Origin of the sequence: Actinomadura monticuli (assembly GCF_041463655.1) — a bacterium.
In the GTDB taxonomy this organism is placed as follows: Bacteria; Actinomycetota; Actinomycetes; order Streptosporangiales; family Streptosporangiaceae; genus Spirillospora; species Spirillospora monticuli.
Window position 1 is genome coordinate 113,506 of sequence record NZ_JAXCEI010000009.1, and the last position, 228,723, is coordinate 342,228.

General features: G+C 70.7%; 207 protein-coding genes, 1 tRNA gene and 1 pseudogene (1 of these 209 only partly in view). 91 read left to right on the plus strand and 118 right to left on the minus strand.

Annotated features, from left to right (window positions below; genetic code table 11):
- From abc-f to SM611_RS21335, 3 genes are all read left to right on the plus strand, one after another.
- Positions 1-1,085, plus strand: the 3' portion of a protein-coding gene (gene abc-f, locus SM611_RS21325; RefSeq protein WP_371951625.1) for a ribosomal protection-like ABC-F family protein. The gene continues 532 nt to the left of window position 1, outside the view; 1,085 of the gene's 1,617 nt are visible here — the last part of the coding sequence; the start codon falls outside the window, past its left edge; it ends in the stop codon at positions 1,083-1,085.
- Between the two features lie 150 nt (positions 1,086-1,235).
- A complete protein-coding gene (locus SM611_RS21330; RefSeq protein WP_371951626.1) occupies positions 1,236-1,700 on the plus strand; it encodes a DoxX family protein in 465 nt (154 codons plus the stop codon).
- Between the two features lie 173 nt (positions 1,701-1,873).
- Positions 1,874-2,542: a GNAT family N-acetyltransferase gene (locus tag SM611_RS21335; RefSeq protein WP_371951627.1), complete on the plus strand. Its 669-nt coding sequence runs from the start codon at positions 1,874-1,876 to the stop codon at positions 2,540-2,542.
- Positions 2,543-2,554: 12 nt separating this feature from the next.
- Here SM611_RS21335 and SM611_RS21340 read toward each other — a convergent pair whose 3' ends face one another.
- Both SM611_RS21340 and SM611_RS21345 read right to left on the minus strand, forming a co-directional pair.
- Positions 2,555-3,352, minus strand: a complete 798-nt coding sequence (locus tag SM611_RS21340) for a class I SAM-dependent methyltransferase (RefSeq protein WP_371951628.1) — start codon at positions 3,350-3,352, stop codon at positions 2,555-2,557.
- Positions 3,353-3,372: 20 nt separating this feature from the next.
- Entirely contained in the window at positions 3,373-4,494 is a 1,122-nt protein-coding gene (locus SM611_RS21345) for a phospholipase D-like domain-containing protein (RefSeq protein WP_371951629.1), read from the minus strand.
- Positions 4,495-4,536: 42 nt separating this feature from the next.
- Here SM611_RS21345 and SM611_RS21350 point away from each other — a divergent pair, with 42 nt between their 5' ends.
- The 4 genes from SM611_RS21350 to SM611_RS21365 all read left to right on the plus strand — a co-directional run bounded on the left by SM611_RS21350 (position 4,537) and on the right by SM611_RS21365 (position 9,242).
- Entirely contained in the window at positions 4,537-4,947 is a 411-nt protein-coding gene (locus SM611_RS21350; protein WP_371951630.1) for a hypothetical protein, read from the plus strand.
- A 96-nt stretch (positions 4,948-5,043) separates the two neighbouring features.
- A complete protein-coding gene (locus SM611_RS21355; protein WP_371951631.1) occupies positions 5,044-6,726 on the plus strand; it encodes an AMP-binding protein in 1,683 nt (560 codons plus the stop codon).
- Positions 6,723-8,366 carry an AMP-binding protein gene (locus tag SM611_RS21360; RefSeq protein WP_371951632.1) on the plus strand — a complete coding sequence of 548 codons (1,644 nt, stop codon included), beginning with the start codon at positions 6,723-6,725 and terminating at the stop codon, positions 8,364-8,366. Before SM611_RS21355 ends, SM611_RS21360 begins: the two co-directional genes overlap by 4 nt.
- 54 nt (positions 8,367-8,420) lie before the next feature.
- The gene (locus tag SM611_RS21365; protein WP_371951633.1) at positions 8,421-9,242 is read left to right on the plus strand and encodes a helix-turn-helix transcriptional regulator; all 822 of its coding nucleotides are present in this window, start codon (positions 8,421-8,423) and stop codon (positions 9,240-9,242) included.
- Positions 9,243-9,585: 343 nt separating this feature from the next.
- Here the strand turns inward: SM611_RS21365 and SM611_RS21370 are convergent, their stop codons facing one another.
- Positions 9,586-10,350, minus strand: a complete 765-nt coding sequence (locus tag SM611_RS21370; RefSeq protein ID WP_371951634.1) for an ABC transporter permease — start codon at positions 10,348-10,350, stop codon at positions 9,586-9,588.
- A gap of 74 nt (positions 10,351-10,424) precedes the next feature.
- On the opposite strand from SM611_RS21370, the gene SM611_RS21375 reads away from it, so the two are divergent.
- Positions 10,425-11,267 carry a polysaccharide deacetylase family protein gene (locus SM611_RS21375; RefSeq protein ID WP_371951635.1) on the plus strand — a complete coding sequence of 281 codons (843 nt, stop codon included), beginning with the start codon at positions 10,425-10,427 and terminating at the stop codon, positions 11,265-11,267.
- On the opposite strand, the gene SM611_RS21380 is transcribed toward SM611_RS21375, so the two are convergent.
- Positions 11,203-11,472 (minus strand): MMPL family transporter, encoded by a 270-nt coding sequence (locus tag SM611_RS21380; protein WP_371951636.1) that lies wholly within the window; start codon positions 11,470-11,472, stop codon positions 11,203-11,205. The two genes, SM611_RS21375 and SM611_RS21380, sit on opposite strands and share 65 nt — an antisense overlap.
- A 161-nt stretch (positions 11,473-11,633) precedes the next feature.
- Here SM611_RS21380 and SM611_RS21385 point away from each other — a divergent pair, with 161 nt between their 5' ends.
- From SM611_RS21385 to SM611_RS21395, 3 genes are all read left to right on the plus strand, one after another.
- Positions 11,634-12,950 (plus strand): sensor histidine kinase, encoded by a 1,317-nt coding sequence (locus SM611_RS21385; RefSeq protein ID WP_371951637.1) that lies wholly within the window; start codon positions 11,634-11,636, stop codon positions 12,948-12,950.
- The gene (locus SM611_RS21390) at positions 12,914-13,558 is read left to right on the plus strand and encodes a LuxR C-terminal-related transcriptional regulator (protein WP_371951638.1); all 645 of its coding nucleotides are present in this window, start codon (positions 12,914-12,916) and stop codon (positions 13,556-13,558) included. The genes SM611_RS21385 and SM611_RS21390 overlap by 37 nt, the downstream gene beginning before the upstream one ends.
- Positions 13,559-13,664: 106 nt before the next feature.
- Positions 13,665-14,570, plus strand: coding sequence for a hypothetical protein (locus SM611_RS21395; protein ID WP_371951639.1), 906 nt, complete (start codon positions 13,665-13,667; stop codon positions 14,568-14,570).
- Here SM611_RS21395 and SM611_RS21400 read toward each other — a convergent pair.
- Positions 14,545-15,324, minus strand: coding sequence for an enoyl-CoA hydratase/isomerase family protein (locus SM611_RS21400; protein WP_371951640.1), 780 nt, complete (start codon positions 15,322-15,324; stop codon positions 14,545-14,547). The genes SM611_RS21395 and SM611_RS21400 overlap by 26 nt on opposite strands.
- Before the next feature lie 561 nt (positions 15,325-15,885).
- Between SM611_RS21400 and rho the strand changes: the two are divergent.
- A pseudogene (gene rho, locus SM611_RS21405) lies at positions 15,886-17,031 on the plus strand (transcription termination factor Rho); the annotation flags it as partial.
- A gap of 27 nt (positions 17,032-17,058) precedes the next feature.
- Here rho and SM611_RS21410 read toward each other — a convergent pair.
- Both SM611_RS21410 and SM611_RS21415 read right to left on the minus strand, forming a co-directional pair.
- Positions 17,059-18,765, minus strand: coding sequence for a serine/threonine-protein kinase (locus SM611_RS21410; RefSeq protein WP_371951641.1), 1,707 nt, complete (start codon positions 18,763-18,765; stop codon positions 17,059-17,061).
- 135 nt (positions 18,766-18,900) lie between these two features.
- Positions 18,901-20,520: an acyl-CoA synthetase gene (locus SM611_RS21415; protein WP_371951642.1), complete on the minus strand. Its 1,620-nt coding sequence runs from the start codon at positions 20,518-20,520 to the stop codon at positions 18,901-18,903.
- Between the two features lie 257 nt (positions 20,521-20,777).
- On the opposite strand from SM611_RS21415, the gene sigE reads away from it, so the two are divergent.
- From sigE to SM611_RS21435, 4 genes are all read left to right on the plus strand, one after another.
- A complete protein-coding gene (gene sigE, locus SM611_RS21420; RefSeq protein WP_371951839.1) occupies positions 20,778-21,305 on the plus strand; it encodes an RNA polymerase sigma factor SigE in 528 nt (175 codons plus the stop codon).
- A 79-nt stretch (positions 21,306-21,384) separates the two neighbouring features.
- On the plus strand, positions 21,385-22,188 hold the full coding sequence (locus tag SM611_RS21425; protein ID WP_371951643.1) for an alpha/beta fold hydrolase: 804 nt from the start codon (positions 21,385-21,387) through the stop codon (positions 22,186-22,188).
- An 89-nt stretch (positions 22,189-22,277) separates the two neighbouring features.
- Positions 22,278-22,907 (plus strand): PadR family transcriptional regulator, encoded by a 630-nt coding sequence (locus SM611_RS21430; RefSeq protein ID WP_371951644.1) that lies wholly within the window; start codon positions 22,278-22,280, stop codon positions 22,905-22,907.
- A complete protein-coding gene (locus SM611_RS21435; protein ID WP_371951645.1) occupies positions 22,894-23,514 on the plus strand; it encodes a GyrI-like domain-containing protein in 621 nt (206 codons plus the stop codon). Before SM611_RS21430 ends, SM611_RS21435 begins: the two co-directional genes overlap by 14 nt.
- Before the next feature lie 55 nt (positions 23,515-23,569).
- Here SM611_RS21435 and SM611_RS21440 read toward each other — a convergent pair whose 3' ends face one another.
- Both SM611_RS21440 and SM611_RS21445 read right to left on the minus strand, forming a co-directional pair.
- On the minus strand, positions 23,570-24,040 hold the full coding sequence (locus SM611_RS21440) for a hypothetical protein (RefSeq protein WP_371951646.1): 471 nt from the start codon (positions 24,038-24,040) through the stop codon (positions 23,570-23,572).
- Positions 24,041-24,191: 151 nt separating this feature from the next.
- Positions 24,192-25,016 carry an SAM-dependent methyltransferase gene (locus SM611_RS21445; protein WP_371951647.1) on the minus strand — a complete coding sequence of 275 codons (825 nt, stop codon included), beginning with the start codon at positions 25,014-25,016 and terminating at the stop codon, positions 24,192-24,194.
- Positions 25,017-25,171: 155 nt separating this feature from the next.
- Between SM611_RS21445 and SM611_RS21450 the strand changes: the two genes are divergently transcribed.
- Positions 25,172-25,720, plus strand: coding sequence for a YceI family protein (locus tag SM611_RS21450; protein WP_371951648.1), 549 nt, complete (start codon positions 25,172-25,174; stop codon positions 25,718-25,720).
- Positions 25,721-25,755: 35 nt separating this feature from the next.
- On the opposite strand, the gene SM611_RS21455 is transcribed toward SM611_RS21450, so the two are convergent.
- Positions 25,756-27,147, minus strand: a complete 1,392-nt coding sequence (locus tag SM611_RS21455; RefSeq protein ID WP_443112138.1) for a sensor histidine kinase — start codon at positions 27,145-27,147, stop codon at positions 25,756-25,758.
- A gap of 129 nt (positions 27,148-27,276) precedes the next feature.
- Between SM611_RS21455 and SM611_RS21460 the strand changes: the two genes are divergently transcribed.
- From SM611_RS21460 to SM611_RS21475, 4 genes are all read left to right on the plus strand, one after another.
- On the plus strand, positions 27,277-28,752 hold the full coding sequence (locus tag SM611_RS21460) for a glutamate-cysteine ligase family protein (RefSeq protein WP_371951650.1): 1,476 nt from the start codon (positions 27,277-27,279) through the stop codon (positions 28,750-28,752).
- Between the two features lie 114 nt (positions 28,753-28,866).
- Entirely contained in the window at positions 28,867-29,550 is a 684-nt protein-coding gene (locus tag SM611_RS21465; RefSeq protein WP_371951651.1) for a response regulator transcription factor, read from the plus strand.
- The gene (locus SM611_RS21470; protein ID WP_371951652.1) at positions 29,547-30,596 is read left to right on the plus strand and encodes a HAMP domain-containing sensor histidine kinase; all 1,050 of its coding nucleotides are present in this window, start codon (positions 29,547-29,549) and stop codon (positions 30,594-30,596) included. The genes SM611_RS21465 and SM611_RS21470 overlap by 4 nt, the downstream gene beginning before the upstream one ends.
- Positions 30,593-32,305, plus strand: coding sequence for a DUF4153 domain-containing protein (locus SM611_RS21475; protein WP_371951653.1), 1,713 nt, complete (start codon positions 30,593-30,595; stop codon positions 32,303-32,305). Before SM611_RS21470 ends, SM611_RS21475 begins: the two co-directional genes overlap by 4 nt.
- Here SM611_RS21475 and SM611_RS21480 read toward each other — a convergent pair.
- Entirely contained in the window at positions 32,286-32,834 is a 549-nt protein-coding gene (locus SM611_RS21480; protein WP_371951654.1) for an NUDIX domain-containing protein, read from the minus strand. The genes SM611_RS21475 and SM611_RS21480 overlap by 20 nt on opposite strands.
- A 1-nt stretch (position 32,835) precedes the next feature.
- Entirely contained in the window at positions 32,836-33,585 is a 750-nt protein-coding gene (locus tag SM611_RS21485) for a GntR family transcriptional regulator (protein ID WP_371951655.1), read from the minus strand.
- Between the two features lie 153 nt (positions 33,586-33,738).
- On the opposite strand from SM611_RS21485, the gene SM611_RS21490 reads away from it, so the two are divergent.
- On the plus strand, positions 33,739-33,993 hold the full coding sequence (locus SM611_RS21490; RefSeq protein WP_371951656.1) for a hypothetical protein: 255 nt from the start codon (positions 33,739-33,741) through the stop codon (positions 33,991-33,993).
- Here the strand turns inward: SM611_RS21490 and SM611_RS21495 are convergent.
- Positions 33,974-35,248 carry a PucR family transcriptional regulator gene (locus tag SM611_RS21495; RefSeq protein WP_504230282.1) on the minus strand — a complete coding sequence of 425 codons (1,275 nt, stop codon included), beginning with the start codon at positions 35,246-35,248 and terminating at the stop codon, positions 33,974-33,976. The two genes, SM611_RS21490 and SM611_RS21495, sit on opposite strands and share 20 nt — an antisense overlap.
- Positions 35,249-35,569: 321 nt before the next feature.
- Here SM611_RS21495 and SM611_RS21500 point away from each other — a divergent pair, with 321 nt between their 5' ends.
- Positions 35,570-36,139: a SigE family RNA polymerase sigma factor gene (locus SM611_RS21500; RefSeq protein WP_371951658.1), complete on the plus strand. Its 570-nt coding sequence runs from the start codon at positions 35,570-35,572 to the stop codon at positions 36,137-36,139.
- A 105-nt stretch (positions 36,140-36,244) separates the two neighbouring features.
- On the plus strand, positions 36,245-36,697 hold the full coding sequence (locus tag SM611_RS21505; RefSeq protein ID WP_371951659.1) for a hypothetical protein: 453 nt from the start codon (positions 36,245-36,247) through the stop codon (positions 36,695-36,697).
- Between the two features lie 26 nt (positions 36,698-36,723).
- Here SM611_RS21505 and SM611_RS21510 read toward each other — a convergent pair whose 3' ends face one another.
- The gene (locus SM611_RS21510) at positions 36,724-37,314 is read right to left on the minus strand and encodes a LysE family translocator (protein ID WP_371951660.1); all 591 of its coding nucleotides are present in this window, start codon (positions 37,312-37,314) and stop codon (positions 36,724-36,726) included.
- 123 nt (positions 37,315-37,437) lie between these two features.
- Here SM611_RS21510 and SM611_RS21515 point away from each other — a divergent pair, with 123 nt between their 5' ends.
- From SM611_RS21515 to SM611_RS21530, 4 genes are all read left to right on the plus strand, one after another.
- Positions 37,438-37,911 (plus strand): Lrp/AsnC family transcriptional regulator, encoded by a 474-nt coding sequence (locus SM611_RS21515; protein ID WP_371951661.1) that lies wholly within the window; start codon positions 37,438-37,440, stop codon positions 37,909-37,911.
- A 469-nt stretch (positions 37,912-38,380) separates the two neighbouring features.
- Positions 38,381-39,079, plus strand: coding sequence for a hypothetical protein (locus SM611_RS21520; protein ID WP_371951662.1), 699 nt, complete (start codon positions 38,381-38,383; stop codon positions 39,077-39,079).
- Between the two features lie 2 nt (positions 39,080-39,081).
- Positions 39,082-39,732 carry a class F sortase gene (locus SM611_RS21525; RefSeq protein WP_371951663.1) on the plus strand — a complete coding sequence of 217 codons (651 nt, stop codon included), beginning with the start codon at positions 39,082-39,084 and terminating at the stop codon, positions 39,730-39,732.
- A gap of 644 nt (positions 39,733-40,376) precedes the next feature.
- Entirely contained in the window at positions 40,377-41,303 is a 927-nt protein-coding gene (locus SM611_RS21530) for a hypothetical protein (RefSeq protein WP_371951664.1), read from the plus strand.
- A 246-nt stretch (positions 41,304-41,549) separates the two neighbouring features.
- Here the strand turns inward: SM611_RS21530 and SM611_RS21535 are convergent, their stop codons facing one another.
- Positions 41,550-41,762, minus strand: coding sequence for a DUF397 domain-containing protein (locus SM611_RS21535; protein ID WP_371951665.1), 213 nt, complete (start codon positions 41,760-41,762; stop codon positions 41,550-41,552).
- A complete protein-coding gene (locus SM611_RS21540) occupies positions 41,759-42,583 on the minus strand; it encodes a helix-turn-helix domain-containing protein (protein ID WP_371951666.1) in 825 nt (274 codons plus the stop codon). The genes SM611_RS21535 and SM611_RS21540 overlap by 4 nt, the downstream gene beginning before the upstream one ends.
- A 147-nt stretch (positions 42,584-42,730) precedes the next feature.
- Between SM611_RS21540 and SM611_RS21545 the strand changes: the two genes are divergently transcribed.
- Positions 42,731-42,958: a hypothetical protein gene (locus tag SM611_RS21545; RefSeq protein ID WP_371951667.1), complete on the plus strand. Its 228-nt coding sequence runs from the start codon at positions 42,731-42,733 to the stop codon at positions 42,956-42,958.
- Entirely contained in the window at positions 42,955-43,356 is a 402-nt protein-coding gene (locus SM611_RS21550) for a hypothetical protein (protein WP_371951668.1), read from the plus strand. Before SM611_RS21545 ends, SM611_RS21550 begins: the two co-directional genes overlap by 4 nt.
- 74 nt (positions 43,357-43,430) lie before the next feature.
- Here the strand turns inward: SM611_RS21550 and SM611_RS21555 are convergent, their stop codons facing one another.
- Both SM611_RS21555 and SM611_RS21560 read right to left on the minus strand, forming a co-directional pair.
- Entirely contained in the window at positions 43,431-44,636 is a 1,206-nt protein-coding gene (locus SM611_RS21555) for an MFS transporter (RefSeq protein ID WP_371951669.1), read from the minus strand.
- Positions 44,633-45,022 (minus strand): VOC family protein, encoded by a 390-nt coding sequence (locus SM611_RS21560; protein WP_371951670.1) that lies wholly within the window; start codon positions 45,020-45,022, stop codon positions 44,633-44,635. Before SM611_RS21560 ends, SM611_RS21555 begins: the two co-directional genes overlap by 4 nt.
- Before the next feature lie 91 nt (positions 45,023-45,113).
- Between SM611_RS21560 and SM611_RS21565 the strand changes: the two genes are divergently transcribed.
- On the plus strand, positions 45,114-45,638 hold the full coding sequence (locus SM611_RS21565) for a MarR family winged helix-turn-helix transcriptional regulator (RefSeq protein ID WP_371951671.1): 525 nt from the start codon (positions 45,114-45,116) through the stop codon (positions 45,636-45,638).
- Positions 45,639-45,684: 46 nt separating this feature from the next.
- Here the strand turns inward: SM611_RS21565 and ccrA are convergent, their stop codons facing one another.
- A complete protein-coding gene (gene ccrA / locus SM611_RS21570) occupies positions 45,685-47,019 on the minus strand; it encodes a crotonyl-CoA carboxylase/reductase (RefSeq protein WP_371951672.1) in 1,335 nt (444 codons plus the stop codon).
- A 41-nt stretch (positions 47,020-47,060) separates the two neighbouring features.
- Positions 47,061-53,606, minus strand: a complete 6,546-nt coding sequence (locus SM611_RS21575; protein ID WP_371951673.1) for an SDR family NAD(P)-dependent oxidoreductase — start codon at positions 53,604-53,606, stop codon at positions 47,061-47,063.
- A gap of 274 nt (positions 53,607-53,880) precedes the next feature.
- On the opposite strand from SM611_RS21575, the gene SM611_RS21580 reads away from it, so the two are divergent.
- Complete coding sequence (locus SM611_RS21580) at positions 53,881-56,214, plus strand: MFS transporter (protein WP_371951674.1); 2,334 nt, start codon at positions 53,881-53,883, stop codon at positions 56,212-56,214.
- 9 nt (positions 56,215-56,223) lie between these two features.
- Positions 56,224-57,459, plus strand: coding sequence for a glycosyltransferase (locus tag SM611_RS21585; protein ID WP_371951675.1), 1,236 nt, complete (start codon positions 56,224-56,226; stop codon positions 57,457-57,459).
- A 49-nt stretch (positions 57,460-57,508) separates the two neighbouring features.
- Here SM611_RS21585 and SM611_RS21590 read toward each other — a convergent pair whose 3' ends face one another.
- The 5 genes from SM611_RS21590 to SM611_RS21610 all read right to left on the minus strand — a co-directional run bounded on the left by SM611_RS21590 (position 57,509) and on the right by SM611_RS21610 (position 63,932).
- On the minus strand, positions 57,509-60,301 hold the full coding sequence (locus SM611_RS21590) for an MMPL family transporter (protein WP_371951676.1): 2,793 nt from the start codon (positions 60,299-60,301) through the stop codon (positions 57,509-57,511).
- A gap of 124 nt (positions 60,302-60,425) precedes the next feature.
- The gene (locus SM611_RS21595) at positions 60,426-62,210 is read right to left on the minus strand and encodes a fatty acyl-AMP ligase (protein WP_371951677.1); all 1,785 of its coding nucleotides are present in this window, start codon (positions 62,208-62,210) and stop codon (positions 60,426-60,428) included.
- A 253-nt stretch (positions 62,211-62,463) separates the two neighbouring features.
- Positions 62,464-62,709, minus strand: a complete 246-nt coding sequence (locus tag SM611_RS21600; protein ID WP_371951678.1) for a TFIIB-type zinc ribbon-containing protein — start codon at positions 62,707-62,709, stop codon at positions 62,464-62,466.
- A 121-nt stretch (positions 62,710-62,830) separates the two neighbouring features.
- Positions 62,831-63,115, minus strand: a complete 285-nt coding sequence (locus tag SM611_RS21605) for a hypothetical protein (RefSeq protein WP_371951679.1) — start codon at positions 63,113-63,115, stop codon at positions 62,831-62,833.
- Positions 63,116-63,626: 511 nt separating this feature from the next.
- Positions 63,627-63,932 carry a hypothetical protein gene (locus SM611_RS21610; RefSeq protein ID WP_371951680.1) on the minus strand — a complete coding sequence of 102 codons (306 nt, stop codon included), beginning with the start codon at positions 63,930-63,932 and terminating at the stop codon, positions 63,627-63,629.
- A gap of 791 nt (positions 63,933-64,723) precedes the next feature.
- Between SM611_RS21610 and SM611_RS21615 the strand changes: the two genes are divergently transcribed.
- Entirely contained in the window at positions 64,724-65,473 is a 750-nt protein-coding gene (locus tag SM611_RS21615) for an IclR family transcriptional regulator (RefSeq protein WP_371951681.1), read from the plus strand.
- 33 nt (positions 65,474-65,506) lie between these two features.
- Here the strand turns inward: SM611_RS21615 and SM611_RS21620 are convergent, their stop codons facing one another.
- Positions 65,507-65,869 (minus strand): YkvA family protein, encoded by a 363-nt coding sequence (locus tag SM611_RS21620; protein ID WP_371951682.1) that lies wholly within the window; start codon positions 65,867-65,869, stop codon positions 65,507-65,509.
- Positions 65,870-66,207: 338 nt separating this feature from the next.
- Between SM611_RS21620 and SM611_RS21625 the strand changes: the two genes are divergently transcribed.
- On the plus strand, positions 66,208-67,188 hold the full coding sequence (locus tag SM611_RS21625; protein ID WP_371951683.1) for a hypothetical protein: 981 nt from the start codon (positions 66,208-66,210) through the stop codon (positions 67,186-67,188).
- Positions 67,189-67,343: 155 nt separating this feature from the next.
- On the opposite strand, the gene SM611_RS21630 is transcribed toward SM611_RS21625, so the two are convergent.
- From SM611_RS21630 to SM611_RS21650, 5 genes are all read right to left on the minus strand, one after another.
- On the minus strand, positions 67,344-67,970 hold the full coding sequence (locus tag SM611_RS21630; RefSeq protein ID WP_371951684.1) for a septal ring lytic transglycosylase RlpA family protein: 627 nt from the start codon (positions 67,968-67,970) through the stop codon (positions 67,344-67,346).
- A gap of 471 nt (positions 67,971-68,441) precedes the next feature.
- The gene (locus SM611_RS21635) at positions 68,442-69,239 is read right to left on the minus strand and encodes a hypothetical protein (protein WP_371951685.1); all 798 of its coding nucleotides are present in this window, start codon (positions 69,237-69,239) and stop codon (positions 68,442-68,444) included.
- Positions 69,240-69,530: 291 nt separating this feature from the next.
- Entirely contained in the window at positions 69,531-70,637 is a 1,107-nt protein-coding gene (locus SM611_RS21640; protein WP_371951686.1) for a ferritin-like domain-containing protein, read from the minus strand.
- A gap of 188 nt (positions 70,638-70,825) precedes the next feature.
- Entirely contained in the window at positions 70,826-71,434 is a 609-nt protein-coding gene (locus SM611_RS21645; protein ID WP_371951687.1) for an LURP-one-related family protein, read from the minus strand.
- Between the two features lie 172 nt (positions 71,435-71,606).
- The gene (locus SM611_RS21650; protein WP_371951688.1) at positions 71,607-72,230 is read right to left on the minus strand and encodes a TetR/AcrR family transcriptional regulator; all 624 of its coding nucleotides are present in this window, start codon (positions 72,228-72,230) and stop codon (positions 71,607-71,609) included.
- 152 nt (positions 72,231-72,382) lie between these two features.
- Between SM611_RS21650 and SM611_RS21655 the strand changes: the two genes are divergently transcribed.
- The 5 genes from SM611_RS21655 to SM611_RS21675 all read left to right on the plus strand — a co-directional run bounded on the left by SM611_RS21655 (position 72,383) and on the right by SM611_RS21675 (position 78,020).
- Positions 72,383-73,678: a GH1 family beta-glucosidase gene (locus tag SM611_RS21655; protein ID WP_371951689.1), complete on the plus strand. Its 1,296-nt coding sequence runs from the start codon at positions 72,383-72,385 to the stop codon at positions 73,676-73,678.
- A 20-nt stretch (positions 73,679-73,698) separates the two neighbouring features.
- Positions 73,699-74,112: a MarR family winged helix-turn-helix transcriptional regulator gene (locus SM611_RS21660; RefSeq protein ID WP_371951690.1), complete on the plus strand. Its 414-nt coding sequence runs from the start codon at positions 73,699-73,701 to the stop codon at positions 74,110-74,112.
- Between the two features lie 89 nt (positions 74,113-74,201).
- The gene (locus SM611_RS21665; protein WP_371951691.1) at positions 74,202-76,022 is read left to right on the plus strand and encodes a protein kinase domain-containing protein; all 1,821 of its coding nucleotides are present in this window, start codon (positions 74,202-74,204) and stop codon (positions 76,020-76,022) included.
- 24 nt (positions 76,023-76,046) lie between these two features.
- Complete coding sequence (locus SM611_RS21670) at positions 76,047-76,370, plus strand: chorismate mutase (protein ID WP_371951692.1); 324 nt, start codon at positions 76,047-76,049, stop codon at positions 76,368-76,370.
- A 90-nt stretch (positions 76,371-76,460) separates the two neighbouring features.
- A complete protein-coding gene (locus SM611_RS21675) occupies positions 76,461-78,020 on the plus strand; it encodes a serine/threonine-protein kinase (protein ID WP_371951693.1) in 1,560 nt (519 codons plus the stop codon).
- 30 nt (positions 78,021-78,050) lie between these two features.
- Here the strand turns inward: SM611_RS21675 and SM611_RS21680 are convergent, their stop codons facing one another.
- Positions 78,051-79,295 (minus strand): ROK family transcriptional regulator, encoded by a 1,245-nt coding sequence (locus SM611_RS21680; protein ID WP_371951694.1) that lies wholly within the window; start codon positions 79,293-79,295, stop codon positions 78,051-78,053.
- Positions 79,296-79,433: 138 nt separating this feature from the next.
- On the opposite strand from SM611_RS21680, the gene SM611_RS21685 reads away from it, so the two are divergent.
- Positions 79,434-79,631: a hypothetical protein gene (locus tag SM611_RS21685; RefSeq protein ID WP_371951695.1), complete on the plus strand. Its 198-nt coding sequence runs from the start codon at positions 79,434-79,436 to the stop codon at positions 79,629-79,631.
- Here SM611_RS21685 and SM611_RS21690 read toward each other — a convergent pair.
- Positions 79,615-80,460, minus strand: coding sequence for an alpha/beta fold hydrolase (locus tag SM611_RS21690; protein WP_371951696.1), 846 nt, complete (start codon positions 80,458-80,460; stop codon positions 79,615-79,617). The two genes, SM611_RS21685 and SM611_RS21690, sit on opposite strands and share 17 nt — an antisense overlap.
- Before the next feature lie 85 nt (positions 80,461-80,545).
- On the opposite strand from SM611_RS21690, the gene SM611_RS21695 reads away from it, so the two are divergent.
- Together SM611_RS21695 and SM611_RS21700 are read left to right on the plus strand one after the other, a co-directional pair.
- A complete protein-coding gene (locus tag SM611_RS21695) occupies positions 80,546-81,193 on the plus strand; it encodes a GNAT family N-acetyltransferase (protein WP_371951697.1) in 648 nt (215 codons plus the stop codon).
- 79 nt (positions 81,194-81,272) lie between these two features.
- Positions 81,273-81,815 (plus strand): YdeI/OmpD-associated family protein, encoded by a 543-nt coding sequence (locus tag SM611_RS21700; protein ID WP_371951698.1) that lies wholly within the window; start codon positions 81,273-81,275, stop codon positions 81,813-81,815.
- A gap of 30 nt (positions 81,816-81,845) precedes the next feature.
- Here SM611_RS21700 and SM611_RS21705 read toward each other — a convergent pair whose 3' ends face one another.
- Positions 81,846-82,100, minus strand: a complete 255-nt coding sequence (locus SM611_RS21705; RefSeq protein WP_371951699.1) for a GntR family transcriptional regulator — start codon at positions 82,098-82,100, stop codon at positions 81,846-81,848.
- Between the two features lie 219 nt (positions 82,101-82,319).
- Here SM611_RS21705 and SM611_RS21710 point away from each other — a divergent pair, with 219 nt between their 5' ends.
- Positions 82,320-82,547, plus strand: coding sequence for a hypothetical protein (locus SM611_RS21710; RefSeq protein WP_371951700.1), 228 nt, complete (start codon positions 82,320-82,322; stop codon positions 82,545-82,547).
- A 316-nt stretch (positions 82,548-82,863) separates the two neighbouring features.
- Here the strand turns inward: SM611_RS21710 and SM611_RS21715 are convergent, their stop codons facing one another.
- Positions 82,864-84,291, minus strand: a complete 1,428-nt coding sequence (locus SM611_RS21715) for a DHA2 family efflux MFS transporter permease subunit (protein WP_371951701.1) — start codon at positions 84,289-84,291, stop codon at positions 82,864-82,866.
- Positions 84,292-84,383: 92 nt separating this feature from the next.
- On the opposite strand from SM611_RS21715, the gene SM611_RS21720 reads away from it, so the two are divergent.
- Positions 84,384-84,983 (plus strand): TetR/AcrR family transcriptional regulator, encoded by a 600-nt coding sequence (locus tag SM611_RS21720; RefSeq protein WP_371951702.1) that lies wholly within the window; start codon positions 84,384-84,386, stop codon positions 84,981-84,983.
- A 4-nt stretch (positions 84,984-84,987) separates the two neighbouring features.
- Here the strand turns inward: SM611_RS21720 and SM611_RS21725 are convergent, their stop codons facing one another.
- Complete coding sequence (locus SM611_RS21725) at positions 84,988-86,040, minus strand: MBL fold metallo-hydrolase (RefSeq protein WP_371951703.1); 1,053 nt, start codon at positions 86,038-86,040, stop codon at positions 84,988-84,990.
- A 35-nt stretch (positions 86,041-86,075) separates the two neighbouring features.
- Positions 86,076-86,663, minus strand: a complete 588-nt coding sequence (locus tag SM611_RS21730) for a TetR/AcrR family transcriptional regulator (protein ID WP_371951704.1) — start codon at positions 86,661-86,663, stop codon at positions 86,076-86,078.
- 238 nt (positions 86,664-86,901) lie between these two features.
- Between SM611_RS21730 and SM611_RS21735 the strand changes: the two genes are divergently transcribed.
- The gene (locus SM611_RS21735; protein WP_371951705.1) at positions 86,902-87,957 is read left to right on the plus strand and encodes an aldo/keto reductase; all 1,056 of its coding nucleotides are present in this window, start codon (positions 86,902-86,904) and stop codon (positions 87,955-87,957) included.
- Positions 87,958-87,961: 4 nt separating this feature from the next.
- Positions 87,962-88,495: an LLM class flavin-dependent oxidoreductase gene (locus tag SM611_RS21740; protein ID WP_371951706.1), complete on the plus strand. Its 534-nt coding sequence runs from the start codon at positions 87,962-87,964 to the stop codon at positions 88,493-88,495.
- A 21-nt stretch (positions 88,496-88,516) separates the two neighbouring features.
- Here SM611_RS21740 and SM611_RS21745 read toward each other — a convergent pair whose 3' ends face one another.
- Positions 88,517-89,269, minus strand: coding sequence for an endonuclease/exonuclease/phosphatase family protein (locus SM611_RS21745; protein ID WP_371951707.1), 753 nt, complete (start codon positions 89,267-89,269; stop codon positions 88,517-88,519).
- Between the two features lie 175 nt (positions 89,270-89,444).
- On the opposite strand from SM611_RS21745, the gene SM611_RS21750 reads away from it, so the two are divergent.
- The gene (locus SM611_RS21750; protein ID WP_371951708.1) at positions 89,445-89,846 is read left to right on the plus strand and encodes a hypothetical protein; all 402 of its coding nucleotides are present in this window, start codon (positions 89,445-89,447) and stop codon (positions 89,844-89,846) included.
- 64 nt (positions 89,847-89,910) lie between these two features.
- Here the strand turns inward: SM611_RS21750 and SM611_RS21755 are convergent, their stop codons facing one another.
- Complete coding sequence (locus SM611_RS21755) at positions 89,911-91,689, minus strand: SDR family oxidoreductase (RefSeq protein WP_371951709.1); 1,779 nt, start codon at positions 91,687-91,689, stop codon at positions 89,911-89,913.
- A 73-nt stretch (positions 91,690-91,762) separates the two neighbouring features.
- Positions 91,763-92,863: a CapA family protein gene (locus SM611_RS21760; RefSeq protein ID WP_371951710.1), complete on the minus strand. Its 1,101-nt coding sequence runs from the start codon at positions 92,861-92,863 to the stop codon at positions 91,763-91,765.
- A gap of 123 nt (positions 92,864-92,986) precedes the next feature.
- Between SM611_RS21760 and SM611_RS21765 the strand changes: the two genes are divergently transcribed.
- Positions 92,987-93,562 carry a Uma2 family endonuclease gene (locus SM611_RS21765; RefSeq protein WP_371951840.1) on the plus strand — a complete coding sequence of 192 codons (576 nt, stop codon included), beginning with the start codon at positions 92,987-92,989 and terminating at the stop codon, positions 93,560-93,562.
- Positions 93,563-93,564: 2 nt separating this feature from the next.
- Here the strand turns inward: SM611_RS21765 and SM611_RS21770 are convergent, their stop codons facing one another.
- Positions 93,565-94,587, minus strand: a complete 1,023-nt coding sequence (locus tag SM611_RS21770) for an SPFH domain-containing protein (protein ID WP_371951711.1) — start codon at positions 94,585-94,587, stop codon at positions 93,565-93,567.
- Positions 94,584-95,030, minus strand: a complete 447-nt coding sequence (locus tag SM611_RS21775) for an NfeD family protein (RefSeq protein ID WP_371951712.1) — start codon at positions 95,028-95,030, stop codon at positions 94,584-94,586. Before SM611_RS21775 ends, SM611_RS21770 begins: the two co-directional genes overlap by 4 nt.
- Positions 95,031-95,176: 146 nt before the next feature.
- Here SM611_RS21775 and SM611_RS21780 point away from each other — a divergent pair, with 146 nt between their 5' ends.
- Positions 95,177-97,390, plus strand: a complete 2,214-nt coding sequence (locus SM611_RS21780) for a molybdopterin dinucleotide binding domain-containing protein (RefSeq protein WP_371951713.1) — start codon at positions 95,177-95,179, stop codon at positions 97,388-97,390.
- Between the two features lie 105 nt (positions 97,391-97,495).
- Positions 97,496-98,413: a Rieske (2Fe-2S) protein gene (locus tag SM611_RS21785; protein WP_371951714.1), complete on the plus strand. Its 918-nt coding sequence runs from the start codon at positions 97,496-97,498 to the stop codon at positions 98,411-98,413.
- A 46-nt stretch (positions 98,414-98,459) separates the two neighbouring features.
- Here SM611_RS21785 and SM611_RS21790 read toward each other — a convergent pair whose 3' ends face one another.
- Together SM611_RS21790 and SM611_RS21795 are read right to left on the minus strand one after the other, a co-directional pair.
- Complete coding sequence (locus SM611_RS21790) at positions 98,460-98,669, minus strand: DUF397 domain-containing protein (protein WP_371951715.1); 210 nt, start codon at positions 98,667-98,669, stop codon at positions 98,460-98,462.
- Between the two features lie 13 nt (positions 98,670-98,682).
- The gene (locus tag SM611_RS21795; RefSeq protein WP_371951716.1) at positions 98,683-99,528 is read right to left on the minus strand and encodes a helix-turn-helix domain-containing protein; all 846 of its coding nucleotides are present in this window, start codon (positions 99,526-99,528) and stop codon (positions 98,683-98,685) included.
- A gap of 364 nt (positions 99,529-99,892) precedes the next feature.
- Between SM611_RS21795 and SM611_RS21800 the strand changes: the two genes are divergently transcribed.
- Together SM611_RS21800 and SM611_RS21805 are read left to right on the plus strand one after the other, a co-directional pair.
- Positions 99,893-100,228, plus strand: a complete 336-nt coding sequence (locus SM611_RS21800) for an ATP-binding protein (RefSeq protein WP_371951717.1) — start codon at positions 99,893-99,895, stop codon at positions 100,226-100,228.
- A gap of 258 nt (positions 100,229-100,486) precedes the next feature.
- Positions 100,487-101,014: a DUF6939 family protein gene (locus SM611_RS21805; RefSeq protein WP_371951718.1), complete on the plus strand. Its 528-nt coding sequence runs from the start codon at positions 100,487-100,489 to the stop codon at positions 101,012-101,014.
- 74 nt (positions 101,015-101,088) lie between these two features.
- Here the strand turns inward: SM611_RS21805 and SM611_RS21810 are convergent, their stop codons facing one another.
- Positions 101,089-101,655 carry a hypothetical protein gene (locus tag SM611_RS21810; RefSeq protein WP_371951719.1) on the minus strand — a complete coding sequence of 189 codons (567 nt, stop codon included), beginning with the start codon at positions 101,653-101,655 and terminating at the stop codon, positions 101,089-101,091.
- A 125-nt stretch (positions 101,656-101,780) separates the two neighbouring features.
- The gene (locus tag SM611_RS21815) at positions 101,781-103,364 is read right to left on the minus strand and encodes a protein kinase domain-containing protein (RefSeq protein WP_371951720.1); all 1,584 of its coding nucleotides are present in this window, start codon (positions 103,362-103,364) and stop codon (positions 101,781-101,783) included.
- A gap of 259 nt (positions 103,365-103,623) precedes the next feature.
- Here SM611_RS21815 and SM611_RS21820 point away from each other — a divergent pair, with 259 nt between their 5' ends.
- A complete protein-coding gene (locus SM611_RS21820) occupies positions 103,624-103,791 on the plus strand; it encodes a hypothetical protein (protein WP_371951721.1) in 168 nt (55 codons plus the stop codon).
- 82 nt (positions 103,792-103,873) lie between these two features.
- Positions 103,874-104,944, plus strand: a complete 1,071-nt coding sequence (locus SM611_RS21825; RefSeq protein ID WP_371951722.1) for a TauD/TfdA family dioxygenase — start codon at positions 103,874-103,876, stop codon at positions 104,942-104,944.
- 60 nt (positions 104,945-105,004) lie between these two features.
- On the opposite strand, the gene SM611_RS21830 is transcribed toward SM611_RS21825, so the two are convergent.
- Genes SM611_RS21830 through SM611_RS21850 form a run of 5 tightly spaced genes read right to left on the minus strand, consistent with a single transcriptional unit; the run spans position 105,005 to position 109,974 of the window.
- Positions 105,005-105,634, minus strand: a complete 630-nt coding sequence (locus SM611_RS21830) for a ComEA family DNA-binding protein (RefSeq protein WP_371951723.1) — start codon at positions 105,632-105,634, stop codon at positions 105,005-105,007.
- Between the two features lie 51 nt (positions 105,635-105,685).
- Complete coding sequence (locus tag SM611_RS21835; protein ID WP_371951724.1) at positions 105,686-106,933, minus strand: M20/M25/M40 family metallo-hydrolase; 1,248 nt, start codon at positions 106,931-106,933, stop codon at positions 105,686-105,688.
- On the minus strand, positions 106,897-108,075 hold the full coding sequence (locus tag SM611_RS21840) for a Dabb family protein (protein ID WP_371951725.1): 1,179 nt from the start codon (positions 108,073-108,075) through the stop codon (positions 106,897-106,899). Before SM611_RS21840 ends, SM611_RS21835 begins: the two co-directional genes overlap by 37 nt.
- 10 nt (positions 108,076-108,085) lie before the next feature.
- Positions 108,086-108,619, minus strand: a complete 534-nt coding sequence (locus SM611_RS21845) for an aromatic-ring-hydroxylating dioxygenase subunit beta (RefSeq protein WP_371951726.1) — start codon at positions 108,617-108,619, stop codon at positions 108,086-108,088.
- Positions 108,616-109,974 (minus strand): aromatic ring-hydroxylating oxygenase subunit alpha, encoded by a 1,359-nt coding sequence (locus tag SM611_RS21850; protein ID WP_371951727.1) that lies wholly within the window; start codon positions 109,972-109,974, stop codon positions 108,616-108,618. Before SM611_RS21850 ends, SM611_RS21845 begins: the two co-directional genes overlap by 4 nt.
- 366 nt (positions 109,975-110,340) lie before the next feature.
- On the opposite strand from SM611_RS21850, the gene SM611_RS21855 reads away from it, so the two are divergent.
- Positions 110,341-111,120, plus strand: a complete 780-nt coding sequence (locus tag SM611_RS21855; RefSeq protein WP_371951728.1) for an IclR family transcriptional regulator — start codon at positions 110,341-110,343, stop codon at positions 111,118-111,120.
- 38 nt (positions 111,121-111,158) lie between these two features.
- On the opposite strand, the gene SM611_RS21860 is transcribed toward SM611_RS21855, so the two are convergent.
- The 13 genes from SM611_RS21860 to SM611_RS21920 form a co-directional block, all read right to left on the minus strand.
- Positions 111,159-111,548 (minus strand): cupin domain-containing protein, encoded by a 390-nt coding sequence (locus SM611_RS21860; protein ID WP_371951729.1) that lies wholly within the window; start codon positions 111,546-111,548, stop codon positions 111,159-111,161.
- Positions 111,548-112,330: an HpcH/HpaI aldolase family protein gene (locus tag SM611_RS21865; RefSeq protein WP_371951730.1), complete on the minus strand. Its 783-nt coding sequence runs from the start codon at positions 112,328-112,330 to the stop codon at positions 111,548-111,550. Before SM611_RS21865 ends, SM611_RS21860 begins: the two co-directional genes overlap by 1 nt.
- Positions 112,327-113,481, minus strand: coding sequence for an amidohydrolase family protein (locus SM611_RS21870; RefSeq protein WP_371951731.1), 1,155 nt, complete (start codon positions 113,479-113,481; stop codon positions 112,327-112,329). Before SM611_RS21870 ends, SM611_RS21865 begins: the two co-directional genes overlap by 4 nt.
- Before the next feature lie 58 nt (positions 113,482-113,539).
- Complete coding sequence (locus SM611_RS21875; protein ID WP_371951732.1) at positions 113,540-114,361, minus strand: fumarylacetoacetate hydrolase family protein; 822 nt, start codon at positions 114,359-114,361, stop codon at positions 113,540-113,542.
- Positions 114,362-114,495: 134 nt separating this feature from the next.
- Positions 114,496-114,966 (minus strand): nuclear transport factor 2 family protein, encoded by a 471-nt coding sequence (locus tag SM611_RS21880; protein WP_371951733.1) that lies wholly within the window; start codon positions 114,964-114,966, stop codon positions 114,496-114,498.
- Positions 114,948-115,400 (minus strand): VOC family protein, encoded by a 453-nt coding sequence (locus SM611_RS21885; RefSeq protein WP_371951734.1) that lies wholly within the window; start codon positions 115,398-115,400, stop codon positions 114,948-114,950. Before SM611_RS21885 ends, SM611_RS21880 begins: the two co-directional genes overlap by 19 nt.
- A 58-nt stretch (positions 115,401-115,458) precedes the next feature.
- Positions 115,459-116,373 (minus strand): ABC transporter permease, encoded by a 915-nt coding sequence (locus SM611_RS21890; protein ID WP_371951735.1) that lies wholly within the window; start codon positions 116,371-116,373, stop codon positions 115,459-115,461.
- On the minus strand, positions 116,370-117,533 hold the full coding sequence (locus SM611_RS21895) for an ABC transporter permease (RefSeq protein ID WP_371951736.1): 1,164 nt from the start codon (positions 117,531-117,533) through the stop codon (positions 116,370-116,372). Before SM611_RS21895 ends, SM611_RS21890 begins: the two co-directional genes overlap by 4 nt.
- 177 nt (positions 117,534-117,710) lie before the next feature.
- Entirely contained in the window at positions 117,711-119,285 is a 1,575-nt protein-coding gene (locus tag SM611_RS21900; protein ID WP_371951737.1) for an ABC transporter ATP-binding protein, read from the minus strand.
- Positions 119,282-120,364, minus strand: coding sequence for a BMP family ABC transporter substrate-binding protein (locus SM611_RS21905; protein WP_371951738.1), 1,083 nt, complete (start codon positions 120,362-120,364; stop codon positions 119,282-119,284). The genes SM611_RS21900 and SM611_RS21905 overlap by 4 nt, the downstream gene beginning before the upstream one ends.
- Complete coding sequence (locus SM611_RS21910) at positions 120,351-121,823, minus strand: amidohydrolase family protein (protein WP_371951739.1); 1,473 nt, start codon at positions 121,821-121,823, stop codon at positions 120,351-120,353. The genes SM611_RS21905 and SM611_RS21910 overlap by 14 nt, the downstream gene beginning before the upstream one ends.
- Positions 121,820-122,848 carry a zinc-binding dehydrogenase gene (locus SM611_RS21915; RefSeq protein WP_371951740.1) on the minus strand — a complete coding sequence of 343 codons (1,029 nt, stop codon included), beginning with the start codon at positions 122,846-122,848 and terminating at the stop codon, positions 121,820-121,822. Before SM611_RS21915 ends, SM611_RS21910 begins: the two co-directional genes overlap by 4 nt.
- A gap of 153 nt (positions 122,849-123,001) precedes the next feature.
- Positions 123,002-124,459, minus strand: a complete 1,458-nt coding sequence (locus SM611_RS21920; RefSeq protein ID WP_371951741.1) for an aldehyde dehydrogenase family protein — start codon at positions 124,457-124,459, stop codon at positions 123,002-123,004.
- Between the two features lie 76 nt (positions 124,460-124,535).
- Here SM611_RS21920 and SM611_RS21925 point away from each other — a divergent pair, with 76 nt between their 5' ends.
- The 3 genes from SM611_RS21925 (at position 124,536) to SM611_RS21935 (ending at position 129,077) form a co-directional block, all read left to right on the plus strand.
- Complete coding sequence (locus tag SM611_RS21925) at positions 124,536-125,615, plus strand: NAD(P)-dependent alcohol dehydrogenase (RefSeq protein ID WP_371951742.1); 1,080 nt, start codon at positions 124,536-124,538, stop codon at positions 125,613-125,615.
- Between the two features lie 67 nt (positions 125,616-125,682).
- Entirely contained in the window at positions 125,683-127,878 is a 2,196-nt protein-coding gene (locus tag SM611_RS21930) for a cytochrome P450/oxidoreductase (RefSeq protein ID WP_371951743.1), read from the plus strand.
- A 95-nt stretch (positions 127,879-127,973) separates the two neighbouring features.
- Positions 127,974-129,077, plus strand: coding sequence for an acetamidase/formamidase family protein (locus SM611_RS21935; protein ID WP_371951744.1), 1,104 nt, complete (start codon positions 127,974-127,976; stop codon positions 129,075-129,077).
- Here the strand turns inward: SM611_RS21935 and SM611_RS21940 are convergent.
- From SM611_RS21940 to SM611_RS21950, 3 genes are all read right to left on the minus strand, one after another.
- Positions 129,074-129,325 carry a DUF8836 family protein gene (locus tag SM611_RS21940; RefSeq protein WP_371951745.1) on the minus strand — a complete coding sequence of 84 codons (252 nt, stop codon included), beginning with the start codon at positions 129,323-129,325 and terminating at the stop codon, positions 129,074-129,076. The two genes, SM611_RS21935 and SM611_RS21940, sit on opposite strands and share 4 nt — an antisense overlap.
- Positions 129,326-129,414: 89 nt before the next feature.
- A complete protein-coding gene (locus SM611_RS21945) occupies positions 129,415-130,194 on the minus strand; it encodes a sulfite exporter TauE/SafE family protein (protein ID WP_371951746.1) in 780 nt (259 codons plus the stop codon).
- A 105-nt stretch (positions 130,195-130,299) separates the two neighbouring features.
- On the minus strand, positions 130,300-131,088 hold the full coding sequence (locus tag SM611_RS21950; protein WP_371951747.1) for an ABC transporter ATP-binding protein: 789 nt from the start codon (positions 131,086-131,088) through the stop codon (positions 130,300-130,302).
- Positions 131,089-131,310: 222 nt separating this feature from the next.
- Here SM611_RS21950 and SM611_RS21955 point away from each other — a divergent pair, with 222 nt between their 5' ends.
- The gene (locus SM611_RS21955) at positions 131,311-132,078 is read left to right on the plus strand and encodes an Rv1486c family protein (RefSeq protein ID WP_371951748.1); all 768 of its coding nucleotides are present in this window, start codon (positions 131,311-131,313) and stop codon (positions 132,076-132,078) included.
- Between the two features lie 88 nt (positions 132,079-132,166).
- Here SM611_RS21955 and SM611_RS21960 read toward each other — a convergent pair whose 3' ends face one another.
- The 5 genes from SM611_RS21960 to SM611_RS21980 form a co-directional block, all read right to left on the minus strand.
- Positions 132,167-132,862 (minus strand): RDD family protein, encoded by a 696-nt coding sequence (locus SM611_RS21960; protein WP_371951749.1) that lies wholly within the window; start codon positions 132,860-132,862, stop codon positions 132,167-132,169.
- A gap of 88 nt (positions 132,863-132,950) precedes the next feature.
- Complete coding sequence (locus SM611_RS21965) at positions 132,951-133,421, minus strand: DUF2752 domain-containing protein (RefSeq protein ID WP_371951750.1); 471 nt, start codon at positions 133,419-133,421, stop codon at positions 132,951-132,953.
- A 209-nt stretch (positions 133,422-133,630) separates the two neighbouring features.
- Positions 133,631-134,416, minus strand: coding sequence for a PP2C family protein-serine/threonine phosphatase (locus tag SM611_RS21970; protein ID WP_371951751.1), 786 nt, complete (start codon positions 134,414-134,416; stop codon positions 133,631-133,633).
- A 36-nt stretch (positions 134,417-134,452) separates the two neighbouring features.
- Positions 134,453-135,148 (minus strand): response regulator, encoded by a 696-nt coding sequence (locus SM611_RS21975; RefSeq protein WP_371951752.1) that lies wholly within the window; start codon positions 135,146-135,148, stop codon positions 134,453-134,455.
- A complete protein-coding gene (locus SM611_RS21980) occupies positions 135,145-136,284 on the minus strand; it encodes a GAF domain-containing sensor histidine kinase (RefSeq protein ID WP_371951753.1) in 1,140 nt (379 codons plus the stop codon). Before SM611_RS21980 ends, SM611_RS21975 begins: the two co-directional genes overlap by 4 nt.
- 200 nt (positions 136,285-136,484) lie before the next feature.
- On the opposite strand from SM611_RS21980, the gene SM611_RS21985 reads away from it, so the two are divergent.
- The 5 genes from SM611_RS21985 to SM611_RS22005 all read left to right on the plus strand — a co-directional run bounded on the left by SM611_RS21985 (position 136,485) and on the right by SM611_RS22005 (position 143,598).
- Positions 136,485-137,189 carry an SDR family NAD(P)-dependent oxidoreductase gene (locus SM611_RS21985; protein ID WP_371951754.1) on the plus strand — a complete coding sequence of 235 codons (705 nt, stop codon included), beginning with the start codon at positions 136,485-136,487 and terminating at the stop codon, positions 137,187-137,189.
- Positions 137,186-138,547 (plus strand): MFS transporter, encoded by a 1,362-nt coding sequence (locus SM611_RS21990; protein WP_371951755.1) that lies wholly within the window; start codon positions 137,186-137,188, stop codon positions 138,545-138,547. Before SM611_RS21985 ends, SM611_RS21990 begins: the two co-directional genes overlap by 4 nt.
- Positions 138,544-139,620: an S-adenosylmethionine:tRNA ribosyltransferase-isomerase gene (locus tag SM611_RS21995; protein WP_371951756.1), complete on the plus strand. Its 1,077-nt coding sequence runs from the start codon at positions 138,544-138,546 to the stop codon at positions 139,618-139,620. The genes SM611_RS21990 and SM611_RS21995 overlap by 4 nt, the downstream gene beginning before the upstream one ends.
- Positions 139,621-139,685: 65 nt before the next feature.
- Positions 139,686-140,942, plus strand: coding sequence for a phosphoserine phosphatase SerB (serB, locus tag SM611_RS22000; RefSeq protein ID WP_371951757.1), 1,257 nt, complete (start codon positions 139,686-139,688; stop codon positions 140,940-140,942).
- A 382-nt stretch (positions 140,943-141,324) separates the two neighbouring features.
- Positions 141,325-143,598, plus strand: coding sequence for an FUSC family protein (locus SM611_RS22005; RefSeq protein WP_371951758.1), 2,274 nt, complete (start codon positions 141,325-141,327; stop codon positions 143,596-143,598).
- Between the two features lie 9 nt (positions 143,599-143,607).
- Here the strand turns inward: SM611_RS22005 and SM611_RS22010 are convergent, their stop codons facing one another.
- The 5 genes from SM611_RS22010 to SM611_RS22030 all read right to left on the minus strand — a co-directional run bounded on the left by SM611_RS22010 (position 143,608) and on the right by SM611_RS22030 (position 148,438).
- The gene (locus tag SM611_RS22010) at positions 143,608-144,075 is read right to left on the minus strand and encodes a SixA phosphatase family protein (protein WP_371951759.1); all 468 of its coding nucleotides are present in this window, start codon (positions 144,073-144,075) and stop codon (positions 143,608-143,610) included.
- A 44-nt stretch (positions 144,076-144,119) separates the two neighbouring features.
- On the minus strand, positions 144,120-144,242 hold the full coding sequence (locus SM611_RS22015; RefSeq protein WP_371951760.1) for a hypothetical protein: 123 nt from the start codon (positions 144,240-144,242) through the stop codon (positions 144,120-144,122).
- Between the two features lie 144 nt (positions 144,243-144,386).
- The gene (locus SM611_RS22020; protein WP_371951761.1) at positions 144,387-146,834 is read right to left on the minus strand and encodes a sodium-translocating pyrophosphatase; all 2,448 of its coding nucleotides are present in this window, start codon (positions 146,832-146,834) and stop codon (positions 144,387-144,389) included.
- A gap of 793 nt (positions 146,835-147,627) precedes the next feature.
- Positions 147,628-148,068, minus strand: coding sequence for an ATP-binding protein (locus tag SM611_RS22025; RefSeq protein ID WP_371951762.1), 441 nt, complete (start codon positions 148,066-148,068; stop codon positions 147,628-147,630).
- Positions 148,069-148,084: 16 nt separating this feature from the next.
- Positions 148,085-148,438 carry an STAS domain-containing protein gene (locus tag SM611_RS22030; RefSeq protein WP_021597910.1) on the minus strand — a complete coding sequence of 118 codons (354 nt, stop codon included), beginning with the start codon at positions 148,436-148,438 and terminating at the stop codon, positions 148,085-148,087.
- A 247-nt stretch (positions 148,439-148,685) separates the two neighbouring features.
- Between SM611_RS22030 and sftH the strand changes: the two genes are divergently transcribed.
- Positions 148,686-150,995 carry a DEAD/DEAH box helicase gene (gene sftH / locus SM611_RS22035; RefSeq protein ID WP_371951763.1) on the plus strand — a complete coding sequence of 770 codons (2,310 nt, stop codon included), beginning with the start codon at positions 148,686-148,688 and terminating at the stop codon, positions 150,993-150,995.
- Positions 150,996-151,175: 180 nt separating this feature from the next.
- Here the strand turns inward: sftH and SM611_RS22040 are convergent, their stop codons facing one another.
- The 12 genes from SM611_RS22040 to SM611_RS22095 form a co-directional block, all read right to left on the minus strand.
- Positions 151,176-151,547 (minus strand): hypothetical protein, encoded by a 372-nt coding sequence (locus SM611_RS22040; RefSeq protein WP_371951764.1) that lies wholly within the window; start codon positions 151,545-151,547, stop codon positions 151,176-151,178.
- Between the two features lie 157 nt (positions 151,548-151,704).
- Entirely contained in the window at positions 151,705-152,142 is a 438-nt protein-coding gene (locus tag SM611_RS22045) for a hypothetical protein (RefSeq protein WP_371951765.1), read from the minus strand.
- Positions 152,143-152,279: 137 nt separating this feature from the next.
- Complete coding sequence (locus SM611_RS22050; RefSeq protein ID WP_371951766.1) at positions 152,280-153,509, minus strand: hypothetical protein; 1,230 nt, start codon at positions 153,507-153,509, stop codon at positions 152,280-152,282.
- A 174-nt stretch (positions 153,510-153,683) separates the two neighbouring features.
- On the minus strand, positions 153,684-154,121 hold the full coding sequence (locus SM611_RS22055; protein ID WP_371951767.1) for an Rv3654c family TadE-like protein: 438 nt from the start codon (positions 154,119-154,121) through the stop codon (positions 153,684-153,686).
- A 173-nt stretch (positions 154,122-154,294) separates the two neighbouring features.
- Positions 154,295-154,675 (minus strand): TadE family type IV pilus minor pilin, encoded by a 381-nt coding sequence (locus SM611_RS22060; RefSeq protein ID WP_371951768.1) that lies wholly within the window; start codon positions 154,673-154,675, stop codon positions 154,295-154,297.
- An 11-nt stretch (positions 154,676-154,686) separates the two neighbouring features.
- Entirely contained in the window at positions 154,687-154,881 is a 195-nt protein-coding gene (locus SM611_RS22065) for a DUF4244 domain-containing protein (RefSeq protein ID WP_371951769.1), read from the minus strand.
- 87 nt (positions 154,882-154,968) lie between these two features.
- Positions 154,969-155,520, minus strand: coding sequence for a type II secretion system F family protein (locus SM611_RS22070; protein ID WP_371951770.1), 552 nt, complete (start codon positions 155,518-155,520; stop codon positions 154,969-154,971).
- A 560-nt stretch (positions 155,521-156,080) separates the two neighbouring features.
- Positions 156,081-156,776, minus strand: a complete 696-nt coding sequence (locus SM611_RS22075) for a type II secretion system F family protein (RefSeq protein WP_371951771.1) — start codon at positions 156,774-156,776, stop codon at positions 156,081-156,083.
- Complete coding sequence (locus SM611_RS22080; protein ID WP_371951772.1) at positions 156,773-157,924, minus strand: TadA family conjugal transfer-associated ATPase; 1,152 nt, start codon at positions 157,922-157,924, stop codon at positions 156,773-156,775. Before SM611_RS22080 ends, SM611_RS22075 begins: the two co-directional genes overlap by 4 nt.
- Positions 157,925-158,309: 385 nt before the next feature.
- The gene (gene ssd, locus SM611_RS22085; RefSeq protein ID WP_371951773.1) at positions 158,310-159,386 is read right to left on the minus strand and encodes a septum site-determining protein Ssd; all 1,077 of its coding nucleotides are present in this window, start codon (positions 159,384-159,386) and stop codon (positions 158,310-158,312) included.
- Positions 159,387-160,303: 917 nt separating this feature from the next.
- Entirely contained in the window at positions 160,304-160,462 is a 159-nt protein-coding gene (locus tag SM611_RS22090) for a hypothetical protein (protein ID WP_371951774.1), read from the minus strand.
- Positions 160,463-160,489: 27 nt separating this feature from the next.
- A complete protein-coding gene (locus tag SM611_RS22095) occupies positions 160,490-161,281 on the minus strand; it encodes a Fic family protein (protein WP_371951775.1) in 792 nt (263 codons plus the stop codon).
- 295 nt (positions 161,282-161,576) lie between these two features.
- On the opposite strand from SM611_RS22095, the gene acs reads away from it, so the two are divergent.
- The 5 genes from acs to SM611_RS22120 all read left to right on the plus strand — a co-directional run bounded on the left by acs (position 161,577) and on the right by SM611_RS22120 (position 167,016).
- Complete coding sequence (gene acs, locus SM611_RS22100) at positions 161,577-163,544, plus strand: acetate--CoA ligase (RefSeq protein WP_371951841.1); 1,968 nt, start codon at positions 161,577-161,579, stop codon at positions 163,542-163,544.
- A gap of 343 nt (positions 163,545-163,887) precedes the next feature.
- The gene (gene nhaA / locus SM611_RS22105) at positions 163,888-165,126 is read left to right on the plus strand and encodes a Na+/H+ antiporter NhaA (RefSeq protein WP_371951776.1); all 1,239 of its coding nucleotides are present in this window, start codon (positions 163,888-163,890) and stop codon (positions 165,124-165,126) included.
- A 12-nt stretch (positions 165,127-165,138) separates the two neighbouring features.
- Positions 165,139-165,600, plus strand: a complete 462-nt coding sequence (locus tag SM611_RS22110) for a phage holin family protein (RefSeq protein ID WP_371951777.1) — start codon at positions 165,139-165,141, stop codon at positions 165,598-165,600.
- Positions 165,601-165,608: 8 nt separating this feature from the next.
- Entirely contained in the window at positions 165,609-166,544 is a 936-nt protein-coding gene (locus SM611_RS22115) for an alpha/beta fold hydrolase (RefSeq protein ID WP_371951778.1), read from the plus strand.
- A gap of 22 nt (positions 166,545-166,566) precedes the next feature.
- The gene (locus SM611_RS22120) at positions 166,567-167,016 is read left to right on the plus strand and encodes a DUF309 domain-containing protein (RefSeq protein WP_371951779.1); all 450 of its coding nucleotides are present in this window, start codon (positions 166,567-166,569) and stop codon (positions 167,014-167,016) included.
- On the opposite strand, the gene SM611_RS22125 is transcribed toward SM611_RS22120, so the two are convergent.
- The 3 genes from SM611_RS22125 to nth all read right to left on the minus strand — a co-directional run bounded on the left by SM611_RS22125 (position 167,013) and on the right by nth (position 169,850).
- A complete protein-coding gene (locus SM611_RS22125; protein ID WP_371951780.1) occupies positions 167,013-168,209 on the minus strand; it encodes a MarP family serine protease in 1,197 nt (398 codons plus the stop codon). The two genes, SM611_RS22120 and SM611_RS22125, sit on opposite strands and share 4 nt — an antisense overlap.
- Positions 168,210-168,396: 187 nt before the next feature.
- Positions 168,397-169,056 carry an NUDIX hydrolase gene (locus tag SM611_RS22130; RefSeq protein WP_371951781.1) on the minus strand — a complete coding sequence of 220 codons (660 nt, stop codon included), beginning with the start codon at positions 169,054-169,056 and terminating at the stop codon, positions 168,397-168,399.
- Between the two features lie 53 nt (positions 169,057-169,109).
- On the minus strand, positions 169,110-169,850 hold the full coding sequence (nth, locus tag SM611_RS22135) for an endonuclease III (RefSeq protein WP_371951782.1): 741 nt from the start codon (positions 169,848-169,850) through the stop codon (positions 169,110-169,112).
- Between the two features lie 135 nt (positions 169,851-169,985).
- Between nth and SM611_RS22140 the strand changes: the two genes are divergently transcribed.
- The 3 genes from SM611_RS22140 to SM611_RS22150 all read left to right on the plus strand — a co-directional run bounded on the left by SM611_RS22140 (position 169,986) and on the right by SM611_RS22150 (position 172,944).
- Positions 169,986-170,867 (plus strand): SDR family NAD(P)-dependent oxidoreductase, encoded by an 882-nt coding sequence (locus tag SM611_RS22140; protein WP_371951783.1) that lies wholly within the window; start codon positions 169,986-169,988, stop codon positions 170,865-170,867.
- Positions 170,864-171,442 carry a carboxymuconolactone decarboxylase family protein gene (locus SM611_RS22145; protein ID WP_371951784.1) on the plus strand — a complete coding sequence of 193 codons (579 nt, stop codon included), beginning with the start codon at positions 170,864-170,866 and terminating at the stop codon, positions 171,440-171,442. The genes SM611_RS22140 and SM611_RS22145 overlap by 4 nt, the downstream gene beginning before the upstream one ends.
- A gap of 140 nt (positions 171,443-171,582) precedes the next feature.
- Positions 171,583-172,944 carry an alpha/beta hydrolase gene (locus SM611_RS22150; protein ID WP_371951785.1) on the plus strand — a complete coding sequence of 454 codons (1,362 nt, stop codon included), beginning with the start codon at positions 171,583-171,585 and terminating at the stop codon, positions 172,942-172,944.
- On the opposite strand, the gene SM611_RS22155 is transcribed toward SM611_RS22150, so the two are convergent.
- Entirely contained in the window at positions 172,941-173,663 is a 723-nt protein-coding gene (locus tag SM611_RS22155; protein ID WP_371951786.1) for a TetR/AcrR family transcriptional regulator, read from the minus strand. The genes SM611_RS22150 and SM611_RS22155 overlap by 4 nt on opposite strands.
- Before the next feature lie 230 nt (positions 173,664-173,893).
- On the opposite strand from SM611_RS22155, the gene SM611_RS22160 reads away from it, so the two are divergent.
- Positions 173,894-174,580, plus strand: a complete 687-nt coding sequence (locus SM611_RS22160) for a Crp/Fnr family transcriptional regulator (RefSeq protein ID WP_371951787.1) — start codon at positions 173,894-173,896, stop codon at positions 174,578-174,580.
- On the opposite strand, the gene SM611_RS22165 is transcribed toward SM611_RS22160, so the two are convergent.
- From SM611_RS22165 to SM611_RS22185, 5 genes are all read right to left on the minus strand, one after another.
- Positions 174,581-175,363 carry an MBL fold metallo-hydrolase gene (locus SM611_RS22165; RefSeq protein ID WP_371951788.1) on the minus strand — a complete coding sequence of 261 codons (783 nt, stop codon included), beginning with the start codon at positions 175,361-175,363 and terminating at the stop codon, positions 174,581-174,583. It abuts the gene before it with no gap.
- A 125-nt stretch (positions 175,364-175,488) separates the two neighbouring features.
- Positions 175,489-176,343 carry an NUDIX hydrolase gene (locus SM611_RS22170; protein WP_371951789.1) on the minus strand — a complete coding sequence of 285 codons (855 nt, stop codon included), beginning with the start codon at positions 176,341-176,343 and terminating at the stop codon, positions 175,489-175,491.
- A 44-nt stretch (positions 176,344-176,387) separates the two neighbouring features.
- Positions 176,388-176,849: a RidA family protein gene (locus tag SM611_RS22175; RefSeq protein ID WP_371951790.1), complete on the minus strand. Its 462-nt coding sequence runs from the start codon at positions 176,847-176,849 to the stop codon at positions 176,388-176,390.
- 28 nt (positions 176,850-176,877) lie between these two features.
- On the minus strand, positions 176,878-177,036 hold the full coding sequence (gene sp36 / locus SM611_RS22180; protein ID WP_021591512.1) for a Sp36 family protein: 159 nt from the start codon (positions 177,034-177,036) through the stop codon (positions 176,878-176,880).
- Positions 177,037-177,275: 239 nt separating this feature from the next.
- Positions 177,276-178,292: a slipin family protein gene (locus SM611_RS22185; protein ID WP_371951791.1), complete on the minus strand. Its 1,017-nt coding sequence runs from the start codon at positions 178,290-178,292 to the stop codon at positions 177,276-177,278.
- A 243-nt stretch (positions 178,293-178,535) separates the two neighbouring features.
- On the opposite strand from SM611_RS22185, the gene bagA reads away from it, so the two are divergent.
- Together bagA and bagB are read left to right on the plus strand one after the other, a co-directional pair.
- Positions 178,536-179,531 carry an ATPase BagA gene (gene bagA, locus SM611_RS22190; protein ID WP_371951792.1) on the plus strand — a complete coding sequence of 332 codons (996 nt, stop codon included), beginning with the start codon at positions 178,536-178,538 and terminating at the stop codon, positions 179,529-179,531.
- Between the two features lie 415 nt (positions 179,532-179,946).
- On the plus strand, positions 179,947-181,104 hold the full coding sequence (gene bagB / locus SM611_RS22195; RefSeq protein ID WP_371951793.1) for an ATPase BagB: 1,158 nt from the start codon (positions 179,947-179,949) through the stop codon (positions 181,102-181,104).
- Between the two features lie 22 nt (positions 181,105-181,126).
- Here bagB and SM611_RS22200 read toward each other — a convergent pair whose 3' ends face one another.
- Complete coding sequence (locus tag SM611_RS22200) at positions 181,127-182,509, minus strand: hypothetical protein (protein ID WP_371951794.1); 1,383 nt, start codon at positions 182,507-182,509, stop codon at positions 181,127-181,129.
- 371 nt (positions 182,510-182,880) lie between these two features.
- A complete protein-coding gene (locus SM611_RS22205) occupies positions 182,881-183,198 on the minus strand; it encodes a WhiB family transcriptional regulator (protein ID WP_371951795.1) in 318 nt (105 codons plus the stop codon).
- A gap of 326 nt (positions 183,199-183,524) precedes the next feature.
- Here SM611_RS22205 and SM611_RS22210 point away from each other — a divergent pair, with 326 nt between their 5' ends.
- Positions 183,525-185,852: a penicillin-binding protein gene (locus SM611_RS22210; RefSeq protein WP_371951796.1), complete on the plus strand. Its 2,328-nt coding sequence runs from the start codon at positions 183,525-183,527 to the stop codon at positions 185,850-185,852.
- A 72-nt stretch (positions 185,853-185,924) separates the two neighbouring features.
- Here SM611_RS22210 and SM611_RS22215 read toward each other — a convergent pair whose 3' ends face one another.
- Complete coding sequence (locus tag SM611_RS22215) at positions 185,925-186,377, minus strand: GatB/YqeY domain-containing protein (protein ID WP_371951797.1); 453 nt, start codon at positions 186,375-186,377, stop codon at positions 185,925-185,927.
- Between the two features lie 94 nt (positions 186,378-186,471).
- Between SM611_RS22215 and SM611_RS22220 the strand changes: the two genes are divergently transcribed.
- From SM611_RS22220 to SM611_RS22235, 4 genes are all read left to right on the plus strand, one after another.
- Positions 186,472-187,368: a metallophosphoesterase gene (locus SM611_RS22220; protein WP_371951798.1), complete on the plus strand. Its 897-nt coding sequence runs from the start codon at positions 186,472-186,474 to the stop codon at positions 187,366-187,368.
- A complete protein-coding gene (locus tag SM611_RS22225) occupies positions 187,365-187,952 on the plus strand; it encodes a class I SAM-dependent methyltransferase (RefSeq protein ID WP_371951799.1) in 588 nt (195 codons plus the stop codon). Before SM611_RS22220 ends, SM611_RS22225 begins: the two co-directional genes overlap by 4 nt.
- Positions 187,953-188,028: 76 nt before the next feature.
- A tRNA-Pro gene (locus tag SM611_RS22230) sits at positions 188,029-188,102 on the plus strand.
- A 334-nt stretch (positions 188,103-188,436) separates the two neighbouring features.
- Positions 188,437-189,699, plus strand: coding sequence for a helix-turn-helix transcriptional regulator (locus SM611_RS22235; protein ID WP_371951800.1), 1,263 nt, complete (start codon positions 188,437-188,439; stop codon positions 189,697-189,699).
- A gap of 432 nt (positions 189,700-190,131) precedes the next feature.
- Here SM611_RS22235 and SM611_RS22240 read toward each other — a convergent pair whose 3' ends face one another.
- The 3 genes from SM611_RS22240 to SM611_RS22250 all read right to left on the minus strand — a co-directional run bounded on the left by SM611_RS22240 (position 190,132) and on the right by SM611_RS22250 (position 194,789).
- Positions 190,132-192,375, minus strand: a complete 2,244-nt coding sequence (locus SM611_RS22240; RefSeq protein ID WP_371951801.1) for an ATP-binding protein — start codon at positions 192,373-192,375, stop codon at positions 190,132-190,134.
- A 44-nt stretch (positions 192,376-192,419) separates the two neighbouring features.
- Positions 192,420-193,544 (minus strand): hypothetical protein, encoded by a 1,125-nt coding sequence (locus tag SM611_RS22245; RefSeq protein WP_371951802.1) that lies wholly within the window; start codon positions 193,542-193,544, stop codon positions 192,420-192,422.
- A 114-nt stretch (positions 193,545-193,658) separates the two neighbouring features.
- Entirely contained in the window at positions 193,659-194,789 is a 1,131-nt protein-coding gene (locus SM611_RS22250) for a hypothetical protein (RefSeq protein ID WP_371951803.1), read from the minus strand.
- A gap of 28 nt (positions 194,790-194,817) precedes the next feature.
- Here SM611_RS22250 and SM611_RS22255 point away from each other — a divergent pair, with 28 nt between their 5' ends.
- The 3 genes from SM611_RS22255 (at position 194,818) to SM611_RS22265 (ending at position 198,469) form a co-directional block, all read left to right on the plus strand.
- Positions 194,818-195,126 (plus strand): helix-turn-helix domain-containing protein, encoded by a 309-nt coding sequence (locus SM611_RS22255; RefSeq protein ID WP_371951842.1) that lies wholly within the window; start codon positions 194,818-194,820, stop codon positions 195,124-195,126.
- Between the two features lie 967 nt (positions 195,127-196,093).
- Positions 196,094-197,401, plus strand: coding sequence for a DUF262 domain-containing protein (locus SM611_RS22260; protein WP_371951804.1), 1,308 nt, complete (start codon positions 196,094-196,096; stop codon positions 197,399-197,401).
- Between the two features lie 18 nt (positions 197,402-197,419).
- On the plus strand, positions 197,420-198,469 hold the full coding sequence (locus tag SM611_RS22265; protein WP_371951843.1) for a HEPN domain-containing protein: 1,050 nt from the start codon (positions 197,420-197,422) through the stop codon (positions 198,467-198,469).
- A 382-nt stretch (positions 198,470-198,851) separates the two neighbouring features.
- Here SM611_RS22265 and SM611_RS22270 read toward each other — a convergent pair whose 3' ends face one another.
- From SM611_RS22270 to SM611_RS22285, 4 genes are all read right to left on the minus strand, one after another.
- Positions 198,852-199,403 carry a relaxase/mobilization nuclease domain-containing protein gene (locus SM611_RS22270; RefSeq protein ID WP_371951805.1) on the minus strand — a complete coding sequence of 184 codons (552 nt, stop codon included), beginning with the start codon at positions 199,401-199,403 and terminating at the stop codon, positions 198,852-198,854.
- Positions 199,404-199,515: 112 nt separating this feature from the next.
- The gene (locus SM611_RS22275) at positions 199,516-199,947 is read right to left on the minus strand and encodes a plasmid mobilization protein (protein ID WP_371951806.1); all 432 of its coding nucleotides are present in this window, start codon (positions 199,945-199,947) and stop codon (positions 199,516-199,518) included.
- 1,339 nt (positions 199,948-201,286) lie between these two features.
- The gene (locus SM611_RS22280) at positions 201,287-202,927 is read right to left on the minus strand and encodes an endonuclease NucS domain-containing protein (protein WP_371951807.1); all 1,641 of its coding nucleotides are present in this window, start codon (positions 202,925-202,927) and stop codon (positions 201,287-201,289) included.
- Between the two features lie 231 nt (positions 202,928-203,158).
- Positions 203,159-205,288, minus strand: a complete 2,130-nt coding sequence (locus tag SM611_RS22285) for a UvrD-helicase domain-containing protein (protein ID WP_371951808.1) — start codon at positions 205,286-205,288, stop codon at positions 203,159-203,161.
- Positions 205,289-205,527: 239 nt separating this feature from the next.
- Here SM611_RS22285 and SM611_RS22290 point away from each other — a divergent pair, with 239 nt between their 5' ends.
- Entirely contained in the window at positions 205,528-206,058 is a 531-nt protein-coding gene (locus SM611_RS22290) for a DUF4365 domain-containing protein (protein WP_371951809.1), read from the plus strand.
- A complete protein-coding gene (locus tag SM611_RS22295) occupies positions 206,055-207,167 on the plus strand; it encodes a hypothetical protein (RefSeq protein WP_371951810.1) in 1,113 nt (370 codons plus the stop codon). Before SM611_RS22290 ends, SM611_RS22295 begins: the two co-directional genes overlap by 4 nt.
- Positions 207,168-207,262: 95 nt before the next feature.
- On the opposite strand, the gene SM611_RS22300 is transcribed toward SM611_RS22295, so the two are convergent.
- The 3 genes from SM611_RS22300 to SM611_RS22310 form a co-directional block, all read right to left on the minus strand.
- On the minus strand, positions 207,263-207,643 hold the full coding sequence (locus SM611_RS22300; protein ID WP_371951811.1) for a hypothetical protein: 381 nt from the start codon (positions 207,641-207,643) through the stop codon (positions 207,263-207,265).
- A gap of 250 nt (positions 207,644-207,893) precedes the next feature.
- The gene (locus SM611_RS22305) at positions 207,894-208,715 is read right to left on the minus strand and encodes an ATP phosphoribosyltransferase regulatory subunit (protein WP_371951812.1); all 822 of its coding nucleotides are present in this window, start codon (positions 208,713-208,715) and stop codon (positions 207,894-207,896) included.
- Positions 208,712-209,215 carry an ATP phosphoribosyltransferase regulatory subunit gene (locus SM611_RS22310; protein WP_371951813.1) on the minus strand — a complete coding sequence of 168 codons (504 nt, stop codon included), beginning with the start codon at positions 209,213-209,215 and terminating at the stop codon, positions 208,712-208,714. Before SM611_RS22310 ends, SM611_RS22305 begins: the two co-directional genes overlap by 4 nt.
- Positions 209,216-209,590: 375 nt before the next feature.
- On the opposite strand from SM611_RS22310, the gene SM611_RS22315 reads away from it, so the two are divergent.
- Entirely contained in the window at positions 209,591-210,040 is a 450-nt protein-coding gene (locus tag SM611_RS22315) for a hypothetical protein (RefSeq protein WP_371951814.1), read from the plus strand.
- 712 nt (positions 210,041-210,752) lie between these two features.
- Here SM611_RS22315 and SM611_RS22320 read toward each other — a convergent pair.
- A complete protein-coding gene (locus tag SM611_RS22320) occupies positions 210,753-211,175 on the minus strand; it encodes an ATP-binding protein (protein ID WP_371951815.1) in 423 nt (140 codons plus the stop codon).
- Between the two features lie 328 nt (positions 211,176-211,503).
- Here SM611_RS22320 and SM611_RS22325 point away from each other — a divergent pair, with 328 nt between their 5' ends.
- Positions 211,504-212,385 carry a helix-turn-helix domain-containing protein gene (locus tag SM611_RS22325; RefSeq protein ID WP_371951816.1) on the plus strand — a complete coding sequence of 294 codons (882 nt, stop codon included), beginning with the start codon at positions 211,504-211,506 and terminating at the stop codon, positions 212,383-212,385.
- Positions 212,382-212,576, plus strand: a complete 195-nt coding sequence (locus SM611_RS22330; protein WP_371951817.1) for a DUF397 domain-containing protein — start codon at positions 212,382-212,384, stop codon at positions 212,574-212,576. Before SM611_RS22325 ends, SM611_RS22330 begins: the two co-directional genes overlap by 4 nt.
- A 246-nt stretch (positions 212,577-212,822) precedes the next feature.
- Here the strand turns inward: SM611_RS22330 and SM611_RS22335 are convergent, their stop codons facing one another.
- Genes SM611_RS22335 through SM611_RS22345 form a run of 3 tightly spaced genes read right to left on the minus strand, consistent with a single transcriptional unit; the run spans position 212,823 to position 224,993 of the window.
- Positions 212,823-216,893 carry an Eco57I restriction-modification methylase domain-containing protein gene (locus tag SM611_RS22335; RefSeq protein WP_371951818.1) on the minus strand — a complete coding sequence of 1,357 codons (4,071 nt, stop codon included), beginning with the start codon at positions 216,891-216,893 and terminating at the stop codon, positions 212,823-212,825.
- Complete coding sequence (locus SM611_RS22340; protein ID WP_371951819.1) at positions 216,890-219,814, minus strand: DUF8741 domain-containing protein; 2,925 nt, start codon at positions 219,812-219,814, stop codon at positions 216,890-216,892. The genes SM611_RS22335 and SM611_RS22340 overlap by 4 nt, the downstream gene beginning before the upstream one ends.
- Before the next feature lie 34 nt (positions 219,815-219,848).
- Positions 219,849-224,993: a DEAD/DEAH box helicase family protein gene (locus SM611_RS22345; protein ID WP_371951820.1), complete on the minus strand. Its 5,145-nt coding sequence runs from the start codon at positions 224,991-224,993 to the stop codon at positions 219,849-219,851.
- Positions 224,994-226,010: 1,017 nt separating this feature from the next.
- Between SM611_RS22345 and SM611_RS22350 the strand changes: the two genes are divergently transcribed.
- Positions 226,011-227,183 carry a phosphorothioated DNA-binding restriction endonuclease family protein gene (locus SM611_RS22350; RefSeq protein ID WP_371951821.1) on the plus strand — a complete coding sequence of 391 codons (1,173 nt, stop codon included), beginning with the start codon at positions 226,011-226,013 and terminating at the stop codon, positions 227,181-227,183.
- A 56-nt stretch (positions 227,184-227,239) separates the two neighbouring features.
- Here SM611_RS22350 and SM611_RS22355 read toward each other — a convergent pair whose 3' ends face one another.
- From SM611_RS22355 to SM611_RS22365, 3 genes are read right to left on the minus strand one after another with little or no spacing between them, the layout of a single operon-like run.
- Positions 227,240-227,836, minus strand: a complete 597-nt coding sequence (locus SM611_RS22355; protein ID WP_371951822.1) for a DUF6082 family protein — start codon at positions 227,834-227,836, stop codon at positions 227,240-227,242.
- A 42-nt stretch (positions 227,837-227,878) separates the two neighbouring features.
- Positions 227,879-228,475 carry a DUF6879 family protein gene (locus tag SM611_RS22360; protein ID WP_371951823.1) on the minus strand — a complete coding sequence of 199 codons (597 nt, stop codon included), beginning with the start codon at positions 228,473-228,475 and terminating at the stop codon, positions 227,879-227,881.
- A complete protein-coding gene (locus SM611_RS22365; RefSeq protein WP_371951824.1) occupies positions 228,472-228,711 on the minus strand; it encodes a hypothetical protein in 240 nt (79 codons plus the stop codon). Before SM611_RS22365 ends, SM611_RS22360 begins: the two co-directional genes overlap by 4 nt.
- Positions 228,712-228,723 lie beyond the last annotated feature (12 nt).

Genomic DNA, 228,723 nt, shown 5'->3' on the forward strand with positions numbered 1-228,723 from the left:
AACTGCTGCTGCTCGACGAGCCGACCAACGATCTGGACGACCAGGCCGTGGAGTGGCTCGAACGGCGGCTGCGGGCGCACCGGGGCACGGTCGTCGCGATCACGCACGACCGGACGTTCCTGGAGCGCGTGACCACCGCCGTCCTGGAGGTCGGCGACGGGCAGGTGCGCCGCTACGGCGACGGATACGGCGGATACCTCGCGGCCAAGGCCGCCGAGCGTGCCGCGCAGGCGCGGGCCCACGAGGAGTGGACGGCCGAGCGGAACCGGCATGCCGCGCTGGTGACCGCCAACGCCGGACGGCTCGCGGGCATCCCGCGCAAGATGGCCAAGGCGGGCATGGGCACCGGGGCGTGGCGGGCACGCTCGCGGACGCACGGCGCGGCCGGACGCATCCGGCAGTCGCGGCAGCGGCTGCGGTGGCTCGCCGACCATCCGGCACCGCCGCCGCCCGAGCCGCTGCGCTTCACGCCCGCCCTCACCACCGCGGAACCCGCCGGGGTCGAGATCGACGGCCTCGTGGTCACGGGACGGCTCCGCCTGGACTCCCTGACCGTCCACGCCGGTGAGCGGCTGCTGGTCACCGGCCCCAACGGAGCGGGCAAGACGACGCTGATGCGGGTGCTCGCCGGTGAACTGCGGCCGGACGCGGGCGAGGTGCGCCGCACGGGCCGCGTCGGCTTCTTCCGCCAGGACGAACCGGACGTGCGGCCGACGGACCACACCGTCCTGAGCGCCTACGCGCACAACCGCCCCGGAACCCTGGACGAGCACGCCGACGCGCTGCTCGCCCTCGGCCTGTTCCGGCCGTCCGATCTGATGCTGCGCGTGGACGACCTCTCCTACGGGCAGCGGCGCCGGATCGAGCTGGCCCGGCTGGTCGGCGAACCGGTCGACCTGCTCCTGCTGGACGAGCCGACCAACCACCTGTCGCCGATGCTCGTGGAGCAACTGGAGGAGGCACTGACCGCGTACGAGGGCGCCCTGGTGGTCGTGACGCACGACCGGCGCCTGCGGGCCGCGTTCACCGGAACCCGCTTGGAGCTGGGACGTCACGGGTCGCGTCCGGCCTTGGAGAACGCCTGACAGGCCACCGGTCGGCAGGCGCCACCGGCGTCCACGAGGCCCCGAGAAAAAATCTTGAAAGAAAATCAGATGGGATGTCGATCCGGCGGTGGGTCGTGCGACGCGTCAGTGAAAGGCCGATGAGACGCACCGCACGGAAGGGCCACCGCCATGACCGCTCACACGATCCAGACCTCCGACTCCGCTCCCGCCCCGGCCGCCCAGGCCGCCCCGACCGCCCCGGCCGCCGGGAAGCGCCGTGGTACGCGGCGCAAGGTGCTGTGGGGCGTGCAGATCCTGCTGGCCGCGTTCCTGCTGATCGCCTCGGGCCTGCCCAAGCTGGCCGGGGAGGCCAACGCCGTGGAGACCTTCGCCCGGATCGGCTGGGGCCAGTGGTTCCGGTACCTCACCGGCGTCGTCGAGGTCGCCGGGGCGATCGGCCTGGTCCTCCCGCGGCTGGCCGGGATCGCCGCCACCGGGCTGATCGGCCTCATGGCCGGCGCCGTCGTGACCCAGGTGCTGGTGCTGGAGCCCGCGTGGAGCGCGATGCCCGCCGCGTTCGCCGCCGTGTTCGCCGCCATCGCCTGGGACCGCCGCCCCGAAACCCGCGAACTGCTGCACTCCCTGAAGCGCTGACCCACCAGAGAGCCCCCGACCACAGGATGGTCGGGGGCTCTGGTCATCGCCGGCGAGAGGACGCAGGGACGTGAGGACGTGGGGACGTGGGGACGTGGGGAAAGGCCACGCGACTCCGGGCAGTAGCATCCAGTTCGCCCGATTTCTACGCACGGCCCGAGAGGTGCGGCACGATGGCGGACGGCGACGGCGTCGCACTGGACGATCCCGTGGGCGAGTCGCTCCGCGGGCACCACGCGCACCTGGCCCGCCGGCTCGGACGGGCCGCCACCTACCTGCCGGGGGTGTCGACGTTCTCCACCGTGCCCGCCGAGCCGGACGCGGCGGAGTGGGACGACCTCGCCAGGCTGCTCGGACGCGGCGAACTCGCCGACATGTTCAGCAGCCCCGCGACCCCGCCGCCGGACTGGGAGCCGGTCTTCGTCCTCGGCGGGCTCCAGATGGTCTGGTCCGGCAGCGCCGAGACCGACGACGGCGTGGTCGAACTGGGTGCGGACGATGTGCCCGAGATGCTCGATCTTGTCGCGTGCGCCCGGCCGGGACCGTTCTGGCCGCGCACCCGCGAACTCGGCGCCTACGTCGGCATCCGCGAGAACGGCGCCCTCGAGCGGCTCCGGCCCCCGGGCTGGACGGAGATCAGCACCGTCTGCACCGCCCCCGAAGCGCGGGGACGCGGGCACGCCGCCCGGCTGATACGCGCGCTCGCGGCTCGCGTCATGTCCCGGGGCGAGCGTCCCTTCCTGCATGTGATCGAGGCGAACACCGGCGCGATCGCGCTGTACGAGCGGCTCGGCTTCGAGACCCGGAGGCACGTGACCTTCCGCGGCTTCCGGATCCCCTGACGCGGACGGGGCTCAGGCGACCGTGCCCCGGACGGCCCATGCCCTGGCGGTCAACGGGACGGAGGCGTCCGGGTTCGCGGGCAGCCGCTCGCGCAGCAGATCGCGCAGGTCGCGTCGCTGCTCGCGGGTCAGCGTGGCGACGTATCCGGGGGCCGGGCCCTGGCCGCCCAGGAACGGCGACCAGTAGTCGTCGAAGTCGGCGAAGAGCGTGGGCACGTCGATCGCGTGGACCCTCACCTCGCCCAGCCCCGCGTCGGTCCAGAGGCGCGAGAGGGGTTCCGGCCCGCACATCGGGAAGCGGCGGCCCTCGTCCAGCGCGGCGGCGGCAGGGTCGAGCTCGGTGGCGGCGTCCCAGAAGTGGCGCAGCATCGCCATGCCGCCGGCGTAGTCCCAGACGTAGGCGGCGACCGCGCCGCCCGGTTCGGTGACCCGGACGAACTCGGCCAGCGCGCGGCGCGGCTCGGGCACGAAGTTGAGCGCCAGCCCGCTGACGACGGCGTCGAAGCGCCGGCCGGCCACCGGCAGGACCCGCGCGTCGCCGCGCAGGAACGCGGCGCGCGCGTCGCCGGTCCGCTCCCGCGCGCGGGCGAGGAATCCCGCGGACGTGTCCACGCCGACGATCCGGCCCGGGGCCGCCATCGCCAGCACCGCGGCGGTCAGCGCTCCCGTGCCGCAGCCGACGTCCAGCCACCGCCGCCCCGCCGGGACGTCCAGCCAGGGCAGGAACGCCTCCGCAACAGGACGGCTCCACCGGCCCACGTACGCCTCGTACGCGTGGCCGACCGCCCAGACGTCGCCGCCCCGCTCCACACCGCGACAGTAGACCGGGTTCAGGCGGGGCGGGAGAGTTCGGCGATGATCCGCGAGATCTCCTGGAGGGCGAACGACGCGATCCGGCGCTGGGCGGCCTCCGCGTCCTCGCGCGTCTCCTCCAGGTCGCCGATGACGATGATGTTCTCGTCGTTCAGCGTCGTGGCCGGGGCCGTGTAGTTGAAGCTGCCGGCGATCACCATCCGCTCGTCGATGACCATCAGCTTGTGGTGCACCTTCCGGACGCCGGTGCCGGGCCTGTTCGCGAACAGCTCCACTCCGGCGGCCTTGAGCGGCTCGGTGGCGGCCCACGCCTGGGCGCCCTGGCCGTGGTCCAGGACGCCGCGGATGCGGGTCAGCGACGGCGCGAGCCGGATCATCGTGTCGTCGATGCCGGACGACCGGGCGAAGGTGAACATCGCGAAGTCGACGCTCGCGGCGGCCTTGAGCATCTGCTTCATGATCTCCATCTCGGGGCCGTGCCGGGGCGCGAACAGCGGCTTCACCCTGACCTGCCCGAGCCGGAACTCCGCGGGCCGCGGCTCGACGCGCTCGTGCATGGCGCCGAACGTCCCCGAGCGCATCCGGAGGAACTCCTCCAGGTACAGGGCCGCGGCGCGCCGGCTCCGCAGGATCAGGACGTGGTTGAGGTTGTTGCCCGCCTTCCCGCCCGCGCCGCCCGCGCCGCCCGCGCCGTCCGCCGGGTTGGTCCCGGTGTCGGTGAGGGTGAAGTTCGCCGACCCGGTCAGCACCGCGGCCGTCGGCTCGCCGGCGTCCCGGACGAGGAACTTCTGGTGGAAGATCGCGGGGTTCAGGTCCGTGACGAGGTCGACGCCCGCCCGCAGCAGCGCGGCGTGGATGAGCCGGTTCTCCTCGTTGGCCCCGGCCGCCGCCCACGGATCGGCGGCGGGCGGGTCCTCACGCAGGTAGTCGCCCTCCAGGATGACCTGCACCCGCACGCCGCGCGCCCGCGCGGCGAGGATCGCCCGCGCGATCGACCGGGAGTCCAGTTCCTGCACCGCGACCCGCAGGGTGTGCCGCGCGTCCGCGACGAACGCGCGGATCGCCGCGTCCAGGTCGTCGGGCCCGCCCAGCGCCGTGGGCCCCGCGTGCAGTTCGATCCCGCCGACGCGCACTGCCATGACGCCCCCGATCACTCACCACAATCACCTACATACCCGCATATGTCAGGGCGATCCGCCAGAGCGCGGCAGATACCTGCCGCGCAGCGTCAGGACGGTCGTCAGGGCGACGCCCTGGAGGTGTTCGCGCGCCGGCACGCCGCGTTCATGGCGCGCGTCCTCGCGGTGTCGCGGGCGGTGGAACGGGAGGCGGGCAGCGACCCCGACCCCGCGCGGCACTGGGCGGAGGCGCTCCATTGGCGGCAGGAGACGAACCGGGCGCTGATCCGCCGCCTGGACGAGGAGGGCGTCCTCGCGCCGGGCTGGACGGTCGACACCGCCGCCGACATGCTGCTCGCGCTCATCTCCAACGGGGTGAACGAGACCCTGCTCGACGAGCGCGGCTGGACCCCGGAGCAGGCCGGCGAGCACATGGCGCTGCTGCTGCGGTCGACGTTCGTGGCGGGCGGGTAGGACGGTCGTTACTACCCCCGTTCGGGGGTGGCGCGGGTCACGCGGATGGCGAACGATCCCTGTGACCGGGTGTCCGTGCGGCTTCGAGGAGAGACCATGCCCGCAGTCGAGTTCCGCGCGGCGCGCGACTTCCTGCTCGCGCATCGCGACGACTACGCGACCGCGTACGAGAAGTTCCGGTGGCCGGTGCTGACCGGTTTCAACTGGGCGCTGGACTGGTTCGACAAGATCGCCGAGGGCAACGACGCGCCCGCGCTGTGGATCGTCGAGGAGGACGGCTCCGAGGCGAAGCACTCGTTCGCGCAGCTGGCGCGGCGGTCGAACCAGGTCGCGAACCTGCTGCGCCGGACGGGCGTGCGGCGCGGCGACCGGATCATCCTGATGCTCGGCAACCAGGTGGAGCTGTGGGAGACCGTCCTCGCGACGATGAAGATCGGCGCGATCATGATCCCGTGCACGCCGCTGCTGGGCACGGCCGATCTCCAGGACCGGCTGACGCGCGGCAAGGCCCGGCACGTCGTGGTCTCCTCGGCCGACACGGGCAAGTTCGACGGGGTCGAGGGCGAGTACTCGAAGATCGCCGTGGGCGCGCCCGTCGACGGGTGGGTGACCTACTCCGACGCGTACGAGGAGGCGGAGGCGTTCACCCCGTACGGGCTGACCATGTCGCGGGACACGCTGCTGCTCTACTTCACGTCCGGGACGACGGCGCAGCCGAAGCTCGTCCAGCACACGCACGCGTCCTACCCGGCGGGGCACCTGTCGACGATGTACTGGATCGGGCTGCGGCCGGGGGACGTCCACCTGAACATCTCGTCGCCGGGCTGGGCGAAGCACGCGTGGAGCAACATCTTCGCGCCGTGGGACGCCGAGGCGTGCGTGTTCATCTTCAACTACACGCGCTTCGACGCCGACCGGCTCCTCGACACCCTCCAACGGTGCGGCGTGACGAGCTTCTGCGCGCCGCCGACCGTGTGGCGCATGCTGATCCAGGCCGACCTCGGCCGGCTCGCGACGCCGCCGCGCGAGGTCGTCGCGGCCGGCGAGCCGCTGAACCCCGAGGTGATCCAGCGGGTGCGGGACGCCTGGGGCCGGACGATCCGGGACGGCTTCGGGCAGACCGAGACGACCGTCCAGATCGCCAACACGCCCGGCCAGCCGGTCAAGCCCGGATCGATGGGACGTCCGGTGCCCGGCTACCAGGTGGCGCTGATCGACCCGCTGACCGGCGAGCCGGCGGACGAGGGCGAGATCTGCCTCGACCTGGAGGACCGCCCGCTCGGGCTGATGACCGGCTACCACGGCGACGAGGAGCGCACGGACGAGGCGATGGCCGGCGGCTACTACCACACCGGCGACATCGGCTCCCGCGACGAGGACGGATACATCACCTATGTCGGGCGCGCCGACGACGTGTTCAAGGCGTCCGACTACAAGATCTCCCCGTTCGAGCTGGAGAGCGTGCTGATCGAGCACGAGGCGGTCGCGGAGGCGGCGGTCGTGCCGTCGCCCGACCCGGTCCGGGCGGCCGTCCCGAAGGCGTACGTGACACTCGCCGCCGGCTGGGAGCCGACCGCCGAGACCGCGAAGGCGATCTTCGCGCACAGCCGGGCGCAGCTGTCGCCGTACAAGCGGGTCCGGCTGCTGGAGTTCGCCGAGCTGCCGAAGACGATCTCCGGCAAGATCCGCCGGGTCGAGCTCCGCACGAGCGAGATCGAGAAGCATCCGGGCGGGGACGACCGGCCGCCGGGCGAGTTCCGCGAGGAGGACCTGCGATGACCCTCTCCTACGCGTCCGGCATCTCGGGAACGCCGCTGCTCGGCGACACCATCGGCGCGAACCTCGACAGGACGGTCGCCGCCTTCTCCGAACGCGACGCGCTCGTCGACCGGACGTCCGGCAGGCGCTGGACGTACGAGCGGTTCTCCGACGACGTGGAAGCCGTCGCGCTCGGCCTGCGCGACCTCGGCGTCGTCAAGGGCGACCGGGTGGGGATCTGGGCGCCGAACTGCGCCGAGTGGATGCTGGTCCAGTACGCGACCGCGAAACTGGGCGCGATCCTCGTCAACATCAATCCCGCGTACCGGGTGCACGAGCTGGAGTTCGTCCTCAACCAGGCGGGCATCCGGACACTGGTGTCGGCGTCGGTGTTCAAGACGTCCGACTATGCGGCGATGGTGGAGGAGGTCCGCCCGAAGTGCGCCGCCCTGCGCGACGTCATCCTCATCGGCACGCCCGCCTGGGACGCGCTCATGGAGTCGGGCCGGACGGGTGATCCGGCCGTCCTCAACGACATCGCCCGGACGCTCACTGCCGACGACCCCATCAACATCCAGTACACGTCCGGGACGACGGGCTTCCCCAAGGGCGCGACCCTGTCGCACCACAACATCCTGAACAACGGGTACTTCGTCGGCGAGCTGTGCGGCTACGACGAGGAGGACCGGGTGTGCGTCCCGGTGCCCTTCTACCACTGCTTCGGCATGGTGATGGGCAACCTCGCGGCCACCAGCCACGGCGCGTGCGTCGTGATCCCGGCCCCGGCGTTCGACCCGAAGGCGACCCTCGAAGCGGTCGCGGCCGAGCGCTGCACGTCGCTGTACGGGGTGCCGACGATGTTCATCGCCGTCCTGAACGAGCCGTCGCTGGACGCCCTCGACCTCGCCACCCTCCGCACCGGGATCATGGCCGGGTCGCCGTGCCCGGTCGAGGTGATGAAGCAGGTCATCGAGCGGCTCGGGATGGGCGAGGTCGCGATCTGCTACGGCATGACGGAGACCTCGCCGGTGTCGACGCAGACCCGGGCGGGCGACTCGCTGGACCGGCGGGTGTCCACGGTCGGGACCGTCCTGCCGCATCTGGAGATCAAGATCATCGACCCGGAGACGGGCGTCACCGTCCCGCGCGGCGTGCCCGGCGAGTTCTGCACCCGGGGCTACTCGGTGATGCTCGGCTACTGGGAGGAACCCGACAAGACGGCCGAGGCGATCGACGCCGCCCGCTGGATGCACACCGGCGACCTCGCCGTCATGGACGACGACGGCTACGTCAACATCACCGGCCGCATCAAGGACATGGTGATCCGCGGCGGCGAGAACATCTACCCGCGCGAGATCGAGGAGTTCCTCTACACCCATCCCGACATCGTGGACGCGCAGGTCATCGGCGTCCCGGACGCGAAGTACGGCGAGGAGCTGATGGCGTGGGTGCGCCTCCGCGAGGGCGTGCCGGGCCTGACCGCCGGGGAACTGCGCGCGTTCTGCGAGGGGAAGCTCGCCCACTACAAGATCCCCCGCTACCTGCACGTCGTGGACGAGTTCCCGATGACGGTCACCGGCAAGGTCCGCAAGGTGCAGATGCGCGCTGAGGCCGTGGACATCCTGGGCCTGGAGGAGGCCGCCACCACCAGGCACGCGTGAGTTTCTGTGCGCGCGGCCTTCCGGCGCGCGCCCCCGCAGGGCATGCTCGGTGGCATGGCCGATGATGTGGGGGCCGTCCGGACGGCGGTGCTTGCGCTGCAACGCACGACCGGCCTGCCCATGGTGTTCGGCGGCGCGCTGAGCGGCCAGGACCGGCTCCGCATCACCGAACTCGTCGGCAACAGGACCGACTCGCTGAACGGCCTGATCGTGCGCCAGGGCAACGGCCTCGGCGGCAAGGCGATGGCCATGGGCCGCCCCGCCTGGGTCAGCAACTACCCGTGCTCCGCGGCGATCAGCCACGACTACGACAAGCCGGTCGGGCGCGAGGGGCTGCTGTCGATCGTCGCCGTCCCGATCGTCGTCCGGCGGCGGTGCCGCGGCGTGATCTACGGCGCGCTGCGCGAGCCGCTGTCGCTCGCCGACCGGGTCGTCGGCGCGGCCGTCCAGGCGGCGCGCGACCTCGAACAGGACCTCGCCGTCCAGGACCGCGCGGACGAGGCGCTGGCCCGCGCGGAGCCGGGCACGTCGGCGGCGCGGTGGGAGGAGGTGCGGGCCGTCCACGCCGAGCTGCGGGCGCTGGCCGAGAAGGTCGACGACGTGCCGACGCGCGACCGGCTCCGCCGGGCGTCGCTGCGGCTCGCCGCCGCCGGGCTGGAGGAGTCGGGCGCGGCGCCGGGCCCGGTCCTGTCCCCGCGCGAGCTGGACGTCCTGTCCTACGTGGCGATCGGCTGCACGAACGCGGAGGCCGCCGAGCGTCTCGGCCTGCTGCCCGAGACGGTGAAGAGCTACCTGCGCTCGGCGATGCGCAAGCTGGACAGCCACACCCGCCTGGAGGCGGTGACCGCCGCCCGCCGCGCCGGGCTGCTGCCCTGACCGGTGGAATCCGCGGGGCCGCGCGGTTCCTTCGATCGGGGTTCTTCGACCGGTCCCGGCGACGGGGTCAGCGCCGTGTCGTGGACGTCGTCCAGTACAGATCGGCCCCCGTGGCGCACTGCCTGGACGAAACGCTCACCACACGCCGGCTGCGCCGGGCCGTGATCGCACGGCCGTCCCGCCCTTTTCCGGCGGGGACGTCCGGCCCCCGATATGCACAGAGCACCGTAACACCTCGAAGGGGATTGTCCGGAGTAAACGGCTTTCCTTCGCGCAGCCGAACTCGTTAGTAGCTTTTCTGGGGCACCTCGGCGCCGAGCGCGTCCACGGCCTCGGCGTCCACTCACGACCTCCGATACGACGCGGCGCGGTCGACGCGCCCCCTGGCCACCAGCTCCAGCGTGATGAGGACCGCGATCGACTCGATGGCGAGCAGCCCGATGAGGACGAGCAGCTGGACGGCGCCCGCCTCGACCGGGTCCGCGCCGCCGAGCAGCACGCCGACGAACGCGCCCGGCAGCGTGACCAGCCCGACCGTGCGCGTCTGGTCGAGGACGGGGAACAGCGCGAGCGCCGCCGACGACCGGCACACCTCGAGCGCGGCGTCCCTGGGCGGCAGGCCGAGGGCGAGGCCGCCCTCGTACTCGCCGCGCCGGGTGGTCAGCTCGTCCAGCGCGCGGCGGCCGGTGAGCCCGGTCGCCGACATCGCGCCGCCGATGAAGATCCCGGCGATCGGCAGCACCGACACGGTGCGGGCCGGGACCAGCGTCGTCGCCAGCAGCAGCCCCAGCACGGGGGCGACGCCGGCGACGATCGGCAGCGCCGCCCACCACCCGGACCCGCGCGCCGACCCGGTGATGCGGCGGCCCGCCGTCACGACCGCGATCACGACCATCCCCGCGATGAACGCGGCCGTCAGGCCCGCGCTCCGCAGCACCGCCGCGATCAGCAGCGACACGGCGGTGAGCTGCGCCGCCGCCCGCACCGACACGACCAGCATGTCCCGGCCGAGACCGAGCCCGCCGAGGCGCGCCAGCAGCGCCGCCACCGCCGCGAGCGAGGCCAGCACGAAGGCCAGCAGCGGGCCGACCTCGGGCGCCGCGCTCACCCGCCGCCCACGAGCCCCGATTGTGATCCCATAGCGCTCTCCTACCCCCTTAAAACCTCGATAGCGTGGGACTTGTGGAGGTTGAGGAGCCAGGTGGGACATCCCGCCGCAAAGCACTCTGGCTGCTGGGTGCGGCCGCCGGGGTCACCGCGCTCGGCGCGGACGCCGCACGCCCTCCGGGAGGCTCCGCGGCGGCGACGCCGCCCGCGGCGACGCCCCGCGCGAGAACGGTGATCCATCCGTCGCCCTCTCCGACGCCCACGCCGGCTCCGACCCCGCGGGCCGCGTCCTGGACGCCCGGCAAGCTCACCGCGCTCGACAAGCCCGTCCGGGAGCTGTCCGATCTGGCCCCGCCCGCGCCGCCGAAGTCGATCGCCCTGACCATCGACGACGGCCCGAGCCCGGCCTGGACGCCGAAGATGCTCGACCTGCTGGCCGAACACGGGATCCACGCGACGTTCTTCATCATCGGCGCGCAGGTGAAGGAGTACCCGAAGCTCACCCGCCGCATCGCCGACGCCGGCCACCAGATCTGCAACCACACCGAGACGCATCCGATCACCATCGCCGGGCTGCCGAAGAAGCGGGTCCGCAAGGAGATCGTCGAGGCGCACGACCGGATCGCGGACGTCACCGGCGTCGTCCCGCAGTTCTTCCGCTCCCCCGGCGGCAACTGGTCGAAGACCGTCCTGGAGATGGTCGCCGAGCACGACATGCTCCCGGTCGACTGGGCCGTGGACCCGCGCGACTGGGCCCGTCCGGGAGTCGGCCGCATCCGCCGCGCGATGCTCAAGGGCAAGGAGAACAACATCATCCTGTGCCACGACGGCGGCGGCGACCGCTCCCAGACCCTCAAGGCCCTCGACAGCGTGATCCCCAAGCTGAAGAAGCGCGGCCTGAACTTCGTAGCCCTCTGACGGGAGGGGCCGGCGCGGGTCCGGCCGCGAGGCCGGGGGCCTCGCCGTGGGAGATGCCGGGCAGCCGGTCCAGCCAGCGCGGCAGGTACCAGTTCGCGCGGCCCAGCAGGATCATCACGGCCGGGAGCAGGACGACCCGGACGATCGTCGCGTCGATCAGGACCGCGACCGACAGGCCGACGCCGAGCCGCTTGAAGTCCTGCACGCATCGACGCTAGGAAGCGCGCACCCGCGCCGACATGGCTCTAGACGGCGTCCGGGGGTGGAGGTAAGTACACTCCCGTCCCGGGTCGCGGGCACACTGTGCTGCGGGGCGCGCGCCAGAAGACTGGGCTCCAGACGGCAAGCGACCCTGCGGAGGACCCGGTGAGCGGTGGATTGGTGAAAGAGAAGACGAGGGTGCGGCGGCACGCGATCGCCGCGTGGCGCGGGCTCGCGTTCATGGTCCTGGGCATCCCCGCGACGCTCGTCGGCCTGTGGTTCCTCACGGTCATCTCGATGATCACCAGCTTCGTCGGGGTGCTGCTGTTCCCGTCCGCGACGATGCTGCTGCGGTCCCAGCTCGACGGGTACCGCGACCGGATCAACCGGTGGACGGACGTGCGGATCGAGCGCCCGTACCTGCCCGAGCCGGAGGCGGAGCCGGGCATCCACGGCTACTTCAAGCGGTTCATCGCGCTGATCTCCGACCCGGCCACCTGGCGCGACTACCTGTGGGTGCTGGTCGACCCGTTCGTCGCGCTCTTCACCGCGGCGCTGCCCGGCCTGCTCGTCCTGTACGGGATCTGGGGGTACGTCCTCGCCGCGTTCGCCGGCGACCTGATCGGCCGGTACGGCGGCAACGACTGGTACGCCTTCGTCCACGTCACCGAGGGGTACGGCAGCGACACGGGACGGGTCGTGTCCACCCTGGTCGTCGCGACGGCCTGCGTGGTGATCGGGTACGCGATCGCGCCGCGGATGCTGAACGTGTACGGGCGCTGGGGCCGGTCGATCCTCGGCCCGACGCAGAAGTCGCGGCTCGCGCTGCGCGTCCAGCACCTGACCGAGACGCGGTCGGAGGCCGTGGACGCGTCCGCGGCCGAGCTGCGCCGCATCGAGCGCGACCTGCACGACGGCGCGCAGGCCCGGCTCGTCGCGATGGGCATGACGCTCGGCGCGATCGAGCACCTGCTCGACAAGGACCCGGAGAAGGCCCGGCTGCTGCTCAGCGAGACCCGCGCGTCGTCGGCGAAGGCGCTGCACGAACTGCGCGACCTCGTCCGCGGCATCCACCCGCCGGTGCTCGCCGACCGCGGCATCGGGGACGCCGTCAAGGCCCTCGCGCTCGACCATCCGCTGTCCGTCGAGGTGCGCGCCGACCTGCCGGAACGTCCGGAGGCGCCGGTCGAGTCCGCCGCCTACTTCGCGGTGTCGGAGATCCTCACCAACGCCGCCAAGCACTCCGGCGCGTCCCGCGTGTGGGTCGACATGGGGTACGAGAACGGCATGCTCCGCATCACGGTCACCGACGACGGCCGCGGCGGCGCCGCCCTCGACGGCGGGACGGGGCTGCGCGGCATCGAGCGCAGGATCGGTACATTCGACGGCGTCCTCGCCCTCAGCTCGCCCGTGGGCGGCCCGACGATGGTGACCCTGGAGCTGCCGTGCGCGTTGTCCTCGCCGAAGACCTCGCCCTCCTGAGGGAGGGCCTGGTCAGCCTCCTGGAGTCGCACGACTTCGAGATCGCGGCGGCCGTCGACAACGGCCCCTCGCTCCTGAAGGCACTGCTCGACCACCGCCCGGACGTGGCGGTGGTCGACGTGCGCCTGCCGCCGTCCTTCACCGACGAGGGCCTCCAGGCCGCGCTGGAGGCGCGCCGCCAGGTGCCGGGCCTGCCCGTCCTCGTGCTGTCGCAGTACGTCGAGCAGCTCTACGCCCGCGAGCTGCTCGCGGACGGCACCGGCGCCATCGGCTACCTGCTGAAGGACCGGGTGTTCGACGCGGCCCAGTTCGTCGACGCGGTCCGCCGCGTCGCGGCCGGCGGCACCGCGATGGACCCCGAGGTCATCTCCCGGCTCGTCGCCAGCAACATTCGCGACACCCCGCTGAGCCGGCTCACCCCGCGCGAGACCGAGGTGCTGGAGCTGATGGCGCAGGGCCGCTCCAACGCGGCGATCGCCGAGCGGCTCGTCGTCACCGAGCGGGCCGTCACCAAGCACACCGCCAACATCTTCACCAAGCTCGACCTGCCGGTGACCGGCGACGACAACCGCCGCGTGCGCGCCGTCCTCGCCTACCTGAACAAGTGAGCGGCCGGCCCCGGTGACCGCCGGGTTCGCGAGCGCGGGCGCCTCCGGGCCGTACCGGGTGGCATTGGCATAGTCTGCTCCCGCGAGACGGCCCGGGGAGGGCACGATGACGGTGGTTCTGGTCCTGCTGTGCCTGGCGATCGCCGGCCGGGAGCTGTACCTGGCGTTCGAGCGCCGGCATTCCCCGGGCGCGCCCGAGATCGCGGACATCCGCACCCAGCTCCGCGCGCTGAAGGGCACCCGGGACGAGCTGGAGGGCTTCCGCGCGTCCCAGCGCGAGATCCTCGACCGGCTCGCCGCCGACCAGGAGCGCGACCGGGAGGCGCTCGGCGCGGCCGACGCCCGGATCCGGTCCCTGATCACGCAGATCAACGACCGGCTGCTGCCGGACGTCGGCTCCCGGCTGCGGCAGCAGCGGCAGGCGTCCGGCGAGCAGCGCGAGGTCCTCGACCGGCTGGCCGCCGAGGTCGCGGTGCTCCGCGCGCACCTCGTCGGGCGGCTCGACCAGGCCGTCGCCGCGTCCCTCGGCGCCGAGCCCGCCGAGCTCGTCGCCGGGATGCTCAGCGCCGCCCCGGACGGCGCGCGGGCCCCGCTGACCGGCCCGTACGAGCGGTTCGCCGAAGATCACGGGCTGCGGGTCGAGCTGACCGACCGGGACCGCTACTACCTGTCCGGACGCAGCCCGCGCGCCCTGGAGCGCGACTTCGTCGACCTTGTCGCCGCGCTGCGCGGCGGCTGCCGGGAGACGGCCGGGAAGGCGTGGGGCCTGCTGGGCGCGCTGCGCGAGGTGGAGCGGGGCGGCGCGCAGATCGGGCCGCTGCTCATCGCCAGGACGCCGGAGTCGCTCGTGTGCGGGGTGCTGCCGCTCGCCGAGCTGCGCCGGCCCGCCGGGATCCCGCTGGACGACCCGGACGAGGCGGCCCGCCGCCTGCGCCGCCTCCCGGAGGGCCGGTTCTGCGACCTGTCGGAGGTCGGCGCGGACGGTCTCAGCGAGCCGGAGACGTCCAGGTGAAGGCGGGGGCGCGGCGCTCCAGGAACGCGGCGATGCCCTCCTCGGCCTCGCCGCTCGCCGCGACCTCCGCCGCCCAGCGGGCGGTGCTCTCCCCGACCGGCTCGCCGGCGGCGACGGCGTCCACGATCTCCTTGGTCGCGCGCTGGGTGAGCAGCGAGCGGGACGCGAGGGTCCCGGTGAACGCGGCGACCCGGTCGCGGACGCCGCCGGGCGGGACGACCTCGTCCAGCAGCCCGATCCGCAGCGCGTGCTCGGCGCCGACCAGGTCCGCCGAGAACAGCAGGTACTTCGCGGCCGAGGGGCCCACGAGCCGGACGAGCCGGGCCGTCGCGGCGGCCGGGTAGACGATGCCGAGCTTCGCCGGGGTGATCCCGAAGCGGGCGTCCGCGGCGGCGAAGCGCAGGTCGCAGGCCGCCGCGAGCTGGCAGCCGCCGCCCACGCAGTAGCCCTCGATCGCGGCGATCGACGGCTTCGGGAACGCGGCGAGCGCCCGCTCGGCGACCGTCGACAGGTGCGAGTCGTCGTCGCGGTGGATGTCGTTCAGCTCGCCGATGTCGGCGCCCGCGCAGAAGTCGCCGCCCGCGCCGGTCAGCACCGCGACCCGGACGGCCGGGTCCTTCGCCAGGGCGTCCAGGATGCCGGGAAGGGCCCGCCACATGTCCGCCGACATGGCGTTCCGCTTGGCCGGCCGGTCGATGGTGATCGTCCCCACGCCGTCGGCGACCTCGACGTCAAGCCCGGCGGCGCTGTTCATCCTCGGTCCTCCCCTGTCGGTTGCGACGCCATCGTACGGAGGGCGTTTGCGGCCGGCGTCCCGGGGGATGTGGATAAATCGGAACCCGGGCGCCGCTCGCGGAGTCATAACCCGCGACGCGTGCCGTCGGCACAGGGGGATCGACCTGCATGAAAGCAATCCGCGGCGATCGGGGAATGCCAAACCCGCGCCGAGTGCTGTACTGTCGAGGCAACGTCTTCGGAGTTCCGCGATTCGCATCGAGGGCGTTTCTTCCCCGCCCGGGCCATCTGAGCGCCCGGTGATCTTTCCGGTTCGGTACGCGCAGACCGGCGTCCCGGACCGCCGCACAAGGGAGCCGACTTCAGCCCGGTGAACCGAGCTGTACTTCTCGTATTCCTCTCGCGTACGCGCCGCGGGTTCCGCCGCCGTACCCGGGAATCGACTCCAGGCGGCGCGGACCGTTCCGCGCGTACCTGAGAAGGGGCCCACATGTCCACTTCCACCCTCACCACCGAACCCCCCGCCACCGCCCGCAGGCAGCAGGCGCACGGCTCGCACGCCGTGCCCGCGCAGAGCGCCCGGAAGGGCGGCCAGCAGGGGCGGCGCCCCGCCGACGAGGCGCCGGCCGTCCCGTTCCACGGCATCCTCGCCGTCCAGGACAAGCACGCCTTCGTCCGCACGTCCGGCTACCTCGCCGGCCCGGAGGACGTGCACGTCTCCCTCGCCCAGGTCAAGGCGCACCACCTGCGTCCCGGCGACGTCGTCGCGGGCACCGCGAAGTCGCCGAAGTCGAACCGGGAGAAGTTCTCCTCGCTCGCCCACGTCGAGTCCGTGAACGGGCTCGCGGTGGCGGACGCGGCGAACCGCCCCGAGTTCGCCAAGCTGACCCCGCTGTTCCCGGACGAGCGGCTGCGCCTCGACACCGGTCCCCTCGCCACCCGCGTGATCGACCTGGTCGCGCCGATCGGCAAGGGCCAGCGCGGGCTCATCGTGTCGCCGCCCAAGGTCGGCAAGACGATGGTCCTGCAGGCGGTCGCGAACGCGATCGCGGAGAACAACCCCGAAGTGCACCTCATGGTCGTGCTCATCGACGAGCGGCCGGAGGAGGTCACCGACCTGCAGCGCACCGTGCGCGGCGAGGTGATCCACTCGACGTTCGACCGTCCCGCGCAGGACCACACCGCGCTCGCCGAGCTCGCCGTCGAGCGGGCGAAGCGGCTCGTCGAGCAGGGCCATGACGTGGTCATGCTGCTCGACTCGATCACCCGGCTCGGGCGCGCCTACAACCTGGCCGCGCCGTCCAGCAGCCGCATTCTCGCCGGCGGCGTCGCGACGACCGCGATCTACCCGCCGAAGAAGTTCTTCGGCGCCGCCCGCAACATCGAGGACGGCGGCTCCCTGACGATCCTCGCCACCGCCCTCGTGGAGACCGGGTCCCGCATGGACGACGTCTTCTTCGAGGAGTACAAGGGCACCGGCAACATGGAGCTGAAGCTCGACCGGGGCCTCGCCGACCGGCGCGTCTTCCCCGCCGTCGACATCGAGGCGTCCGGCACCCGCCGCGACGAGCTGCTGATGTCCCCCGAGGAGCTCGCCCTCTCCTGGCGCCTGCGCCGCGCCCTGCAGGGGCTGGAGAAGCAGCAGGCCGTCGAGCAGCTCCTGGAGAAGATGAAGGGCACCTCCTCCAACGCCGAGTTCCTCCTGCGCCTCCAGCAGACGACCTAGCCTCCGCTCCGGCCGATCCCGCTCCGGCTAGCCCTTCTCCGGCCTGAAGGACCTCAGCACCTTGTCGTAGAGCCGCTGGCCAGGCGTCCAGTCGGGATCGGGCGCGTAGAAGCAGAACTGGTACCCGGCCGCCCGGCTGCACAGCACGTGCCGGACGCCGTCGTCCCGCCAGGTGAACTCCCATTCGGCGGCGCCCGCGATGACCTCGGGGACGGGCTCCAGCCGCAGCCGGTGGTAACCCGGATAGCGGTGCTCCGCGACCGCCCGGTGCTCCTCGGCGCGCAGCCCGGACAGCGGGTCGCCCCGTGCCGGGGAGATGCGCAGCCCCCGTCCGGACACCGCGTCCTTCCAGGTCATGACGTCGCCGCGCCGCTCGGCCTGCCACCCCGCCGGCACGCGCACCGAGTAGGCGCCCGCCTCGCGGTACTTCGCCGTCTTCGCCGTCACGCCCGCCGCGGGGCGCAGCGCGACCGCCTCGCTCTTGCCGATCGACGTCCAGCGGGCCGCCCACGTGCCCGTGCCCGCCGCGAGCGCGGCCAGCACGGTGACGCTGATGACCGCGCCCGGCCGCATGTGCCTCCCCTGGAACGGCCGCCGCAGCCGCCCGGACGCCGTCCGGGCCCGGGGCGTCCAGGCGTCGCGATGCCGCCACCGGCCGCGGGCGCGCGGCGAACCGCACGGCGGCGTTCCGCCGTTCCCGTGCCGCAGCGTCCACGGGACGCGCGGACCCCGGGCGGCCCGCCGCCGCGACGCGTCCCGCGGCATCCGCGCGCCGCGCAGCGCCCACGGCGCCCGGCGGCGCACGGCCGTCCGGTTCCTGGACAGGACGGGCTTGGAGAGCAGGGGCATCGCCAGGACGCGGGACCCCCTCGGGAGGGCCGCCCGCGTGATGCCCGGTTCGGGGAGGGAGCCGATGATGTCCCGCAGCAGGTCGGCCGTGGCCTCCGCCGTCAGCCGGTCCTCCGGGCGCTGCCGCAGCAGGCCCTCGATGACGGGCGTGAGCGGCCCCGCCCGCACCGGCCGCGCGAAGTCGCCGAGCAGCACGGCCATCATGGACGCGAGCGCGTGCGAACGCAGGAACGGCGAGAAACCCTCGACCGCCGTGTAAAGCGTCGCGCCGAGCGACCAGAGGTCGGACGCCTCGACGCTGGGCTGCCCGTCGATTCGCTCCGGCGGAAGGTAGGCGGGCGATCCCTCAATACCGGCGGGCATTGTGTCGACCAGTTCCCGGCCATTGTCCGCATGGACGGCGAGGCCGAAGTCGGTGAGGAGAACGCGCCCGTCCTCGCAGACGAGGACATTGCTGGGTTTGACGTCCCGGTGCAGGATGCCCGTCGCGTGCGAGGCGCGCAGCACCGACAGGACGGCCGCGCCGATCTCCGCCGTCCGCCGCACGCCGAGCGGCCCGTCCTCGGTGACGAGCCTGTTCAGCGAGCAGGACTCCAGGAACTCCATGACGATCCACGGCCGGCCGTGCTCGATGATCAGGTCGTGCACGGCGACCACGCCGGGATGCCGCAGCGCGGCGGTGGCCCGCGCCTCGGAGAGCAGCCGCCGGCACATGACCCGGCGCTCGCTCTGGGTGATGCGCGGCGGGAGGTGGACCTCCTTGACCGCGACGTCCCGGTCGAGCATCTCGTCGTAAGCCCGCCAGACGGTGCCCATGCCGCCCCTGCCGACCACAGAGAGCAGGCGATACCGTCGCGCGAGCGGTATCAGCCGATCCCCATTCATGCAGCGGATAATCGCCGGAACGCGCCCAAGACACGCCCCTTCGGCATCAATTGATTTTTGACCGCCGCCCGGCGGGAAATGCGCGCGCAGCCGTGGTATAACCGCGCGCGCCGCATTTACCGGAGCACGCCGCCGCTATCCGAGGACGCCGCGCGCCCACTTGTAGTCGGACTTCCCGACGGCCGTGCGCTGCACCTCGTCCACCACCGTGAGCTGCCGCGGGAGCTTGTATCCGGCGAGCCGGCCGCGGCAGTGCTCGGTGAGCTGCTCCAGCGTGACGGACGCGCCGGGGCGGGGCGCGACGACGGCGGCGACGCGCTGCCCGAACCGCTCGTCCGGCAGGCCGACCACGACCGCGTCGTAGACGTCGGGGTGGTCCTTCAGCGCGACCTCGACCTCCTCCGGGTAGACCTTCTCGCCACCCGTATTGATCATGAGGGAGCCGCGGCCGAGGAGGGTGATCGTCCCGTCCTCCTCCAGGGCGGCGAAGTCGCCGGGGATCGACCAGCGGGTCCCGTCGGCGTCGGTGAAGAACGTCGACGCGGTCTTCTCCGGGTCGTTGTAGTAGCCGAGCGGGATGTGGCCGCTGCGGGCGAGCTTGCCGATCTCGCCCGGCCCGACCGTCTTCAGGTCGTCGTCCAGGACGGTGATGCCCGGCTTCATCATGAACCGGGCGGTGCCCTCCTTGGCCCCGACGGACGGGCCGCACGCGCCGGTCTCCGAGGCGCCGTAGTTGTCGAGGAACATGATGTTCGGGAGGTGCTCCTGGAGCGCCTGCTTGGCGCCCTCGGTGAGCGGCGCGCCGCCCGACGCGATCGCGATCAGCGACGACGTGTCGTGCCCGCCGGCCCCGAGGGCCTTGGCGACCGGCCGCGCCATGACGTCCCCGACCAGCATCAGGACGTTCGCCTTCTCCTCGGCGAGCAGCCGCAGCGCCTTGTCCGCGTCGAACGCGTGGTCGGTGTAGAGGACGACCTTCGCGCCGCTGAACAGGCCCATGAACGCGACCCACTGGCCGGCGCCGTGCATGACGGGCGCGCAGTCGAGGACGGCCATCCCGGGCTGGTCGGCGTTGGCGGCCAGCTCCTCGGGGCTGCCGATCGGGTCGCCGAGGACGTTCCCGCCGCCGAGCGCGCCGAAGAAGATGTCCTCGCAGCGCCACTCGACGCCCTTGGGGTAGCCGGTCGTGCCGCCGGTGTACATGATGTAGCGGTCGTCGCTGGACCGCGCCGGGAAGTCGTCGCTCGGGTCGGCCTCCGCGAGGGCCTTCTCGTACTCGACCGCGCCCGGGATCTCCTCCACCGAGTCATTCCGAGGGGCGTGGGGGGTCGTCCCCCCACCGGAAGACGAGCCGTCCTCCAGGACGACGACGTGTCGCAGCGCGGGCAGGTCGGCGCGGATCTCCGCCACCTTCGCCAAGAGCGAACGCTCCCCGATCAGCGCGACCGAGTCCGAGTCGGCGAGCACGTGCCGCAGCTCGGCGGCGACATAGCGGAAGTTCACCGGGATCGGCACGGCGCTGATCTTGAAAGCGCCGAGCATCGCCTCGATCCACTCGGCCCGGTTGTAGGCGAGGATCGCGACGTGCTCGCCAGGCCGCACCCCGGCCGCCGCCAGATGATGGCCGACCCGGCTCGCGCGCTCGCTGAGCTGCCGGTACGTCCGCCGCTCCTCCCCGGCCACCAGGGCGGGACGGTCCGGACCGGCGGCGGCCAGGATCTCGATCAGGTCGGCCAGGTTGTAGCTTCGGGGCATGCCACGTCCTCGCAGGCGTTGGGATGGGAGGGGATGGGAGGGATGAAACGGATGGGGGATGGGAATCGATCCCGATCCTCCTCGTGAACCGGCGGCGAACTCAATCCTTGTCGACACCCGGTCCAATGAGATCAGTCACACCCCGCATCGCCTGATGTGGCCACGCGCGAGGTCCTTACACGGCTCTTATCTGGGTACCGGCATGCTTGGCCGTAACGATTCAGTATCAGACGGGGGTAGTGGTGAGCGCAGGCGCGATGGCGTGGACCCCGCCGACGTGGGAGGAGATCGTCAGCGAGCACTCGACCAGGGTGTTCCGGCTGGCGTACCGGCTGACCGGCAACCGGCACGACGCCGAGGACCTGACCCAGGACGTCTTCGTCCGGGTCTTCCGCTCGCTGTCGTCCTACAGCCCCGGCACGTTCGAGGGCTGGCTGCACCGGATCACGACGAACCTGTTCCTCGACCGCGCCCGCCGCAAGCAGCGCATCCGGTTCGACTCCCTCGGCGACGACGCCGCCGAGCGCCTGCAGGGCCGCGAGCCGACGCCGGCGCAGGCCTACGACGACCGCCACCTCGACTTCGACATCCAGAAGGCGCTGGACGCCCTCGCCCCCGAGTACCGCGCCGCCGTCGTCCTGTGCGACATCGAGGGCCTGTCGTACGAGGAGATCGCCGCGTCCCTCGGCGTCAAGCTCGGCACCGTCCGCTCCCGCATCCACCGGGGCCGCGCCCAGCTCCGCAGCGCCCTGGAGCACCGCCGTCCGGCCGAATGCGCCCAGTGACCGCCGGATCCGGGCGGGCCGGCCACAGTGACGAGCGTCACTAGTGACCGCTGAGTAACTTCCGGCCTACCCTTCGGCCGTGGACATCGTCTTCGAACGCCGCGGCGACGGCCCGCCGCTCGTCCTCCTGCACGGCATCGGGCACCGCCGGCAGGGCTGGACCCCCGTCATGGACCGGCTCGCCGCGGAACGCGACGTCATCGCGGTCGACCTGCCCGGCTTCGGCGACTCCCCGCCGCTCGCACCCGGCACCCCCTACACGCTGGACACCGTCATCTCCGTCCTCGCCGAGTCCTTCGCCGAGCTCGGCCTGGACCGGCCGCACATGGCGGGCAACTCACTGGGCGGCCTGTTCGCCCTCGAAGCGGCCGAGCGGGGCCTCGCCAGCTCCGCGACCGGGCTGTCCCCGGCGGGCTTCTTCAACGCGGCCGAACTGCGCTACGCGGCGTCCGTGCTGCGGGCGTCCCGGCTCGGCGCCCGGGTGCCCGGGAGCGTCCTGACCCGGCTGGCCGGCTCCCCGCGCCGCCGCATGGCGATGTTCGGGATGATCTACGGACGCCCGGACCTGATGGACCTGGAGGCCCTCACCGGCGACGCGCTGGCCATGCGGAACGCCCCGGGGTTCGAGCCCACGCTCCGCGCCGGCCGCGGCGCCCGGTTCCTCGGCTCGTGCGCGGACGTCCCCGTCACGATCGCCTGGGGCACCAAGGACCGCCTGCTGCTGCGCAGCCAGGCGATCCGCGCCCAGCGGCGGCTCCCGCACGCCCGCTTCGTCTGGCTGGAGGGCTGCGGCCACGTCCCCATGGCGGACGACCCGGACCAAGTCGCCCAGGTCCTCCTGGAGGGCAGCGCCCACCCGCTGAAGGGCCGGACCGCCGCCTGACGGTCACCGGCCGGGGCCGCTCCCGGCCTTCCCCGCCACATGCCGCGCGGACGCCGTGCGCAGCTTTATTCTAGTACTAGGATAAGGCCATGGCCGCCGAGTTGACGCCCGCCGAACTGACCCTGCTCGGCCTGCTCGTGGAGAAGCCGAGGCACGGCTACGAGCTGGACGAGGTCATCGACGCCCGCGGCATGCGCGAGTGGACCGAGATCGGCTTCAGCTCGATCTACTACCTGCTGGCCCGGCTGCGCGACCGCGGCCTGATCGCCGAGATCACCGAGGGCAGCGGGATCGCCGACACCGGCGCGGCCGGCGCGCCGCGGCCGGCGCGGGGCAGGGCCCGCCGGGTCTACGGGCCCACCGCCGAGGGGCGCCGGGCGTGCGCGCAGTCGGCCGAGGCGGCGGTGGCCGAGCTCCGGCCGGTGTTCCCGCCCGTCCTGGTCGGCCTGGCCAACCAGCCGGTCATCGCGCCCGAGCGGCTCCGGGACGCGCTCGACCGCCGGGCCGCGGCCCTCGCCGACAAGATCGCCGAGATCGGCGCGGCCCGTGACGCCCAGGCCACGGCGCCGCGGTTCGCCCGCGCCGTCTTCGACTACTCGCTCGGCCAGCTGGCCGCCGAGCAGGAGTGGCTGGCCGCCTACCGGGCGGAGCTGGCCGAGCCCGGCGGCCCCTCTCCCCGCGACCACCACGAGGAAGGCGACGGCCGTGACCCCCTATGACGTCAAGCGGGACCTGAAGCAGTGCTACGCGCCGAAGAACAGGGACTGGGCACTGGTCGACGTCCCGCCGCAGCGGTTCATCGCCGTGGACGGCCGCGGCGACCCCAACACCAGCGCCGACTACGCCCGCGCCGTCGAGGCGCTCTACGCCGTCGCCTACACGCTCAAGTTCACCAGCGGGCGCGCCCTCGACCGGCACTTCGTCGTCGGACCGCTCGAAGGGCTGTGGTGGTCCGACCGGCCCGAGGTGTTCACCGCGCGCGCCAAGGACGCCTGGCACTGGCGCATGCTCATCAGCCGGCCCGACTGGATCACCGAGGACCACGTCGAGGAGGCCAAGCGGGCCGCGCTGGCGAAGAAGGGCCTCCCCGCGATCGCCGACGTCCGTCCCGCCGCCCTGCACGAGGGCACCAGCGCCCAGCTCCTGCACATCGGGCCCTATGACGACGAAGGCCCGGTGCTCGCCGAACTCCACGACGAGTACCTCGCCGCCAACGGGCTGCGGATGACGGGCCACCACCACGAGGTCTACCTCGGCGACCCCCGCCGGGCCGCACCCGCCAAGCTGAGGACCGTCCTGCGCCAACCCGTCCGGACGGCGGGCTGACCCGGCGGCGGGCTGACCCGGCGGCGGGCTGACCCGGCGGCGCCCGGCCCGGCGGTCAGGCGGCCAGGATCGTCCCGAGGACGACGAGCGCGAGGCTGAGGACGCCGATCGAGGCGCGCAGCGCGCCCGCCCCGCGCGCTCCGCGGCGCACGCGGGCCGCCAGCGGCGCGTCGTCGGGACGGGCGAGGGCGTCACGGCGGAGCCGGGTCATCCGGCGCGCCTGGACGACGCCGAAGGCCAGCGCGGCGACCAGGGCGGCGGCCAGCACGGCGGTCGCGGTGAGCGTGCCGTCCCAGGGGCGGCCGGCGACCAGGGCCGCGCCGGTGCCGAGGGCCAGCACGAGCGCGGCGGTCCCGACGATCAGGTACAGCCGGCCGAGGGCGCGGAAGAACGCGACCCGGTCGGCGGGGCCGAGGGTCCGGACGGTGACCCGGGCGACCACGCCGATCGCCACGTATCCGCCGACCCACACGGCCGCGGACAGGACGAGGACGCAGGCGAGGGCGACTTCGATTCCATGAGGCATGTGCACCCGCTCGGCTCCGGCGGCGGGGCGGACGGGGCCGTGCCGGGGTCCGCCATCCGCCGATCCATTTCCTCTCTTTTTTACAAGAGGCTTTGTGTAAATTCAAGGCGCGGTCGGTGTGACGTGCGCCGAGGATGCGGAGCAGAGCCGTCTAGGGCTTGCGGCCGACGCCGCAGAAGGCGTCCACCTCGGGTTCCCCGACCTCGGGGACCGGACGCCAGCGGGAGCACGAGACCACACCCGGCTCCTCGATGTCGAGGCCGTCGAAGTACGCGGCGATATCGGCGGGTGTGCGGAGCGTCACGGTCGGCCGGCCGCCGGACTCGTTCCACATCCGCGCGCTGTTCTCCGACCGCTCGCCGTGCACGACACTGGTCGGATGGTTGATCACGAGCCGGCTTCCGGACGGGACGGCCTCCATCAGGCGCCGGACGATCGCGTGCGACTCCCCCGCGCCTTCGATGTGGTGCAGGATGCCGACCAGCATGACGGCGACCGGCCGGGTGAAGTCGAGCAGCGCCCCCGCCTCGGCGAGGATCTTCTCCGGTTCGCGCAGGTCGGCGTCGATGTAGTGGCACTCCCCTTCGGGGCCGCCGGCCAGCAGGGCGCGGGCGTGCGCCAGCACCAGCGGGTCGTGGTCGACGTAGACGATCCTGCACTCGGGCGCGACGCGCTGCGCGACCTGGTGGGTGTTGTCCGCCGTGGGGAGCCCGGTGCCGATGTCGAGGAACTGGCGGATCCCCTCGCCGCCCGCCAGGTACCGGACGGCGCGTCCGAGGAACGCCCGGTCGGCGCGGGCCTGCTCCCGCATGTCGGGCTTCAGGCTGATGGAGTGCTCGGCGGCCCGCCGGTCGGCCTCGAAGTTGTCCTTGCCGCCGAGGAGGTAGTTCCAGACCCGGGCGGAGTGGGGGATGTGCGCCTGAAGCGCGTCCTCGTCCGGCGGGACGGTGCCGGAGCCCTCTCGCCACTCGCCCATCGGACGGCCCCTCTCGCTCGCCGGCAGTGAACGAGATTCTAGGACGGCGGGGCGGCCGGGCCCGGGAACATCGCGGGATTGACAGGTGTTTGAGCCCTCAACTAACCTTCGACATGTCGTTGAAGTTTCAAGCATCTACCCCAGTGGGAGTCACTATGAGCATCGCCGCCGTCGCCCCCGAGCTGACCGCCGGGACCTGGAACATCGACCCCGCCCACTCCGAGGTCACCTTCGTGATCCGGCACCTGATGACCAAGGTGCGCGGCACGTTCACCGACTTCACCGGGTCCGTGCGGATCGCCGAGGAGCTGGCGGAGTCGACCGCGACCGCCGAGATCAAGGTCGCCTCGATCGACACCCGCAACCCCGACCGGGACGCGCACGTGCGCACCTCCGACGTCCTGGACGTCGAGAAGTTCCCGACCATGACCTTCACGACCACGGGCGTCCGCGCCGAGGGCGGCGAGTACTTCCTGGACGGCGAGCTGACGATCAAGGACGTCACCCGTCCCGTCAGCCTCTCGGTCGAGTTCAACGGCATCGCCGAGGACCCGTGGGGCGGCACGCGCGCCGGCTTCTCCGCCGAGGTCTCGATCAACCGCAAGGACTGGGGCATCGAGTTCAACATCCCGCTGAAGGGCGAGAAGGCCCTGCTCAGCGACAAGGTCGACATCCAGCTGGAGGTCCAGGCCGTCCGCGCCTGAGCGCCTTCGCCGCAGCACCTCAGAACCGCAGCACGTCAGGAAGGGCCGTCCGGTCTCGGGCGGCCCTTCTCGCGCGCGGGCGGCGGGACGAGCGGCAGCCGGAGCGCGAACCGGGCCCCGGGGGCGTGGTCCTCGACCCGGAGCGTCCCGCCGTGCGCCCGCGCGATCTCGCGGGCGATCGCAAGGCCGAGGCCGGTGCCGCCGGCGCCGCGGCTGCGCGCGGTGTCGAGGCGGGTGAAGCGCTCGAAGACCCGCTCCCGGTCGGCGGGCGCGATGCCCGCGCCGTCGTCGGTGACGGCGAGCAGCGCGTGGCCGTCCTCCCTGGCCACCTGAACGGTGACCGCCGAGCCGGCGTAGCGCTCGGCGTTGTCCAGCAGGTTGCCGAGCAGCCGGACGAGCTGCATCCGCACCCCGCGGACCGTCACGCCCGCGGGCAGCTCCGTCACGACCCGCAGCGTGGACACGCGGCGGCGGACCTCGGCGGCGGCCAGCGCGGACAGGTCGATCGGCTCCTGCATCGCCGTCCCGCCGGTGCCGATGCGGGCGAGCAGCAGCAGGTCGGTGACGATCGACTCCAGCCGGTCGGTGTCGCGCAGCGCCGACCGCACCACCTCCCGCAGGTCGCTGTCCTCGGGGTGCATCGCGGCGTCCTCGAGGTTCGCGCGCAGCCCCGTGATCGGCGTGCGCAGCTCGTGCGAGGCGTCCGAGGCGAACTGCCGCTGCCGCCCCACCGCCTGCTCCAGCCGGTCGAGCGTCGCGTTCGCGGTGCGGGCGAGCTGCGCGATCTCGTCCTCGCCGGGCGGCTGCGGGACGCGCCGGCTCAGATCCGTCGCGCTGATCTCGGCGAGCTGCGCGCGGATCGCCTCCACCGGGCCGAGGGTGCGGCCGACGATCCGCCAGGTGATCCGCGCGACGCCCCCGGCGAGCAGCAGGACGCAGGCCGCGAGCGCCGCCTCCAGCAGCCCGTTCACCAGATAGGACGGCAGCCGCTCCGAGGCGTACACGACGACGGAGTCGCGGGACGTGCTGACCCTGACCGCCTCGATCACGTAGCACTCGCGGCCGGGCCACGCCCCATGGCACTCGGTGTAGTCGCGGACGCGCAGGTTGCTCGACGGCCAGAGTCTGCTCACCGGCGGCCTGCCCGCCGCGCCGGGCGTCGCGTTCGTCACACGCCCGCCGGGCTCGACGACCTGGAGGAGGATGCGGCCCCGGCTGTCGTCCGGGATCGCGCCCTCCAGCGACCCGTCCCGGACGCCGCCGCTCACCCGGCGGGCGTCCACCTGGGTCTGCCGGAGGAGATCGGCCTTGACCTCGCCGCGCACGGCGAAGTCGACGCCGGCCGCGGTGATCGCGAAGACGAACGCGGCGATCACGGCGGCGACGAGCGTGTCCCTGGCCCGGATGGACCGGGGGCGCATACGCATGCTCCCTCCCGGGCACACGTTATCGGTCGATTACCGACCGGGAGCCCGAAAAGCGATGCCGGGTTTTCACCTTCGCTTACCGGGACATCCCGTTTTATGACGGTTCCTCCGAAGCACAGGGACGGACACATGGGCAGGGACGTGGCTTCGGTCACCATCAGCGGCGAGGACCGGCGGCGGTATCGCGACAAGGTGCGCAGATGCCTCGACGTGCTGGCCCGCATGCTGGGCGAATCCCAGTTCGACTTCGAACGCCCGCACATCGGGCTGGAGATCGAACTCAACCTGATCGACGCGATCGGCGATCCGCTAATGCGCAATGCGGACGTCCTCAAAGCGATCGCCGACCCGGCCTGGGCGACCGAGCTCGGCCAGTTCAACCTGGAGATCAACATCCCGCCCCGCGAACTCGGCGGCGAGGGCACCGGCGAACTGGAGGCGGAGGTCCGCGAACACCTGCAGCACGCCGACGGACGCGCCCACGAGGTCGGCGGCGGCCTCGTCATGATCGGCATCCTGCCGACCCTGCGGCGCACCGACATCGGCGAGGAGACCATCTCGTCCAACGCCCGCTACAAGATGCTGAACGACCAGATCTTCGCCGCTCGCGGCGAGGAGATGCGCATCGACATCGACGGACGCGAACCGCTGCGCATGCACGCCGACACGATCATCCCCGAGGCCGCCTGCACGAGCGTCCAGTTCCACCTCCAGGTCAGCCCCGACCAGTTCGGCGCCTACTGGAACGCCGCCCAGGCCATCGCCGGCGCCCAGGTCGCGATGGGCGCCAACTCGCCCTTCCTGTTCGGGCACCGGCTCTGGCAGGAAACCCGGATCACCCTGTTCGAGCAGGCCACCGACACCCGCCCCGACGAACTGAAGACCCAGGGCGTCCGGCCGCGCGTCTGGTTCGGCGAACGCTGGATCACGTCCGTCTTCGACCTCTTCGAGGAGAACACCCGCTACTTCCCGTCCCTGCTGCCGCTCTGCGACGACGAGGAACCCCGCGAGGTCCTGGACGAGGGCGGCATCCCCGAACTCGGCGAACTCACCCTCCACAACGGGACCATCTACCGCTGGAACCGCCCCATCTACGCCGTCGTCAAAGGCCGCCCCCACCTCCGCATCGAGAACCGCGTCCTGCCCGCCGGGCCGACCGTCGCCGACGTCGTCGCCAACGGCGCCTTCTACTACGGCGTCGTCCGCATGCTCGCCGAGGCCGACCGCCCCATCTGGACCCGCATGTCCTTCGCCACCGCGGAGGAGAACCTCCACCGCGCCGCCCGCGACGGCCTCGACGCCACCCTCTACTGGCCCGGCATGGGCGAAGTCCCCGCCGCCGAACTCATCCTCCGCAAACTCCTCCCCCTCGCCCACGAGGGCCTCGACCGCTGGGGCGTCGACCCCGCCCGCCGCGACCGCCTCCTCGGCATCATCGAACGCCGCTGCGTCACCGGCCAGACCGGCGCCGCCTGGCAGATCGCCGCCGTCGACGCCATCGAACAGTCCTACGGCACGTCCCGCCACGACGCCCTCCGCATGATGACCCGCACCTACGCCGAGAACACCCGCGAGAACATTCCCGTCCACCTATGGCCCCTTTAACCCCGGGGGGGCGACCCCCTGGAACCGCCGTCGCGACGCAGGCGATCCTCATCTTCACGAGTCCTGCACATTTCGTGCTCGGGGTGTGCATACCGGGCTCTTAGAGTCTGGGGCGTGACTGAGACTCGGGTTCTGGTCGTCGAGGACGAGCCGACGATCGCGCGGGCCGTGGCGGATCGGCTGGCGGCCGAAGGGTTCGGGGTCGAGATGGCCGGGGACGGGCCCTCGGCCGTCGAGCGGGCGCGTGCCTACGAGCCGCACCTCATCGTGCTGGACGTCATGCTGCCCGGGTTCGACGGGCTGGAGGTGTGCCGGCGCGTCCAGGCGGAGCGTCCCGTGCCGGTGCTGATGCTGACCGCGCGGGACGACGAGACCGATCTGCTCGTGGGCCTCGGCGTCGGCGCCGACGACTACGTGACCAAGCCGTTCAGCATGCGGGAGCTGGTCGCCCGCATCAGGGCCGTGCTGCGAAGGGTCGAGCGACCCGCCATGGACGGCGGAGCGGCCGGGGCCGTGCGGGTCGGGGAGCTGGAGGTCGACCAGCGGGCCCGGCGGGTCCGCCGGGACGGCCGCGAGGTGCACCTCACGCCGACCGAGTTCGACCTCCTCGCCTGCCTGCTGCGCAACCGGGGGACGGTGCTGACCCGCGCCGTCCTGCTGGAGCAGGTGTGGGACTGGGCCGACGCGTCCGGGACCCGGGTCGTGGACAGCCACGTGAAGGCGCTGCGCCGGAAACTCGGGCAGGGCCTGATCCGGACGGTGCACGGCGTCGGCTACAGCCTGGAGGTCGCGTCATGACCGCCCTGGTCCACAGGCTGTGGGCGCGGCTGCCCCGGCCGCTCGACCCGCTCCGGTCGATCAAGGTGAAGTTCGGCGTGGTGGTCGTCGTGACCGCGTGCGTCGCCGTCCTGATCGTCCTGTGGGGGTACCCGATGGGGTTCCGGGCGCGGCAGACGATGCCGGTCGGCGTGCTCATCTCGCTGGTCGTCATCCAGCTCCTCGCGCACGGGATGACCGCGCCGCTGCGGGAGATGACGGCGGCGGCGCGGGCCATGGCGCGCGGCGACTACAGCCGCCGGGTGCGGGCCACGTCGCGCGACGAGGTCGGCGAGCTGGCGCAGGCGTTCAACCGGATGGCCGCCGACCTCGCCGAGGTGGAGCGGCAGCGCCGCGAGTTCGTCGCCAACGTGTCGCACGAGCTGCGCACGCCGATCAGCGCGCTGCGGGCCGTCCTGGAGAACGTCGCGGACGGGGTGACGCCCGCGACGCCGGACGTCCTCGAATCGGCCCTCGACCAGACCGAGCGGCTCGGGCGGCTCGTCACCCAGCTCCTCGACCTGTCCCGGGTGGAGGCCGGCGCGGCGGTCCTCGACCTGGCCGACATCGACGTCGCGGAGTTCGTCGACCACGTCACGGCCGAGGCGCGCGCCGGGCACCCGGGAGCACTGTTCAAGACCGACGTCGCGGCCGGGCTGCACGCCGTCGCCGACCGCGACCGGCTCCACCAGATCGTCGCGAACCTGCTCGACAACGCCGCCCGGCACAGCCCGGACGGACGTCCCGTCACCGTCACCGCGCGTCCCGCGAACCCGCCCGGCGGACTGGTCATCGAAGTAGCCGATGAGGGACCGGGCATCCCGCCCGAAGAGCGCGCCCGCGTCTTCGAGCGCTTCTCCCGCGGTTCCGTGTCCGGGTCCGGGACGCCCGGCGGCGGAACCGGGCTCGGCCTCGCCATCGCGAGCTGGGCCACCGACCTGCACGGCGGCGACATCACCGTCCTGGACACCCCGAGCGGCTGCCGCATCCGCGTCATGATCCCCCCGAACATCGGAGAAACGGCATGACCACCACCCCACCTGAGCCCCCGCCGTCCACCCCCGCCCCGTCCACGCCGGCCCCCGCGGCCGCGGGTGGGTTCGCGGCGCCCGGGGGTGCGCCGCCGGTGCCGAGCGGGACGGGATGGCCGCCGCCGCATCCGGGGGCCTACGGGACGCGGCCGGGGTATCCGGCGCCGCAGTTCGCCTATCAGCCGACCAAGTTGGAGAAGGCGCTGAAGGCGTGGCGGCGGCCCGCGCGGCCGATGGCGCCCTCGCTCGTGGCGGGGACGGTGATCGCCGGGGTGATCGGCGCGGTCACGCTCGGGCCCCAGCTCAGGGAGGGGCTGCTCGGAGTCGGCGTCGTCATCGCCGCCGCGGCCGTCGCCTACGTGGCGGCGGCGTCGGCCTGGTCGGCGGGACGGGTCGTGCGGCCCGCCACCGCGAAGCGGAAGGCGCGGCTCAACCGGACCGGGCTGCTGTTCGGGCTGCTCGCCCTGGGGCTGAGCGCGACCGCGGCCGTGCTGGAGGCGCCGTGGGTCGTCGTGCCCGCGCTGCTGCTCGCCGTGGCCATCGGCTCGTACACGGCGTCCGGCGGGCGGTCGTGGCCGGAGGTCCTGTTCGGCGGGGTCGCGGTGCTGCCCGCGGCCGGCGCCATGCTGCCGTGGGCGGGACGAGGCGTGTACGGGACGGTCAGGTCCGAGAAGGGCAACGCGTGGCCCGTCATCCGGACGGCCCTCATCGCGGGCGGGCTGCTCGCCGTGTTCGGGGCGCTGTTCGTCGGGGCGGACGCGGCGTTCGGCAGCCTCGCCTCCGGGCTCGTCCCCGAGGTCTCGGCGGTCTCGGTCTTCCTGTACGCGTTCACGGGGGGCGCGACGCTGGTGCTGGCGTGCGCCGGCGCGTACCTCGGGCAGGCGCCACCGCCCCTGCACATGCTGAGCCCGGAGCGCGCCAAGCCCGCCGGGCGCTGGTCATGGGCGGTGCCGATCGCGGCGCTCGACCTGCTCTTCCTGGTCTTCTGCGCGATCCAGGCGGGCGTGTTCCTGGCCGACGACAAGGACGAGCTGCTGCGCTCCACCGGCCTCACCTACGCCGAGTACGCGCGGCAGGGGTTCTTCCAGCTCGTCGTCGTGACCGTGCTGGTGCTGGTGGTCGTCGCCGTCGCCAAGCGGTACGCGCCGTCCGCGGGCAAGGGGGACAGGCTCACCGTCCGCGCCCTGCTGGGGCTGCTGTGCGCGCTGACGCTCGTCGTCGTCGCCGTCGCGCTGCGGCGCCTCTACCTGTACGAGGAGACCTTCGGCTGGACGAGGCTCCGCCTGTGGGTGCACGCGTTCGAGCTGTGGCTCGGCTTCGTGGTGGTGCTGGTCGCCGTCGCCGGCGTCGCGAAGGGGCGCGTCCCGTGGCTGCCGCGCGCGGTCGCCGCGAGCGGCGCCGTCGCGATGATCCTCCTCGCGGTGCTCAACCCGGACCGGTTCATCGCCGAGCACAACGTCGCCCGCTTCGCCGACACCGGAAAGATCGACGTCCCGTACCTGCGGGGGCTGTCCGCCGACGCCGTGCCCGCCCTGGACGAGCTGCCCGAGCCGAGGCGGTCCTGCGCGCTGCAGCGGATCGCCTCCGAGCTCGAGGAGAACGAGCCGGCGATGAGCGCCAACCTGGCGCGGGCGAAGGCCCGGGAGATCCTGGAGCGGCGGCCCGCCGACCGGTCGATCGAGTGCTTCAGCCTGCCTCGTCCATGAGGAGCAGGGCGTAGGCGGCGAGGGTCGAGTCGTCGGTGATGCGGCCCTCCCGGATGAGCGCCTTGAACTCGTCGCGGGAGAACCACTCCTGCCGCATGTCCTGCTCCTCGGGCTCCCGGTCGGTCTCCCCGGCCACCAGGTCGGACGCGGCGAAGACGTTGAAGCCCTGCCCGCTCGTCCCGTGCGAGCAGTTCAGGCGGCCGAGGTGCCGCAGCGTCCCGGCGCGCAGGCCCGTCTCCTGGGCGAGTTCGAGGCGGGCGAGCTCCTCCGGGTCGGCGTCCTGCCGGCCCGGAAGGGAGCCCTGCGGGAAGCTCCAGGTGCGCTTGCGGATCGGGTAGCGGTACTCCTCGACGAGGTGGAAACCGCCGTCCTCAAGCGGGATGACCAGCACGAAGTCGGGCTTCTCGACGACGCCGTAGATGCCGCGCGAACCGTCCAGCCGCTCGACCTCGTCCTCCCGGACGACCATCCAGGGGTTCTCGTAGACGATCCGCGTGCCGACCTGGCGGACGGCCGGTTCCTCGGTCATGTCACGCTCCCGACCCGTAGCGGTAGACGAGTTCGTGCCGGTCGCCGACCACCACCCGGTTGGTGACCTCGACGACGCGGCCATCCTGGTCGTAGGCGCGGCGCCACAGCGTGAGGACGGGCTGCTCCGGCCCGATCCGCAGCGTCTCCTGCTCGTCCGCGCGCGGGAGCCGGCAGGTCACCGACTCCTCGAACATGATCCGGTGGCCGGCCTCCTCCAGCCGCGAGTAGATGCCCCCCGGACCGGTGTCGACCTCCCGCAGGACCGGGATCTCCGCGACGATCTCCGGGATCACCCAGGTCGTCGCCGTCTGGACGGGCGGCTCCCCCTCCACGCCCTGGACGCGCGCACGCTCCAGCACCCGCGTCCCGGCGGGGACGTCCAGGCGGGGCGCGAGCCGCTCGCCGGCCTCGACCTCGGTCACGGTCGTCCGCGTGAACGGGCGGCGGCCGTCCTCGCGCGCCGACACGTGGAAGCCGCGCCAGCCGCCGACCTGCCGGGTGATGTCGGCCGCCGCGCGCCGCACCATCGGCGCCGTCCGGACCTGCGCGCCCGCGCCGTGCCGCAGGTCGACGAGGCCGGCCTCGGCCAGCATCCGCAGCGCCCGCCGGACGGTCGAGCGGTCGGCGCCGTACTCGCTCGCGAGCCGCCGCTCGGACGGCAGCCAGGCGCCCGGGTCCAGCTCACCCTCGACGATGCGGGCGGCCAGCGCGTTGGTGATCGCCTGTGCCTTCGTGGGGGGTCGCGGCATACCAGATCCTGCTCCGGGTCAGTTCATTTGACCTCACACGGTACAGATCCCACCCGGCCCGGCGTCCTTTCGGGTTCCGCCGAACGCGTTGTGGGCGATGCTCGGCAGTCCTACGGTAGACCTACCATAGGCCGACCGAGGGAGCCCCGCACGATGTCGGTGATCATGTGCATGCCCGGGTGGCACAGCGAGCGCTCGGACAAGGGCCTGCGGGCCACCCGGATCACCCAGCTCTCGGACTACCAGCTCCTCAACGGCTGCCTCGGGGAGATCGTCGCGGCGGACGAGGGCGAGCTGTGGCTGCTCTGCGACGCGCAGACCAGGCTCGCCGAACGCGTCGCCACCGCCGAACGGCTCCGCTCGTCCCGCCGCGACCAGGCCCGCCGGGTCAGCCGCGGCGGAAGCTGACGACCTCGCCTGAGTCGCCGACCGCCTCCCGGGACGGCGGGATGATCCGCTCGCCCGCGTTGTCGGCCAGCAGCGCGCGGGCGCGCAGCACGATCTCCAGGTCGAAGCGCAGGTCCGGGTCGAGCAGCTGGTCGCCGAACAGCTCCTCCAGCTGGCGCAGCCGGTACCGGACGGTCTGCGGGTGGACGTGCAGCCGCATCGCGACCTCGTTGGCGTTGCGGCCCGACTGGAGCCACGCGAGCAGCGTCTCGGCGAGCCGGTCCTGCTGGCTCGGCCGCAGGTGCGCGAGTGGGGCGAGGCGCAGGTCCGCGAGCGAGGTGATGAGCCCCTCGTCCTGGAACAGGATCAGCGTGGACATGTGCTCCACGCTCCGGATCACGCCGCTCTCGGCCTCGATCACGCCGCGCTGGACGAGCGACAGCGTCTTGCGCGCCCACTGGATGGAGCGCGCCGCCTCCATCAGCGGCACCGTCGGGCCGACGACGGCGAGCGTGCCGGCCAGGGCGCGGTCGACGAGCTTCGCGCGGCCGGGGCCGTCCGGGTCGGGGATGATCAGGCTGGGGGTGCGCCGGGTCAGGTCGGCGAGGACGTCCGGGGGGAACGCGGGCTGCCGGCTGTCCTGGTGGCGGCCGAGCGCGACGGCGGCGACGGTCCGGGGGACGGGCCAATGCGCGGCGGCGGCGAGGTCGGCGATGGCCTCCTGCGCGGCGGGCGGGTCGGCGAACAGCAGGTCCAGCAGGCGCTTGCGGCGGCGCTGCATCTCGCCCGCGACGGCCGCCTTGGCCTGGGAGAACCCTTCGGCGGCGGCGTGCGCGAGCTCGTCCTGGAACTGCATCAGGACCTCGCCGACGGCGCCGAGCGTGCGCGGCGACACCTGGAGCGCCTCGGCGCCCTCGGTCATCCGGCGCCACGCGACCATGCCGCCGACCCGCATCGCGGTCTGCATGGCGTCGAGGCTGCGGCCCTCGCCGGCCTCGCCGCGGCCGATGGCGCGGAAGAAGTCGGTGACGGGGGCGGGGTCGTGCGCGGGGTCGGCCACCCGGTCCACGAAGTAGTGGAGCACGCGCTCGACGGCGAGCCGCAGGGTCCCCGAATAGGAGCCGTCCCCGGGCCGGTCGTACTCCCTGACGCGCGTCTGGATCTCCTGGATCATGTCGTCCGCCACCTCGTCGAGGTGGGGTCGCATGTGATCTGCCAGTTCCCTGGGCAGATCAGCCCATGGGCGCCCGTTGGTGGTCGAACCGTCGTTCGCCACGGAACCTCCCCTGCTCGTCCCCCAGCGTTGCGCGCCGTACACAGGGGGTAATTACTTACTTATGGGACCAGTGTGGGGCAAATCATGACCCGTCGCGTGCCCGGGCGCAAAGTCTAGGTCGACTTTCGACCAGCTTCGGCCGACCGAATGTCAAAGAATCGGCACAACCGGGAACTCCGAAACCCCACCGGGGTGTCAGGAGCCTCACGGAGCGTCCGGAATTGCTCACCGGGCGCGCCCGTGCCGGGAAAGCCGGTCCGCGCAGGCATAGCCGGGACGGGCCGGAAGCGTCTGAAGGGGGACAGCAATTCGGAGGTGACGATGGATGCCGCGGAAGAGCGACATTTCCGGGAGTTCGTGGAGACGAGATCGGTCGCGCTGATGCGCCTCGCGTACCTGCTCGCGGGAGGCGACCAGCATGCGGCCGAGGACCTCCTGCAGGCCGCGCTCACCAAGACGGCCGCTCGCTGGAAGAGCGTCGACAACCCCGAGCCGTACGTGCGGCGCACGATGTACCGCCAGCAGATCAGCACCTCGCGGGTGACGCGGCGGCGGCGCGAGACGCAGGCCGCCGTCCTGCCCGACGGGGCCGGCCCCGACGCCACGTCCGCGGTCGACCTGAAGCTGACCGTCCGGAACGCCCTGGCGCGCCGGAGCCGGCCGAGCGAGCATGGCGAGAAGGTCACGGTCCTGCCGATCCAGCAGGCCCTGGCGTGGGCCGACGACGGCCGGCTGTTCGCCCTCGGCTGCAACGTCGCGAAGTGCAGGGGCAAGGGCGAGTTCCGCAACCGGCTCCTGCTGGTCACGCTGACGGGCAAGATCACCCCGCTCACGGGGTACCAGCGCTCCGACAAGGCCGGCGCCTGGACCCCGGTCTTCACCCACCGCTGACCCCGCGCATCGGGCCGCCACCCCGACCTCGGGGTGGCGGCCCTGACGTTGCCTGGACGCGGGCGGCCGGATGCCGCCCAACGCTCGCTACCTCTGGGGGCCGCGGTGCTGGCCGAGGTGCCCGAGGTGACCGTGGTGCTGGCCGTGGTGACCGTGATGCCCGTGGTGACCGTGATGGCCGTGATGACCGTGATGGCCGTGATGGCCGTGATGGCCGTGATGGCCGTGATGGCCGTGATGGCCGTGGTGGTGGTGGATGCGAACGCACTTGCGGAGGTGGTGGTTCCAGTACCAGCCCCTCCAGCAGCGGTGACCCGCCGCCGTCTGCTCCGCCGTCTGGACCGCGGCCGTCCGAACCGCGGTCGTTTCCGCCGCGCTCGCGGACGTCGCGGGAGCGAACGCGGCCAGCCCGGCGGCCATGACCAGGCTCGCGGCGGTCACCGCCGCCGAACGCAGCGGATTCGAGATCTTCATTGTCTCCTCCATGAGGCAGGGGACCCGACGAGGTCCGTGTTCCTCCGACCACCTACCCCCTGCGTGTTCAAGCGCTTACCGTGAGTGAGTAGATCAATCCGCCCCGTGGATCAGAGGCGGTCCAGGACCAGGTACGCGCCCAGGGCGATCATGGCGACGCCCGCCAGGCGGCCGACCAGCCTCGTCGTGCCGGGAGCACCGTCCAGGACGGTCCGGGCGAGGATGCCCAGGCCGAGGTACCAGACCGCGCAGGTGCCCATGAAGGTAAGGCCGAGAACGCCGATCTGACCGGCGATGGGCCAACTGCCGCCGGGATCGGTGAATTGGGGCAGGAGCGCCAGGAAGATGAGCAGGCCCTTGGGATTGAAGCCGCTCACGCCTATTCCGCGCAGAAAGGTCGCCCAGTCGGTGCGGGTCTCGGGTTCGGCGGCGGGCGGGGCGGGATGCGCGAAAGTCGACGCACCTTGCCAGATCAGATAAGCGCCGCCGACCAGGGACAGGACGGTGAGAGCCGACGGAGAGCCGGCGACCATGGCACCGACGCCCGCCGCGACGACGACGGTGATCGCGCCATAACCGACGACCAGGCCGCTCACGGCTGACACGACGGAGCGTCCGCGAAGGCCGGCGCCGATGGTGAACACCCAGTCCGGGCCCGGAATGACGATGAGCAGGAGCGCGACCGTCCAGAAGGCGAGCACGGAGCCTGCCGGCATGGTTTCCCCTTCCAGTGGCGACCACCCGCAGAAAGGGTATTCTCAAACAAAGGGAATGTGTTCCCAAGTTTGTCGCCCAATGCGGGGCCTATTGGAAGGATCTTCTTCGTGGACGCCGTCGACCGGAAGATCCTTGCCGAGCTCCAGGTGGACGGGCGCCTGACGATCACCGATCTGGCGGCGCGCGTGGGGTTGAGCGTCTCGCCCTGCCACCGGCGGCTGCGGGAGCTGGAGAGGAGCGGCGCCATCCGGGGCTACCGCGCGGTGGTGGACGCCGGCGCGCTCGGCCTGACGTTCCAGGCGCTCGTGTTCGTCACCATGCGGCAGGAGGACCGGGACACGCTGCTCGGCTTCGAGGACGCGGTCGCGCGGGTGCCCGAGGTCGTGCAGGCGCAGCGGCTGTTCGGCGACCCCGATTACCTGCTGCGCGTCGTCACCGCCGACCTGACCGCCTACCAGGAGCTGGAGGACGCCGTCCTGTCGGCCCTGCCCGGCGTGCAGCGCCTGAACTCCACGCTCGTGATGAAGCACGTCGTGGACGAACGGCCACTGCCCACCCGGGCCGCCCCGCGAGCACGCTGAACCTGGCACGAATTCACGGGGCACATCTCACCCTCGCAAAAAATTCGCGCCCGGACGACCGGCTCTTCAACGATCTTCAAATGCGGCCGGGAACGCAATTCAGACGCACTCGCCGTTTCACCCTGCGTCATCCTCGCTGATCAGCGGACATGGGCGGATAGCGCGGTCGCATATTGGCGGGACGAGGTTTACGCGGACTCCGCATATGACCATCTCCGGTCATCGAGCCATTGAGCGCGCCCGATTGACTCGCACCCCGATAGAACCCGGCTAAGCTGCGTGCTCATCATTCTCGTCCGTTCCCGGCGCTCGTCATACAGGTGCCCTGCATGCCAGCCGCCGGCCCGCGGCACATCCCCCGCCATCGCACGGCACGTCGCGCCCACCGGGACACGGAGAGCCCGAACAGAGGAGAAGGGTCATGCGTACAAGTCGGCTGGCTGCGGTGGGAATCGCTGCGGGATCACTGATGCTCGGAATGGCGGCGCCCGCCCTCGCGGACACGCCTCCGGTGGGTGGTCAGTTCTGCGCGAAGGACGACATCGGCAAGACCGCGAAGGACGCGGACGGCAAGCTGCTGAAGTGCGTTCTGAAGGACGGAGACGAGCAGCCCAGGTGGGTCCCGGTCGACCCCGGCGGCGACCCCGGGGGCGAGGACCCCGGCGGGGAGGACCCGGGCAACGAGAACCCGCCGCCGACGTTCACGTTCGGCTACGACAAGGTGAAGCTGTCCAGCCTGCGTGTCGCGCCCGGCTACAAGACGACGTTCACGGTGACGTGCCCGGCGTCGGTGACGATCACCGGCAACGGCTACACGCGGAACCCGCTGCCGGTGACGAAGGCCGGGGAGAACACCTGGACCGCCACCGGGACGTTCCGCGGCAAGCTGCCGAACCCGACGACCGCCACGGTCGTCTGCGAGGGCTACGGGTCGGTCAAGTACAGCACCCAGCCCGAGAAGCCCGGCACCAAGCCCGGCACGCCGGGCCAGATGACGCCGAAGCCGCCGAAGATCCCGAACGGTCGCATCGACACCGGTGACGGCAGCACCTACATGCGGAACGAGGGGTCGAACGCCGGGCTGCTGGCCGCCGGCTGGGGCGCGCTGACGGCCGCCGGCCTCGGGGCCATCGCGCTGCGTCGCCGGACGGTTCGGGAGCGGTCGTAACGTTGCCGGAACTTCCTGCGTCGGCCGCCGGTCGCCGCGTCGCAGGCGCGGCGACCGGTGCGCTGCTCATCGGACTGCTGTTCACCGGCTGCGGCGGTGACGACGGCGGGGACACCGCGTCCAGCGGCACTCCCACGCCGTCGACGACGGAGATGACGGGCGCGACCGCGACCGCGTCGAGCGTCCACCCGCTGTCCCAGTCGCCGCCGACGAAGATCGCCATCCCGAAGATCGGCGTGTCGGCCCCGGTGGGCTCGATCGGGCTGCTGCCCGACGGGCGCGTCGAGGAGCCGCCGCTGAGCAACCCGAACCTGGCCGGCTGGTACGACGAGGGCGTCACACCGGGCGAGGTCGGCCCGGCGGTCATCCTCGGCCACGTCGACGCCAACGGCAAGCCGGCGGTGTTCTACCGGCTGAAGGACCTGAAGCCCGGCGACAAGATCGCAGTGGCCCGCAAGGACGGCACCACCGCGACCTTCGCCGTGCAGACGGCGCAGCACGTCGACAAGGACGCCTTCCCGCACAAGAAGGTGTTCGGCGAGGCTCTGGACCACGCGTCCCTGCGCCTGGTGACCTGCGGCGGCGCCTTCGACACGAAGATCGGCCACTACAAGGACAACCTGATCGTCTACGCCAAGCTGATCAGCTCCTGACCCCGCACCAGGGAAACGCCCGCCGGTGGACGCACCGCCGGGCGTTCCTCACGTCCACCCGACCTCCCACTGCCGGTGTGACAACCGCCCGCTGCCCCGCGCCCGGGCCGACGCAGACGCGACTCGCCGAACGCACAGCCCGCTAGATGATCACCAGTTGGGCGCGGCCACGGGCGCCGCCGCGCAACAGGCGTCGACCACCTCGATGTTCACCTGGCATGCCGGGACCTCCGCCATGGCCCGGCAGCAGGTGGGGGCGGCTCGCAGACGCTTCGGCGGAGGAGGTCAGCGACGGCAGGCGTTCGGTGACCGAACACCTAACACCCAGGGACGAGTGCGTGGGTGAGCCCACCACTCGGTTCGGGCAGGGGCTCGTCGGCGGTCGGGGCAGTCGGCTGCAACGGGGTGCGGCCGTCCAGCCTGCGCCCAGCTCGGGTAAAGGTCTTTCATTGGCAGGGCCTTGTCCCCGCCAGTGCACTTGACAGGGTGATCTGCACTTCTCATTCTTAGCTTCGGCTGACGATTTTCCATGGCGATCATCGGGGCGGGGTATGTCTTTCTGGAATCGGCAGATAGTCACGCGGAGTGCGACCGGGCTTCTGTTGCTCGCGGGATTGCCGGTCGCATTCGGCGCGGAACCCGCCATGGGCGCCGCCGACTCGAGTGTCACGGTCTGCGCGGTGCCGAAGAGCGCGCCGCATAACGAGAAGACCGTGCAGGTGCCGAAGCGGGCTGTCGGCGAGTTGCTCGCCCGTTCCCTCTCCTATCCCGGGCCGTGTGCCCAGTACGGGCAGAGCGCGCCCCTCGGGAACGGGAAGCTCACCGCGTTCTCGCAGACGAAGGGGAAGACCCCGCTGGTCATCGGGCTCCTCGCCAAGGACAGCACCTACGACGGTCTTCCGTACGAGCCGCCCACCAGCGGGATCTGGTGCTACGACAAGAACGGCGACGGTACCGTCGACCAGCACCGTGAATGCACGGGCGGGCATGAGAGATCCCTCCAGTTGAGCCCGAAGTTCAAGAAGAGGGTCGACTCGCCGTTCACCTACATCCTGGCCAACTGGAACCCGATGGGGCACATGCCTGCCCACGTATGGGACACACCGCATTTCGACGTCCATTTCTACGTGAATCCCAACGCGGAGCGCCTGGCGATCCGCCCCGGACCGTGCCCGCAGCTCACCAACTGCGATGACTACCGCAAGGGCAAGATTCTCCCGGCCGCGAAGTACCTGCACCCCGACTACAAGGACACCGACGCCGTCGAGCCCGGAATGGGCAACCACCTCGTCGACACAACCGCTCCCGAATTTCATGGGGGAAGATTCACGTCCTCGTTCATCTACGGCGTCTGGAACGGCAAGGTCACCTTCTACGAGCCGATGGTGAACCTCACGCAGTACAACGGACTGCGCAACGGCACCATCGATGACCGCTGCGTTCCGATCAAGCTGCCGCAGGCGTATGAGCGCTCGGGCTGGTACCCCACGCGGTACTGCATGCGGCACCGCTACAACCGCGCCGAGACAGTGACCTCGATCGAGGGCTTCATTTACCGGACGGCGACCTGACCGCTCAGGCCGGCCACCTCCAAGACGCTCTTGAGCAGCCGGACGAGCCCCCGCCCGGGCCCTCGAACCACCTCCGCTGGAGCCCACTACGTTGACCTGCGGCGAGTTGTTGTTATGAGCCTTCGCATAACAACAACTCGCCGCAGGTCAACGGGGTTGCAAGGTCGACTACGGCTTGTGACTCCGTGATGGACAGGCGTGAGCGAGCCCCCACCCCGAAACAGGTAGGGGCTCGTCGGGCGGTGGTCAGGGCAGGTCGTGGGCGCCGGCCGTGATGCGGCGGGCGAACGTGCGCCATTCGCTGGACGTGAACGCGAGCTTCGGCCCGTCCGGGTCCTTGGAGTCGCGGACCGCGACCACCTGCGAGACGCCTGCGACCTCGACGCAGTTGCCGCCCTCGTGACCACTACGGCTCGCCTTGCGCCACTTCGCGGCGGACAGATCTGGTGCAGGAATCATCCGTACTCCTCCATGATCCTATTGATCAGGGTCCGCGATTCTTCGACGCGCAATGCGTCACCTCGCAGCTTGTTGTACCTTACCGCGAAGCTTGCGACGGTTCTCGGTTCGGTGATGAGCATCCCCTGGCCCGCGATCTCCCCGTAGACGACGTCAGGGGCGTCCAGAATGCTCAGGAGGTTGAAGCTGCCCGTGAGGCCCGGGTAGTACTTCGCGCTCAGCGGGACGATGTCGATCGAGATGTTCGGGCGTTCGCCCAAGGTCAGAAGGTGCGCGAGTTGTTCGCACATGATCTCGGGGTCGGCGATTTCGCGACGGAGTGCCGCTTCGTCGAGCGTGAACCACGCGTCCAGGGCGCCCTTCCGGGTCAGGACCTCCTGCCGCTTGAGGCGTTCGGCGACGAGTTGCTCGGCGGTGTCCGGGTCTTGGCCGTGGCCGACGACCGTGCGGATGTAGTTCTCGCTCTGGAGCAGGCCGTGGATCAGCGTCAGCTCGAAAGCCCGCAGCTGGTCGGCCTCGGCCTCGCGCTCCTGGTAGGCCGTGAAGCCGGGCGGGAGGATGGCCTGGTGGCGGGTGTCGATGATGCGCTTCCACAGCCGCTTGAACAGGCCGTTCGTCGTGAAGTACGTGTCGAGGTTCTCGGCGAACTCCTTGGACGGGATGCTCTTCGCGGATTCGATCTGACTGATCCACTGCGGCGTGTAGCCGAGGGTCTCGGCGAGGGCGGTCTGGGTGAGGCCCGCTTGCAGTCGCCATTCTGTCAATTCTGTGGCGAATGTCTGAATTGCAGGGGCTTCGTATGGTTCGCTTCGCGTTCCCATGGGGGGCTCCTTGTGAAACCCGGCTCCGGGTTTTGTTGATCTTCCGGGGGGTTGCGCGTTCTTCTTGACACTTGCTGGTCAGGAGTCATGCGCGCTGTGATTCTTATAACACATTCACGGGCGGCGAATACGACTACGGGACCTTCCATGGAAGACATAATTGCGTTCGATAACCCCGCACTCGATCGGCTGCGAAAGGACTTCCCCGGCCACCACATCTGGCGGTCGCGGAGATGGGACGGACGGCTCGGCGAATACGTCGCCACGCTCATCGACCCCAAGGCCGGAGTGGACGCGACCGTCATGCGTCCCAACCCGGTCGAACTGCGGGCCGAACTGCTGCGGGAGGCCGTTCGCGCCCGGAACCTCCGGTGAGCTCGGCACCGGAGCGGGCCGTCCACCCCCGGACGGCCCCTGGGAGGGAGGCGGCGCGGCTGGCAGGGCTTCTCCCCGGCCCGCCGGTCGCGCCGTCGCCGCTGGACGTCTGGCGGGCGCGCCGTCAGCTATACCGGCTCGCTCGGCGCTTGCGGCGGCGCGGGTGGACGGCGCAGATCCGATATGACAACTCGCCAATACTGCTGCGGGTGTTCGACCCGCGCGTCCCCTGTATCGGAGACAGCATCACCGCCGTCGGGGACGAGGCGGGCTGGTGGTTCACTTCGAGTACGGGTGACCGGTTGGCCGCGTGCTCCGATCTGGACGGGGCGTGTGCCGGGATCGCCGCGTCGCTCGTCCCGTGGGTCGTCCGGGCGCTCGGCGGACGGATGCCCTGACCGCCGTGATCAGGGGCGTTGACCTGCGGCGTGTTGTTGTTATGAGCGCACGGAAAGCAACAACACGCCGCAGGTCAACGGGCGGGCGCGGGGTGGGTGTTCGTTGGGGACGTGGGGGTGTTTCCGGCAGTGGCCATGAGGAGCAGGGCGGCGCCGGTCAGGACTACGCCGAACCAGGCGATGTTCTCGACGCCCACGTGGTCGGCGAAGAGGCCGCCGAAGAGGGCGCCCAGGGCGATGGACGTGTTGTACGCCATCGTGTTGAGCGACATCGCGGCCTCGAAGGTCTCCGGCGCCGCGTCCAGGGTCATGTTGACCTGGGAAAGCTGCACGGCGCCGAAGGCGACGCCCCAGAGGATCAGTGCGATGACCGCGCCGGTCTTGCCTCCGCCGAGCGCGAGGAGCAGGAGGAGGGACGCCACCAGGCCCACGGAGCCGACGATGAAGGTGCCCCGGAGGCTCCTGTTCACCGTGTAGCCGGCGATGAAGTTGCCGACCGCGCCGCCGGCGCCGAAGAGCATCAGTGCGACGGTGATGAAGACGGCCGAGGCGGACGCGGTGTCCTCCAGGAACGGGCGCACGAACGTGTAGGCGCCGAAGTGGCCGAGGACGAACAGCACGACGGCGATGAGGACGAGCCGCAGCCGCGCGTTGCGGCGGGGCAGCCCGAAGACCTCCCGCACCGACACGGCGTTCGCGGACGGCAGCGACGGCAGGACGGCGGCCACGGCCACCAGCACGACCAGGCTGAGGCCCGACCAGATGAGGAACGTCGTCCGCCACGAGGTGAGGTCTTCCAGGATCGTCCCGAGCGGGACGCCGACGACCGTGGCGATCGAGATGCCGGACATCACGGTGGCCGCCGCCCGGCTCGCGTGGCGTTCCGGGACGAGGCGCATCGCCATGCTCACGCCGATCGCCCAGAACACGCCGCTCGCGAAGCCCATGACGAGCCGCGTCGCCAGCACCGCCGGGTAGTTGGGCGCGATGGCCGTGATCAGGTTGCCCAGGGCGAGCACCACCAGCAGGGCGGACAGCAGCACGCGCCGGTTGACGCGCCGTGTCCACGCCACGATGAACGTGACGGCGAGGCCGGCGGAGACGCCGTAGAGGGTCACCATCAGGCCGGCGACGCCGACGGAGATGTCCAGGCTGTCGCTCAGCGGGGTGAGCAGGCCGACGGGCATCAGTTCCGTGGTGAGGAAGACGAAGAGGCTCGCCGTGATGGCGGCGACGCCCAGCCAGGCCCGCGCCGGGCTCTGCCCGGTGACGGCGCTCATCGCTCCGCGTCCTCGGGGTACCAGCGCAGCTCGATGACGTTGCCGTCCGGGTCCTCGACGTAGACCGACCGGGCCATGCCGCGGGCGCCGAAGCGGTCGACCGGGCCCTTCTGGACGGTGAACTCGCCGGAGTCGATCACCTGCCGCCAGTCCAGGGGTTCGACGGCGAGGCAGAAGTGGTGGACGTTGTTCCCGTCGCGGGGCGCCTCCAGCAGGTCGATGATCGTCGACTCGTTGATCCGGACGGACGGGAAGCCCACCCGGCCCGCCCGCCATTCCTCGACGCGCTCCGGCCGGAGCCCGAGCGGTCCCGTGTAGAAGTCCAGTGCCCGCTCGACGTCCCGCACGTTGAGCACCAGGTGGTCGATGGCCGTGACGCGCATCATGCCCTAACCTTTCAACATTGAAATCTTCAACGCTGAAGACACTAGGCGAGTGATAGCTTGACGTCAAATACTTCAACGTTGAGGAGTTCAGGTGACGCGTGACGCCGTCGACCTCGTCCTGGAGCAGTGGGCCCGCGCCCGCCCGGACCTGGACGCGTCCCCGATGGGCGTGCTCGGCCGCCTGTCCCGGGTGACGCGGCTCGCCGAACGCGAGCTCAAGGCGCTGTTCGCCGAGTTCGGGCTGGAGCGCGGCGAGTTCGACGTCCTCGCCACGCTGCGACGCGCGGGGGCGCCCGGCGGCATGACCGCGGGCGCGCTGGCGCGCTCGTCGATGGTGACCTCGGGAGCCGTCACCAACCGGCTCGACCGGCTCGTCGCCAAGGGCCTGGTCACCCGCGACGTCGACCCCGCGAACCGGCGCACGGTCGTCGTCGCGCTCACCCCCGAGGGCCGCGAGCTGATCGACCGGGCCGTCGCCGCCCACCTGGAGAACGAGCGGCGCATCCTCGCCTCGCTCGCCCCCCGCGAGCAGGAGGCCCTCGCCGGGCTCCTGCGCACCCTGCTGCTCGGCCTCGGCGACGGAGCGGACGCCGCCGCGATGGCGAACGAAGAATGAGAGAAGGACGGACCCGGCGAACCGGGCCCGTCCTTCGGGGGGTGCGTCAGCGGCGGTAGAGGTTCAGCTTCTCCTCGCCGATCTTCTCGCGCAGGGCCGGGTCGTCCACGCCCAGGCCCTCCTTCTCGGCGCCGCACAGGACGGCCACCTTGCCGATGTGCTGGTTCGTCTGGACGGCGCGGGTCGCCTCCCCGGCCTCGTCCAGCGAGAACGACCTCGACAGCGTCGGGTGGATCATGCCGAGGCTGAACAGCCGGTTCACCTCGACGGCCTCGTGGTAGTTGAAGCCGTGCGAGCCGATAATGCTCTTCAGCCGCATCCACAGGAAGCGGTTGTCGTACTCGTGCTTGAAGCCGGTCGACGAGCCGCAGGTGACGATCTTGCCGCCGCGCTTGGCGACGTAGACGGACGCGCCGAACGTCTCGCGGCCGAGGTACTCGAACACGATGCCCGGGTCCTCGCCGGTGAGGCCGCGGATCGCCTCGCCCAGGACCCGGCCGGCCTTCGGGTGCCGCAGTCCCTGCTCGCCGAGGTTCAGCTCGTTGCGGTTGATGACGTGATCGCAGCCCTGCGACCGGACGATGTCGGCCTTCTCGTCCGACGACACGACGCCGACGGGGATGCCGCCGCCGTTCTTGACGAGCTGCGTCGCGAACGAGCCGAGCCCGCCCGTCGCGCCCCAGATCAGGACGACGTCGCCCTGCTTCATGCGGGCGCCGTGCGTGCCGACGAGCATCCGGTAGGCGGTGGCGGCGCACAGGGTGTTGGAGCCCGCCTCCTCCCAGGTGAGGTGCGCGGGCTTGCGGATCAGCTGGTTCGCCTTGACGATGCAGTACTCGCCGAGCGACCCGAAGTTCGTCTCGAAGCCCCAGGCGAGCTGCGTCTCCGACATCATGCCGTCGTCATAGGAGCCGTGGTCCTCCTCGTCCACGTAGGACGGGGAGAGGACGACCTTGTCGCCGACCTTCCAGTGCTTGACGCCGGCGCCGGTGCGGACGATGACGCCCGAGCCGTCCGAGCCGAGGATGTGGTACGGCAGGTCGTGCCGGGCGCCGTACCACCCCTGCCGGCCGAACTTCTCCAGGAACGCGAACGTCGGGACGGGCTCGAAGATCGCCGACCAGACGGTGTTGAAGTTGATCGCCGCGGACATGACCGCGACCACGCACTCGTCGGGGGCCAGCTCGGGCATCTCGACCTCGCCGACGTGCATGGAGCGGCGCACGTCCTTGTCGGTCTGGCCCTCGAAGATGCCGACCTCGTCCTTGCGCGTGAACGCGGCGCGGAAACGAGTCGGCAGGTCGATCTCCTGCAGCTCGGGACCGCTCGCGCCGGAGCGCACGGCGTCGAGCAGGGCGTGGGACGAGCCAGGGTGGGCCATGGGTGTCCTCCGTGGAACGACGGGGTTCAGGGGGTAGGCCCTCAGCGGGCCGTTGTTGACGTGAGGACGGCGTCGCTCTGCTGCCGTCCGGCCAGCCGGCCCTCCAGGTGCGCCGCGAGAACGTTCACACCGGGCGGGTCGAGCAGGTTGAGGTGGTGCACCCCGGGGATCGTGACGATCTCCAGGTCGGAGCAGAGCCCGCCGAAACCGTTGGTTCCGTCGAGCACGTAGCGGGCATCCCGGACGGCCCAGGGGGTCTCCTCGGGCGCGTAGTAGAGGATGACGCGTCCGTCGTACGGCTCTGGCTGGTACGCCTCCAGGGAACGGGTGTCCTGGTGCGACGTGAGCTGGTGGGTGAGGGCCGCCGGGGGGATGTAGTCCACGAGCGGGGCCGCGCGCTCCATGACGAGGGCGAACTGCGCCTCCTCGTCCAGGCCGGACAGCTCCTCGTAGGTGAGCGTGACGTCCAGGCCGTACGTCTCGTTGATGTAGTCGGCGAACGCGGAGAAGCGCCGCGCGAGGGTGTCGGACTCGTCGTCTACGGCGAGCGGGAGGCCCGCGTCGAACAGCGCGACGAACTCGACCTCGCGTCCGGCCGCCGTGAGCTGCCGGGCCGTCTCGTAGGCGAGGACGCCGCCGAACGACCAGCCGCCGAGCCGGAACGCGCCCTCCGGCTGCGCTTCGAGGAGGTGCTGGACGTAGCGGGCGGCGCGCTCCTCGACGGACGGCGCGTCCTCGAACCGCTCCAGCCCGAACACCGGCTGGTCGTCGCCGAGCAGGTCGACGAGCTGGCGGTAGCAGGCGGTGGTGCCGCCGGCCGGGTGCGCGATGAAGATCGGCCGCCGGGTGCCGGAGTCATGGTGGGGGGACGACCCCCCACGCCCCCCGGAAGGGCCTGTTTTCAACGGCCTGACGGTCTGCCGCGCCGCCTCCGCGTCCGCGGCCCGGATGAACTCGGCGACGTTCTCCGCCGTCGGGACCTCGAACAGCTCGCCGCGGGTGACGTCGCCGCCGAGCTCGGTGGCGACGAGGGCGACGACCTGGTCGGCCTGGTGCTCCTGGCCGCCGAGCTCGGCGAAGAAGTCGGCGGTGACGCCGACGCGGTCGAGTCCGAGGACGTCCTCGAAGATGCGGACGGCGAGCCGCTCGGCGGCGTCGCGCGGCATGACGTACCCGGACTCGGCGTTCGAGACGGCCGTGGGGGCCGGGGCGTCGGCGAGACCGAGCTCGCCCGCCGCCCACTCCTCGAACACGTTCACGCTGGCGCCCTGGAGCAGCACGGACGCGGGGACGGTCAGCCCGAGGTCGTGCTCGACGCCGCTCTTGATCCGGACCGCGACGAGGGAGTCGAGGCCGAGGTCGGTGAGCGGGACCGACGGGTCGAGGCGCTGCGGGTCGAACCCGAGGACGGCCGCGATCCGGTGCCTGACCTGCGCGGCGATCATCGTGCGGGCGGCGGCGGGGTCGAGGTCCTTGAGCGCGTCCACGCCGGGCCAGTCGCCGGCGTCGTCGGCGCCCGCTTCGTCCGCCGCCTCGGTGAGCGCGGCGAAGTACGGCATGTCGCGGATCTCGGGAAACAGGCTCACGGCCGTGGCCGGGTCGAAGCGCAGCACGCCCGTCGCCGGCAGGCCGTGGACGAGCAGCGCTTCGAGCGCCTCCGCGCCCTCCGCCGGGCTGATCGGGTCGATGACGGTGACCGACGTCTCGGCGGCACCGCCGACCTGCGACCAGGTGCCCCAGTTGACGGTGGTCCCGGGGCGGCCGTTCGCGCGCCGGGCGGCCATGAGCGCGTCGATGGCGGCGTTCGCGGCGGCGTAGGCGCCCTGGCCGGGCGAGCCGAGCAGCGCGGCGGCCGACGAGTGCATGACCAGCCAGTCGAGGTCGATGTCCCAGGCGGCCTCGCTGAGCCGCCGCGCGCCCTCGACCTTCGCCGTCCACACCCTGTGGAGATCGTCCGGCCCGAGGTCGGCGATCAGGCGGTCGTCGATGGCGCCGGCGCCGTGCATGATGCCGCGCAGCTTCCGGCCGCCCTCCTCGGCGACCCGGACGAGGCGTTCGGCGGTGCCGGGCTCCGCGATGTCGCCGAGCACGACACCGATGTCCACGCCGCTCTCGCGGAGGCGGGCGATCACCTTCTCGCCGTCGGCGCCGGGGCCGCTCCGCCCGGACAGGACGATGCGCCCCGCCCCGCGCTCGGCCAGCAGCTGCGCGGTGACCAGGCCGATCCCGCCGTAGCCGCCGGTGATGATGTACGCGCCGCCGCGCCGCACGACGCGCTTGCGCTTCGGCGCCGCCTCCGGGAGGACGGCCTGCGCGAGCCGCGCGACGTACCGCGTCCCGCCCCGCCAGGCGACTTCGCGGGCCTCGCCGCCGGCGAGGAGCTCGGCGACCAGGTCGGCCGGGCCGTCGACGTCCACATGGGTGGCCCGCTGGACGGTCCGCTCGAACGCCAGCACGCGCGTGAGCGCGCTGACGAAGCCGTGCGCGGGCAGCCCCTCCTCGCCGTTCAGCGGCAGGGCGTCGCGGGTCGCGACGTAGAGGCGCGGCCCGTCCGGCAGCGAACGGCTCACGCCGACGACGGCGAGGACGAGTTCCTCGTCGACCAGATCGGCCGACGGGACGAGCACGACGCCGTCGACCGGCTCGTCCGTGACCGGGTGGCCGTCCGGGGGCCGGTTCGCCAGGCGGTGCCGGACGACCCGCTTCCCGCGCTCCTCCAGGCCCGCGACGGTCGCGGCGGCGAGCGCGTCGTCCTCGTCGGACAGCACCAGCCAGGTACCGCCGTCCGGCACGTCCGTGCCGGGGAGCGGGGTCTCGTCCCAGACGAGTTCGACGAGCTTGTCGGTGAGCGGCACGGGGATGTCGGCGCGGCCGACCTTGCGCAGGACGATGCCGGTCGCCTCGGCGAGGACGCCGCCGTCGGCCGACAGGAGGGTGACCGCGCCGGTCACGGCCTCGTCGTCGCGGACGACCGTCGCCTGGACGTGGCCGCCGCGGTGGGTCGGGCCGTACACGCGGAGGCTGCCGATGGTGTCGGCGAGCCACACGCCGCCCTCGCCGCCCTCCGCCGAGCCGGCCGCCTCGGCCGACAGCACGGACAGGCAGCGGTCGAAGACCTCCGGGTGCAGCCGGTAGTGGCGGCTGCCGCGCTCGGCGGCGGCGACCTCGGTGGCCCCGCCGGGCCCGGCCGTCGCGGGGGCGCGGCCGTCCTCGCCGACGTCCGCGCTGGCCAGCCGCGCCCACGTGCCGGCGGGCGTCAGCGCGTGGATCTCCACCCGCTGGTCCGCCTCGCTGAACGTCGTGGTGACGGTCGTGTGGTCGGCGAGGGCGAGCGGCCGCTCCATCCACAGGCTGTTGACGCGGACGTCGTCGGTGCCGAGCGCGGACGCGCCGGCGGCGAGCGCCATCTCCGCGAACGCGGCGACCGGCAGCGCGTGCAGGCCGTGCACGGTCAGGCCGGCGAGCCACGGCTGCGCGGCGAGGCCGACGTCGGCGCGCCAGGCGTGGCGGTCCTCGCCGGGCATCTCCACGTGCGCGCCGAGCAGCGGGTGCTCGTCGCTCTTGCCGGACGCGCGGGCCGACAGGTCGACCCAGTGCCGCTCGTGCCGCCACGGCGACTGCGGGACGTCGACGACGCGCCCGTCCGACGGGGTGGCGGCCTTGTGACCGTGCGCGACGAGGGTCGCGAGCTGCGCGTGGAACGTGAGCGTGTCGTCGGTCTCTTCGCCCTTGCGCGCCCGCTTGAGCGTGTGGGTGACGAGCGCGCCCGTCCCCTCAAGGGTCTCGCCGACCGCGTGGGCGAGGATGGGGTGCGCGTTGACCTCGACGAACGTCCGGAACCCGTCCTCGGCGGCGGCGGAGACGGCGTCGGTGAGCCGCACCGCGTTGCGCAGGTTCGCGGCCCAGTGCTCGACACCGAGCGCCTCGTCGGAGCCGAGGTAGGCGCGGGGGTCGTCCAGCGCGGTCGTGTAGAGCTTGATGCCGTCGTCGGCGAGCGGCGTGCCGCGTTCGGCGCCGACGTCGGCGAGCTGCTCGCGCAGCTCGGGGAGCAGCGGGTCGACCTGCGGGGAGTGCCCGGCGCCCTCGGCCTGCACCATCCGCGCGAGCCGTCCCTCGGCCTCGGCGCGCTTCACGACCTCGGCGATCTGGTCGGCGTCGCCGGTGACGACCGTCTGCTTCGGGGAGGAGTGCACGGCCGCGTACACCTCGGGCAGCCCGTCCGCGAGGCGCGCGACCTCGCCGGCGGACGCGCCGAGGACCGCCATCGCGCCGCCCCCGACGAGCCGCGTCAGCAGCCGCGACCGGCGGCAGATGACGCGGACGCCGTCCTCGACCGTGAGCGCGCCGGCGACGACGGCCGCCGCGACCTCTCCCATCGAGTGGCCGACCACCGCGCCCGGCGTGACGCCGTACGACTTCCACGTGCGGGCCAGGGCGATCTGGATGGCGAACAGCACCGGCATGGTGTCGGCCGGCCCGTCGGGCTTGCGGCCCTCTTCGAGCATCGCCCACAGGTCGGGGCCGCCCTCTTCGGCGAACATGCCGTCCAGGTCGTCGATGGCCTCGGCGAAGGCGGGCTCCTCCTCCAGGAGGCGCTGCGCCATGCCCGCGCGCTGCGCGCCGTACCCGGAGAAGACCCACACGGGACGGCCCGGAGCGCCGAGCGCGGAGCCCGTCACCACACCGGGGTGGGGGCGTCCTTCGGCGAGGGCGGTGAGCCCTTCGACGAACCCGGCGCGGTCCCTGGCGGAGACGGCGGCGCGGGCCCGTCCGCGCCCGGCGCGCCGGTGCAGGGTGCGGGCGATGTCGGCGAGCTTCGCGTCCTGGTTCGGGAGCCACTCGGCGAGGAGGGCCGCGTGGTCGCGGATGCGGTCGTCGCTGGTGTCGGACAGCGGGAACGTCCGGACGACGGCCGGCTGCGCGGTCGTCTCCTGCGCGGGCGCCTCTTCCAGGACGACGTGCGCGTTGGTCCCGCCGAAACCGAACCCGGACACGCCCGCGCGCGCCGGGTGGCCCCGGTCGGGCCACGGCGTCTCCTCCGCGACGACCGCGAGGTGCAGGTCGTCGAACGGGATGTGCGGGTTGGGCTCCTTGTAGTGCGCGCTGGGCGGGATCACCCGGTGATGCAGCGCGAGGACGGTCTTGATGAGCCCGGCTATGCCCGCCGCCGACTCCATGTGGCCGAGGTTCGACTTCGCGGAGCCCAGCAGCAGCGGCGCGTCGTCCTCGCGTCCCGCGCCGAGGACGTCGCCGACCGCCTTGGCCTCGATCGGGTCGCCCAGGAACGTCCCCGTCCCGTGGGCCTCGACGTAGTCGACCTCGCGCGTGTCGATGCCCGCGGTCGCGTAGACGTCGCGGAGCAGCGCGCGCTGGGCGTCGGAGTTCGGGGCGACGAGGCCGTTGGAGCGTCCGTCGGAGTTGACGCCGGAGCCCTTCACGACGGCGAGGACGCGGTCGCCGTCCCGCTGCGCGTCCGACAGGCGTTTCAGGACGACGGCGCCGCAGCCCTCCGCGCGGACCATGCCGTCGGCGGACGCGTCGAACGCCTTGCAGTGCCCGTCCGCGGCCGTCGCGTCCGCGAGGTCGAACGTCATCGTGACGGTCGGGGACAGCAGCAGGTTCACGCCGCCCGCGAGCGCCACGTCGGCCTCGCCTCTGCGCAGCGCCTGGACGGCGAGGTGCGTGGACACCAGCGACGACGAGCACGCGGTGTCGACGATCATGCTGGGGCCGCGCAGGTCGAGCAGGTACGACAGCCGGTTCGCGATGATGCTGAGCGCGGCGCCGGTCGCCGTGAACGGCTCCAGCGACGCCGGGTCGGACGCGGTGAACGCCGCGTACTCCGGCGCGGACACGCCGACGAACACGCCGGTGCGGCTGCCGCGCAGCGACGCCGGGCCGATGCCCGCGTGCTCGAACGCCTCCCACGCCACTTCGAGGACGAGCCGCTGCTGCGGGTCCATGACGGCGGCCTCGCGCGGCGTGATGCCGAAGAACTGCGCGTCGAACTCGGCGACGTCGTCCAGGAAGCCGCCGAGCCTGGTCGTCTTCTCCAGCAGGTCGCCGACCTCGGGGGAGCCGTCGTCGAACGGGTCCCAGCGGCCCTCCGGCACCTCGCGGATCGCGTCGCCGCGCCCGGTCAGGAAGCGCCAGTAGTCGGCGGGGCCGGTCAGGTCGCGGTCGCCGCCGGGGAAGCGGCAGCCGATGCCGACGACGGCGATCGGCTCGTCGTCGGACGCCGCCGCCCGGACGGGCTCCGGCTCCGGCGCCTCCCGGACGGCGTCGGCGCCGCCGGCCAGCGCGACGGAGAGCTTGTTGATCGTGGGGTGCTCCCAGACGAGGGTGGCCGGCAGCGAGCGGCCGAGCATCTGCTCCAGCTCGCCCGCGATCGCGACCGCGTCACGCGACGCGAGCCCGAACTCCTCCAGCGGACGGTCGGGGTCGACCTCGGCTGCGGCGGTCCTGGAGCGGCGTGCGATCTGCTCGATCAGGTGCCGGCGGATCGCGTCCTCACCGATCCCGTCCTGCGGGGTCTCCCGCGCGGCTCCCGAACGATCATTGCTCTGCATGCGCTGGGTTCCCCCCATGAAACCGGGATCGTTCATCGAAGCGGAGGGACCACTTTGTCCTACGCTGACCGGCTCACGATGCGCATCCAGACCACTTTTCTCACCGAGGTCTTGTCACGGTGATGACAAGACTCGGCAGTAACCATTGTGGCCTGATGGGATAGTTGGGGCAGCCCGGCACAGAGTCAGGGCTGAGTAACGAGACGCCAACCAATAGTAACAATAGCGACTACTGCTTTTAGGGGGAAGCGGCGGATTTCCCGGCGGTGCGGGACCCTCGCCGTACGGACTCTTGACCCGGGGCCGATACCGATGGGCGCTGGCGGTGGTGGCCGTCAGCGCGTTCATGACCACCATGGACAACACGGTGGTCTTCACGGCGCTGCCCACGATCATGGCCGACCTCGACATGTCCTCCTCGGCCAAGGACTGGGTCGCCACCGGGTACATCCTGATGTTCTCCTGCCTGATGATCACGGGCGGCCGGCTCACCGACGTCTTCGGCTGCCGGCTCACCTTCACGTCCGGCATGGTCGTCTTCACCGCGGCGTCCGCCGTCTGCGGGCTCGCGCAGAGTTCCGACGTGCTCATCCTCGCCCGCATCGTGCAGGGCGCCGGGGCCGCGCTCGCACTGCCCGCCACGCAGGTCATGGTCACCGTCGGGCGCACCGACAAGCAGCGCTCCATCGGCAACATCATCTTCATCGGCGCCGCGTCCGGCGCGACCGCGCTCGGCCCCACCATCGGCGGCATCATCGTCCAGCACTGGCACTGGGGCTGGATCTTCCTGATCAACATCGTGCCCGGCATCCTGGTGATCCTGCTCGGCCTGTTCACCCTCACCGGGCACGGCGAGAACAAGCACTCCCGCATCGACCTGCCCGGCGTGCTGATCTCCGCGACGATGCTGTTCGCGTTCATCTACGCGCTGGAGGTCGGCAACAAGCACGGCTGGACCGACCCGTCGGTGCTCAGCGTCTTCGCCCTCGGCCTCATCGCGCTCGTCTGCTTCATCGTGGTCGAGAGCTGGGCCCCCGACCCGATGATCGACCTGCGGTTCTTCCGCAACCGGGTGTTCACCGGCGGGCTCATGTCGCAGATGCTGTACGGCATCGGCTTCAACGGCATGATGTTCTACTCGCAGCCCTTCCTGCAGCGCTTCCTCGGCTTCTCGCCGCCCGAGGCGGGCCTGGTCATGCTGCCCCCGGCCATCGCGATCATCGTGCTGACCCCGCTCGCGTTCCTGATGGCCACCAAGGTGGGCCCGCGCCCGGCGATCGGGTTCGGGATGGCGCTGATGGGCCTCGGCATGGTGCTGTTCTCCAGGCTGAAGGTCGGCGACGGGTACGCCGACCTGATGCCCGGCGTCATGCTCGTCGGCGTCGGCGCCGCCCTCGGCATGCCGCTGGTCATGTACGTGCTCAAGGCCGTCCCGGAGAAGCGGGCCGGGGTCGCGAGCGGCGTCATCAACGTGATCCGCGAGGCGTCCGGCGCGTTCGGCATCGCCATCGTCGGGCTGCTCGTCCACCACGTCCCGGACCCGGCCGCGAGCGCCGCCGACCTGGAGACCTTCCGCGCCGGCACCTCGTCCGGCCTCATCCTGGGCGCCATCCTCGTCCTCATCGGCGGCCTGATCAGCGGCATCACCCTGCCCAGCCGGCGGGGCTGGCTCGGCCCGAAGCACGGCAAGACGTCCCCGATCGTCCCCGACACCCCGAAGTTCGACCCGACCGCGACACCGCGCGACCCGATCCCCGCCCTGGTCGCACCCCTCGCGACCCCCGTCACGGTGGCGAGCGGCGCCCCGCCCGACGCTCCCCTCCCGATTCCCCTCACCTGGGAGGACGACCCCATGCCGGACGACGCCGTCCCCACCCCCGCCCCGGGCCCGCACTGGTGGACCGACAACGCCCTCCCGGCCCCGGACGCCTCGCAGGACGACGACCGCCCCGTCCCCTCGACCCCGTGGCCGGCACCGCCCACCGCCCCTCCGGCGACCACCGCCCCTCCACCGGCCGCCGCGCCTCCACCGGTGGCCGGTCCTCCGCCGTTGACCGATCCACCGCCGGTCGGCGGGCCCGCGCCGGCCCAGCCGCCTCCGGTCCCCGCACCGGCCACTCCCTGGGACGACTGGCCGGCCCCCGAGACTCCGGCCCGCCCGACGACCCCGATCCCGGCGCTCCCGCCGGAGCCCCCGTCCGGCCAGACCACGCCTCACCTCCCACCGCCCACCGGCACGCCGCCTCCGCCGGTCACCGACCCGCCGGCCGCACCGGCCGCACCGTGGGAGCCCGACGACAAGGCAGACAAGGCAGACCTGAAACCGGACGACGCGGACGAGAGGCTCGTGCTCGACGAGCTGGCGGGCACGACCACCTCATGGGCGAGCGACGACGCCAAGGACTTCGAGGGGCCGAGCGTCAGGGCGTCGTGGAACCCCGCCGACGCGGAGCAGGACGTCCTGGGCGAGAACGCGGCGGAATCCGGTGCTCAGGACGGCATCGAGGGCGCCGACGACGAGGACGGGGATCGGCCGGCACCGCCCCAGGGGTGGTACGAGCCGTACGTGCCCGAGGAGGAGCCGGCCGAGGATCCGCAGGTCACCCCGCGCAACGATGCCTGGTAGGAGGCACCCGTGAGCAGAATCGTCATCTTCGCGGCCGGGTCGCGGGGGGACATCCAGCCCTGCGTCGCGCTCGGGCGGGCGCTGCGGGCGCGCGGGGACGAGGTCCGGCTCGTGGCGAGCGCCCGGTACGCGCCGATGGCCGTCGCGGCGGGGCTGGAGCTCGCGCCGCTGACGGCCGACCCGACGGAGATCCTCGAATCGGACGCCGGGCAGGAGTTGCTCGCCGGCGGGCGCAATCCGGTGAAGTTCCTCGGCGGGTTCCGGCGCATCCTGGGGCCGATGGCCGAACGGTTGCTGGCCGAGTGTTTGGACGCCTGTAAGGGCGCGGACCTCATCTTGGGGCCCACTCTCGGTTTCCTTCCGTGTCATATTGGTGAGCATCTCGGAGTTCCGTGGGCGCTGATTCATTTTCAGCCGAGCGAGCCGACGGGCGCGTTCCCGCATCCGTTCGTCCCGCAGGCGCGCGCTTTCGGGCCGTGGGCCAGGCGGGCCAGCTTCCGGGCCGTCGACCAGATCGCGTGGCAGTTGTCGCGCCCCTTCCTCAACCCGTGGCGGGACGAGACGCTCGGGCTGCCACGCCTGCCGCTGCGGGGGCGCAGGCCGGACGGTGAGGTGCTGGCGTGCTTCAGCCCGGTGGTCGTCCCCAGGCCGGACGACTGGGGCCCCAACGTGCACCTCACCGGGTACTGGTTCCTCGACGAGCCCGAGTGGGAGCCCCCGGAGGACCTCGCCGAGTTCCTGGCGGCCGGCCCCGCACCGGTTTACGTGGGATTCGGGAGCATGGTCCCGAAGGACGTCGAGATGACCGACCTGGCGGTGCGGGCGGCGCTGAAACTCGCCGGGGTGCGCGGCATCGTGCAGGGCGACCCGGCCGGCTCGGACGGGGACGTGCTCGCGGTCCGGGACGTCCCGCACTCGTGGCTGTTCCCGCGCATGGCGGCGGTCGTCCACCACGGCGGCGCCGGGACGACGGCCGCGGGCCTGCGGGCGGGCGTGCCGACCGTGGTGTGCCCGTTCTTCGGCGACCAGCCCTACTGGGGCGAGCGCGTCGCGGCGCTGGGCGCGGGCCCGACGCCGCTGCCGTTCCGCGCGATGACCGTGCCGCGGCTCGCGTCGAAGATCCGGCAGGCCGTCCAGGACCAGGAGACGGCGGACCGCGCGGACGACCTCGGGCGGCGGATCCGGGCCGAGGACGGCATCGGACGCGCCCAGGAGATCATCGACTCGCTGCTGCGCGTCCGCTGACCCCGCACGGCGGCCCGGCCAGGGCACCGCGCGTGGACGGACGGGCCGGTCAGGGCGCGCCGTCGTCCGGCACCTCGCCCCAGGACCAGCCCGAGCTGTCCGGGTTCGGGACGATCTCCCGCCTGGTGCGCGGACGGTGCGGGGGCCGCGGCTGCGGCGGGCCGTCCGCCCAGGGCCGCCACGGCTCGCCGTCGGCGGGGGCGCGCCCGCCGTTCGCCTCGGCGCCGTCGGGCGTCCGGAAGACCAGCCGCGGCGGCTCCGCCGTGCCCGGCGGAGGCGCGGTGGGCCGGAACCCCTCCCGCGCGGCCTGCGGGACGGGCGGGTGGGACCTCTCGTGCTGGAGCGGCGTCTCCGCCGGCCTGAACCTCTCCCGCGCGGGCGGCGGCGGTGCGGGGACGGACGGCGGCGTGGGCATGGGCGGCGGCGCGGCACGGCGCGGTGGAGCCGGTGGGGCCGCGCGCGGCGGGGCCGGTGGGGCGGCGCGGACGGGCTCGTCCGCGTCCGCGCGCGGCGGGGCGGCCGGCGTCGGGCCCGCCTCCTCCCAGTGCAGCGCGTACGGGAACGGCTGCTCGTCCGGGAGGCGCGGCGGCGCGGCGGTCGCGCCCGCCGGGGCGAAGGCGGTGTGCTCGCGCAGGTCCATGCGGGCGTGCAGGCCGGCGAGGACGGGCGGCAGCCACCAGTTCGCCGAGCCCATGAACCGCATCGTGGCCGGGACGAGCAGCGACCGGACGAGCGCCGCGTCCACCACGACCGCGACGAACATGCCGACGCCGATCAGCTTGACGACGGTGATGCCCGCCATGCTGAACGCGGCGATGACGACGAGGAACAGCAGCGCGGCGCTGGTGATGATGCCGCCGGTGTGCTGCATGCCGGACGCGACCGCCGCCCGGTTGTCGTGCGTGAGGTCCCATTCCTCCCGGATCCGGCTGAGCAGGAAGACCTCGTAGTCCATCGACAGGCCGAACACGACCGCGAGGATGAGGATCATGCTGGTCGCCTCGACGCCGCCCGTCGGGGTGAAGTCCAGGACGCCGGCGAGATGCCCGTACTGGAAGCCCCACACGATCGCGCCGAACGACGCCCCGATCGACAGGACGTTCATCACGATCGCCTTCAGCGGCAGCGCGATCGACCCGAAGAACATGAAGAGCAGGATGAACGTGGCGACGCCGACGAACACCGCCATCTTCGGCAGGGTGCGCATCAGGCTGGACATCAGGTCCATCTGCGCGGCCGTGCTGCCGCCGACGTCGACGTGCATCGGGTAGCCGTCCTTGGACAGGCTCATCCCGCGGATCTTGGTGACGAGGTCCTGGGCGTGCTCGTCCATCGGCTCGTACTTGTGCGTGACGGAGATGCGCACGCCCCCGTACGAGCCCGAGTAGCCGGTGAACTGGGCCTCCGTGACGCCGGGGAGCTTGCCGAGGTTCTGCCGGAACTCCTCCAGGTAGGGCGGGATGGGGTCGTCCTTCTTGGCGGGCGTCCAGTCGCGCGGGATCAGGTCGCCGGAGACGACCACGTCGATGGGTTCGGCGGACCCGTTGGGGAAGTCCTTCTTGATGGTCTCGACCACGGCGCGGGTGGGGCTGTCCTTGGGCAGGACGCGGGCGTCCACACTGCCGAACTGGACGTTCAGGAACGGCACGAACATCACGCCCAGGATGACGAGCACGACCCCGAAGTACGGCACGGGATGCTTCATCACGCTGTGGCCGAGGCGGTACCAGAAGCCGCTTTCGGGGTCGCGCTGCGCACGCTTGGACGAAGGCCGCCGCCACGGCATCCGCCCGATCTCGACGCGCGGCCCCAGGATCGCCAAGAGCGTCGGGAGGAGGACCGTCGCGCCGAAGACCGCGACCATGACGGTGGCTATGCCGGCGAGCCCGATCGTCCGGAGGAACATCTGCGGGAACAGCAGCAGGCCCGCGAGGGCCGCCGACACGGTGATGCCGCTGACCATGATGGTGCGGCCCGCGGTCGCCATGGTGGCGGCCAGGGCCGACTCCCGGATCGGTTTCAGGGCCGCCCTGTACTCCTTCTTGGCGGCCTTGCGCGCTGCCTTGTCCCGCTCCCGTTTCCAGGGTTTCCCAGGTGGCAGCCCCTGCGCGGACATGCCCCGCTCCAGTTCCTCACGGAACCGGCTGATGATGAACAGCGAGTAGTCGATCGACAGGCCGACGCCCATCATCGTGACGACTTCCAGGGCGAACGACGTCACGTCCGCCGCGTACGTCACCACATGGAGGACGGCCAGCCCGCCGATGGTCGAGAAGATCCCCACGACGAACGGCAGCGAGGCCGCCACGAACGCGCCGAACAGGATCACCAGCAGGATGAGCAGCGGCAGGATCGTGATCGTCTCGGCGTGCACGATGTCGGCGACGACCTGCTTGCCGAACTCCTCGCCCAGCGGGATCGCGCCGCCGTACTGGACGCGGAGCCCCGGCGCCGCCAGCCGGTCCTTGATGACGTGGTAGTTCTCGGTCTTCGTCGCGCCGGTCTCGCCGCGCATCTTCACCGCGACGAACGTCGAGTGCCGGTCGTGCGACGCGAACGTCTCCGCCGCCTTACCGTCGAACGACCAGTAGGAGATGATCTCCTCGACCTGCGCCTTCGGCAGCCGCGCCACGGTGCTGACGACGCTCGCCTCGTAGCGCGGGTCGTCCACCGTCAGCGTGTCGCTCGTGTAGAGGACGAGGACGTCGGGGTTGGTGCTGCCGAAGTAGGTCGCGCCCAGCTTCGCGACGAGCGTCGAGGACGCGTCCGGGTCCTCGAAGCCGCCCTCCTTGAACTTGGCGAGCACGCCGAGACCCCAGGCGCCCGCGACCACGGTCGTCACCAGGATCAGCGCAAGGCTGGTCCAGCGTCGCCGGTGAATGAGACGCCCCAGCCCCGAAAGCATGGTCCTCCTGTTTCACCGCGGCCCGCGGGCCGCGCCGGATGCGAGCCGTCCGCGGAACGCCCTACTTGCGCGCGGCGAGACGCGCCGCCGTCGTCGACAGCTCGCCGTCAAGGTAACGCTGCCGCGTCGCCGCCCGTGCGATTTTCCCGCTGGACGTCCGCGACACGCCACCCGGTTCGATCAACACGAAGTCGTGGACGCTCATCTCGTGCTCGATGTTGACGGCGCCGCGCACGGCCGTCTCGACCTCGTCGACGTCCAGCCGTCCGAGAGGGACGCGGCGGTTCCGCTCGGCGACGATCACCAGCCGCTCCGTCTCCTCCCCGGTGAGCGCGAACGCCGCGACGTAGTCGGGACGGATGGCGGGGTGCGCCTCCTGCGTCGTGACCTCGATGTCCTGCGGGTAGTGGTTGCGGCCGTCCACGATGATGAGGTCCTTGATGCGGCCGGTGACGTACAGCTCGCCCTCGTGGACGACGCCGTAGTCGCCGGTCTTCATCCAGGGGCCGGCCGGCAGCTCGCCGGGCTCGCTCAGCTCGCCGCCGAACGTGTCCTGGCTCCGCTCGGAGTTGCGCCAGTAGCCGGGCGCCGTGTTGGGCCCGTGCACCCAGATCTCGCCGACCCGGCCGTCCGGCTGCTCCAGCCGCGTCTCCGGGTCGACGATCGCGACGATCTGCCCGCACGGGCCGCCGCACGACACGAGCTCGGAGCCGCCCTCAAGGAGCCGCAGGTCACCCTGGGTGAGCGCCTCCCGGTCCACGGAAATGATCTTCGGCGGGGTGTCCTCGGCCGCCGCGGTGACGAACACCGTCGCCTCCGCCAGCCCGTAGCCCGGCGCCTGCGCGCCGGGCCGCAGCCCCGCCGGCGCCAGCGCCTCCGCGAACGTCGACAGCGTCGACGTGCGGATCGGCTCCGCGCCGTTCAGGCAGGTCGTCAGCCCCGACAGGTCCAGGCCGGCGAGCTTCTCCGGCGACGCCATCGACGCGACGTACTCGTAGGCGAAGTTCGGCCCCGCCGTGTAGACGTTCTTGCCCGGACGGTCCGCGATCAGCTGCAGCCAGCGCATCGGGTTCATGATGAACGACACCGGGTCGGTGTAGATCGCGTGGTCGCCGTTCACCAGCGGCAGCGCCATCGTCGCGATCAGGCCCATGTCGTGGAACAGTGGCAGCCAGCTGACCAGCTCGGGGTTCGGCCTGTCGGGCGCCCACCCGGCCCACAGCTGCGCCGCGTTCGCCGTCACGTTCCCGTGCGTGATCTCCACGCCCGCGGGACGGCGCGTCGACCCCGACGTGTACTGCAGGTACGCGAGGTCGTCGAACGCGATGGGCTCGTCCTCCCAGCGGTCCGCCAGCGCCAGGTCGATCTCCTCGGCGAAGAGGATCTCCTTCGGCTGCGGGACGTCGTGGTCGGCGAGGAACTTCTCCACATGCGGCAGCGCGTTCCGCGTCGTGACGATCACCGCGGGCTCGGAGTCGCCGTAGGCGCCGATCAGCCGGTCGGCGTGCCCCGGCAGGTCGGGCGAGAACAGCGGCACCGCGATGATGTGCGCGTACATGGCGCCGAGCATCGTCATCATGTACTCGAGCGTCTGCGGCAGCAGCAGCGCGGCCCGCTCTCCCGGCCCGCTGACCTGGCGCAGCGCCACCGCGACCGCACGCGCGCGCCGGTCCGTCTCCGCCCAGCTCACCGTGATGTGCGCGCCCGCCGGGTCGGCGGAGTAGTCGACGAAGGTGTAGGCCGGCGCGTCCGGCTTCTCCCTCGCCCACCTGGCGACCCGTTCGATCAGCGGGGTGCGGCCGGAGCCGCCGGGCAGCAGATCGGGAAGCAGCGAGCCCAATGCCATGGATCATTCTCCCGGGGGGACGGGCCGGACGGGCCCGGTGCGGTACGGGTGGGCCGTCGGCGGGTGTGGCCGCGTCGGCCGGACGGCTGTGTCTCGACGCCCTCGGCGACCGGCGATGATCGTCAAGCTACCCGATGGTAGTCAGTGCGCGATATTAGCTCGCGGTCACATTCGCCGAACCCCGGTTTGTCACCGCCGTGACAAGAGGATTCGCCTGGGCGTCCGCCTGGTCACCTACCGTGCGGAAACCTGCTCACCCACCGGAGAAGATCGTCTCCATGATGCCCCGGCGGTGCCGTCCCTGGTAGCTCGTCTGCGGGTTCACCTCGTCCGGAAGCTCCGCGAGATAGCGGCTCTCGGCGTCGATCAACTGCTCCAGCTCGCCCCGGTCGAGGAACACGCCCTTGCATCCGGGGCATTCCTCGATCACGACCCCGTGGCGCTCGTGCGTGCCGAGCTTCGACTCGCACTTAGGACATTGCATCGTCGCGTCTGACATAGCGGATCACCCGTCCGTCACGACAGCATTTACTATCAGGCGGTCAGCCTACTGTCACCGGACCCGATTTGGGATGGCCTGTCCTTCAATACGGCTGTCTCCGGCCGTTCCCGTCGCCGAATCACCCGCGGGAAACCGCCCGGTGCAAGGCCAGCCGCCGCCGCAGCAGCCCGACGCAGGCGACGCCCCACAGCAGGCCGATCTCGGCCACGAGCGCTATTCCGATCACGACCGCCCAGTCCGTCTCGTCCGCCTCCTCCATCCCGGCGGGCGCCATCAGCGTCATCCGGGTCTCGCCGGGCGCGACCCGCGGCCCCGGCGGCGCGTTCACCGGCGGCAGCACGACCGCCCCTGGCGGCGACACGGCGGGCAGACTCGGCACCGCGAACGCATCCGGCGCGCTCACGCCCGGCTCGCCACCGGACGGCTCCGCCGAAACACACGACCCACCCCCGCAGGGCCCTCCCGCGGCCCCGAAATCATCCGCTTCCGGACTGGACGAGTGCGGCCAAGAACTCCCCTCACCATCGGGCGAATGACCACTCGAACAGCCAGCACCCGTATTGCCGCCATTACACGCAGCCTTAGGCGAATGACCATCACCTGCCGTCGGCTTCGCGCCGGAAGGCCGCACAGGCGCACCCCCCGCCGACACTGGCCCAGAATGACCATCTGTTCCCGGCCCGGCACCAGACGAACCCGTCGCAGGACAGGATCCGGCGGCACTGCCCTTATGGTCGCCACACGACGCCTTAGGCGAATGCCCATTCCCCGGCGTCAGCTTCGGCTTAGGCTTCGGCCCAGAAGGCAGCACGGACGGACCGCCCGGCGGAACAGGCCCAGGATGACCACTCGGGCTCGACCCGGCACCAGACGAACCCGTCGCGGAGCAGGGTCTGGCGGCACTGCTCGCCTTGCTACCGCACGACGCCCTGGGCGAATGCCCATCGGCGGTCGTCGGCGTCCGACTCGAAGGCTGCGCAGACGGACCACCCGACGACGAACCCGTCACCGGGCAGGGCGTGGCGGCGCTGCCCGCCTGGCTGCCGCACGACGCCCTGGGCGAATGCCCATCGGCGGTCGTCGGCGTCCCACTCGAAGGCTGCGCGGTCGGACCGGTCGGTGACGCGGGTCCGGCGTGACCGCTCGGGCTCGGCTTGGTGCCGGACGAGCTCGTCGCGGGGCAGGGCTTGGCGCCTGTGCTCGCCATGCCGGTCGCGCAATGGCCGCCCGTTGGTGTCGGGGCCGTCGTGGCTTCGGGGTCATCGCCAGCGGTCGGCTTCGGGCCGGAAGGTTGCGCGGACGGGCATGGCTCACCGCCGGTATCCGCGGAACCGGGCGCGCAGGGTTCGGCCGGCGGGGCGGTGACGGCGAAGACTGCGCGGATCGTGCGGCGTGGGGCGTTGGCGGCTCTGGCCACCGCGAGGACGGTCATCGGCTTCCCGGACGGGGCCGACGTCGCCGAGGCCGGGATTCGGACGGTGGCCGTTCGTTCGGTCGGTGCCTCGCCCAGGTCGCCCAGTGCGCAGCGGAGTTCGCCGCGACCGCTGGGGACGCAGTCGGGAGAGTGCCGCGTCCACGACAGGGGAGGGCCCGCGGTCAGCAGGAGCGTGGCGTCATGGGCGACACCGCCTTCCGCGTGGAGGCGGGCCGTGTACGTCAGTGCGCGACCGGATCCGGTGGTGGTGGGGCCGGAGGCCGTGATGTCCATGAGCAAGCGGACCGCCGGCTGGCGTGCGTCCGGTACGGCCCCGGCGGACGGGCTCGTCGTCATCGGGGCCGCCAGCGTGGCGCCGGCCGCGATCGCGGCCCAGCGTGTCCCTCGGCGCACCGTTCCCCCCAGCGGTCTACTCTCGTGGCTGCCAGGGGGGCGGCGCCGCGGCGCCGGGCACAGACAGTTATTGCCACATCGCCGCGACGAGTAACGTGCATCACTCTGGCAACCCCCCCTCTTTCGCACAGCGAAATCGGTTCTCCGTAGAATCGGGTGGATTGCGAGGGAGAGGAGACCGGCGTGGCGGAGGCCGTTCGGTCGCTGGAGCGCGCGTTCGACCTGCTGGAGCATCTGGCGGACGCGGGGGGCGAGATGGCGCTGTCCGAGCTGACGGAGGTCTCCGGGCTGCCGATGCCGACCATCTACCGGCTGATGCGGACGCTGGTGAACCAGGGCTACGTGCGGCAGGAGCCGTCCAAGCGCTACGCCCTGGGACCGCGGCTCGTGCGGCTGGGCGAGGGCGCGAGCCGCCTGCTGGGCACGTGGGCGCGGCCGGTGCTGGCCCGCCTCGTGGACGAGGTCGGCGAGACGGCCAACATGGCGGTGCTCGAAGGCGACCAGGCCGTCTACGTCGCGCAGGTGCCGTCCAAGCACTCGATGCGCATGTTCACCGAGGTGGGACGGCGCGTCCAGCCGCACTGCACGGGCGTGGGGAAGGCGCTGCTGTCGCAGCTGCCGGATCAGCGCGTGCGGGAGATCCTGGCCCGGACGGGCATGGACGCGCACACGCCCAACACCTTCACCGACCCGGACGCCCTGCTGGCCGAGCTGGAGCGCATTCGCGAGCAGGGGTACGCGCTGGACGATGAGGAGCAGGAGATCGGCGTCCGCTGCGTCGCGGTCGCGCTGCGTGGGGCCCCGGCGCTGACGGCGATCTCGGTGTCGGGTCCGTCCGGGCGCATGACCCGCGAGGCCGTCCCCGCCGTCATCCCGGTCATGCGGGACGCGGCGGAGCGGTTCGCCAAGGAGTTGAGCGCACCGGCCTCCTGACGCTCACGTCCGCCGCGCGGCGGAGCGCCGAGGTCAGTCGACGGGTTCGCCGACGATGACGGTGGGGCGTCCGCCGCGCTCCCAGGTGACGAAGTCGCCCGCGGACTTGACGAGGACGGCGGCCAGCCACAGCGCCAGGCCGGTGTCGTCGACGATGCCCGCGATGGGGATCACGTCGGGGACGGCGTCGATCGGGGAGATGATGTAGACGAGGCCCAGGGCGAGCAGGCCGAGCGTCCCGAAGGACATGCCCTTGTACTGGCCGCGGAGGACGGCCTTGAGCATCCGGGGGACGGCGCGGACCCGCGTCCAGAGCCCCGGCGCGTCGGGCTGAAGGGTCTCGCTGTAGATCTGCCAGGCCTGCCCTGCGGCGGCCGCACTGCGCTTCCTGTCCACGAGCACTCCTCGTCAGGTTGATGAGGGCGCGCCCCCGCGGCGCCCACGCTCATCTAGGACGCGACGAGTGCCGGAAATGTTCCCCTGCTCCGATCATGAGGCGCGAGTCACAGGCGCCCCTCCGCCGCCGGTGCCGGAATGATCGCGGGACCCCAGGGGCAAACGTCACGCCGCGGCCCCATTCGCCTTACCGCCAGCAAGTTCTTCATCACTCTCCCGGCGACCCGCGGCGATTCGCGGCGTGTCGGCTGGTGCGCGCTGCGAGCATGTCCGCACGGGCGCCTCCCCCAGCACGACCGGCCTGGCCCGTCGAGCATCGCAGGAGCTGACGAACGGATATGAGCGGCGACCATTCGAACCGTCCCGTCCATGGCACCGCGGCAGGCGACCCCTACGTCGCGCTGCCCCCGACCGCGGTCGACGCGACCGCATCGGGCCCCGTCCGGCTGATCGTGGCGTGGCCCGGGTTCGACCCGCCCCGCACGGCGGCCGCGCTCGCGGCGGCGATCCCGATGACCGGCGTGCCGGTGTGGCGGGTCTTCCTCGACCTGCCGGGCCGCTCGCCGGGCGGGCTCGGCTCGGGCGCGATCCTGGAGAGCGAGGCCGTCGAGGCGTACTGCGCGGCGGTCGAGGGCGCCGTGGAGCGGCTGCCCGGCGCCCTCGCCGACATCCGCCGCGACCTCGCGCTCCCGGACGGCCCCGTGGCGCTGGCCGGCTTCAGCGCGGGCGCCGCCGCCGCGCTGCTGGCCGTCCTGCGCGGCGAGGTGCCGGTGGCCGCCGCCGCGCTCGTGACGCCCGTCGTCGCCCCGGGACGGGCCGCGCGGGCGGTGGAGAAGCGCTCGGGCCGCGACCGGGACTGGTCGCCGCACGCCGTCGCCCTCGCCGACCGCCTCGACCTCGGCTCCCTCGCGCCCGGCATGGCCGGACGGGACGTCCCCACGCTCCTCATCGGCGGCGCCCGGGACCGGGTCGTCCCCGCCCGGGAGATCAGCGGCCTGCGCGACGTGCTGCGCCTGCACGGCGCCGGGCCGGTGGAGTCCACCACGTTCCGCATGGGGCACGCGCTGGCCGCCGAACCGGGCACCGAGCCCCGCCCGCCGATCACCGAGGCCGTCCAGGTCGACACGGCCCTCACCGACTGGTTCCGCGACCGGCTGGCCCGTCCCCTGGACGCCGAGGCGCCCGATCAAGCCGATCAAGCCGATCAGGCCGATCGGGCCGGTGCGCGGTCGGCGGACGAGCGGCACGGGGCCTGGGCGGCGGGCGAGCAGGACGCTCCGCAGGCCCGTCCCGGCGCCGTCGCCGGGCACCACCTGTGAGGCACGGCCTGTGAGGCACGGCCTGTGAGGTACGGCCTGTGAGGTACGGCCTGTGAGGTACGGCCTGTGAGGTACGGCCTGTGAGACACGGCCGCCGCCCGGCGGGGCGCGGTGGAGCGCCCGCCGGGCGGCGGGTCGGACGATGATGCCGCGGATCAGCCGCGGGAGAGGACCTCGTAGCGGACCGGGATCACGCCCGACCCGGTGCCGCCGACCTTCTTCATCGCGGCCCTGGACAGGTCCAGACAGCGACCGCCCGCGTACGGGCCGCGGTCGTTGATGCGGACGGTGACCGAGCGGTCGTTGTTCTTGTTCGTCACGCGGACCTTGGAGCCCATCGGCAGCGTCTTGTGCGCGGCCGTCAGCTTGCTCGGGTCGAAGCGCTCGCCGCTGGCGGTCATCTGACCCTCCCAGTAGTAGGAGGCTTCGCAGGAGCCGGAGTCGAGGACCTTCCGCTTCTTCTTGCCGGTCTTCTTCTCCGGCCTCGCCAGGTGCGCGGCCGTGGTGTCGGACTTGGTACGGGACTTCGCCGGCTTCTGCTTCGGTGCCGGCTCCGGTGCGCGCGGCTTACCGCGGTCGGCCCGCGGGGCGCCGGTCCCCGGCCGGCCCGCGAGCGGGTCGCCGGGCGGCGGCGCGGTCTGCGCGGCCTGCGCCGATTCGGCGGATCCGTTGTCGTTGACCAGGGCGAACGCGCCCGCTGCCAGAACGGCGACGGCGGCTCCGGAGACGATCAGGACGGTGCGTAGGCGCGCTCGAAGAAGACGCCTGACAGGGCTACCCACAGAGGAGTCCTTTGTTAGGGGACAGGACCCCGGACGCCCGGCTCTCTCACGGCGCGCTCAGGCGACCTCGTTCGTCCCCCGAGTCCTCCGCCGCCCGCGGGCTCGCTTGCCCGTCTCTCCGCGCCGCTCTCAGGCGCGTCCGCGTCATCGCGGTCCGGCGTCCGGCAGGTGCGGCTGGAAAGGCATCTTCACTTTTGATCTCGAAAACGCCGCACAAGTCCTTGACCGTACGTTGCGTCTCGTGTGAATCAAGCCGCAGGGCCCTGGTTTGTGGGGTTTGTCACCCTAGTCTTTGCGCTGAGGAGTTGCCCGACTCCGCGCGGTAACTCGGTTTGTAGATCGTCTTTACTTCCCATAGAGGTGTGATTTCGGGCATATAACAATCGCTTGCTCGGCAACGGAACGGGGCGTTCCGCACGATGCGACGGCATCCGCGGAACGCCTCGTGAGCGTTGGACAGGAAGCGATATATCACCCGATGGCGGGCAGGCCGGGGAGGCCCAGCGCGGCCGCGTCGGGCATCGACAGCGGGCCGGGCGCCGGCGGGCCGCCCGCCGACCGCGCGGAACGGTCCGTGGCCGTCAGCACGTCCACGACATGGCCGACGTCCCCCTCGGCCTGGTCGAGGCCCGCGCCGACCTTGTTCACGGTGCCGTTCGCGCGGCCGAGGACGTCGTCGGACGGCGCCGGCACGGCCTGCCGCCGGCGGGACGGGAAGAGCACGGCGCCCAACGCCGGCGTCGCGCCGGGCCGGGCCGGAGCGAGCGCGGACGGGACGCTCGGCAGGTCGGCGGGCGCCGCCGGCAGCGCCATGCTCACCGGCGCCCCGGCACGGCGACCGGCCGGGAGGGCGGGCCGCCCGCCCGCGAGCTGGCCGAGCCCGGCGCCCCCGATCGTGTCGCCGAGTTTCTTGACCGCCCCGTTCGCGGCAGCGGCCGGTACGGGCAGCCCGCCCGTACCGGAGGCGCGCCGCGCGCGGAGGCATTCGCCCGTGCACCGGGCCTCTCCGGAGCGGAGGCGGGACGTGCCCGGCGCGGCGCGGAGCGCGCCGTCGGCGGTGCCGGTCGCCGCCTCGGCGGTGCGGCCGCCGCTCTGGACGACCGTGCGCGGGAGCGTCCGGGTGACCGGGTGGGCCGCGGCGGCGGTGTCGTAGAGGAGCGCGGTGGACGGGCCGGGCGCGGCGCTCGCGGGCACGACGGCGACGGCCAGCGCCGCCGCGAACGGGGCGACGACGGCGGCGCCCACCAGGCTCCTGGCTGAGAACTTCATTTTTCCCCCGGGGTTTTTTCGGCTTTGACCCTGCACGTGCATAGCACCCACAGGTGCGTAGACCCTGCACTGCGATGTGCGCCCCGCGCGGCTGGCGTAACGGCGCACCGTCGAGCGGGGACGCTAGTACAACCCGGGGTCGCGCATGGCCGATTCGAGAATCAATTGACGAACAGCAGAAAGATCTCCAGAATTGATCAGCGGCATTATCTCCCCACCAAAGGACGACAATTTCCAATAAAAGCCGAAGCGGGGGCGCCCCGAAGGACGCCCCCGCCTGACGGGTGCCGGCTACTCGGCCGAGCCGAGCGAGATGGCCTCGTCGACCTCGTCCTTGCGCGCGGCCAGCTCGGCCGCGTACTTCTCCTCGTCGACCTTCTCGGCGATCTCCTCGTCCTGCTTCATCAGCGCCTCCAGGTCGGCCTTGGCGTTGTCGAGGACGCCCATGTCCTGGTAGGCGGCCTGCACCTTGTCGCCCCAGAGGCCCACGTCACGGACACAGGGGACGATCCGGCTGAACAGCAGCGACTGATAGAGGGTGTACATGTCGGAGTTGTCGACGTACTCCATGCACTTGTCCACGGGCATGTCGAGGGTCTCGAAGATCTCGCGGCCCTTGAACCGGTCGCGCATGAGGTAGCAGCCCTCGACGACGAACTCCTCGCGCTCGGCCCGCTCTTTGTCGGTGAGCTCGGCGTAGTAGTCCTTGAGCGCGAGCCGCCCGAACGCGACGTGCCGCGCCTCGTCCTGCATGACGTACGCGAGGAGCTGCTTGACCAGGGGGTTCGTCGACATGTCGCGGTACAGCCCGAACGCGGCGAGCGCGAGGCCCTCGATGAGGACCTGCATGCCGAGGTAGGGCAGGTCCCAGCGGCTGTCCTCCAGCGACTCGGCGAGCAGCTTCGCCAGGTCCTGGTTGATCGGGTAGTACATCCCGATCTTCTCGTGCACGAACTTCGTGTACAGCTCGACGTGCCGCGCCTCGTCCATGGTCTGGGTGGCGGCGTAGAACTTCGAGTCCAGGTCGGGGACGGACTGGACGATGCGCGCCGACACGTTCAGCGCGCCCTGCTCTCCGTGCAGGAACTGGCTGAACAGCCAGGAGCCCTGGTGGCGGCCGAACTCGTCCCGCTCCTTCTGCGACATCTTCTCCCAGATGTCGGACCCGAAGAGGGGGTTGAAGTTCTCCGGCAGCCCGGCGACGTTGAGCGGGTCGACCTCGAGGCTCCAGTCGATGCGCTTCTGCGCGTCCCACTGCTTGTCCTTGCCCTTCTGGTACAGGCTCAGCAGCCGGTCGCGCCCTTCGTCGTACTCCCAGGTGAAGCGGGTGTCGCCCGCCATGGGGACGTTCCACGTCTCAGTGGGGACAGGGGTGGAGTAGAAGTCGAACGAACTCACGGGGGGATCCTCCTCAGGCGTTGCGCCGCGCCGTCGCGACGCCGGTGTTCAACCGCCCACGGCTTTACATACCTTCGTAACATGTAAAGCGCGAGGAAACCAGCGTCCTGCAAGAACCCACTGACAAAAGCCGCCGCCCGCACCCCGGACGGGGGATGCGGGCGGCGGCCTGCGGCGGAGCGCCGCCGTCAGCGCGACTGGAGGGCGTCCAGGCCCACGGCCTGGGCGATGACCAGGCGGCGGTCGAGGCGCGGGTCCTTGATCTCGACGACGTAGCGGTCGCGGAAGCCGAACTTCTTCTCCACGGAGAAGACGACCTGGTCGCCGGCGTAGAAGTCGAAGTGGTACGGCCAGGCGAACGGCAGGCTGTCCACGTACGGGATGACCTGCCAGACGCGCCGCAGCACGGCCACGAACTTGTTGCGCTCGGTGCCCGTCGTCACGCCGAGGCCCGGCTGCTCCAAGTGCCAGGTCGACGCCAGCAGCGACTTCTTGAAGTCCTTGCGGAAGACGCCGATCGGCTGGCCGTGCGCGTCCGTGATGTCGTAGGCGGAGGCCAGGTCGATGCGCTTGCGCGCCTTGAAGCCGAGGATCGGACGCGTCTTGGAGTCGTCCGAGTACAGGGTGACCTGCTCCTTGAACGCGAGCCGCTTCTGCTGCGCGAAGGCGAGCAGCTCGCCCTCCCCGCCGTCCGGCGTCTCCGCGTGCACCTCGTACTGGTTCACCATCAGGCGCACCCGCTGCCGGATCAGCAGCTTGTTCTGCGCCTGCAGTCTCTCTTCGTCCAGCGAACTCACCCGTTCGGTCGCGTTGTGCGGTGGGAGTCTGCCACAGCGCGTCTCCCGCATCCCACCTTTTCCGGGAGTGGGCCCCCTGACCACCGCGACTTGGACGAAAAGCACAAGCAGCACGGTTCCGCCCAGACCACCCGCCCAAGCGAGCCGCGCCATGGAGCGGCCGGGCCTCCGGTCAGGTCTCCTGGATGTGGGCGGCCAGGTAGCCGCGGATCAGGCGCTCGGCCTCGGCGACGATCTCGGGGTCGCCGGACGGGTCGCGCCGGAACGCCATCTTGAGCACCGCGTCGCCGGCCTCGACCGAGATGGCGAGGGCGGTGGCGAGGCCGGGGGAGTCCTGGACGCCGAACGTCTCGACGATCATCGTGCGCAGCCGGTCGGCGACGACGGCGTTGTTGTCGGCGTCGGAGTCGAGCAGGTTGACGTCGGCGACGTCGCCGAACCGCAGCACCCGGAAGCCGGGCAGGGTCCGGTGCATCTCCACGAAGATGTCGATGATCGCGCCGACCGTGTCGGACCAGTCGCCGAACCCGCCCTCCGCCAGCCGGGCCGAGATCCGGTCGCCGAACTCCTCCAGGTTGCGCAGCGCGAGCGCCTGCGCGACCGCGCGCTTGTCGGGGAAGAACTGGTAGACCGAGCCGATCGCGACCTCGGCGCGCTGCGCGATGCGCGTGGTGGTGAGACCGTCGTAGCCGTCCTCGTCGAGGATCTCCGCGCAGGCGTCGAGCATCCGCTGGACGCGTTCGGCGCTGCGGCGCTGGGCGGGACGGCGGCGGAGCGGGGTCCGGATCTCGGTCACCCCGCCATTGTCCCCCGAAGACGGGGGTGCCCGGCCGCGTGGCCTGCCGTTCGGCACCCCGGGGCCACCGGAGTCTTCCGCCCGCACCACCCCGGGACTAACATCCGAAGGCTATTCGCATTTCGGTTCGGCATGCCGGGGAGGGGAACGCGTTGGGGCTTCCGGAGGGCTTCCGGTGGGGCGTCGCCACCGCCGCCTACCAGATCGAGGGCGCGGTCGACGAGGACGGGCGGGGACCGTCCACCTGGGACACCTTCTCCCACACGCCGGGACGCGTCCGGGACGGGCACACCGGCGACGTCGCCTGCGACCACTACCACCGGTGGCCGGAGGACGTCGCGCTGATGTCGGGCCTCGGCGTCGACGCCTACCGGTTCTCGATCGCGTGGCCGCGCGTACAGCCGTCCGGGAGCGGTCCGGTCAACGGCAAGGGCCTCGACTTCTACGACCGGCTCGTCGACGGGCTGCTCGCCGCGGGCATCTCCCCCGCCGCCACCCTCTACCACTGGGACCTCCCGCAACCGCTGGAAGACGCGGGCGGCTGGATGGAACGTGACACCGCCTACCGGTTCGCCGAATTCTCCTACCTGGCCGCCGAGCGGCTCGCGGACCGCGTCGACATGTGGATAACCCTGAACGAGCCCGTGGTCGTCACGGCCTACGGCTACGCGTTCGGCGTCTACGCGCCCGGCCGGGCCCTCATGCTGGACGCGCTGCCCACCGCGCACCACCAGCTCCTCGCCCACGGCCTCGCCGTCAACGCCCTGCGCAGCCGCGGCGCCCGCTCGATCGGGCTGACGAACCACTACTCGCCCGCGTGGGCCGCGTCCCCCGCCGACCAGCCGGCCGCCGACGCCTTCGACGCGTTCATGAACCGGTTGTTCACCGACCCCGTGCTGCTCGGCCGCTACCCCGGCCTGATGGGGGACGCGCCGTTCGTCCGCACCGCGGACATGTCCGTCATCGCCTCGCCCATCGACTTCCTGGGCGTGAACTACTACCACCCGACGCGGCTGGCCACGCCGTCCGAGGGGCCGCTGCCCTTCGACATCGTGGACATCACCGAGTACCCGACCACCGGGATGGGCTGGCCGATCGTCCCCGACGCCTTCCTGGCACTGCTCCAGACGCTCGACACCCGGTACGACCTGCCGCCGCTCTACATCACCGAGAACGGGTGCTCGTTCCCCGACGAGATCGGCCCCGACGGCGTCGTGGACGACTCGTCCCGCATCGAGTTCCTGAACGCCCACATCAAGGTCGTGCGCCAGGCCGTCGACGCGGGCATCGACATCCGCGGCTACTTCACGTGGTCGCTGCTGGACAACTTCGAATGGGCGGAGGGCTACCACCCCCGGTTCGGGCTCGTCCACGTCGACTACGAGACGCAGAAGCGCACGCCCAAGAAGTCCTATGCCTGGTACCGGGATCTCATAGCGTCCTCGTAGGACGGTTCTAGGCTGGTGGTATGCCCGTCGAAGGACAAGTCCTCGCAAGAGCCGTGAAGCAGGCCCAGTACCGGCAGCACCGGTCGCTGGACGGCGGGCTCGCGCGCGTCGGGACCACGCCGGCGCAGTGGGACGCGCTGCGGGCGATCGCCCGTTCCCCGGGGGCGTCCGCCCGCGCCCTGGCCGCGCAGACGTACCAGAGCGAGCAGGCGTTCGGGACGCTCGCCGCGCGGCTGGTCGCGCAGAACCTCGTCGAACGGCGCCCCGGACGCGGCCGGAGCTTCGAGCACCACCTCACGCCCGCCGGGGAGAAGGTGCTCGCGGCCGGGCACGCGGTCGCCGACGACGTCCTCGCCGAGTTCTTCGCCCCGCTGTCCGACGCCGAGCGGGCCACCCTCCTCGACCTGCTGCTGCGCATCGGCCGGACGGAGTGACCCCGGCCCGCGCCGGTGGATAGTCTTCGCGAATGCCAGAAACTCGTCCACTGCGTGCCAATGATCCCCGCGAGGTGGGCGGATTCCGGTTGACGGCGCGGATCGGCGAAGGCTCCCAGGGCACCGTCTTCCTGGGTGAGTCCGGTAGCGGGCAGCGCGTCGCCGTGAAGCTCCTGCACGCCGACTTCGGACGGGACGCGCGGGCCCGCACCGCCTTCGACCGGGAACTGGCCGCGGTCAGGCGCGTCGCGCCGTTCTGCACCGCCCGCGTCCTCGCGGCCACGGCCGACGACGAGATCCCGCACATCGTCACCGAGTACGTCGACGGGCCGTCGCTGAAGGACCTGATCGCCGAGAAGGGCGTCGCGTCGCCGGACGAGCAGGTCAGGCTGGCCATCGGCACCGCCACCGCGCTCGCCGCGATCCACGAGGCGGGCGTCGTCCACCGCGACTTCAAGCCGGCCAACGTGCTGCTCGGCCCGGACGGCCCGAAGGTCATCGACTTCGGCATCGCCCGCCCGCTCGACGCCACGTCCGCCACCATGACCGGCGCCGTCGGGACGCCCGCCTACATGGCGCCCGAGCAGGTCGCGGGGTCGTCCGGCGGCGCGCCGGTGGACATGTTCGCCTGGGCCTGCACGATGGCGTACACCGCCAACGGCGTGCCGCCGTTCGGGGCCGACTCCGTCCCGGCGATCATGCAGCGGATCCTGTACGGGGAGCCGGAGCTGGGCGCGCTGACCGAGCGGCTGCACGATCTGGTCGCGTCCTGCCTGGCCAAGGACCCGGCGGCGCGCCTCACCGCCACCCAGGTGCTGCAGCGCCTCCTGAACATCGGCCCGGACGCGAACCTCCTCGCCGAGGGCACCTCGGCCGCCGCCGCGCACCCCGCCGCCGCGCACCCCGCCGCCGCGCACCCCTCGTCCGCCCCCTGGACGCCCCCCAGCGAGAACGGTGTCCCGGCCCCCGCCGGGCCGGCGTTCGAGGAGATGTCGCCAGGGTGGCTCCCCGACGCGGGAACGGCGCCCGGCACGGGACCGGGTTCGGCCCCGCCGGCGGGCGCCGGGACGCTGCCGGGACGGGGCGCGCCGCCCGGAGCGGGAGTACCGCCGGGCGGGCCGCCGCCGCTGCCGGCGGGGTTTCCCCGTGCGGAGAGCCCGCCGCCGGGCGGCGGGAACCGGCGCTGGCTCCCGGTCATCGGCGCGGCGGCCGTCATGCTGCTGGTCGCGGGCGGGCTCTCCGCCGCGGTCCTGCTGAACCGCGGCGACCGCGCGAAGAAGGCGGACGAGCCGGCCGCGCAGGCGACGGCCGGGGGGACGGCGGCCGCGCGGACGACCGCTGCCGGCGGGCACACCTGCAGCTATCCGCCGTCGGCGAACTCCGACGCCAGGTCCGTCGGGACGCCGCCGGTCCGCGTCCCGGACGGCCAGCCGACCGAGGCGACCATCACGACCAGCGCGGGCGCGCTGAAGCTGCGGCTGGACCCGGCGGCGGCGCCCTGCACGGTGAACTCGCTGGCCTTCCTCGCCGGGAAGGGCTTCTACGACGGAACGTCCTGCCACCGCCTGACGACGAGCCCGAGCCTGAGGGTGCTCCAGTGCGGCGACCCGACCGGCACCGGGACGGGCGGCCCGTCCTACCAGTTCGCGGACGAGAACACCGCCGGCGCGACCTACTCCCGGGGCACCGTGGCCATGGCCAACGCGGGGCCGAACACCAACGGCAGCCAGTTCTTCATCGTGTACGGGGACGCGCCGGACCTCCCGCCCAGCTACTCCGTCTTCGGGCGGATCACGGCCGGGATGGACGTCATCGACAAGATCGCCCAGAAGGGCGCCGAGGGCGGCGTCGACGACGGGCAGCCCAAGGAGAAGGTCACGATCACCCGGTTCACCACCTCCCGGGCCTAGCCCCCGGGATGGGATGATCAACGCATGGACTCTCTGGCCGAGGTGCGCGCCCGGATCGACGGCATCGACGGCGAGCTGGTCCGGCTGCTGGCCGAGCGGCAGGGCCTCGTGCGCTCCGCCGCCGCCTTCAAGGCCGACGAGCGGGCCGTCCGCGCGCCGGACCGGGTGGAGCGGGTCGTCGCGCTGGCGCGGCGGCGCGCCGCGGACGCGGGCCTCGCGCCCGAGGTCGCGGAGGCGGTGTGGCGCGCGATGATCGGCGCGTTCATCGACCTGGAACTGGCCGAGCACGCGGGCCGGCAGGCGGGCGGGGACACCGAGAACGGCCGCCCGGCGGAATGCGTCCCATGACCTACCGCCGACCGCGACGGTCCGATTTAATCTGAAAGATCATCCGCGTCGGGGCGTGCCGGCCCGGGACGACCGAACAGCGAGGCTGCGGTGGAGGAACTGCGACCCGAGGATCCGCGGGCGGTCGGCCGGTACGCGCTGTCGAGCCGTCTCGGCGCCGGCGGAATGGGGCAGGTGTTCCTCGGCTCGTCGCCCGGCGGCCGGCCGGTGGCCGTGAAAGTCGTCCATCCGGGATTGGCCGCCGACGCCGAGTTCCGGCGGCGTTTCAAACGCGAAGTGGAGGCGGCGCGCCAGGTCGGCGGCTTCCATACCGCTCCCGTCGTGGACGCCGACCCGGACGCGGAGATCCCGTGGCTCGTCACGGCGTACGTCCCCGGTCCGTCGCTCGCGTCCGCCGTCGCCGAGCACGGGCCTTTCCCGCAGGAATCGGCCCTCGTGCTCGGCGCGGGACTGGCGGAGGCGCTTGAGGCCATTCACCGCGTCGGCGTGGTGCACCGCGACCTCAAGCCGTCCAACGTGCTGCTCGCCGCCGACGGCCCGCGCGTCATCGACTTCGGGATCGCCCGCGCCGTCGACGCCTCCGGCGTCACCGGGCACGTCGGAACGCCCGGTTTCATGGCGCCCGAACTGCTGGCCGAAGGCTCCGTCACGCCGGCCTGCGACGTGTTCGCGCTCGGCGCCGTCCTCGCGCACGTCATGGGGGTCCGGCCGTTCGGCGAAGGGCCGTCGGAAGCGCTGACCTACCGGGTGGTCCACAAGGAACCCGTGCTGGACGGCCTGCCCGAACCGCTGCACGGAATCGTCGCCTCCTGCCTCGCGAAGGACCCGGCGGCCCGGCCCGACCCGGCGCAATTACTGGAGGCGCTGACGACCGCCGGGCGGAGCGGCCCCTGGCTTCCGCAGCCCGTCCAGGAAATGCTGACCCGTTTCCCCTCCACCCTGCCCTTCACCGCGAAAGCCGCGACCGACCAGGGCGGCCGATTCAGCCCCGGGCCGAATCAGAGCTCCGGGCAGAACGAAATGCGGGGCGGGATTCCGGTCGGAGTTCAGGGCGGGGTTCAGGGCGGGGGGCAGCCCCGTCCCGGAATCGGCCAGGGCCATATCGTGCGGTTCACTGCCGCCCTCACACCCGTCGTCCTCGCGCTCGTCGGGCACACCCTCCGCCTTCTCCTCGGACTCTGCCTCTGCCTCTTCGCGTTGCTGGCCGCGATCGGCAACCCGGAAGCGCTCGACGAAGGCGGGCCGATGATCGTCCTCGGGCTCATCGCCGTCCTCGGGGTATGGCTCGTCCGCGTCCCGGCGGTCTGGATCATCCCGCTCGTCAGCGGGCTGACGAGACCGGTCGAACTCCAGGTGGGCCCGCACGGCCTCGAACTGAGCCACAGCGGCCGCCGCGTCCGCTACGGGTGGAACGAGATCGCCCGGGTCGCCGTCCAGCGGGTGGAGAACGCCGGATGGTCGGTCTGCGTGTACCCCCTGGTCGGCCTCCCGCTGCCGCCGGCCCGCGGGCCGCGCACGCCGCTCTGCTACCTGGACCGGAAGACCGGCTGGATCGTGGTCGTGCCCGTGCACCGCGTCAAGGGCTCCCGCAAGGAGGTCGAGATGACCCTCGCCCGGTACGCCGGCCCCCGCTGGGGCGGGAACGCCTGATCCCGATCCGGCAGGCGCGCTCCGCGAGCGCTACGGGCGGTCCAGGCTCCCGGCGCCGAGGACGCCCAGCGGGTCGGCCAGCAGCGCGGCGAACCCCAGTTCGGCGGCGCCCGCCAGCGTCGCGTCATAGCCGAGCGCGGCGGTGCGGAGCGCGACGCGCTCCCGCGACACCGGCAGGCCGCCGGTCGTCACGCGCGCACGGACCCGGGACGCCGAGCCCCGGTAGATCTCGCTCAGCATGCCGCCGAACACGACGACGCCCGGATTGAACAGGTTGATCAGGTTGACGACGCCGATGCCGAGCCAGCCGCCGACCGCGTCCAGGGCCGCACGGGCGGCCGCGTCGCCCTCCTCCGCCGCCCGCACGACCGCCCGCACGCCGTCCCGGCCGAGCGGACCGCCGGCGCGTCCGGCCGCCTCCAGCAGGGCCGGTTCGCCGACCTCCGCCTCCAGGCAGCCGCGCGATCCGCAGTTGCAGGGACGCCCGTCGTACGGGTTGACGATCATGTGGCCGAGTTCGGCGGCGTAGCCCTCGTCGCCGTCCAGCAGCCGGCCGCCGACGATGATGCCGCCGCCCACCCCGACGTCCCCGTGCAGGTAGACGAGGTTGCGGCTGCCCACGCCCGCGCCGCGCGCGTGCTCGGCCAGCGCGCCGAGATGAGCCTCGTTGCCGACGGCCACGGGCAGCCCGAGGCCCAGCCGGCGGCCGAGTTCCGGACCGACGTCGAGGTCCGTCCAGCCCATGGTCGGCGCCAGGCGCACCTTCCCGTCGACGGCCCTGATCATGCCGCAGTAGGACAGGCCGACGCCCGTGCACTCCGCCTCCGGGGGCGCGGCGGCCAGGAGTGCGCGGCCGAACCCGGCGAGGACGCCGACGACCTCCTCCAGGTCGTCATGGCCCCGCCGCCGCGGCGCCTCCCCGCGCTCCAGCACCGCGCCGCCGAGCCCGACCCTGGCGGCGACGATCCGGTCGACCGCGACGTCGAAGGCCAGCACGTACGCGCGGCCGCTCTCGGCGCGGACGACCAGCGAGGGCCGTCCCGCCCGTCCCGTCGCCGCCGACGGCTCCTCCCGCACCAGGCCCGCGGCGGCGAGCTTCGCGATCAGCGTGAGGATCGTGCTCCGGTTGACGCCCATCCGCTCGGCCAGCTCGGTGCGCGACACCGCCCCGTCCCGGTGCACCTCCCGCAGGACGGCCCCGAGGTTGCGGCGCCGCGTCGACTGCGAGACCTGCCGCGCGGGCCCGGTGGCACGCGGCAGGAGAGAGGACGACATGCCCCAAAGCTACCTAAGGACCCCACGGACCGGGCCTGAGTCCGGTCACCGCCGAAGGCTCCGGACGGAAGAGAACCGCGCTCCCACGGCGTTGCAGGAACCGACACCCCTCACCGCGACCAGGAAGGACACCGATCCATGGCCCCGAGGCGACCGTCCTTCCTCCCGTCGCTCGACGACCTCGAACGGCAGGCCGAGGCGCGCTCGGCGCAGCGCGGGCGCCCCGGCTCCCACTTCGATCATCCGACGGCGAAGAACCTCTTCATCGGGGTGCTGGTCATCACCGTCCTCGCCCACGTCATCGGCGGGATCATCTTCTTTATGCTCGGTTTCTGAGGAACCCCGTCACCGTCCCGGCGAACCGGCCGGGGCCGTCGAGCCACGGGTAGTGCCCGGCCCTCGGCTGCACGACCAGTTCGGCCTTCGCGAACAGCCCGGCGATGTCCGCGGCCACGCGGGGAAGCGGGCCGCCGTCCAGCTCGCCCGCGAGAATCAGGACGGGCGTATCGGCAACGGCAGCGCGCACGGCCGCCGGCTCCGCGAAGGCACCGCTGGACGTGTACAGCTCGGCGGCCTCCTCATTCGTCTGCTCCACCTCGGAGGCCGCATGTTTCCGGGCGGCGTCGTCCCACCGTCCGTAGAAGAACGGCGCGGCGGCCTCCCAGTCCGCGTCGCTCGCCGTGCCCGCCAAAAGGGCTTCGAAGGCGTCGAGCCCTGCTCTGAACCACGGCTCACCCTGCCTGAGCAGAGCGGCCTCCAAGCGTTGCTCCCCGGTGAAATCGATCCCCAGCGCGCGAGCACGCGCCGTAATGAGAACAAGACTCCGCACCCGCTGGGGAAACCTGGCCGCATAAAGAAGGGCGAGGTCCCCGCCCGCCGAATGGGCGAGGACGTCGACGCGCTCCGCCCCAAGGTGCTCCCGCAGCGCCTCAATGTCGGCTACCTGCCGGTCACAGCGGTAGGTAGCCGGGTCGTCCGGCACGGCGGAGCGGCCCGTCCCCCGCAGGTCCGGCAGGACGAGCCGGCGCGTCTCCAGCAGCCCGCCGAGGTCACCGAGGTAGGACGAGGCGCGCATCGGCCCGCCCGGAATGCAGATCAGCGGCTCCCCCTCGCCAACGATGCGGTAGGCGAGTTGGGTCCCGTCCATGGCGGCGAAGGAAGGCATGAAGGGAATCCTCGTGGCGGCGGCACGCTCCCGGCAACGGAAAAACGGGATGCCCAGGCAACGCCGGGCAAGGCAGTCTGAGGGAATGCCGACCGAACATTTCCCCCTGCTCGGGCTGCGGCTGCGGACCCCGCGCCTCGAACTGCGGTTGCCGTCCCCCGAAGAGCTCGGCGCGCTGGCGAACACTGCGGCGCAGGGCGTCCACGCTCCCGGCACGATACCGTTCACGGTTCCGTGGACGGACCGCCCGCCCGCCGACGTCGCCCGGGGAGTCGTCCAGCACCACTGGCACACCCTCGGCCAGTGGACGCCGGACGACTGGCAGCTGCACCTCACCGTGTTCCACGCCGGTGACGTGGTCGGCCAGCAGGACGTCCGCGCCCGCGACTTCGCCGTCCTCCGCCAGGTGAACACGGGTTCATGGCTCGGAATGCGGCACCACGGGAAGGGCATCGGCACCGAGATGAGAGCCGCCGTCCTGCACCTGGCCTTCACCGGCCTCGGCGCCGACGAGGCCCTGTCCAGCGCGTTCGCGGACAGCCACGCGTCCCGCGCGGTGTCGCGCAAGCTCGGCTACCAGGACAACGGCACCGAGCGCGCGGTCGTCCAAGGCGCCATGACCATAGAACAGCGGCTGCGACTCACCCGCGCCGACTGGGAAAAGCGCGCCACCATCCCCGTCACCATCGAAGGTCTCGCCCCGTGCCTCCCCATGTTCGGGCTCCCGGGCTGACGTGCACACACGCCCGTCGACCAGGATGGGAAGCGGCTCACCCGAGCCCCGGGCGAACCGCCGGACATGAGGATCATCGATGATGCACTTCGAGGACGCCGCCGCATGGGACGCCTGGCTGGCCGAGCACCACGACACCGACGACGGCGCCTGGCTGAAGATCGCCAAGAAGGACGCGCCCGTCGCGTCGCTCACCATCGGGGAGGCGGGCGAGGTCGCGCTGTGCCACGGGTGGATCGACAGCCAGCGCAAGGCGCTTGACGAGCACTTCTATCTGCAGCGCTACTCGCGGCGGCGGAAGGGCAGCCCGTGGTCGCGGGTCAACGTCGAGCGGGCGGAGGCCCTGATCGCCGCCGGCCGGATGCGTCCGGCCGGCATGGCGGAGATCGAGGCGGCCCGAGCGGACGGCCGCTGGGAAGCCGCCTACGAACGGCAGCGCGACGCAGCCGTCCCACCCGACCTGGCCGCCGCACTCGCCGCCGACCCGCAGGCCGCCGCCCGCTTCGAGGAACTCGGGAAAACCGACCGCTACCTGCTCATCCTCCCGCTCCTCAAGGCCCGCACCCCCGCCACCCGCGCGTCCCGCCTAGAAAAAGCGATCGCCACCCTCTTAACCCTCTGACCCACCCGCCCCCTGCGCACCCACAAACGCCTACACGTCGTCTACAGGCGGGACCGCGATAACGAAGGTGCCCCGTCCACGGGTCGCGCGCGTAAGCCCCTCGCGCCGCAGGACGCGAACGGCCGCCTCCGCCGTCGTCTGCGACACCCGGAACTCATCTGCGATGTCCCGGACGCTTGGAATGCGGCGCCCGACCGGGTAAGTCCCTGCCGCGATGCGTTCACGCAGAACGCCTGCTACCTGCTCAAAGAGCGGTTCCGGCCCGTCGAGGTCGATCTCTCCCACCCAAGACACGCTATGACGGCCCAGAACATGGCAGGACAGAGGATTGTTGGGGACAGCTAAAGACACTAAGGGACACTTAGGGTTACAGTTAGTAGCCCAGAGAGCACAGCGGCCCGCCCGGCGTTCGCAGCGCCGGACGGGCCTACGGAGACCGACTTCGAGGAGTCGATGCCCGATGGACAACGAGACTACGGCGCACGCGTCGCGACGGTGGAAGCGTTGGAATTCGACGCGGACGGGAAGCACTGGACCGCCCGCTTGGCCCTGCGCCTGTCCGCCCGAGAGGCGGCGGCGGGGCTGGAGCCGGCCGTGTACGGACCGGACGCGGACGCATGCGTTAGGGAGACCGTCCGGCAGGACCGGCTCTGGGCCGAGTTCCCGCTACGGACGCACGACCGCGACGCAGCGCGCAGGCGGCTGCATTACCTCGCGGGCGGCGCGCTATGACGCTGGTCGCCGCCCTGCTGGGCATGCCAGGCGCGGCCCTGCTGACCTGGATCGCCACCACATACGTCACGTCCCGCCGGTACGGGTATGCCGGCAAGCACCGCGCCACCTGGTGACACCGCTGCTAGTGCGGTGTCCACCAAGGTTCACCGGGTGCGTTGATCTGCGGCGTGTTGTTGGTATGAGCGCGTCGAAAGCAACAACACGCCGCAAGTCAACGACGTGGTGACCCGGTCGACGTTCGTGGACACCGCACTGGCGCGGGCTGTTATGGCTATCCGTGGGCGACCTCGATGACACCGTGGATTCTCCGTGGTCATGGCCGGGGGCGGGCGGTTTCCGGCGCGGGGGCTGGGGTTGGGGCGGGGTGGTCGGTGGTGGTTCTGCCGGGGAGGGTTAGGGAGAGCAGGGCGGCGAGGCCCGCGAAGCCGGTGGCCCACCAGAAGGACTGGTGGAAGGCGTCGGCGGGGTGGCCGGTGCTCATGACGTGCGCCAGGATCACCGCCAGCACCGCCGTTCCGAAGGAGCCGCCGATCTGCTGGGCCACGCGGATCAGGACGCTCGCGTGGGCTATCTGCTCGCCGTCCAGGCCGAGGTAGGCGACGGCCATGACGGGGACGGTGACGGCGCCGAGGCCGATGCCGCGCAGGAGCAGCCATACCGCGAGCGTCCAGGTGTTCGTGTGGGTGTCGGCGAAGGCGAAGGGGACGGTGGCGGCGCCGACGACCAGGAAGCCGATGACCGTGATGAGGCGGGCGCCCAGACGGTCGGTGAGGCTGCCCGCCAGGGAGCGGCTGAGCAGGGCCCCGATGCCCTGCGGGACGAGCGCGAGACCGGCGTCGAGGGCCGTGGTGCCGCGGATCTGCTGGTAGAACAGCGGCAGCAGCAGGACGGCGCCGTAGAGGGTGAAGCCGGAGAAGAACAGGACGGTCGAGGCCGACGCGGTGGGGCGGTGGGCGAACAGGCGGACGTCGACGAGGGGGCCCGGACGGCGTAGCGCGTAGGCGGCGAAGCCCGCGACGAGGGCGATGCCGATCAGCAGCGTGGCCAGGGCGCCGGGTTCGGTGAAGCCCTTGGTGGCCGCTTCGGAGAGCCCGAAGATGGTCGCGGCCATGCCGGGAGCCAGCAGTGCGAGCCCGGGGACGTCCAGGCGTGGGCGGGCCTCGGGGTCGTCGCGGTCGAGGAACCGCGCGGCCAGCCACAGGCCCACGACGCAGAACGGGACGTTCACCCAGAACATCCACCGCCAGCTGAAGTGCGTGAGGATCAGGCCGCCCAGCAGCGGGCCGAGGATCGGGCCGAGCAGGGCGGGCAGGGCGATCACGGCGGTGGTGCGTCCGAGCAGCCGGCCCCCGGCGGCGCGGACGACCAAAGTGGTCATGACCGGCAGCATCAGCCCGCCGCCGACGCCCTGGACGACGCGTCCGGCGATCAGCGCGGGGGCGTTCCAGGCGACGCTGGACGCCAGTGACCCGGCGAGGAACACGGCGAGCGAGAACATCCAGACGCGCTTGCCACCGAAGCGCGCCATGGCCCAGGTGCTCAGTGGGACGGTGATGCCGAGCGCGAGCAGGTAGGCGGTCGTGACCCACTGGATGGTGGCGACCGTGGTGTGCAGGTCGGCGGCCAGCGAGTGCAGCGCGACGCCGACGATCGTGGTGTCGAAGACGACCGCGAGGATCCCGGCGATCAGCACGCCGGCGGTCCTGAGCACCTTCGGGTCGAGACGGGTCTCGGTGGTCATGCCGCGTCCTTCGATAAGAGTCATGAGTGTCTCTTAACGCTACGATAGGCTTCGGAGCTAAGAAACACAAGTGACTCTTAGCGGAGGGCGTCGTGAGCGAGCAGCCGGGCCGTCGCCGGCGCGGCAAGACGCTGGAGGACGCGCTGCTCCGCGCCGCCTGGGACGAACTAGTCGAAACCGGTTATGCCGCGCTGACGATGGAGGGCGTGGCCGTCCGCGCGGGCACCAGCAGGGCCGTCCTCTACCGCCGCTGGCCGGGAAAGTCGGAACTGGTCGTCGCGGCCATCCGGCACCGGCGGGAGACCGCCCCGGTCATCGCCCCGGACACCGGAAGCCTGCGCGGCGACCTCATCGCGCTGCTGCGCTCATCGACCCGGCTGCGGATCGACCTCGCCGCCATGATCGGCGCCCAGCTCGGCGGCCTGTTCGCCGAGACCGGGACGACCCCCGCCGAGCTGCGCGACAGCCTCCTCGGCGAGCGCGGCTCGCTCTGGTCGGCGGAGGTCTACCGGCGCGCGGCCGACCGCGGTGAACTCGTCCCCGGGAGCATCCCAGAGTCCGTGCTGGCGATGCCGTTCGACCTGCTGCGACACGACATGATCATGACGTTCGAGTCCGTCCCTGACGAGCGCGTCATCGGCATCGTGGACGAGTTGTTCCTCCCGCTGCTGGCCCGCTACCAGGACGGCTGAGCGGTTAGGCGGTGAGGCGGTACGAGGTGCCGCTGCTGGACTGCACCCACGCGTCCGGCAGCGCCGCGGCCAGCGCGTGCTGGGCGCGCCACCCCGTGCAGTGCCCAGGGACGACGAGGTCCGGCGCGAGCTCGGTCAGCGCGGCCACGGTGGGCGGGATGACCGGCTCGAAGGCCGGGCCGCCCAGGTGCAGCCCGCCGACGAGCGCGTGCAGCCGGTCGACGCCGGTGAGCCGCCGCGCGTGCCGGACGATGTTGACCGCGCCCGCGTGCCCGCACCCCGTCAGCACGACCAGCCCCCGGCCGCGGACGTGCACGACGAGCGCCTGGTCGTCGGCCACCAGCGGGTCGTGTTCCCAGCCCGAGCCCGTCCAGGCCTGATGCGGCGGCGGCATGCCGTGCTCGAACTCGGTGGTCCGGTCGACCTCGCCCGTGATCAGCACGCTACCGTCCAGCAGCAGCGACGGCTCGCGGCGCTCGACGACCTCGAAGCCCTCGCCTTCCAGCGCCCGCCTGCTCAGCGTCGGCAACTCGTACGGCTCCTTGCCGGGGACCGCGAGCCGGCGGCGCGTCCACACCAGCGGGTGCAGCACCATCGGCAGCGACCGGACGCCGCGCTTGCCCGCCAGCCCGGCCAGCCCGCCCACGTGGTCGAAATGGCCGTGGCTGAGGACGACGGCCTGGACGTCCCCGAGGCCGAGCCCGAGCCGGCCGGCGTTGGTGACCATCGCGTCCGGGGACAGGCCGGTGTCGAACAGCAGCGTGGTGGAGCGGCCGTCCCGGCGCACCGTGACCAGTGCGGAGAAGCCGTGTTCGGCGACCATCCCGGCGAAGGTCCGGCCCTCCTCGAACTGCGGCGCCGTCACCGCGCCCGTGCCCGATCCGGCCCGGCGGGTGCGGGCGTCGCCGGTCAGCAGCGCGTCGTAGACGTTGTCGACGAGGGTGACGATCTCGACCTCGTCCACCGGCTCCAGCGCGATCGGATCGACCGCCGCACCCGGCGCCGGACGCGGCAGGGACGCCCGCGCCTCCTCCGGCGCACTCCCCGTCTCGCACATACCGGCACCCTAACCCGGCCCGCGCCGGCCGCGGATCACGGCCGGCGCAGCCCCGCGATGAGGATCTCGACCAGCCTGCGCGCGTCGTAGCGGGGATCGCTGTCGGCGCCGATGCAGAGGTTTCCGACGCCGCGCATGAGCTGGATGGCCTCCAGGTCGGACCTGATCTCGCCGGCGGCGGCCGCGGCGTCGAGCAACTGGGTGCACACCGGTACCAGGCGGTCGAGGAAGTAGGCGTGCAGCGCCTCGAAGCCGGCGTTGTCGGACCGGAGGACGGCGGCGAGCCCGTGCTTGGTGACCAGGAAGTCCACGAAGCGGTCGATCCACTGCCCGAGCGCGGCGTACGGGGTGGCGCTGCTCGCCAGCAGGGCCGGACCGGCCTCGGCGCAGGCTTCGACCTGGTGCCGGTAGACGGCGATGATCAGGTCCGCGCGGGTCGGGAAGTGGCGGTAGATCGTGGCCGTCCCGACGCCGGCCTCGGCCGCGATGTCGCGCACCGGCGCGTCCACGCCCGACGCGACGAAGACGGCGGCGGCGGCGTCGAGCAGGGTCTTCTCGTTGCGCCGGGCGTCCGCCCGCTTGGGCCGGGCCGGACCCCCCTCGCCAGGGTCGCCGTCCTTCACCGCACCATCCCCTCTCACCGCGGCGGTTGCTAAACGGGACAACGTTCCGTATCGTCGAAACGGGACGCGGTTCCGTTTGCTCATGATGCCAGAGCGGGGGCCGGCGACCAAGTCACGCGTCCCATCGCCGCGCTCGGACGCTCGGACGCGCATGCCCGCTTGAACACGCAGTACCCGCTCGAACGCACTGCCCGCTCGAACGCACCGCCCGCTTGAACGCAAATGGAGGTACACGGCCATGCAGTACCGCACCTTGGGCCGCACCGGTGTGCAGGTCAGCTCGCTCGCGCTCGGCGCGATGAACTTCGGCGCGATCGGGCGCACCACCCAGGACGAGGCCACCGCCGTCGTCGACGCCGCCCTGGAAGGCGGGATCAACGTCATCGACACCGCCGACATGTACGGCACCGGCGAGTCGGAGGAGATGGTCGGCAAGGCCATCGCCGGCCGCCGCGACGACATCGTCCTCGCCACGAAGGCGAACATGCCGATGAGCGACGAGCGCAACCACCGGGGCAGCTCGCGCCGCTGGCTGGTCACCGCGCTGGACGGCAGCCTGCGGCGGCTCGGTGTCGACCACGTCGACCTCTACCAGATCCACCGGTGGGACCCGAGCACCGCCGACGAGGAGACCCTCTCGGCGCTGACCGACCTGCAGCGGGCCGGGAAGATCCGCTACTTCGGCTCCTCGACCTTCCCCGCCTACCGCATCGTCCAGGCCCAGTGTGCCGCCCGTGAGCACCACCTGAGCCGATACGTGACCGAGCAGCCCAGCTACTCGATCCTGCAGCGCGGCATCGAGACCCACGTGCTGCCCGTGACCGAGCAGTACGGCATGGGGGTGCTGGCGTGGAGCCCGCTGGCCTCGGGCTGGCTGTCCGGCGCGGTCCGCGAGGGCCGGGAGATCACCACCCACCGGTCGACGTTCGCGCCGGAACGCTTCGACACCGCCATCCCGGCCAACCGGGCCCGGCTCGACGCCGTCGAGCGGCTGGCCGGGGTCGCCGACGAGGCCGGCCTGACGATGATCCAGCTCGCGCTCGGGTTCGTGACCGCGCATCCCGCCGTGACCAGCGCGCTCATCGGCCCCCGCACCCTGGACCACTGCACTCCCAGCTCGCCGCCGCGGACACCGTGCTCACCGCCGACACGCTCGACGCGGTCGACGCGATCGTTCCGCCCGGCACCGACCTCGCCGCGCACGAGAAGTACGACACCCCGCCCGCCCTGCTCGACCCGGCGCTGCGGCGCCGCCGCTGACCGTCCGCCGGACGGCCGCAGAAAGGAGCGATGACCCCATGACCCGTACACCCGGGCCCAGTTTCGGCATCATGACCGCCCCCATGCAGGTCGGCTACCACGACATCCTGCGGGTCTGGCGCGAGGCGGACGCCATCCCGGAGATCGGGCACGCGTGGCTGTTCGATCACCTCATGCCCATCGCCGGGGACCCGGACGGCCCCGTCCACGAGGGCTGGACGCTGCTCTCGGCCCTCGCCGCGCAGACCCGGCGGCTCCGGCTCGGCCTGCTCGTCACCAGCAACCGCTTCCGGCCGCCCGCCCTGCTGGCCAAGATCGCCGCGACCGCCGACATCGTCTCCGGCGGACGCCTGGACTTCGGCATCGGCGCGGGCTCGCGCCCCGGCCATCCGCTGGCCCGGCGCGAGTACGAGGCTCTGCCGGTCGACTACGACCAGCCCGGCCTCACCCGGGACTCGATCGGCGCGGCGCTCGACGCCGGCTTCCGCCACATCATCCTCAGCCTGGGGTCGCCCTACCCGGCAGGCGCCGCCCAGTGGGTCGCGGACGAGCTCGTCGCGAAGGCGTCCTGACCCCGCCTGGCCCGGTGGGGGTCAGACGGTGAGGGTGGCCGCTATCGCGTAGTGGTCGGAGAGGGGCGCGAGGTCGCCGCCGGGAAGGCGGACCTCGTCCTTGAAGACCACGCGGGTCTCCGCCTTCAGGCCCGGTCTGTGGAGGAACTGGTCTATCGCCCCGATGTCGGCGTAGTCGGGGCGGTAGGTCGGTTCCGTGTTGCCGGCCATGGCGTCCTGGAGGCCGGCGGCGGACGCGAACGCCTTGAAGTAGGACGAGTCGCGGGGGACGTTGAAGTCGCCCATGGCCACCAGGGGCTCGGCCGGATCGATCCTGGTGACGGCGTCCGCGAGCCGGTCAAGCTCGGCCCGCTCCACCTTCGTGTAGGCGTTGGACGGGGACCAGTCCATGTCCATGTTCGCGGAGAGATGGGTGTTGACCAGCGTCAGATATCCGCCGGGCAGTTTCACGCGGGTGAACAGGGCGCCCTTGTTCAGCAGCCATTCGGGCCGAGCCGGCCGGGCGGGCCTGAATGGCTCGTAGTGGGTGCGCGTAATGGGCAGGCGGGAAAGGGTGACCAGGCCGCCGCGGACGAGCGGAAACGTCCACGCCCGCGCCACATGGGGATAGGAGGTCGTTACTCGGCGGAGGCGCGCCAGGATGAAAGGTGAAATCACCTCCTGCAGGCAGACCACGTCGTAGTCCGATTCCTCCAGGAGCCGCGCCAGCACGTCGATGCGGGCCCGGGTGCGGCCGCGGAACAGCGCGTTGAAGGTGAGGACGCGGATCCTCATGAGTCGAGGTCCTCGGTGGACGGGCGCCTCGTGGCGCGGTCTCCCCGGCGCTCCCCTTCGGTCGTCCCCGGCTCGATGCTCCGCGTGTCGTCCCATGTGACCATGCCCGCCACTGTACGTCGCCCGGCCCCAGTCGCACGGCATTCTATTCGGATAAATGCACATCTTGTGTTATTTGGGCGCCAACTCGGAGGCGCGATGGACCATCTCGCACGCGTTGAACCGCAGTGCGGCGTGGGCCATGATGGATACGGCCGACCGTTTTCCGCCTGAACCAGCGACCCCGGAAGCGCCGTTGATGCACAACTCTCCCCACCCAGGCGAACAATGCTGCTCGATGCCCCACTGCGGTCGCCTGTCGTGTTTCCATGTACGGCTGGAGGCGGCCGCCCTCGTGGAGCGCGCGCGGCATTCCTGCGGTGCGCATCTCGCCGAAATCGTCCAGCAATTGGCGTTACGGGCCCGCGAGCAGCGAAAGCGCCCGGCGCGCGTCATCGTTTACGCGACCCCGGACGGGCGGCCCGCGCATGGGGAGGGGCCTTTCGACCGGCTCGCCCTCGGCGTCTTCCCGGTGTGATCCCGCACGGCGGCCACCGGCCGCCCGCTGTTCTCCCGGTGTCCGGCCATTGCCCGACAGGCGGCTAGACCAGCCGTTCGACATCGGCCCTGATGCGGTCGCCCGCACGGCGTCCGAGACGGGCGAGCGCCCTGTTGGCGGTGGGCGACACACGGGACAGCGCGCGGCCGAAGCGTGCTTCGGCGGCGACGAGCGCCACCGGAGTGTCCTGCCGGACGGCGCGCAGGATCGTCCGCGCCACCTTCTCCGGCGGGAACCCGCGGCGCTCGACCGCGCGGCCCATCCGGTCGCGCAGTTCGGCGTCCACGCTGGGCGGCAGGCCCACGAAGCGGGTGTTCCCCGTGATGGGGGTGTCGATCGCGCCGGGACAGACGGCGGTGACACCGATGCCGTAGCGGTCCAGGTCGAGGCGGAGGCACTCCGACATCTGCAGGACGGCGGCCTTGGTCGCGCTGTAGGCGGGCAGCTCCGGGCTGGGCAGGAACGCCGCCATCGACGCGATGTTGACGATGTGGCCCCATTCGCCGCGGTCCACCATCTGGCGTCCGAACAGGCGCGAGCCCCGGTACATGCCGTCCAGGTTGATCGAGCGGATGCGCGCCCATTCCTCCTCGGACGTGTCGAGCAGGGAGCCCGCGATGGCGACACCGGCGTTGTTCACCACGATGTCGGGGACGCCGAAGGTGTCGCGGACGTACTGGGCGAACGTCTCCATCGCCTCGGCGTCGGCGACATCGACCCCATAGATGTGGGCTTCCCCTCCGGCCGCGTCTATCTCGTCCATGGTCCGCTTGGCGGCGCCCTCGTCGATATCGGCGACGACCACTCGCGCCCCAGCGGCGGCGAACGCGTGAGCGGTCGCGCGTCCTATGCCGCTGCCCGCACCAGTGATGACGACGAGATCGCCGCCGAAGTCCTTGCCGGGCTCTCCCGCCGCGCGCGCGTGGGCGATGCCCGGTGTCTCTGGGCCGCCCTCAATGTGGTCGACGAATTCGGTGACCCAGCGGGCCACGAGGTCGGGATGGCTACGTGCCACCCAATGCCCCGCTGGGGCACGGCGCACATACAGGCGTGGCACCGGCCCACGCGCGGACAGCAGGAGCGACTGCGAGCCGTACCGGTCCTTGACCGGGATGATGAGCTGGACGGGAACGTCCGTCCGCCCGTCGCCGGACGTGCCCGCGCCGCGTCCCATGTTGGCGCGGTACAGGCCGAGCCCGTTACGGGCGTCCACAGCCAGCGTGTCCGCCGGGTGGCCGGGCCTGGGCTCGGCGCCCTCGCGCAGCCGCATGACCCGTCCGAACCCGGCGGCGAGCACGCGCGCCGCGGCCTCGCCGACCCGGGGCGCCATGAAGACCGGCATGTAGACGCTGCGCCGCGCCTGGCCGACGACCGCCGCGACGCCCCGCGGCCCGGACCGGACCGCCGTCCGCACCCACCGCGCCAGGTGCCGCCGGTCCGGCCCCGAGATCGAGGTGAACGACGCGATGCGGCCGCGCAGCCGGTCGCCGATGACCGCCTCCCAGCCCTGGACCGACCCCCAGTCGTGCCCCACCAGGTGGACGGGCTCGTCGGCGCCCACCCCGTCCAGGACGGCCTCCAGGTCGCCCACCAGCGCGTCCAGCCGGTAGTCGAGCGGGTCGGACGGGCCGCTGGACGCACCGGCGCCGCGCACGTCGTAGACGACGACGCGGAACCGCCCGGCGAGGCGCTCGGCCACGTCGTCCCACATCGCGCCCGTGTCGGGGTAGCCGTGCACGAGGACGACCGTCGGCCGTCCGTCCTCGCCGCGCACCCGCACGGCCAGCTCGATCTCGCCCGACCTCACCCGCTGGTCCCGCATAAGCCCGCCCCGTCCGGTAGATAGGAGCCCGTTTCCCGTGAAACTACGCTCCTGCGCCGGACTGTCCAGGGGCCTACCGGACGGGGCTCGCCGAAAGCCCCGTGCAGCCGCGCAGACCGTTCCAGCGCTTCAGCTCCGCCTTCGCGGCGGCGCCCTTCATCGGGACGGGGAGGCCGCCGGTGATGAGCGCCGGGTTCCACTTGTCCTTGACGACCTTGCCGTTCTGCACCTTCAGGAACAGCACACCGGACTTCGCCGTCTGCCCGTTCGCGGAGTAGAACACGAAGTTGCCCATGCCGTAGTGGACGTACGCGTCGTTCATGTAGCCGCCGCCCAGCGGGATGTGCGCGTGCCCGCCCACGATGATGTCCGCGCCCGCCTCGACGAGCTGCTGGGCGAGCTCCTTCTGCCGCGGCAGCGGGCAAGGCTGAAGCTCAGCGCCCCAATGCAGGTGGACGATGACCACGTCCGACCCCTTGCGGGCCTCCTTCACGGCCTGGACCATCCTCGGGACGTCCTTGGCCGAAGCGAGCCCGCCCTTGGCGTCGGTGGCCGTCCACGCCTGGATCAGGTTGTCGTCCAGCACCTGCGTGGCGCCCACGATCGCGAGCTTGTTGCCCTTCACCGTGACCCGGTACGGCTTGAAGGCGGCGTCGGCGTTCTTGCCGATGCCGACGACCGGGAACCCCGTCTTCCTTGCCGCGGCCAGGGAATCGCGCAGGCCGCCCTCCATGTAGTCCATGCCGTGGTTGTTCGCCATGGACGCGACGTCCACCCCGGCCGCCTTCAACGCCTTCAACGCGGTCGCCGGCGCACGGAAGGTGAACTGCTTGCCCGGGGCCGGCGTGCCCCCGGTCGTGACGGCCGTCTCCAGGTTGACCATGGCGAGATCCGCGGCGCGCAACTGCTTCGCGACCGGGCCGAGCGCCGTCGACGGATTGCCGAGCCGCGCCCGCAACTGCCCCTCGAAGTGCGTGTCCCCGCCGAACGCCAGGACGATCGGCTCCTTGACCGGCGGTGCCGGCTTCGTCCCGCCCGTTCCCCCCGCACCCGCGGTGGCGGACGGCGACGACGCCCCCCTCGCCTCGGAGCCCCCGGAACCGCCGCACGCCGCCGCGGTCAGCGCGACCCCCACCAGCGCCGCGACCGCGGCCGCCGTCCCCCGCCTGCTCATAGCCCGCCTCCGTCCGGCCCCGATGGACCCCCTCGGACGGCCAAGCATGCCACGTCCCCCCAACACCACCACCCCCTGGACGTCCCCGACGGGCCGGACGCCCCACCCGCCCGGCCGCTCCTGATCACCGAGGAGGATTACGAGGCCCTTCCGGAAGACGTGTCCAAGGCCATTGAAGTCGTGGACGGCAGCGTCGTCGTCGGCGAATCGCCGAGCCCCGAACACCAGCGCATAATGATGAACCTCTGCCACGCGTTGAAGGCGGCCCGGCCGACCAACGGTCCCTGCATCGACGTACTACCGGACACCGACATGCACTACGTCGAGCCGAACACCCACACCAGGGGTAAGACGCGATGGTTCACGATGCGCCGCCCCGACATCAGCGTCCTGCACTGCATCGAGCGCGGTTCGAAGCTGACCAGCGCGGACGTTCTCACTGCCGTGGAGATCGCAGGCTCGGACGGCAAACAGCGTGACTTCCAGGACAAAAAGGCAGAGTACGCAGGCCAGCGCATCCCGGTATATCTCATCGTCGTTCTCGACGCCAACGACACCATTCATTCCGTAGAGGAGTACCGCCTCGACTGGTCGGGCCTCAGCTACCAACTCGCCACCGTTCACCGCGATGTGCTGGCCACCGAGCTCCCTGAAGGCATGAAGGTGAACGTGGCGTTCTCAGAGTTGGAGTCTGTCTGAGGTCAGGGACGGCCGGCGGAGTCTTCTCGGCCATTGGGCTCGCTCGAGGAGAGTTCGATGGGAACGTCCGGTCGGGCGCCTACCCCCGGCTCGGAAGGATCAACGAAGCGAGTGACGTTGTCTGGGGCGGACTTGGGGGCGTCCTTGGCGCCGCTGAAGGCTTGGGTCACGGCTTGGAGGGCGTTCGTCACTTCGCTCGGAATGACGAAGAAGGTGTTGCCCTGGCCCTCGGCCAGTTTCGGGAGGGTCTGGAGGTACTGGTAGGCGAGGAGCTTCGGGTCCGGGTCGGCCTCGTGGATGGTGGTGAAGACCTGCTCGATCGCGGCGGCCTGGCCCTCGGCCTCCAGGATGGCGGCCTGGCGGGCGCCCTCGGCCTTCAGGATCGTCGACTGGCGCTCGCCCTCGGCGGTGAGGATGGCGGAGGCGCGGGCGCCCTCGGCGGTCAGGATCGCGGCGCGCTTCTCCCGCTCGGCGCGCATCTGCTTCTCCATCGCGTCCTTGATGGACGGCGGCGGCTCGATCGCCTTGATCTCCACCCGGGTCACGCGGATGCCCCATTTGCCGGACGCGTCGTCCAGGACGCCGCGCAGCGCCGTGTTGATCCGGTCGCGGGACGTCAGGGTGGCCTCGAGGTCGAGGGTGCCGATGACGTTGCGAAGCGTCGTCGCGGTGAGCTGCTCGATCGCCTTGATGTAGTCGACGATCTCGTAGTCGGCGGCGCGCGGGTCGGTGACCTGGAAGAACAGCACGGTGTCGATGTGGACGACGACGTTGTCCTCGGTGATGACGGGCTGCGCCTTGAACGAGACCACCTGCTCGCGCAGGTCGAGGAGGGGCTTCACCCGGTCGACGAACGGGACGATGAAGCTGATGCCGGGTTCGAGGGTGCGGTGGTAGCGGCCGAGGCGCTCGACGTTGCGGGCGCGGGCCTGCGGGATGATCCAGACGGCCCGCATCACTGCGGTGGCCAGGAGGAACACTCCCGCGATCACGACGATGAGAACGGCGATGGCGATGTCGGTCATGGTGGCTCCTCGGCCGAGACCGGATAGAGCAGGGCCGTGGCCCCTTCGATGGCGAGGACGTCGGCGACGGCGCCGGCCGGGATGACGAGGTCGGGGTCGTAGGGACGGGCCGTCCACTCCTCGCCGCCGATGCGGGCGCGACCGCCGCGCCGGGTGACCTCGGTGAGCGTGTACGCCTCGCGTCCGACCAGGGCGGCGGTGCCGGAGCGCAGCGACGGCGGCTGCCTGATGTGGCGGGTAGCGAGCGGGCGGACGAACGCGATGCCGGCGATCGCCCCGACGGCGAAGACGGCGCCCTGGGCGGCGAGCGGCAGGCCGACGGCGCCGGTCAGCCCGGCGGCGAGTGCCGCGACGGCGAGGATGCCGAGAGCCAGCGTGAGCGTGAACAGCTCGGCGATTCCGAGCAGCGCGGCGACCAGCAACCAGGCGACCCACGGCTCCATTGCAGCTCCCTAGCGCTGCCGAAAGTCCTCCCATTCAAAGTAGCTCTCAAAATGGCGTTACGGCCATGCCCAGGGGGGCGGCCATGGTGCGGGCGGGGCCGACCGGTCATCATGGGGAGACGGTCCCGTTCACAAGGAGTGTCTCGATGGGCGACCGCACGGCGTTCCGCACCTGTCCCCTCTGCGAAGCCCTATGCGGGCTGGAACTGACCCTCGACGACGCGGGAACGGTCACCCGCGTGCGGGGCGACGAGAAGGACCCGTTCAGCAAAGGCTTCATCTGCCCCAAAGGCGCGACGCTGGGGAGCCTCGACGGCGACCCGGACCGGCTGGCCGAGCCCCTCGTCAAAGGTGCCGTGAGCGGCTGGGACGAGGCTTTCGAGGCCGTTCTCCAGGGCATTTCCGGTGTCATCGAGCGGCACGGGCGCGACGCCGTCGCCGTCTACATCGGGAACCCGACCGCGCACTCCATCGCCGGGCCGCTGTACGGGGGCGCCATCGCGAAGGCGCTCGGCACCCGCAACCTCTACACGGCCAGCACCGCCGACCAGATGCCGAAGCACGTCGCGTGCGGGCACATGTTCGGCGATCCGCTGGCGATCCCCGTGCCGGACCTCGACCGGACGGGCCACCTCCTCATGCTGGGCGCGAACCCCCTGGAGTCGAACGGGAGCCTGGCGTCGGCGCCGGACTTCCCCGGGCGGCTCAAGGCCATCCAGAAGCGCGGCGGCAAGGTCACGGTCGTCGACCCGCGCCGCACGCGGACGGCCGCCCTCGCCGACGAGCACCTGTTCATCCGTCCCGGGACGGACGCGTTCTTCCTCATGGCGCTCGTCCACACCCTGTTCGCCGAGGACCTCGTCACCGACCGCCTGCCGGGGCGCGTCAACGGCCTGGACGACCTGCGCGCCCTCGCCGTCGACTTCGCCCCCGAGCGCGTCGCGTCCGTGACGGGCATCCCGGCGGACGCCGTCCGGCGGACGGCCCGCGAGCTGGCCGCCGCCGACCGCGCCGCCGTCTACGGCCGCATCGGGACGTGCACGCAGGCGTACGGGACGCTGAACAGCTGGCTCGTGGACGCCCTGAACGTCCTCACCGGGAACCTCGACCGGGAGGGCGGCGCGATGTTCCCGCGTCCCGCGCACGCGCCCGTGTACCGGCGCAGGAAGCCGTTCACCACCGGGCGGTGGCGCAGCCGCGTCCGCGACCTGCCCGAGGTCAACGGCGAGCTTCCGGTCGCGACGCTCGCGGACGAGATCGAGACCGAGGGCGAGGGCCGGATCAGGGCGCTGATCACGATCGGCGGGAACCCGGCGCTGTCGGCGCCGAACGCCGCCCGGCTCGACCGCGCGCTCGCCGGCCTGGAGTTCATGGTGAGCGTCGACCCGTATCTGAACGAGACGACCCGGCACGCGCACGTGATCCTGCCGCCGCCGCGCCCCGTGCAGACGCCGCACTACGACATCGCGCTGACGGGCCTCGCCGTCCGCGACTACGCGCGCTACTCGCCGCCGATCGTCCCGCTGCCGGAGGGCCGCCCGAGCGAGGCCGTCATCCTGGGCCGGCTCGCCATGATCGCCTCCGGGACGGACGGCGACCCGGCCGTCCTCGACGAGATGATCATCAATTCGACGCTGGCGAAGGCGACCACGCTCGCCGGCTCCCCCGTGCACGGCCGCGAACCGGACGAGCTGCGCAAGATGCTCGACAGCGGCACGCTCACCGAGCAGCGGCTCGACATGATGCTGCGCCTCGGTCCCTACGGCGACGGCTTCGGCGCCGACCCGTCCGGCCTCACCCTCACCCGGCTGCGCACCGAGCACCCGCACGGGCTCGACCTGGGCGCCCTCAAACCCCGCCTGGACGAGGTCCTGTGCACGACCTCGGGACGCGTGGAGCTGTGCCCGTCCACGTTCGCCGCCGACGTCGACCGCCTGCACGCCGCCCTGCGCGACGCCCCGGCCGGCGGGATGGTCCTGATCGGACGCCGCCACCTGCGCTCCAACAACAGCTGGCTGCACAACGTCCCCGAACTGGTGCGCGGCTCCAACACGTGCACGCTCCAGCTCAACCCGGCGGACGCCGAACGCCTCGGCGTCACCGCCGGCGACACGATCCGCGTCACGTCCCGCGCCGGGACCCTCGACGCCGTCACCGACCCCACCGACACCGTCATGCCCGGCGTCGTCAGCCTGCCGCACGGTTGGGGCCACGACCGTCCGGGCACCCGCACGGCCGTCGCGCACGAGCATGCGGGCGTCAACGTCAACGCCGTCACCGACGAACAGGAGATCGACCCCCTGTCCGGCAACGCGGTCTTCAACGGCGTCCCCGTCACCCTGGCCGTCCCACCGCGCTGACCCTGTGGTTTAGCCCCTCCGGCCGCAGGTAGGGGTATGACTGGCCGCAGGAGAACGCGGACGACTATCGTCGCAACAGGCGTCTCACTAGCGCGGAGGAGGGACATGCCCCGACGGGTGAACATATTCCGGCGCGGGACCCGGCCCCAGACGTCCGCACGGTTCGCGGACGCCACCGAGGCCCTGGAGCAGGCGAGCGGCCTGGACCGCACGATCCGGGTGCTGTCCACGGCCGTGCGGCGGACGCTGCGCCCCGGCCCGGTCAAGGACGCACTCCACGGCGTCCCGGTCGGCCACCCCGCCCATCCGCCGCTCACCGACGTGCCCGTCGGCATGTGGTTGTCCGCCGCCGTCCTGGACCTCGTGCCCGGGACGCGCCGCGCCTCGCAGACGCTGGTCGCCGCCGGGCTCGCGGGCGCCGTCCCGGCCGTCCTCACCGGCATCGCCGACTGGGGGTCGCTGCACCGCGAGCAGCAGCGCGTCGGCCTCGTCCACGCCGCCGGGATGGCCACGAGCAGCATGCTGTACTCGGCGTCCCTCGTGGCCCGCTACCAGGGACGGGACGGCGCCGGGCGCGCGTTCGGGTTCGCCGGCCTGTCCGTCCTGTTCGCGGGCACCTACCTGGGCGGGCACCTCGCCTTCCGGCAGGCCGCGGGCGCCAGCCACGCCGAGAAGGTCGGCCACCTCGTCCCCCTCGGCTGGCACGACCTGTGCAGCGCCGCCGACCTCCCCGACGGCTGGCCGGTCACCCGCCGCCTCGGCTACATCAACCTGTTCGTCCTGCGCACCGGCGACGACGTCCACGTCCTCACCGACCGCTGCAGCCACCTGGCCGGCCCCCTCCACCAGGGCCGCATCATCACCGACGACGACGCGGACGTATGCGTCGTCTGCCCCTGGCACGGCAGCACGTTCCGGGTAGCGGACGGCGCGGTCGTCCACGGCCCCGCCACCGCCCGCCAACCGGCCTTCGAAACCCGGGTGACCGAAGAAGGCACCCTCCAAGTCCGCCCCCTAGGCTGACCGGCCCCGAGGTCGCAGGCTGATCATCAGAGAGTCTGATGCGTCCTCAGTGGGCGAGTTCGCCGTTCTTGATGCGAGTGGTGAGCATCCGCCAGGCGGACGGCGCGATTTCCAGCCTGGGTCCGTCCGGGTCAACGGAGTCGCGGACGGCGATGAGCCCGGCCGTGGCGGTGAGTTCGACGCACTCGTTGCCTGTCGCAGTGCTCCTGGAACTCTTGCGCCAGACCGCTGCGGGGGAGTCTGGGGAGGGGCGCATGTGGCCAGGGTATCTACAGGTCTGCGGCTATTGCGGCGATAAGAGCCGCGCTCTGCTCCTCGTCGAGGGCGGCGTCCCAGATGGCGTCGAACGCGGCGTTGCAGCGGGCGACGTGGTCGGCGCCTTCGATGTAGACGTTGCCGTAGACGCCTTCGGAGTAGCCGATGTCGGGATCCAGGGGATCGGCGTAGCCGAGGATGACGAACGAACCTTCGACTCCGGCGTGGGCGCCGACCGTGTAAGGAAGGGCGCGGACGTCGACGTTGGGACGCTGGGCGGCACGGTTGAGTTCGGTGAGCTGGTCACGCATCACGTGTGGGCCGCCGATGAGTTGCCGGAGCGCTGATTCGGCTAGGACGGCCCTGAGCGTGGGTGCGTCCGGGCGGCTGAGCAGTGTCTTGCGCGCCATGCGGGCGTGGAGCCGCTTGTTGACCTCGTCCGGGTCATCGGGGACGCCGGCGGAGATGATGGCCCGCGCGTAGTCCTCGGTCTGGAGGAGCCCGGGGACGAGTTGTACGTGGTAGGTGCGGATCTCTGACGCTTCGTCTTCAAGGCTGACGTATCCGCCGGTGAACACTCCGGAGTAGGCGGTCCACCAACCGCGTCGGCCCGCGTCGCGTGCCAGTTGGATGAGCGCGGCGTGCACGGAGTCTTCGGTGCCGTAGAGGCCGAGGATGCGTTCCACGTCCACCGCCGTGGCCTTGGTCTTGCCGGCTTCGATCCGGCCGAGCTTGAACCGGTTCCAGCCCAGGGCTGCCGCCGCTTGGTCGAGTGTCATCCCGGCGCGCTCGCGGTGGGCTCTGAGTTCGCGGGCCAGCCTGCGGCCGCGCGCGGTCAGGCTGTGGGGTACCGGTGCCATGGCCCCAGTGTGCCGGAAATGAATAGCTCTGTGTACACATTACGCTACGTCTAGTCAAAAAGATCATGCACAGTGCATTGACGCCCAGCTCGGAGCGTGGTCAGATGCTGGCTGGCGAGCAGAGACTACGAAGTCCTGCGGACCGGCAGGACGCGCAAGACAGCCGCGCGGCCGGGCTACGGATTGGAGCCCTTGGCCCAGCCGCGCGACCTCCATCCCCGTGAAGGGAGACCAGATGAGAGTAGCCCCAAGTGGGCTCGCACCCCATGCACACAGCGACGCCGATGTTCCCGTCGGACGAAGGCATGCGCCGAACGGGACCGATCGATACTGGCGTGTTGACGTCCCAGGTGTGCCTGATGCAGTGTCCCTGCTGCGTCGCTGGGTTCGTCTGCTCCTGACCGACGACGCGGAACTAACCGAGGCGATGGAGCTAATCGTCAGCGAGTACGGCACCAACGCGCTGCGGCACTCGGCCAGCGGGGCGCCCGGCGGCCGGGTGAGGGTCGAACTCAGCATCAACCGTCGGCAGACACGCCTTACGGTCTTAGGCGACGGCCCCATCGCCGCTCAGGCTGACGCGGAAACGGATCCCACCGAGCACGGACGCGGACTGATTCTGGCGGATGCCTACGCCGACCGCACCGGCCATTACGACTGCGCGGACGGCCACGCCGCCTGGGCCCTGATCGACCGCTGAAACCAGGACGCGCACCGCACCCCCAGAGCTGCGCGTCCTTCACCGGCCGTTCCCGGCCGGCCCGTCGTGCGGCCGGTGGCTGATTCCCCCCGGAATTCACCGGCCGCACGACGCCCATGCGCCCTCTACTGGCTGACAGCCCGCTCGCCGCTTACTCCCTGGGGTGATGCTGTGAACAACAGGTCCGCCTCGGCTGACCGGCGACGGGTCGGTCTCACTTTGAGATGGACTGTCGGACGTGTGTGGCAGGTTCGCGGCATGCCACTCCTTGTCGCGAGCCGTCGCCGCACCACGTTGCACCGGGAGTTTCCCGACGCCCTGATCCTCGATGTGACGTCACGGGGCCCGGAGCCCTGGGTGCGGCTCAGCCCGTTCTACCCGCACGGCGGCATTCCGGTGCCCGGCCATCCGGGCCGTACGTCGCAGTCGGTCGAGGGCGTCTGGCAGGCGCTGAAGGTCTTCGCCTCGGAAGGGGAGGACTTCTCCAAGCTTGAGGTGACGACCATGAAGGGGATCAAGCGGACGGTCCGCCGTCTCGGCCCGCCGCTCGGGCACCGGTTCAAGGGCCGTCTGCTCGGTTACGAGGAGGCCCGGCGGTCGATCTACCTGCCGACCTACCGCTGGATGCTCGACCACCGGGCCGCCGCGCTCGTCGCCGAACTCCGCGAACTCAGCACGAAGCAGACGGTCGTGCTGCTCGACTACACCGTCAATGGAGACGTGGCGGACCTGTCGAAGCCGCTGTCGCACGCCGCACTCGTCGCCCGACACGTCCAAGATCCCTGAGGCCGGACGCGCGCCAAGCGTTGGGGCGGCCATGTGGACCGCCGGGGTCTGGTCGGCGGTCCACACGGTCTCGGCTAGATGGACGACCTTGTCGGCCGCTTGCGGGAGCTGCCGCTTTCCAAGATCTCCTCACGGGCGTCGACGTCATCGCTGAACTGCGCGGACGGGAGGTAGGGCGCGGTGCCGCGGTCGGCGATCCGCGCCGAGGTGATGGTCAGGTCGTAGTGGGCCCACACCATGGCGGCGTCGACCAGCCGGCGAGCCGTGGCGCGGATGAGATGGACGTCCGGCGAACCGGTGACGATCAGCAGGACGGGCTCCCCGCGTTCCAGGTCGAGCGCGGTGGGGCTGTCCGGCCATACCGCCACGCGCAGGCAGCGATCCTCGATCACGCGCAGCTCCCCCGTCTCCGGAACGCAGGCCGAGGGCGGGCCGTCCGCAGCACACGTGATCATGACGACGGGACGCTCCCGCGCCTGGGAGCTCCTGATCGCCTCGAAGGAGGCCGACAGGACGTCGGGCGAGGCGGTCGGCGGCACGTCCGCCTGGCGCCGGGGGTTCGGTCGGCCCGGATCGCCCTCCAAGCCGATCAGTGAATAGATCCGTTCGGGTGAGAACCAGTCGAGAACCCACGTGAACATATGTTCGATTCTACTGCCCGCAGGCGACATTGCCCCCCTTGCTCGCCCGTCAACATCTCGACCGGATGGCGGTTCCCGACACACGCGTCCACCGCCGTGAAGCGGTGCGGTGTCCGGCGGCGGAGTCAGCCCAGCACGAAGATCAGCATGAAGAACAGGAGCCCGGCCACCGCCGACGCCGCCGCCCGGCGGGATCGGAACGACACGGCGAGCAGCAGCACCGCAACGGCCAGGACGCAGACGGCGGTGACTATCACGGCGAAACGGGCGGGCGGCATGCCGAAGGCGATGAAGGGCATGCTGACGATGGCCAGGGGAGCCACCAGGCCCAGGGTGAACCGGACGGGGCTCATGGTCAGGCCACCGCCGACCGCGATCACGCCTCCGGTCACGCTCACGGCCAGGCCGCACAGGAATGACAGGCCCAGCCGTACCCCGATGCCGTCGTCGAGCGCCTCCTCCAGCAGCATGTACACCCATCCGGGTGTCGTTCCGAAGACGGCCGCCGCCGCGGGCAGGCGGGTCCGCTGGTTGAGGGTGGCGGCGGCGCATCCGACCATCGCCAGGTAGAAGAGGTTGAACGCTACTACGAACCTTGGACCGAGCTGCCAGGAGCTGAGGTACAGCCCGTAGCCGATGACCGCACAGTCGATCGTGGCTATGGAGAGCAATCTCGACCGGCGAGCCAAGGCCGCGGGAAGGCCCATCGACACCGTCCCCGCCGAGGACGGGACGGTGCGGGGCGGCCCATCGTCCGCCGGGACTCGCTGCGCGGGGATCATGGCCCGCTGGGGAATCCCGCCCCAGGCGGCGGCCGCCGGTGCCGCCTGCCCCAGTGCGTTCAGCAGGGCGGCGCGCATGTCACCCGCGCTGGCGTAGCGCTCCTTCGGGTCTTTGGCCAACGCCTTCAGGACCACCTGGTCCCATGAGACCGGCAGGCCGGGACGTAGCGCGGACGGCGCCTCGGGTGTCCGCAGGAGATGTCCCATGAGGACCCCCGAAGGGGTTCCGCCGGTGAACGGCGGCCGTCCGGTCAGCAGCTCGAACAGGACGCAGCCGAGCGAGTACAGGTCCGACGCCGGCCCGACGGGCTTGCCGTCGGCCTGTTCGGGCGACAGGTAGGCGGGGGTGCCGATCAGCATGCCCGTGGCGGTCAGCCGGGTGGCCTCTTCGGACATCAGCCGGGCGATCCCGAAGTCCATCACCTTCACCACGGGACGCGAGCCGGACTCGTCCAGCATGATGTTGGCGGGCTTGATGTCGCGGTGCACGACGCCCTTGGCATGGCAGTGTTCCAGGGCGTCCAGCACGTCCAGCACCACTGACGCCGCCCGTTCCGGCGCGAGCGGGCCGCCTTGCAGGACCTCGGCCAGGGTCGGCCCTTGCACGAGCTCCATCACCAGGTAGGGCACCGCATGCTCGGCACCCTTCTCCTGCCCGACGTCGTGCACCACCACCAGGTGCGGATGAGACAGACCGGCCGCCACCCGCGCCTCGCGCTGGAAGCGGGCCAGGAACCCGGGCTGGCGCGCCAGTTGCTCCGGCAGCACCTTGACGGCCACCGGACGGTCCAGCTCGCGGTCCACCGACCGGTAGACCGCGCCCATGCCGCCCGATCCGAGTTCCCGCCCCAGCTCGTACCGACCGGCCAGAACCCGCACCCACGCCTCCACGCACCAGGACGCCGCGACCGGACGGGCAGCACTCACCCCCGGAACCTGCGCCACGCCGCCGAACAGACAGACAATCTCGTACCTTAGAGACCCGAGGCCCCGCACACCACCGCCCCCTCGCCCCCCATACGTTGACCTGCGGCGTGTTGTTGTTTTGGAGGGCCGGATAACAACAACTCGCCGCAGGTCGACGATCCGCGTTGCTGTTCGTTAATGCGAGATGGTGTCTCGGTTGACGAGATCAGGTGGGGTGGCCTACGGTGTGCGGACGATCCCTCACCGCCGGGAGCACGCCATGATCCGAGTCGCCTCACCAGGGCTTGGACCGGTGCTGCGCACCGAGCGGCTGCGGGCGAAGCGGCTGGTCTCGCCGCCGCCGTACTCGGAGACCTCGCGGGTCCGCCCGCCGCGTGAGGGGATGCGCCCCGGCACCGCCGCGGGCATCCCGCAGACGCCCTTCTAGGACCTGACGACCGCAGCCCTTTCCCTGGCCGCGGCCCGTCCGCGTCCGCGGCCGTCTTCTCCTCCCGAAGTTGCGAGGCACCATGAGCACCACCGTCGACCTGTCCCCGATCTCCGGCCCGTCCGCCTGGCGCGGTGACGAGCTGGCCGGTTCCACCGAGTGGATCTACCGCCTGTCCGACGCCGAGCGGGACGAGCTGGAGGCCGCCGGTCGCCGGTTCGTCGCCGAGGACCCCGACCTGCGCACCGTCACCGCCGCCGACTACCCCCTCGACGCCTGTACCGGGCTCATCGAGGAGTGCGCTCAGCAGATGGACGCCGGGCGGGGGTTCATCCTGATCCGCGGGCTCCGCACCGAGGAGTACGGCGACGCCGTCGCGGGCGCGATCTTCTATCTGATGGGCCTGCACCTCGGCGCGCCGATGCCGCAGAACCAGTACGGCGACGTCCTCGACCACGTCATCGCCACGTCCAACAAGACCATGGACGACCCGACGGCGCTGCCGTCGCGCGTCCGGGACCGGCTGCCGTTCCACTCCGACAGCTCCGACGTCGTCGCGCTGATGTGCCTGCGCGGCGCCCGCGCGGGCGGCGCGTCCAGCCTGGTCAGCGGCACCACGATCTACAACGAGATCCTGCGCCGCCGGCCCGACCTCGCCCCGCTGCTGTTCGAGGAGTGGCACTGGGACTGGCGCCGGCAGGACCCCGACGCGCCCGCGAACACCTACCGATCGCCGATCTGCAGCTACGTCGACGGCGTCTTCAGCACCTACGCCGGCGCCCAGATGATCTTCACGGCGCAGGAGTACCCGGAGGTGCCGCAGCTGACCGAGGCGCGGATCGAGCTGCTGCACCTGTTCGACGAGATCGCGCAGGAGCCCGGCCTCCCCCTGGACATGGACTTCCAGCCGGGCGACGTCCAGTGGCTGCTGAACTACGCCGCGCTGCACTCGCGCACGTCGTACGACGACTACCCCGAGCCGGAGCGCCGCCGCCACCTGCTGCGGCTGTGGCTGCGCCGGGAGGTCGGGCGCCCGATGGTGCCGGGCTTCGGCAAGAACGTCATCAACGGCGCCGACGCCAAGGAGCCGCTGCCCGGCGGGCGCTTCCGCATCGCCGACGCCGTCGTCCCCAACGAGGACTGGGGGCTCTGACCCCTCCTGTGCCCGGCCGTCCGCGTCCTCACCGGGGAAGGCGCGGACGGCCGTTTCCCTCTACCGGAGGAAGATGCCGTACTCGGCGAGCCGCGGTGTGAGCGCCGGCGGGAGGCCGGTCATCGCCGCGACCTCCTCGGCCGAGACGAAGCCGCCCGTCTCCGCCCGCACCTGGACGATGCCGGCGGCCAGTTCCGGCGTGATGCCCGGTATCTGGGTCAGCACCGACGCGGGGGCGTGGTTGACGTCGACGAGGCCGCCGTCGTCGTAGGGGCGCGGGAGGTCGGGACGGCCGATGCGCATCTCCAGGGCCATCTCCGGGGAGCGCCGCACGATCTCCGCCGCCTGGTCGCGCAGGTCCCGGCGCCGGCGCGCCTCCGCCTCGGCGTTCTCCAGGGAGTCCGGCGGGTCGAAGACCCTTCTGCGGATCACCAGCGCGTGGCCCGTGCCGAGGACGATCGAGAGCATGAACGCCGCGGTGGCCACGTTCGCCATGGCGGACTCGTCATCGGGATCCGTGCCGACCCAGAGGACGGTGAGGGCGATGTAGAGCGGCCATACCAGCCACATCCGCAGCGAGCGGAGCCGCGCCGCCGCGATGAGCATCGTGACGGGTGTGGCGAGGCCGAGGGTGTAGAGGGGGCTCAGCGCCCACAGGTAGCTGCCGATGGTGCGCGCCGGTTTCTGCACGACTGCCCCCTTTGTCGCCCAGATTCTGGACGCATGGAGGCTCCATCCGGTTCACCGGCGGGTGAGCAGCCGGGTGTAGAGGCGTGTGCAGGCTTCCAGGGCCCCTCTGTCCAGGACGTCGCGGCGGGGGTCGTCCGGGGACGGGGCGGACGTCGGCCCAAGGCGGACGGTGTCGATTCCGTGGGCGCGTAGCACGACGCCGTCCGTCGAGCCCGTCCAGCCGGTGATGGGCGGCGGGTCGGCGCCGAACTCGTCCCGCCATGCTGCACGCGCGGCTCGGACGATCGGCGCGTCGGGCGGGGTCACGGCGGCCGGGTGGACCTCGTCCAGTTCGACCTCGACCGTGCAGGCGGAGAGGGGTCCGTCCGCGCACGCCTGTGCGACCTCCTGCCGCAGCGCGGCGGCGATGGCGTGCGGGGCCGCTCCCGGGACGGTCACCACGTAGACGCCGGCCTCCAGGAGGGCGGGGAGAAGGTCGGGTTTGTCGGGACGGCCGGCGGTGAGCGAGCCGATGCCGGCGGCGGGGCCGACCTGGGTTCCGGGTGCCGCGGCGGAAGCCAGGTAGGCCGTCCGCCAGCGTTCGATGGCCTCGATGACCGGCCCCGCATGCGCGATGACGCCGCCGTGCGGCGTGGCCGACTCGCGGGCCAGGACGGCGCCGTGCCTGCCCTGGACGCGTACACGCAGGTAGAGGGCGCCGGGTTCTTCCCAGAGGAGGGTTGGCGGGCCGCACTTGGCGACGATGGCGGCGGGCGGCCGGGGCTCCTCGGCCAGGTAGGCGTCCAGGCCGGTGGCGCGGGCCGTCCCGCCGGAGCCGTGCAGGGTGCTGCGGTGCGTTCCCGAACCGGCCAGCAGGAGGCGCGCGGACGCTCCGCGCGACGCGGCGGACACGAAGGCCACCAGGGCCGCGGCGGCGGGGGCCCGCGCCACGCCGAGCCCGAAGCCCTCGACCTGGGACGGCGTGACCTTCAGCACGGCGGGGGCGCCCGAGCGGCCGGTGATGGCGCGGTCCTCGGCCGGGTCGCCGCTGAGGGAGGTGTCGAGGTGCGAGTACAGCAGCACGCCCGAGGGGTCGCCCGCGAACAGGTTGGCGCCGTTCGCGCCGTACCGCTCGACGGTCCACTCGATCCACGGCCAGCGCGCCGTGCACCAGGAGGCGAGGTACACGGCGGCGGCTGACTCGTGCCCGTACGGCGCGGGGATGCCGTCCAGGAACTGGAGGACGCGGACGATCTCCTCGCCCGCGTCCGTGAACGGCGCGCTCAGAAGCGCCCCCAGTCGTCGGCCGCGGGACGCCACACGTCGATGTTGCGGGGGTCCGGCGGCATCCGGCGCGGACGGTGCGTCTCGTGCTCCTCCGGCGTGAAGACGCGGTGCCGGTCGCACAGCTCGAACCGGGGCCCGTAGGCGGGGTCGTGCATGTAGAACGCGATGGACGTCGACGCCGAGTGGTTGACGAGGTCGGACGCGATCGGCTCGCCCTTGTAGAGGGCGCGTGCGCGGGCCCGCATGACGTGGTCGAAGCTCTTCATCGCGAAGCACAGGTGCGCGACGTAGTGCTCCTTGTTGTTCTGCAGGGCGAGGCTGTGGTGGTAGCGGTCCTCGCAGCGCAGGAACGTGGTGGAGCCGATGATCTCGTCCGACGACAGGAAGCCCAGCACGTTGGTGTAGAAGTCGAGGGACTCCTCGTACTTGGGCGTCGCGATGAACGGGTGGACGAGGTCGACGGGGCGCAGCTCGGCGAGCGGCGGCTCCGCGTACTCCAGGAACCCGGTGAACAGCTCCACGATGAGGCCGTTGGGGTCGCGGACGCCGAAGCCGTCCGAGCAGAAGCCCCGCTGCCTGTCCTGGAGCTCCAGGATCTCGTGCCCGGCGTCGGCGACGCGCTTGCGCAGGTCGGCGAGGACCTCGTCGCTCTCCACGCTGTAGCCGACGGCGGAGGTGTGGCCGGCGGTGCGCTCCGGCGCGCTGATCAGCTCGATCGAGTGGTGCTCGATGTCGGCGCGCAGGTAGGCGTACTCGTCGGTGCGCTGTTCGAGCTGGAGGCCCACGTGGTACTGGAGGAACTCGATGGTGCGCGCCATGTCGGGCACCTCGATGCGGGCGTACTCCATGCCGTACGGGCCGCGCGGACGGCCCGCCCTGCCGCCGGTCTCGTAGCTGACGATGTGGTGCTGCTCGACGATCGGCCGCCAGCGCTCGCGGACGAACCGCTCGTGCGAGTCGCTCCGCAGGTAGGCGTGCAGGTCGGCGGCGGTGTCGAAGCGCACCGAGAAGGCGTGCGTGAACGTCGAGTCGCGGGTGCTGACGTTGGGGCCGAGCGAGAAGTCCCGCATCTGCGGGTAGCGGCCCGGGAAGGCGCGCAGCTCCGCCAGCAGGGCCTCGGCCGCGTCGGCCGGCGCGTCCGGGCGGAACCGGAACACCACGGTGTGAATGATCATCGGTATTCCCTCAGAGGATGAAGCTCAGCCGGCTGCCCGCGGGCAGGTGCTCGTGGCCCAGGACGGCGCGGCGCCGCCGGAAGCGCAGGGCGTCGCCGCCGGTCACCAGCAGGTGGTCGTAGCGCCCGACGTAGGCGTCGAACTCGCCGTCGCGGGCCCGGTGGACGATGAACGCGGCCGTCACGCGGAGCAGGCCGGGCTCGCCCCCGTCCTCCGGCGCGGGCTCGTGCAGCCGGACGTTTGAGATCATCCGGTGGGTGCGGGACGGCGGGTTCTCCGCGTGCGCCTTGCGCGACTTGAGCCGCTTGACGCGCGCGCGCAGCAGGTCGTAGTCGTCGGTGACGAACGACCCGGACGCGAGCATCGACGTGCCCGTCCAGTCGGTCGCCGGGACTTCGAACCGGGCGCCGGGCTCGAACAGGGCGAGCCAGTCGTCGTACTTCCAGGCGTCCAGGATGTCCGCCTCGGCGTAGAGGAAGTCCTCCACGTCGGCGCGGGTGATCTCGCGTCCGCCGATGAGGCCCGTGGTGGCCGGTGCGGTCATCGGACGTTCCTCCCCTCAAGGAAGCGCTCGGGGCGCGGCCCCGCGACGGAGAGGCCGTCCTCGACGCCGAGCGCGTCCACCCAGTGCCGCCAGAAGCCGCGCATCGCGCCCTCGTCGATGGACCGGCCCTGCACGCCCTTGACCTCGTCGACCATGCCGCGGGACATGTCGCTGAAGTCGAACTCGGGACGCGCCTCGGCCGCCGTCGCCTCGATGCCGCGCTGCACCGCCTCGTACGCCTCGATGTCGTCGGGGGTGGCGAGGCCGCCCGGCCCGACGAAGCTGACCATCGTCTTCATGCGCAGCGCGCGGGTCTCGGCGTCCTCGCCGCGCGGCGCGAGCTGCCAGGCGCGCACGTCGGTCTGGTCGGCGGCGACCGGTTCGAGCTGCCGGATCGACAGCCCCTCCAGGTCGAACAGCAGGAGGTTCGGCCAGACGAACAGGATGTGGCTCTCGTCGGCGACGTAGCGGGCCCGCTCGGGGCCGAGGCGGCGGTCCATCTCGGCGCGGTGCTCGGCGGTGCGGACCTTCTCGTCCTCGCCGAATCGCGGCTCCCACAGCATGCTGATCCGGCCGCCGTGCCCGGTGAGGACGAGCAGGCCGTGCCCGTTGCCGAGGTTGTAGGCGTACTGGTCGTCGTCGGTGACGGCGAAGCCGGTCTCCCGCAGGTAGCCGACGAACGTGTTGTGCGTGGGCGAGAAGTGGTAGCCGTCCATGGCGTTCTCGACGCCGAGCTTCCAGTTGCCGCGCACGCCGTAGAGCTGCGTGCCGGGCAGTACCTCCATGCCATCGGCGTGCTGCTCGGAGATCATCGTCATGTAGTCGGCGGCGTCGCCGAGGTACTCCAGGAGCGGCGGGACGTCCGGGTCGAACGCGACGAACACGAAGCCCTCGTGGATCTCCAGCCGGGGGACGGCGCGCAGCCGCATCGAGTCGAGGAAGCCCTCGCCCGCGGCCTCGTACGCCTCCTTGCCCGGGATGGCCGCGACGTCGCCGTTATTGCGGAACGTCCAGGCGTGGTAGAAGCACTGGAAGAGCTTGCTGGAGCCCTCCCGCTCCCGGCACAGGATCGTGCCCCGGTGCGGGCAGGCGTTGAGGAACGCGCGCACCGTGCCGCCGGAGTCGCGGCAGAAGATGAGCGGCCGGCCGCCGAGCGTCCGGGTCTTGAAGTCGTTCGGCCCCGCGACCTCGGTCTCGTGCCCGAGGTACAGCCAGCTCCGCGCCCAGATCCGGTCGCGTTCCGCCCGGAAGATCTCGGGTGAGCGGTAGGCGATCCGGTTGACGCGGAAAGTCAGCGCCTCCCAGTCCTCGACGACCAGCCGCCCCGGAAGCCCCCCGCCGTTCGGCTCTGGCATCGGGCGCCACCCCCTCCACGCAGGTTCATTCGAACATACGAGATACTGTCTCGCATGGTGCGTACAGCGTCGCCCAGTCCGGATCGCCGTGTCAAGGGTCGCGAGACGGAATCCGCACCGATATTGACGACCGCCATCCCAGTTGCCATGATTGCGTCTCGCAATAAGAGATGGCGCGGAGTACAGTCGGCGACACGGCAGAGCCCGCGCACGCCCCGCGCGGCAAGGGATCGCCGGGTCTCCCGGATGGCCTGCCGACGCCGCCGGACTCATGATGAGATGGCGTGTCATTCCGCCCCGGCCCGCCGCCCCGAACGGCAGGCGACCGACGGCCGAGGCAGAAGCGAGAGACGGATGGCAACGACGATGAGGACCGCACGAGAAACGGCCGCCGAGAGTTCCCCGTCCATCCAGACGGTGCAGCGAGCCGCCCTGATCCTGGACTCGTTCACGGTGAGCCGGCCGCATCTCAGCCTGAACGAGATCACCGCCCGGCTCGGCGCCAGCAAGGCGACCGCGCACCGCTACACGAAGGCGCTGCGAGCCGCCAACCTGCTGCGCTACGACGACCGCACCGCGCTGTACTCGCTCGGCCCGCAGGTGCTCACGCTCGCCGCCGCCGCCCGCGCGGCGCTGCCGATCGTGACCGCCGCCGAACCGTACATGGACCGGCTCGTCCAGACCGCCGGGCAGACCGTCGTGCTGAGCATCTGGGACGGCGAGTCCCCGACCGTCGTGCGGTCGGCCGACAACACCGACCACCTGATCCGGATCAGCGTCCGGGTCGGCTCGCGGCTGGACCTCGCCACCTCCGCGCAGGGCCGGGTGTTCTGCGCCTACCTCCCGCCCGAGCAGGTGCCGGCGCTGGCCAAGCTGCTGCGCCGCTCCCCGGGGCTGCGCGAGGACGTCGACTGGATCCGCGCGCACGGGCTGTCGGTGAACTCCCCGTCCGAGAACGGCCTGCACACCATCGCCGCGCCCGTCTTCGAGGGGGACGCCATCATCGCCACCATGGCGATCGTCGGCACCTCCGTCGACGTCCCGCGCAAGGCCGACTCCCCGATGGCCGAGGCGCTGCTGCAGATCACCCAGGAGCTGTCGCAGCGGCTCGGCAACAACGGCGTCCCGCCGGCCGAGGCCGGCTGACGCGGTGAGCCCGGCCGGGCGGGGCCCGGCCGGGACGCTCACGGCAGCTCGTCCAGGTACGCCAGGGACGCGGCGAAGTCGGCGCGCGGCGGGACGAAGATGTCGATGTTGACGCACGGCTCTTCCAGCGGCTCGATGTAGTGCTCGGCGCCCCTCGGAACCAGCAGGAACGTCCCGGCCGTCATCTCGTGCGGGACGCCCTCCACGTAGTAGTTGCAGCGCCCCGAGGCGATGTAGACGAGCTGGTCGAAGTCGTCGTGCTTGTGCGGGTTCAGGTCCATGCCCACGTCGAGGGTGTGGTGGGCCAGCATCACCTCGTCGGTCGAGTAGACGCGGCGCCGCACCCCCTTGCGCATCTCCGTCTCCGGCATGTCGGCCCAGCCGATCACCCGGTTGTAGAGCTTGGCGTTGCGCCCGTTCTCGGTCATCAATTGCCTCCCTCGCCGGCCGCCGCGTCCAGTCCGGCGGCCAGTATCTGCAGGTCAGAGCCAGTCACCAGGTAGCGCGCCGAGCCCAGCCCGGCCGCCTGCGCGGCGGCCTCGGACGGCGCCCAGCCGCCGAACGCGATCCCGTGCCGCCGGGCGGCGTCCTCGATCTCGGCGACGGCCGCGCGCAGCGCCTCGCCGCCGGGCTCCGCGCCCAGGCTCACCGCCAGGTCGGTGCCGCCGACGAAGACCACGTCGAGGTCGGCGATCACCTCGTCCCAGGACGTGCCGCCGTCCCGCCACCAGGGCGTCTCGATCTGCCCGACGAGCAGCGGCGGATCGGCCCGCTCGGCGGCCAGGAACGCCGTCAGCCCGCCGGACCCGGGCAGCCCGAACCCGGCGGCCCGGTTCGCCAGGCTGACCGACCGGTCGCCGTCCGGCGCGAACCGGGTGGCCTGGACGAGCGCCCACGCCTGCGCGGGGCCGCTCAGCATCGACAGCTGGAACCCGGCCGCGCCGTTCTCCAGCAGCCGGCAGACCAGCGGCCCGTCCACGACGGGGAGCCGCACGAGCGCCGGCAGCCCGCAGCGCTCCGCGTGCCGGACGAGCCCGATCGCGTCGGCCTCCGTCAGCACGGAATGCTCCAGGTCGACGACCACGAAGTCGAATCCGGCGAGCCCGCACAGCTCCACGACGTCCGGCGCGGGCAGCTTGACGAACGTCCCGTGCACCCGGTTCCCGGCCGCGAGCGCCGCCCGCAGCCGGGCCCTCAAGGCAGTGGTCACAGGCCGCGCCACGGGACGGTCTCCACGGGCTCGCCGCCGTGCAGGACGAGGACGGGCTCCAGGCGGGGCGCGGTCATCGTGTTGCCGGCCGCGTCCGGGAGGACGACCTCGGCGGTCTCCTCGACCACCGTGACGTGCGCCGGGCCGCCCGCCTCCAGGCGGCCGTAGCCCTCGGCGGCCAGGCCGAGCAGCTCGGCGGGACGCACGGTGGCGCGGGCGACGGCCTCGGTCACCGGGACGCCCAGCGCGATCAGCTTCGACATGCTGGTCAGCAGGTCGAACACCGGCCCCCGCCAGTTGCGGGCGCTGGTGTCGGAGCTGAGGACGTCCGGGTAGAAGCCCTTGGCGATCGCGCGGCGCGCCACCTCGAAGCTGAGGTTGCTCTTGCCGTGCGCCGAGTCGAACAGCACGCCGCGCTCCCGGGCCGCCGCCACCGCGGGCAGCACCTCGTCGCCGTCCAGGATGCCGTGCGGCTTGCCCGTGTAGCAGTGCGCGACGAGGTCGCCGGGGCGCAGGTGCTCCAGCACGATGGGCAGCGGCTCGGACGTCTCGCCGATGTGCACCATGAGCGGCAGACCGGCCTGCTCGGCGACGTCGAGCGACTTCTTCAGCAGCATCTGCCAGTTCTCGCCGACGACGTCCTCCGACAGCCGGATCTTGAAGCCGCGCACGACATCGGGGTTCTCGGCGGCGGTGGCGAGGGCGTCGTCCGGGACGAGCGTGTCCGGGTTCATCAGCTCGCCGAACCGGAAGTCGATGAGGCCGAGCACCGACACGTTCAGGAAGTTCACGACGCGCATCGGCGTCGCGTCGACGACGAGCTTGCGGAACGCGGCGAACGTGGACGCCCCGGCGGTGCCGGCGTCGGCGGCGGCGACGACGCCGCGGCGCAGGTGCGCCTCCTCCGCGGGCGCGCCGACCATGGAGACGTGCTGGAAGATGTGGGTGTGGCCCTCGACCAGGCCGGGCAGCACCCAGCGGCCGGTGCAGTCGGTGACCTCGGCCGCGTCGGCGGCCAGCCCGTCGCCGACGGCGGCGATGGCGCCGCCGTTGATCGCGACGTCGGTCCGCGCGTTCAGCCCGGAGGCGGGGTCGATGACCGTCCCGCCCGTGAGCACGCGTTCGTAGACGGGCTTGTTCTGTTCGGTCATCGAGGTACTCCCGATCGTGTGAGGTAGCGGGTGGAGGGGGTCACGGGGATCACCGGGATCACGCCTGGACCTGGACGGTCAGCGGCAGGACGCCGTCGACCTCGACCCGGACGTCGTCGCCGGGCCGCAGGAAGTCGCCGCGGTCCTGGCCCGTCCCGGCCGGGGTGCCGGTCAGCACGACGTCGCCGGGGCGCAGCACGGCGTACCGGGAGATCCGGGCCAGCAGCTCGGGGATAGCGAAGATCATGTCGGCGCTGGAGGAGTCCTGGCGCAGCTCGCCGCCGACCCGGCAGCGGACGCCGATCGCGCCCGGGTCGGCGATCGCGTCGCGGCCGAGCAGCGAGGCGCCGAGCGGGGTGAAGCCGGGGAAGCTCTTGGCCAGGACGGGCGCGCCGGTGCGCTTCATGACGTCGCGGGCGGTCATGTCGTTGGCCGCGGTGATGGCGGCGACCGCGGGCCACGCCTCGCGTTCGGCGGCCCGGTCGAGCGTCCGGCCGATGACGACGGCGATCTCGGCCTCGTAGTCCATCTGGGCGGTCTCCGCGGCCGGCAGCCGGACCGCCGAGCCGGGCGCGCACGCCGACGTCGACGCGGCGAGGTAGAGCACCGGTTCGTCCGGGACCGGGCGTCCGGTCAGCTCGGCCTTGGAGCGGTAGTTCAGGCCGACGCCCCACAGGGCGCGCGGGCGGGCCAGGGGCGCGAGGAGGCCGGGTCCGGCGTCGTCCAGCGGGACGCGCCGGACGACCTTCGCCCCGGCCAGCGCGTCCAGCGAGCCGGTCGCCTCGATCACGGCGGTCGGGTCGGGATACGGCGCGTCGAGGACGGCCACGCCGCCGTCCTCGATCCGGCCGATGCCCGCCGACGTCATCACAACATGCACGACGTCATCTTTCGATGTGAGATGGACTCCTGTCAAGCAATGAGAGATGGCATCTCACAATGCAACATGGTGGGATGCCGGGCAGGCTGGCCGGCCGCCCGTCCGATGGACGAGCGGCCCGGCGAAATCGCAGGTCAGACCTGTGAGGAAGCGGCGGCGGCCAGCTGGCGGGTCACCTCGGTGCCGTCCCAGTAGTCGATCCGGCGCGCCAGCAGGCCGTCCGCGTTCACCCACAGCCGGAACACGCCGCGCACCTTGACCGGCGCGTTCCCGGCCGAGACGAGCCGGAACGACATCTTGTAGGCCAGCACGGCCCGCACGTCCCGGACGACCAGGTCCTCCAGCTCGTACCGCAGCTCGGCGAAGTCGGCCAGGAAGCCGTCCAGCCGCGCCCGGTACGCGGCCCGCCCGGTCACGCCCCGCCCCAGCGCGGACGTGTGCTCGTTGACGAAGTCCTCGGCCACGCACCCGGCGACGGCGTCGGCGTCGTGCCGGTTGAGCGCGCCGAGGTAGCGCAGCGCCGCCGCGCGGGTCCGCTCCTCGACCCGCGCGACGGCCCCCGGCTCGGCCGGGTGTGGTGCGGTGGTCAGGACCCGCCTCCCCACTTCTCCCGGACCGTGTCGAACACCCGCTGGTCGTGCGAGATCTCGATCACGTTGCCGTCCGGGTCCTTCAACGCGCAGATGTAGCCGACCGGGTCCGGCATCTGACGCGGCTCCCAGTGCAGGCACCCCAGCTCGCGGGCACGGTCGGCGAGGGCGTCCACGTCGGAGCGCCGGGGCACCTCGATGCCGATGTGCGCGAACGGGTGCAGCAGCCCCAACTGCCCTCCCCTGTCCTTGTTGAAGGACACCAGCACGAGCACGAACGGCGTCTCCACCTGGCCGTCGTTGGACAGCCAGGCGCTCTCCCCGTCGGCGTCCTTGAACCGCTCCAGCACCACCAGCGGGGTGAGCGAGGTGTAGAAGTCGATCGCCTTGTCCAGGTCTCCGGTCGGCAGCGCCACATGCGTCCAGCGCGCCGCGGTCAGTCCGGTCACGTGCTCCTCCTCGAGTTCGTCCGGGTCCGGATCGCCCGTCCCCGGTTCCGGTCACAGGTCATGCGATGCCGCGCTGGAACGGCTTGCCCAGGGCCCGCGGCTCGCGGTCCTTGGCGGCGAACAGCAGCATCGCCACCAGCGCCAGCAGGTACGGCGCGACGATCAGCAGCTGCGAGTTCAGCGAGAAGCCCAGCGCGGGCAGCGCCAGCCGCATCGCGTCGGCGAGCCCGAACAGCGCGCAGCCGAGCAGCGTGCGGCCCAGCCGCCACGCCCCGAAGATCACCGCCGCGATCACGATGAACCCGCGGCCCGCGGTCATGTTCTGGCTGAACGAGCCCACCTCGCCCACCGCCAGGTAGGCGCCGCCGAGCCCGGCCAGCAGCCCGCACCACAGCAGCGCCTGCCGGCGCCGCGCGTTCACGTGGATGCCGGTCACGTCCGCGGCCTGCGGGTCCTCGCCGACCGCGCGGAGCTCCAGGCCCCACCGGCTGCGCTCGACCAGCCACCACGTCAGCGGGACCACCCCGATCAGCAGGTAGACCGGCCACCGCTCGACGAACAGCACCTGCCCGACGATCGGGATGTCGCGCAGCACCGGCACGCTCACCTGCCCCACCTGGTGCCCGGTGAACGTCCCGGTGACGATCAGGTAGCTGGTCAGCCCCAGCACCAGCGTGTTCAGGACGAGCCCGACCACGAACGTGTTGACCGCCGCCCGGTGCGACAGGTTGCCGTGCACGAACCCGACGAGCAGGCCGACCAGCATCCCGGCCACGAGCCCCGTCGTGGCGCTGCCGGTGACGGACGCTCCCGCGACCGCCCCGAACGCCCCGCCCAGCATCATCGCCTCGACCGAGATGTTCACCGTCCCGGCCCGTTCCGCGAGGTACTCCCCGCAGGCCGCGAACGCGAGCGGCACGGTCAGCCGGGCGCCGCTGGCGAGGATCGTGGAGATGTTGTCCGCGACGCTCATGATGCGACCGCCTCCTTCGCCTTGGGCGCCGCGACCTCGCCGGCGCCGCTCCCGCGGCCCTCGCGCCGGCGGCGCAGCGCCTCGGTCACGACCGGCGGGACGACGAACGCGAGCACGAGCAGCGACTTGACCACGTCCACCAGGAAGCTCGGTACCCCGGTCGACGCCAGGAACCCGCCCCCGGACCGCAGCACGCCGAACAGCAGCGCCACCGGGATCGCCACGAGCGGGCGGTTGCGGGCGACCAGCGCCACGAGCAGCCCGTCCCAGCCGATGTTGTTGGAGATGCCGCCCTGCAGCCGGTTGGTGCCGACCGGGCTGGCGAGCAGCACCGCCCCGGCGACGCCCGCGAACGCGCCGGACACCGCCAGCGCCGCCCCGCTCAGCGCCGCGACCCGCACCCCGGCGTGCCGGGCGGCCCGCGGGTTCAGGCCGAGCATCGTCAGCCGGAAGCCCCACCGGCTGCGCGCGATCAGCAGCGCGATCACCGCGGCCGCGACCAGCGCGATCAGCAGCCCGCCGTTGACCTGCAGCCCCGGGTACTCGCCGAACGAGCCGAGCAGCCCGTCCTCCGGCAGCCGGTTGGACTGCGGCGAGACCATCGCGTTCCCGCGACGCGTCTCCTGCAGCAGCCACGACGTGGTGACGGCGAACGACACGAGCTGCTGCGCCAGAAAGGTCATCAGCAGCGTGCTCACCACGATGTTGACGCCGCGGAACCGGTGCATCAGCGAGCTGATCCCGGCCCACGCCCCGCCCGCCAGCGCCGCCGCGACCAGCGCGACCGTCAGCAGCACCGGGCCCGGCAGGGCCAGCCGCAGCCCGACCCCGGCGCCGGCCAGCGCGCCGATGAGCACCTGTCCCTCCTGGCCGAGGTTGAACACCCCGGCCCGGACGCACACGCACGTCCCGACGGCCACCAGCAGCAGCGGCGCCGCGTACAGCAGCGTCGAGCTGATCGCCGCCGGGTTCGCCAGGCTCCCGTCGTACAGCGCCGTCACGGCCCCGGACGGGGACCCGCCGGTCGCCGCGACCAGCGCCGACGACACCGCCAGCGCCAGCACGACCGCGACCGCCGTCGTCACCGCCACCTGCGCCCCGCCGGGACCCGCGTTGAGCGCCGCCGCGAGCCGCCGCCCGGACCTGTCCGCCTCCGTCACGCTCCACCTCCCGGTCGCCCGCGGAACGCCGTCGGGCACCCCTCCGGCTCCCTCATGCGGTACCTCCCGGTCGCCTACAGGGCGCTTCTAGGCGGCGCCTTCCCTCGGCACTCCGGACGCTCGTGCCTCGCTCCCTGCGTGCCTCAGTCCAAGCACCGCCGCGCCCCTCCGGCTCCCTCATGCGGCCACACCTCCGAGGAGCATGCCGAGGCGCTCGGAACTGGCCTCGGACGTGGGCAGCACGCCGGCGACGCGGCCGCGGGAGATGACCGCGATCCGCGACGACAGCGCCATGACCTCCTCCAGCTCGGTGCTGATCAGCAGCACCGCCACCCCGCCGGACGCGGCCTTGCGCAGCCGCAGGTACATGTCCTCGATGGCGCCGACGTCCAGCCCGTGGGTGGGCTGCGCCGCGACCAGCACCGACGGGTCCGCCGACATCTCCCGGGCGAGCACCACCCGCTGCTGGTTGCCGCCCGACAGGCTGCGGACGGGCGCGTCCAGCGACGAGGTGATGATGTTGAACTCGGCCGCCAGCCGGCGCGCCAGCTCGTGCGTCCTGCGCCGGTCGATGAGGAACCGGCCGCTGACGCCGCCCAGCGACTTCATCACCAGGTTGTCGGCGACGCTCATGTCGAGGACGACGCCGGACGCGTGCCGGTCCTCCGGGACGATGCCGAGGCCCGCCGCGTGCAGCGCGCCCGGCTTGGCCGGGTCGACCCGCGCGCCGCCGATCTCGACCGTCCCGGCGGACGGCTCGACCAGCCCGGACAGCACGTCGCCCAGCGTCGCCTGCCCGTTGCCCTCCACCCCGTACAGGCCGAGGATCTCGCCCGGCGCGACCTCCAGGCCGAAGTCGTCGAGCAGCGCGACGCCCTCGGACCGGACGGTGACGCCCGACAGCCGCAGCGCGGGCTCGGCGTCCGGCTCCGGCCGCGTCTCCTCCGGCTTGTTGCGGCGCTCGACCGGGAGCATGCCGAGCGCGGCGGCCTCGGCGCGCAGCGACACGTCCCGGCCGACCATTTGCCGGGCCAGCTCCTGCGCGCTCGTGTCCGCGGTCGCGCTGTGGAACGCGACCCGGCCCCTGCGCAGCACGGTCACCCGGTCGGTGGCCGTGGTGATCTCCGCCAGCTTGTGGCTGATCAGGACCACCGCGCGGTCCTCCCCGGCGACGACCTCGCGCAGCACGCCGAACAGCTCCGCCGACTCGGCCTGGGTGAGCACCGAGGTGGGCTCGTCCAGGACGAGGACGGACGGGTCGCGCCGCAGGCATTTGATCAGCTCGACCCGCTGCCGCTCGCCGGCCGACAGCCGCGACACCGGGGCGAGCGGGTCGATCGGCAGCCCGTACCGGGCGCCGACCTCCTCGACCTGCGCGCACGCCCGCGCGCGGTCGACCCTGCCGGTGTCGCCGAGGGTGATGTTCTCCCACACGGTCAGCGGCTCGACCAGGCTGAAGTGCTGGTGCACCATGCCGACGCCGAGCCCGATCGCCTCCTGCGGCCCGGCGACGTCCACCGGGCGGCCGTCGTGGTGGATCGTCCCCGCGTCCCGCCGGACGAGCCCGAGCAGGATCTTCATCAGGGTCGACTTGCCCGCGCCGTTCTCCCCGAGCAGGCCGTGGATCTCGCCGCGGTGGACGGTCAGGTCCACCGCGTCACAGGCCACGACCCGCCCGTAGGCCTTCCCGATCCCGCGCAGCTCCAGCGCGGGCGCCCTGGCCCCGCCGGGGCCGTCGTGATCGTTCGTCATTTACCGAGCCTCTCCACTTCCGCGGCGGCGTCGATCTTTCCGCTCGCGACGTCCTTCATGAACGTCTCGATCTTCTGCTTGGCCTCGGCGTTGTCGCCGCACAGCTTCACGGTGGGGTACGGGTCCTTGCCGATCGTCCACACCTTCTGGACGCCCATCTCCAGCTTCCCGTCGGCGAACAGCTTGAGCGCCTCGGTGAAGTAGTCGCCGGGGCTGAACAGCACCGACAGGTCGAACTTCGGGTCGGTGGAGGCGCACCGGTCGGTGCCCGGGGTCAGCGTGATGAGCTTCTTGGTGTTGGCGAGCCGCGTGGCGGCGTCGGTGGAGCCGCCGAGGTAGGGGTAGACGGCCCCGACGCCCTGGTCGATCTGGGCCTGCACGGCCTCCTTGGCCTTGGCGGCGTCGTCCTGGTCCCCGGCGTAGGTCGTGGTGACGTTCGCGTCCGGGATGACCGAGCGGATGCCCGCCTTGAACGCCTTGGAGGCGTTGATGTTGAAGTCGAGCTCCATGCCGGCGACGAACGCCGCCTTCTTGGTGCCGCGCTGCTGCATCAGGACGCCGGTCGCGTACCCGGCCGACAGGATGCTCTGCGCCGGGTCGTCGGTCGACAGCATGATCTTGGGGGTCTGCTCGACGTTGCCGGAGCTCGGCACGTACCAGGCGGTCTTCTGGCAGACGGCCTCCTCCGAGGCCGGGATCGCGTCCTTGAGCTCGGACGCGGCGAGCGCCACCATGTCGACCTTCTGCTGGCACAGCGCGCGCGCCGCGCTCAGGGCCTCGGTCTCGGGGACGCTGCCGCGCTTGATGACCGTCCAGCCCTTGGCCTTGGCGAACGCGTCGGCGCTGGTCACGAAGCTCTCGTAGTAGCCGTTGTCGTTGATGTCGCCGGGGCTGAGCACGCCGATGACGACCTTGCCGTCGCCGTTGACGTCGGGCTCGCCGGGCAGCACGCCGCCCGTCCCGCCCCCGCCGGTGCTCTTGTTAGCGGTGGCGTCGGAATCGGCGCAGCCGGCCAGCGCGAACAGGGTGGCGCACGCGAATGCGGCGCCCGCGATCCGTACCGATTTACGGTTCTTCACCACAGGGTCCTTTCGATCGGACGGTCGAACGTGCGAGTGGGCGGGAGCCGTGGTCGCCAGTGGCCCGCGGAGCGTCCGCGGGGAGCACCGGCCAGCGGCGGGGCACGTCCAGGCCGGCCGCGCGCAGCAGCGCGGCCGAACGGGCCTCCGCCTCCCGGCGCAGGGCGCCGGCGTCGAGGGTGGTGAGGCGGCGGTCCCGGACCACGACCCGCCCGGCGACGACCACGTCGCGGACGGTGTGGCTCGGGGCGCCCCACACCAGGTGGGTCGCGAGGTCGCCGGGCGGCGCCCAGGCGAGGTCGCGGGCGTCCAGGACGACCAGGTCGGCGGCCTTGCCGGCCTCGATCGACCCGGTCAGGGCACCGAGGCCGGCGGCCTCGGCGCCCGCGGACGTGGCCAGCGCGAACGCCTCGTCGGCGCGCAGCGGCCAGTCGCCGCGGTCGTTCTCCAGGCCGGCCAGCAGCCCGGCGGCGCGCAGGACGTCGGGCGCGTCGCCGGCGTTGTGGGCGTCGCAGCCGAGCGCGACGCGGCCGCCGCGCGCGACCAGTTCGCCGTGCCGTCCGGCCTTCGTGTAGCCCTGGCCGAGCCGCAGGTAGGCGCCGGGGCAGGACGCCACCGCCGTGCCCGTCTCCAGGACGGCGCCGACCTCGTCGTCGTCGAGCCAGACGGCGTGGCCGAGCAGCAGCCGCGGCCCGAGCACGCCGAGGCGGCGCAGGTGGACGAGCGGGCGGGCGCCGGTGCGGCGCAGGTAGGACTCGGCGTCGCCGGGGCCGGGCGACATGTGCCAGGTCATCGTCGCGTCGAGGCGTTCGGCGAGTTCCGCGGCGCCGGTGAACAGCTCGTCGCTGACCAGGTCGTGGCCGACCAGGGTGATCCAGCCGGTGACGAGGCCGGCGGCGGGCAGGCTCCGGACGATCTCCTCCTGCCGGGCCACGGCCTCGGCGGCGGGCAGGGAGTGGGGGACGTCCGGGGCGTCCCAGCCCCAGCCGCCGACGCGTCCGCGGATCCCGGCGGCGGCGAGCCCGGCGGCGACCCGTCCCGGGTGGGCGACGGTGCCCGGCTCCAGGACGGTCGTGACCCCGCGCAGCAGCGACTCGGCGGCGGTGAGGGACGCCGACAGCTCGTCGTCGTCGCCGGTCACGAGGCCGTGCAGCGGCACCGCCCAGCCGAAGATCGCCTCCTGGGCGTCGATGTCGTCGGGGATGACGCTGCGGATCAGCGGGTCGACGGTGCAGTGCTGGTGCGCGTTGACCATGCCGGGGACGACCACGCAGCCGGACGCGTCCAGCTCGTCGGCTTCGGGGTGGTCCGCGCGGACGGTCGCGTACGGGCCGATCGCAGTGATCCGGCCGCCTTCGACCGCGATGGTGGCGTCGGTGACGACCGCGCGATCGGGGGCCATCGTGACGACCGTGCCGCCGGTGACCAGCAGAGGGGCCGGCAGAGGGGATGGGGTCATGGGCGGACCAGGACCTTGCCGATGGCCGCGCGCGACTCGGCGGCGGCGAACGCGGCGGGCAGCTCGTCCAGCCCGTACTCGGCCATCCGGACGACCCGCAGGCCGCCGCCGTAGTAGGCGGCGAGCATGTCGGCGAACTCGGCCGCGGTGTAGGCGCCGGATCCGAGCAGGCGGAGCCCGCGGTGGTAGACGCCGGCGAGGGAGATCGTGACCTCGTCCCCCGTGGTGTTGCCGAACGTCACCAGCCGGCCGCCGGCGCGCAGGGCGTCCATGGACGCCTTCCAGGTCGCGGCGCCAACGTGGTCGAGTGCGACGTCGGCGCCTTCGCCGCCGGTGAAGCGGCGGACGGCCGTCGGGACGTCGGCCTCGTTGCGCAGCAGGAGGTCGGCGCCGAGGTCCCCGGCGAGCGCGAGCTTGGCGTCGCTGCCCGCGACGGCGACCACCCGGGCCCCGGCGCGCTTGGCGAGCTGGACGGCGGCGATGCTGACCGCGCTCGCGGCGGCCTGCACCAGCACGGTCTCCCCGGCGGCCACCTCGCCGACGGTCAGCGCGGCGTGCCAGGCGGTGCTCCAGGCGGACGGCAGCGCGGCGGCCTCGGCCAGCCCGACGTGCTCGGGGACGCGGTGCGCGAGCCGCGCCGGGACGGCGACGTACTCGGCGAACCCGCCGGGGACGTTGCCGCCGACGACGCGGACCGAGGCGCAGTGGCCGGGCTCCCCGGCGCCGCACCGCGGGCACGTCCCGCAGCCGAGCGTCGGGTCGATGACCACCCGGTCGCCGGCGGCCAGGCCGCGCACCTCGTCGCCCGCCGCCTCGACGTGCCCGGCGACGTCCATCCCGGCGATGTGCGGGAGGCGGAAGCCGGGCAGCACGGCGGGGCCGCGCCGCTGCAGGACGTCGAGCCGGTTGAGCGCGCAGGCGCGCACCCGGACGAGCACGTCCGAAGGCCCGGGGACCGGGTCGGGGACGCTTCGCAGCGACACCACCTCCGGGCCACCGAACGCAGTCTGGACCAGTGCTCTCACCAGGACCTCCGGCCGATCATGCCGTCGAACTCATCTCGCATTGCGAACCAGCGCCTCACAATGTGAGGCAACTCTGAACCTCGCCCACTGGGCGTGTCAACACTTCTGTGCAAACTCCCGGTTACGTCGCCCGCACCTCGGGCGCCGTCCCGCTCACCGGTCCAGCAGCCGGACCGCCACCGCCTTCTCCTGCGTGTACTCGCGCAGCGCCGCGTAGCCGCCGCCCGCGCTGAACCCGCTGTCCTTCTGCATGTTGAACGGGAACCCGATCACGCCCGCGTCGTGGAACTGGTTCACCGCGACCTGCCCGGACCGCACGTCCTTGGCCACGCGCAGCGCCCGCGACACGTCGTCGGTCCACACGCACGCCAGCAGGCCGAAGTCGGTGCCGTTCATCAGCTCGACCGCCTGGTCCGTGCCCGTGAAGCCCTGGATCGTCAGGACGGGACCGAAGACCTCTTCCCGGACGACGCGCATACCGGGCTCCACGCCGTCCAGGACGGTCGGCGCGACGAACCACCCGCCGTCCGGGACCTCGCCCTTCACGCCGCCGGTCAGCACGCGCGCACCGTCGCGGGGCGCCTCCTCCAGGAAGCCGCGCACCCGCTCGTACTGGATCTGGCTGACCAGCGGGCCCATGTCGAGGTCCTGCTCCCAGGTGCCGGGCCGCACGGAGCGCATGCCCGCCACCACCCGCTCGGTCACCTCGGCGCGGACCGACTCCTCGACCAGCAGCCGCGAGCCCGCGTAGCAGTTCTGCCCGGCGTTCTCGGTGATGGAGCCGACGATCGCCGGGATCGCCACGTCGAGGTCGGCGTCCGCGAACACCACGTTCGGCGACTTGCCGCCCAATTCCAGCTTGACCGGCACCAGGTTGGCCGCCGCCGCGCGCATCACGGCGCGGCCGGTGGCGGTGGAGCCGACGAAGCTGATGTGGTCGACGCCCGGATGCGCGGTGAGCGCGACGCCCGCCTCCGTGCCGAGGCCCGTGACCACGTTGAGGACGCCCGGCGGGAACCCGGCCTCGCGCGCCAGCTCGGCCAGCGCCATCGGCCCGAGCGGGGCGATCTCGGACGGCTTGAGCACGACGGTGTTGCCGGCCGCGAGGGCGGGCGCGACGTTCGCGGCGGTCAGCACCATCGGCACGTTCCACGGGATCGCGACGGCGCACACCCCGTACGGCTCGGGGATCGTGAAGCCCAGGTAGTCCGGGCCGCGGGTGGGCAGCGTGACGCCGGTGAGCTTGTCGGCGGCGCCGGCGAAGTACGCGACGATGCCGTGCGCGATGAACGTGTTCAGCCGGCCGCCGGACAGCGGCTTGCCCACGTCCCGCGCCTCGATCGCGGCCAGCTCCTCGACCCGTTCCATGATCAGCGCCGCCCAGCGGCCCAGCAGCGCGCCGCGCTCGGACGCCGAGGTCGCGGCCCAGGCCGGGAACGCGCGGCGGGCCGCCGCGACCGCCGCGTCGACGTCCGCCTCGCCCCCGCGCGCGATCTCCTGGAGGGGACGACCGTTCGCGGGATCGAGGACGGGGAGGCTCTCGCCGCTGCCCGCGGGGATCCACGCACCGTCGATGAGCTGCCGGGAAGCCGGTGTTTCAAGTGGGGACATGCCGGAATCCTTGACCGCACTCATCCCGCATGTCAAGATGCCATATCTTTCTGTGAAATGTGGTGGGGGATTTCTCATGCGCGTCACCGCAGCCGTCCTGGACCGTCCCGGAGAGCCCTTCGTCCTGCGGGACGTCGAGCTCGGCCCGCCCCGCCCGGACGAGGTCCTCGTCCGGCCGACCGCGGTCGGCATCTGCGCCACCGATCTGGAGTTCGCGACGTTCTTCGAGGCCCCGGCCGTGTTCGGGCACGAGGGCGCCGGGATCGTCGAGCGGGTCGGCGACCAGGTCACCGGGATCGCGCCCGGCGACCACGTGGCGCTCTCGTTCACCTCGTGCGGGCACTGCCGGCCGTGCCTGACCGGCTCCCCCGGCTACTGCACGCGGTTCGACGCGCTCAACTTCAGCGGACGGAGACCTGACGGTACCTCGGCCGTCTCGATGGCCGGTACGGAGATCAACGCCCACTTCCTCGGCCAGTCGTCGTTCGCCGACCACGTGATCGCCCCCGCGCGGGCCGTCGTGCCGATCCCCAAGGACGCCGACCTCACGCTGGCCGGCCCGTTCGGCTGCGGCTTCCAGACCGGGGCGGGCGGCGTGCTGAACGTGCTGCGCCCCTCACCCGGCTCGTCCATCGCCGTCTTCGGCGCCGGCGCCGTCGGCGTCGCCGCGACCCTCGGCGCCGTCCTCAGCGGCTGCACGACCATCGCGGTCGTCGACCTGAACGCCGAGCGGCTCGCCACCGCGCGGTCCCTCGGCGCCACCCACGGCGTGCCCGGCGGCGACGGCGCGGCCGGGGACCTGCGCTCCATCGCGCCGGACGGCTTCGACTTCGCCGTCGACACCACCGGCCACGCCGCCGTCCTGCGCACCGCCGTCGAGGTGCTCGGCCCGCTCGGCACCTGCGGCGTCATCGGCGTCGGCCCCAGCGAGGAGATGACCTTCGACTGGCGCAGCGTGCTGAACGGCCGCACGATCACCGGCATCATCGGCGGCGGCGCCGTCCCGCAGGTGTTCGTGCCCGAGCTGCTGGCGCTGCACGCGGCGGGCCGGTTCCCTGTGCAGGAGATCGTCACGCACTTCCCGTTCGAGCGGATCGGCGAGGCCGTCGACGCCGCCCGGAACGGCACCGCGGGCAAGGCCGTCCTGACCTTCTGACCCCGGATCACCCAGTGGCGCGGCTGGGCAACACCGCGCGAAACCCCGCGCCTCAGGAGTCGCGCACATGACACCCTTCGACCACCACTCGGCCGAATGCACCGCCGACCCGGTCGGCTACTACGCCGCGTACCGGGAGCACTGTCCGGTGGGCCGCACCGACGCGCACGGCGGGTTCGTCTACACGACGCGGTACGCCGACGTGTCGCGGATCGCCCGCGACGACGACACGTTCTCCTCCTCGCGCGAGGCGACCGGCGTGGACGGGGTCGCCATCGTCATCCCGAGCGGGCCGGGCCTGGAGCAGTACCCGATCGAGCTGGACCCGCCCCGCGCCACCGGCTACCGCGACCTGATCAACCCGCTGCTCACCCCGGCGGCGGTCGACCGGCTGCGGCCGATGATCGCCCGGCACGCCGCCCGCGCCGTGGACGCGTTCATCGAGCACGGCTCCGCCGACTTCGTCCGCGACCTGACCAACCCGGTGCCCGCCGCCGTCACCCTCGACTGGCTCGGCTTCCCCGAGGAGGACTGGGCGAAGCTCGCCGGGCCGATCCACGACATCTTCGCCGCCCCGGCGGGCAGCGAGCGCGCCATGCGCGGCGCCCAGGGCCTCGCCTACATGGAGCGGCGCATCCGCGAGCTGATCCGCGACCGCCGCGCCGAGCCCGCGCAGGACGCGGTGAGCGCGCTCGCCACCGCGCGCGACGCCGGCGGCGAGCCGTTCGCCGAGGACGGCCTCGTCTCCGTCATCGGGCTGCTCATCGCGGGCGGGGTCGACACCACGACCTCGCTGACCGGGTCGGTGCTGGTCCACCTGAGCCGCAACCCCGAGCAGCGGCGGCGGCTCATCGAGTCGCCCGACCTGCTGGAGCGCGCCACCGAGGAGTTCCTGCGCGCGTTCGCGCCGTCCCAGTCGATGGCCCGGACGGCGGTCGCCGACACCGAGGTCGGCGGCTGCCCCGTCGCGGCGGGTGAGCGCGTCCTCATCCCCTGGGTCGCGGCCAACCACGACCCGGCCGTGTTCCCCGAGCCCGGGGAGGTGCGGCTGGACCGCGACGCGTCCCGGCACCTCAGCTTCGGCATCGGCTCGCACCGCTGCGCGGGCGCGCACCTCGCCCGCGCCATGTTCCGCGAGATGATCACGCAGGTGCTGACCCGGCTGCCGGACTTCCAGGTGCTGGAGGACGGCCTCGTCGGCTACCCGACCAGCGGCAACCAGAAGGGCTGGGACGCGATCCCGGCCGTCTTCACCCCCGGCCCGCGCGGGGCCGGCGCCCCGGTCACGGCCGTCGCGCCCGGCGCCCCGTACGAGCTGACCGTGACCCGCGCGGAGGCCGTCACCGAGGACGTGCTCGCCCTCACGCTGGCGCCCGCCGGCGGCGGCGAGACGCCCGCGTGGGAGCCCGGAGCGCACCTTGAGCTGCGGCTTCCGTCCGGGCGCGTCCGCCAGTACTCGCTGTGCGGCGACCCCGCGGACGCGTCGCGCCTCCGGGTGGCCGTCCTGCGCGAACGGGAGGGCCGGGGCGGATCGGCGGAGGTCCACGCGCTCGCCCGGGAGGGCGTCACGTTCGGCGTCCGCGGCCCGCGCAACCACTTCCCGCTGGTGGACGCCGACTCCTACCTGTTCCTGGCGGGCGGGATCGGCGTCACCCCCATCCTCGCCATGGTGCGCGAGGTCGCCCGGCGGGGCGCCGACTTCCAGGTCGTCTACGGCGGCCGGACCCGCGCCTCGATGGCCTTCCGGGACGAGCTGGCCGAACTGGCCGGCGACCGGCTGCGGCTGCTGCCCCAGGACGAGACCGGCGTCCCGGACCTGAAAGCCGTCCTCGCGGCGCAGGCCGATCCGGACGCCGCGGTCTACTGCTGCGGGCCCACCGCGATGATCGCCGCCGCCGAGGCCGCCTGCGACGAGCTGGGCATCCGGTCCCGGCTGCACGTCGAGCGGTTCACCGGCGACGACTCGCTGGAGGTGGCGTTCGACCCGGCGGGCAACACCGAGTTCGACGTCCACCTCGCCCGGACGGGCCGGACGCTGCGGGTCCCCGCCGACCGCCGGCTCATCGAGGTGGTCCAGGAGGCGGTGCCGGGGCTGGCCTACGACTGCGAGAAGGGCTACTGCGGGGCGTGCGAGACCCGCGTGCTCGGCGGCGAGCCCGAGCACCGCGACTCGGTGCTCACCGACGAGGAGCGGGCCGCCGGCCGCACCATGATGATCTGCGTCGGGCGCTGCTCCTCGTCCCGCCTGGCGCTCGATCTGTAACGCCTATACGAGACGCCATCTCGGATGGTGCATCTGTTACGTGGGCTTAACGGTCCCGGAACGGCGGCGCACCACCGGGTGGCGAGCATGCGGTCATGCTTCAGCCGAAGGAAGGCCGCATCGACGGCGCGCACTACCTCCCGACCACTCCCGACACGTGCCTGTGGGGCCGGCTCCCCAACCGGGACCGGCCCCCCGTGCTGCGGATCGCCTCCGGCGACACCGTCACCATCGACACGCTCAGCCACGAGGGCATCCTGGAGGACCAGGGCCGCGACCCGGACGCCTACCTGGCGCGGTTCGGGGTGCCCGGCGAGCGGATCCTCTCCGACGCCCGCGCCCTCGCCGCGTCCGGCGTCCCGCACGACTACGACGAGGACGGGCCGCACGTGGTCACCGGCCCGATCGAGGTGACCGGCGCGGAGCCCGGCGACGTGCTGCGCGTCGAGACGCTGAGCCTGCTCCCGCGCGCCCCGTACGGCTTCATCAGCAGCCGGCACGGGTACGGCGCGCTGCCCGGCGAGTTCCCCGAGACCGTGCCCGACAGCGGCCCCGCCCGCGACGGCGGCGTACGCGCCTACAACAGCGTCTGCACGTTCACCGAGGTGGTCGAGAGGGACGGGCGCCCGCACGGCGTCCTCCCGTACGGGGACGGACGCGCCGCCCACTTCCCCCTCGCGCCGTTCCTCGGGCTGATGGGCGTGGCGACCGACACCGCCGACCCCGTCCACTCGGTGCCGCCCGGCGACTTCGGCGGCAACCTCGACGTCAACGAACTCCAGGCCGGCTCGTCGCTCTACCTGCCCGTCCAGGTCCCCGGCGCGTCCTTCTACACCGGCGACCCGCACTACGCCCAAGGGGACGGGGAGGTCGCGCTCACCGCCCTGGAGGCGCCGCTGCGCGCCACGCTGCGGCTCACCGTCATCCCGCGCACGGAGGCGGCCGCGCTCCTCGGCGCGCTCGGCGAGCCGTTCGCCGAGACGCGCACGCACTGGCTGCCGCTCGGCCTGCACGAGGACCTCGACGAGGCCATGCGCCGGGCCGTCCGGGCCGCCGTCGGGTTCCTGGCGGCCACCCAGGGCATGCCCCGGCACACCGCCCTCGCCTACCTCAGCGCCGCCGCCGACTTCGAGATCAGCCAGGTGGTCGACGGGGTCAAGGGCGTCCACTGCCTGATCCGCAAGGCCGACTTCCGCTAGTCCCGGCCGTCGCCGGAGTGCCCGCCCCGCTCGTCGGACACCGGATGCTCGACCAGGGCCAGCACCCGGTTGGACATGAAGCGGGCGGTCCGCACCGCCGTGCCGGTGCGGGTCACCTCGCTCACCTCGATCACACCGCGCCGGTTGCCGATCTCCACGCGGCGGCCGGCGCGGGTCGCGGCCACCTCGTAGGTCCTGGTGGCCGTGCCGCCGACGTCGACCACGATCTCGACCCAGTCGCCCTTCATCCGCGCCGCCTCCCAGCGTTCGAACCTATGTTCGAGTTATACCCCGAACGCGCGTCCCGCAATCGCCGGACATGAGGGGAAAGCGCAGGTCAGTTGGTGAGCAGCTGGACGATCGCCGCCACCCCGACCGCCACGATCACGCCGCGCAGCACCAGCGGCGGGATGCGCCGGCCGAGCCGCGCGCCGAGCAGCCCGCCGATCGTCGAGCCGACCGCGATCAGCAGCACCGCGAGCCAGTTGATCTCCGTCCGGCCGAGCAGCCACATCACCGTGAACAGGAGCGCGGCCGTGCCGTTGACGATCGCCGCCATCGCGTTCTTGACGCCGTTCAGCACCTGGAGGTCGTCGTCCAGCGCGATCCCGAGCAGCGCGATGAGCACGATGCCCTGCGCCGCCCCGAAGTAGCCGCCGTACACGCCGGTGGCCAGCACGCCCACCCACAGCATCAGGCCGCCGTCCGGGCGGTGGGCGGAGTCCTCCGCGCGGCGCGCCTTGAGCCACGCCTGCATCCGGGGCTGGACGACCACCAGCACCAGCGCGATGAGGATGAGGCCCGGCACGATGATGTCGAACGCCTCCGGCGGCAGCGTCAGCAGCAGCAGGCCGCCGATGATCGAGCCGAGCAGCGAGGCGCTGCCGAGCCGCAGCAGCCGTTGGCGCTGGCCGCCGAGTTCCCGGCGGTACCCGTACGCGCCGCTGATGTTGCCCGACACCAGGCCCACGTTGTTGGAGACGTTCGACAGGACCGGCGGGTACCCGAGCGCGACCAGGGTCGGGAAGGTGATCAGGGAGCCGGAGCCCACGATGGCGTTGATCCCGCCGGCGGCGACCCCGGCGGCGAGCACCGCGGTCGCGTCAAGGACGTCCAAGCTCCACCCACTCCGGTCGCATTAGTTCGCATTCGCCCCACGATGGTAGATAAAGCCATCATTTGCCCTGCACGCGGGGTCATGGACCGGTCCCACGGCGGAAGGTCAGCGCAGCGAACGGGCGTACCAGCGGCCGTTCTGGCGGTCGATGGTCAGCGGGAGCCCGAACGTCCGCGAGAGGTGCTCCGGGGTGAAGACCTCGTCCACCTTGCCCTGCGCGACGACCTCCCCGGCGCGCAGCAGCAGCGCGTGCGTGAAGCCCTCGGGGACCTCCTCCACATGGTGCGTGACCATCGCCATCGTGGGCGCGGCGGGATCGTCGGCGAGTGCGGCGAGACGCATGACGAGGTCCTCCCGGCCGCCGAGGTCGAGGCCGGCGGCGGGCTCGTCCAGCAGCAGGAGCTCCGGGTCGGGCATGAGGGCGCGGGCGATCTGGACGCGCTTGCGCTCACCCTCCGACAGCGTGTCGAACGTCCGCCGGATCAGGTCGGCGCAGCCGAGCGCCTCCAGCAGCGCGACGGCGCGGTCCACGTCGGTCGAGTCGTACGCCTCACGCCACCGGCCGATGATCGCGTACGAGGCGGTGAGCACCAGGTCGATGACCGTCTCCCCGGCCGGGACCTTCTCCGCCACCGACGAGCTGGCGATGCCGATCCGCGGACGCAGCTCGAACACGTCGGTGCGGCCGATCTCCTCCTCCAGGATCTCGACCTTGCCCACGGTCGGATGCAGCATCGCGGCGGCGATCTGGAGCAGCGTCGTCTTCCCGGCCCCGTTCGGGCCGACGATGACCCACCGGTCGCCCTCGTCTACCGTCCATGTCACATCGCGCAGCAGGGTCGACCCGCCGCGCCTGACCCCGACTCCGCGGAGCTGAAGTACCTCGCCGGCCATCGCGTGCCTTCGTCCCCAATCCGGGTGGGTGCGTGATCTCTCTCTCAGGAAAGAACCTATGCGATCCGGGGTGGGCGCGGCCCCCGGATGCCCGGCCGAAACGGCGGTCCCGCGGTGCTCCTCCGCCGCGATAGGTCCCTTACGTCCGGTGGAACAGGGGATCCGAGCGCTTATCGTGGTTCGCATGCCCATTGCTGAGCGTCAGGGAATGAGCCCGGAAGAATGAGCAGGGCCGTAGCGACCGCGCTGGTCGCCTGGGGCAATGCCTGGCTGACGGGGCACGTCGGCCTGGACGAGGCGGTCGACGCGGTCGAGAAGGCCGGCGGGCCGCAGATCCTCGGCGGCGAGCCCGCCGAGGTGACGCTGCGCCGCGGCCTCGGCGACCTGCGCGTCGGTGGGCTGTCGGCGCTGCGGCTGGCGCTGCCCGAGCCCGGCGACCCGCTCGGGCTGACCGGCCCGCCCGCGTTCAACGCCGCGGCCGTCGAGGCGGGCGCGGCGGTCGTCGCCGTCCTGGACGGCCGGGCGATGGGCCTCGTCCCTGCCGAGGACCGGCGCGGCTCGTCGTACGTCGGCGTCCGCTGGACGCCGCACGAGGCGTCGGCGGGGCTGCCCGACGTCCCGTCCCTCGCCGAGGCCGACCGGCGGCTCACTCTCGCCATGCGGGACGCCACCGAGGCCCTGCTGACCGTGGACGACTTCGCCGGCGTCCCGCCCGAGATCGCCGACGCGCTCGTCGACCTGCGCGACCCGGACCGCGGCGATCACCCGCTCGCCCCCGGCTACCCCCAGCGCGCCCACCGCGTCGCCGCGCTCGCGGGCCGGCTGTCCCTCGTCGTCGACCTGGCCCGGCAGATGGACGACCGCGGCCTCAGCTCCGACCAGATGACCCGCCGCGGCGAGGCCCTGCGCCTCCTGGACGCCGCCGTCCGCCGCGCCCTGGTCGCGGCCTGCAACAGCGCGTTCGATCCCGTTCCAGGAACGGAGCGCTAGCGGAGTTCCAGAAACGGGATCGATCCGGCCCCATGACGAAACGGGGCGCCCCCCGGGTGGGGGCGCCCCGTTCTCGTGGGTCGTCGGATCAGGCGCGCACGACGATGGTGTTGCAGATCTTGTCGGCGAAGGTCTGCTTGCGCTCGTCCCACAGCGGCCAGAGGAAGCCGATGTAGCACAGGAAGCTGTCGGCGATGTGGGCGAGCTTGCGCACGAACGCCATGCCGAAGCCGATGGGCTGGCCGGTCTGCGCGCTCACGAGGCGGATGCCCATCTGGCGCTTGCCGATGGACTGGCCGGTGGTCCCCTCCTGGTAGCAGATCCACAGGCCGCCCGCCACGGAGAGGGCGAGGCCGACCAGCATGAACAGCAGGCCGAGCACTGCCGCGCCGCCGCTGCCCGAGCTCGTCAGCATGATGCTGAGCAGGTAGAGGACGAAGACCGGACCCGCGAAGATCAGGTAGTCGATGATGTAGCCACCGGCACGCGAGCCCCACTCGGCCAGCTGGCCGGTCGAGCCGTAGTGGTGGTGGTGGACCTCCTGGCCGTAGCCTTGCTGCGCCGGAGGCTGCTGACCGTAGCCGGGCTGCGCCGGAGGCTGCTGGCCGTACCCGGGCTGCGCCGGGGGCTGGCCGTAGCCGGGCTGGGCCGGGGGCTGGCCGTACCCGGGCTGGGCCGGGGGCTGCTGACCGTAGCCCGGCTGGGCCGGGGGCTGCTGGCCGTACCCGGGCTGCTGCTGCCCGTAGCCCGGCTGCTGACCGTACGGGTCGTAGGGGTTACCCACACTTGCTCCTTATTGATTGACCCTGTGGTTATGTGACGCCCGCCGGACCCGGTGGGCTCCGCAAGTCTGACCGAGGATTGCCCTCGGCTCAAACCCGGAGAATGCCCAACCGGACGAGCTGCCACAGCTCCGACCCCACGAGGGCGGTGCCGAGCATCCAGGCACGGGTCTTCGGCTGGAGTGCCCACCACCGTCGTCCCAGGCCCAGTGGTGCGGCGGCGACGGCGACGGCGCCGACCAGGGCGACCGGGTTCGCGAGGACGGCCTGGGCCGGACGGCCCGAGCCGAGCTCGATGAACACGGTCGTGCCCCCGCACATGGGACACGGGATTCCGGTGAGCGCCCGTAGGGGACAGAGCACGCCGGGGTCGTTGGCACGGTGGATCCATGACGCGCCGATGGCCGCGACGGCCATCGCCGCAACGCGCAGCACCGTACCCAGGGGGCCGTGCCGCGCTGCGGTGAGGGTCCGGCTGACGATCCCGCCGAGCACACCTTCCGGTGCACCGGTGACCGCCGCCCCGGGCGCTCCCCCCAACGAATCCTCCGCCTCGATCACGAACAGATGAGTGACCCGTATACCGGGTGCACCCGGAGCAGGGTCAAGTGCGGGCGACGTTCCGCTGCGGGACCGTTACCTTGCGCACGATGACATCACTCTAGGGGCAAGAGTAAGACAAATCGCCAGGTACGTGGGCACTCTTTCTCGCTAAGAGTTTCATGAATCGCCGGGCCGCCGCCCGCGCGGAAGCCGATCACCCGGGCGGCTCAGCTCTGCGCGGCGGCGCCGACGACCACGGGCCCCTCGGCGCCGTGGAAGTGCTCGGCCTCCACGACGTCCGCGATGACCGCGGTGATGTTGTCGGGCCCGCCGTTGTCGCGGGCCATCTCGATCAGCCGGTCGACGGCGCGCTGCGGGTCGGCCTCCGCGGACACCACCTCGTAGATGGCCTGCGCGTCGACCGGGCCGCTCAGGCCGTCCGAGCACAGCAGGTACCGGTCACCGAGCCGGGCCTCGCGCAGGCGCAGGTCGGGCTCGCGGTCCTCGCGGCCGTCCAGCACCCGGTAGAGGACGTGCGAGAGCCGCGACGTCTCGGCGGGATCGGCGGTCTGGCCCGCCTGCTCCGCCTCCGCCTTCAGCAACTCGTCCATGGTGTGGTCCTGCGTCATCTGGAACAGCTCGCCGTCGCGCAGCAGATAGCCGCGCGAGTCGCCGACGTGCGCCAGTGCGACGGAGTCGCCGGACCAGAGCATCGCGGTGAGCGTGGTGCCCATCCGGCTGAGGTCGGGACGTTCCTCGCGGACGATGCGGAGCTTCTCGTTGGCCTCGGCCACGGCGCGGCCCAGCATGTCAACAAGATCGTCCTTGGGGGCAGCGGTGTCCAGCGAGCGCAGGGAGCCGATGACGGTCGAGCTGGCGACCTCGCCGCCCGCGTAGCCGCCCATGCCGTCCGCGACCGCGATCAACCGCGCACCGGCGTAACCCGAGTCCTCGTTGTTCTCGCGGTTGCACCCGATGTCGCTGCCTGCTGCGTACCTGATTGCTACGTTCATACCAATTTCGATGACGATCCTGTCAGAGGAGTTTTATCAGTAGCGGACGGTGGATTCCCCGGTTTCCCCGGCCGCGCCGGACGTTCCGACTCCATGCCGGACAGCGTAGAGCGCCGCCTGCGTCCGATCCTGGACTCCCAGTTTCATGAGCAGATTACTGACGTGCGTCTTGACCGTCTTCTCGGACACCACGAGTGCACGCGCGATCTCTCGGTTGGACCTGCCCCGCGCGATGTGCACGAGCACCTCCCGTTCCCGTTCGGTCAGCGCGGCCAGGCCGCGGTCGTCGTTCCCGTCCGCCGGGCCGCCCGCCAGCACCGCCTCGGCCGCGTCCGGCGCGAACAGGACGTGCCCGTCGTTGACCGCCCTGATCGCCTGGACGAGCGCCTGCGGGTCGACGTCCTTGTACAGGTACCCGGCCGCACCCGCCTGCACGGCCGGCAGCACGTGCCCACGTTCCGTGACGCTGGTGAGGACCAGGACCCGTGCCTTCACCCCACGAGCCCGCAGCTCCGTCAGCGCGGCCAGACCGTCGGCGCCCGGCATCTTGAGGTCCATGAGCACGATATCGGGCTCCAGGGATTCGGCCAGTGTCACGGCCGACACGCCGTCCTCGGCCTCGCCGACGACCTCGATGTCGTCCTGGATGCCGAGGAAGGTGCGCAGCCCCTGCCGGACGACGGGATGGTCGTCGGCGATGAGCACCTTGATGGCGCCCGGCCTCGAGGTCACAGCGCCACCTCCAGCCGGACGGTCGTGCCCTTCCCAGGTGCGGCGTCGATGGTGAGCTCGCCGCCGATGGAGTCGGCCCGGTCGCGCATGGAGGCGAGCCCAAGGCCGCCCTGGGGCTCGGTGTCGGACGCGTCGAAACCGGTGCCGTCGTCGGCGACCTCTAGCACGGCCCGCCCGTCTTCTGTGCCGAGACGTACCTCCACGTTGCCGGCACGGGCGTGTCGCAGCGCGTTGTAGAGCGCCTCCTGGGTGATGCGGAACGCGACGGCCTCGTGCTCCTCCGGCAGGACGACGGCCTCGTCCGCGGCGATGCGCACGGTCGCCTCGTGCGCCCGGTCGAGCACGTCGACGTGCTTGCGCAGCGACGCGACCAGGCCGTCCGCGAGGTCGGTGGGCCGCAGCTCGAAGATGACGGCGCGCAGCTCGGCGAGCGCCTCGGCGGCGAGCCGCTCGACCTGCTCCAGCTCCCTGACGGTCCGCGCCGGGTCGCGCTCGGCCAGCGCGGACGCGGTGCGCGCCGTCAGCCGCAGCGAGAACAGCTTCTGCGCGACGGCGTCGTGCAGCTCACGGGCCAGCCGGTTGCGCTCCGCGACGACCGTCAGCTCGCGGTTGTGCTCGTAGAGGCGGGCGTTCGTCATCGCGATCGCGGCGTGCGCGGCGAACAGGGTGAGCAGGTCCTCGTCGTCCTGGGTGAAGCCGCCCGGGGTCTGCTTGTTGGCCAGGAAGACGATGCCCAGCACGTCCTCGCCGTCGCGTATCGGGACGCCGAGGAAGTCCTTCAGGACGGGGTGCGCGACCGGCCAGCCCTCGAACTCCGGCTCCCTGCGGATGTCGCCGAGCCGCTTCGGCGTGTCGCTCTTCAGCATCGCGGCGAGCATGCCGTGCTGGCGGGGCAGCGGGCCGATCCGCTCCCACTCCTCGTCCGAGACGCCGGCGACGACGAACTCGGCGAACGAGCCCTCGTCGTCGGGGACGCCGAGCGCGGCGTACCGGGCGTCCAGCAGCTGCGCCGCCGCCCGCACGATCACCTGCAGCACCTCGTGCACGGACAGGTGCCGGGTCACCGCGAGCACGGCGGAGCTGACGGCGTGCAGGGTCGCGCCCTGGACGCCGCGGCACCCGTCGTCGGTCTCCATCGCGGCCTCTCGTCCTCCCCTGTGCGCCCCCGCGGGGCCCACATGTGAAGACCGTACTCTCTGGGCGGGTCTTCCCGAATCAGCCTGGACGACTATCCGCATCCATCTCCGCGGGACCGGGGTCCTAGGACCATCTGACCACCGGCCCGGGAACGGGCGGCCGATGCCGCGCAACCGCTCCGGTTCCTAGCGTCGAAGCCATGAAGACGGCACTGATCACAGGCGGTTCCCGGGGGCTCGGACGGGCGCTCGCCCGGGAACTGGCGCAGGACGGCTGGACCCTCGTCATCGACGCCCGCGACCCGGCCGCGCTGGCGGCGGCGGCGGCCGAGACCGGCGCGACCGGGATCGCCGGGGACGTCACCGATCCCGCACACCGCGACGATCTCGTCCGGGCCGTGTCGGGCGGGCTCGACCTGCTCGTCAACAACGCGAGCACGCTCGGGCCGACGCCGATGCCCCGGCTCGCCTCGCTGCCCGCCGCCGACCTCGCCGCCGTGTTCGCGTCGAACGTGCTGGCGCCGCTCACGCTGATCCAGGGCGTCCTGCCGGGCCTGCGGGAGCGGCGCGGCGCGATCCTCAACATCACCTCGGACGCGGCCGTGGAGAACTACGAGACGTGGGGCGGCTACGGGACGTCCAAGGCGGCGCTGGAGCAGCTGTCGAACGTCCTCGCGGCGGAGGAGCCCGACGTGGCCGTGTGGTGGGCGGATCCCGGCGAGATGAACACCGACATGCTGCGCGCCGCCGGGGAGGACGCCGACGCCGCGCCGCCGCCGTCCGAGGCCGCCGCCGCCCTGCATCGCCTGATCACCGAGCGGCGGCCGAGCGGCCGGTACCGGGCCGCCGAGCTCGTGCCGGAAGGCGCGGGCCCGCACGGGGACGGCCTGGCGGGCGCGCGATGACCGCCGTCCTCGATCACGAGCAGGTGCCCGTTCCGGGGCGCGGTGTCCTCACCGGCGGGTTCCGGAGCGCGACGTTCGGGATCGTGCTCGTCGTGACGCTGCTGGCGTTCGAGAGCGTCGCCGTCAGCACCGTCATGCCGGTCGTCGCGGGCGACCTGGACGGGCTGTCGCTGTACGCGTGGGGCTTCAGCGCCACCCTGATCACGAGCCTGCTGTCGACGGTGCTGGCGGGCGGCTGGGTCGACCGGTCCGGCCCGGTGCGCCCGATCATGACCGGGCTCGGCACGTTCCTCGCCGGGCTCGTCGTCGCGGGCGCCGCGCCGTCCATGTGGATCTTCGTGGCCGGACGCGCCGTGCAGGGCCTCGGCACCGGCGTCTCGCTCGTCGCCCTGTACGTCGTGATCGCCCGCGTGTACCCGGAGGAGCTGCGGTCGCGGGTGTTCGCGGCGCTGTCGGCGGCGTGGGTGCTGCCGTCGCTGATCGGCCCGGCGGTCGGCGGGCTCGTCGCCGAGCACGCCGGCTGGCGGTGGGTGTTCCTCGGGCTGATCCCGCTGGTCGTCCCGCCCACGCTGCTGCTCGCGCCGGCGCTGCGCGGCATCCGGCCGGTGGACGCCGCCCCCGGCCGCGGCACGTCGCGGTACGTCGCCGCGGTCGCCGTGGCGGCCGGCGCCGGAGTGCTCCTCTACGGCCTCGGCGGGACGGGCTGGGCGATGCTGCCCGCCGCGCTCGCGGGCCTCGCCGGGCTGGCCTTCGGGCTCCCGCGCCTCCTCCCCGCCGGGACGCTCCGGATGCGCCGCGGGCTGCCGAGCATCGTCCTCGTCCGCGGCCTCCTCTCCGGGGCGTTCTTCGGCGCCGACGTGTTCATCCCGCTCGCGCTGACGAAACTGCACCACTTCAGCGCGACGCAGGCCGGCATCGTCCTCACCGTCGGCGGGCTGGGCTGGTCGGCGGCGTCCCAGATCCAGGGCCGGTCCAAGCGCCCGCGCGAGTTCTACGCCCTGCTCGGCGCCGTACTCGTCACCGCCGGGATCGTCCTCGCCACGATCGCCCTCCAGCTGTCCGGCTGGCTCGCCGCGCCCGCCTGGATCATCGGCGGCGCCGGGATGGGCTTCTCGATCGGCAGCCTCTCCGTCCTGCTCCTCGACCTCTCGCCGGAGGACGAGCAGGGCGTCAACTCGTCCGCGCTCCAGATCAGCGACACCCTCGGCTCGTCCCTCGTGATCGGCGTCGCGGGCGCGCTCGTCACCGGCTTCGGCGCCGGCCGGCTCGGCACCGGCCTCGCCGTCGCCGGAACGCTGTCCGCCGCGATCGCCCTCCTCGGAGCGATCGCCGCTCTCCGGTTGGAGGCCCCGAAATGACCGTCGACTTCATCCTTCCCGCCTCGCTGGAGGCCCACGAGCCGCCCGAGGCGCGCGGCCGCGCCCGCGACGGCGTCCGCCTCCTGGTCTCCCGGCGCGCGACCGGCGCCTCCCCCCGCCCCGAGGTCTCCCACCACGCGTTCTCCGACCTGCCGTCCCTGCTCGCCGCCGGGGACCTGCTGGTCGTGAACACGTCGGCCACGCTGCCCGCCGCCGTCCGGCTCGACCGGATCAGCGTGCACTTCTCCACCCCGGTGCCCGGCGCCGACGACCGGCTGTGGCTCGTCGAACTGCGCCGCCGCGCCGGCAAGGCCAGCCGCCCCTACTCGGGCGGCTGCCCCGGCGAGTGGATCCCGCTGCCCGGCGACGCGACCCTGACCCTCGTCGAACGGCACAAGGGCCGTTCCGGGGCGCGTGGGGCGTCGTCCCCCAGCAGGGAGTCCGACCGCCTGTGGCGGGCCCGGCTCAGCACCGATGTCGTCCCCTACCTGCGGCGGTACGGGACGCCGATCAGGTACGGGTACGTCCACCGCGACTGGCCCGCCGCCGCCTACCAGACCGCCTTCGCCCACGACCGCTCCGCCGGCGGCGCCGAGATGCCGAGCGCCGCCCGCCCCTTCACCCCCGAACTCGTGACCCGGCTCGTCTCGCGCGGCGTCCTGATCGCGCCGATCACGCTGCACACCGGCGTCGCGTCCCCCGAAGCCCACGAACCGCCCTACGCCGAGCGCTACACCGTGCCCGCGCCCACGGCGGCGCTGGTCGAACACGTCCGATCCGAAGGCCACCGAGTGATCGCCGTGGGGACGACCGCCGTCCGGGCCCTGGAAACGGCCGTGGACGCCTCCGGACGCGTCACCCCGTCCTCCGGGTGGACCGAACACGTCGTGACGCCGGACAACGGCGTCCGGGCCGTGGACGGCCTCCTCACCGGCCTGCACGAGCCCAGGTCGTCCCACCTGATGATGCTCACGGCCATCGCCGGCCACGACCTGCTCGCCGCCACCTACGAGGCCGCCCTGGCCGAGCGCTACCTCTGGCACGAGTTCGGCGACCTCAACCTGATCATGTGACCCGTCTCGCATGCCGGACCTGGCGCACGGCGCCCACGTCACGGCCGGTAACGTGGGAAGCAGCTATGGACGGGTCAGCACAGCGCACGCTCCTCATCACACTCACCGGACGCGACCGCCCCGGCGTGACCTCGCGTCTCTTCCGCACACTCGCGGAGTTCCCGCTCACGGTCGCCGACGTCGAGCAGGTCGTGATCCGCGGCCGGCTCGTGCTCGGCGTCCTGCTCGCCTACACCGAGGGCGCCGACATCGGACGCGTCTGGAACGCCGCCGAACACGTCGCCAACGACCTCGACATGGAGATCGAACTCTCCACGAGCCGCAACCGGCGGATGCCGAAGCGCACCGGACGCCTCCACGTCACCGTCCTCGGCGCCCCGCTGAAGCCCGCCGCCATGGCCGGGATCGCCGGCCGCATCTCCGCGCACGGCGCCAACATCGACCGCATCGAACGGCTCGCCCAGAACCCCGTCACCTGCATCGAGATGGACGTCTCCGGCGCCGACCCCGACGCCCTCCGCGCCGCCCTCACCGCCGAGGCCGCCGAGCAGCAGGTCGACGTCGCCGTCCAGCAGAGCGGCCTCAGCCGCCGCGCCAAGCGCCTCATCGTCATGGACGTCGACTCCACCCTCATCCAGGGCGAGGTCATCGAACTGCTCGCCGAGCACGCCGGCTGCCTCGACGAGGTCGCCAAGGTCACCGAGGCCGCCATGCGCGGCGAACTCGACTTCGAAGGCTCCCTCCGCGAACGCGTCGCCCTCCTCGCCGGGCTGGACGCCTCCGCCATCAACGACGTCCGCGACAGGCTCCGCCTCGCCGCCGGCGCGCGCACCATGGTCCGCACCCTCAAGCGCCTCGACTACAAGTTCGCCATCGTCTCCGGCGGCTTCACCCAGGTCACCGACGCCCTCGTCGACGACCTCGGCATCGACTACTCCGCCGCCAACACCCTGGAGATCGTCGACGGCAAGCTCACCGGCCGCGTCACCGGCCGCGTCATCGACCGCGCAGGCAAGGCCACCGCCCTCGAACGCTTCGCCCGCGAGGCCGGCATCCCCATCAGCCAGACCGTCGCCATCGGCGACGGCGCCAACGACCTCGACATGCTCCAGGCCGCCGGCCTCGGCATCGCCTACAACGCCAAACCGGTCGTCCGCCAGGCCGCCGACACCGCCGTGAACGTCCCCTACCTGGACACCATCCTCTTCCTCCTGGGCATCTCCAGAGAAGAAGTAGAAGCCGCCGACGCTGCCGATCTTCGTGGGGACGACCCCCCGAGCCCCCCGGCCGCGCCGCACGGGTCTCCTCCCTCCGGTCGCTAGCTGTGTCAGTCCAGGGGGGCGGCCCCCTGGAATCCCCGTCGCGACGCGCATGCCCGCTCCGCGCTCGGCGACGCGCTCGAACCGCTGGTCCCGACCCTGCGCCGGCAGGTCGCCGCGGACCGGACCATCGTCCCGTTCGCCCCGTCCAGCTCGCTGATCTCCGCGGACCGCGAGCAGCGCGCCGCCATCGCCGCGGTCCTGGACGCCTGGGACCACCGCGAACCCGCGAAGCCGTCGGCCTGATCCCCCTGTGCCGGCCAGACCGCGCACGCACCTCGGCTTCGCGTGACGCCGGGTCGCGGGGTTCGGGCCGGTGGGGCTGAGACCGTGATCGGCTGGGTACGGGTGGGAAGCGGGGGAACGATCTTCGTGGGCGGGCGAGGTGACGGCGGAGGAACGGCGGGACGTGCTGCGGCGGGTGCGGGACGCGTTTGCCCAGGCGCAGGGGCCGTCGACGCCCATGTACGGAGTGGCCGCGGCCATCGCGGTGGCCGTGCCGCTGCTCGCGGGGGCGCTGACCGGGCACCCGGGGCAGGGGTCCGTGATCGCGCTCGGCGCGTACCTGGTGGCGCTGCGGGCGCCCGAGGGGCCCTACGGGGCGCAGGCCCGGAGCCTCACCGTCGGGGTCCTGGTGGTCGCGGTCGGCGCGGGCGTCGGCGGGCTGCTCAGCGGCCACCTGTGGCCGACCGTGATCGTCGTGCCGCCGCTGATCGCGCTCGGCGTCGCCGTGCCGCGGATCGGCGCCACGGCCGGGCTCGCGGTGCTGCTGAGCGCCGTCCGGCCGCCGTCCGCCGACGTGCTGGACATCGGGCTCCTGGAACTGTTCGGCGGGCTGTTCACCGCCGGGCTGCTGCTCGCGCCGTGGCCCGCGCGGCGGCTGCGTCCGCTGCGGGCCTCGCTCAGCGAGTGCGCCGACGCGGTCGCCGAGGCGCTCGACGCCGTCGCCGAGGACGTCGGCGCCCACGACCCGGAACCGCTCGACGCCGTCGAACTCACCGACCCCGACCTGCTCGCCGTCACCCGCGTCCCCGACTGGGAGGCCAAGCGGCGGGCCGCGTCCGAGTCGCTGACGGCGGCGCGCGCCGTCTACCGGCTGTACCGGACGGGCCGCGGGCGCAGCGACCCCACACGTCCCGAGCGGCTCATCGACGCGCTGGGCCGCGTCCTGCACGAGACGGTGACGCTGCAGGCCGTCCTGGAGGCGGCGAAGAACTATCCGCCGGACCGGGAGTGGCGGCTGGAGACGCAGACCGCGATCTCGGCGCTCGCCGCGCGGCTGCGGCTGCTGTCCGGGGCGGTCGCGACGGCGGGCGAGGCGCCGCTCGGACGCGAGGAGTCCGCCGCCGTCCGCCGGATGGGACGCGCCGCCGAGCACATCCGGCGCGCCGGGCTCGCCGGGGACGAGGACCTCATCGCCGTCGCGCTCATCGGGCAGGTGCGCCGCTCCATCGACCGCATCGCCGGCGAGGTCGCCTCGGCCCGGCGGATCGTCGCGGGCGGCCTGCGGATCGGGCTCGGCCCGCCCCGGATGCCCGGCACCCTCGACCCGATGCCGGTGTGGGACCGGGTCCGGCGCGCCGTCGGCACCCGGTCGCCGGCGTTCCGGCAGGTGTCGCGGGTGTACGTGACGGCCGTCGTGTCGATGGCGATGACCGCCGCGCTCGGCCTCTCGCACGGGCACTGGCTGACGATCACCGCGATGCTCAGCCTGCGCGCCACCTACGGCGAGACCGTCGACCGGCTCCTCCAGCGCGTCGGCGGCACCGCCGCCGGAGGCGCCATCGCCGCCGTCATCCTCACGCTCGCGCCCGGGCAGATCACCGTCGGCGTGATCGGCTTCGTGTTCGCGCTGGCCGGGTTCGCCATGCGCTCCGTCAACTACGTCTACTGGGCGCTGTTCGGAACGCCGCTCGCGATGATGCTGCTCGACTTCTCCACCCCCGCCGACTGGCGCACCGCCGGGGAGCGGATCGGGCTGACGATCGCGGGGACGCTCCTGTCGTACCTCGCCGTCCGGCTCCTGTGGCCCGCCGGTCATGTGGAGCGGCTGCCGGTGCAGCTCGGGCGGCTGCTCGGGACGCACGCCGACCTCGTCCGGGCGACGGCGGACGTCCTCGCGGGCGAGAAGGCCCGGCTCCCGCACGACACGATCGTCACGGCCGAGCGGGCGGCGGAGGCCGTCGCCGAGACCCGGATCCGGCTCGGCCACGAACGGCTGCCCGACACCGGCCTGATCGCCGAGCTCGGAACCGCCGTGGACGCCGCGCACCGCACCCGCGACCACCTCATCGCCGTCGCGCGGCTGTCGCGCGCGGAGGCCGTCGACACCGGCCCCATCCCCGAGATCCTCGACCGGCTCGCCGACCAGTTCGAGGAGGCCGCCGGGCGGACGGAGGAGCCCGCCGACATCGACCCGAAGCGGATCACGCCCGTCGAGGAGCTGGACGAGCAACTCGCCGACCTCGACTCCCACCTGTCCACGCTCACCCGCCGGCGCCGCGCCGAGATCAAGGCGGGCGTCGGCCGCGACGAGGTCACGCCGCTGCGCCAGGCGCTGCTGCAGGTCTCCGGCACCCGCTACACGATCAGATCCCTGCGCCGCGACGCCGGAACGGCCGTCGAATCGTCCCTGACCGCCGCGGCGCCGCGCGGGTGACGGCCGAGGTCAGCCCTTCGGGGTGCGGACGGTGCGGAGCGTCCCCAGGCCGCGGCGGACGTCCGGCCACGTGCCGGGCAGGTCGATCACGGCGAGCGCGCAGGTGGGGAAGGTCTCCGGGGCCTGCCCGGTCAGGTCGTGGACGAGCTGGTGCACGGACGGGTTGTGCCCGACCAGCAGCAGCGTCCCGGCATCGTCCGGCGCCTCCGTGACGAGGGCGAGCAGCCCGTCGGGATCGTTGTCGTAGATCCCCGGCTCGTAGCTCACCCCGGTGTCGAGCGCCAGCAGGGCGAGCGTCTCCCGCGTCCGCGCGGCCGGGGAGCACAGCGTGTGCGCGGGGACGAGGTCGTTCGCGCGCAGCCACTCCCCGGCCGCCGCGGCGTCGCGGCGCCCGCGGTCGTTGAGGACGCGGTCGATGTCGGCCGTCCCGAACCCGGCGACGGCCTTGGCGTGACGGAGCACGATGAGCGTGGGCATGACCGCCACATTAGGCCGCGCCGCGCCGCGCCGCGATGCGGGCGCTAGGGCGCGAGGAGGGCCGCCAGCACCCAGAGCACCAGGAGGACGCCGAGCATCCCGCCGATCATGACGGCGAAGCCCTTGGCCCCCGACATCGCCGGCCTGCCGCCGTCGCCGCTCGCCACAGCGCCTCCCGATTTCCGTCCGGGGCCTGGAACGTCCGGCCCTCGTCCCCCAGCGTACGGCCGGCGCCCGGTGCTCGGGACACGACCCCGGACATGCGGAAGGGCCGGCGGCACCGATGCCGCCGGCCCTTCCCGGTCGAACCGTCAGCCCTTCTTGGCGGACTCCTCGGTGCCCGTCTCAGCCGCGGCACCGTTGGCGTCGGCGCCGACGGCCGCCTCCTCGACGGCCTTGACCTCGCCGCCGTCCACGGCCGCCTTCTCCGGCTCGCCGTCCTTGACCGCCGGGTCGGCGGCCGGCTCGGCGATCGGGTCGGCGCGCCGCTTGGAGATCACGATCGCCGCGACGATGACCCCGACCGACAGGACGGTCACGACGACGCGCAGCACCGTGTTGCCCGCGTACGTCACCACGGCGTCCGCGATCAGCAGCGCGACCAGGTTCATCACCTTGATCAGCGGGTTGATCGAGGGGCCCGCGGTGTCCTTGAACGGGTCGCCGACCGTGTCGCCGATGATCGTCGCCTCGTGCGCGTCGCTGCCCTTGCCGCCGAGGTGGCCCTCCTCGACGAGCTTCTTGGCGTTGTCCCAGGCGCCGCCGGAGTTGGCGAGGAACACCGCCATCAGCACGCCCGCGGCGATCGCGCCGCCCAGGTAGGCGCCGAGCGGCGCGTACCCGAGGGCGAAGCCGACCGCGATCGGCGACATGATCGCCAGCAGTCCGGGGGTGGCGAGCTCGCGCTGCGCGTCCCGGGTGCAGATGTCCACGACGCGGTCGTAGTCGGGCTTCTCGGTGTAGTCCATGATCCCGGGCTTGGTGCGGAACTGCTCGCGCACCTCCACCACGACCCGTCCGGCCGCCCGGCCCACCGCCATGATCGCCAGGCCGGAGAACAGGAACACGACGGACGCGCCGATGATCAGCCCGATCAGGACGTTCGGGCTCGCGATCGACAGGTTGAAGTCGAGGAAGTCGGCGCCGATCGCGTCCTTGGCGCTCTGCGACGCGTCGCCGAGCGCCGCGATCACCGTCGTCCGGAACGAACCGAACAGCGCGGTCGCCGCGAGCACCGCCGTCGCGATCGCGATGCCCTTGGTGATCGCCTTGGTGGTGTTGCCGACCGCGTCCAGCCGCTCCAGGACGGCCGCGGACTCGCCCTGCACGTCCCCGGACATCTCGGCGATGCCCTGGGCGTTGTCGGAGACGGGCCCGAAGGTGTCCATCGAGACGATGACGCCGACCGTGGTCAGCAGCCCGGTCCCGGCCATCGCCACCGCGAACAGCGCGACGGTGGTGTTGCCGAAGCCGAGCAGGAACGCCCCGTACACGGCGCCGGCGATGACGAGCGCGGTGTAGACGGCCGACTCCAGGCCGAGCGAGATGCCGGACAGGATGACGGTCGCCGGGCCCGTCCGGGCGCTGTCGGTGACCTCCTTCACCGGCTTGCGGTTGGTCTCGGTGAAGTAGCCGGTGAGCAGCTGGATGACGCTCGCCAGCACGATGCCGATGATCACCGAGCCGAGCGCGACCCAGCGCGGGTCGGCGTCCAGGCCGCGGATGGCGCCGTCGGTGACGCCGTTCAGCTCGGCGAACGACGACGGCAGGTACACGAACGCGGCGATCGCGACGAGGATCGCCGAGATGCCCGCCGAGATGAAGAACCCGCGGTTGATCGCCGTCATGCCGGAGCGGTCTCCGGCGCGGGGCGCCACCGCGAAGATGCCGATCACCGCGGTGATCACACCGATCATCGGGACGATCAGCGGGAACACCAGGCCCTCGGTGCCGAACGCCGCCGTCCCCAGGATGAGCGCCGCGACCAGCGTGACCGCGTACGACTCGAACAGGTCGGCGGCCATCCCGGCGCAGTCGCCGACGTTGTCGCCCACGTTGTCGGCGATCGTCGCGGCGTTGCGCGGGTCGTCCTCCGGGATGCCCTGCTCGACCTTGCCGACGAGGTCGGCGCCGACGTCCGCGGCCTTGGTGAAGATGCCGCCGCCGACACGCATGAACATGGCGAGCAGCGCGGCGCCGAAGCCGAAGCCCTCCAGCACCTTCGGCGCGTCGCCCTGGTAGGCGAGGACGACGATCGCCGCGCCGAACAGGCCGAGGCCCACCGTGAACATGCCGGCGACGCCGCCGGTGCGGAACGCGATCCGCATCGCCGTCCGCTCGCCGCCCTCCTCGCGGGCGGCCGCGGCGACCCGTACGTTGCCGCGCACCGCGAGCCACATGCCGGTGAACCCGGTGACGGCGGAGAACAGCGCGCCGATGACGAAGAAGACCGAGCGTCCGATCCGCTCGCTCGTCGAGTCGGCGGGTAGCAGTAGCAGAACGAGCGGTATCAGTACGACGAAGACCGCGACCGTTCGGAACTGGCGTTTCAGGTAGGCACTCGCGCCTACCTGAACGGCGCGCGCGATCTCCTGCATCTTGGCGGTGCCCTGGCCCGCGGCCAGGACATCGCGGACGAGACCCGCGGCGACGGCCAGTGCCAACAGTGCGACCACAGCGACGACGACGACCAGGGAGAGGTCGCCGCCGCCGAGATCCACTTCTGCGCTGGCCGGGCTTGACAGGGAAAACCCGGACATCCGTCCTCCTCGACAGGGGCATTGCGACTCGATCGTCACAAAGAAGACGATCTTTACCGCGTACCCCGCGAGTCATGTTTTCGAACGCCTCGCACGGCAACGCGGGTGCCGGGAGTCTACGCACGCGCAAGTCGAATGTTAAGGCCGCACGGCCCTTGAAGAGGATGTCGCCAAAAATGCAACGAGCGATACGCCAGAATTTGACCCATACGCCAGGTCACGCGTCATCGCCGCAGGTCAGTCGGGGTTACACGTCCCTTACCCCACCGCCACCTTGACAGGCGCAGCAGACATTGGGCGCATCGGCCCGACAACCGGCGTCCGAGTTAAAGCTAGGCATTAACACGAAATATGTCTAGGCCCAAATCGACCCGAACCGAGATCAACCCGAAGAGAATCTCACAACCCTGCTCCCACCGACCCCACCAACCCCACCAACCCCAAGGTCCCCGACGACCGGACCCGGACGCACACCTTCGAACGCACAACACGAGCCCCGCGCATCACGCGCTCCCCGAACACACACAGCGCGCGGAGGCGCAGGGACGGGAGAGGGGGACGGCGGCACGCGAACTCGGAGCGCAGGCGGCCCGCACGGGTGCAGTACGCACTACAAGGGTTCTACGCTCTGCCGGCCCCTGGAGACGTCCCAGCGACGCGTCACAGGCCCGACGCGCCCCTCGGCACGACGGCGCGGGCTCGACAGGTGCGTGGCGGTGATGGCCGCGGTGGGGACGACTAAGGCCCCGCCGGGGGCGGCGGGGCCTTTGGTCTTGGTGGGGCGGGCGCGCGTCTAGATGGTCGCCTCAGCCTCGGCCGGCCAGCTCATGCGTATCTGGACCCCCTTGGGCGTGGCGGCGATCTCCACGTCGTCTGCGAGCCCGGCGATGACCGCCAGCCCCAGCTCCGCGGTGCCCTCGCCCAGGCCGTAGTCGAACTCGTCCGCGTCCACGGCCGTCGGAAGGTCGCCCGGCGTGTCGTCGCCGGGGACGGTGTCGCTGACGGTCACCTCGAAGCGGCGGTCGGCGCCGCTGAGCTCGAGGCGGACGGGCTCGTCCGGGCAGTGCCGGCGATGGGCCTCCACGGCACGCGAGCACGCCTCGCCGACCGCGAGCCTGACCTCGTCCAGCAGCGGCTCGGCGACGCCACTTCGGCGGGCCACGGCGGTCACGATCAGGCGGGCGGTCCGTACGTGGACGGGCAGCGCGCTGAAGGACAGTTCAACGGTCGACATCTCAGCTACAGGCCGCCTACTTGGCGCCCTTGCGCTTCTCCTCGGCCTCGGCGATCGAGTCGTGGATGCCGAAGACCTTGGTCAACCCCGTGATCCGGAAGATCTTGAGGATGCGCTCCTGGGTGCACACCAGCTCCAGCGAGCCGTCGTGGGCGCGCACCCGCTTCAACCCGCCGACGAGGACGCCGAGGCCGGTGGAGTCGAGGAACTCCACCTTCTCCATGTCCACGAGCAGGTGGAACTTGCCCTTGTTGACCAGGTCGATGAGCTTCTCGCGAAGCTTCGGCGCCGTGTAGACGTCGATCTCGCCCTCCACGTTGATGACGGTGAGGCCATCGTCGGTGGTGTAGTCGTTCACCTTCAGGTCCACAGATCCTCCACGCGCCGTGCAGCACTATCCGATCTCGATGCCCGCGCCACCGGTGGTGACCGGCCATCGAGACTTCGCCGTGATTCAACCACGCTCCGGCGTCGTGTACGCACGTAATCGCCCACACGGGCGAAAGTTCGCGCCATCCCGTCTGACCTGCTGATCTACTCGCCAGGGCAGGGGGGACGGGCCCACTGGCGCCGGGGCGTTCCCGTAGTTTTGCCCAGGCTGGCAAACTGAAAACCTGATGGGCGCCCAAAGATCTTCCCCCCTCGACCGGCTCCTCGCCGACCCTTCGCGACGCGAGCGCATCACCCATGTGGAGAGCGTTCCCGCACGTCAGGGCCGCCGGACCGGGTGGCCGGCATGGGCGCCCCCGCTGCTCGTCGAGCGGCTCGCGGCGGCGGGCATCGAGGCCCCGTGGGAGCACCAGGCCGCCGCCGCCGAACACGCGCACGCCGGCCGCTCTGTGATCATTGCCACTGGGACCGCGTCCGGTAAGTCCCTCGCCTACCTGCTGCCCTGCGTCGAGGCGATCTATGCGGGGGAGGAGAATCCCCGCCACGAGGGGACGGTCCTCTACCTGTCGCCGACGAAGGCGCTGGCCGCCGACCAGCTCCGGGCGCTCCGCTCGCTGCACCTCACGCGCGTCCGGGCGGCGACCTACGACGGCGACACGCCGCAGGACGAGCGGACGTGGGTCCGGCAGCACGCGAACTATGTGCTGACGAATCCGGACATGCTGCACCGGTCGATCCTGCCCGCGCATGCCCGCTGGTCCTCCTTCCTGCGCCGCCTCCGGTACGTGATCATCGACGAGGCGCATGGATACCGAGGGGTGTTCGGGTCGCACGTCGCGCAGGTCCTGCGCCGCCTGCGCCGGCTGTGCAAGCGGTACCACGCCTCCCCGACGTTCGTCCTCGCGTCGGCGACGACGTCCTCACCCGCGTCCGCCGCGTCCCGCCTCACCGGGCTGGACGTGGTCGCGGTCGACGACGACGCGTCGCCGCGCGGGCCCGCGACGTTCGCGCTGTGGGAACCGCCACTGACGGAGCTGCGCGGCGAGCGCGGCGCCCCCGTTCGCCGTACCGCGACGGCCGAGGCAGGCGACCTTCTGGCCGACCTCGTTGTCGAAGGCGTTCAGACGCTCGCGTTCGTCCGTTCTAGGCGCGGGGCAGAGTCGGTGGCACTCAGCGCCAAGCGCGCGCTGCACGAGGTCGCCCCGGCCTTGGCCGAACAGGTCGCCGCCTACCGAGCGGGCTATCTGCCCGAGGAACGGCGCGCGCTGGAGGCCGCTCTGCGTTCCCGTTCCATCGTCGGCTTGGCGAGCACCAACGCCCTCGAACTCGGGGTGGACGTCTCCGGGCTCGACGCCGTCCTCGTCTGCGGCTGGCCCGGCACCCGTGCGTCCCTCTGGCAACAGGCCGGACGTGCCGGACGCTCCGGACAGGCGGCCCTCGCGGTCCTCGTCGCCCGGGACGACCCGCTCGACACGTTCCTCGTCCACCACCCCGAGGCGATCTTCGGCACACCGGTCGAGGCGACCGTCCTCGACCCCGACAACCCGTACGTCCTGGAACCGCACCTGTGCGCCGCCGCGTCCGAGATGCCGCTCACCGAGGACGACCTCCCGCTGTTCGGCCCGGCGACCGCCGACCTGCTGCCCGACCTCGTCCGCCGGGGCCTCCTCCGCCGCCGCCCCGCCGGCTGGTACTGGACGCGCCGCGACAGGGCCGCCGATCTGGCCGACATCCGGGGAGCGGGCGGCGCACCCATCCAGGTCGTGGAGCTGTCGACAGGGCGCCTTCTCGGCACCGTCGATGAAGCCTCCGCGCACACGACCGTCCACGAAGGCGCGGTCTACATCCATCAGGGCGAGTCCTACATCGTCCACACCCTCGATCTGGACGATTCTGTCGCGCTCGTAGAGTCGGCCGACCCCGACTACTCGACGACCGCCCGCGACGTGACCGACATCAGGATCGTCGAACGGCTCCGCTCCATCGCCTGGGGCGACGCCACGCTCTGCTTCGGAACCGTCGACGTCACCCGCCAGGTGGTCGCCTACCAGATGCGCCGCCTGCAAACAGGTGAGATGCTCGGCGAAAAGCCCCTGGACCTACCGCCCCGCACCCTCCGAACCCGCGCCGTGTGGTGGACGCTGTCAGAGTCGCAGATCTCCACCTTGGACGACGACCTCGACCTGGCGGGCGCCGCCCACGCCGCCGAACACGCCTCGATCGGTCTGCTTCCACTGTTCGCCACATGCGACCGTTGGGACATCGGTGGTGTGTCCACGGCCGTCCACCCCGACACGGGTCTCCTCACCGTGTTCGTGTACGACGGGCATGAGGGCGGCGCGGGATTCGCCGAACGCGGCTACGCGGACGCCTCCGCCTGGCTGCACGCTACGCGCGACGCCATCGCATCCTGTGAATGCGAGTCGGGCTGCCCGTCCTGCATCCAGTCGCCCAAGTGCGGCAACGGCAACGACCCCCTGGACAAGCGCGGCGCCCTCTCCCTGCTAGCCGTCCTTCTTGCCGAAGCCCCCAAGTGACCTCCTGGGAGCCCAAGCGCCTCCGGGACGTCGCCAGTCCAGCCGAGCCTCGTCCTACCAGGCGGGTCGCTAGCGGGCGCTACGCCCGCTGATGGCCCGGGGAGCACGTCGGCGCATCCATGGCCTTGCATGTCCGAGACCGTCCGACCGGGCCGACGTCGGTAAGAACAGGCGCCGCAGTCAGTTCGGCGCGACGCGTTGGGCGGGCACCGATGGCTTGTCGTCCATCCCGCGTCGCGCCTGGGCGAGCGCCTGCTGCAACTTCCGCCGCTCCATCTCAAGCGTGTGCAGGGACTCCTCGTGCTCGTCCCGCAGGTCCCGCAGCTCACGGCGCAGGTTCATCGCCCGCCTGAACCCCAGAGCCGCGACCATCATCCCCGCCATGAACACGATCGCGACCACGGCACCGGCCATGAACACGTGCCACTGCTGCGTGATCCCTGGAATCTCGTCGCCGAACATGGACATCTGACCGTCGCCCGTGTTGTCCAGCACCACGGCGACGCCGACCACGGCGGCGGCAAGCGCGACGATCAGCCCCAGGAAGATCATGCGGAGGTCTCCTCTCCATCAGGCCCTCACGGACAGGGCCGAGGTCTCGGACGACAGGACGCATTGCCGGACGATCCAGGCGCAAGCAGCCTAGACCCTGCTCAACGACCCCGCCAGCCTCCCTGAGTCGTCGCGGCGACTTCTGTGGCGAGTCCCTCTAGACCATGGTCAGCAGGTGATCTGCGGGTCCGTAGTCGATCTTCCAGTCGGCATAGACGCCCGAGAAGCCGTCCTTGACGCACCGCAGGCCAACGGTCACCCAGCGGACGGAACCGTCTTCGGAGAGCGTGAACGCGACCGCGGCCTCGAACTCCTCGCCGCCGCACGGGCAGCCGGCGGCGCCGGGCTCGTCGTCCTCCCATGCGTCCTCGTTCCAGTACTCCTCGCTGTCCGCGATGAACGCACGGCATTCGCAAGCACAGCACTGACGTTCCGCTCCGGACGCGTTGACCAGGACGAAGAAGACCCGGCCGCCGCATCCCCCGCAGACAGAAGGAGCGATCTTCACGGGGCGGCCGTCGACCGCCCCGCGCAGGAAATTCGCAAGCTCCGCGGAGACACCCTCGCCAACCTGATCACCCGCATGCATGGACACAGCGTTCCAGGCACCTCGGACAACTACCGATCCTTTGACGGACGACTTAGCCGCACCCTCATGCCCGGTTCGCCGACCCACCGGCGTTTCGCCAGGCGCTGTCACCGCCCGGCGCGAACCGGGGCGAAGGGGCGGCGCTACTTACGGCGATGGCCGCGTGCGGGCTTCTTGCCGGTGGCGGGCTTGGCGGTGGCGGGCTTGGCGATGCTGACGTTCACGCCACTTGATCGCTGACCGAGAGTCGCCGGACGGCGAGCGGGCTTGCTCTTCGCCCCGGAGCGGGTCGCGGCGGAAAGGACCGGGGCCGTCTTGGCGAGGGCCTCGGCGCGCGCGATCTGGTCCCGAGACTTGCTGACACGCTTGCGGCCGGTGCCGCTGCGCGCCAGCCGGGCCGCCATGCCGTTGCTGCTCGTGCCCGCCTGAGCCACGCGCAGCCGGCGCGTCCAGGTTCCGAGGTGCGCGGCGACGATCAGCAGGACCATCGCGATGCCGACGCTCTTGCCCCACTGGAGCCGGTCGGTCGCGGCGACGTTCTGCGCCTTCGGCGCGTCGGTGGCGATCTGCGGGGCGGGGTAGGTGAAGCCCGGCGTCGCGCCGTCCGGCTGGACGGACGGGAGCGTGACCGGCGACTCGTTGTTGAACGGCGTCAGCGGCGTGCTGGCGCTGGGCACGCTGGAGTTCGACGGGAGGGACGGCGCGTTGCCGGGAAGCGACCCGGTTCCGCCGACCGCGGTGGTGGCCGACGAGGTGCTCGAGTACAGCGAACCGCCCGTCCCGGTGGCGCGCCTGGCCCGGACGCCCACGGAGACCACGCCGCTCGATCGGGTCAGCGACAGGGTGGTGGAGCAGCTCGTCCCCTGGCAGAGGGTGCCGAGCGAGCCCGACTTGGACTTCACCCCGGCCCCGGAGAGCGCGTAGCCGTTGAGGTCGTCCTCAAGCCCGCGGTTCCACTTCACGACGAGCTTGCCGCCGGACACGTTCGCGGACACGCCGGTGGGGGCGGCCGGAGCGATCCGCACGGTGAAGGTGTTGGAGTCGTAGATGTACCCGGTCTGCTTGCCCTTCAGGGCGACCGTGTAGCGGCCGTTCCTGGTGATCGGGAAGGTTCCGGAGATGTCCCCGGACAGCCCCTTCTCAGCGAGGAACGTGTCACCGATTCCGGGGCCGCTCACCCGCAGCTGCATGGTGATCGCGAAGTCGAAGTGGGCCTTGGCCGTGAGCTGGGACCCGCTCGTGATGACCGCGCCGTCCGCCGGGGTGATGACACTCGTCGTGGCGGCCTGCGCGGGCAGGGCGGCGAGCACCGGGAAGCTCATCGCAAGGGGCGCCGCGAGCGAGACCGCACCGATCCTGCGAATGATGGTCACGCCTCAATCCCTTCGACAGCGTTCTGCTCGTCTCATCCCGCCGAGGTTTCGCGGGGGGCACACGCGTCCGGTGATAACTATGCGCTTACAGCAGCGTAACGTACCACTGGGTAGCAGAAGTCACAGGACGATGACGAAGAGGAACCTGTTCGCATCCTCCGCGACTCCCCCACTCTATTGACAATCAGTGCAACGAGTCGTGTCGCGCCAGAGTACGCCGTCTCGTCCCACGGGGCCAGCCCTGGCCCGAGAAACGACTCGCAGGCGTCCGACTCCCATCGGCACCTTCAGCTGAACGGACACCGCGACCTCGACGATCTCTCCGCTCACCCGGCACCGCGCCAACCGGGCACCGGACCGGGCCGCGATGTCCCCGGCCCGCGCACACGCCGACGGACCGCCCTCCGTGACGCGGGCGGCTCCCGCCAGAGCCGCCATGTCAGCCGCCGCGTCCCCCCGGTGCCGTGCTCCCCGCACCCCGCCCACCGCGACCGCCGCCACGCCCGCCACCCACACGATGGCAGCGAACGCGACGACCCAGACCGTCCCCGACCCCCGGTCCGACCCGCACAACCGCGACCACGCCACACGCCTCCGCCGCTTCAGCACCACACCATCCCTTCACTCCCCGCCCCGCTCGGACGGCCCGCACCTCGGACGAGTTGTGGACCGTCGGGGCTGTCTCTGGTCTCTCCGGCGGCTTGTCGTGCCGGGACGATCCACCGCAACCCCGCAGCACGTGAGAAGCGGGCTCACGGCGCCGCGGGCGTCGCGGTGTCGGGACGCTACGGCGCCCTGGCGGATTGCGAGTTGGTGGGGCCGTTCGCGGTGCCGGGGTGGACGCCGGGCTCTGTCGCGGCGGCGACGTGGGCGTGGACCGTCAAAGGCGGCAGGCCGACCGCCGCAGGCGGTGCGACAGGTGCCGAGACATCCACCTGGACGGTGGCGTCGTCGCGGCGGACCTGGACCGTCGCGCCCTTCGGGACGGCCCTCACCACGAGCTCGCGGACCGCGGTGAGGGATTCGCCGCGGGCCGCCGCGCGGGCACCGGTCCGGGCGGCGTCCGTACAGGTGAGCTGCACGGAAACGGCTGTCAGCCCCCAGAGCGCCACCGCCGAGATGAGCACCAGGGTGGGGAGTGCCACGGCGATCTCCGCCGTGGCCATCCCGCGATCCCTCAGCCCGCGATCTTGAGGGCCTTCTCGATGATCTGTAAGAGCAGGGACTTCACCTGCGAACTCGTCACGATCTTGAACAGAAGGCCGGCGAAGGCCGCCGCGGCGATGGTGCCGACCGCGTACTCCGCGGTGGACATCCCTCGGTCTCCGCACATCCTCGCCCATCGCCGCACCACCATCTTCGTCGCCCGCATGGGGCTCCCTTCGCTCGTAGTTCCGTCCAGGTTGCGGTGTCCGCGCTCCGGACGGTGACCGAACACACTTCTGTGGAAAACCCCGGGTCACCAGGGCAGGAGGATGGTCTCGGCGATGCCTGCAATGGCCGGGACGACGCCAAGGAGGACGAACGCGGGCAGGAAGCAGAGACCGAGGGGGGCCAGTGCCCGGATCCCCGCCGCGCGCGCCCTGGCCGCGGCCTCCGTCCGGGCCACCCGGCGCTGGTCACGCGCCAGCCGGCCGAGGGACGGCGCCAGCGCCGCACCCGTGGACGCTGCCCGGACGGCCGTCCGGGCGAGCGGCGCAAGCATCGGCTCTTCCGTGAGCGCGAGCCATGCCTCTGCGGGGTCGGCGCCAAGCCGGATCTGACTGGAAACGGCGTGCAGCTCGTCCCCGAGCGGCCCTCCCACCGCGTCCGCGACCGCGGTCACCGCGTCGTGCCAGGGAGCACCGCCGCGCAGGCAGGCGGCGAGGAGGTCCACTGCGACAGGGAGATCGGCGACGAGGCGCGCCCGCCTGCGCCGACGCTCCGCGCTCCCGACGCGGCCGAACGAGAACCATACGGCCGCCGCGGCGAGCACGCCGACCACAGCACCGGTCAGGCCGCCCAACGTCACCAGGCACAACGCTCCCGCAGCACCCGCGGCAGCGCGCCGAAGGAGGGCGTCGCGCCGCCGGTCCGCCTGTGCGGAGCCGCCCTCCTCGCCGCCCGCTCGCGTTTTGAGCGTCGCTTCACCCTCACCGCGGCCCCGCACTCGGTGCCACAGTGCCCGGCTGCTCGGGGGTGCGCGTCTCGGCGAAGGGGCCTGAAACTGCCCCGCCAGCCTCTTCCCAGCGGCGTTCGTCCCTCTAGGTAGAAGGAACCCCGACGCCGCCGCGCAAAGCACGACCACCAATGCCGTCATCACACTTCACCTACTTCTTTTCTCGCCGCACGCTGCGTCCCACACCGGTGACCAGCCACCCACAAGCGCCCGGAGCCCGCTTCGAGAGGGCTTGAACCCCTCGTACGGCACCCGGAACCGCTGAAAACGGTGGCGCAACGAGCGGGTGGTTAAGAGCGGGGTTGCGAGACACGCAAGCGTCTGGCCTCCCCACCGCAAGCGAGGCAGCGCAGCAAAGCGCCGGACGCGGGTCGTCAGCCAAGTCCCGTATGTCTCTGGCTTGGTGGGGACGGTCAGTGAGGGGATTCTGCGGACTTGGCCAAGGTGCGGGTCCAGTGGAGGCCGAGCAGGTTGAGGGCGATGCCTGTGATCAAGCACGCCAGGCCGGGGAGGGTGCCGCAGAGGAACGGGATCGGATGGGCGCCCAGGGCCGCGGCCATGGCCAGGCCGAGGAGCGGGAGGGCGGCGAGCAGGCGGGCTGTGGCGCGGGGGCCGGCGAGTTGGACGGAGACGTCCTGGCGCTGGGCTTCTTCGTCGCGGAGGGCGCCGGCCAGGCCGTCCAGGACGGTGGCGAGCGTGCCGCCGCGTTCCGCGCCGATGCGCCAGCAGGCCGCCAGGAGGCGCAGCCCTCCGGCTCCCGGACGGGCCGCCAGTTCGTCCAGGTGGTCGGGCGGCGGACGGGGGATGTGGAGGAGTTCCCGGGACACATGCGGGTCCAGGACGGCGGCGGCCGCTGTGAACGCCTCGTCCGGAGTCCGGCCAGCGGACAGTTCGGCGGCCATGGCGTCGCAGAGTTCGATGATGGACATACGCCAGCGATGCGGCCGGGTTCTGCGTTCCCGCATGGCCTCCAAACCGCGGCGGATGGCGTGCAGGGGGTCGCTCTGAGGGCGGGTGACGAGGCGGTCCAGGCGCCGGAGGGCCGGGGCGGGGGCCAGGAGCGTCCAGACGGCGGCGGCCGAGCAGAGGATCGCCAGTGTGGTGATCAACGGCTGCCTCGCAGCCGCGCGTGCAGGGCGTCGGCCCCGTGAGCTGCGACGACCTCGCCTGAGGCGGTGAACGAGACGGCGGGCACGACGCCCACCAGCCCGCCGGGGCCGCGATGCAGGAGGCAGATCTCGGCTACGCGACGCCGCCCGCCGCCTGGTTCACGGACCAGGTGGACGACGATGTCGAGTGCCGCGGCGAGCTGGCTGTGGACGGCCTCCCGGCTCAGGCCCGCCGCACAGGCCAGCGCTTCGAGCCGCGCCGGTACGTCCGCGGCGGTGTTGGCGTGGAGGGTGCCGCACCCGCCTTCGTGGCCCGTGTTCAAAGCCTGCAGCAAGACGACGACCTCGGGGCCTCTGACCTCACCGACCACTAAGCGGTCGGGGCGCATGCGGAGGGCCTGGCGGACGAGGTCGTTCAACGTCACGCCTCCCGCGCCCTCCATGTTGGGTGGACGCGCCTCCAGCCGCACCACGTGTTGGTGGGACGGTTTCAGTTCGGCGGAGTCCTCGACGAGGAGCAGCCGCTCGGCCGGGTTCGCCAGCGAGAGCAGGCTGCTCAGGAGCGTCGTCTTCCCCGTTCCGGTGCCACCGGTGATCAGGAAGGCGGCGCGTGACTCGATCAGCGCGGCGAGGAGGGCCGCGCCCTCGGGCGGGACGGTCCGCGCCGCGACCAGTTCGTCCAGCGTGAAGGCGCGGCGCCGCGGGAGGCGCAGCGACAGACAGGTGCCGCCCGCGGACACCGGTGGCAGGACGGCGTGCAGCCGGACTCCGCCCGGCAGCCGGGCATCGGCGTACGGCGCCGCGTCGTCGAGGCGGCGCCCGGCCGCGGCGGTGAGGCGCTGGGCCAGGCGGCGCAGGGACGCCTCGTCGGGGAAGCGCACCGGTGTGCGGACGAGGCCCGCGCCCGTGTCCGCCCAGACCTCGTCCGGGCCGTTCACCAGGACGTCCGTGACATCCGGAGAACGCAGCAACGGCTCCAGCGACCCCGCCCCGACGAACTCGGCGCATAACTCGTCCGCGAGCGTCAGGACCTCACGGTCGCCGAGCAGCCGTTCCTCGGCGCGCAGTGCCGCCGCGACCCGCCCGGTCGTCGCCTCCCCGCCGCTCCCGGCGAGCCGATCCCGCACCGCATCAGACAACCTCGTCATATCGTCCCCTTGAATGGCATTCCGTCCCGCAGACCGACGTGAGCGCGCTGGTCGGCTCCATCGACTCGGCTCGGGGTTCGTTTCCTCCAGCGCAACGAGCCCGCCGCCGTCCCTCGGCAGCGGCGGCCACCGGTACACGTGGCCGAGCGCTGCGCTCGACTGCGTTTCCGTGGACCGCGTGCCCGCCTGTCTCAGCTGGTCGTGCTGGCTGCGACACCCCCTCTTTGAGCCAGGCCGGCTCTGAGGCGGCTCCTGCCGGTCCGCCTGCGGACGCGTCTTGCGGACCCCTGCGTCCGCGCCGGGCCGATGGTCGCCGCGCTTCCTCGGTTGGTGGCCCGGAGGGCCACGCTGCTGGGTGACAGCGCTGGGCACCGCTGCGCGGGGGTCATGCTGCTTCTCGGTAGGCGTAGGGCTGGAGGGCCAGGTCGGCCAGGATCTTGGCGCAGAAGTCCGTCAGGGGGCCCCGGCGGCAGGCCCGTTCGAGGGCGCCCTCGTCCATCGCGGCGGGGAGGCGGCGGTCGCGGTCGAAGGTGCCGGCGGACGGGAGCTCCAGGGCGTGGGCGACGGCGTCCGGGGTCAGGCCGCCGGGGGCCGGGCCCTGGACGATCAGGCGCAGGTCGGCGGTGTCGCGGCGGAGGGCGGCGGCCAGGCCGTCGGCGGCGACCGTGGCGCGGACCTCGGCGGGGACGAGCAGGAAGGTGACGTCGGCGGAGCGCAGCGCGGCGCGGCCGACGTCGCCCGGGTAGCGGGGGACGTCCGCGATGACCAGGTCGAAACCGCGGGCGGCGGCGTCGAGGAGGGTGCGGACGCCCTCGTCGGGGACGGGGGCGGGTTCGCCTCGCCGCCAGGACAGGACGGACAGGTCGCCCGTGCGGGGCAGGGTGTCGCGGAGCGCGGCGGTGTTCAGGCGGCCGCGGCGTTCGGCGAGGTCGTGCCAGCGGACGCCCTCGTGTTCCTCCAGGCCCAGCATGAGGTCGATGCCGCCGCCGAAGGGGTCGGCGTCGAGGAGGAGGGTGCGCAGGCCCTGCCCCGCGGCGGCGAGGCCGAGGGCGGTGGCGAGGACGCTGGCGCCGGCACCGCCGCGGGAGCCGACGACGCAGAGCGTGGTGGCCCAGCCGCCTTCCGGCTCGCAGGCGGCGGCGAACGCGTTGACGAGCCAGTCCTCGTGGTCGGGGAGTGCGGCGACGTCCTGCGCGCCGGCCTCGACCGCGAGGCGGTAGGCCTCGGCAGTGGCGCCGTCGCCGGTGACGAGGACGACGCCCGGGCGGCGCTGGAGGCCGGCGGCGGCCACGTCCGCGGCCATGTCGGCGCCCACGAGGATCAGGGCGGGCCACGTCCAGGCGGGTCTGGCCTCGTCGGCCCCGTGGGCGACCTCCGCGTGGGCGTCGGCGGCGGCCGCGAGGCGGAGCAGGCCGTCGGCGAGGGCGGGGTCGCCGGTGACGATCAGTGCCGCGAGGTTCATCGGATGCTCCTTCGATGTTCGGAGACATCCACCTTGCGGGGCGGTGCGGCGGCGCCGAAGCGGTTCCGCCAACTGTGGATAACTTCGCCGGAGGGCCTGGTGAGCGGGCGGGCGGTGGCGTCCGCGGACACCGCCGCCCGCCGCTCTACGGCTGGGCGACCCCCGCCGGGGGGGAGAGCGGGGGTCGCCGTGCGGTCCGGCTCCGGGGGGGTAGAGCCGGACCGCTTTCCCAGGAAAGTCTCATAAGCCGTGCGTAAGTCCGCCCTATGGGAGAGGCAAACTCGCAGACTCCAGTCTAGGCAGTTACAACATATGCTGCCCGATCGTCGAGAGTTCCGTCGAGGCGCAAACTCACCCGGCCGATGACGATTTTTCTCATCTGGCCGGAAGGACGCGCCCGACGCGGCGCCGCGAGCCGCCATGCCCTCCACGGCAGGGCGTCCCGCTCCCGCGCGCCGCTCCGCGCATCGGGACGGAAGTGGGAGCGTACAGCAGAACTGAAGGCCCTTCCGACCGCACCCGTGATCGAGCGCCAAAAGGGAAACGATCACTGTGAGTGATCAATTTTGTGACCCTGACCGGGATTGCGGATAGCCCGGAATACGCCCCGCCGGCCTCATCCGGCACCGGCGTCCCGTTGGACGCCGGACGCGACAACGCGCCGCGCTTTCCGAGAAGGGGCTTGTCAACTGCGGAGATGAGGCGTAGACAGGTTCTACGGACCATGTGTCCGAGCACGGCAGCCGGGCACCCACGCGCGACCAGCCGCGGGAGGCGCGTCGAGACGGGCTTGACCCGATCCGACGGATTTGAGGTGCACGCTTGGTAACCCGGTGTGACGTGACTGGCGACGGCGTCCCCGAGCGGGGCGCCGTTCGCTTCGCCGGCGTCCGAAGGCACCATCCCTCCCGAAGGCGCTATTCGCGGACGTCGAGCCCCAGAGCCGTCGCCAGGACGACCGCCTGATACGGATCGATCACCGCGCGCCTCAGCGTGGCGGCGGACGGGTCCAGCGCCGAGAGGTCGCTCGCCGACGAGATCGTGGTCTCGGTGGGCGGTGCGGGTCGTCCGTGCATGCGTTCGGCCCTACCAGCAGGGCAGGGTCAGCCCCGCATGAACGCCTCGCAGATGGCCTGCGAGTCGCGTGCGGCGGCGGCCACCGCGGACGAGCAGTGGGCGATCCACCGCGCGACCCCCTCGGACGAGCCGGACGCGTAGTCCCGCAGGGCGGGCCCGTACTCGTCCTCCAGTTCCAGGTGCCCGACCTCTGGCGCGACCAGCGACTTGGGGTCGAGCCCACGCGATACGAGCGTGAGGCGCTGGGCGGCACGGGCGACGAGCCCGTCCCCCCACCCGAACGGGCGCAGGGTCAGCAACTCGCCGTGCACGATGGCCGCGACCACCAGCGCCGGCGCTTTCGTCGGGGAGGTCAGCAGCCCGCTGAGCGCGTCCAGGCGCGCCGCCACCTCGGACGGCGAAGGCGGGTCACCGAGGCCCAGAACGTCCTGCGCGGCGCCGTCGGCTGAGCGGGGACGTCCCAGGTCGGCGCTGTCCACCGCGTCGGCCGCGGCGAGGACGTGGAGCCGGGCCAGCGCCTGCCGCGGCGCGTTCCGCCAGGTCTCCGTCAAGGTCCCCAGCTCCGCCGAGACACGCAGCGAGCCCTGCACGACGGGGTCGGACGGGCTGTCGCTGGTGCGCAGTTCGTCCAGCGTGACCGCCGCACCGTCCAGGACGGCCGAGGCGCGCGCGCCGCGCAGCGCGGACTCCGTGGACACCTCGGCACTGCGCCGCCGCAGGATGCGATGGCCGAGCAGCCGGTCGACGGCCTTACGCGCGTCGTCGACGGCGCCCGCCGCACCGGGGAGTTTCGCAACATCAGCAAGGGCATCGGTCACGGCCCGACCCTATGCGGTCCCCTGAGGCACTGGCGAAACACCCCATGCGGTCTGCCCCCGCACCCACTCGCGGAACGTCCCGTAGAGGCGTAGAACGGAGACGGTTCCCGGATAGCGGACCTGGATAGGCCGGCTGTGCCGGGGATCACGACAACATCCGGATTCGTGGAGCCGGTCGCGTTCGTCTTCCACTCCGGGGGGCCCGGCCTTGTGAAGACCGGACCTACCTGGTGAAGTGGGGAGACCGGGCGACCCCGCATCACCTAGCAAGGAGTTCGCGTTGAGCAACAGCCAGTTGAGCAACAGCCAAAAGACACTGTCGAACCTTCTGCAGGAGACGCGCCGCTTCGCCCCGCCCGCCGATCTCGCCTCCGACGCCAACGTCAAGGCCGACGCCTACGAGCAGGCGTCCGCGGACCGTCTCGGGTTCTGGGCGGAGCAGGCCGACCGGCTCACCTGGAGCAAGCGGTGGGACGAGGTCCTCGACTGGAGCAACCCGCCGTTCGCCAAGTGGTACGTGGGCGGCGAGCTCAACGTCGCCTACAACTGCGTGGACCGGCACGTCGAGGCGGGACGCGGAGCCAAGGTCGCTTATCACTGGGAGGGCGAGCCGGGCGACACCCGCACGCTCACCTACGCCGACCTCCAGCGCGAGGTGAACAAGGCCGCCAACGCCCTGCTCGAACTCGGCGTCCGCAAGGGCGACCGGGTCGCGATCTACCTGCCGATGATTCCGGAGCTGCCGATCTCGATGCTCGCGTGCGCGCGCATCGGCGCGACCCATTCGGTCGTGTTCGGCGGCTTCTCGTCCGAGGCCCTCCGGACCCGCATCGACGACGCGCAGGCCAAGCTCGTCATCACCGCGGACGGCGGGTTCCGGCGCGGCAAGCCGTCCGACCTCAAGGGCATCGTGGACGAGGCCGTCGCGCAGACGCCGACGATCGAGCACGTGCTCGTGGTGCGCCGCACCGGCGAGGAGGTCACCGAACACGACCGCGACCTCTGGTGGCACGACGTCGTCGACCGGCAGGGCGAGGAGCACAAGCCCGAGCCCATGGATTCGGAGCACCCGCTCTACATCCTGTACACGTCCGGGACGACGGGTAAGCCGAAGGGGATCCTCCACACGACCGGTGGATACCTGACCCAGTGCGCCTACACCCACTGGTCCGTGTTCGACCTCAAGCCCGAAACGGACGTCTACTGGTGCTCGGCCGACATCGGCTGGGTGACCGGGCACTCCTACATCGTGTACGGGCCGCTCGCCAACGGCTCGACCAGCGTCATCTACGAGGGCACCCCTGACACGCCCAACAGGGGACGCTGGTGGGACATCATCCAGAAGTACAAGGTGACCATCTTCTACACGGCGCCCACCGCGATCCGCACGTTCATGAAGTGGGGCGACGACATCCCGGCGCAGTACGACCTGTCGTCCCTGCGCGTCCTCGGGTCGGTCGGCGAGCCGATCAACCCCGAGGCCTACATCTGGTACCGCACGCACATCGGCGGCGACCGGACGCCGGTGGTCGACACCTGGTGGCAGACGGAGACCGGCGCCATCATGATCAGCCCGCTGCCGGGCGTCACGTCCGCGAAGCCGGGTGCGGCGATGCGGTCGCTGCCGGGCGTCGTCGCGGACGTCGTGGACGACCAGGGCCGGTCGGTGCCGGACGGCGGCGGCGGGTTCATGGTGGTCCGGGAGCCGTGGCCGAGCATGCTCCGCACGATCTGGGGCGACGACGAGCGGTACGTCAAGACGTACTGGTCGCGTTTCGAGGGTCTGTACTTCGCGGGCGACGGCGCCAAGAAGGACGAGGACGGCGACATCTGGCTGCTCGGCCGCGTGGACGACGTCATGCTCGTGTCCGGCCACAACATCTCCACGACGGAGGTGGAGTCGGCGCTGGTCTCGCACCCGAAGGTCGCGGAGTCGGCGGTCGTCGGCGCGACGGACCCGGTGACCGGGCAGGCGATCGTCGCGTTCGTCATCCCGCGCGGCAGCGCCGGCGAGGAGGTGGAGGGCCCGGACTTCGCCAAGGAGCTGCGCGACCACGTCTCCAAGGCGCTCGGCCCGATCGCCAAGCCGCGGCAGATCATGATGGTGCCGGAGCTGCCGAAGACCCGCTCCGGCAAGATCATGCGGCGGCTGCTGCGGGACGTCGCCGAGAACCGCAGCATCGGTGACGTCACGACGCTGGCCGACAGCACGGTCATGGACCTGATCTCGGAGAAGCTCCCCTCCGCCAAGTCCGACGACTGACCCGACGACGCACCTCGGAAGCGGCCCGCGCCCACCTGGACGCGGGCCGTTCCCGTGCCCCGGCCGCCAGTCCACGGGGAGGCGCGCGGAGCGAGCGCAGCGGGCACGCCCGGCGACGCGGGCGACCGCGGCGACACCGCGCACGCAGGCCAGGCATGGCAGACGGAAACGGCGGCGCGGGGATCGCCCGCGTCGCTGACCGGGGGTCCAGGAGGTCGGCTCCCTGGGCGAGCACAGTAAAATGGGCATCGGTGTGCCGGGAAGTCTGGTCGGCAGGAACGTCCCGTAGTGGTGTGCGGGACGGGCCTCACATTCGTCCGCCGCCTTCCCCGGGGGTTCATGCATGGCGCGCCCACCTTTCAAGCGCCGCGTCGCCGCGACGTGGCCGGTCCGTCCGACCGTCCGTTACAGCACTCAGGTCGCCAGCGCGCTGCGGATGGAGACGCTCGGCGGCGTCGTGATGCTGCTGGCCGCGATCGGCGCGCTGGTGTGGGCGAACACGCCGTGGGCGAGCACCTACGAGAGCCTGCGGACGTTCGAGATCAGCCCGCACTGGCTGCATCTCGGCCACATGGACGTGCAGCACTGGGCGTCGAGCGGGCTGCTGGCGGTGTTCTTCTTCATCGCCGGGCTGGAGCTGCGCGAGGAGCTGGCGCACGGCGAGCTGCGCAATCCGCGGGACGCGGCGCTGCCCGTGATCGCGGCGGCGGCCGGCGTGCTGCTGCCGGCGCTCATCTTCCTCGCGGTGACCGCCGGGGAGCCGGAAGCGATGCGCGGCTGGGCGGTGCCCACGGCGACGGACATCGCGTTCGCGCTCGCCGTGCTCGCCGTGACGTTCACCTCATGCCCGGCGCCGCTGCGGGCGTTCCTGCTGACGCTCGCCGTGGTGGACGACCTCATCGCCATCACCATCATCGCGCTCTTCTACACCGACACCCTGGACTGGACGTCGCTGGGGCTCGCCGTGGTGCTCGTCGTCGCGTACGGGGTGCTCCAGCACAAGAACGTCCGGTCGCCGTGGGTGTACGTACCCATCGCCGTCCTCGCCTGGTACTTCCTCCAGCGCAGTGGGATCCACGCAACGGTCGCGGCCGTGGCGCTGGGAATGCTCACCAGCCCTAAGGAGACCCCCGACGGACGGCCGACGAACGCCGAACGCGCCGACCATGTGCTGCGGCCGTTCTCGGCGGGCCTGTGCGTGCCCGTGTTCGCGTTCCTGTCGGCGGGTGTCGGGCTCGGCGCGTCCCAGCTTGGCGCGGTGTTCACCGATCGGGCGGCCCTCGGAGTGATCGCCGGACTGGTGGTCGGTAAGTTCTTGGGGGTCTTCGGCGGCGCCTGGGCGGCGGTACGGCTCGGCCTGGCGACGCTCGGGGAGGACCTGCACTGGCATGAGATCGCGGGGGTCGCGCTCCTCGCCGGGGTGGGTTTCACCGTTTCGCTGCTGATCGGCGGTTTGGCCTATACCGACCCGTCACAATTCGAGAGAGTGACGACTGCGGTCCTGATCGCGAGCGTTCTCGCCTCGGCGGCCGCGGCCGTCGTCTTCCGGAGAAGGGTGCGTGTGCGAGCGCGCCCGGACTAAGGAGTGAACCGTATGTCCGAGGCACTACCGGGCGAGCGTGTGGAGGACAAGTCCGTCGGCGAGTTGGTCGCGGCGGCGTCCGGCAGCATCTCCGACCTGATCAGGGCCGAGATGGCCCTCGCCAAGATGGAGTTGAAGTCCGACGCCAGGAAGGCCGCGGCCGGCAGCGTGATGATCACCATCGCCACGGTGATGGTGAGTCTCATCGTCATCATGTTGGCGTTCGCCCTCGCGGAGTGGTTCATCGCGCTGGGTGTTCCGCGCGCGCTCGCGTTCGCGGCGGTCGCCGGCGTGTGCTTGGTGCTCGCCATCGCCATGGTTGTGGTCGCCTTGCTGGTCCTCAAGCGGATCGAGGGCGGGAAGCGGACCCGGAAGACGTTGAAGGACGATTTCGCGGCGCTGCGCCGCCGCGGCGACTCCGGTGAGCTGAAGTCCGGCAAGGACGGCTCCGGCAAGCCCGAGTTGAAGGTCTGAACGGCGCCGTGTCCGGGCACGACGCGTCGCTCATCGAGGTCGACGGGCCGTGGACCCACCGGCAGATCAGCGCGGGCGGGACGCGGTTCCATGTCGCCGAGGCCGGCGCGGAGGCGGGCGAGGGCCCACTCGTCCTGCTGCTGCACGGTTTTCCCGAGTTCTGGTGGTCCTGGCACAACCAGCTGGTCTCGCTGCCCGCGGCCGGGTACCGGGCGGCGGCCGTCGACCTGCGCGGGTACGGCGGCAGCGACAAGCCGCCGCGCGGCTACGACCTGGTCACGCTGGCCGGGGACGCCGCCGGGCTGGTCCGCGCGCTGGGCGAGGCGAACGCGATCGTCGTGGGGCACGACTGGGGCGGGCTGCTCGCCTGGACGATGGCCGTCTACCACCCGAAGATCGTCCAGCGGCTGGCGGTGGTGAGCGCCCCGCACCCGCTGCGGCTGCGGCAGGCCGTCGGCGGCGATCCGCGCGGCCAGGGATGGGCGACGCGGCACACGTTCGGCTACCAGGTGCCGCTCTGGCCGGAGCGGCGGCTCGTCCGGGACGACGCCGCGCTCGTGGGGAAGCTCCTGCGCGACTGGTCCGGGCCGGGCTGGCCGGACGAGCGCACGGAGCAGCTCGTGCGCAGGGCGGTGCAGATCCCCGGGGTGGCCCACAGCGCGTTGGAGTACCACCGCTGGTTGTTCCGGTCCCAGGCCCGACCGGACGGCATCCGCTACGCGCACCGTATGCGCGCCCCCATCCAGGTGCCCACGCTCCAGCTTCACGGTGCGCTCGACACGTGCATGCTCCCGGCGAGTGCCCAGGGTTCCGGACGCTACGTGTCGGCCCCCTACCGCTGGAAGCTCATCGACGGCGCGGGCCATTTCCCCCATCAGGAACGTCCCCGCGCGTTCGACGCGCAGCTCCTGGGCTGGCTGGGCGACCCGGAACCGGAGCGGTGAACGCCGGGCGTACGGTGGAGCCATGCGCGATCGGGACGAGTCTGGACGCCCACGCAACGCACGCCCGCGCGACGCCTACGGGCGTCCGCTTCCCCATGGCGCCACCGGCATCCCCACCATGCCGGACGACCTCGACATGCCGCCGCCGGAAGCTCTGACCGAGGCGCAGAATCTCCTGGACGCCGACCGCCCGTTCCATGCGCACGAGGTCCTGGAGGCGGTCTGGAAGGCCGCGCCGGAACCGGAACGGGAGCTGTGGCGGGGCCTGGCCCAGATCGCCGTAGGGATAACGCACTTGCGCCGAGGGAACGCCCATGGCGCCGAAGCGCTCCTCAGCCGGGCCGCCGACCGTCTCGTCCCATACGAGACCGACGCTCCGCACGGCATCGACGTACGCGGAATCGTGCGGCGGGCACGGGATCTCGCCGCGAGCCCCGAAAACGGGCCCGTGTCCCTCCGGCTCACGCTCTAGTCAGAGCAGTTCTGTGTGGACACCGGGTTGGTGGCCTTCCCGCCCGCACGCGCGTCAGGCGCGACCTCCGTCGCGGTGAGCGCGTAGCCCGTGGACGGCGTGTCGAGAGCCGCCGCGAAGATGACGCCGTAGACGCGTCCGTCCGTGGACAGCAGCGGCCCGCCGGAGTTGCCCGGCTCGACCTTGCCGCGGATGGCGTAGATCTCGCGGCTGACCTGCCCGGAGTGGTAGATGTCCGGGCCGCGCGCCGTCTGCCGGGCGCGGATCCGGGCGGCGCCCGCCGTGAACGGCTGGTTCTTGGGGAATCCGGCGATGATCGCGTCGTCGCGGACGCGGGCCTCCTGGGCGAACTCCAGCGCCGGCGCCCGCAGCCCCGGCACGTACAGGACGGCGATGTCCCGCTTGGGGTCGTACAGGACGACCCGTCCCCGGTTGCTGTCGCCGTTCATCGTCGACACCTTCGACGCTCCGCGCGCGCCGGCGACGACGTGCGCGTTGGTCATGATGTGCTGCGGCGCGAACACGAACCCGGTGCCCTCTATGCGGCGCTGGCACTGCGGCGCCAGGCTGACCACCTTCACGATGCTGTTCTTGGCGGCCTTCAGGCCCCGCGTGTTCAGCACGGACTCGTCCGGCGGCGGCACCTGGACCACCGACTCGCCGCCGAGGCCGTTGAAGACCTGCGGGAACTCGCTGCTCTTCACAAAGCCCTGGAACGAGGTGAACCAGGTCTGCGCCTGCTGCGGCATCACGTCGTTGATGCCGCTGATGATCGAGGAGCCCTTGACCTGCGTCCGGACGGGCTTGAACTCGGAGTTGGCGACCAGGCTGCCGAAGAACCAGGCGACGATCAGCAGCGACAGCGCGCTGACGAACGTGCCGCCGACCGCGTCCGCGGTGCGCGCGTTCATGCCGGTCACGCGGTTGCGCAGCACGGCGCCGAGGGACGAGGCGATCAGCTGCCCGAGGGTGGCGGCGAGGAACGCGATCACGATGGCGAGCAGCGCCTGCTGCGCGGCCCCGTCCACCGCCGCCTCGGCGATCGGCGGCGCGATCAGCACCCCGATGACGCCACCGCCGACGAAGCCGGCGAAGCTCAGCAGGCTGACGATGAACCCCTGCCGATAGCCCGAGACTCCGAACAGCACGACGAGCACGAGCAGGATGACGTCGAGAACGTGGTCGTGCAGCACCGCTTCACCGTATAGGGCCGGGCCGCCGGTGCACGTCCCCTCGATGTACCAGATTAGGTGCGGCGGGTAGCCGTCAGGAGTGACACACCGTCGTGACCATGGTCTTACCCGTGGTGAACCGGACACTGACCTGCGGATCATTCCGGCGCCACCAGAAATACCGATGTGATCGCAGTATTCGAGATTCTCAGCCGCGGGAGGCGAGGTCCAGGACCTCCGGCGGCAGGTCCTCCACCTGAGACATGTCCCACGGCCGGTCCCAGCCCCCCGCGTCGAGGACCTGGGTGAGCAGCAGCGCCGTGAACCCCCACACCAGCATGTCGCGGACGCGGAAGGCCGGCCCGAGCTTGATCCCGGACGGATGCCGGACCATCAGCCGGTTCGCCGGGTCCACCAGTTCGCCGAGCGGGACGCGGGCGACCATCGCGACCTCCCCGGGATGGCCGGGCGCGATCTCCGACGGCTCCCGCCACCAGCCGGCGACGGGCGTGACCCGGTGCTCGCTGCGCGACAGGTACAGCTCGGGGAGCGTGCAGAGGACGTCCACGCCGGCCGGTTCGACGCCGGCCTCCTCCCACGCCTCGCGCAGCGCCGCGGCGACCGGGCCGTCGTCCTCGGGGTCGATGCGGCCGCCGGGGAACGCGGGCTGCCCGGCGTGCTTGTTCAGCGTGGCGGCGCGCTCGGTGAGCAGGACGTCCGGCCCCTCCGGCCCCTCGCCGAACAGGATCAGGACGGCGGCGGCGCGGGCGCCCTGCGCGGGCAGGAACATCGGCGGAACCGCCATCTGGGGGGCTTCCGTGCGAAAGCGTTCGAGCCAGGCGGGGGTGCTGGAGACGGTCTCGGTCACGTCCCTCCCAACCGCGGAACGTCCGCGTTCCTTCCCCGCCGGCGGGGTTCCGGTCACGAGAACGGCCCCGGCTTCACGAGCTTGCGCGCGGTCTCCTCGTCCGTCGGGCCCTCGCCGAAGGACGGGCACAGCCGCGCGAGCGGGCACACCCCGCAGGCCGGACGACGCGCATGGCACATCCGGCGGCCGTGCCAGATGAGCCTGTGCGACAGCATCGTCCAGTCCTTGCGCGGGATCAGTTCGCCGACCTCCTGCTCGACCTTCACGGGGTCGTCCTCGGTCGTCCAGGCGAACCGCCGCGCGAGACGGCCGAAGTGGGTGTCGACGGTGATTCCGGGGACGTCGAACGCGTTCCCCAGCACCACGTTGGCCGTTTTGCGCCCGACCCCGGGCAGCTTGACGAGATCCTCCAGCCGCCCCGGGACCTCGCCGCCGAACTGGTCGCGCAGGGCCGCCGACAGCCCCATCACCGACTTGGTCTTGGCGCGGAAGAACCCGGTGGGCTTCAGGATCGCCTCGACGTCCTCGGGGTCGGCGGCGGCCAGGTCCTCCGGGGTGGGGTACTTGGCGAACAGTCCCGGCGTGGTCAGGTTCACCCGCACGTCCGTGGTCTGCGCCGACAGGACGGTCGCGACGAGGAGCTGGAACGGGGTCCCGAAGTCCAGCTCGCAGTGCGCGTCCGGGTAGGTCTCGGCCAGGATCCGGTTCATGCGGCGCGCCCGCCGCACCAGCCCCAGCCGTGTCTCGTCCTTCCACTTCCGAGCCCGCGCCTTGGGGGACGCCTCCGTCGCCATACCGGCAAGCCTAGAGCCTCACCGGCCGGATCCGGCCGAAGGGGAGAGCCGGGCCGAGCCCCGCTCCGGCATGACGGGGATCTCGCGGGCAAACTTCAAAAAGACAAGCATGTTCTTTAATGGTAGGGTCGGGGCATGATCCTTGACTCCCGGTGGACGGCGACCCTCGCCGGACGGCGTGTGCTGATCACGGGCGCGGCGCGGGGCATCGGCGCGGCCCTCGCCGCCAGGCTGCACGAGCGCGGCGCCCGCGTCGCGCTCGCCGGCCTCGAACCCGACCTGCTCGCCGCCGTCGCGGCCGACTGCGGCTCCGCTCCCTGGTGGACGTGCGACGTCACCGACCGCGCCAAGGTCGAGGAGGTCGTGAACAACGCCGTCCAGGAACTGGGCGGCCTGGACGTGGTCGTGGCCAATGCCGGTGTGGCAGCGCAGATGCCCGTCATCGGGGGCGACCCGTCCGTCATGGAGCAAAGCATCCGCGTTAACGTGCTCGGCGTCTACAACACGCTTCGAGCGGCCGGACCCCACATCAGCCATGAGCGCGGATACGCGCTGGCCGTGGCGTCCCTCGCGGCGGCCGTCCACGCACCTCTGCTGGGCGCGTACAGCGCGTCCAAGGCCGCGGTGGAGGCGCTGGGCAACACGTTGAGGGCCGAACTGCGGCCATGGGGCGCGAAGGCCGGTGTCGCCTACTTCGCCGAACTCGACACCGACATGACGCGGCGGGGGTTCAGCACCGAGGCCGCCTCCGCCATGACCAACTCGGGACGTGCGAGCAGCCTCATCTCATCGGTCACGCCACTGGAAGTGGGGATCAACGCACTGGAACGCGGGATCGCCCGCCGTTCCAAGCGCGTCGTCGCCCCCTGGTGGGTCGGCGGCGTCCTGCCGGTGCGGATGCTCGCGCAACCCCTCACCGACCTCGCCGTCCAGCGCGGACTGCGCCACATCCTCGAAGTCGCGCGGAAAGAGAAGGTCGAGCTGACCACGCCGCAGCCGCCGGACTCCCGCCGGTGACGGCACCCCGCGCCACGCCGGGCGGCCTCCGCGACGTCGGGGTGGTCAACTGGCTGGCCTGCCGGGTCGCGGGACGGGTCGCCGGAACCGGCCCGCCGAACCTCTTCCGCACCCTCGCGCGCCGGCGCGGGCTCTTCCGCGGCTGGCTGTGGTTCGCGGGCCGCCTCATGCCCGCCGGCACGCTGCCGCGCCGCGAGACCGAACTGGTGATCCTCCGCGTCGCCCACCTGCGCGACTGCCGCTACGAGTTCGACCACCACGTGCGCATCGCCGGCCGCTCGGGCGTCCGGCCGCCGGACGTGGCGCGCGTGGAGGCCGGCCCGTCCGCCGGCGGCTGGACGCCGCGCGAGCAGGCGATCCTCGCCGCGACCGACCAGCTCCACCACGAGCAGGACCTGGACGACGCCACCTGGACGCGGCTCCGCACCCACCTCACCGAGGGCGAGTGCGTCGAGCTGACCGTGCTGGTCGGGCACTACGAGATGCTCGCCACCGTGATCACTGCCCTTCGCGTCCAACCCGACCGTCCCCGCCGCCCCACGGGTTCGACGCGCCGCCGTCCCGGAGGCCGCTGACAATCCGGACCGTTCCAGGAGGTCCCCCCATGCCCCCGACCCGCGAACCAACGACCGGCCATCAGCCCGCCCCCGGGGACCCCCGCGAGACCACCGCTCTGCGGCATGCCGCTGGAGCACACGCGGCGACGCGGTTGCGCGTGCCTCGGCTCGCCGTGTTCGCGTTGGCGCTCGCGACGGCGTCCGCGGGGCTCGTCGCCCCGGCCAGGGCCGCCGCGGGCGGCATGCGGTTCGGTGACGCGGGCGGGATCCACGTCGTGAACGTGCGGCGCATCGATGACCGGCAGTACGCGATCCGCGTGAGCACGGCCGCACTGGGGCGGGCCGTGGACGTGCGGGTCCTGCTGCCGACCGGGTACGGGCGGCGGGCCGGCGCGCGCTATCCCGTCCTCTACCTGTTCCACGGGACGTCGGGACGGGCGTCCGACTGGGCGGAGAAGGGCGACGTCGCGAAGACCACCGCGGGACGGCCGCTGATCACCGTCATGCCGGACGCGGGCTTCGACGGCGACGGCGGCGGCTGGTTCACCGACTGGGCCGACCCGACCACCAAGAAGGGGCCGTCGAAGTGGGAGACGTTCCACGTCGGCCAGCTGATCCCCTGGATCGACCGGAACCTGCGCACCGTCCCGCGCCGCGAGGGCAGGGCCATCGCGGGGCTGTCGCAGGGCGGATTCGGCGCGATGAGCTACGCCTCCCGGCATCCCTCGCTGTTCGTGTCGGCCGCGTCGTTCTCCGGTGCGCCCGACACCGCGTCCAACCCGCTCGTCCTGGCGGGCGCGACTGGCGTCGTCTCCTACATCGCGCTCGCCCTCAACGGGGTGCGCCCGGAGGCGATCTTCGGCTCGCCGCTCACCGACGCGGTCAACTGGCACGGCCACAACCCCGCCGACCTCGCGTCCAACCTGCGCGGCATGCGGCTCGCGCTCTGGACCGCCACCGGCCTCCCCGGAGAGCTCGACCCGCCGGAACTCGACCCCGCCGCGATCGGCATCGAGGCCCTGACGCACGTCTCGACGATCAGCTTCCACCGGCGGCTGGACGAGCTGGACATCCCAAGCCGGTACACCGACTACGTGTTCGGCACCCACATCTACCCGTACTGGGCCCGTGACCTGCGGGAGCACATCGGCCCGCTGATGCGGACGTTCGCCGCCCCGCCGCGTCCGCCGGCGAAGATCTCCTACCGGTCGATCGACCGGACCTGGTCGCAGTGGGGCTGGACGGTGTCGCTCAAGCGTCCCGCGGCGCGCGAGTTCAGCGCGCTGTCCAAGGCGTCCGGGACGGGCTTCACGCTGCGCGCCGCCGGAACCGCCACGGTCACGACGCCCGCGTCCTACCGTCCCGGCACACGTGTCGTCGTCCGCGTAACGCGGGGGAGGACGCACCGGGTACTGAAGGCGACCGTTGACGGGCACGGACGGCTCACCGTCACGCTCCCGCGCGCACAGGGCGTCGCCACCACACGGGTCACCATCAGCGCACCCCGGACTTCCCGTTAGGCGTCCAGGGCCCCCGATCGGAGCAGGAGCCGCACATGCTCGACGATAGGGGGCCCGATCGCCCGCAACGCGTCCATGTCGCCCGCCGCGACGGCCGGCGTCACCATCGAACTCATCGCCGACACGATGACCTGGCACGTGAACTCGCCCGCCCGGCCGGTCACGCCCATGAGGCCCGCCAGGGCGCGGGCCAGATCGCGCTGTATCTCGCTCCGCCGCTGGATGGCCTCGGGACCGGCGGCGTAGACCTCGACCAGGAAGAGCCGTGCGTACCCCGGTTCGGACGCCAGCGCCTCCAGGTAGGCGGTGACGACCCTCTCGAACCTGTCCGCCGCATCGCCTCCGCCCTCCGCGGCCCCCTCCGCGACGCCCTCCGTGAAGCCCTCCGTGAAGCCCTCCGCGACGCCCTCCGCGACGCCCTCCGCGACGCCCTCCATGGAGCCCGCCAGCCGCAGCATGAGCAGTTCGCTCGCTTTGTCGAACGCGGCCATGAAACAGTCGAGCTTGGACGAGAACAGCACATAGAAGCTCTGCCTGGAGACCCTGGCCCGCTTGAGGACGTCCTCGACCGATGTACCGACGTACCCCTTCTCCGCCATCGACGCCGCCATCGCCCCGCAGAGGCGGTCGCGGTGCACCCGCTCGACCTCCGAGCGGGACAGCGCGTGGCGGCCCCGCGGAAGGCGGCGCGGCGTGGGGCGCGACCCCGAGGTCTGCATCCGCTCAGGTTAAGGCACGGCCTGCTCAACGCCCGGGTAGTCCGGTTACAGGTGATGAGACCGGTGTGATGGCATTCACCCGATGGTCCGTACACTGGGCGAACGGGACCGTGACCCGCCGCGGGATGCAAAACCCCCGGTCCCGCGTTTCGGCGCGCCGTGACCCTGCCTTCACGCACGCGGTGGGACGTACGTCACACTAGGCATGTAGGTGTTCGAGGAGGAGTAGCGTGACCGATCGCGACGTGGACGTTCTGAGCAGAGCCCCGCTCTTCGAGGCCCTCGACGAGCAGGGCGCCAAGGCGCTGCGCGCCAACGTGACCGAGGCGCGCCTCGCGCGCGGTCAGACACTGTTCAACGAGGGCGAGACCGGGGACACGCTGTACGTGGTCCTGGAGGGCAAGATCAAACTGACCCGGACGGCGCCGGACGGCCGGGAGAACCTGCTGAGCGTGCTCGGCCCGAGCGAGATGTTCGGCGAGCTGTCGCTGTTCGACCCGCGTCCGCGCACCGCCAGCGCCATCGCCGTCACCGAGTGCCGCCTCGCCGGGCTCGGCCACGACGACCTGCGGCCCTGGCTCACCGGGCACCCGGAGGTCGCCGTCCAGCTGCTCCGCGCGCTGGCTCAGCGGCTCCGCAAGACCAACGACGTGATGGCCGACCTCGTCTTCACCGACGTGCCCGGACGCGTCGCCAAAGCGCTGCTCGACCTCGCCGAGCGGTTCGGCCAGCCGTCCGAGGCGGGCCTGCACGTCCACCACGACCTCACCCAGGAGGAGCTGGCGCAGCTCGTCGGCGCCTCCCGCGAGACCGTCAACAAGGCCCTCGCCGACTTCGCGCAGCGCAACTGGCTGCGGATCGAGGCGCGCGCCGTCGTCATCCTCGACATCGAACGCCTCCGCAAGCGCTCCAAGTAGTCAGCGTTCGTCGAGGTAGTCGAGCTGCGACTGGACCGACCACTCGGCGGCGGGCCACAGGGCCCTGTCGACGTCGGCGTAGACGCGCTCGACGACCTCGCGCGCGGTGCGCGCGCCCGCCGCCACGGCCGCCTCGACCTGCGCGAGGCGCTCCCGCCGGTGGTCGATGTAGTGGTCGAGGACGGCGATCGGGTCGTCCAGCTTGGGGCCGTGACCGGGGAGGATGGTGGCGGCCTCGACGTCGGTGGAGAACGCGCGCAGCCGGTCCAGCGAGCTGAGGTAGTCGCCGAGGGCGCCCTCCAGCACGGTCGTCCCGTACCCGAGCACGGTGTCGCCGGTGAGGACGGCGCCGTCCGCCGGCAGCCAGAACGTCAGCGAGTCGTGGCTGTGGCCCGGCGTCTCCATGATCCGCAACTCCAGGCCGCCCGTCGTGACGACGTCCCCTTCGGCGAGGCCCTCGTCGCCGAGACGGTGCTGGGGGTCGAGCGCCCGCACCTTGACGGGGCCGCCCGCCAGCTTCGCGAGCTTCCCCGCGCCGGCGGAGTGGTCGGGATGGCCGTGCGTGAGCAGGACGAGCCCCACCCGGCGGCCCTGTTCCCGCACGACGTCCAGGACGCGCTTGAGGTGCTTACCGTCCTTGGGCCCGGGATCGACGACGACCGCCTCCTCGGACCCCGGCTCGGCGATGATCCAGGTGTTGGTGCCGTCCAGGGTCATGGCGGACGGGTTCGGGGCGAGCACGCACGTCGCCCGTTCGGTACCCATCCCGTCGATCTCCGTCATGTCTCCCATCCTGCCCGAGGCCCGATCCGGGTGACGGACCGGGTTCAAGCCGAGACGGTCGAGGTGGCGCAGCGCGGACGTGCCGGCCAGCCGCCACATGACGGCCTGCGCCCGAGGCACCCGGCTCACGGCTGCGGGTAGTGCCGCTCGGCGCCGTCCGGCAGGACGAGATACGCCTCACCGTCGATGATCTCCGCGATGGGCTCGTGCACGACGATCTCGCGCGGCGCGGCCAGCACGTCCGCGACCGTGTCGAACTCGGCCAGTTCCGCCAGCGTCGCGATGGTCGGCGGCAGCATCATCCACTCGCCCTTCTCCGCGCGCTCGGCCGCCTCCGCCGGGCGCACCCAGGCGACCTGGTCGGCCTCTGTGCTGACGTCTCGCGCGCGCTGCCCCGCCGGCATCGCGGCGACGAAGAACCGCGTGTCGTACCGCTTCGGCTCGATCACCGGGGTGATCCAGTGCGCCCACGGGCGCAGCAGGTCGGCGCGCAGCACGAGGCCGCGCCGGTCGAGGAACCCGCCGAACGACTGGGAACGATCCAGCAGCGCCTGCCGGTCGGCCTCCCACTCGTCGCCGCGGGTGTCGTCCACGACCGTCTCGCCGGTCGGCCCGGCGAGCAGCACCAGCGTCTCCTCGAACGTCTCCCGCACCGCCGCGCACACCAGCTCGCGGGCCAGCGTCTCGTCCGCCTTGAACGCCGCGCCCCACTCGGCGGGCGGCGGGCCGGACCAGGCCAGCGCCGCCTCCCCGTCGCGCGGGTCGACCGACCCGCCGGGGAACACGTAGGCGCCCGGCGCGAACGCCATCGACCGGACGCGGCGCAGCATGAACGCCTGCAGCCCGTGCCTCTCGTGGTCACGGAGCACGACGACGGTCGCCGCGTGCCGGGCGGGGGCGGGCTCGGCCCGGCCCGCCCGGAGGTCCTCGATCCGGTCGCGGAAACTCGCCGGCAGCTTCAGCCCGTGCACGATGCTCATGGCGGCCCATTCGGACATACCGAATGGCATTCCGTCAAGCGGTCCTACTGGACCTCGGCGATCAGCTCGACCTCGACCGGCACGTCGTGCGGCAGGACGGCGACGCCCACCGCGCTGCGCGCGTGCTTGCCCGCGTCCCCGAACACCTCGGCCAGCAGGTCGCTCGCCCCGTTGACCACCTGCGGCTGGCCGTAGAAGTCCGGCGCGCTGGCGACGAACCCGACGACCTTCACGATCCGGACGACCCGCGACAGCTCGCCGACCTCGGCCTTCAGCGCCGCGATCGCGTTCAGCGCGCAGATCCGCGCCTGCTTGGCGGCCTCCTCGGGGCTGACCTCGGCGCCCACCTTCCCGGTGACGCCCAGCTCGCCCTTCACCATCGGCACCTGGCCCGCCGTGTAGACGAGCGAACCCGTCCGCGCCGTCGGGACGTACGACGCGACCGGCGGGACCACGTCCGGCAGGTCGATCCCCATCTCGCGCATGCGCTCTTCAGGCGTGCTCATGCCCGCTCCTCCTCGTTGAGGCGTCTCGCTACGACTGGACTTCGCGCTTGAAGTAGGCCACCAGGTTCTCCGGGTTCGGCCCCGGCAGAACGGTGACGAGCTCCCACCCGTCCTGGCCCCAGTTATCGAGGATCTGCTTGGTGGCGTGCACCAGCAGCGGAACAGTCGCGTACTCCCACTTCTTCATGCCGCTCACCTTAGCGGGGCCCACCCCGCCCCCCTCGGCGACCGGACTCCCATCGCGACGCGTGCGCGCTCGCGGGATGGTCCAGCCGACTCAGCACTGATCGCAAGGCTGACTCGACACTGATCGCGGGGCCGGGTCAGCGCTGATCAGGCAGCCGGCACAGCGCTGGGCACGCCGGGCTGCCCGGCCGAACCCAACCGTGGCCACCCGGCCGGGTCAGCGCTGATCGGGGAGCCAGGTCAGCGCTGGTCGCGGGGCCGGCCGCTGGAGGACGGGTCACCGCTCGTGATGCCGCGGTGCTCGTCAGAGGAGTCGCGCTTCGGCTCGTCCAGACCGAGGACCGGCGGGACGTCCTCGGCGGACTCCAGGGTCGAGGGCTGCTCCGCCGCCTTGGCGAGTTCCTGTTCGGCCTTGGCGAGGCGCTCGCCGAGGTCGAGCCTGTCGCCGTCACCTCCGTCCGACCGCTCGCGTCCGCCCGCCATCTTGTCGAAGAACCGCAGGATCTCGACCGGAAGCGGCATGACCAGCGTGCTGTTCTTCTCCGCGGAGACCTCCACGACCGTCTGCAGCAGGCGCAACTGGAGGGCTGCCGGGTCCTGCGACATGATCTCGGCGGCGGCGGCGAGGCGCTTGGACGCCTGGAACTCACCGTCCGCCGTGATGATGCGGGCGCGGCGCTCCCGCTCCGCCTCGGCCTGCCGGGCCATCGACCGCTTCATGCCCTCGGGCAGCGAGACGTCCTTGATCTCGACCCGCTCGATCAGGACCCCCCACGGCCCCTCGGTGATCTCGTCGATGATCACTCGCAACCGGGCGTTGATCTTCTCCCGCTCGCCGAGCAGCTCCTGCATGTCGGCCTGGCCGATGACCGACCGCAGCGACGTCTGCGCCACCTGCGAGACCGCGTATCCGTAGTTGTGGACGTTCACGATCGCCTTCACCGGGTCGATCACCCGGAAGTAGACGACCGCGTCGACGCGGACGCTCACGTTGTCCTGGGTGATGCCGTCCTGGCCGGGCACCCCCATGGTGATCGTCTGCTGGCTGACCTTCTGCATGCGTTCCATGATCGGCACGATCGCGGTCAGGCCCGGCTTGCGCACCGCGCCGGGGCGCAACTGGCCGCCCCGCTGGACCTGGCCGAACCGGAACACGATCCCCTGCTCGTACTGCTGCACCACCCGGATCGACGACGCAAGCGTGATCAGTCCGATAACGACGACGACGAGCAGTACGACGAGTGCCACTGCTTCCATCACGGGCACCTTTCTCGCGTGGACGGCCGGACCGGGAACCCCCCGGACACCGGCAGAACTCTGAACCCGTGAAGATTCAGACGGAACCGCCCGCGAGCGGTCCACGTTTCCCAGCTAACCCCGCGGGCAGGCCCGTGTACAACGTCCGCACTGATGATCTTGTCCGGAACCGTGTCAGGGATCACTTGCATACGGGCGGACGCCCTCTGAAGTGTTTGCCGAGTGAACGATATGGTCGATCGGGTGAGCGCGAGAGACACCGACTGGGACGGCGTACGCCTCCATGTGGTCACAGGGAAGGGCGGCACGGGGAAGACGACCGTCGCCGCCGCACTCGCCCTTGCCCTGGCCGCCGGAGGCCGCAAGGTCCTGCTCGTCGAGGTCGAGGGACGCCAGGGCATCGCCCAGCTCTTCGACTGCCCGCCCCTCCCGTACGAGGAGCGCCGCGTCGCCGTCGCCCCGGACGGCGGGGACGTGTACGCGCTCGCCATCGACACCGAAGAGGCGCTCATCGAGTACCTCGAGATGTTCTACAACCTCAAGCGCGCCGGGAAGGCGATGACCAAGCTCGGCATCGTCGACTTCGTCACCACCATCGCCCCAGGGCTGCGCGACGTCATCCTGACCGGAAAGACCTCCGAGTCGGTGCGCCGCAAGAAGAAGGACGGCTCCTTCATCTACGACGCCGTCGTCATGGACGCCCCGCCCACCGGCCGCATCACGAAGTTCCTCAACGTCAACGAGGAAGTCTCCGGCCTCGCCAAGGTCGGCCCCGTGCGGAACCACGCCGACACGGTGATGAAGGTCGTGCGCAGCCCCGAAACCGCCGTCCATTTCGTCACGCTCCTCGAAGAGATGCCCGTCCAGGAGACGATGGACGGCATCCACGACCTCACCGAGGCCGGCCTCCCGATCGGCGGCATCATCGTCAACATGGAGCACGAGCCGGTCCTCAGCGAGGACGACCTCGCCGCGGCCGCCGCCGGCACCCTCGACACCGACGAGATCATCCGCGGCGTGAAGGCCGCCGGACTGGAGCACGACGCCGAGCAGATCGCCGCCGTCCTCGCCGCCGAGGCCACCGACCACGCGCGCCGCACCGCCCTCCAGCGCCGCGAGAAGGAACGCCTCGACTCGATCGACCGCCCCCGCTACGCCCTCCCGATGCTCTCGGACGGCATGGACCTGGCCGGCCTCTACGACCTGGCCGCCGCCCTCCGCACCCAGGGCGCCGCATGATCACCCCCCACCCGGCCTCGCACACGCAGCAGGCGGTGCCGCTCCACGAGCGCAACGCGCGCTCGCCGCTCCATGAGCGCAACGCGCGCTCGCCGCGCCGAGATCACCAGACGCGGCCTCACAAGCGGCACATGTCCACCCGGCCCTTGCCGCTTGCGTTGACGCCCTTTCAGGACAACGGGTCCCCCTCCCGCCGGTGCCATGAGGCATCGTCTCGCGAGTGGCGCGGGTCGTCGGCGCAAGGTGTGAGCAGTTCTCCGCGAGGCCGCGCCGCGTTGCAGCACGGGGTGTCTTGGGTCGCCTTGGCGGAGGCGCGCGCGATCGAGCCCGCCTCGCGCGGGGTGGCGCCTGTCGGTGGACCCGGGGTGCGAGCCCGGCGGATCGTCGGGGGCCGAACGACGGCAGAGGTGAATCGATGAGCCCGACCAGCAAGACTCCTCCCGTCCTGGACGTCGACGCCCTGCTCGACGACCCCCGCACGAAGATCATCGTGTGCTGCGGGTCCGGTGGCGTCGGCAAGACGACCACCGCCGCCGCGCTGGGGGTTCGTGCCGCCGAGCGGGGACGGGACGTCGTCGTCCTCACCGTTGACCCGGCCCGCCGGCTCGCCCAGTCCATGGGCCTGTCGGAACTCGACAACAGCCCGCGCAAGATCGAGATCGACGGCGACGGCGAGCTGCACGCCATGATGCTCGACATGAAGCGCACCTTCGACGAGATCGTCGAGGCGCACGCCGACCCGGACCGGGCGAAGCAGATCCTCGCCAACCCCTTCTACCAGTCGCTCTCCTCGTCGCTGTCGGGCACGCAGGAGTACATGGCGATGGAGAAGCTCGGGCAACTGCACCGCTCCGGCGCCTGGGACCTGATCATCGTGGACACTCCTCCGTCCCGGAACGCCCTGGACTTCCTGGACGCCCCCGAGCGCATGGGCCGCTTCCTCGACGGCCGCTTCATGAAGATCCTCGCCGCGCCGGCCAAGACCGGCGGACGCTTCGGCGTCAAGGTGATCAGCGCCGGGTTCGGCATGTTCACCGGCGCCATCAACAAGGTCCTCGGCGTCCAGCTGCTCCGGGACGTGCAGACGTTCGTCGCCGCGTTCGACACGATGTTCGGCGGGTTCCGGGAGCGGGCCGAGAAGACGTTCAAGCTCCTGCAGACCCCCGGGACCGCGTTCCTCGTCGTCGCCGCCCCCGAGCCCGACGCGCTGCGCGAGGCGTCCTACTTCGTCGAGCGCCTCGCCGAAGAGCGCATGCCGCTCGCCGGACTCGTGGTCAACCGCGTCCACGAGTCCGCCGCCGACGGGCTGTCCGCGGCTCGCAGCCAGGCCGCCGCCGAAACGCTGGAGGAGCGCGGCGAGCACACGCTGACCGCGGCCCTCCTCCGCCTGCACACCGGCCGCATGCAGCTCGCCGCCCGCGAGGAGCGCCTCCGCGACCACTTCGCGTCCGCGCACCCGACCGTCCCCGCTACGGCGGTCCCCGCCCAGGCGGAGGACGTCCACGACCTCGACGGCCTGCGCCAGGTCGGCGAAGACCTCGCCGCCCCCACCTCGGCCCCGACCGCCGCCTGACCACCCGGCCCAGGGGACGTTCTCACCTCGCGTTCCCGGGGACGTACAGGCGGATGTCGTCGACGTCGGCTGAGCCCTCGTAGTAGTTCAGGTGCGGGTCGCCGATGATGAAGGAGTCGGGGTAGGCCGAGCCCTCCGGCCAGGTGTGCTCGGTCGTGTACGTGCCGGCGGGGCCCTTGTGGAGGAGGCGGCGGTCGAAGCGGCCGTCGTACTCGGCCGGCGTCTGGTTGTAGTGCCAGATCGGACGGCCGTCCTCGACGAAGTCGTGGTGGACGCGCAGCGTGGCCTGCCCGATGTGGAGGAACGGGCCGCTCATCTCGAGCGTGTAGCCGGTGGCGTCGCGCTCCACGGCGAACCGGTAGGCGGCCTTCGGCATCAGCTCCGGCCGGATCTCGGCGCTGGCGAGGTGCTCCTTGAACCGGCCGCCCGGCCCGTAGGGTCTGTCCATGGACACGTTCCCGCAGGCCGTCTTGATGTAGTACTCGTTGCTGATGTTGTTGTTGGCGGCCTCGCGGAACTTGTCGCCGCGCACGAACAGCGCGTTGATGCCGTTGAAGGTGCCGTCGAACGTCCGGTAGATCTTGCGCGTCTTCGGGTCGCAGGTCCCGGCGTTCTTCCAGCGGTCGTCGTCGCTGTAGTAGCCGTCCATGATGACCTTGCGCCGGTAGTGGATGCCCGGGTTGCCGTGCGGTGCGGGGTTCGCGTAGTCGAGGATCGTCAGGTAGTAGAACCCGTTCTCCCGCGTCACGTCCGGGTACTCGCAGCGCTTCTTGCCGGGCAGCGCGCCCTGGAACGTCCACGGGTAGCGGGTCTTGCACGGCTCCCGCGTGTAGCCGTTGTGCCTGCCGTTGTAGTCCCACGTGCCGTGCCGTTTGCCGCCGAAGTCGATCCCGCGCAGCGTCATCTCCACGCGGTAGCGCGGCGGCAGTGGACGGGTGGGCCGGATCAGCACCCCGGCGTCCCAGCTCGGCTCGGAGATCCGGGCGACCTTCTGGCCGCCCGGCAGGGACGCGCTGGACAGGCCGGGCCGCGAGTCGGGACGTCCGTCACGGTCCTTGTCGACGGCCGCGACCTCGGCGGTCAGCCATCCGTCGCTGCCGAACGCGACGCGCTTGCGGAACACGTTGAGGGTGTCGAGCTGCTTCTTGAACAACGGCCCGCTGATCTTCGTCCAGGCCTCGCCGTCGTCGTCGAACGCGTCGACGTTCCATGGGCTGCGGCGTCCCTGCGGGTCGAGACGCCAGGGCGCGCCGTCCACCCGGAGGGGCTGGTCGAAGTCCTCGTGGGCCAACAAGACCCATGGCCCGCCGTGGTCGGACGTGCTTCCGGCGGCCGCCGGCCATCCCGCGCCCGCCACGGCGGTCGCCCCGGCGGCGGCCACGATGATCCTCCAGCGTCCCCTCACGACGTGCCCCTTCGGTCCGGTGAACGAAGGCGCGCGGCGTCCCCCGGCCCGCGCGCTCGCACGGACCATACGATGATCAAGGTCACGACCAGCGGCGATGCGCTACCCGACACCGTTTGTTGACCGCCCGTTGGCGGACTCCGTACAGGCACGCCCCGCGGCCCAAGCACGTCACCGGCGCACTGCTGCGAGGCCCGAGCGTGCCGGGTGGACAACCCAGTAGGGCGGGCAACCGACCCGACAGCGGCATGAGAACGTGGCCGCGGGCCCGCCGCCGTCGCGAGACGGTGCGGGCCCGCGGCCACGCATTTCAGTGGACCCTGAAGGTCCTCGAACCTCTGCCGGACGGGCCGCAGCCGGCCCACCCGAGGTCAGCTGGCGACGAGCTCCTGCTCGTCCACCTCGTCCTCGACCGACCGCTCGTACTCTTCCTTCGCGGTCTCCAGCAGTTCGCGCCACGACCGCACATCCGGCCGCCTCCGCAGCAAGGCCCGGCGCTCACGCTCGGTCATCCCGCCCCAGACACCGAACTCGATCCGGTTGTCGAGGGCGTCAGCGAGACATTCCGTGCGCACTGGGCAGCCGCGGCAGATGAGCTTGGCCCGGTTCTGCGCCGCTCCCTGCACGAACAGGGCATCCGGATCCGCGTTACGGCAGGCGGCGCGGGCGGTCCAATCCGTGATCCACATCTTGGCCCCACTCCCCTAGGGTCTGTGTCGATTTGCGCTCCTTGGCCAGACGGGCGCGGACGTCAGGCCGCCAAACGAAAGCCGTGGGGAAGAACTTACGGAAGCGAGGGACGTTTCAACAGCCCCCGATGGGCCCATTCTCGATATAGCCCACCGGGGCCATACCGCCGGAACGGACTAGTTACCTGTAGTTGACGCGCCAGACACAGCACAGGTTGTCATGATGAGGGCATAACGGACGAACGTCCCGCGCGGCACGGCCGGTACGCGGAGACGCCGGGGGACCTGTCCCTAATGCACTGCTCGTCCCGCGTACCCTAGACCCCGTGCGCGTTGCGAATACCGATCGGGTCCAGGCTGCTTCCACGCTGTTCAAGTTGCTCGGAGCGGGGATGGTGGCGGGCCTCATCGTGGCTCTCATCGCGCTGCCGGCCGTCGGCAGCGCCGGGATGACCGCGCGCGACGCCGCCAACAACTTCGACGACATGGACAGCCAGCTCAAGACGACACCACCGTCCGAGAAGACGGTGATGTACTCCGCGAACGGCAAGCCCGTCGCCACGTTCTTCGACAAGTACCGCGAGTCCGTCCGGCTCGACCAGGTGAACCCGATCATGCGCAAGGCAATGATCGACATCGAGGACTCGCGGTTCTACGAGCACGGCGCGCTCGACCTGAAGGGCACCATCCGCGCACTGGCGTCCAACGTCGAGTCAGAGCAGACGCAGGGCGGGTCCACGCTCACGCAGCAGTACGTCAAGAACCTGCTGGTCGACAGTGCCCGGACGCAGGCGGAGTACCGCGACGCGACCGCGCCCACGGTCGGACGCAAGCTCCGCGAGCTCCGCTACGCGCTCGACATCGAGCAGCGCATGACCAAGGACCAGATCCTTGAGGGCTACCTCAACATCGCCTACTTCGGTGCGGGCGCGTACGGGGTGCAGGCCGCGGCGAAGCGCTACTTCAGCATCCCCGCGTCCAAACTGAACCTCGGCCAGGCCGCGCTGTTGGCCGGCATCACGCAGAACCCCACCGCGTACGACCCCATCCGCAACCCCAAGGACGCCCGCCACCGGCGTGACATCGTCCTCTACCGGATGGTTCAGCTAGGCCACATCAGCAAGGCCCAGGCGGACGAGGAAGCCGCCAAGCCGATCCAGCTGAACCGCACCGATCCGGTCGGCGGATGCCAGTCCAGCAAGGCGCCGTTCTTCTGCGAGTACGTCAAGTACGACATGCTCAACATCCTGTCGGACGGCAAATACTGGTCCCTGAAGCCGAAGCAGCAGCAGAACATCGTCAACGAGCTCAACCGCGGCGGATACACGATCCGCACCACGCTCGACATGCAGGACCAGAACGCCGTCGATAAGACCCTCCGCAGCCAGGTCGCCCCCGGCGGCAACCGCGTCGCGGCCCAGGCCATGGTCGAGCCCGGCACGGGCAAGATCAAGGCGATCGGCGTGAGCAAGCGGTTCGGCCCCGGCAAGGGCCGGACGACCATCAACCTCGCCGCCGACTACCACCACGGCCGCAACAACGGCGTGTCGGCGGGCTCGACCTTCAAGGTCTTCACCCTCGCCGCCGCGATCGACCAGGGCATCCCGGTCAGCACCACCATCAACTCCCCGCAGACGGCGACGGTCGGCGGCTACCAGCCGTGCCGCTACACCGGGACGTGGCAGGGCAAGAAGTACGAGAACGACCTCGTCGGCGGCGGCGCGCCCTGGACGGTGTCCAACGCCGGCGACAGCGAGAAGGGCAACTTCAACCTCAAGACCGGCACCTGGCACTCGGTCAACACGTTCTACGCCTACCTGGAGAAGCGCGTCGGCGTCTGCAACGCCGTGAAGATGGCCGAGAAGTTCGGGATGAAGATGGGCAACGGAAACGCCCTGCTGCCGATCCCGTCCCAGGTCCTCGGCGTCAACGACGTCGACATGGTGCACCTCGCCGCCGCCTACGCCGGCTTCGCCGCCCGCGGCAAGTACTGCGCGCCCCTCGCGGTCACCGATGTCGTCGACTCGCAGGGCAAGAAGCTGAAGCTGCCCAAGCAGGACTGCCACCAGGCCCTGGACCAGGACGTCGCCGACAAGGTGAACTCGATCCTGCAGGGCGTCCTCACCAAGGGCACCGCCGCCGGACTCGGCATCGGCCGCCCCGCCGCCGGCAAGACCGGCACGTGTGAGGAGTTCACCTGCGCCGTCTTCGCCGGCTACACCCCGAACCTCGCCTCCGCCGTCGCCTACTGGGACTTCCGCGGCCCCTGGCAGTACAAGGTGCACGGCATCTACGGCGCGACCATCCCCGGCCCGCTCTGGCGCACCTCGATGCAGCGGGCGCTCGCCGGCGAGCCCGCCCCGGGCTTCCAGACCCCGTCCCGCGACTTCGGCGACACCACCCGCGTCCCGAAAGTGAAGGGCGATACGGTCGCCTCCGCCAAGGCCAAGCTCGCGGCGGCCGACCTGCAGGCCAAGGTCGCGTCCGGGTCCGTCGACTCGAACCAGCCGCGCGGGACGGTCGTGTCCACGTCACCGGACGCCGGCACCGAGGTCCCGCCGGGCACCACGGTCATCCTGTACGTGAGCAGCGGCAAGAAGCCCGCCCGAGGCCACGATCGGCCCAGCGGCGACTGGCCGCCCTGGAGCGGCTGAGCCATCGACGTGAAAGGGCCCGGCACGCCGGGCCCTTTCACGTTCTCGCCCCCTCAGCGGACGCCTCGCGCCTCACCCGGCGAGCTGCCGCTTCACCTCGGCCGCGACGCGCCCGCCCTCGGCGCGTCCGGCGACCTTCGGGTTCACCGCCTTCATGACCTGCCCCATCGCCCGCGGACCGGCCGCACCCGTCGCCGCGATGGCGTCCGCCACCAGCGCGGTCAGCTCCTCGTCCGACAGCTGCGCGGGAAGGTACTCCTCCAGCACCGCGCCCTCGTCCCGCTCCGCCTGCGCCTGCTCCGCGCGCCCCGCGTCACCGAACGCCGTCGCGGCCTCGCGGCGCTTCTTCGCCTCCCGGGTGAGCACCTTGACGACGTCGTCGTCCGACAGCTCACGCGCCTGCTTGCCGGCGACCTCCTCGTTCTTCACCGCGGTGAGGGCCATCCGCAGCGTGCGCGTGCGCACCTCGTCGCGCGCCTTCATCGCGGTCGAGAGATCGGTCTCCAGCTTCTCCTTCAGGGTCATGCCCAACATCATGCCCGTCCCGCACCTTCTGCCTCATCAGGATTACCGCGGGGTGCCCATGTCTGAAAGCATGGAGTCCTGAGAAGGGAGAGTCGTGCGAAAGATCTACGCCGTGCCCCTGGGCCTCCTGGGCGCGGGGGCCGCGACCTTCGGTTACGCCTCGGTGATCGAGCGGAACTGGTTCCGCCTGCGCCGAGTCGACGTGCCGGTACTGCCGCCGGGACGTCCCTCGGTGAAGATCCTGCACATCTCGGACGCGCACCTCACGCCCGGACGTACCCGCCTCATCCACTGGGTCCGCTCCCTGGACGCCCTGGAACCCGACCTCGTCGTCAACACCGGCGACACGCTCTCCCACCGCGACGCGATCGGCCCCTTCCTCGAAGCCCTGGGGCCCCTTCTCGACCGCCCCGGCGTCTTCGTCTACGGCTCCAACGACCTGTACTCGCCGGTCCTCAAGAACCCCCTGCGCTACGTCTGGCGGACCAGCAAGTCCGACTACGAGAGGCACCGCCGCGAACCCGACCTCCCGTACCGCGAACTCGGCTCGTCCCTCCAGGCCGCCGGCTGGCTCGACCTCAACAACCGCATCGGCCGCCTCAAAGTAGGCGAACTGGACGTCGAGTTCGGCGGCATCGACGACTCCCACATCGACCGCGCCCGCTACGACAAGATCGCTGGCCCGGTCGACCCCCAGGCCGACGTCCACCTCGGCGTCATGCACAGCCCCGAGCCGCGCAACCTCGACCGCTTCGCCGCCGACGGATACGACCTCCTCCTCGCCGGCCACACCCACGGCGGCCAGGTCTGCGTCCCCTTCTACGGCGCCCTCGCCACCAACTGCGGCATCGACCGTCCCCGCGTAAAGGGCCTGCACAAGCACCAGGGCTCCTGGCTCCACGTCTCCGCCGGCCTGGGCACGTCCCCGAAGGCCCCCATCCGCTTCTGCTGCCCGCCCGAGGCGACCCTCCTCACCCTCGTCCCCCGGTGAACTGGAAGACCGCCACCCTGGTCTCCACCCTCTACGACCACGCCGTCCAGAACCGCGCGCTCTCCCGCCTGGGAGCCCGCGTCCTCTGGAACTACGACATAACCCACCTCCGGGCCGCGATCGCGTCCCAAGACCCCACCGCCCTGACCCTCGACATACCGTGCGGCGGCGGCCTGGCAGTCGACGACAACCCCCATCACATAGCCGCCGACATCTCCCGCCACATGCTCACCCGAGCCCGCCGCAGAACGAACACCCTGATCCAGGCAGACATCTACGCCCTCCCCTTTGGCTCCTCCACCTTCGACCTGTGCCTCACCTACAACGGCCTCCACTGCCTGGACGACCCGGCCGCAGCCCTACGCGAACTGACCCGCGTCCTACGTCCAGGCGGCACCCTGACCGGCACCACCCTCGTCCGCGGCACAAACCGCGACCCCTTGATCACCCTCATGCGACGCCTGGACATCTTCGGCAACCCGGGCACGACCGCCGACCTCCGAACCTGGCTGACAGACGCCGGCCTGACCGCCATAGATCTCACCCCCACCGGCGCCGTGACCGGCTTCACAGCCCGTAAATAGGGACGCAGCACCCCCCGCCATCCGCTACAGTGGTCTAGGCGCCGGGAGCACGTACGACCTCCCGGGCAGCCACCACCGGGGTGTAGCGCAGCTTGGCAGCGCGCTTCGTTCGGGACGAAGAGGTCGTGGGTTCAAATCCCGCCACCCCGACACAAAGATGCAGGTCAGAGGCCGGTTCTCCTCCACGGAGACCGGCCTCAAGATCTTTTGTCCGTCATTTGTCCGCGAGACTTACCTTCTACTCGCCGACACGGTCCGTCCCGGACCAGCACCGACAGTTATTTCATCGCTCGCCCAACGTTCAAACGGCGCCCATCCGTCCAGCACCCAAACCAGTCGAAGGCTCCCAATGCCGGCAGCGCCTAACGGCACACGACCCCGGGCGATGTAACCGCCCCAACACGGCCACCTCACCCTGGCTGCGGACGAGTCCCTCGACGGGCATAACTCTCCCGAGCTCGTTCCTCTCATCACGGGGGCCGCCATGAGCCCGAGCCTCGGGTTGCTCGTACGCTCCGCCCGCGTCGCCCACGGCTGGACGCAACGCGACCTGGCCAACCGCCTCCACTGCTCCCGCTCCACCATCTCCCGCCTGGAGACGGGCGCCCAACCGCTGGACGACGTAGCCACCATCCGCCGCCTCGCCGAAGTTCTAGAGATCACCCCGACCGCACTGGGCATCACCGCTACGGTGACGATCCACCCACCCGCGGAGGACGATGTGCGGCGCCGCCAACTGCTGACCGGCCTTGCGGTCACCGCTGCCGCCGCCAGCGCCCCAGCCCGAGCCGCCGTAGCAGCAGCGGCTGGCCCCGAAACCAATCCGCGTGAGTACCTACTGGCTCGCATCCGCGACGCGATGCTCGGCACTGGCCACCCGAACCAGCCCATACAGGCACCCCAACTCCCCTCGGCACTCAACGCGGCGATCCGTGACTACGACAACTGCCAGTACAGCCGACTCGCGGACGCCCTACCGCGCCTGATCTCCAGCGGGCACTCAGCAGGAGAAACGGCCAGCTCCGTCCTCGCCGAGACGTACACCCTCGTCACGCGCATCATGATCAAGCTGGACGATCAACTCGGCTGGGTCGCCGCCGACAGGGCCCGCACTCTCGCCGCCGCATCCGGCATCCCCTTGGTGGCCGGTGAGGCAGCACGCAACCTCGCCGTGCTGGCACGCCGCGCAGGTCTGCACATCCAGGCGGCGCAGATCGCATTGGGCATGGCCGAGGACGAGATGCTGCAAGGCCGCGATCCCACCCTCACCGCCGAGCGCGGCCTGCTGGTGATGTCGGCCGCGTACACCGCCGCCCACGCCGGCGACCGCTCCGGCATGCGACAGCTGACAGAACAAGCAGCCGCAACCGCCGCACAACTCGGCAGAGGCGTGCTCCTACGCGACCACGGCGGCGGATTCAGCCCCACTGCAGTCCAACTCCACCTCATCTCCGCCGAGTACGCCGCAGGCGATCCCTCTGCAGCCATCGCAGCCGCCCGCAAGCTCACCCCACGATCGCTACCAACCCTGGAACGCCGAGCCCGCTACTTCACCGACATCGCCCGCGCGTACGGCATGTGGGGACGCCGCAACCAGTGCCTACAGGCGCTTCTCCACGCGGAACGCGCAGCTCCTCAAGAAACCCACTCCCGCCCCGCCGTCCGCGACCTGGTGACCAGCCTCCTGGTCTCCGGCCGAACGTCCCCCGAACTACGAGGCTTGGCCGCCCGCTGCGGCATCCCATGAAACCCAACCCTCGACCGTAAGCGCCTGGTCGACTCGATCCCCGCATCGGTCAGCACTGCTCGCGCTGGTAGAGCCGGACCAGCGCGGGGACCCGATGTTGCCGCTGTGGTGGACGATCAAGTTGGCCGTCACCTGGCCGCCAAGCAGACTCCTTAAGGGCACACGTTCGGCGTCGACACCGTGGCCGACCTCCTGCGGGCTGAACACCAGACCGCAGCTCTCCAGATCCGCAAGGCGGCCGGAGACCGCGCGGAAACTGTGAGACAGCTTCCTGCATCTCGCTGAGTCTTCCAAGGCATCGGAAGCGCGAAGGACAAGCACGACGTGCATTTTCCACCAAGCTGAAAGCCTCGACAGGAGATCGCTCTCAACCCGAGACACCGGGCTGATGCCTGGCGTTCATCTTCTCTATTCCCCGTTGGGGTCACGAACTCAGAAGGGAGGAACCTCGTCAGGCTGAGCGACCTCCAACTGCACATCACTCTTGAACTGCACATCAATCTTGTTCTCGCCTGCCTTCTGCCCCTCACTAGATTCCGCCTTCAGAACGTGTTCCTTAAGCATGATGAACTTGGCGGACTTGCCTGGATACTTGTCGTCGTCTCTAGATACAGTGGCCCACTGTCCCGGATACAGCTGATCCAGTGCCTGCTTGACTAGCTTCCTGCCCCAGTGGAAGGCGGACCCGTCGCGCTTTGCGTGCGCGGGTGCCTTCTCGGCCAGCAGGTGGGCGACACGTCCCCACTTTATGCCGCGGGGACTGTTGATCATGTTGTGGAACTCGTGCTTATCTCGGAGATGGACGATCGCGATCGCACTGTCGTCTGCTGCGAGGTCTTCTCTGGATGCCTCGCTGGCGCCGCCCGGGGGGTGGCTGGCTGCGAGACTAGCGGTAGCGACCCTCGCTTCGGAACGGCGTTCTTCGACGGCGGCCTTGGCTTGAGCAGCGAAGCTGTCGGGGGCCTGAAGCGAGTAGTCTGGGTCAGCCATCGTGTACGAGTCTTCGAAACTGAGGACACGAACGGAGACCGGGTAGGGGCGCGAATGACGGTCGGTGCCAGGGGCACTCGACCAGTAGATCCCGTTGCCGACGAGTGGTTCGTTGAGCAGGGTGGCCAGCAGGTCCTCGGAGAAGTGAGCGTTGGCCTTCTTCAGAGAAATCAGGTCACCCTGGGAAAGCAGGTGGAAGACGAAGAAGTTGTCACCCTGACTGAGAAGTTCCTGTGGCAGGCTGCCTGGCTGCTGCGTGATGAGCAGGGCGCCGAGGTCGTACTTGCGGCCTTCCTTGACCCAGGATACAAAGGGGCCATCTTCACTCTGAGTGGTGCCACCAAGAACGGATTGTGCTTCTTCAATGACGGCGATGGTTGGAATTGACTTCGGATCGGCCTCAGTGAATTGATTTTGGTTGTGCTCGAAGATGTCGCCGAGAATCACACCAGCGAGTTGAAGCCCTTGAGAACCACGCATCTGGGAGATGTCCACCACGCAGAGCTTGCCCTGGGACAGACAGTCTTTCAGAGCACTTAGGAGTTGGCTGTCGGGGTCGTGAAGTGCATTGACGACGCGGGTCATGTTGCCGATCGCCGCGTTCGTCTCGGCCTCCTGGCTGGCGTCCAGGTTGAGGATCTGCTGCACCTGAGAACGGTCGGCACCGTACTTCTCGCGGTAAATCAGGTCGACAAGACGGCCCCACTTGGGTCCGTCGAGAGACTTGAGCTTGACGACGTTCTGTTGGTCCTGCTTTTCGGGCGGCAGCGCGATGCCCAGCACGCGCGATGCCTGAAGCTCCTTGATGTTCAGTTTAACGCCGTTAACGACGAAGGACTGGTAGAAGTCGCTGGGGCCTTGGCGGTTGGTGAACACGACGAGCTTGTCGCGGAGGTGCGGCACGTCACACAGGGCGGGACGGCCCTTGAAGTCGGGCCAAAAGTACTCGCCGTCCGGGTCGAAGATAAGCGTGCCGACAGGAGCCTTGCCAGAACGGCGTGGGACGGTGGGCTGTTCTTGGTACAGAGCGGAGAAGAGCAGCTTGACCAAGTTTGACTTGCCGAAGCCAGCGCGGGCGAAGACGAAGCTGCGGCGTGCCACGAGCTTGTCGATTTGAAATGTCGGCATGATCGCGGGGTGTTGTACCTGCATCCAGGAGGTGTCCCCCACGCGCCTATCATTGCCAGCGTAGACGAATTCACCGAAGGCGAGATAGCCGATGGGAACCGCGCCGTCGCTGGTGTCCTTGGCGTTGACGACCTCGGCGAGCAGGTCGTCACCCAGGAGCGCGACCTGGGCACCGACGTGTGGAAGGCGCCGGTGGCTCGGGACGAAGATGTGCTTGTCCCCCTCCATGCGGAGGACGCCGAGGATACGGATGTCGACCTTGTACTTCAGGTAGCGCTCGCGCAGCTCGTCAGGGATGGGCCGCTGGTCGCGTACCGCTCGGGTGGCGTAGTCCTCACCGATCGGTGACACCAGGCGCCCTTGGGAGGAGATAGTGGTGATCCGCCCCAGGATGGCCTCACGCTCGTGTTCGAGCTGGACAAGGACGAACTGGCCGTGCATGGCCATGGTCTGGAAGTCGTCGTGGTGCGGCAGCACGAGGTCGGCGTGGAACTCCATGCCACTTTCGGAGAAACCACGGAAGGTGCCGACCACTTTGTCGCGCTCGAACAGGCTCATGTCGGATCTTGCTCCACAGAATGCGGACCGGGTAGGAGGGGGCGTTACTCGTAGCGGCGGGCAGCGACATCAGAGGCGAGCCGCAGAGCGTCGATGACCGGCGCCTTTTCTTCACCAACCTGGTCGCGGACAGCGTCAACGAGTTGGTCTTCGACGATGTCCATGTCCAGATCGGCGACGCGGGAGAAGCTGTCGGCCTGCTGGATGCAGTTCGGATAGAGTGGGATAGGAAAGCCGGCCACCGCGTCAGCCTGCAGGTATCCGAAGATCGCCTGGGCTTCCCTGTCCTGGCGAGACATGACGTCCACGGTCCAGATGGGGTCGCCGGAGTGTGGGCCGAAGCGGACGAAGTACATAGATCCAAAGTTGAACTTCGGCTTCTCGCCCGTCGAATCGTCCTCGATGTCCCTGGTGTACTCGTCCCAGAGATATACTTCGTCCAGCATCTCCGTGGGGACCTTGGCGAAGCAGGCAGCACCGTTGTCGAACACGCCGGACAGTGATATAGCCAGCCGATAGTACTCAAGGACCTGAGTCTTCTTTGCCAGACCGACCAGCCACACCTTGCGTCGGTCGCGACGCCGGGTCTGTTCTATGGCCTCATACATCAGCTCGCCCATCTTCACGAACAGCTCGCCGTGGAAGATCTTGCTGCGCAGCAGTCCGTCGCGGACGATCAAGGTGTCGACCGCGTAGTCGCGGTAACAGATCAGGTCATACAGCGTGGCCCACTCGCACAGGTCCCTGAAGACCTGCACCCAGCTGGGCGAACTGCCGGACATCATCGGCGACAGATCCTGGAGCCTTTGCACGCCCAGCCCGTGCATCATCCTGCCGAGCGCGGTCTGCGGACTGCCGTCCTCATGGAACTGACGGCGACTCAGGGCGGTGATGTCGGAGATCGGGGAGACCGCCTCCAGGCACAGCTCCTTGCCGTTGGAATCCACGACACGAACGACCTGAAGGTAGAAGGGGTTGAAGGCGACCTTATTATTGCCGCCGTCGGAGGCCATCAACGCAACAGAAGTCGCTGCCCGTGGCTTAATCACCCTGACCTCAGGGCGGATGGCACGGGTTTGCTCGACCAACTTGTCCAGCACTTCACGACCAGCTTCGACCTGATCGCCGATCAGCTGCTTGAGCTGCTTGATCTGGTCCGCGTCGAACATGCCTCTCCCCACACCGGGCTCATAGGCAAGTGGTTCACTCGTCCGGCCCCCACAGGATGGCACGAGACACTGACAGTTTGTTACGCAGTTGTGGGAACTAACCGGGATGCTGCCCTAACGGGCCAGCCCTACCAGCTCTGCGACGAGGTCGATCTCGTCGATAGCGGAGCCGGCCTTGCCGAACTGCTCGGCCTGCCTGTTCCGTTTGGCCGGCGTACCGGCCTGCCGGACCTCCTTGATGACCCATCCAGCTCTTGACTCCTTCACGGAGGCCAGAAGCATCTCCTCCGGATCAGTGCGGGCCGAGGGTAGAGCGCCGAACCGGATCGCCAGCCGAGCACCCTCGTGGCAGCGGCGGGCAGTAGCAGCCCATACCTCGGCCAGAGCCTGGATGAACGCTTCTTGATTCGGCTGGCGGGCGATCTGCCCGGTCGTGCCATAGGGGACCTCCGGGGATCCCCCGAGGAACCATGAACGCAACCACTGATCGGCTACGTAGGTGCGCATGCCGTAATAAGGAGGTGAGGTGACCACCAGATCGAACTTCTGCCGCAGACCGTTGAGGGTCTCAACAGAATCACCCAGGTAGACTCTTCCGCCGTGGGCAGGCGGTGCCGCATGCAGGAGACGCTGGGCCCGCCGCTCGATGACTTCCAAGGCAGGGACACGCACCGGCTCCATCTCACGCTCGGTCCAGAACTTCACCGCGTAGGCGGGCTTAGATGCGTATGTGCGCGGCATCTGGTTCGACAGGTACGACGGGACGCCCTTGTTGCGCGGCCCATGCAGAATCCCCAGCATGACCGCTCGGAGCATGGCGGCTGTCGGCGTGCTCATCTCCAGCAGCGCCTCGCGTAGGGTCACCAGCTCGCGAAGCGTTTCCTGCTCGAAGCACAACCGCCAAAACTCACCATCGGGCATCTCCCCCCTAAAGCCATCGCTGAGGATCTGCCGGGCAAGTCGGACCACGGAACCCGGTGTGACCTTTATCAGCTTCGCCCGAGCGATGGCGGCAGCCACCGGGTTAATGTCGATGCCCACCGACGGCAACCGGGCCAGACGCGCGGCATACAGGGTGGTACCCCGCCCGCAGAACGGGTCCAGCATCCGGGTGGCCTCTGGGAGGGCCTCAAGCTGCTGAAGGGGGAAGTCCAGTGGAAACATCGTGTAGTACGGGCAGACGGCGTTCAGGCGCAGGGCGTCTTCAGGCCACTTGAGGGAAGAGGTCGCTGCGGTCGCCGTCATGGTGGAAGAATACAAGTATAATTACACCATGTCTCGCAGGAGGCTGGATCCCGCTGCACAGCGCCGCGGACAGGTGCTGGCCTCCCGTCTGACACAGGCCCGACACGCCTCCGGGCGCTCAGCCGAGGCCGTTGCCCGTAGCGCGGGGATCTCCGTCGAAACCGTGAGAAGCATCGAGAGGGGCCGCACGTCCACGCCGGAATTTTTCACCGTTGCCGCCCTGGCACCGAGTTGGGGCTGTCACTCGACGAGCTATATGTCTTCGTTCACCGATCCTCCCGGAGTGATCCGCAAGCACCCAACGACCCTGGTGCGGCAGTCTGAGCTCATGTTCTGAGTCGATTGGAGCATCGCCGAGCAGGCCTGAGACAGCACGCAGGATAGGGTGCAGCACCTGAAGAGCACCGCGACGTGGCACATCATGGCGCGATGGCCGCCGTCGGACGCTGGTGTCCGATTGTCAGGACGACGGTGACACGGTCGCAGTCCCTGGACGAGTCCGGGCAAGGGAATGGGCCCCTGGACCGCCAGTGTCAAACGCCAGTACGTCGGCTGCGTCGGCCGGATCTGGCAACGCCACCAACACCCGTGTACCGCAGCTTGGCCACCGCCACCAGGCACGCCCTGGTCGGCCGCGGCCCTTACCTGACACGCGAGCAGACCACCGGCCCCGACCGGCGGAATACGCATGGGCTTGGACCGAAACCGCCGGCCCCCGCGGCCACCTGCTGAACCGCAGCAGCTGACCCCCAAGGCCAAAGGCGTCCCCGAAGTGGCGTTCTACCTGGTGTTCGTCTCCGAAGGGTGGCGGCCGGTGACATTGCGGACCCTGGTGCGGATCGCGGCCGCGGATAGGCCGATCGACGGACTTCCAGACCGGGAAGCACGCCTTCGGGCTGGACCACTGGCAGTGTCAGGACCTATCCGACGCTGCATCGCCACCTCTTTCGGCCATGGCGGCCCTGGGGACTGCGCCATCACCGCCTCCCACGCCCACACCACCGGTGACAGTCCTCCCACGCCCGCCGATCTCCGGACTGCTCCGGCTGAGCGTTCCCGAAGCAAAACACCTGGTCAATCTATCCACCCGCACCTAGCGCAGCCCGCAACATCACCGATTCAGCCGACCATGGTGAGATCACAACCTCAGGAGCGGCGGGTCGGGAAGGTCGGGAAGGTCGGGAAGGTCGGCTCGGCCATCAAAGAGATCCATTCGATTGCCGGGCTTACGTTAGTCGGGCCGCCATCCTAAACTTCGAACCGGTAGGATCAGCCTACGGATACTGATAGGCAGGAGCGACACGATGGGCTCTCGGGATAGCAAGATCAACCTACAGGTTCCGTTGCTCCCAGGGGAGGCCATCGACGAGCTAAGGCCGAAAGACTCGCCGCCCCTAAGCGATGCGCAGCTGAACAAGCGGTACGTCGAGGAAGGCGTTCGTATCGTAGTCGAGCAGGCGCGCTATCCACTGAACCAGATCCTGGCCATGTTCACGGATACCTTTGAGACAGAAGCCGGAACAAGAGAGGCCAAATACAAAAGAGATCCCGAGTATCAACGTCGCCATCGCTGGGATGATGGTCGAAAATCTAGGCTGATCGAATCGTTCCTGATGAATGTCCCAGTTCCTCCAATCTTTCTTTATGAGTACGACCTGGCACGCTTCGAGGTGATGGACGGCCGTCAACGCTTGACAGCGTTGATGGATTTCTATAGCGACTCACTTGAACTGAAAGAACTCCAGTACTGGCCAGAACTTAATGGTCGGACATATGAAACACTGCCCAGCTCAATCCGCGACGGAATTGACCGGAGATATCTGTCATCGATCATTCTACTCAATGAGACGGCTACAACCGAAGAGCGAGCCGCGTTCCTCAAGAAGTTGGTTTTCGAGAGGTTGAACTCTGGCGGTGTACGACTTAGTGGCCAAGAGACGCGCAATGCTGTCTTCAATGGGCCACTAAACGACCTCTGCCTGAAGCTGTCGCGAACTAAGGAACTTCGCGTAATGCTAGGCACCCCCCTCGACGGCATCGAGGCAGCCGCTAGTGCAGATGAAGAGGACGCGGGTGATGGAGAGGGGGCAACACTTGAGCAAGACCCAGAAGGTGTCCTGGTGACAAAGATCGGACGCAGAATGTTCGAGTCGATGGAGGATGTAGAGATTGTCTTGCGATTCTATGCTTATCGCCATCTCACTAAATTCTCACAAGGACTGAATCGAATTTCAGATTTCTTGGACGAGTTCCTCGCGAAAGGCAATAAGTTCGACGCTGCGACTCTGGACGACTATAAGCAACTTTTTCAAGAGAACATCAGTTTCTGGCATGCAATCGCCGGAGCGACAGCTTTTCAAGTCAAGGGAAGTAATCGTCATTTCAGCAAGATTGCCTACGATGCCCTCATGTATGCAAGCTCAGCCCTGACTCAAGAGCAAAGAGTGTCGCTTCTGAATAACGCTGGAGTTGTCCAGTCAGCGATTGACAAAATGTATGATGAACACGCTGCAACTTTCGGTGGCCGTAGAACCAATACAGCGGATGCACGTCGACGCAACAGGTACGCACTTGACGCGTTGGGTGCTGCATTGGCCGCCATCGCGGGTTAAATGGGTCGACCTTACATGATGTTGCAATACAGCCAATTCTCGACGGATCTTGAAAGGATTCGCCGATTCCTTAGAAGTGGATCAGAAGAACGGCAGACGTCTGATCAGCGTAGATTTGCCTACATCGGATGCATTTCTGCGATGTATGCATCATTCGAAAACTTTGCGGAACGTGTGGCACTCCGATTCAGTGAGATGCTGCTAGCTGATCCCACCAACTTGTCCTCCGAACAGCTGTTCACCCTACGTCGCCGGTACGTGCGCAATGCCTCGGTTCTCTTAGGCCAAAGTCTGGGCGTTGGAAGGTACCGGGAAGTTAAGGAACTTGATGTTGTCAAAAGTCTCGCATCATGCCTGGATGAATCATCTTCATCTTTTGATATAAGACTTGAGTTGATAGCGCTTCATAATTCGAACCTTCGCTGGGACTCACTCTGTGAACTCTTCGTGTGGGCCGTTTCAGACTTGCAAGATAAGATCCGACGCTCGGATGCAGTTGAGAGCTGGGCGTCCCTCACAAACAATACGAGTAAAAGCACCCTCATGGGAGTTCTGAAGAGCGAATTGGACGACCTAGTCGAACGTCGCAACGAAGTCGCACATCGCGCAATACCCGATGAGATTCAATCGTATGAACGACTTCTGGCTAAGGTCGATTTCCTCGAAGCTATTTCCTTAGGTCTCGTTGCCAGCCTCGCCGGACTACTCGTGGAAGCATCGATTAGAAATGGCGAATCCATTCCCCTGGGAGTGCCGAGCGAATACTTCAGAAATAAGAGAATCGTTGTGATCCCCTCTCTGGCATTTTCGATTTCGGAGGGTGACTGCGTTGTGATGTCTGGAAGTAGATCGACACGCTGGGGGCGCATACTCGAGATACAGTTGGCCGATGAGCGGGTCGCGCATGCACCCGCTGGCGTAGAAGCTGGACTTCGCCTCGATTTCGAGGTCCGAAGAGGAGCTGATCTTCAGCTCTGGCGAACTCCGAGCCCGGATCTCGCTTCCCCTCCCGATAAACTTTTCGGTAGCCGCGGGCCTCTGGGCGACGCAAGACCGTCGTCACAATGAATGTCGCTGAGCAAGGGTTAGGCGGAAAACCTTTGAGGGAGCGGACAGAGGTTTTTCGTCTTGCTATGATTCTCTAAGTAGGGCGTCATGTACTCGAGCTGAAGCATCTTCGGACCAAACGGATCGTTAATCGTCCCTGGGCCGTTATTAGCTGATTATCTCAGTGGAACGATCGCGCCGAGACCGCCCGATACAGGCCAAATGTCGAGCGCAATCGCTATTACTGGCAGCCACGTAGCAGGCGCGTCGCGTGTTCATTCGAGGGCGGCGCGCGACAGGCAAGTCCGAGTTGGCCCTGGAGAACTATCGGTTGTCGAGCTGTGGTTCGCACAGTGCCAGCAGCGGCTCGCGACCGTAGGTTGGGCAGTCACGCCCCTTCGGATCACGCCCCTTTGGAGCTGCCAAGCGTGCATGCGGAGGCTTCGCGACCAGCGGCCACGCGTCGGCGGAGGGTGGTGCGGGGCGGCTCCGGCCAGTTCTTGCGGTTGGTGAGTTCCTTCTCGGCTCGAGTCGGTCGGGGCGCTGCTGTGCGGTCGGTGGGTGCAGTTCTGGTGAGGCCGTAGCGCTCCTCGGCGATGTGGCAGGCGTCGGCGACCTTGTAGTAGTCGCGGTGGACGTTGGGGTTGCGTCCGTCCTCGCGGGCCAGGACGACGGCCAAGTGGATGTGGTCGTCGGCGTGCCTCACGGCGATCCAGCGGCATGCCTGGTCGTCGCCTCGTGGGGCGAATCCGGTCTGGTGCAACACCTCCTCGGCGATGTCGGCCCATTCGTCGTCCGACAGGGTTCGGTCTGTGGGGGCAGCTCGGACCGAGCACTGCCAGACCGGCGAGGTCAGTGGCGTGTGCCGGAGGGTGTCGAGCGGGGAGGTCATGACACCGGTCAGGTGGCGGAAGTCACGATGCCCTCTGGCGTCGAGACCGGGCTCCAGGGCCATGGGGAGCCGGAATCCGGCGACGATGTGGGACCGACGTGCTCGTTGCGGGTGCCGGGGCCGTAAAGGTAGGACAGCAGCCTTGCGAGGTTCTCGCCTCGGGTTACTTTGCCGATCAACGCAGGAGCCGGCCGATCTCAACGGACGAGGTGTCCACTTTGCGGAGGACGTTCTCCAGATACGACAATGCGGCGGGCAGTTCGCAGGGCACCTGTCCTGTCGTGTTCGCTATGCGCGCCAGCTGATTGAGGTTCACGCCGATTCGGTTCAGCTGTCGCGCGATGCCGCGCAGTTCTTCGCAGAGTTCCGCGGTTGGTTGCTGTCCTAATTCGTGTTGACGAATGACTGCCTGTACGGTCTGGGTAATGAAGGTGCCGTAGGCGGCTCCTGCTCGCTGGGCTGCTGCGCAGATTTCCTCGTACTCCTGGTCGCTGACTCGGAACCTCATCTCCCGGTCCCGTCGGCGCCCTCCACCGAGCTGCGAACGTCGCTGGAGCTTGCGTGGCTGGTTGAGCTGTACCTCGCTCGTGACTGCGCCTCCGATCAACTCGTCCAGGACCGCGCCCGGTCCCGCACCACAGAAGTGTGTGCGGTGGATTCCTATGGATCCACTACGTGTCGCGACACGGTCCTACCTTGCAGCCTCTAAACAGCTCGGCAACCAAATTGTGCCAACGCATGCCTCTCATGCTCTTACCCTGCTGCGGCGGGCGGCGGCGGGCTGACATGTGCCGCTGAGTTCAGGCAGATCTGACTGTCAGGGAGGCCGTCAACAGGCTATCCCCCTAGGACAGAAAGGAGCATTTCAACTCGCCGGAGTTTGTCTCATGGGACACCCGTACTCTTGGGCGGGGGAGGTCCGGCAATGCCGATCGGTTGTCGGACTGGAATCCACCTCTGGCCGAACTCGGGCACTGCGCGACAGCTTGGGAGTGCCGCAGTGCGGGCTCTCCCTACTGGACAGTCAACAGCCAATGAGGCGGCTCACCGACTCCCACTGCCCGGGAGAAGCAACGGAACCTACTGGGAATCTATCTCAAATCGGGCATATCATGCTCATATGGATATATCGGCGATCACACGTGAGGCCGTCCTCAGCGCAACCCTGTTGAGCCTTCACCGACGCACACCAAGACGCCCAAGCCGTCCGGGAGGTCTTCATGGCCATCACCCGTTTCTGGCCGGGGCTGTCGACTTCGTCAACATGGTCCCATCCCGGTTCATCCTGATCGACGAAGACTTCTTCACCACCGAATGACCTCGACCTATGGCGGCTGAAGCCTTACACGTTCTGAATGAGTTGACTCACCCCGATTGTCTACGTAACGATCGTTGTCGTGACAGACACCATCCGATGTATCCACGACAACCTTCCCGGGCAGTGCGGTGTAAGCCCATGCAAAGTAGCGCCGCCCGGCCTGGCCACCAGGGTCTTCATCACCAGAGGAGGTACCGTCTTCCACCAGTCCACTAAATGTGATGCCCTCCGCGGAGGACAACGCAAAGCACTCGGTCGAGGTCAAGAGATTCACGATGTACGGCCGGCCAACGTCTTCGACGCCATGGCCGACGGGTACAGCGCTTGCATCCCCTGCTTCCCGGACTATGCCCCGCAGGGCACGAAGCTCTGTTGGGTGCGTGTGGAGGGGCGCTGGGTGAGAGGTCTACTCACACGTTGGGAGCGGGATAACGGCCAGTGGATGGGCTGGGTCTTCTACGTCGTGGATATTCGGCAGGAGACCGCCCTCATGCCCGCAGGCGATCTTCGTCCACGCGAAGTAGGCGAGACTCCGCCCCAGAGGTGATTGGCCGCCCGACCGTCGACGTAGCAGCGATTGGGCAGAGAGTGACGACCAGACTCCGACGTACGGGCGGGTTAAGTTAACTCAGATACCCATGAACTGCCGGTACTCCTGGACCAGCAGGTAGATCTCTTCGGCGTGATGCTGGATGAACGCGTCCAGGCTGTGCAGGCCGCCGTTGACTTCGACGGTTTGCGCGTCCAGGGCCGAAGGCAAGCCGACACAGCCGTCGACGACCTCAGACCCGCCCGAGCCGTCGGGCGCCAACATCTGGACATGGATCACGTACCAGAGCCCCATCAACTTCAACAATCTGCTGTCGGCCTCCCAGGTGATGCCGCCGTAGTGGTGGGAGGCCCACGACAAAGGGGTGGGATAGATGCTCCTGGCCCGGCGCTGGAACGCCGGCACAGTGGTGCCGTCCCATTGCAGACCGCCTTGGAGGAGCGATGACACTTGGGAGTCGTCGCGAGGCACCGCAACCGCCGCGATCATCGGGACGAGCTCGGCCATCCTCGGGGCCATGACCTTGGTCCGGTAGTCGACGATGCGTTGCGGTAGGCCGTGAATCAGAGTACCCAGGAGATCGCACGGATTGAAGATGTGCACTTCGACGTCGTACTCGCCGTCCCATTGCTCGACGTTCTCTAGCCAAGCACCCATCAGCTCGGTCCACTGCTCGTTGCCCGCCAGGCAGCCCATCACGTCCTGCTTGAGCAGGTTCCATCGCGAAGCCACGGCTGTGCTGGCGCTGGCGTGGAACAGCTCGCGCGCTTCCCCGTCGTTGCCTCGCAGCGCCGCCACGAAGTCACTGGTCTCATACAAACCCGCCGCGAAAACTCCGGTGGTTCGGACGTGACCGATTTGCCAGTCAGGGTCCTGCACGAGACGGTTGAAATTCGTCGGGTTGCCGCTTTCTGCCTCGTCACCGAGCACACTACTTGTGACATGACACAGCGCGTCGTATTCGTCGGGGTGCTGAAAGCCCATGCGTTCGTCGGGAAACAGGACCAGGTGATCGCACACTTGGGCACAGGGCGGCGGCCCGACCTGCGGGTCGATGCGCCCGAACGCCACGTACAACCCGTGAGGGTTGCGCACTTTCTCCGCCGGCCCTTGGAACAGGAAGTCCACGCCGACCAGATCGGTTACGTGAGCTTCGCCGGCGTGGGCCCAGACCTGCTCCCAGCACTTGTCCCGGTCCTGCGGACGGCCGAACAAGTAGAAGTGATGAATTGAGGTCAGCCGCTGGTCCAACGGCTCGGGCAGCCACTCAACTCGCCGAGCCGAAAGAGGCATTCCGGCCTCGTCGACGAGCAGGCTGTAGCCTCGCAGATCGTGCCTCCAATCTCGGGCGACGTTGCTCAGCGGCGCCAGCAGTTCTCTCCACTGTGGTTCCAGCGCGACCACGATCGTCCGGATGCGGTCCGCGGGAAGCCCTTTGTGCTGGCGCAGCAGCTCCGCGTATTTAGCGATTTCGTTTGCGGCCTCCCTGGCGGTCGCGTTCGCTCGTTTCAGTTCGATGACCACCCACATCTGATGCTGGTCGCGCGCCAGGATGTCGATGCGGCCACCGCTGCCCGACGCGTTGGGCAGCACATACTCCTCCGTGATCAACCTGAGCCCCGGCTCAAGCACCTCCAGATGCTCAGCCAACTGCGGCCGGATCCGGCTCTCAAGGGGAGCAGCGCTTGCCATACGAGCCTCCAGTTGGTCGGTGGCCACCACCGTAGAGGACGCCACTGACACTGCCCTTACCCAGAGTGCGGACGCCCCGAGCTCTGAAGCCTGGGCGCGTGGGCGCCTGGGCAAGGGCCCCAGTATTTCGGGCTTCGATTTGCCCTGGTGGTCGTCGCCGCTTCGTCCGCCAGTGAGTGGTCGGTGGACGGACAGCGTGTGGAGGAAGCGTCGCTCAGCCTTCGGTTGCAGCGGGCCATTGGTCGGTTGCTGAGGTGGTTACAGCGGGAGGAGTGGGCTGGGGGTGCTGTGCCAGGAGATGTAGAGGTCTTCGCGGGCACGGGTGCAGGCGACGAACAAGAGGGAGCGTTCACTGAGCATGTCGATCTCGTGCTGTATGCGGTCGAGGTCGGCTGCTGTGACGGCGGCTTCGAGCGGGTGGGCGCGCTCGGTGACACCGATAAGGGCGACGCATCGAAACTCCAAGCCCTTCATCGCATGCATCGTGGCGACCCGCACGCCCTCTTCCGACGCGTCGGGGCCGTCCTTGAGCGCGACGACAGAAATGCCGTCGTCTAGGAGTCGCTGTTTCGCCCGTGCGCCGAGGTCGTGGAAGCGGGTCGCCACCGCGATGTCGGACGGGTCGACCCCCGCGTCCAGCCAGGAGCGGACCTTGTCGGCCAAGCGGTCCAGTTCGACGGCCTGACCGGACGCCGATGCCAGAGCCGGGTTCCGGCCGCGGAGCCTCGACCTGTACCCGTCGAGGGTGTCGGAGCCCTCGTCCAGATCGTCGATCTTCTCGCCGGTCATGATGGCGGACGACCAGGTCAGGATCTCCTGGGTGCTGCGGTAGTTGATGCGGAGCCTGCTGGAGCGGCCGGAGACGTTCACGCCCATGGACCGCAGGGACACGCGGGTGTCGTAGATCCGCTGATGCGGGTCGCCGGCAATGAACAGGTCGTCGGACTGTTCGGCGACGGCGTTGCGGAGGACGCGCCACTGTGCTGGGTGCAGGTCCTGCGCTTCGTCCACGACGATGTGCCGGTACCGCGGCCCTTCCGAGGCCAGCAGTTCGGCGGCCTTAATGCAGAGCTGGAGGTGCGCGCACTGGCCGTCGGCTTCGAGCTGCCGCTCGAACTCGGCGACCGCTCGCCAGACTTCGGCGCGCTGAGGGGCTCGGAGAGCCGCGCCTCGGCCGGCGCGTGAGGCCGCGAGGTAGTCCTCCTCACTGCCGATGCCCTGCGCGAGAACGACGTGCCGCCATTCGAGGTCGAGGAAGTGCTCGTTCCATGGCAGGTCGAGCCTTTTGGCGATCTTCTGCCAGCGCTTGCGGGTGCGGTAGTCGTTCTCGGAGACCAGGTGGGGGACGGAGCCGTGGTCGGCCACGACCCGGCGGGCGAGCGCGTTCACCGTGGTCACGTCGACACGGTCGAGCGCTTCGGGATCGTCAACGAGAAGGTGCAGGCTTTCACGTAGGGAGTCGGCCAGTGCGTTCGTGAAGGTCGTGAGCAGGATTCGGGCGTCGTCGGACTGGTCGAGGAGGTGCTTGACGCGGTGCAGGGCCACCACGGTCTTGCCGGTGCCGGGCCCGCCGGATACCTGCGCCGCGCCGCTGTAGGACGGGCGGTAGGCGATGCGCCGCTGGGACGGGTGCAGGAAGATTCGCCAGGCGTCGAACGGCTTGGTCAGGATGTCCTGCAGTTCGTCTGGCCCCGTCACGAGCGCGATGCGGCTCGGGGTGTTGGCGATGGCGGTCGCCAGGTCTTCGGTGGGCTCGCCAGCGGCCGCGTCGGCGGGACGCCGGACCGCGACGACCTGCTGCCACACCTCGTCGGACGTGAAGCCCTCGGCGAGGTACTGCAGAACTTCGAACTGGTCTTCGGGGAACAGCTTCGCGAAGGCTTCGAGTTGCGGTTTGTCGATGATGGTGCGGACGGCGGGCAGCACACCGTCGTCGATGCCGAGGTCCCGCAGGACGGTGTCGGAGTGCTCGGCGAACAGAAGCGCAGGGGCCTTGTCGGCTGCCTTCTGGAGTACGGGCGTGAGTTGCTCGATCGCATCGATGTTGCGGATTTCGAGGCCACGTGTGGCCGTGTTGATGCTGATGACGCGTTTGCGGGCCCACGCGATCGCCTTGTCGTGCTGGAGCACCTTGAGCAGCAGGTATGTGCCGCTGCCGTCGTCCGGTGCGAGCACGACTCCGCGCCAGAACCTGGTGACGCGAATGGTGCGGATGCGAGGGTCGCGAGCTTTCTCGAGCTGCTCAAGGTGCAGGCCCTTGTCGGCGGTCAGCTCGGCGGCCGTGAGTTTCTGGAACTTGGCCATCGCCTCTCGCACACCCTGCTTGACCGTCTTCTCCAGGTTTTCGTACTCGTCGAAGAAGTCGGCGGCGAAGGCGAGCTGAGGCAAGGCTTCCTCCAGGTCAACCAGGTCGGACAGAGCAACGCAAGCGTCACGTTACTGGACCTTGACCGATTTCCGACTACAGCCTTAGATCTGGATACGACAAATATCAACAGGACGCCGCACGGAGGACGCGCCGACATCGTGGATGCGAGGAACCACCAGGGCGGCTACGGCGAGCTACAGCCTTAGATCTGGATACGACAAATATCAACAGGACGCCGCACGGAGGACGCGCCGACATCGTGGATGCGAGGAACCACCAGGGCGGCTACGGCGAGGCGTTCGTCAGCACGCTCGCCGTGGCGGCGGGTCTGCGGCTGGCGAAGCCGATCCCGGACATGGACGGCGTCGACTTATGCATGTGGCCCGACGGTGTCGGAGCACTTCGCGGCGCACGCGCCCCCGCGATCAATGTGCAGGTGAAATCAGGTTCCGCGGCCACGGAGACTGACACCACGTGGGGTTATCGTCTCGAGGTTCCTCACTTCAACTTCCTCGCCGACGGGTGGGCCACCATCTACCCCACGTTCCTGTTCCTGGTGATCGTCCCGAAGGAGTGGCGGGAGTACGCCACGGCCGAGCACGACGGGCTGCTGTTGCGGAATGCCGCTTACTGGCATTGCCTGGCGGGCGAGGACCCGATCGTCGACGCGAAGGCCGGAGCGAAGACGACCGTCCACGTCCCCAAGGCGAACCTGCTGACCGTTGATTCGCTTCGCGCACTCGTGGAGGATCCAGAGAAGGCGACCGCGGCCCAGGCGGAGGCGTCATGACGATCAGCCGGGACGAACTCCAGCGTCTCGCGCCCGATGACGTGGTGCGTTACCTGAGCTCCACTGGCTGGCGCCGGTCGGGTGAACTCAACGGACGCGCCACGGTCTGGGAGTTCGGTCGGCGCGACCTCGAGATCGTCGTCCCGGTCTCCGACCGTTTCCGCGACTTTCCGCAACGCATGTACGAGGTCGTCCGGACGCTTGCGGAGGTTGAAGAGCGCCCTGAGCCGGAGATGTTGCACAGGCTCGCTGCCCCCGCTACGGATCGGCAGTACTTCCGGCTCTTCCCGAACGCTCCCTCGGGCTTGATCCCGGCAGCCGATGCGGCTGAGGCGTTCCAGGGCGTACGGGAACTGCTCATCGCCGCCGCTTATGCCGAGTACTACCCCGATGCGGGCTTCATCCTGCCCAACAGCAAGCCGAGGGTTGTCCGGGAGTTCCCGGAGAAGGCTCTCCTGGGTACCGCGCCGGGAAGCTTCGTCGTCAGCGCGGAAGTTCCGCTGGGCCCTAACGACGACACGCTCTTCTCCACCGTAGACGCCTTCGAGCGCAGAGTCCTCCTGCGGTTGAGGCGTGCGCTCTTCAGCGCGAGGGCGGCTGCCGAGGAGGCATCCGAACGGGCCGAGCTCACGCCTTTCGAGGAACGGACGGACGCCGGTGTCTCACGGACGCTCTGCCAGGCGCTGGCCCGCTTCGGTGGCTCCGACCGGAACCGTCCCTTCGAGATCCAGTTCGACTGGGCCGGCGCGGTGGCCGCCAAAGCGCCCGCTGCCCCGGTCCGCTTCGAGGGCGAGCAGGTGAGCATGCTGGCCCACGCCGCCGAGGACCTCGGACGGAAACCGAGAACCGAGCCGGCGCAGATTCGCGGCCGAGTCCGCACCATGGAGAGGGCCCGCCCCGACGAACAAGGCTGGGTAGTCGTCCGCGGCGTCCTCACCGTCCGAGATGTCAGCAGGAACCGGCAGGTGTGGGTCCCTCTCGACCCGGACGACTATGACCGTGCCCTCCGCGCCCACGGCCAAGGTCTCGAAGTGCGCGTCTCCGGCTCCCTCACCCGCACCGGCCGGCGTGCCGAACTCAAGCCTGACGGATACTTCCGCGTCCTATGACTCGTGGAGAGTCGGCGCAGGCCGGTTCCACTCTGCCTCGCTAACTAACACCTGGTCCCTTCGCTGAGGCCGCGAAGGGACCAAGGGCAGACCGATCACTCATCCAGATAAAGGAGGGCGGTGATGGTCTTCTTGCAGATGTCGCAGTGCATGGGGGCCTCCTCGGACGCGAGGTCACACTCAACGGTGGTCACGCGGTCGATGACGCCAGATGTCGCCTCGGTGGCCCATGCATCGGCCCATCGGCGGGTGTTGGCGGTGAGGTCGTCGACGTAGCGCGCGGTCATCTCGTAGAAGGCGCGGACGCCGTGCTCCTTCATGTAGCGCCGGTTGAACTGGAGCGACAGCAGTGCGATGGGGAACGGGTGCTCGACCAGGCCCCGGGCCCAGCGTTCGGAGACGTCGTCGATGTCCGGGCGTGCGGCGCGCTCGTCCAGGACCTGCCACATGCCGTTCTGGTCGTACTCGATGAGCACATCATCGAGGAGCTTGCGCGCGGTGACGAGGTTGCGGGTCTTGCCGGTGAACAGCTCAGAGACGCTTTAGCTGAGCTGCCTGTCGGGGCCCTTACGCGCTTGGCCGATGGCCTGCTTGAGCTGGACCGCGAAGGCCGATTCCCACGACAGGCACTCCCCGAAGGCGACCATGGGGCGGGGAACCCCTTCCGCTTGATCGCGGCGAAAATGCGATCGCCTTGCACACCCCATCCACGGCCCCATCATGAAGTTACCTCGACGGCGCACACCTCCCGGTGAGGTGCGCGGCAAGCTCACCGGTCGGAACCTGGGCCTGCTCCCCCGTGTCCATGTCCCGGACCGTGACCACACCCGCCTCCTGGTCGGACGCCCCATAGATCAGCGCAAAGCGGGCCTTGCGGTCAGCGGCCCACTTCAGCTGCTTGGCCAGTTTGCGACTGGCGGCCAGATACACCTCGGTCCGCAGACCCGCATCCCGCAGCCGCGCGGCGAAGCTTATGACGTCGGACGCGGTGTCTTCGGCGATCACTGTGACGGCGACGTCGATCCTGTGCGCGTCGCCGTGGTCGTCGCTGAGCAGACCGATGATCCGTTCGACGCCCAGGGAGCCGCCGCAGGCCGGCACGTCCGGGCCGCCGAGCGCGGCGATCAACCTGTCGTAACGTCCGCCGCTGGCTATCGAACCCGGCATGCCCTCGGCGACCACCTCGAAGATGACACCGGTGTAGTAATCCAGACCCCTGACCAGGCTTGGCGTGAACGCGATCCGGTCTTCGCCCACCTTCGGCGACGCCAACTCCAGCAGTCGGCCGATCTCCTCCAGGCCCGCGCGTCCGGCCTCGCTGTCCTTCAACGCGGTCTGCATCCGCTCCACCGCATCGTTGGCGGTCAGGTCACCGACCAGGGCCTCGGCGATGCCGGGGGCCAGCGACCGGGCGTCCACCAGCTCGGCCGCGACCTTTTCCGGCGACAGCTTGTCGAGCTTGTCCAGGGTGATGAGCACGCCGCCGCCGAGATCGGCGGGAACGCCGTACACCTCCAGCAGGCCAGAGAGCGCTTGGCGCGAGTTCACCAGCCCCGGTAGTCACGTAGACCGACCGCATCCAGCGCATCGGTCAGCGCGCACACCACCTCGGCGTCCGCGAGCGGGGAGGCTGACCCGACCACGTCCACATCGCATTGCGCGAACTCGCGGAACCGGCCCTTCCCAGGACGGTCGGCCCGCCATACCGGTCCCATCGCGTACCGCTTGTAAGGCGTCGGAAGCTGCGACCCGTAGCCCGCGACGACCCGCGCGAGCGAGACGGTCATGTCGTATCGCAGGGCCAGGTCGGCTTCGCCTGTGGCCTCGTGCTCTCCGCGACGCAGGATCTTGAAGATCAGCTTGTCGCCCTCGTCGCCGTACTTGCCGGTCAGGGTCTCCAGCCGCTCGAACGCCGGCGTCTGCAACGGCTCGAACCCGTACCGCTCGAACACCTCGCGGATCTGCGCGAAGACATGCTCGCGAGTGCGCAGCGCACCGGCGAGAAAGTCGCGGGTGCCTGACGGGGGCTCGAACTGTTGTGACGCCATGAGAACTCCTGACCACGTAACAGAGCAATGAGACAAGGCAAGTCATGGGAACCGGTCCACATCCGGACGCACAGCGAACCAGGGGACTAACGCCTTCCGAGGTTATCGACGGCCCTGGCATCGTCCCGGCCGAACCGCGGGCCTCTTCCGACCCGGCAAGGTGCAGAAACTCGACGTACGAGCAAGCCCCGTGCGGCGCCCCTACACGCCCGGCCCGGCTCCAGTCTCCGACGTAGGGCCACATCTAAGGCGGCTGGGAACACGGTATCCACTCCACTGGCACCGATCTTTACTCCAGACGAGTGTTACCCACCCGACTAGAACATGAAGTGTTATGGTGGTCACTCCAGATACATGGACATCAGGACGAGGTAGATGATGAGCCCGAAAGTCGAGAATGAGTTCATCCAGGTAGCAGTACCCGCTCAGCACGTCATGGCCGTGTATCGGCTGCTCTCCGAGCTCGAGCAGGAGACCGACGCCGACGCCGGGCTTGCTGGGACGAGCGACGCTCCTGGGGCGTGGGACGCCGACAAGCTGGCCAGACTGGCCAGCACCGAACTGAACACCACCAAAACGGTCACCCGTATTCTCGACGTCCTCTGCCAAGAGCCCGGCAAGCAGTACGACATGCAGGATCTGGTGAAGGCCCTGTCGATGGAGTACCACAGCCTGCGCGGGAACCTGGCGGCATTCACCCGCCACCTGAACACGCACTACGACAGCGACACATGGCCGATGCGCGTCGTCGAATCGAGCGGTGGCGCGATGCTCTACAGCCTCGATGCCGCAACGGCCGCTCTCTGGAGATCCGTCCGCGGCTGACCGGCCGCCTGCACGCTCGGCCACGGTGATGCGCTGACAGGTCAGCGCAACGGTGCAGGGCCAGCAGACCGAGCAGGCGAACCTCTGCCCCTTCCCCAGTGCCGGTCTCTGTAGCGGTCACGGGCGGGGGACGCGAGGTTCCGGCTACGTCGATGATCGACGGCATTCATGGCGTTTGAGGCGCCCCGGCTTCTCCGAACAGGATGCGGCAGCCGCCGGTGAACAGGCGACGGAGGAGGCCGTCACGCCGTTCTCGTGCCGCTGCGGCGGTGGGCCGACGCCGACGGCCTGGGGGAGACGTCGGCCTGCTTCGGTCGGCCCAGGCGCCGTGGGGTGTCCGAGGGAGTGGCCTCGCGCGCTGGACGTGTCGGGCCGTGGTGCCCCGCAGGGCGGAGCGCTCGCGGATGGCGTCGATACGGCGGGCGAGGTCAAGGGCGTTCTTCGCCTCGACCAGTTGGTCGGGCAGTAGGGCCCAGATAGAGCCGGTGTACTCGCCCCACCAGATGCAAAGGTCCGGGTAGTTTCGCTGCAGCCATGCCACGGCCAGATCGAGATCGCTCTCCGCCGATATGGCTCTCCGGCTCTCGGCAATCAGCCCGCAGGGGACTCCGCCGGGTCGGGCGAAGGGCATTTCAGGAGTCATTACGTCACCTCCAAGCGAGCGCGGCGCACGCGCTCGTCAGGTGATGGGCGGCCACGAGGACCGGCCTGCTCAACGTTCGCGGGGGAAGGTGGCGCGGACGGTGCGGCCTTGGGCGTCGCCGATGCATGACCAGGTCGTAGCCAGGGCCTCGACGGTGAGCAGGCCCCGGCCGCCCTCGGCCAGTTCGGTGATGTTCCGCAGGTGCGGCTCGTCCGGGCCGCCCTGGTCGGTGACGTAGACGATGACGCCGGCCACGTCCATGCTGATCTCGACGGTGAATCGCCCGCCGTCGTGGCCTGAGCGGGTATGCCGGACGGCGTTCACGGCGAGTTCGTCCAGGACGAGAAGAACGTCGTCCAGGCTCGGAGAGTCGGGGAGCAGATGCGCGGCGAATGCCCGGACAAGCCGGATTTGATCCGCCTTGCCGTGGAATTCCCGCCGCCAGTACATCGACGTCTCGGGCTTCGCCGGAACGGATACTGCGAGCAGCATTGATCACCTCACACGGACGGTCCGGTATGACGCCTCCATGCTCGGGACGACCGTCAATGCCCGCCTGCGCCTTCTGTCATCCAGATGTCCGCCGCGCGGAAGTTGCGTGCACAGCAGGAATGTCCGCTTACGGCGATGTGCGCGATCGTGAACGTTCACGGAGACGCACGCTCAGCTCTGGGACGTGGTGATCCACAGAAGTGCATTCACAGCAAGACAGTCGAGCGACACGTACGGCGATCGCGTGATAACACAGGGTTGACACGACGAAAGTCCCCCGGTCAGCGTCCACCCCCCGCCCCCACCGGCCCGATCACGGAGGTCACCGGTGACCAGTCCCTTCGTCCGCCGGCAACGACTCGCCACCGAACTACGGACCCTGCGCGAGCAGCGCGGCATCACCGCCGACGAGCTGGCCAAAGCGATCTTCCGCTCCCGCACGACCATCTCCAAGCTCGAGAACGCCCGCTGCCGCCCCGACCTCGGTGACGTCTCGAACATCCTCGACGTCCTCGACGCTCCCCGCGAGAGCGTCGAAGAGATCTTTGAGATCGCGCGCCAGGCCAACGCGCGTGGCTGGTGGGACGCCTACGGGGACACCATGGGCGCCCGGCAACGCCTGTACGCCGACCTCGAGTCCGGCGCCGGCACAGTCCGCGAGTACAACCAGTTCACCATCCCGGGAGTCCTCCAAACACCTGGTTTCATTCGGTTCATTATCGAGATGGCGATGACCGAGGGACAGATCGACTTCACTCCTGACCGCATGCTTGAGGCTCGCCTGAACCGTCAACAGCATCTACTCGGCCCGAACGGCCCACACTACGAAGTAATCCTCGACGAAGTGGTCATACGCCGTCCTACCGCACCACCTCAAGTAATGCTCGATCAGCTCCGGAGCTTGATCGATACGGCTGCCCATCATCCTCGGGTCACCGTGCTCGTGCTACCGCTCGCGGCAGACTTCACCGGCCGCTTGCTGCCGAAGTCAGCCTTTTTCCTCTTCACATTTAGAGACCCTGCCGACCCACCGATGGCAGTAGTTGACACGGTGAGCACCGACATCGTTCATACCCAAGGTGACGAAGTAGTGAGGTATAACCAACGGTACGAGCATCTTCGGCAGGCCACGCTCTCAGGCGCCGCCACTCTCGGTCTGCTGACCGATGCAGCCGACGACCTTGAGAACAGGACTGAATCCCCCCCATGACGACGCACTACGGTACCTGGCGCAAGGCACGCCTGAGCGAGGCCAACGGGGCCTGCCTCGAAGTTGCCCGCTCTGACCACGGGACTATCGGCGTGCGGGACAGCAAGCAGCACGGCGTTGGCCCGGTTCTTGACTTTACTCGTTCCGAGTGGGTCGCCTTCCTCAAGACCATCCGCTCGACCAGAGCGTAACCAGTACCAGCCGAGATGTCGGGTACGCACTCGGCCGTTCACTCCGACGGAACGTTCGGCGAGACGCCACCAAGTCACAGCGCCAAGATCGGATGCGTGTCGCCACTCTACGGACAGTATGCAATCCGGGCGTCTCAGCTAGGGGACGCCCGGACCGGCGGTTCACACAGTCCCGAGCTCGAAGACCGAACGGATCGGGTGGCCCCCAATCCCGCTGTCCGGCGGCCCGGCGCCGCGCAGCCCGGCTCAGGTCGGTCGCGATGACTCGGGGTGGCGGGGTCCTTCCCCGGGGGGCGGGTCGAGGATGGTCTTGTAGGGCTCTCCCGTGCGGATGGCCTGCGTCATGGCGTCGTACACCTCAAGGATCAGCTCCTTGGTCCGGTACGACCCGAATGCCGCAACGTCCTTCTTCTTCACGATCGGGAACGTCTCCATGATGTAGTCGACATCGTCCCGCTGGATCTCGTACAGGTGGAAGAAGGCCGCGTCCAACTCCGCCCGCAACAACCTCCGGCGCTCCTCGTCCCATACAAAGGGAGTTCCATTATCGCCGAGATCACGAGCGAGCGACCCCATATCAAATGCCGTATAGGAAAGTTCGAGAATACGTCGATTAAGCCACTCGGCAACTACTCCCCCCAGCCAGGGAGCTTGTGATTTTACCAGCCCCGGATGGATGATAGGCAGTTGTTTAACGATGAAGAAATTGAGCGTCACGCCACCCAACTTCTGCCTACTGGAGAAATCGAAAGCGAATGACGCCATCGATGCCATCAAGGATGCTGCATATTTCACACCCACCCCCGGAAAGATGAGTGGAATCTTATTCCCTACAGCCACCCTCGGAAGTATAGAACTGAGCATTGTTCGCTCGTTTGTGGGACTCGTAATATCACGAAATCCCATGAGCCATCTTTGAGTCCAATTTTGTTCAGCAAGTCGACTCTCGACCTCAGACTCGTGAACCCAACTTAGCGGCAATGCCATCCTGCAGGGAGTACCTAGTTCACCTTTCCCCAGATAGGACGGCTGGTTCTGTCGCTTGGTGGCCATCTCACTTTTTACAACATCCGCCGCTCTGTGATTATAAACGTCGACCATTTTAGCCTCGTACAGCGGCAGGTAGCGCTGGTCGCCTCGAGAGAAGACGTTGCCTTCCAAGCGCCAGCCGTCTGCTTCGAGCTGGTCTCGCGTCCGGAAGAGGTGCGAGTCGTTGGACATGTGGAACATCGTCATGAAGGAGATGCCCCAGGGGTTGCCATCGGGGTCGCCTTCACGGAGGAGCACAGGGACGCGCCTGTAGATGCCGAGCGTTATCTCGGCGTCGCGGCGGCTGCGGAAGACCGGGCAGGTTCCGGTGTTCGGGTTGATGAGGGTGATCTCTTCGGGCGTCAGCGAAAAGCGCTTCAGGGGCGTTTCGATTTCGGTCGGGTCGTGGAGGAAGAAGGCGAAGTCTGCCTTGGTGGCCTGTTCCGCGCGTCCGGTCAGCGTGAGCAGCGAGAACTTGAACGACCTGTGCACGCCCGGGAAGAGCGGCGCCGCATTCTCGAAGTCGTAGAGGGAGGCGAGCGAATTGCCTTCCACGACGTCGCGGAAGAAGTGCTGGGTGGTGGCGTCCGTGGCGATGCCGGTCGGGACGATAATGCCCGTGCGGCCGTGCGGGCCGAGGACGGTCCGGTCGTGCTCGGAGAAGACGGCGTAGGTGTTGATGTCGCCTCGTCCGGTTAGCGGGTAGCAGCCGGACATCCGCAGGAAGTGGCTCTCCGCCTCAGCCTGGCGCTTGGCCTTGCCGAACTCCGCGTACAGGTCGGGGTTCTCGTCCTTAAGGTCCTCGATGAGGTCTGTCCGTGCGGCCTTGTTGGGGGCCTTGGCGATCTCCTCGTCGCGGGTGGCGAAGAACTCCTGCTCCTGAAGCTTGATGCGTTCCCACGGAGGGTTGCCGAGGACGCAGGTGAAGCCGCCGGTCCAGCCAGTTCGGTCGTCGGTGCCAGGAGCGTTCTCGTCCTCGGGGACGGTGAAGACGGTCGGGAACTCCAGGTGCCAGTGGAAGAAGCGGTACTGCTTGGCCAGCTTCCGCAGTTCGGCTCGGCTGCGCGGGGCGAGCGTGTCCGCGTCCTGGCTGAGCTTGATGAGATTCCGGGTGGTGATGGCTGGGGCGTGGTCCTCTGTCTTCGTCCAGACGAAGGCTGCGCACCAGGCGTCGTGGAGCTCCTTCTGCTCCAGGTATTCGGATGCTTCCTGCAACTTCTGGTACGCGGTCTGCTGGGCGTGGACGTGGGTCAGGTCATCGCTCTGGGCGTCCGTGATGGCGGCGGCGCGGCGGGACAGGGCGTGGTTTCCAGCTCGCAGGCCGGTCTCGTCGAACAGCTCGCCCTGCACGCCGAGGTGGCGCTTCTCGTAGGCCTCGCGCTCGCCCTTGTTCCGCTTCTTGAGGGCGGTGACCCACTTCTTGTCGTCGCCTTCGATGGCCTTGAAGGCGTCGTCGGGCAGGCCGGCGTCCAGCAGCTTCGGGGTGGTGCCGAGGAGGGCGTTGCCGACCTTGATGTGGGCGTCGAGGAAGGTCAGGGCCTTGCCCGGCTCCAGGGCCTCCAGCCAGAGGGAGACCTTGGCCAGCTCGACTGCCATCGGGTTGATGTCCACGCCGTAGATGCAGCGGGACACCACGTCGCGCAGGGCGTGACGGATCGCCTCGTTGGACGGCTCCGGGTCGCCGGTGCGGACGAAGGCGAGGCGCTTGGCGATGCGGCGGGCGGCGGCGACGAGGAAGTGGCCGGAGCCGCAAGCCGGATCGCAGACCGTGAGGGCGAGGAGGGCGTCTTCCTGCTCCTCGGGGGTGTTGCCCGACTTCATCGCGTCGTCAATGACGGGGTCGAGCGCGGAGTCGAGAAGGGTGTCGATCAGGGAGGACGGGGTGTAGTACGAGCCGCTCGTCTTGCGGTCGTTGCCGCTGAGCTGCCGCAGCTCGAAGGCGCCCTTGGCCGGGTCGTGCTTGGGGACGTACTCCAGCAGCGACTCGTACACCGACCCCAGTTCCTCCGAGCCGAGGTGTTTGAAGTCGACGCGGCGGATGCGGCGGGCCTTCTGGTCGTGGACGCGCGACAGCGACCGCACCGCGTTGAACAGGTGCTCGTTGGTGAGGGAGAGCCCGTGCAGGGCGTGGTCGGCGTCGGAAAGCTCGAAGATGCCGCCGAGCGCGGGGAGGCCGAGTTCGGGGCGTCCGCCTTCCCGGTTCAGGCCGTCCAGGATGAGCGTCACGGCCTGCCATTCGTCGGCATGGCGGCCGCCGTGGCGGCGGGCGGCGATGCGGCGGAGGCGGTCCGTGGAGAAGTAGGTGTTGTAGCGGTCGCGGGCCATCTGGGGTGCGTCCGGGGAGAGCAGGACGTCGCGGTCTTCGGCGACGAAGAGAAACAGAAGACGGTAGACGGTCCGGAGCAGCGCGCGGTGCAGGGTCTCCGGGGTGACGGCCTTGTTGTCGGCGTCCTTGAGCGCCTTCCGAAGAGCCTCGTTGTCGGGGTGTTGGATGAAGCCCGTACCGAGGGTCTCGATGGCTTCCTTGACGGTGACGCGGAGCTGGTCGAGGACGCGGGCGCCGGAGTCGATGGCTTCCTGGCGCCACTTCTCCAGCCAGCATGAGGCCGGACCGGTGTCCTCGCCCTGGTGCTCGAACCGGGACGAGTGCGCGACCCGGTACAGCAGCACGAACGCGTCGAACGCCTCGCCCTCGAAGATGGCTTCGAGGTCGAACTCGACGTAGGCGGAGCCGGCGAGGGCGCTGGAGTCGCGGAGGACGCGCAGCAGCCGTCCGTTGGTGACGATGCCCCAGAGGGCTGCGGCGCTGCGGTTCAGGTACTCCTGCACCAGCGATTGCGGGGCCGCGTCGGCGGCACCGGGGATGCCCTTGGTGCGCCGGTCGAGGTCGACGCCCCAGCCGAGCTGGTGGATCGGGACGTGCTGCCAGTGGTGGCTGACGGCGAACTGCTTCTCGCCGTCGTCGCTGGGCAGTCCTCCGGCGGGGACGCGCGGCAGGTGGCCGTAGCCGAGTTCCTGGAAGAGGCGTCCGAGCCAGTATTCGCGGGTGACGCCTACGGCAGCGTCACCGTCGGCGAGCTGCTCCTTGAACGCGGCGTAGCGTCCGCGCAGGTACGTCCAGGAGCGCTCGGCGACGTCGGTGACCGTCTCGTCCTTGGCCAGGTGGTACGCGACGGGCTTTGCGCCGGGCAGGTCGCTGTTGCCGCCGGCGATGCGGAGCAGAGTCTCTTCGGGGAGGAGTCCGCCGACGGAGGCGATGCCGAGGGGAAGGGTGCTGGTGCGGCTCATCGGGCGGCCTCTCCGGTGACGGGAAGGTAGACGTACAGGCCGAGGACGTCGGCGTTGGGGTCGGCCTCGACGCGGAGGCCGCGGACGACGACGCCGGTTTCGCGGCGGCGGGTGGCCTCGCGGACGCGCGCGTGCGACGCGCGGAGGCCGTCGGCCAGGTCGCGGCCGTACTGGTCGAGATAGGGCTGGAGCGTTTCCAGGCCGTCCAGGATGCGGGTCGCGGTGGCGGTGGCGAACTCGGGCGCGGTGTTCTCGTCCGCGCGGACGTCCAGTAGGGCGAGCGCTTCGTTTTCGCTGAGCCATTCGGCCTTGGCGGGGCTGCCGCGGAAGGCGAGGACGCGGGCGTCCTCGGCGATCTGCTGGCGGCGTCCGCCGTCGCGGGTCGGCAGCGTGAGGTGGAACCGGTAGCGGACGAGCAGCAGTGTCGTGCGGGTCGGTACGGCGGCCGTGCGGATTACGCCGCAGCGGCGGGCCGGGCGCTGCCAGTCGTCCAGCTTCGGGTCCAGCGCCGCGTCCAGGACGAAGCGGGCGATGGTGTTGACGGTTGCGTCGGTCCGGACGAGCGCTGCCTCGCCGCGTTTGACCGGCGGCAGCGGGTGGAACGCGATCTCGCGGGCGTTCTTCGGGCCGAGAACCGCCTCCAGACCGCTCATCAGTGTGGACGGAAGCCCACCCGTGTCGGCGGTGAACGAGCCGTCGGCGGCCTCGCGGGAGATCTGGCCGCGCAGCTTCACCACGGCCGTCCGGACGAACTCGGCGGCCTCGGCGCCCGAACCGAGCGCGGCGCGGATCTCGGTGACCTCGCGGGCCACCTCGTCCGCGTGGATGGCGTGCTGGGCGAAGCGGGCGCGGGACGCGCGCTCGCGTTCGGCGGCGCTGACCCAGTCGGCGTGCAGGTCGTCGCGTTTGGAGGTGAACCCGAAGTCGAAGCTGAGCTGCTCGGCGTCCTCCTCCCGGAGCAGCAGACCTTCGAGGACGGCGTTGACCACGCTGTCCGACTCGTCGAGGACGGCGACGGAGACGCCGGTGGCCTTGCGGATCTCGGCGTGCTTGCGGATCAGGATGTCGAGGACGATCCCGTCGATCTGGTTGTCGGACCCGTAGAGGGTGACGGTGCGGACGACGTCGCGGCGCTGCCCGTACCGGTCGACGCGGCCTTCGCGTTGCTCGTGTCTCGTGGGGTTCCAGGCCAGGTCGTAGTGGATGACGGCGTCGAAGCCCTCCTGAAGGTTCACGCCCTCGGAAAGGCAATCCGTGGCGACGAGGACGCGCTGCTCGGGTCGGGTCCGCTCTTCGGTGTCCTCGTCGGCGGGAGCGCCGGAGATCATGCGTTCGATGCGGGCGATGCGCTGCTTCGGCGACAGGGTGCCCGTCACCGAGACGACCTCGGTCTTCTTGCCGAGCGCGTCGCCCAGGTGCTCGGCGACGTACTCGGCGGTGGGGATGAAGCGGCAGAAGACGATCGGGTTGTAGCCGTCCTTGAGCAGCTTCTTCACAAGCCTGGTCAGCTCGCCCAGCTTGGTGTCGGCCGCGCCTTCGAGGGCCTCGGCCTGCTTGGCCATCCGGCGGAGCCGCTGCTGCGGCGCGGTGCCGTCCGCGTCCTCCAGGTCGGCTCCGGGTGCGGCGTCGACGGCCTGGGTGGAGTCGTCGTCGGTGAGGTCCATGACGGCGATGCGGCCCAGTTCGTCCGCCTCGGGGACGGTCTTGGCGTCCAGGTTGGCGGCGCGGGTGCGGAGGGTCTGCGCGGCGGCGCGGGGCGAAGACGCGAGGGAGCGCAGCAGCGCGAGCGCCGACCACCAGCGGACGCGCTGCCGGACGACGCCGTCGCTCTCGTCGAGAGCCTGCTCGCGGGCGTAGTCGACAACGGCGGTGAACAGCTTCCGGTACTCGGCGGACAGCTTGTATGAGACCTCCTTGCTCTCCCGGTCCTTGGGGAACGGGGTCTCCTCGCCGATGTAGGTGCGGATGTCCGCGCGGCGCCGCTGGACGAAATGGCGGGCGAGGCGGCGGCGCCCCGCGTCGGTGTCCAGCGGGACGGTCTCCAATTCGGGGTCGAGAAGGCCGAGCAGGTTGCGGAAAGCCTCGTCCTTGCCGCTGTGCGGGGTGGCGGTCACCAGGATGAGGTGGCGGGACGCGTCCGCGGCGACCTTGCCGACGAGCTCGTGGCGGAGCTGGCGGCCGTCGCGGGACCCGGTGGAGCCGGCGGCGACGCAGGTGTGGGCCTCGTCGACGATGACCAGGTCCGGGCAGTGCCGGATGAACTCGTCGCGGTGCCTCGGGTTCTTGATGTAGTCGGTGGAGACGATGACGTTCGGGTGCCGCTGGAACAGCGACTCCCCGATGTCGAGTGAACGCTCCAGCCGCGGCACGGTGGAGGCCAGCACGAGTTCGGTGTCGATGCCGAACTTGTCGCGCAGCTCGTCCTGCCACTGCTCGGCCAGCGCCGGGCTGCACAGGACGGCCAGCCCGGACGCCTCACCCTGCGCCAGCATCTCGGCGGCGATGAGTCCCGATTCGATCGTCTTGCCGATGCCGACGTCGTCGGCGATCAGCAGCCGGACGGTCTCCTGCCGCAGCGCCATCAGCAGCGGGACGAACTGGTAGGAGCGCGGGTCGACGGCGAGCTGGGCGAGGGAGCGGAACGGCCCGGCGCCGGAGCGGAAGCCGATGCGCAGCGCGGACCGCAGCAGCCCGGCCGAGCTCTGGTCGCCCAGGTCATCCGGGGTGGGTGGCGGGAAGCTCGCCGTCTCGACCTTTTCCAGCGCGGGAAGCACGCCGACCAGGTCGTCCTGCGCGCCGCCGAGGGGGCGCAGCACCAGCAACTCGGCGTCCGAGCCGGGCTGCACGACCCATTCACGGCCGCGCGCACGAACCAGTACACCTGGGGCGAATTGGGCGGCCTCTGGCACGTTGATGCTCATGTTTGGGGGGTCCTTTCGGGGGGTGCCGGGCCGCTTACGTGTCGCCGGTGCCGAAGATGCTTCGGTTGGCGGAAACCGTGGCGTGCCAGTCGCCGTCGTGGCGGAAAACGATCACATGCCATCCGGCGTCGATCAGCCGCTCCTCGGCCTCCTCATCACGCGTGCTGACGTGCTCGTCGTCGTGAGCCGGGCCATGCACGAAAACAGCGACCTTGGCCTGTCCGGGCAGCCGGTACACGTAGTCGGGTTGCGCGAGCGCCTCGGTGACGAGAACCTGCTGCTCGGTCGGGAGCCGGTATCCGCGCTCCTGCAGCCACGTGATCAGCTCGCCCTCCAGGCTGCTTCCGGCCTTCTCGATCAGCACGGCGGGCTGCTCGTCCCGCTCGACCTTGCTCTGCGCGAGGCGGAGCAGCAGGTCGCGGACGGCGTGCCGGTCGATCATGTGGTGGAGGAGCTGGTTGCCGAAGGAGAGGAGGCAGTCGTAACAGCCCTTCTCGCAGCGGTTCTCCGGCCGCGGGCCGCCGAGGTCGTCCCCGGTCTCTGGGTCGAAGTGGGCGATGTGCAGTGCTTCCCGCGCTACACGGGCCAGCGAGTCCCGCTCAGCCTGGATGCGGCGCAGGACGCCCGCGCCGCCCTCGGCAGACTCGATGAACAGCATCCGGAGCCGGTTCGGGCCGTTGTCGGGCGGCAGCGACTCACTGTCCAGCTCGGAGTCCTCCAGCTGGAAGACAGCTTCGATCCCGCGTTCCAGGGCGTACTGGAGCGAGATCGCGGTCTCGGCGGGAACCGGTTCGGAGAGGGTCAGAACAAGGATGTTGCGGCGGTCCTCCACGTACGGGATGACCCGCAACTTGCGCACCTTGTCCTCGGTCTCGCCGTCGGCGAGGCCGGTTTCCTCATCGGTGAGCTCGGTTCCGGGCACGGCGGCCTTGGCGTCGCGGGACGGGAGCCAGCGGCCATTGACGGTGTCGAGCCAGAAACCGGTCTCGCGATCCTTGCCGCGCCGGTAGCCGAGGTTCGCGACACGAACGGTGGCACTGTCGCCGTAGTCGAGGTTCGCGATCGGCCCGTCCTCGTCGACCGCGCGTGCCTCCAGGCGTCCGCGGCGCTTACCGTGATCGTGGAAGCGGTAGGACGTCTCCAGCTCGAAGCCGGCCCGGCGGCGCTCCTCCTCGTCGGACGAGATCCGCTCGCGGCGTTCGGTGAAGACGGTGTGCAGCTGCATCCAGCCGCTGGTGGCGATGGGGAGCGGCGTCTCGCAGATCTCGCAGATGTCGAGACCAGGATGCGGCTCGTGGTGGTATCCGCAGTTGCGGCAGCGGCGCGCCTCGCCGGTGGCGACGTCGCCGCCCTCCTCCGTGGGCACCTGGACGCGCTTGACCTGGTAGCGGCTGCCTTCGTGGTAGATCAGCGCACCGGGCCCGAACTCGCGGATGGCGATGAACCGAGAACGCTGTAGGTAGTCGCCGTCGCGGTCGGCGAGCTTTCCGCCGCGTCCGGGGATGTAGGCGGCCAGCGGCAGGCGCGGGAATGAGTAGCCCGGCAAGAACCCCTCCGACGCGAGGTAGCGGTAGGGGTTGAAGTCCGAGAGGGTGCCGCCGTCCTGCTCGTTGCGCAGCAGCTTCAGCTGGGTCTCAGCCTCGGCGCGGCGGCGCTTGGCACGCTGCCGGGCGCCGGCGGTGAGGGTGTAGTCGTCGGCACGGTCGTGCTGGAGTTCGCGTTCGGCCTTGGCCCGCTTGTAGAGCGTCCGCCACCGCTCACAGGCGGCGTTAAACTCTCCCGGCGCCGATCGCACGACGCGTTCGAGCCACTCGTCGTCCCACCATGAGGTGTCCTTTTCCAGCTCCACCATGAGGCCGGCGAGCATCCGCTCGGCGCGTTGCCGGGCGCGTTCCTGCGCCGGCTCGGCGTTGATCTGCTCGCGCACGTGGCCGAGCAGGGGGAGTTCAGGATCGCCTATGTCGATCAGTTCCGGCATGGCGCGTCCGAGTGGCAGTTCCGTCTCGGCGAGCCAGATCGCCTGGACGTGCGAGCGGACGAGGTCCTCGTTGCCGAGGTCGAGGCGCGGTGCCGCCACGGAACCCGAGACCATCTGGTCCGAGCGGCGGAAGTAGTAGCGGTCGTGGCTGTTGCCGCTGGCGCAGTATGTGGTGACCAGGGCGGCCTGGCCGGACCGGCCGGCGCGTCCGCTGCGCTGCGCGTAGTTGGCCGGGGTCGGCGGAACGTTCCGCATCGTGACCGCGTTGAGCCCGGCGATGTCCACGCCGAGCTCCATCGTGGGGGAGCAGTACAGCAGCGGCAGCTTCGCCTTGCGGAATGCCCGCTCCCGGTCCTGGCGGACGTTGCTGGGAACCTGCGCGGTGTGCTCGCGGGCGAACAGGCCCGCGAAGCCCCGTGACTGCTTCTGATAGAGGTCGCGGAGGAACGGGTTGACGCGCGGGCGGGTGTCGGTGCCGTTGAACTGCCAGCGCAGCGGATCAGCGACACCGAACTCGCCGTCGCCGGCCCGCCAGATGATGACGGCCGCGTTGATGCGGTAGCCCGGCACTCCGCCGTTCTTCGCCGGGACGGCCTCGGTGATCAGCCCGTGGGTGGCTAGGACGTCCAGCATGTCGGTGATGATCTGCTGGGCGTCCTCGGTATCGATCTTGTCTGTCCAGGCGGGGAACCGTCCGGAACGGCGCAGATGTCGGCCGAACCTGCTGCGGCCGGACAGGTTGAGGTCGCTGCGGCTGCCGCCTCTCATGCTCGAGCGAGCGAAGGCAGCGCCGACCGGCACCATCCTCTCCCTCTCGGCGAGGGCCCACGGGTCTTTCAGCTGGCGGGAGAGCTTGCTCATCTCCTCGAAGCCGAGATCGGTGAGGCATTCGACGTCGATGGCAAGGACGCGGCGCATCTCGTCGAGCAGGATGCGGATCAGCTCGGCGCGCGTCTGCGGGTCGGCGGTGCGGAGCGGGCCGCACGTGCCGGTCCACGTCTTCTCCAGCTCCGCGAGCTCGTCCAGATCGGCGTAATCAATCCCGATAAGGCCGGTTTGTTCCAGATTGGGCATTGTCACGCGCCAGCCGCGCTCAAGATCGACGAAGAGGCGGTAGGCGACGACCTCGCGCAGCGCCCGCTGGGTGCGCTTGCGCTGCGTCGACAGCTCCTCGGGGTTGAGGGCGTAATCGGCATGGTCGAGATGAAGCTGAGCGGTCACCGCCTGCGCGACGTTCTCGTGGTGGAGGCCCTCGTCCCCCTCCGCGAGCGCGGCCTGGTAGAGCGCGCCGCGGAGCTGGGCGACCTGCGCGAAGTCGTTAAAATGACCGGCCTGGAGGCTAGCGTCCTGCCGGTTGTCGACGAACGTGAGCAGCTTGCGGGCGTTCTCGGGAAGCTCCTCCTCCGGCATCGCCTGAAGGCTGCGGACGATGCTGCCGCTCAGCACAGATACCGCCGAGCTGCGTCCCTCCTGGTCGAGCCGGGCGAGCTTGCCGAAGTCATTGCCACGTGCCTGCTCGTAGGAGACGCCGCAGCTGAGACAGAAGCCGAACGGCGTGGGCACGAATGCGGCCAGGACTCCGTCGGTCGCGCCGGAGTCGCGGTCGAGGACGGTGCCGTCCGGGAGGACGCGCAGCACCTGCGGGACGTACTTGCGGCGGGACGTGATGACCTCAGGGTTGCCACCCGAGTCCAGCGTGAGCCAGTTGTCAGGCAGGCGCTGCTCGGCCAGCGCCTGCGCCGTCGTCCCCGGCCAAGGCGACTGCTCGGAGATGTAGAGATAGCCGGCCTCGTCGTCATCGCCGCGTCGATGCCGGATGACGGTGCGCCCCGCCTGCTCCTCGCGTGCGACCGACAGGTACTCCTGGCCGCACTGGCGGCAGAAGGCCAACGGAAGCAGCAGCTTGTCGGGCTCGCCCGGGACCCGCAGCTGGTAGTCCCGGGTGATGCGACGAACGCCTTCCGGTTCGAGCGAGACGAAAACCGTGTCGCCCTTCGACAGGAACTGGTGGAGCCGGAAGGCGAACAGGTACCGGCCCTTGACGGTCGGGTGCGGTGCCTCCGAGCCGGCCTTCAACGTGGCCTTGATCGCTTCGGCGCAGCGTTCCACGGCCATGCCGGTCAGGTCAGCGAGTTCCGCGGCCGCCTTCTGAACGGTCGTGGGCCTGCGGCGGATCAGCCGGCCCGTGCCCTTCTCCGTCTCCACGCCGAAGGTCGTCTCGATCCAGCGCGCGAGCGGGTTGCTGATCAGTTCGTCGTAGGACGCTCCAAGGGGCGGCTGAGCATTCTGAACCGCCAGTTCGACCGGGTCGAAGCTGCCGTCCTCGGTCGAGCGCGTCAGTGTCTCCCCGATGACGCGGTGCCGCTCAATCGGAGTGTCGAAGATCTTGCTCGCGACCTCGGCCACGGTGCGCGCCTGGGTCTCGGTGCCGCCTTCGCTTGCCATCGTCGCGGACGTACCGACGCACTGCAGAGCCTCTGCGTCACAGGCGTCCCGGACACGGCGGACGAGCATCGCGACGTCTGCGCCCTGCCTGCCCCGGTAGGTGTGCAGCTCGTCCAGGACCAGGAACCGCAGCCCGCGGGCGGCCTGGATGAGGTGCTGACGCTCACGCGGCCGGGTGAGCATCAGTTCGAGCATGACGTAGTTGGTCAGGAGGATGTCCGGCGGGTCGTCCAGGATGGCGCGGCGCTGGGCCTCCTTCTCCTGGCCCGTGTACCGCGCGAACGTCACCGGCTCGTGGCCTTCGCCGTAGCCGTTGCGCAGGAACTTGCCCAGCTCCTCAAGCTGCGAGTTGGCGAGGGCGTTCATCGGGTAGACGATGATCGCCTTGACGCCGGCTGGGGCCCCTTGCTCACGGAGCCGGAGGACCTGGTCGACGATCGGGATGATGTAGGCCAGCGACTTGCCGGATCCCGTTCCGGTGATGAGGACGTAGCTGTCACCGGTCCTCGCGGCCTCGATCGCGTCACGCTGGTGCCGACGCAGCATCATCGGTTCGCCGTCGAGCGAGTCCTCCGGCTTGTGGACCCGGAAGATGCGCTCGGTCTCCGGGTGCAGGATCCCGGCCTTCACCAGGGCGGGAACCGAGCCGCCGTCCGCGAAGCTCGGATTCAGGGACAGCCATGGGTCAGGCCATTGCTCCCCGACGTCCAGCCCTCGCCGCACATGATCAGCGATGTCGTCATCGCGGACGTTCACGGCCCCTGACGTGAACTCCCGGTAGTCCCGGATGAGCTGATCATGCACACCGAAGACGTCCATAACCCCCCTCAAAGGCAGGCCACACCCGACCTGCGCTCGTATTCCCATACCTGTAGAGCCGCTAAAACCCGCTCGACATAACGGTTTGATTGCAGCGATAGGCGCCCGCACCCGACCGTCGTACGGGAAAGGACGCAGTACTGCCGAATCAGGTTGACATCCTGCGAGCAGCTCATGTGGCCAATTCGGGCGCAGGAGAGCAGGTAAGCCGCAGAGCTCAGCAAACCATAGGGCGGCACGAGTACTCGGATGCTTATTCGATCAAGGGCGGTGGCCATTGATTCGGATACACAAGTCTCACTCCGCCAACGGATCTGTCGATCCTCACGCGTTGCAACTTCTAGCGTCGATACGCCACACATGGCAAAGTTCAAGTAAAGCCGTCAGAGTGTGACAACACAGGCCTTCCGCCCCTGCGATCGTCGTCGCGTCATTTGGACCTCATGGCGGTGCCACACTCTTCGCGCCGCACCGGACCAGCCTTCTCCGTCGCCGTGCGCGGGCGTTCCCGCGCTCAGGGCCGCCAAGCCGCCCCGCGGCCGTCACCGAGGCGAGTACTGGACAGTCAGGCGAGTTCGCACCACCGCAGCGGCGAACCGGCTCGCCTCACCGACGCTCCGGCAGTGGTCGGCAGGGTGACACGGCCGCGAATGATCGCCCGCCCTCGCCGAGGCAGCACAAGGGCCGTTGATCAACAACCAGTCGCGGAATCACTCTCGGGGTCACGCTCCCGCCTGGGAAGCGAGGACGCAGACGTGGCCCATCTCCAGACGGCGACGCCGGCATCAACGGCGAGGGCGACGACCCACCAGAGGGGCCGGCAAGCATGGACGATCACCGTCCCGAAGGCGCAGGGTCTGGACGACCCCATAGCCAACTGCAGCTGGGCATCAGAGAGACTCAAAGGACAGAGCAACGCCCGATCCTTGTCATATCGGGCATAACATGCCCGATATGGATCTGTCGCCGATCACGCGCGAGGCAGTCCTGGACGCGATGGCCGAGTGTGATCACATCGGCCGCGACCGCTTCCTTGAGCGATACGGCTTCGAGCGAGCTCGCCGGTACTTCCTCTACCACGACGGCGTCTACTACGACTCGAAGGCCATCGTCGGGGTGGCATACCGCCACGTGGCAGGGCGCCCTCTAGCCGCCAGCGAGTTCTCCGGCGGGCAACAAACGGTTGGTCGGCTCGTCAAACGCTTGGACTTCAAGGTGGTCACTGACGAGCCTCCCTTGCCGCAGCAGCGTCTCCTTAACCTTCTCGGAACGCTGCGCGTCGCCAACACCCCAGACGGCCCCTCTCGACATCAGCCCATAACCCTTCTTTGGGCTCTGGGGCGGGCTGCCCACCACCGTCCGCGGATGGTTACCTGGCAAGACGCCCAAGCTGAGCTGCGCAGCCTCATGCGCGAGTACGGCCAACCCAGCTCGAAAGCGACTCCAGAGTTCCCTGTTCTCGCGCTCGCTCGCACGGACCTGTGGGAGCTGCAAGGCCACGAGGGGCCCATCCCAGCAGCACACGGCAAACCGATCAACTGGCTCCAAGAGCAGGATCCATCATTCGGCCTCACCGCCTGGGCCTACGAGCTCGTCGCATTCGACCGGGCTACACGCGCAGAAGCCGTCGACACACTCAACAGGCTCTTTTTCGACGGCAAGATCCCTGACGGACTGCTGGAGGAAGTCGGTCTGCGCCGAGCAGACGACGCTGTTGTGCCCCCTCCCCACGAAACGAGTGCGCTAGAGACGTACCTACGGCTCTGCGGAGAGATCGAGGCTGCAGAGGCACGTGGCGACCACGATCGCACGAGGCACACTGCCCGTGAACAGCCCGTACGCTCCTCAGCAGCAGTCAAGGCCGTCCTGGTACGAAGTGCCGGGCGCTGCGAGAACCCGACCTGCGCCGGTCAGCCGAACGACGTCACCAAGAACGGCGGCCCGATTCTCGAAGTCGATCATGTGCAGGACCGGGCAAGTTGGGGTCGTGACCACCCGATTCAAATGATCGCTCTCTGTCCGAACTGCCACGCCATCAAAACCCGAGGGCGAACGGCTGAGCAGCTGACAGAGTTCCTCCAGCTGGAGGCCCGATCGAGGCACAGCGCTTGGGTGTCCCGCACCTGAGTTGCCTGCTTATCAATCTCGACAGCCGTAGGAGGAGCTCTGCGTGGGTCCTCAGGCTACGGCATGATGGTGTCGGTGTACGCCGCGTCCACCTCGGCTGTGAAGGTGTCCTCGGCGTCGTCGCCGTCGGTGATGGAGACGCGGGACTGGCGGCTTCGGGACCAAAAGGCGCGCATGTCCGGGCTGGTCATGAGGAACCGCAGGGCGTTGCGGAGTTCCGGGAGCTCGATCGTGTGAGTCTCGTAAGCGACCTTCTGAAGGTTGAGGATCAGGTTGCAGTAGTGGTCCTTGCGGGTCGTTTCCTCGCCAGGCGCGGGGGCGGGCCAGACCGAGCGGAGCTCACTGTCCTCGATGGCCATCTTGATCAAGTCGGTGTGAAGCTCGCGCATCGCGAGTTCGCTGCTCCGAGTCTGTTCCTCCTGGGCGATCCTCAGTTCTTCGCGCTGGTTTCGCAGCTCGCGCCCCTGCATCAGGAGGGCGGCAGTGATGCCTAGGAACGCTGCGCCGGAGAAGAAGACCGCGACCGGGCTGATCGCTTGGCCGATGTCCGACCAACGCGCCAACTCGTCCTCGTCCAGCCGGAGTAGGAGAAGCACAGGGACGAGGGTGCAGAGGACCACGACGAGGAGCCCCGCGGTGATCGCGAGACCCATGGGGAGGGCGCGCCTCGTTCTGCCTGTCATGGCACCGCCATGTTAGGCGCGGGATCTGTCCGGAATGCCTTCCAGAGGCCGCACTTGCTCGCCGCGGGTGCGCAAGTCGGTGGCGATGTCCACCAGGGCGTGCAGCGCCTTCGGGGCGTGGGTGAGCCAGCCACCGGTCTGGTAGCCGACGGGCCCAGGCCCGTAATCGTGGATGAGGGCGGTGTGGGAGTCGAACAGCAGGAAGTCGAAGTAACTGGACACGGGAGACGGCGGCACGAAGAACTCGATGCGCTCTCCCAGCCGGCTCCGCACCTCATAGTTGATCATTTCGTAGTGCAGGTAGTCGCTGAGGGGGTAGGAGAGAAGCCGCACCCGAGTGAAATCCAGGTTCCTCGACCTCACCTCGTCACGAAGAGGCTGGTCCTCCATCGCCTCTTCTTCCAGGAGCCGGCGGGCCAGCGCGATGTCGCCCGCTTGGAAGGCCTCCTGCGATCGGACACCGTCGGCCTCACGGTATGACTGCCAGCACTCCAACTTGAGGAAGCGGCGCTCGGTGCGTGCCCAGGCTTCACCGAACGACTCCAGGAAGCCTTCCAAGGTGAGCCGCTCGCTGCCGTCCAGCGCCCACGCAGTCGGTTGATGCATCATTCGTCCGGGATGTCTTCCTTCGCGGCGATGAGAGTAGTGCGGGTGATGCGAACGATGCGTTCGTTCGGTGCACACCGGGCGTCCTTCAGCGGATTCAGCCCAAGCTCCTCGGTGATGTCAACACCGATGACCGCGAATGAACCATCACTGAGAGCAAGAATATCAGGGGAGCCTGTGGTCGAGGTCGTGTCACCGCGTTCGGCCGGACTTTTACCGAGCCTGCCGATCGCCTTCATGAAAACCTCCGG

Coding starts and splice junctions, on each gene's coding strand:
- SM611_RS21330 (WP_371951626.1), top strand. CDS start 1,236: ATGACCGCTCACACGATCCAGACCTCCGACTCCGCTCCCGCCCCGGCC.
- SM611_RS21335 (WP_371951627.1), top strand. CDS start 1,874: ATGGCGGACGGCGACGGCGTCGCACTGGACGATCCCGTGGGCGAGTCG.
- SM611_RS21345 (WP_371951629.1), bottom strand. CDS start 4,494: ATGGCAGTGCGCGTCGGCGGGATCGAACTGCACGCGGGGCCCACGGCG.
- SM611_RS21350 (WP_371951630.1), top strand. CDS start 4,537: ATGTCAGGGCGATCCGCCAGAGCGCGGCAGATACCTGCCGCGCAGCGT.
- SM611_RS21355 (WP_371951631.1), top strand. CDS start 5,044: ATGCCCGCAGTCGAGTTCCGCGCGGCGCGCGACTTCCTGCTCGCGCAT.
- SM611_RS21360 (WP_371951632.1), top strand. CDS start 6,723: ATGACCCTCTCCTACGCGTCCGGCATCTCGGGAACGCCGCTGCTCGGC.
- SM611_RS21365 (WP_371951633.1), top strand. CDS start 8,421: ATGGCCGATGATGTGGGGGCCGTCCGGACGGCGGTGCTTGCGCTGCAA.
- SM611_RS21395 (WP_371951639.1), top strand. CDS start 13,665: ATGACGGTGGTTCTGGTCCTGCTGTGCCTGGCGATCGCCGGCCGGGAG.
- SM611_RS21400 (WP_371951640.1), bottom strand. CDS start 15,324: ATGAACAGCGCCGCCGGGCTTGACGTCGAGGTCGCCGACGGCGTGGGG.
- SM611_RS21410 (WP_371951641.1), bottom strand. CDS start 18,765: ATGAATGGGGATCGGCTGATACCGCTCGCGCGACGGTATCGCCTGCTC.
- SM611_RS21415 (WP_371951642.1), bottom strand. CDS start 20,520: ATGCCCCGAAGCTACAACCTGGCCGACCTGATCGAGATCCTGGCCGCC.
- sigE (WP_371951839.1), top strand. CDS start 20,778: ATGGCGTGGACCCCGCCGACGTGGGAGGAGATCGTCAGCGAGCACTCG.
- SM611_RS21430 (WP_371951644.1), top strand. CDS start 22,278: ATGGCCGCCGAGTTGACGCCCGCCGAACTGACCCTGCTCGGCCTGCTC.
- SM611_RS21440 (WP_371951646.1), bottom strand. CDS start 24,040: ATGCCTCATGGAATCGAAGTCGCCCTCGCCTGCGTCCTCGTCCTGTCC.
- SM611_RS21445 (WP_371951647.1), bottom strand. CDS start 25,016: ATGGGCGAGTGGCGAGAGGGCTCCGGCACCGTCCCGCCGGACGAGGAC.
- SM611_RS21450 (WP_371951648.1), top strand. CDS start 25,172: ATGAGCATCGCCGCCGTCGCCCCCGAGCTGACCGCCGGGACCTGGAAC.
- SM611_RS21455 (WP_443112138.1), bottom strand. CDS start 27,147: ATGCGTATGCGCCCCCGGTCCATCCGGGCCAGGGACACGCTCGTCGCC.
- SM611_RS21460 (WP_371951650.1), top strand. CDS start 27,277: ATGGGCAGGGACGTGGCTTCGGTCACCATCAGCGGCGAGGACCGGCGG.
- SM611_RS21470 (WP_371951652.1), top strand. CDS start 29,547: ATGACCGCCCTGGTCCACAGGCTGTGGGCGCGGCTGCCCCGGCCGCTC.
- SM611_RS21475 (WP_371951653.1), top strand. CDS start 30,593: ATGACCACCACCCCACCTGAGCCCCCGCCGTCCACCCCCGCCCCGTCC.
- SM611_RS21480 (WP_371951654.1), bottom strand. CDS start 32,834: ATGACCGAGGAACCGGCCGTCCGCCAGGTCGGCACGCGGATCGTCTAC.
- SM611_RS21485 (WP_371951655.1), bottom strand. CDS start 33,585: ATGCCGCGACCCCCCACGAAGGCACAGGCGATCACCAACGCGCTGGCC.
- SM611_RS21490 (WP_371951656.1), top strand. CDS start 33,739: ATGTCGGTGATCATGTGCATGCCCGGGTGGCACAGCGAGCGCTCGGAC.
- SM611_RS21500 (WP_371951658.1), top strand. CDS start 35,570: ATGGATGCCGCGGAAGAGCGACATTTCCGGGAGTTCGTGGAGACGAGA.
- SM611_RS21520 (WP_371951662.1), top strand. CDS start 38,381: ATGCTCGGAATGGCGGCGCCCGCCCTCGCGGACACGCCTCCGGTGGGT.
- SM611_RS21530 (WP_371951664.1), top strand. CDS start 40,377: ATGGGCGCCGCCGACTCGAGTGTCACGGTCTGCGCGGTGCCGAAGAGC.
- SM611_RS21535 (WP_371951665.1), bottom strand. CDS start 41,762: ATGATTCCTGCACCAGATCTGTCCGCCGCGAAGTGGCGCAAGGCGAGC.
- SM611_RS21540 (WP_371951666.1), bottom strand. CDS start 42,583: ATGGGAACGCGAAGCGAACCATACGAAGCCCCTGCAATTCAGACATTC.
- SM611_RS21545 (WP_371951667.1), top strand. CDS start 42,731: ATGGAAGACATAATTGCGTTCGATAACCCCGCACTCGATCGGCTGCGA.
- SM611_RS21555 (WP_371951669.1), bottom strand. CDS start 44,636: ATGAGCGCCGTCACCGGGCAGAGCCCGGCGCGGGCCTGGCTGGGCGTC.
- SM611_RS21560 (WP_371951670.1), bottom strand. CDS start 45,022: ATGATGCGCGTCACGGCCATCGACCACCTGGTGCTCAACGTGCGGGAC.
- ccrA (WP_371951672.1), bottom strand. CDS start 47,019: ATGGCCCACCCTGGCTCGTCCCACGCCCTGCTCGACGCCGTGCGCTCC.
- SM611_RS21575 (WP_371951673.1), bottom strand. CDS start 53,606: ATGGGGGGAACCCAGCGCATGCAGAGCAATGATCGTTCGGGAGCCGCG.
- SM611_RS21595 (WP_371951677.1), bottom strand. CDS start 62,210: ATGGCATTGGGCTCGCTGCTTCCCGATCTGCTGCCCGGCGGCTCCGGC.
- SM611_RS21600 (WP_371951678.1), bottom strand. CDS start 62,709: ATGTCAGACGCGACGATGCAATGTCCTAAGTGCGAGTCGAAGCTCGGC.
- SM611_RS21625 (WP_371951683.1), top strand. CDS start 66,208: ATGAGCGGCGACCATTCGAACCGTCCCGTCCATGGCACCGCGGCAGGC.
- SM611_RS21635 (WP_371951685.1), bottom strand. CDS start 69,239: ATGAAGTTCTCAGCCAGGAGCCTGGTGGGCGCCGCCGTCGTCGCCCCG.
- SM611_RS21660 (WP_371951690.1), top strand. CDS start 73,699: ATGCCCGTCGAAGGACAAGTCCTCGCAAGAGCCGTGAAGCAGGCCCAG.
- SM611_RS21670 (WP_371951692.1), top strand. CDS start 76,047: ATGGACTCTCTGGCCGAGGTGCGCGCCCGGATCGACGGCATCGACGGC.
- SM611_RS21680 (WP_371951694.1), bottom strand. CDS start 79,295: ATGTCGTCCTCTCTCCTGCCGCGTGCCACCGGGCCCGCGCGGCAGGTC.
- SM611_RS21685 (WP_371951695.1), top strand. CDS start 79,434: ATGGCCCCGAGGCGACCGTCCTTCCTCCCGTCGCTCGACGACCTCGAA.
- SM611_RS21690 (WP_371951696.1), bottom strand. CDS start 80,460: ATGCCTTCCTTCGCCGCCATGGACGGGACCCAACTCGCCTACCGCATC.
- SM611_RS21695 (WP_371951697.1), top strand. CDS start 80,546: ATGCCGACCGAACATTTCCCCCTGCTCGGGCTGCGGCTGCGGACCCCG.
- SM611_RS21700 (WP_371951698.1), top strand. CDS start 81,273: ATGATGCACTTCGAGGACGCCGCCGCATGGGACGCCTGGCTGGCCGAG.
- SM611_RS21715 (WP_371951701.1), bottom strand. CDS start 84,291: ATGACCACCGAGACCCGTCTCGACCCGAAGGTGCTCAGGACCGCCGGC.
- SM611_RS21725 (WP_371951703.1), bottom strand. CDS start 86,040: ATGTGCGAGACGGGGAGTGCGCCGGAGGAGGCGCGGGCGTCCCTGCCG.
- SM611_RS21735 (WP_371951705.1), top strand. CDS start 86,902: ATGCAGTACCGCACCTTGGGCCGCACCGGTGTGCAGGTCAGCTCGCTC.
- SM611_RS21740 (WP_371951706.1), top strand. CDS start 87,962: ATGACCCGTACACCCGGGCCCAGTTTCGGCATCATGACCGCCCCCATG.
- SM611_RS21745 (WP_371951707.1), bottom strand. CDS start 89,269: ATGAGGATCCGCGTCCTCACCTTCAACGCGCTGTTCCGCGGCCGCACC.
- SM611_RS21755 (WP_371951709.1), bottom strand. CDS start 91,689: ATGCGGGACCAGCGGGTGAGGTCGGGCGAGATCGAGCTGGCCGTGCGG.
- SM611_RS21760 (WP_371951710.1), bottom strand. CDS start 92,863: ATGAGCAGGCGGGGGACGGCGGCCGCGGTCGCGGCGCTGGTGGGGGTC.
- SM611_RS21770 (WP_371951711.1), bottom strand. CDS start 94,587: ATGACCGACATCGCCATCGCCGTTCTCATCGTCGTGATCGCGGGAGTG.
- SM611_RS21775 (WP_371951712.1), bottom strand. CDS start 95,030: ATGGAGCCGTGGGTCGCCTGGTTGCTGGTCGCCGCGCTGCTCGGAATC.
- SM611_RS21780 (WP_371951713.1), top strand. CDS start 95,177: ATGGGCGACCGCACGGCGTTCCGCACCTGTCCCCTCTGCGAAGCCCTA.
- SM611_RS21785 (WP_371951714.1), top strand. CDS start 97,496: ATGCCCCGACGGGTGAACATATTCCGGCGCGGGACCCGGCCCCAGACG.
- SM611_RS21790 (WP_371951715.1), bottom strand. CDS start 98,669: ATGCGCCCCTCCCCAGACTCCCCCGCAGCGGTCTGGCGCAAGAGTTCC.
- SM611_RS21795 (WP_371951716.1), bottom strand. CDS start 99,528: ATGGCACCGGTACCCCACAGCCTGACCGCGCGCGGCCGCAGGCTGGCC.
- SM611_RS21805 (WP_371951718.1), top strand. CDS start 100,487: ATGCCACTCCTTGTCGCGAGCCGTCGCCGCACCACGTTGCACCGGGAG.
- SM611_RS21810 (WP_371951719.1), bottom strand. CDS start 101,655: ATGTTCACGTGGGTTCTCGACTGGTTCTCACCCGAACGGATCTATTCA.
- SM611_RS21820 (WP_371951721.1), top strand. CDS start 103,624: ATGATCCGAGTCGCCTCACCAGGGCTTGGACCGGTGCTGCGCACCGAG.
- SM611_RS21825 (WP_371951722.1), top strand. CDS start 103,874: ATGAGCACCACCGTCGACCTGTCCCCGATCTCCGGCCCGTCCGCCTGG.
- SM611_RS21840 (WP_371951725.1), bottom strand. CDS start 108,075: ATGATCATTCACACCGTGGTGTTCCGGTTCCGCCCGGACGCGCCGGCC.
- SM611_RS21845 (WP_371951726.1), bottom strand. CDS start 108,619: ATGACCGCACCGGCCACCACGGGCCTCATCGGCGGACGCGAGATCACC.
- SM611_RS21850 (WP_371951727.1), bottom strand. CDS start 109,974: ATGCCAGAGCCGAACGGCGGGGGGCTTCCGGGGCGGCTGGTCGTCGAG.
- SM611_RS21855 (WP_371951728.1), top strand. CDS start 110,341: ATGAGGACCGCACGAGAAACGGCCGCCGAGAGTTCCCCGTCCATCCAG.
- SM611_RS21860 (WP_371951729.1), bottom strand. CDS start 111,548: ATGACCGAGAACGGGCGCAACGCCAAGCTCTACAACCGGGTGATCGGC.
- SM611_RS21870 (WP_371951731.1), bottom strand. CDS start 113,481: ATGACCGAACAGAACAAGCCCGTCTACGAACGCGTGCTCACGGGCGGG.
- SM611_RS21890 (WP_371951735.1), bottom strand. CDS start 116,373: ATGAGCGTCGCGGACAACATCTCCACGATCCTCGCCAGCGGCGCCCGG.
- SM611_RS21900 (WP_371951737.1), bottom strand. CDS start 119,285: ATGACGAACGATCACGACGGCCCCGGCGGGGCCAGGGCGCCCGCGCTG.
- SM611_RS21910 (WP_371951739.1), bottom strand. CDS start 121,823: ATGACCCCATCCCCTCTGCCGGCCCCTCTGCTGGTCACCGGCGGCACG.
- SM611_RS21920 (WP_371951741.1), bottom strand. CDS start 124,459: ATGTCCCCACTTGAAACACCGGCTTCCCGGCAGCTCATCGACGGTGCG.
- SM611_RS21925 (WP_371951742.1), top strand. CDS start 124,536: ATGCGCGTCACCGCAGCCGTCCTGGACCGTCCCGGAGAGCCCTTCGTC.
- SM611_RS21930 (WP_371951743.1), top strand. CDS start 125,683: ATGACACCCTTCGACCACCACTCGGCCGAATGCACCGCCGACCCGGTC.
- SM611_RS21935 (WP_371951744.1), top strand. CDS start 127,974: ATGCTTCAGCCGAAGGAAGGCCGCATCGACGGCGCGCACTACCTCCCG.
- SM611_RS21940 (WP_371951745.1), bottom strand. CDS start 129,325: ATGAAGGGCGACTGGGTCGAGATCGTGGTCGACGTCGGCGGCACGGCC.
- SM611_RS21950 (WP_371951747.1), bottom strand. CDS start 131,088: ATGGCCGGCGAGGTACTTCAGCTCCGCGGAGTCGGGGTCAGGCGCGGC.
- SM611_RS21955 (WP_371951748.1), top strand. CDS start 131,311: ATGAGCAGGGCCGTAGCGACCGCGCTGGTCGCCTGGGGCAATGCCTGG.
- SM611_RS21970 (WP_371951751.1), bottom strand. CDS start 134,416: ATGAACGTAGCAATCAGGTACGCAGCAGGCAGCGACATCGGGTGCAAC.
- SM611_RS21980 (WP_371951753.1), bottom strand. CDS start 136,284: ATGGAGACCGACGACGGGTGCCGCGGCGTCCAGGGCGCGACCCTGCAC.
- SM611_RS21985 (WP_371951754.1), top strand. CDS start 136,485: ATGAAGACGGCACTGATCACAGGCGGTTCCCGGGGGCTCGGACGGGCG.
- SM611_RS21990 (WP_371951755.1), top strand. CDS start 137,186: ATGACCGCCGTCCTCGATCACGAGCAGGTGCCCGTTCCGGGGCGCGGT.
- SM611_RS21995 (WP_371951756.1), top strand. CDS start 138,544: ATGACCGTCGACTTCATCCTTCCCGCCTCGCTGGAGGCCCACGAGCCG.
- serB (WP_371951757.1), top strand. CDS start 139,686: ATGGACGGGTCAGCACAGCGCACGCTCCTCATCACACTCACCGGACGC.
- SM611_RS22010 (WP_371951759.1), bottom strand. CDS start 144,075: ATGCCCACGCTCATCGTGCTCCGTCACGCCAAGGCCGTCGCCGGGTTC.
- SM611_RS22020 (WP_371951761.1), bottom strand. CDS start 146,834: ATGTCCGGGTTTTCCCTGTCAAGCCCGGCCAGCGCAGAAGTGGATCTC.
- SM611_RS22025 (WP_371951762.1), bottom strand. CDS start 148,068: ATGTCGACCGTTGAACTGTCCTTCAGCGCGCTGCCCGTCCACGTACGG.
- sftH (WP_371951763.1), top strand. CDS start 148,686: ATGGGCGCCCAAAGATCTTCCCCCCTCGACCGGCTCCTCGCCGACCCT.
- SM611_RS22040 (WP_371951764.1), bottom strand. CDS start 151,547: ATGATCTTCCTGGGGCTGATCGTCGCGCTTGCCGCCGCCGTGGTCGGC.
- SM611_RS22060 (WP_371951768.1), bottom strand. CDS start 154,675: ATGGCCACGGCGGAGATCGCCGTGGCACTCCCCACCCTGGTGCTCATC.
- SM611_RS22065 (WP_371951769.1), bottom strand. CDS start 154,881: ATGCGGGCGACGAAGATGGTGGTGCGGCGATGGGCGAGGATGTGCGGA.
- SM611_RS22080 (WP_371951772.1), bottom strand. CDS start 157,924: ATGACGAGGTTGTCTGATGCGGTGCGGGATCGGCTCGCCGGGAGCGGC.
- ssd (WP_371951773.1), bottom strand. CDS start 159,386: ATGAACCTCGCGGCACTGATCGTCACCGGCGACCCCGCCCTCGCCGAC.
- SM611_RS22090 (WP_371951774.1), bottom strand. CDS start 160,462: ATGCACGGACGACCCGCACCGCCCACCGAGACCACGATCTCGTCGGCG.
- nhaA (WP_371951776.1), top strand. CDS start 163,888: ATGGCGCGCCCACCTTTCAAGCGCCGCGTCGCCGCGACGTGGCCGGTC.
- SM611_RS22110 (WP_371951777.1), top strand. CDS start 165,139: ATGTCCGAGGCACTACCGGGCGAGCGTGTGGAGGACAAGTCCGTCGGC.
- SM611_RS22120 (WP_371951779.1), top strand. CDS start 166,567: ATGCGCGATCGGGACGAGTCTGGACGCCCACGCAACGCACGCCCGCGC.
- nth (WP_371951782.1), bottom strand. CDS start 169,850: ATGGCGACGGAGGCGTCCCCCAAGGCGCGGGCTCGGAAGTGGAAGGAC.
- SM611_RS22140 (WP_371951783.1), top strand. CDS start 169,986: ATGATCCTTGACTCCCGGTGGACGGCGACCCTCGCCGGACGGCGTGTG.
- SM611_RS22155 (WP_371951786.1), bottom strand. CDS start 173,663: ATGCAGACCTCGGGGTCGCGCCCCACGCCGCGCCGCCTTCCGCGGGGC.
- SM611_RS22165 (WP_371951788.1), bottom strand. CDS start 175,363: ATGACGGAGATCGACGGGATGGGTACCGAACGGGCGACGTGCGTGCTC.
- SM611_RS22170 (WP_371951789.1), bottom strand. CDS start 176,343: ATGAGCATCGTGCACGGGCTGAAGCTGCCGGCGAGTTTCCGCGACCGG.
- SM611_RS22175 (WP_371951790.1), bottom strand. CDS start 176,849: ATGAGCACGCCTGAAGAGCGCATGCGCGAGATGGGGATCGACCTGCCG.
- sp36 (WP_021591512.1), bottom strand. CDS start 177,036: ATGAAGAAGTGGGAGTACGCGACTGTTCCGCTGCTGGTGCACGCCACC.
- SM611_RS22185 (WP_371951791.1), bottom strand. CDS start 178,292: ATGGAAGCAGTGGCACTCGTCGTACTGCTCGTCGTCGTCGTTATCGGA.
- bagB (WP_371951793.1), top strand. CDS start 179,947: ATGAGCCCGACCAGCAAGACTCCTCCCGTCCTGGACGTCGACGCCCTG.
- SM611_RS22205 (WP_371951795.1), bottom strand. CDS start 183,198: ATGTGGATCACGGATTGGACCGCCCGCGCCGCCTGCCGTAACGCGGAT.
- SM611_RS22215 (WP_371951797.1), bottom strand. CDS start 186,377: ATGACCCTGAAGGAGAAGCTGGAGACCGATCTCTCGACCGCGATGAAG.
- SM611_RS22235 (WP_371951800.1), top strand. CDS start 188,437: ATGAGCCCGAGCCTCGGGTTGCTCGTACGCTCCGCCCGCGTCGCCCAC.
- SM611_RS22240 (WP_371951801.1), bottom strand. CDS start 192,375: ATGAGCCTGTTCGAGCGCGACAAAGTGGTCGGCACCTTCCGTGGTTTC.
- SM611_RS22245 (WP_371951802.1), bottom strand. CDS start 193,544: ATGTTCGACGCGGACCAGATCAAGCAGCTCAAGCAGCTGATCGGCGAT.
- SM611_RS22250 (WP_371951803.1), bottom strand. CDS start 194,789: ATGACGGCGACCGCAGCGACCTCTTCCCTCAAGTGGCCTGAAGACGCC.
- SM611_RS22255 (WP_371951842.1), top strand. CDS start 194,818: ATGTCTCGCAGGAGGCTGGATCCCGCTGCACAGCGCCGCGGACAGGTG.
- SM611_RS22260 (WP_371951804.1), top strand. CDS start 196,094: ATGGGCTCTCGGGATAGCAAGATCAACCTACAGGTTCCGTTGCTCCCA.
- SM611_RS22265 (WP_371951843.1), top strand. CDS start 197,420: ATGTTGCAATACAGCCAATTCTCGACGGATCTTGAAAGGATTCGCCGA.
- SM611_RS22270 (WP_371951805.1), bottom strand. CDS start 199,403: ATGGCCCTGGAGCCCGGTCTCGACGCCAGAGGGCATCGTGACTTCCGC.
- SM611_RS22295 (WP_371951810.1), top strand. CDS start 206,055: ATGACGATCAGCCGGGACGAACTCCAGCGTCTCGCGCCCGATGACGTG.
- SM611_RS22310 (WP_371951813.1), bottom strand. CDS start 209,215: ATGGCGTCACAACAGTTCGAGCCCCCGTCAGGCACCCGCGACTTTCTC.
- SM611_RS22315 (WP_371951814.1), top strand. CDS start 209,591: ATGATGAGCCCGAAAGTCGAGAATGAGTTCATCCAGGTAGCAGTACCC.
- SM611_RS22320 (WP_371951815.1), bottom strand. CDS start 211,175: ATGCTGCTCGCAGTATCCGTTCCGGCGAAGCCCGAGACGTCGATGTAC.
- SM611_RS22330 (WP_371951817.1), top strand. CDS start 212,382: ATGACGACGCACTACGGTACCTGGCGCAAGGCACGCCTGAGCGAGGCC.
- SM611_RS22335 (WP_371951818.1), bottom strand. CDS start 216,893: ATGAGCCGCACCAGCACCCTTCCCCTCGGCATCGCCTCCGTCGGCGGA.
- SM611_RS22340 (WP_371951819.1), bottom strand. CDS start 219,814: ATGAGCATCAACGTGCCAGAGGCCGCCCAATTCGCCCCAGGTGTACTG.
- SM611_RS22350 (WP_371951821.1), top strand. CDS start 226,011: ATGGATCTGTCGCCGATCACGCGCGAGGCAGTCCTGGACGCGATGGCC.
- SM611_RS22355 (WP_371951822.1), bottom strand. CDS start 227,836: ATGGGTCTCGCGATCACCGCGGGGCTCCTCGTCGTGGTCCTCTGCACC.
- SM611_RS22360 (WP_371951823.1), bottom strand. CDS start 228,475: ATGATGCATCAACCGACTGCGTGGGCGCTGGACGGCAGCGAGCGGCTC.
- SM611_RS22365 (WP_371951824.1), bottom strand. CDS start 228,711: ATGAAGGCGATCGGCAGGCTCGGTAAAAGTCCGGCCGAACGCGGTGAC.